Source organism: Bacillus sp. P4_E1, assembly GCF_056401715.1.
This window is the reverse complement of sequence record NZ_JBFUIV010000003.1, coordinates 114,389-345,074: the sequence shown is the minus strand read 5'-3', so window position 1 is coordinate 345,074 and position 230,686 is coordinate 114,389. Positions and strand designations below refer to the sequence as shown.

General features: G+C 35.0%; 216 protein-coding genes, 9 pseudogenes and 1 riboswitch (2 of these 226 cut by a window edge). Of the genes and pseudogenes, 73 read left to right on the top strand and 152 right to left on the bottom strand.

Going from position 1 to position 230,686, the window contains the following annotated elements:
* The 3 genes in view from yknW to AC1DS7_RS06065 are tightly spaced (at most 36 nt apart) and all read right to left on the bottom strand, a layout consistent with a single transcriptional unit that may run on beyond the window.
* A protein-coding gene (gene yknW / locus AC1DS7_RS06075; protein ID WP_215588809.1) for a YknW family membrane protein crosses the window boundary here: on the bottom strand, positions 1-536 show its 5' portion. 142 nt of this gene lie to the left of the window's left edge; the window shows 536 of its 678 coding nt (coding positions 1-536); it begins with the start codon at positions 534-536; its stop codon lies off the left edge, out of view.
* 24 nt (positions 537-560) lie between these two features.
* Positions 561-863 carry a DUF2087 domain-containing protein gene (locus AC1DS7_RS06070; protein ID WP_016101573.1) on the bottom strand — a complete coding sequence of 101 codons (303 nt, stop codon included), beginning with the start codon at positions 861-863 and terminating at the stop codon, positions 561-563.
* A gap of 36 nt (positions 864-899) precedes the next feature.
* Positions 900-1,112, bottom strand: coding sequence for a hypothetical protein (locus AC1DS7_RS06065; RefSeq protein ID WP_353824639.1), 213 nt, complete (start codon positions 1,110-1,112; stop codon positions 900-902).
* Between the two features lie 185 nt (positions 1,113-1,297).
* On the opposite strand from AC1DS7_RS06065, the gene AC1DS7_RS06060 reads away from it, so the two are divergent.
* Positions 1,298-2,020: a hypothetical protein gene (locus tag AC1DS7_RS06060; protein ID WP_215588808.1), complete on the top strand. Its 723-nt coding sequence runs from the start codon at positions 1,298-1,300 to the stop codon at positions 2,018-2,020.
* 39 nt (positions 2,021-2,059) lie between these two features.
* Here the strand turns inward: AC1DS7_RS06060 and AC1DS7_RS06055 are convergent.
* From AC1DS7_RS06055 to AC1DS7_RS06040, 4 genes and pseudogenes are all read right to left on the bottom strand, one after another.
* Positions 2,060-4,480 (bottom strand): annotated as a pseudogene (locus AC1DS7_RS06055) (YhgE/Pip family protein); the annotation flags it as partial.
* Between the two features lie 143 nt (positions 4,481-4,623).
* On the bottom strand, positions 4,624-5,754 hold the full coding sequence (locus AC1DS7_RS06050) for an RNA-guided endonuclease InsQ/TnpB family protein (protein WP_016101576.1): 1,131 nt from the start codon (positions 5,752-5,754) through the stop codon (positions 4,624-4,626).
* A 641-nt stretch (positions 5,755-6,395) separates the two neighbouring features.
* Positions 6,396-6,620 (bottom strand): annotated as a pseudogene (locus AC1DS7_RS06045) (YhgE/Pip domain-containing protein); the annotation flags it as partial.
* A gap of 205 nt (positions 6,621-6,825) precedes the next feature.
* Complete coding sequence (locus tag AC1DS7_RS06040; protein WP_000963368.1) at positions 6,826-7,398, bottom strand: TetR/AcrR family transcriptional regulator; 573 nt, start codon at positions 7,396-7,398, stop codon at positions 6,826-6,828.
* A 433-nt stretch (positions 7,399-7,831) separates the two neighbouring features.
* On the opposite strand from AC1DS7_RS06040, the gene AC1DS7_RS06035 reads away from it, so the two are divergent.
* Positions 7,832-8,674 carry an ABC transporter permease gene (locus AC1DS7_RS06035; protein WP_016101578.1) on the top strand — a complete coding sequence of 281 codons (843 nt, stop codon included), beginning with the start codon at positions 7,832-7,834 and terminating at the stop codon, positions 8,672-8,674.
* Between the two features lie 205 nt (positions 8,675-8,879).
* On the opposite strand, the gene AC1DS7_RS06030 is transcribed toward AC1DS7_RS06035, so the two are convergent.
* The 6 genes from AC1DS7_RS06030 to AC1DS7_RS06005 form a co-directional block, all read right to left on the bottom strand.
* On the bottom strand, positions 8,880-9,179 hold the full coding sequence (locus AC1DS7_RS06030; RefSeq protein WP_215588807.1) for a hypothetical protein: 300 nt from the start codon (positions 9,177-9,179) through the stop codon (positions 8,880-8,882).
* Positions 9,180-9,291: 112 nt separating this feature from the next.
* On the bottom strand, positions 9,292-11,658 hold the full coding sequence (locus AC1DS7_RS06025) for a DUF6359 domain-containing protein (protein ID WP_002030248.1): 2,367 nt from the start codon (positions 11,656-11,658) through the stop codon (positions 9,292-9,294).
* Between the two features lie 217 nt (positions 11,659-11,875).
* The gene (gene hemY, locus AC1DS7_RS06020) at positions 11,876-13,297 is read right to left on the bottom strand and encodes a protoporphyrinogen oxidase (RefSeq protein WP_215588805.1); all 1,422 of its coding nucleotides are present in this window, start codon (positions 13,295-13,297) and stop codon (positions 11,876-11,878) included.
* A gap of 19 nt (positions 13,298-13,316) precedes the next feature.
* Positions 13,317-14,252 (bottom strand): ferrochelatase, encoded by a 936-nt coding sequence (hemH, locus tag AC1DS7_RS06015; RefSeq protein ID WP_215588804.1) that lies wholly within the window; start codon positions 14,250-14,252, stop codon positions 13,317-13,319.
* 14 nt (positions 14,253-14,266) lie between these two features.
* Positions 14,267-15,313, bottom strand: a complete 1,047-nt coding sequence (hemE, locus tag AC1DS7_RS06010) for a uroporphyrinogen decarboxylase (RefSeq protein ID WP_215588803.1) — start codon at positions 15,311-15,313, stop codon at positions 14,267-14,269.
* A 189-nt stretch (positions 15,314-15,502) separates the two neighbouring features.
* Positions 15,503-17,620, bottom strand: a complete 2,118-nt coding sequence (locus AC1DS7_RS06005) for a transglycosylase domain-containing protein (RefSeq protein ID WP_002011154.1) — start codon at positions 17,618-17,620, stop codon at positions 15,503-15,505.
* Positions 17,621-17,747: 127 nt separating this feature from the next.
* Between AC1DS7_RS06005 and hmoB the strand changes: the two genes are divergently transcribed.
* Positions 17,748-18,251, top strand: a complete 504-nt coding sequence (gene hmoB, locus AC1DS7_RS06000) for a heme-degrading monooxygenase HmoB (RefSeq protein ID WP_215588802.1) — start codon at positions 17,748-17,750, stop codon at positions 18,249-18,251.
* 139 nt (positions 18,252-18,390) lie between these two features.
* Here hmoB and AC1DS7_RS05995 read toward each other — a convergent pair whose 3' ends face one another.
* The 13 genes from AC1DS7_RS05995 to AC1DS7_RS05935 all read right to left on the bottom strand — a co-directional run bounded on the left by AC1DS7_RS05995 (position 18,391) and on the right by AC1DS7_RS05935 (position 34,371).
* Complete coding sequence (locus AC1DS7_RS05995; RefSeq protein WP_215588801.1) at positions 18,391-19,809, bottom strand: PH domain-containing protein; 1,419 nt, start codon at positions 19,807-19,809, stop codon at positions 18,391-18,393.
* Entirely contained in the window at positions 19,802-20,278 is a 477-nt protein-coding gene (locus AC1DS7_RS05990) for a PH domain-containing protein (protein WP_002186468.1), read from the bottom strand. Before AC1DS7_RS05990 ends, AC1DS7_RS05995 begins: the two co-directional genes overlap by 8 nt.
* A 192-nt stretch (positions 20,279-20,470) precedes the next feature.
* Positions 20,471-21,145 (bottom strand): hypothetical protein, encoded by a 675-nt coding sequence (locus AC1DS7_RS05985; protein WP_002030261.1) that lies wholly within the window; start codon positions 21,143-21,145, stop codon positions 20,471-20,473.
* 249 nt (positions 21,146-21,394) lie between these two features.
* A complete protein-coding gene (locus AC1DS7_RS05980; RefSeq protein ID WP_476998843.1) occupies positions 21,395-22,366 on the bottom strand; it encodes a hypothetical protein in 972 nt (323 codons plus the stop codon).
* 801 nt (positions 22,367-23,167) lie between these two features.
* Positions 23,168-28,567 (bottom strand): SpaA isopeptide-forming pilin-related protein, encoded by a 5,400-nt coding sequence (locus AC1DS7_RS05975; RefSeq protein WP_476998842.1) that lies wholly within the window; start codon positions 28,565-28,567, stop codon positions 23,168-23,170.
* 60 nt (positions 28,568-28,627) lie between these two features.
* Positions 28,628-28,718, bottom strand: a riboswitch (cyclic di-GMP riboswitch).
* A gap of 172 nt (positions 28,719-28,890) precedes the next feature.
* Positions 28,891-29,427 (bottom strand): TetR/AcrR family transcriptional regulator, encoded by a 537-nt coding sequence (locus AC1DS7_RS05970; RefSeq protein WP_159146330.1) that lies wholly within the window; start codon positions 29,425-29,427, stop codon positions 28,891-28,893.
* A 418-nt stretch (positions 29,428-29,845) separates the two neighbouring features.
* Positions 29,846-30,112, bottom strand: a complete 267-nt coding sequence (locus AC1DS7_RS05965; RefSeq protein WP_476998841.1) for a CPCC family cysteine-rich protein — start codon at positions 30,110-30,112, stop codon at positions 29,846-29,848.
* The gene (locus tag AC1DS7_RS05960) at positions 30,109-30,546 is read right to left on the bottom strand and encodes a hypothetical protein (RefSeq protein WP_159146328.1); all 438 of its coding nucleotides are present in this window, start codon (positions 30,544-30,546) and stop codon (positions 30,109-30,111) included. The genes AC1DS7_RS05965 and AC1DS7_RS05960 overlap by 4 nt, the downstream gene beginning before the upstream one ends.
* A gap of 219 nt (positions 30,547-30,765) precedes the next feature.
* Positions 30,766-31,419, bottom strand: coding sequence for a DUF975 family protein (locus AC1DS7_RS05955; RefSeq protein ID WP_044444060.1), 654 nt, complete (start codon positions 31,417-31,419; stop codon positions 30,766-30,768).
* A gap of 202 nt (positions 31,420-31,621) precedes the next feature.
* Positions 31,622-33,061: a PH domain-containing protein gene (locus tag AC1DS7_RS05950; RefSeq protein WP_289403275.1), complete on the bottom strand. Its 1,440-nt coding sequence runs from the start codon at positions 33,059-33,061 to the stop codon at positions 31,622-31,624.
* Positions 33,054-33,530 (bottom strand): PH domain-containing protein, encoded by a 477-nt coding sequence (locus AC1DS7_RS05945; RefSeq protein WP_061674027.1) that lies wholly within the window; start codon positions 33,528-33,530, stop codon positions 33,054-33,056. The genes AC1DS7_RS05950 and AC1DS7_RS05945 overlap by 8 nt, the downstream gene beginning before the upstream one ends.
* Before the next feature lie 83 nt (positions 33,531-33,613).
* Entirely contained in the window at positions 33,614-33,784 is a 171-nt protein-coding gene (locus AC1DS7_RS05940; protein ID WP_002011131.1) for a hypothetical protein, read from the bottom strand.
* A 2-nt stretch (positions 33,785-33,786) separates the two neighbouring features.
* Entirely contained in the window at positions 33,787-34,371 is a 585-nt protein-coding gene (locus AC1DS7_RS05935) for a TetR/AcrR family transcriptional regulator (RefSeq protein WP_289403274.1), read from the bottom strand.
* Between the two features lie 156 nt (positions 34,372-34,527).
* Here AC1DS7_RS05935 and AC1DS7_RS05930 point away from each other — a divergent pair, with 156 nt between their 5' ends.
* Entirely contained in the window at positions 34,528-34,671 is a 144-nt protein-coding gene (locus tag AC1DS7_RS05930; RefSeq protein ID WP_100248471.1) for a sporulation protein YjcZ, read from the top strand.
* A 193-nt stretch (positions 34,672-34,864) separates the two neighbouring features.
* Here AC1DS7_RS05930 and AC1DS7_RS05925 read toward each other — a convergent pair whose 3' ends face one another.
* From AC1DS7_RS05925 to ecsA, 6 genes are all read right to left on the bottom strand, one after another.
* A complete protein-coding gene (locus tag AC1DS7_RS05925) occupies positions 34,865-35,566 on the bottom strand; it encodes a LutC/YkgG family protein (RefSeq protein ID WP_113733958.1) in 702 nt (233 codons plus the stop codon).
* On the bottom strand, positions 35,547-36,977 hold the full coding sequence (locus AC1DS7_RS05920) for a LutB/LldF family L-lactate oxidation iron-sulfur protein (RefSeq protein ID WP_476998840.1): 1,431 nt from the start codon (positions 36,975-36,977) through the stop codon (positions 35,547-35,549). Before AC1DS7_RS05920 ends, AC1DS7_RS05925 begins: the two co-directional genes overlap by 20 nt.
* Positions 36,978-36,979: 2 nt before the next feature.
* The gene (locus AC1DS7_RS05915) at positions 36,980-37,717 is read right to left on the bottom strand and encodes a (Fe-S)-binding protein (RefSeq protein WP_002150070.1); all 738 of its coding nucleotides are present in this window, start codon (positions 37,715-37,717) and stop codon (positions 36,980-36,982) included.
* 136 nt (positions 37,718-37,853) lie between these two features.
* The gene (ecsC, locus tag AC1DS7_RS05910; protein ID WP_289403271.1) at positions 37,854-38,561 is read right to left on the bottom strand and encodes an ecs operon protein EcsC; all 708 of its coding nucleotides are present in this window, start codon (positions 38,559-38,561) and stop codon (positions 37,854-37,856) included.
* A gap of 13 nt (positions 38,562-38,574) precedes the next feature.
* Entirely contained in the window at positions 38,575-39,786 is a 1,212-nt protein-coding gene (locus AC1DS7_RS05905) for an ABC transporter permease (protein ID WP_289403269.1), read from the bottom strand.
* Positions 39,779-40,522, bottom strand: coding sequence for an ABC transporter ATP-binding protein EcsA (gene ecsA, locus AC1DS7_RS05900; RefSeq protein WP_001292616.1), 744 nt, complete (start codon positions 40,520-40,522; stop codon positions 39,779-39,781). The genes AC1DS7_RS05905 and ecsA overlap by 8 nt, the downstream gene beginning before the upstream one ends.
* Positions 40,523-41,084: 562 nt before the next feature.
* Here ecsA and AC1DS7_RS05895 point away from each other — a divergent pair.
* The 3 genes from AC1DS7_RS05895 to AC1DS7_RS05885 all read left to right on the top strand — a co-directional run bounded on the left by AC1DS7_RS05895 (position 41,085) and on the right by AC1DS7_RS05885 (position 42,947).
* Positions 41,085-41,519: an HIT family protein gene (locus AC1DS7_RS05895; RefSeq protein WP_001016832.1), complete on the top strand. Its 435-nt coding sequence runs from the start codon at positions 41,085-41,087 to the stop codon at positions 41,517-41,519.
* 208 nt (positions 41,520-41,727) lie between these two features.
* Positions 41,728-42,090 (top strand): YtxH domain-containing protein, encoded by a 363-nt coding sequence (locus tag AC1DS7_RS05890; protein ID WP_002011120.1) that lies wholly within the window; start codon positions 41,728-41,730, stop codon positions 42,088-42,090.
* Between the two features lie 299 nt (positions 42,091-42,389).
* A complete protein-coding gene (locus tag AC1DS7_RS05885; RefSeq protein WP_002011118.1) occupies positions 42,390-42,947 on the top strand; it encodes an HTH-type transcriptional regulator Hpr in 558 nt (185 codons plus the stop codon).
* A 5-nt stretch (positions 42,948-42,952) separates the two neighbouring features.
* Here AC1DS7_RS05885 and AC1DS7_RS05880 read toward each other — a convergent pair whose 3' ends face one another.
* Positions 42,953-43,288 (bottom strand): YhaI family protein, encoded by a 336-nt coding sequence (locus tag AC1DS7_RS05880; RefSeq protein WP_002030209.1) that lies wholly within the window; start codon positions 43,286-43,288, stop codon positions 42,953-42,955.
* Positions 43,289-43,406: 118 nt separating this feature from the next.
* Here AC1DS7_RS05880 and AC1DS7_RS05875 point away from each other — a divergent pair, with 118 nt between their 5' ends.
* From AC1DS7_RS05875 to helD, 3 genes are all read left to right on the top strand, one after another.
* A complete protein-coding gene (locus tag AC1DS7_RS05875; RefSeq protein WP_000172693.1) occupies positions 43,407-43,601 on the top strand; it encodes a hypothetical protein in 195 nt (64 codons plus the stop codon).
* A gap of 447 nt (positions 43,602-44,048) precedes the next feature.
* Entirely contained in the window at positions 44,049-44,909 is an 861-nt protein-coding gene (gene prsA / locus AC1DS7_RS05870; protein ID WP_002030207.1) for a peptidylprolyl isomerase PrsA, read from the top strand.
* Between the two features lie 295 nt (positions 44,910-45,204).
* Positions 45,205-47,541 (top strand): RNA polymerase recycling motor HelD, encoded by a 2,337-nt coding sequence (gene helD / locus AC1DS7_RS05865; RefSeq protein ID WP_289403264.1) that lies wholly within the window; start codon positions 45,205-45,207, stop codon positions 47,539-47,541.
* Positions 47,542-47,547: 6 nt separating this feature from the next.
* On the opposite strand, the gene AC1DS7_RS05860 is transcribed toward helD, so the two are convergent.
* The 22 genes from AC1DS7_RS05860 to AC1DS7_RS05755 form a co-directional block, all read right to left on the bottom strand.
* On the bottom strand, positions 47,548-48,819 hold the full coding sequence (locus AC1DS7_RS05860) for an FtsW/RodA/SpoVE family cell cycle protein (RefSeq protein ID WP_476998839.1): 1,272 nt from the start codon (positions 48,817-48,819) through the stop codon (positions 47,548-47,550).
* Between the two features lie 7 nt (positions 48,820-48,826).
* Complete coding sequence (locus AC1DS7_RS05855) at positions 48,827-49,234, bottom strand: PadR family transcriptional regulator (protein ID WP_476998838.1); 408 nt, start codon at positions 49,232-49,234, stop codon at positions 48,827-48,829.
* A 4-nt stretch (positions 49,235-49,238) separates the two neighbouring features.
* Positions 49,239-49,772, bottom strand: coding sequence for a sigma-70 family RNA polymerase sigma factor (locus AC1DS7_RS05850; RefSeq protein WP_476998837.1), 534 nt, complete (start codon positions 49,770-49,772; stop codon positions 49,239-49,241).
* Between the two features lie 105 nt (positions 49,773-49,877).
* Positions 49,878-50,261: a HEPN domain-containing protein gene (locus tag AC1DS7_RS05845; RefSeq protein WP_002188619.1), complete on the bottom strand. Its 384-nt coding sequence runs from the start codon at positions 50,259-50,261 to the stop codon at positions 49,878-49,880.
* A complete protein-coding gene (locus AC1DS7_RS05840; protein ID WP_002087180.1) occupies positions 50,245-50,580 on the bottom strand; it encodes a nucleotidyltransferase domain-containing protein in 336 nt (111 codons plus the stop codon). The genes AC1DS7_RS05845 and AC1DS7_RS05840 overlap by 17 nt, the downstream gene beginning before the upstream one ends.
* Positions 50,581-50,835: 255 nt before the next feature.
* Positions 50,836-52,518, bottom strand: coding sequence for an aerobic glycerol-3-phosphate dehydrogenase (glpD, locus tag AC1DS7_RS05835; protein ID WP_002030199.1), 1,683 nt, complete (start codon positions 52,516-52,518; stop codon positions 50,836-50,838).
* A gap of 133 nt (positions 52,519-52,651) precedes the next feature.
* Positions 52,652-54,142 carry a glycerol kinase GlpK gene (gene glpK / locus AC1DS7_RS05830; protein WP_002011107.1) on the bottom strand — a complete coding sequence of 497 codons (1,491 nt, stop codon included), beginning with the start codon at positions 54,140-54,142 and terminating at the stop codon, positions 52,652-52,654.
* A 12-nt stretch (positions 54,143-54,154) separates the two neighbouring features.
* Entirely contained in the window at positions 54,155-54,976 is an 822-nt protein-coding gene (gene glpF, locus AC1DS7_RS05825) for a glycerol uptake facilitator protein GlpF (RefSeq protein WP_002188616.1), read from the bottom strand.
* A gap of 227 nt (positions 54,977-55,203) precedes the next feature.
* A complete protein-coding gene (gene glpP / locus AC1DS7_RS05820) occupies positions 55,204-55,764 on the bottom strand; it encodes a glycerol uptake operon antiterminator GlpP (RefSeq protein WP_000394293.1) in 561 nt (186 codons plus the stop codon).
* 90 nt (positions 55,765-55,854) lie between these two features.
* A complete protein-coding gene (locus AC1DS7_RS05815) occupies positions 55,855-56,304 on the bottom strand; it encodes a helix-turn-helix domain-containing protein (protein WP_476998836.1) in 450 nt (149 codons plus the stop codon).
* 444 nt (positions 56,305-56,748) lie between these two features.
* On the bottom strand, positions 56,749-57,822 hold the full coding sequence (locus tag AC1DS7_RS05810) for a DUF3994 domain-containing protein (protein WP_088292348.1): 1,074 nt from the start codon (positions 57,820-57,822) through the stop codon (positions 56,749-56,751).
* 28 nt (positions 57,823-57,850) lie between these two features.
* Positions 57,851-58,516: a DUF7018 domain-containing (lipo)protein gene (locus AC1DS7_RS05805; RefSeq protein WP_476998835.1), complete on the bottom strand. Its 666-nt coding sequence runs from the start codon at positions 58,514-58,516 to the stop codon at positions 57,851-57,853.
* 291 nt (positions 58,517-58,807) lie between these two features.
* Positions 58,808-59,659, bottom strand: coding sequence for a DUF2935 domain-containing protein (locus AC1DS7_RS05800; RefSeq protein WP_000554485.1), 852 nt, complete (start codon positions 59,657-59,659; stop codon positions 58,808-58,810).
* 212 nt (positions 59,660-59,871) lie between these two features.
* Positions 59,872-60,072, bottom strand: coding sequence for a sporulation YhaL family protein (locus AC1DS7_RS05795; protein WP_002087191.1), 201 nt, complete (start codon positions 60,070-60,072; stop codon positions 59,872-59,874).
* Between the two features lie 77 nt (positions 60,073-60,149).
* Positions 60,150-61,022 carry an alpha/beta fold hydrolase gene (locus tag AC1DS7_RS05790; protein WP_372488905.1) on the bottom strand — a complete coding sequence of 291 codons (873 nt, stop codon included), beginning with the start codon at positions 61,020-61,022 and terminating at the stop codon, positions 60,150-60,152.
* Between the two features lie 237 nt (positions 61,023-61,259).
* A complete protein-coding gene (locus tag AC1DS7_RS05785) occupies positions 61,260-61,484 on the bottom strand; it encodes a Phr family secreted Rap phosphatase inhibitor (protein WP_159146322.1) in 225 nt (74 codons plus the stop codon).
* Positions 61,485-62,582 (bottom strand): response regulator aspartate phosphatase, encoded by a 1,098-nt coding sequence (locus AC1DS7_RS05780; RefSeq protein WP_159146321.1) that lies wholly within the window; start codon positions 62,580-62,582, stop codon positions 61,485-61,487. It abuts the gene before it with no gap.
* Positions 62,583-62,838: 256 nt separating this feature from the next.
* Positions 62,839-63,816 (bottom strand): ring-cleaving dioxygenase, encoded by a 978-nt coding sequence (locus AC1DS7_RS05775; protein WP_476998834.1) that lies wholly within the window; start codon positions 63,814-63,816, stop codon positions 62,839-62,841.
* A gap of 611 nt (positions 63,817-64,427) precedes the next feature.
* Complete coding sequence (locus AC1DS7_RS05770; RefSeq protein ID WP_002150116.1) at positions 64,428-64,625, bottom strand: hypothetical protein; 198 nt, start codon at positions 64,623-64,625, stop codon at positions 64,428-64,430.
* Between the two features lie 389 nt (positions 64,626-65,014).
* A complete protein-coding gene (gene yhaM / locus AC1DS7_RS05765; RefSeq protein WP_002011096.1) occupies positions 65,015-65,959 on the bottom strand; it encodes a 3'-5' exoribonuclease YhaM in 945 nt (314 codons plus the stop codon).
* Between the two features lie 41 nt (positions 65,960-66,000).
* Positions 66,001-68,925: an ATP-binding protein gene (locus AC1DS7_RS05760; protein ID WP_476998833.1), complete on the bottom strand. Its 2,925-nt coding sequence runs from the start codon at positions 68,923-68,925 to the stop codon at positions 66,001-66,003.
* Positions 68,922-70,163 (bottom strand): metallophosphoesterase family protein, encoded by a 1,242-nt coding sequence (locus tag AC1DS7_RS05755; protein WP_476998832.1) that lies wholly within the window; start codon positions 70,161-70,163, stop codon positions 68,922-68,924. The genes AC1DS7_RS05760 and AC1DS7_RS05755 overlap by 4 nt, the downstream gene beginning before the upstream one ends.
* A gap of 352 nt (positions 70,164-70,515) precedes the next feature.
* Between AC1DS7_RS05755 and AC1DS7_RS05750 the strand changes: the two genes are divergently transcribed.
* Positions 70,516-70,701, top strand: coding sequence for a YhzD family protein (locus AC1DS7_RS05750; RefSeq protein WP_000539551.1), 186 nt, complete (start codon positions 70,516-70,518; stop codon positions 70,699-70,701).
* Between the two features lie 26 nt (positions 70,702-70,727).
* Here the strand turns inward: AC1DS7_RS05750 and AC1DS7_RS05745 are convergent, their stop codons facing one another.
* Positions 70,728-71,090 (bottom strand): hypothetical protein, encoded by a 363-nt coding sequence (locus AC1DS7_RS05745; protein ID WP_159146317.1) that lies wholly within the window; start codon positions 71,088-71,090, stop codon positions 70,728-70,730.
* A 152-nt stretch (positions 71,091-71,242) separates the two neighbouring features.
* Between AC1DS7_RS05745 and AC1DS7_RS05740 the strand changes: the two genes are divergently transcribed.
* Complete coding sequence (locus AC1DS7_RS05740; RefSeq protein WP_000273535.1) at positions 71,243-71,383, top strand: YflJ family protein; 141 nt, start codon at positions 71,243-71,245, stop codon at positions 71,381-71,383.
* A 66-nt stretch (positions 71,384-71,449) separates the two neighbouring features.
* Here AC1DS7_RS05740 and AC1DS7_RS05735 read toward each other — a convergent pair whose 3' ends face one another.
* From AC1DS7_RS05735 to AC1DS7_RS05720, 4 genes are all read right to left on the bottom strand, one after another.
* Positions 71,450-71,848 carry a hypothetical protein gene (locus AC1DS7_RS05735; protein WP_033706485.1) on the bottom strand — a complete coding sequence of 133 codons (399 nt, stop codon included), beginning with the start codon at positions 71,846-71,848 and terminating at the stop codon, positions 71,450-71,452.
* 122 nt (positions 71,849-71,970) lie between these two features.
* The gene (locus tag AC1DS7_RS05730; RefSeq protein ID WP_002140694.1) at positions 71,971-72,405 is read right to left on the bottom strand and encodes a hypothetical protein; all 435 of its coding nucleotides are present in this window, start codon (positions 72,403-72,405) and stop codon (positions 71,971-71,973) included.
* Between the two features lie 163 nt (positions 72,406-72,568).
* Positions 72,569-73,213 carry a response regulator gene (locus tag AC1DS7_RS05725; RefSeq protein ID WP_002125739.1) on the bottom strand — a complete coding sequence of 215 codons (645 nt, stop codon included), beginning with the start codon at positions 73,211-73,213 and terminating at the stop codon, positions 72,569-72,571.
* Positions 73,203-74,420: a sensor histidine kinase gene (locus tag AC1DS7_RS05720; protein ID WP_476998831.1), complete on the bottom strand. Its 1,218-nt coding sequence runs from the start codon at positions 74,418-74,420 to the stop codon at positions 73,203-73,205. The genes AC1DS7_RS05725 and AC1DS7_RS05720 overlap by 11 nt, the downstream gene beginning before the upstream one ends.
* Positions 74,421-74,514: 94 nt before the next feature.
* On the opposite strand from AC1DS7_RS05720, the gene AC1DS7_RS05715 reads away from it, so the two are divergent.
* From AC1DS7_RS05715 to AC1DS7_RS05695, 5 genes are all read left to right on the top strand, one after another.
* The gene (locus AC1DS7_RS05715) at positions 74,515-74,700 is read left to right on the top strand and encodes a hypothetical protein (RefSeq protein ID WP_033715109.1); all 186 of its coding nucleotides are present in this window, start codon (positions 74,515-74,517) and stop codon (positions 74,698-74,700) included.
* A gap of 464 nt (positions 74,701-75,164) precedes the next feature.
* On the top strand, positions 75,165-76,157 hold the full coding sequence (locus tag AC1DS7_RS05710; protein WP_012260483.1) for a zinc-dependent alcohol dehydrogenase family protein: 993 nt from the start codon (positions 75,165-75,167) through the stop codon (positions 76,155-76,157).
* 146 nt (positions 76,158-76,303) lie between these two features.
* A complete protein-coding gene (locus AC1DS7_RS05705) occupies positions 76,304-76,984 on the top strand; it encodes a FadR/GntR family transcriptional regulator (RefSeq protein WP_002140690.1) in 681 nt (226 codons plus the stop codon).
* A 70-nt stretch (positions 76,985-77,054) separates the two neighbouring features.
* Positions 77,055-78,245, top strand: coding sequence for an MFS transporter (locus AC1DS7_RS05700; protein WP_002140689.1), 1,191 nt, complete (start codon positions 77,055-77,057; stop codon positions 78,243-78,245).
* A gap of 55 nt (positions 78,246-78,300) precedes the next feature.
* Positions 78,301-78,606, top strand: a complete 306-nt coding sequence (locus AC1DS7_RS05695; protein ID WP_002140688.1) for a hypothetical protein — start codon at positions 78,301-78,303, stop codon at positions 78,604-78,606.
* 585 nt (positions 78,607-79,191) lie between these two features.
* Here the strand turns inward: AC1DS7_RS05695 and AC1DS7_RS05690 are convergent.
* From AC1DS7_RS05690 to AC1DS7_RS05675, 4 genes are all read right to left on the bottom strand, one after another.
* Positions 79,192-79,503 carry a YbjQ family protein gene (locus tag AC1DS7_RS05690; RefSeq protein WP_000637510.1) on the bottom strand — a complete coding sequence of 104 codons (312 nt, stop codon included), beginning with the start codon at positions 79,501-79,503 and terminating at the stop codon, positions 79,192-79,194.
* Positions 79,504-79,639: 136 nt separating this feature from the next.
* Positions 79,640-79,843, bottom strand: a complete 204-nt coding sequence (locus tag AC1DS7_RS05685; RefSeq protein ID WP_012260481.1) for a DUF4028 family protein — start codon at positions 79,841-79,843, stop codon at positions 79,640-79,642.
* 287 nt (positions 79,844-80,130) lie between these two features.
* Positions 80,131-80,661: a general stress protein gene (locus AC1DS7_RS05680; RefSeq protein ID WP_002011077.1), complete on the bottom strand. Its 531-nt coding sequence runs from the start codon at positions 80,659-80,661 to the stop codon at positions 80,131-80,133.
* 36 nt (positions 80,662-80,697) lie between these two features.
* Positions 80,698-80,838, bottom strand: coding sequence for a hypothetical protein (locus AC1DS7_RS05675; protein WP_002186518.1), 141 nt, complete (start codon positions 80,836-80,838; stop codon positions 80,698-80,700).
* Between the two features lie 236 nt (positions 80,839-81,074).
* Between AC1DS7_RS05675 and AC1DS7_RS05670 the strand changes: the two genes are divergently transcribed.
* From AC1DS7_RS05670 to AC1DS7_RS05660, 3 genes are all read left to right on the top strand, one after another.
* A complete protein-coding gene (locus tag AC1DS7_RS05670) occupies positions 81,075-81,326 on the top strand; it encodes a hypothetical protein (RefSeq protein WP_088265895.1) in 252 nt (83 codons plus the stop codon).
* A 206-nt stretch (positions 81,327-81,532) separates the two neighbouring features.
* Positions 81,533-84,223, top strand: coding sequence for a response regulator (locus AC1DS7_RS05665; RefSeq protein ID WP_256486839.1), 2,691 nt, complete (start codon positions 81,533-81,535; stop codon positions 84,221-84,223).
* A 16-nt stretch (positions 84,224-84,239) separates the two neighbouring features.
* Complete coding sequence (locus tag AC1DS7_RS05660) at positions 84,240-85,097, top strand: CheR family methyltransferase (RefSeq protein ID WP_002166216.1); 858 nt, start codon at positions 84,240-84,242, stop codon at positions 85,095-85,097.
* Positions 85,098-85,136: 39 nt separating this feature from the next.
* On the opposite strand, the gene AC1DS7_RS05655 is transcribed toward AC1DS7_RS05660, so the two are convergent.
* From AC1DS7_RS05655 to rsbV, 5 genes are all read right to left on the bottom strand, one after another.
* Positions 85,137-86,279: a SpoIIE family protein phosphatase gene (locus AC1DS7_RS05655; protein WP_256486844.1), complete on the bottom strand. Its 1,143-nt coding sequence runs from the start codon at positions 86,277-86,279 to the stop codon at positions 85,137-85,139.
* Between the two features lie 325 nt (positions 86,280-86,604).
* Entirely contained in the window at positions 86,605-87,045 is a 441-nt protein-coding gene (locus AC1DS7_RS05650; RefSeq protein WP_002011070.1) for a ferritin-like domain-containing protein, read from the bottom strand.
* A gap of 70 nt (positions 87,046-87,115) precedes the next feature.
* The gene (gene sigB / locus AC1DS7_RS05645) at positions 87,116-87,892 is read right to left on the bottom strand and encodes an RNA polymerase sigma factor SigB (RefSeq protein ID WP_256486845.1); all 777 of its coding nucleotides are present in this window, start codon (positions 87,890-87,892) and stop codon (positions 87,116-87,118) included.
* Entirely contained in the window at positions 87,855-88,337 is a 483-nt protein-coding gene (gene rsbW, locus AC1DS7_RS05640; protein WP_000970215.1) for an anti-sigma B factor RsbW, read from the bottom strand. Before rsbW ends, sigB begins: the two co-directional genes overlap by 38 nt.
* Positions 88,338-88,343: 6 nt before the next feature.
* Positions 88,344-88,682 carry an anti sigma b factor antagonist RsbV gene (rsbV, locus tag AC1DS7_RS05635; protein WP_427344365.1) on the bottom strand — a complete coding sequence of 113 codons (339 nt, stop codon included), beginning with the start codon at positions 88,680-88,682 and terminating at the stop codon, positions 88,344-88,346.
* Between the two features lie 350 nt (positions 88,683-89,032).
* On the opposite strand from rsbV, the gene AC1DS7_RS05630 reads away from it, so the two are divergent.
* A complete protein-coding gene (locus AC1DS7_RS05630) occupies positions 89,033-89,233 on the top strand; it encodes a methyltransferase (RefSeq protein WP_002140674.1) in 201 nt (66 codons plus the stop codon).
* Between the two features lie 163 nt (positions 89,234-89,396).
* Here AC1DS7_RS05630 and AC1DS7_RS05625 read toward each other — a convergent pair whose 3' ends face one another.
* The 3 genes from AC1DS7_RS05625 to AC1DS7_RS05615 form a co-directional block, all read right to left on the bottom strand.
* Positions 89,397-89,648, bottom strand: a complete 252-nt coding sequence (locus AC1DS7_RS05625) for a GlsB/YeaQ/YmgE family stress response membrane protein (RefSeq protein ID WP_000522906.1) — start codon at positions 89,646-89,648, stop codon at positions 89,397-89,399.
* Between the two features lie 75 nt (positions 89,649-89,723).
* Positions 89,724-89,924: a CsbD family protein gene (locus AC1DS7_RS05620; RefSeq protein ID WP_000004264.1), complete on the bottom strand. Its 201-nt coding sequence runs from the start codon at positions 89,922-89,924 to the stop codon at positions 89,724-89,726.
* Between the two features lie 50 nt (positions 89,925-89,974).
* On the bottom strand, positions 89,975-90,364 hold the full coding sequence (locus AC1DS7_RS05615; protein ID WP_000448809.1) for a YflT domain-containing protein: 390 nt from the start codon (positions 90,362-90,364) through the stop codon (positions 89,975-89,977).
* Positions 90,365-90,637: 273 nt separating this feature from the next.
* On the opposite strand from AC1DS7_RS05615, the gene AC1DS7_RS05610 reads away from it, so the two are divergent.
* Both AC1DS7_RS05610 and AC1DS7_RS05605 read left to right on the top strand, forming a co-directional pair.
* Entirely contained in the window at positions 90,638-91,108 is a 471-nt protein-coding gene (locus AC1DS7_RS05610; protein WP_016119747.1) for a hypothetical protein, read from the top strand.
* Positions 91,109-91,373: 265 nt separating this feature from the next.
* Entirely contained in the window at positions 91,374-91,481 is a 108-nt protein-coding gene (locus tag AC1DS7_RS05605; protein WP_078176885.1) for a YjcZ family sporulation protein, read from the top strand.
* A gap of 444 nt (positions 91,482-91,925) precedes the next feature.
* Here the strand turns inward: AC1DS7_RS05605 and AC1DS7_RS05600 are convergent, their stop codons facing one another.
* The 5 genes and pseudogenes from AC1DS7_RS05600 to AC1DS7_RS05580 all read right to left on the bottom strand — a co-directional run bounded on the left by AC1DS7_RS05600 (position 91,926) and on the right by AC1DS7_RS05580 (position 96,269).
* The gene (locus AC1DS7_RS05600) at positions 91,926-92,870 is read right to left on the bottom strand and encodes an acetyl-CoA carboxylase carboxyltransferase subunit alpha (RefSeq protein ID WP_476998830.1); all 945 of its coding nucleotides are present in this window, start codon (positions 92,868-92,870) and stop codon (positions 91,926-91,928) included.
* Between the two features lie 32 nt (positions 92,871-92,902).
* The gene (locus AC1DS7_RS05595) at positions 92,903-93,349 is read right to left on the bottom strand and encodes a MarR family winged helix-turn-helix transcriptional regulator (protein ID WP_000817662.1); all 447 of its coding nucleotides are present in this window, start codon (positions 93,347-93,349) and stop codon (positions 92,903-92,905) included.
* Between the two features lie 567 nt (positions 93,350-93,916).
* Positions 93,917-95,134, bottom strand: a complete 1,218-nt coding sequence (locus tag AC1DS7_RS05590) for an erythromycin esterase family protein (protein ID WP_431179913.1) — start codon at positions 95,132-95,134, stop codon at positions 93,917-93,919.
* A 4-nt stretch (positions 95,135-95,138) separates the two neighbouring features.
* Positions 95,139-95,900, bottom strand: a pseudogene (locus tag AC1DS7_RS05585) (IS4 family transposase); the annotation flags it as partial.
* A gap of 144 nt (positions 95,901-96,044) precedes the next feature.
* Complete coding sequence (locus tag AC1DS7_RS05580) at positions 96,045-96,269, bottom strand: hypothetical protein (protein WP_016119742.1); 225 nt, start codon at positions 96,267-96,269, stop codon at positions 96,045-96,047.
* A 589-nt stretch (positions 96,270-96,858) separates the two neighbouring features.
* On the opposite strand from AC1DS7_RS05580, the gene AC1DS7_RS05575 reads away from it, so the two are divergent.
* Positions 96,859-97,791 (top strand): LVIVD repeat-containing protein, encoded by a 933-nt coding sequence (locus tag AC1DS7_RS05575; protein ID WP_476998829.1) that lies wholly within the window; start codon positions 96,859-96,861, stop codon positions 97,789-97,791.
* 194 nt (positions 97,792-97,985) lie between these two features.
* Here the strand turns inward: AC1DS7_RS05575 and AC1DS7_RS05570 are convergent.
* A pseudogene (locus tag AC1DS7_RS05570) lies at positions 97,986-99,211 on the bottom strand (phospholipase D-like domain-containing protein).
* Positions 99,212-99,450: 239 nt separating this feature from the next.
* Between AC1DS7_RS05570 and AC1DS7_RS05565 the strand changes: the two are divergent.
* The 4 genes and pseudogenes from AC1DS7_RS05565 to AC1DS7_RS05550 all read left to right on the top strand — a co-directional run bounded on the left by AC1DS7_RS05565 (position 99,451) and on the right by AC1DS7_RS05550 (position 100,938).
* A complete protein-coding gene (locus tag AC1DS7_RS05565) occupies positions 99,451-99,651 on the top strand; it encodes a DUF1657 domain-containing protein (RefSeq protein ID WP_000218933.1) in 201 nt (66 codons plus the stop codon).
* Between the two features lie 113 nt (positions 99,652-99,764).
* Positions 99,765-99,998: pseudogene (locus AC1DS7_RS05560) on the top strand (DDE-type integrase/transposase/recombinase); the annotation flags it as partial.
* A 92-nt stretch (positions 99,999-100,090) separates the two neighbouring features.
* On the top strand, positions 100,091-100,300 hold the full coding sequence (locus tag AC1DS7_RS05555) for a glycine zipper domain-containing protein (protein ID WP_000764047.1): 210 nt from the start codon (positions 100,091-100,093) through the stop codon (positions 100,298-100,300).
* A 413-nt stretch (positions 100,301-100,713) separates the two neighbouring features.
* The gene (locus AC1DS7_RS05550) at positions 100,714-100,938 is read left to right on the top strand and encodes a hypothetical protein (RefSeq protein ID WP_002035172.1); all 225 of its coding nucleotides are present in this window, start codon (positions 100,714-100,716) and stop codon (positions 100,936-100,938) included.
* A 266-nt stretch (positions 100,939-101,204) separates the two neighbouring features.
* On the opposite strand, the gene AC1DS7_RS05545 is transcribed toward AC1DS7_RS05550, so the two are convergent.
* From AC1DS7_RS05545 to AC1DS7_RS05525, 5 genes are all read right to left on the bottom strand, one after another.
* Positions 101,205-101,642 (bottom strand): NUDIX hydrolase, encoded by a 438-nt coding sequence (locus tag AC1DS7_RS05545; protein WP_240380654.1) that lies wholly within the window; start codon positions 101,640-101,642, stop codon positions 101,205-101,207.
* Between the two features lie 75 nt (positions 101,643-101,717).
* A complete protein-coding gene (locus AC1DS7_RS05540; RefSeq protein WP_240380653.1) occupies positions 101,718-102,374 on the bottom strand; it encodes a uridine kinase family protein in 657 nt (218 codons plus the stop codon).
* Positions 102,375-102,631: 257 nt separating this feature from the next.
* Positions 102,632-103,246 carry a DUF2812 domain-containing protein gene (locus AC1DS7_RS05535; RefSeq protein ID WP_240380652.1) on the bottom strand — a complete coding sequence of 205 codons (615 nt, stop codon included), beginning with the start codon at positions 103,244-103,246 and terminating at the stop codon, positions 102,632-102,634.
* 16 nt (positions 103,247-103,262) lie between these two features.
* Positions 103,263-103,577 carry a PadR family transcriptional regulator gene (locus AC1DS7_RS05530; RefSeq protein ID WP_001078071.1) on the bottom strand — a complete coding sequence of 105 codons (315 nt, stop codon included), beginning with the start codon at positions 103,575-103,577 and terminating at the stop codon, positions 103,263-103,265.
* 140 nt (positions 103,578-103,717) lie between these two features.
* A complete protein-coding gene (locus AC1DS7_RS05525; RefSeq protein WP_476998828.1) occupies positions 103,718-105,454 on the bottom strand; it encodes an S-layer homology domain-containing protein in 1,737 nt (578 codons plus the stop codon).
* A 692-nt stretch (positions 105,455-106,146) separates the two neighbouring features.
* On the opposite strand from AC1DS7_RS05525, the pseudogene AC1DS7_RS05520 reads away from it, so the two are divergent.
* Positions 106,147-106,350 (top strand): annotated as a pseudogene (locus tag AC1DS7_RS05520) (hypothetical protein); the annotation flags it as partial.
* Positions 106,351-106,438: 88 nt separating this feature from the next.
* Entirely contained in the window at positions 106,439-107,269 is an 831-nt protein-coding gene (locus AC1DS7_RS05515; protein WP_002087231.1) for a VanW family protein, read from the top strand.
* A 638-nt stretch (positions 107,270-107,907) separates the two neighbouring features.
* Here the strand turns inward: AC1DS7_RS05515 and AC1DS7_RS05510 are convergent.
* Positions 107,908-110,292, bottom strand: a complete 2,385-nt coding sequence (locus AC1DS7_RS05510; RefSeq protein WP_215588776.1) for an immune inhibitor A domain-containing protein — start codon at positions 110,290-110,292, stop codon at positions 107,908-107,910.
* A 244-nt stretch (positions 110,293-110,536) separates the two neighbouring features.
* Positions 110,537-112,288, bottom strand: coding sequence for a dihydroxyacetone kinase subunit DhaK (dhaK, locus tag AC1DS7_RS05505; RefSeq protein ID WP_215588775.1), 1,752 nt, complete (start codon positions 112,286-112,288; stop codon positions 110,537-110,539).
* Between the two features lie 326 nt (positions 112,289-112,614).
* Here dhaK and dhaS point away from each other — a divergent pair, with 326 nt between their 5' ends.
* The 6 genes from dhaS (at position 112,615) to AC1DS7_RS05475 (ending at position 117,217) form a co-directional block, all read left to right on the top strand.
* A complete protein-coding gene (gene dhaS / locus AC1DS7_RS05500) occupies positions 112,615-113,181 on the top strand; it encodes a dihydroxyacetone kinase transcriptional activator DhaS (RefSeq protein ID WP_215588774.1) in 567 nt (188 codons plus the stop codon).
* Between the two features lie 19 nt (positions 113,182-113,200).
* Positions 113,201-114,199 (top strand): DhaKLM operon coactivator DhaQ, encoded by a 999-nt coding sequence (gene dhaQ / locus AC1DS7_RS05495; RefSeq protein WP_215588773.1) that lies wholly within the window; start codon positions 113,201-113,203, stop codon positions 114,197-114,199.
* Positions 114,177-114,302, top strand: a complete 126-nt coding sequence (locus AC1DS7_RS05490) for a hypothetical protein (protein ID WP_476998827.1) — start codon at positions 114,177-114,179, stop codon at positions 114,300-114,302. The genes dhaQ and AC1DS7_RS05490 overlap by 23 nt, the downstream gene beginning before the upstream one ends.
* 383 nt (positions 114,303-114,685) lie before the next feature.
* Entirely contained in the window at positions 114,686-115,303 is a 618-nt protein-coding gene (locus AC1DS7_RS05485) for a DUF6241 domain-containing protein (protein ID WP_215588772.1), read from the top strand.
* 305 nt (positions 115,304-115,608) lie between these two features.
* Complete coding sequence (locus tag AC1DS7_RS05480) at positions 115,609-116,358, top strand: hypothetical protein (RefSeq protein ID WP_476998826.1); 750 nt, start codon at positions 115,609-115,611, stop codon at positions 116,356-116,358.
* Between the two features lie 751 nt (positions 116,359-117,109).
* Positions 117,110-117,217: a YjcZ family sporulation protein gene (locus tag AC1DS7_RS05475; RefSeq protein ID WP_000505673.1), complete on the top strand. Its 108-nt coding sequence runs from the start codon at positions 117,110-117,112 to the stop codon at positions 117,215-117,217.
* A gap of 244 nt (positions 117,218-117,461) precedes the next feature.
* On the opposite strand, the gene AC1DS7_RS05470 is transcribed toward AC1DS7_RS05475, so the two are convergent.
* Positions 117,462-118,097, bottom strand: coding sequence for a hypothetical protein (locus AC1DS7_RS05470; RefSeq protein ID WP_215588770.1), 636 nt, complete (start codon positions 118,095-118,097; stop codon positions 117,462-117,464).
* 125 nt (positions 118,098-118,222) lie between these two features.
* Positions 118,223-118,849 (bottom strand): VanZ family protein, encoded by a 627-nt coding sequence (locus tag AC1DS7_RS05465; protein ID WP_476998825.1) that lies wholly within the window; start codon positions 118,847-118,849, stop codon positions 118,223-118,225.
* 248 nt (positions 118,850-119,097) lie between these two features.
* Between AC1DS7_RS05465 and AC1DS7_RS05460 the strand changes: the two are divergent.
* The 3 genes and pseudogenes from AC1DS7_RS05460 to AC1DS7_RS05450 all read left to right on the top strand — a co-directional run.
* Positions 119,098-119,193, top strand: a pseudogene (locus AC1DS7_RS05460) (TetR family transcriptional regulator); the annotation flags it as partial.
* A gap of 194 nt (positions 119,194-119,387) precedes the next feature.
* Positions 119,388-119,699: an ArsR/SmtB family transcription factor gene (locus tag AC1DS7_RS05455; protein WP_476998824.1), complete on the top strand. Its 312-nt coding sequence runs from the start codon at positions 119,388-119,390 to the stop codon at positions 119,697-119,699.
* 288 nt (positions 119,700-119,987) lie between these two features.
* Positions 119,988-121,163 (top strand): MFS transporter, encoded by a 1,176-nt coding sequence (locus AC1DS7_RS05450; protein ID WP_002140622.1) that lies wholly within the window; start codon positions 119,988-119,990, stop codon positions 121,161-121,163.
* 573 nt (positions 121,164-121,736) lie between these two features.
* Here the strand turns inward: AC1DS7_RS05450 and AC1DS7_RS05445 are convergent.
* The gene (locus tag AC1DS7_RS05445; RefSeq protein WP_033715111.1) at positions 121,737-122,018 is read right to left on the bottom strand and encodes a barstar family protein; all 282 of its coding nucleotides are present in this window, start codon (positions 122,016-122,018) and stop codon (positions 121,737-121,739) included.
* A 157-nt stretch (positions 122,019-122,175) separates the two neighbouring features.
* Here AC1DS7_RS05445 and AC1DS7_RS05440 point away from each other — a divergent pair, with 157 nt between their 5' ends.
* Both AC1DS7_RS05440 and AC1DS7_RS05435 read left to right on the top strand, forming a co-directional pair.
* Positions 122,176-122,517 (top strand): YolD-like family protein, encoded by a 342-nt coding sequence (locus AC1DS7_RS05440; protein ID WP_016101682.1) that lies wholly within the window; start codon positions 122,176-122,178, stop codon positions 122,515-122,517.
* A 93-nt stretch (positions 122,518-122,610) separates the two neighbouring features.
* The gene (locus AC1DS7_RS05435) at positions 122,611-122,733 is read left to right on the top strand and encodes a hypothetical protein (protein WP_267865270.1); all 123 of its coding nucleotides are present in this window, start codon (positions 122,611-122,613) and stop codon (positions 122,731-122,733) included.
* A gap of 78 nt (positions 122,734-122,811) precedes the next feature.
* On the opposite strand, the pseudogene AC1DS7_RS05430 reads toward AC1DS7_RS05435, so the two are convergent.
* Positions 122,812-123,056 (bottom strand): annotated as a pseudogene (locus AC1DS7_RS05430) (N-acetylmuramoyl-L-alanine amidase C-terminal domain-containing protein); the annotation flags it as partial.
* 97 nt (positions 123,057-123,153) lie between these two features.
* Between AC1DS7_RS05430 and AC1DS7_RS05425 the strand changes: the two are divergent.
* Together AC1DS7_RS05425 and AC1DS7_RS05420 are read left to right on the top strand one after the other, a co-directional pair.
* Positions 123,154-123,357, top strand: a complete 204-nt coding sequence (locus AC1DS7_RS05425) for a hypothetical protein (RefSeq protein ID WP_080118296.1) — start codon at positions 123,154-123,156, stop codon at positions 123,355-123,357.
* Positions 123,358-123,369: 12 nt separating this feature from the next.
* Positions 123,370-123,591, top strand: a complete 222-nt coding sequence (locus tag AC1DS7_RS05420) for a hypothetical protein (RefSeq protein WP_002125677.1) — start codon at positions 123,370-123,372, stop codon at positions 123,589-123,591.
* 61 nt (positions 123,592-123,652) lie between these two features.
* Here AC1DS7_RS05420 and AC1DS7_RS05415 read toward each other — a convergent pair whose 3' ends face one another.
* Complete coding sequence (locus AC1DS7_RS05415) at positions 123,653-123,958, bottom strand: hypothetical protein (protein WP_016101683.1); 306 nt, start codon at positions 123,956-123,958, stop codon at positions 123,653-123,655.
* A gap of 999 nt (positions 123,959-124,957) precedes the next feature.
* Here AC1DS7_RS05415 and AC1DS7_RS05410 point away from each other — a divergent pair.
* On the top strand, positions 124,958-125,281 hold the full coding sequence (locus tag AC1DS7_RS05410) for a hypothetical protein (protein WP_002064068.1): 324 nt from the start codon (positions 124,958-124,960) through the stop codon (positions 125,279-125,281).
* Positions 125,282-125,400: 119 nt separating this feature from the next.
* Here the strand turns inward: AC1DS7_RS05410 and AC1DS7_RS05405 are convergent, their stop codons facing one another.
* Positions 125,401-125,859: a putative iron-sulfur cluster-binding metallochaperone gene (locus AC1DS7_RS05405; protein WP_016101684.1), complete on the bottom strand. Its 459-nt coding sequence runs from the start codon at positions 125,857-125,859 to the stop codon at positions 125,401-125,403.
* A gap of 261 nt (positions 125,860-126,120) precedes the next feature.
* Entirely contained in the window at positions 126,121-126,321 is a 201-nt protein-coding gene (locus AC1DS7_RS05400) for a hypothetical protein (RefSeq protein ID WP_012260457.1), read from the bottom strand.
* Between the two features lie 333 nt (positions 126,322-126,654).
* Between AC1DS7_RS05400 and AC1DS7_RS05395 the strand changes: the two genes are divergently transcribed.
* Together AC1DS7_RS05395 and AC1DS7_RS05390 are read left to right on the top strand one after the other, a co-directional pair.
* Positions 126,655-126,756, top strand: coding sequence for a YjcZ family sporulation protein (locus AC1DS7_RS05395; protein ID WP_000505688.1), 102 nt, complete (start codon positions 126,655-126,657; stop codon positions 126,754-126,756).
* A gap of 549 nt (positions 126,757-127,305) precedes the next feature.
* Positions 127,306-127,854 (top strand): DUF4352 domain-containing protein, encoded by a 549-nt coding sequence (locus tag AC1DS7_RS05390; RefSeq protein WP_016101685.1) that lies wholly within the window; start codon positions 127,306-127,308, stop codon positions 127,852-127,854.
* Between the two features lie 154 nt (positions 127,855-128,008).
* Here AC1DS7_RS05390 and AC1DS7_RS05385 read toward each other — a convergent pair whose 3' ends face one another.
* Entirely contained in the window at positions 128,009-128,245 is a 237-nt protein-coding gene (locus tag AC1DS7_RS05385) for a hypothetical protein (protein ID WP_002140614.1), read from the bottom strand.
* Between the two features lie 200 nt (positions 128,246-128,445).
* Here AC1DS7_RS05385 and AC1DS7_RS05380 point away from each other — a divergent pair, with 200 nt between their 5' ends.
* The 4 genes from AC1DS7_RS05380 to AC1DS7_RS05365 all read left to right on the top strand — a co-directional run bounded on the left by AC1DS7_RS05380 (position 128,446) and on the right by AC1DS7_RS05365 (position 130,211).
* Complete coding sequence (locus AC1DS7_RS05380; protein ID WP_000540377.1) at positions 128,446-128,571, top strand: YjcZ family sporulation protein; 126 nt, start codon at positions 128,446-128,448, stop codon at positions 128,569-128,571.
* Between the two features lie 299 nt (positions 128,572-128,870).
* On the top strand, positions 128,871-129,212 hold the full coding sequence (locus AC1DS7_RS05375; RefSeq protein WP_105589572.1) for a PadR family transcriptional regulator: 342 nt from the start codon (positions 128,871-128,873) through the stop codon (positions 129,210-129,212).
* Positions 129,205-129,687, top strand: coding sequence for a hypothetical protein (locus tag AC1DS7_RS05370; protein WP_105589573.1), 483 nt, complete (start codon positions 129,205-129,207; stop codon positions 129,685-129,687). The genes AC1DS7_RS05375 and AC1DS7_RS05370 overlap by 8 nt, the downstream gene beginning before the upstream one ends.
* A complete protein-coding gene (locus AC1DS7_RS05365) occupies positions 129,684-130,211 on the top strand; it encodes a permease (RefSeq protein WP_016126645.1) in 528 nt (175 codons plus the stop codon). Before AC1DS7_RS05370 ends, AC1DS7_RS05365 begins: the two co-directional genes overlap by 4 nt.
* A 42-nt stretch (positions 130,212-130,253) precedes the next feature.
* Here the strand turns inward: AC1DS7_RS05365 and AC1DS7_RS05360 are convergent, their stop codons facing one another.
* A complete protein-coding gene (locus AC1DS7_RS05360) occupies positions 130,254-131,729 on the bottom strand; it encodes an MDR family MFS transporter (RefSeq protein WP_476998823.1) in 1,476 nt (491 codons plus the stop codon).
* A 142-nt stretch (positions 131,730-131,871) separates the two neighbouring features.
* On the opposite strand from AC1DS7_RS05360, the gene AC1DS7_RS05355 reads away from it, so the two are divergent.
* On the top strand, positions 131,872-132,447 hold the full coding sequence (locus AC1DS7_RS05355; protein WP_476998822.1) for a TetR/AcrR family transcriptional regulator: 576 nt from the start codon (positions 131,872-131,874) through the stop codon (positions 132,445-132,447).
* Between the two features lie 50 nt (positions 132,448-132,497).
* Here the strand turns inward: AC1DS7_RS05355 and AC1DS7_RS05350 are convergent, their stop codons facing one another.
* Complete coding sequence (locus tag AC1DS7_RS05350; RefSeq protein WP_476998821.1) at positions 132,498-132,962, bottom strand: Rossmann-fold NAD(P)-binding domain-containing protein; 465 nt, start codon at positions 132,960-132,962, stop codon at positions 132,498-132,500.
* A 49-nt stretch (positions 132,963-133,011) separates the two neighbouring features.
* Between AC1DS7_RS05350 and AC1DS7_RS05345 the strand changes: the two genes are divergently transcribed.
* Complete coding sequence (locus AC1DS7_RS05345) at positions 133,012-133,899, top strand: DMT family transporter (protein ID WP_476998820.1); 888 nt, start codon at positions 133,012-133,014, stop codon at positions 133,897-133,899.
* 134 nt (positions 133,900-134,033) lie between these two features.
* Here the strand turns inward: AC1DS7_RS05345 and AC1DS7_RS05340 are convergent, their stop codons facing one another.
* The 12 genes from AC1DS7_RS05340 to dcm form a co-directional block, all read right to left on the bottom strand.
* Positions 134,034-134,378, bottom strand: a complete 345-nt coding sequence (locus tag AC1DS7_RS05340) for a DUF4064 domain-containing protein (RefSeq protein ID WP_088292405.1) — start codon at positions 134,376-134,378, stop codon at positions 134,034-134,036.
* 386 nt (positions 134,379-134,764) lie between these two features.
* Positions 134,765-135,304, bottom strand: a complete 540-nt coding sequence (locus AC1DS7_RS05335) for a hypothetical protein (protein WP_476998819.1) — start codon at positions 135,302-135,304, stop codon at positions 134,765-134,767.
* Between the two features lie 15 nt (positions 135,305-135,319).
* The gene (gene dnaB / locus AC1DS7_RS05330; protein WP_476998856.1) at positions 135,320-136,609 is read right to left on the bottom strand and encodes a replicative DNA helicase; all 1,290 of its coding nucleotides are present in this window, start codon (positions 136,607-136,609) and stop codon (positions 135,320-135,322) included.
* On the bottom strand, positions 136,606-137,463 hold the full coding sequence (locus AC1DS7_RS05325; RefSeq protein ID WP_476998818.1) for a DnaD domain-containing protein: 858 nt from the start codon (positions 137,461-137,463) through the stop codon (positions 136,606-136,608). Before AC1DS7_RS05325 ends, dnaB begins: the two co-directional genes overlap by 4 nt.
* A 332-nt stretch (positions 137,464-137,795) precedes the next feature.
* Positions 137,796-138,404, bottom strand: coding sequence for a TIR domain-containing protein (locus AC1DS7_RS05320; protein ID WP_063226600.1), 609 nt, complete (start codon positions 138,402-138,404; stop codon positions 137,796-137,798).
* A 50-nt stretch (positions 138,405-138,454) separates the two neighbouring features.
* Complete coding sequence (locus tag AC1DS7_RS05315) at positions 138,455-139,945, bottom strand: SIR2 family protein (protein ID WP_063226599.1); 1,491 nt, start codon at positions 139,943-139,945, stop codon at positions 138,455-138,457.
* Positions 139,946-140,417: 472 nt separating this feature from the next.
* On the bottom strand, positions 140,418-142,688 hold the full coding sequence (locus tag AC1DS7_RS05310; RefSeq protein WP_002186565.1) for a hypothetical protein: 2,271 nt from the start codon (positions 142,686-142,688) through the stop codon (positions 140,418-140,420).
* Positions 142,664-143,710 (bottom strand): FRG domain-containing protein, encoded by a 1,047-nt coding sequence (locus AC1DS7_RS05305; RefSeq protein ID WP_236735005.1) that lies wholly within the window; start codon positions 143,708-143,710, stop codon positions 142,664-142,666. The genes AC1DS7_RS05310 and AC1DS7_RS05305 overlap by 25 nt, the downstream gene beginning before the upstream one ends.
* A 378-nt stretch (positions 143,711-144,088) precedes the next feature.
* A complete protein-coding gene (gene dptH, locus AC1DS7_RS05300; RefSeq protein ID WP_063226598.1) occupies positions 144,089-149,176 on the bottom strand; it encodes a DNA phosphorothioation-dependent restriction protein DptH in 5,088 nt (1,695 codons plus the stop codon).
* Positions 149,157-150,545 (bottom strand): DNA phosphorothioation-dependent restriction protein DptG, encoded by a 1,389-nt coding sequence (dptG, locus tag AC1DS7_RS05295; protein ID WP_063226597.1) that lies wholly within the window; start codon positions 150,543-150,545, stop codon positions 149,157-149,159. Before dptG ends, dptH begins: the two co-directional genes overlap by 20 nt.
* A 3-nt stretch (positions 150,546-150,548) precedes the next feature.
* The gene (gene dptF, locus AC1DS7_RS05290) at positions 150,549-152,915 is read right to left on the bottom strand and encodes a DNA phosphorothioation-dependent restriction protein DptF (protein WP_215550842.1); all 2,367 of its coding nucleotides are present in this window, start codon (positions 152,913-152,915) and stop codon (positions 150,549-150,551) included.
* A gap of 257 nt (positions 152,916-153,172) precedes the next feature.
* Complete coding sequence (gene dcm / locus AC1DS7_RS05285) at positions 153,173-154,456, bottom strand: DNA (cytosine-5-)-methyltransferase (protein ID WP_063226595.1); 1,284 nt, start codon at positions 154,454-154,456, stop codon at positions 153,173-153,175.
* 273 nt (positions 154,457-154,729) lie between these two features.
* On the opposite strand from dcm, the gene AC1DS7_RS05280 reads away from it, so the two are divergent.
* The gene (locus AC1DS7_RS05280; RefSeq protein WP_063226594.1) at positions 154,730-156,127 is read left to right on the top strand and encodes a Sau3AI family type II restriction endonuclease; all 1,398 of its coding nucleotides are present in this window, start codon (positions 154,730-154,732) and stop codon (positions 156,125-156,127) included.
* Positions 156,128-156,246: 119 nt separating this feature from the next.
* Here AC1DS7_RS05280 and AC1DS7_RS05275 read toward each other — a convergent pair.
* From AC1DS7_RS05275 to AC1DS7_RS05265, 3 genes and pseudogenes are all read right to left on the bottom strand, one after another.
* A pseudogene (locus AC1DS7_RS05275) lies at positions 156,247-157,221 on the bottom strand (tripartite tricarboxylate transporter substrate binding protein).
* The gene (locus AC1DS7_RS05270) at positions 157,218-157,895 is read right to left on the bottom strand and encodes a response regulator (protein ID WP_476998817.1); all 678 of its coding nucleotides are present in this window, start codon (positions 157,893-157,895) and stop codon (positions 157,218-157,220) included. The pseudogene AC1DS7_RS05275 and the gene AC1DS7_RS05270 overlap by 4 nt, the downstream one beginning before the upstream one ends.
* A 19-nt stretch (positions 157,896-157,914) precedes the next feature.
* Positions 157,915-159,504: an ATP-binding protein gene (locus AC1DS7_RS05265; RefSeq protein WP_476998816.1), complete on the bottom strand. Its 1,590-nt coding sequence runs from the start codon at positions 159,502-159,504 to the stop codon at positions 157,915-157,917.
* A 224-nt stretch (positions 159,505-159,728) separates the two neighbouring features.
* On the opposite strand from AC1DS7_RS05265, the gene AC1DS7_RS05260 reads away from it, so the two are divergent.
* Together AC1DS7_RS05260 and blaIII are read left to right on the top strand one after the other, a co-directional pair.
* A complete protein-coding gene (locus AC1DS7_RS05260; protein ID WP_088038646.1) occupies positions 159,729-161,051 on the top strand; it encodes an MFS transporter in 1,323 nt (440 codons plus the stop codon).
* 655 nt (positions 161,052-161,706) lie between these two features.
* Positions 161,707-162,654: a class A beta-lactamase BlaIII gene (gene blaIII / locus AC1DS7_RS05255; RefSeq protein ID WP_002016516.1), complete on the top strand. Its 948-nt coding sequence runs from the start codon at positions 161,707-161,709 to the stop codon at positions 162,652-162,654.
* A 218-nt stretch (positions 162,655-162,872) separates the two neighbouring features.
* Here blaIII and AC1DS7_RS05250 read toward each other — a convergent pair whose 3' ends face one another.
* The 8 genes from AC1DS7_RS05250 to AC1DS7_RS05215 form a co-directional block, all read right to left on the bottom strand.
* On the bottom strand, positions 162,873-163,031 hold the full coding sequence (locus AC1DS7_RS05250; protein ID WP_240380624.1) for a hypothetical protein: 159 nt from the start codon (positions 163,029-163,031) through the stop codon (positions 162,873-162,875).
* A 131-nt stretch (positions 163,032-163,162) separates the two neighbouring features.
* On the bottom strand, positions 163,163-163,324 hold the full coding sequence (locus AC1DS7_RS05245) for a hypothetical protein (protein ID WP_215584597.1): 162 nt from the start codon (positions 163,322-163,324) through the stop codon (positions 163,163-163,165).
* Positions 163,325-163,612: 288 nt separating this feature from the next.
* The gene (locus AC1DS7_RS05240) at positions 163,613-164,137 is read right to left on the bottom strand and encodes a hypothetical protein (protein WP_193652648.1); all 525 of its coding nucleotides are present in this window, start codon (positions 164,135-164,137) and stop codon (positions 163,613-163,615) included.
* A gap of 326 nt (positions 164,138-164,463) precedes the next feature.
* Complete coding sequence (locus AC1DS7_RS05235; protein ID WP_002134672.1) at positions 164,464-165,435, bottom strand: ABC transporter ATP-binding protein; 972 nt, start codon at positions 165,433-165,435, stop codon at positions 164,464-164,466.
* A complete protein-coding gene (locus AC1DS7_RS05230) occupies positions 165,428-166,420 on the bottom strand; it encodes an ABC transporter ATP-binding protein (protein WP_002169052.1) in 993 nt (330 codons plus the stop codon). Before AC1DS7_RS05230 ends, AC1DS7_RS05235 begins: the two co-directional genes overlap by 8 nt.
* A gap of 27 nt (positions 166,421-166,447) precedes the next feature.
* The gene (locus AC1DS7_RS05225) at positions 166,448-167,299 is read right to left on the bottom strand and encodes an ABC transporter permease (protein ID WP_002186601.1); all 852 of its coding nucleotides are present in this window, start codon (positions 167,297-167,299) and stop codon (positions 166,448-166,450) included.
* 4 nt (positions 167,300-167,303) lie between these two features.
* Positions 167,304-168,254: an ABC transporter permease gene (locus AC1DS7_RS05220; protein WP_002035186.1), complete on the bottom strand. Its 951-nt coding sequence runs from the start codon at positions 168,252-168,254 to the stop codon at positions 167,304-167,306.
* Positions 168,255-168,309: 55 nt separating this feature from the next.
* Positions 168,310-169,899, bottom strand: a complete 1,590-nt coding sequence (locus AC1DS7_RS05215; protein ID WP_476998815.1) for an ABC transporter substrate-binding protein — start codon at positions 169,897-169,899, stop codon at positions 168,310-168,312.
* A 319-nt stretch (positions 169,900-170,218) separates the two neighbouring features.
* On the opposite strand from AC1DS7_RS05215, the gene AC1DS7_RS05210 reads away from it, so the two are divergent.
* Positions 170,219-170,557, top strand: a complete 339-nt coding sequence (locus tag AC1DS7_RS05210; RefSeq protein ID WP_016101721.1) for a hypothetical protein — start codon at positions 170,219-170,221, stop codon at positions 170,555-170,557.
* 108 nt (positions 170,558-170,665) lie between these two features.
* Here the strand turns inward: AC1DS7_RS05210 and AC1DS7_RS05205 are convergent, their stop codons facing one another.
* The 7 genes from AC1DS7_RS05205 to AC1DS7_RS05175 form a co-directional block, all read right to left on the bottom strand.
* A complete protein-coding gene (locus tag AC1DS7_RS05205; RefSeq protein WP_002030070.1) occupies positions 170,666-171,178 on the bottom strand; it encodes a hypothetical protein in 513 nt (170 codons plus the stop codon).
* 147 nt (positions 171,179-171,325) lie between these two features.
* Positions 171,326-172,303 carry an ornithine cyclodeaminase family protein gene (locus AC1DS7_RS05200; RefSeq protein WP_215588759.1) on the bottom strand — a complete coding sequence of 326 codons (978 nt, stop codon included), beginning with the start codon at positions 172,301-172,303 and terminating at the stop codon, positions 171,326-171,328.
* 19 nt (positions 172,304-172,322) lie between these two features.
* On the bottom strand, positions 172,323-173,375 hold the full coding sequence (locus AC1DS7_RS05195) for a proline racemase family protein (protein ID WP_080118304.1): 1,053 nt from the start codon (positions 173,373-173,375) through the stop codon (positions 172,323-172,325).
* A gap of 258 nt (positions 173,376-173,633) precedes the next feature.
* Positions 173,634-174,095, bottom strand: coding sequence for a VOC family protein (locus AC1DS7_RS05190; protein WP_016101724.1), 462 nt, complete (start codon positions 174,093-174,095; stop codon positions 173,634-173,636).
* 240 nt (positions 174,096-174,335) lie between these two features.
* Positions 174,336-175,538 (bottom strand): L-2-hydroxyglutarate oxidase, encoded by a 1,203-nt coding sequence (gene lhgO / locus AC1DS7_RS05185; protein ID WP_215588758.1) that lies wholly within the window; start codon positions 175,536-175,538, stop codon positions 174,336-174,338.
* A gap of 58 nt (positions 175,539-175,596) precedes the next feature.
* A complete protein-coding gene (glaH, locus tag AC1DS7_RS05180; RefSeq protein ID WP_016101726.1) occupies positions 175,597-176,535 on the bottom strand; it encodes a glutarate dioxygenase GlaH in 939 nt (312 codons plus the stop codon).
* A gap of 529 nt (positions 176,536-177,064) precedes the next feature.
* On the bottom strand, positions 177,065-177,418 hold the full coding sequence (locus tag AC1DS7_RS05175; RefSeq protein WP_001225455.1) for a DUF3870 domain-containing protein: 354 nt from the start codon (positions 177,416-177,418) through the stop codon (positions 177,065-177,067).
* Positions 177,419-177,726: 308 nt separating this feature from the next.
* Here AC1DS7_RS05175 and AC1DS7_RS05170 point away from each other — a divergent pair, with 308 nt between their 5' ends.
* Both AC1DS7_RS05170 and AC1DS7_RS05165 read left to right on the top strand, forming a co-directional pair.
* Complete coding sequence (locus AC1DS7_RS05170; RefSeq protein ID WP_002010895.1) at positions 177,727-177,873, top strand: YflJ family protein; 147 nt, start codon at positions 177,727-177,729, stop codon at positions 177,871-177,873.
* A gap of 462 nt (positions 177,874-178,335) precedes the next feature.
* Positions 178,336-178,836 (top strand): DinB family protein, encoded by a 501-nt coding sequence (locus tag AC1DS7_RS05165; protein WP_016101727.1) that lies wholly within the window; start codon positions 178,336-178,338, stop codon positions 178,834-178,836.
* A gap of 201 nt (positions 178,837-179,037) precedes the next feature.
* On the opposite strand, the gene AC1DS7_RS05160 is transcribed toward AC1DS7_RS05165, so the two are convergent.
* The 6 genes from AC1DS7_RS05160 to AC1DS7_RS05135 form a co-directional block, all read right to left on the bottom strand.
* On the bottom strand, positions 179,038-179,991 hold the full coding sequence (locus tag AC1DS7_RS05160) for a TRM11 family SAM-dependent methyltransferase (protein ID WP_012260407.1): 954 nt from the start codon (positions 179,989-179,991) through the stop codon (positions 179,038-179,040).
* A gap of 160 nt (positions 179,992-180,151) precedes the next feature.
* Positions 180,152-181,741: an N-acetylmuramoyl-L-alanine amidase gene (locus AC1DS7_RS05155; protein ID WP_215588757.1), complete on the bottom strand. Its 1,590-nt coding sequence runs from the start codon at positions 181,739-181,741 to the stop codon at positions 180,152-180,154.
* Between the two features lie 219 nt (positions 181,742-181,960).
* Positions 181,961-183,010, bottom strand: a complete 1,050-nt coding sequence (locus tag AC1DS7_RS05150) for a M42 family metallopeptidase (RefSeq protein WP_016101729.1) — start codon at positions 183,008-183,010, stop codon at positions 181,961-181,963.
* A 277-nt stretch (positions 183,011-183,287) separates the two neighbouring features.
* Positions 183,288-183,614 (bottom strand): nucleoside triphosphate pyrophosphohydrolase, encoded by a 327-nt coding sequence (locus AC1DS7_RS05145; protein ID WP_002125566.1) that lies wholly within the window; start codon positions 183,612-183,614, stop codon positions 183,288-183,290.
* Positions 183,615-183,631: 17 nt separating this feature from the next.
* Positions 183,632-183,952: a hypothetical protein gene (locus AC1DS7_RS05140; RefSeq protein WP_002010902.1), complete on the bottom strand. Its 321-nt coding sequence runs from the start codon at positions 183,950-183,952 to the stop codon at positions 183,632-183,634.
* A gap of 136 nt (positions 183,953-184,088) precedes the next feature.
* Positions 184,089-184,877 (bottom strand): enoyl-CoA hydratase, encoded by a 789-nt coding sequence (locus AC1DS7_RS05135; protein WP_002010905.1) that lies wholly within the window; start codon positions 184,875-184,877, stop codon positions 184,089-184,091.
* Positions 184,878-185,206: 329 nt separating this feature from the next.
* Here AC1DS7_RS05135 and AC1DS7_RS05130 point away from each other — a divergent pair, with 329 nt between their 5' ends.
* Positions 185,207-186,601 carry an O-antigen ligase family protein gene (locus AC1DS7_RS05130; RefSeq protein ID WP_016101730.1) on the top strand — a complete coding sequence of 465 codons (1,395 nt, stop codon included), beginning with the start codon at positions 185,207-185,209 and terminating at the stop codon, positions 186,599-186,601.
* Between the two features lie 164 nt (positions 186,602-186,765).
* Here the strand turns inward: AC1DS7_RS05130 and AC1DS7_RS05125 are convergent, their stop codons facing one another.
* Together AC1DS7_RS05125 and AC1DS7_RS05120 are read right to left on the bottom strand one after the other, a co-directional pair.
* Positions 186,766-187,797, bottom strand: coding sequence for a hypothetical protein (locus tag AC1DS7_RS05125; RefSeq protein ID WP_016101731.1), 1,032 nt, complete (start codon positions 187,795-187,797; stop codon positions 186,766-186,768).
* 9 nt (positions 187,798-187,806) lie between these two features.
* On the bottom strand, positions 187,807-189,264 hold the full coding sequence (locus AC1DS7_RS05120) for an MBOAT family O-acyltransferase (RefSeq protein ID WP_016101732.1): 1,458 nt from the start codon (positions 189,262-189,264) through the stop codon (positions 187,807-187,809).
* A 226-nt stretch (positions 189,265-189,490) separates the two neighbouring features.
* On the opposite strand from AC1DS7_RS05120, the gene AC1DS7_RS05115 reads away from it, so the two are divergent.
* Both AC1DS7_RS05115 and patB1 read left to right on the top strand, forming a co-directional pair.
* Complete coding sequence (locus AC1DS7_RS05115; protein WP_016101733.1) at positions 189,491-190,906, top strand: MBOAT family O-acyltransferase; 1,416 nt, start codon at positions 189,491-189,493, stop codon at positions 190,904-190,906.
* 178 nt (positions 190,907-191,084) lie between these two features.
* Positions 191,085-192,275 carry a secondary cell wall polysaccharide O-acetyltransferase PatB1 gene (patB1, locus tag AC1DS7_RS05110; RefSeq protein ID WP_016101734.1) on the top strand — a complete coding sequence of 397 codons (1,191 nt, stop codon included), beginning with the start codon at positions 191,085-191,087 and terminating at the stop codon, positions 192,273-192,275.
* Positions 192,276-192,392: 117 nt separating this feature from the next.
* Here the strand turns inward: patB1 and AC1DS7_RS05105 are convergent, their stop codons facing one another.
* The 4 genes from AC1DS7_RS05105 to AC1DS7_RS05090 all read right to left on the bottom strand — a co-directional run bounded on the left by AC1DS7_RS05105 (position 192,393) and on the right by AC1DS7_RS05090 (position 201,658).
* A complete protein-coding gene (locus AC1DS7_RS05105; protein ID WP_016101735.1) occupies positions 192,393-194,978 on the bottom strand; it encodes an S-layer homology domain-containing protein in 2,586 nt (861 codons plus the stop codon).
* A 710-nt stretch (positions 194,979-195,688) separates the two neighbouring features.
* A complete protein-coding gene (locus AC1DS7_RS05100; RefSeq protein WP_215588756.1) occupies positions 195,689-198,136 on the bottom strand; it encodes an S-layer homology domain-containing protein in 2,448 nt (815 codons plus the stop codon).
* A gap of 735 nt (positions 198,137-198,871) precedes the next feature.
* A complete protein-coding gene (csaB, locus tag AC1DS7_RS05095) occupies positions 198,872-199,972 on the bottom strand; it encodes a polysaccharide pyruvyl transferase CsaB (protein ID WP_044444676.1) in 1,101 nt (366 codons plus the stop codon).
* 165 nt (positions 199,973-200,137) lie between these two features.
* The gene (locus AC1DS7_RS05090; protein WP_061674827.1) at positions 200,138-201,658 is read right to left on the bottom strand and encodes a putative polysaccharide biosynthesis protein; all 1,521 of its coding nucleotides are present in this window, start codon (positions 201,656-201,658) and stop codon (positions 200,138-200,140) included.
* Between the two features lie 269 nt (positions 201,659-201,927).
* Between AC1DS7_RS05090 and secA2 the strand changes: the two genes are divergently transcribed.
* Both secA2 and AC1DS7_RS05080 read left to right on the top strand, forming a co-directional pair.
* The gene (gene secA2 / locus AC1DS7_RS05085) at positions 201,928-204,297 is read left to right on the top strand and encodes an accessory Sec system translocase SecA2 (protein WP_215588755.1); all 2,370 of its coding nucleotides are present in this window, start codon (positions 201,928-201,930) and stop codon (positions 204,295-204,297) included.
* A gap of 11 nt (positions 204,298-204,308) precedes the next feature.
* Entirely contained in the window at positions 204,309-205,190 is an 882-nt protein-coding gene (locus AC1DS7_RS05080; RefSeq protein ID WP_476998814.1) for an accessory Sec system S-layer assembly protein, read from the top strand.
* Between the two features lie 70 nt (positions 205,191-205,260).
* On the opposite strand, the gene AC1DS7_RS05075 is transcribed toward AC1DS7_RS05080, so the two are convergent.
* Both AC1DS7_RS05075 and AC1DS7_RS05070 read right to left on the bottom strand, forming a co-directional pair.
* Positions 205,261-205,632, bottom strand: coding sequence for a hypothetical protein (locus tag AC1DS7_RS05075; protein ID WP_215588753.1), 372 nt, complete (start codon positions 205,630-205,632; stop codon positions 205,261-205,263).
* A 234-nt stretch (positions 205,633-205,866) separates the two neighbouring features.
* The gene (locus AC1DS7_RS05070; RefSeq protein ID WP_002140541.1) at positions 205,867-207,345 is read right to left on the bottom strand and encodes a SulP family inorganic anion transporter; all 1,479 of its coding nucleotides are present in this window, start codon (positions 207,343-207,345) and stop codon (positions 205,867-205,869) included.
* A 233-nt stretch (positions 207,346-207,578) separates the two neighbouring features.
* Here AC1DS7_RS05070 and AC1DS7_RS05065 point away from each other — a divergent pair, with 233 nt between their 5' ends.
* Complete coding sequence (locus AC1DS7_RS05065; protein WP_002140538.1) at positions 207,579-208,049, top strand: hypothetical protein; 471 nt, start codon at positions 207,579-207,581, stop codon at positions 208,047-208,049.
* 151 nt (positions 208,050-208,200) lie between these two features.
* Here AC1DS7_RS05065 and AC1DS7_RS05060 read toward each other — a convergent pair whose 3' ends face one another.
* Positions 208,201-209,049 (bottom strand): MerR family transcriptional regulator, encoded by an 849-nt coding sequence (locus AC1DS7_RS05060; protein ID WP_215588752.1) that lies wholly within the window; start codon positions 209,047-209,049, stop codon positions 208,201-208,203.
* A gap of 79 nt (positions 209,050-209,128) precedes the next feature.
* Between AC1DS7_RS05060 and AC1DS7_RS05055 the strand changes: the two genes are divergently transcribed.
* Together AC1DS7_RS05055 and AC1DS7_RS05050 are read left to right on the top strand one after the other, a co-directional pair.
* Positions 209,129-209,761 carry a GNAT family N-acetyltransferase gene (locus AC1DS7_RS05055; protein WP_098636372.1) on the top strand — a complete coding sequence of 211 codons (633 nt, stop codon included), beginning with the start codon at positions 209,129-209,131 and terminating at the stop codon, positions 209,759-209,761.
* A 199-nt stretch (positions 209,762-209,960) separates the two neighbouring features.
* The gene (locus AC1DS7_RS05050; RefSeq protein ID WP_002030031.1) at positions 209,961-210,566 is read left to right on the top strand and encodes a DedA family protein; all 606 of its coding nucleotides are present in this window, start codon (positions 209,961-209,963) and stop codon (positions 210,564-210,566) included.
* Positions 210,567-210,723: 157 nt separating this feature from the next.
* Here the strand turns inward: AC1DS7_RS05050 and AC1DS7_RS05045 are convergent, their stop codons facing one another.
* Positions 210,724-212,280, bottom strand: a complete 1,557-nt coding sequence (locus tag AC1DS7_RS05045) for a fatty acid--CoA ligase (RefSeq protein ID WP_002140535.1) — start codon at positions 212,278-212,280, stop codon at positions 210,724-210,726.
* A 271-nt stretch (positions 212,281-212,551) separates the two neighbouring features.
* A complete protein-coding gene (locus AC1DS7_RS05040) occupies positions 212,552-214,042 on the bottom strand; it encodes a coproporphyrinogen III oxidase (RefSeq protein ID WP_002010930.1) in 1,491 nt (496 codons plus the stop codon).
* A 257-nt stretch (positions 214,043-214,299) separates the two neighbouring features.
* Between AC1DS7_RS05040 and AC1DS7_RS05035 the strand changes: the two genes are divergently transcribed.
* The gene (locus tag AC1DS7_RS05035) at positions 214,300-216,036 is read left to right on the top strand and encodes an S-layer homology domain-containing protein (RefSeq protein ID WP_002140534.1); all 1,737 of its coding nucleotides are present in this window, start codon (positions 214,300-214,302) and stop codon (positions 216,034-216,036) included.
* Between the two features lie 40 nt (positions 216,037-216,076).
* Here the strand turns inward: AC1DS7_RS05035 and AC1DS7_RS05030 are convergent, their stop codons facing one another.
* On the bottom strand, positions 216,077-216,949 hold the full coding sequence (locus tag AC1DS7_RS05030; protein ID WP_000640394.1) for a Cof-type HAD-IIB family hydrolase: 873 nt from the start codon (positions 216,947-216,949) through the stop codon (positions 216,077-216,079).
* Positions 216,950-217,083: 134 nt separating this feature from the next.
* Between AC1DS7_RS05030 and AC1DS7_RS05025 the strand changes: the two genes are divergently transcribed.
* The gene (locus tag AC1DS7_RS05025; protein ID WP_085309410.1) at positions 217,084-217,698 is read left to right on the top strand and encodes a DNA-3-methyladenine glycosylase; all 615 of its coding nucleotides are present in this window, start codon (positions 217,084-217,086) and stop codon (positions 217,696-217,698) included.
* A gap of 179 nt (positions 217,699-217,877) precedes the next feature.
* On the opposite strand, the gene AC1DS7_RS05020 is transcribed toward AC1DS7_RS05025, so the two are convergent.
* The 4 genes from AC1DS7_RS05020 to alsS all read right to left on the bottom strand — a co-directional run bounded on the left by AC1DS7_RS05020 (position 217,878) and on the right by alsS (position 222,800).
* Complete coding sequence (locus AC1DS7_RS05020) at positions 217,878-218,987, bottom strand: glycosyltransferase (protein WP_002125521.1); 1,110 nt, start codon at positions 218,985-218,987, stop codon at positions 217,878-217,880.
* Positions 218,988-219,037: 50 nt separating this feature from the next.
* Positions 219,038-220,117 (bottom strand): glycosyltransferase, encoded by a 1,080-nt coding sequence (locus AC1DS7_RS05015; protein ID WP_002125520.1) that lies wholly within the window; start codon positions 220,115-220,117, stop codon positions 219,038-219,040.
* A gap of 218 nt (positions 220,118-220,335) precedes the next feature.
* Positions 220,336-221,094 (bottom strand): alpha-acetolactate decarboxylase, encoded by a 759-nt coding sequence (alsD, locus tag AC1DS7_RS05010; protein ID WP_002125519.1) that lies wholly within the window; start codon positions 221,092-221,094, stop codon positions 220,336-220,338.
* 17 nt (positions 221,095-221,111) lie between these two features.
* Entirely contained in the window at positions 221,112-222,800 is a 1,689-nt protein-coding gene (gene alsS, locus AC1DS7_RS05005) for an acetolactate synthase AlsS (RefSeq protein WP_476998813.1), read from the bottom strand.
* Between the two features lie 399 nt (positions 222,801-223,199).
* On the opposite strand from alsS, the gene AC1DS7_RS05000 reads away from it, so the two are divergent.
* Both AC1DS7_RS05000 and AC1DS7_RS04995 read left to right on the top strand, forming a co-directional pair.
* Positions 223,200-223,757, top strand: coding sequence for an HAAS signaling domain-containing protein (locus AC1DS7_RS05000; protein WP_476998812.1), 558 nt, complete (start codon positions 223,200-223,202; stop codon positions 223,755-223,757).
* 24 nt (positions 223,758-223,781) lie between these two features.
* Positions 223,782-224,378, top strand: coding sequence for an NDxxF motif lipoprotein (locus tag AC1DS7_RS04995; protein WP_201051305.1), 597 nt, complete (start codon positions 223,782-223,784; stop codon positions 224,376-224,378).
* Positions 224,379-224,532: 154 nt separating this feature from the next.
* Here AC1DS7_RS04995 and AC1DS7_RS04990 read toward each other — a convergent pair whose 3' ends face one another.
* The gene (locus AC1DS7_RS04990) at positions 224,533-224,886 is read right to left on the bottom strand and encodes a YlbF/YmcA family competence regulator (RefSeq protein WP_002125511.1); all 354 of its coding nucleotides are present in this window, start codon (positions 224,884-224,886) and stop codon (positions 224,533-224,535) included.
* A gap of 143 nt (positions 224,887-225,029) precedes the next feature.
* Entirely contained in the window at positions 225,030-226,175 is a 1,146-nt protein-coding gene (locus AC1DS7_RS04985) for a DUF445 domain-containing protein (protein WP_476998811.1), read from the bottom strand.
* Between the two features lie 125 nt (positions 226,176-226,300).
* Here AC1DS7_RS04985 and AC1DS7_RS04980 point away from each other — a divergent pair, with 125 nt between their 5' ends.
* Positions 226,301-227,353 (top strand): YheC/YheD family protein, encoded by a 1,053-nt coding sequence (locus AC1DS7_RS04980; RefSeq protein ID WP_002010850.1) that lies wholly within the window; start codon positions 226,301-226,303, stop codon positions 227,351-227,353.
* A gap of 19 nt (positions 227,354-227,372) precedes the next feature.
* Complete coding sequence (locus tag AC1DS7_RS04975) at positions 227,373-228,833, top strand: YheC/YheD family endospore coat-associated protein (RefSeq protein WP_002030012.1); 1,461 nt, start codon at positions 227,373-227,375, stop codon at positions 228,831-228,833.
* A gap of 16 nt (positions 228,834-228,849) precedes the next feature.
* On the opposite strand, the gene AC1DS7_RS04970 is transcribed toward AC1DS7_RS04975, so the two are convergent.
* On the bottom strand, positions 228,850-229,095 hold the full coding sequence (locus AC1DS7_RS04970) for a hypothetical protein (RefSeq protein ID WP_476998810.1): 246 nt from the start codon (positions 229,093-229,095) through the stop codon (positions 228,850-228,852).
* Positions 229,096-229,585: 490 nt separating this feature from the next.
* Here AC1DS7_RS04970 and sasP point away from each other — a divergent pair, with 490 nt between their 5' ends.
* Positions 229,586-229,789: a small acid-soluble spore protein, SasP family gene (gene sasP / locus AC1DS7_RS04965; protein WP_000013349.1), complete on the top strand. Its 204-nt coding sequence runs from the start codon at positions 229,586-229,588 to the stop codon at positions 229,787-229,789.
* A gap of 51 nt (positions 229,790-229,840) precedes the next feature.
* Here sasP and AC1DS7_RS04960 read toward each other — a convergent pair whose 3' ends face one another.
* Both AC1DS7_RS04960 and AC1DS7_RS04955 read right to left on the bottom strand, forming a co-directional pair.
* Complete coding sequence (locus tag AC1DS7_RS04960; protein ID WP_002010843.1) at positions 229,841-230,575, bottom strand: amino acid ABC transporter ATP-binding protein; 735 nt, start codon at positions 230,573-230,575, stop codon at positions 229,841-229,843.
* 28 nt (positions 230,576-230,603) lie between these two features.
* Positions 230,604-230,686, bottom strand: partial view of an amino acid ABC transporter permease gene (locus AC1DS7_RS04955; protein WP_033706449.1) — the 3' end only. 616 nt of this gene lie beyond the right edge of the window; only the last 83 of its 699 coding nucleotides appear in the window; its start codon lies beyond the right edge, outside the window; its stop codon occupies positions 230,604-230,606.

Here is a 230,686-nt window from a genome sequence, read left to right as displayed (position 1 = left end):
TACCAAATATTAAATATATCTATTCTTTGAGCAATTGTATGCAAGATCATATTATCTGTCGCTATTGCACCTAAACCTGTATAAGATATCTCATACCCACTTAGAGAAAATGCAATTAATCCGTTTAAAATCATCCCTAATCTTAATACAAACGAAGCATAAATAATTACCGGGAACGTTTCTTTATAGTTAATATCAACTCCAAAGAAAATCATAATGTTCTTATAGAATATAGGTGCAAAAAGTATAGCTACGATTCCGCTGACTGCTGAAAATCCAAATGTAGTAAAGAAAGTTATGTATTTCGGAACAGTAAATCCCGTTTTATCATGAAACATACTGAGTGCAGGATTGTTTAAAGTATTCCAAGACATTAAGGCACTTGAAATTATAATAAGCACAATTAAAAGAGCTAACGGGAAAAATATATTTCTTTGATTCTTCATCCTTTTGAATTGTAGTGTTGGCGAAGTGAATATCCCAAAAATCGATGGTTTTCCAGAAATCTCTTCATGCATAAGACTACTAGCTTGCAAGAAAATCCCCCTTCCTCATTACATTTATAACTCTTCCCATTTCCTCCATACTTCTCTCTCATTTATACGATACACATTATCCTCCCGATCCATAAATCCATGCACGATAAACTCTCGTCTAATCGTACAAAAATCATCATGATATTGTTTTATGAATGTATTAATTTCTTTTTCTGTATATTGATTTTCAGCGTTTAATTTGCTAATCAAATGTTCTAATAACACTAACTTTTTCTTCTTTTGACCTGGAATCGATTTTAAACGATTCTCTTTATCAAAAAAGTTACGAATGGTCGTATCCCTAAATTTCATTTCGCTTTCGGTCATTTTGTTGTCCTCCATCAGTTTTTATGTAATAAAACTTTATTGTTTGTCCTTACTATTTTTCTTCATTCTTTTACTTACAACATCCATAAAGTAATACCCACTAATTAGCACATAGTAAACTACAAGTATTCCTAGTGCATCTTTCATATTTGTATATTTTTCTTTATGAAAAAAGACAGGTGAAAGGGCGTAAACAAGAAAGATGATTAGCGGATTTACGATAAAATAATAAGTAAGATTTCCTTTCATCGTATCAACTCCTCTATTCTATGTTTCTCTGCAAATTGTTGTAATTCCTTTTCACTTTTACTCCTCTCATCCACACTTTTTTAATTTATTTATCACCCTTATATTTGTAACTTATTATTCAAATTAACAATTAAATATGGTAAATTATGTTATAATCCATTTATACATACTTTGGAGGGTACATAGTGAAAAAAGCTATTATAGTATTAAGCATCCTATATCTTATTTTAACCGTACATACAGGAGCTGTTCTTTTAGGAAAAGAAGATTATAGAGGTGCTATCAATACATTAAAAGAAACGAAGGAAGTCTCTTCATTTCAATCTGCAAAAGACGGTGTGATTTTATTAAAAGGAACATTAACTACTACACAACCTATTACAGAGGAAAAACTTCAAAATAAAGAATTTGCACTTCTTGAAATTAATACATATAAACGACGAAAGGCAAATTGGAAAAACATTGATACCGAGCAGCATATTGCAAAGCAGCTCTTACTAAACAATGAGGCTCTTCCTGCATTAAAAGAAATCCGTTTTTCAATGGAGCCAATTACACTGTTAGGAAAAGATATTTCCACCGAAGATTACTCACTAAAAAAGGATGATACTCAATTAACAATTAAAGGTAAGGGATACCGATATACAGGAATAGAAAACAAATCAGATACTCTTATTTTTGGTATAAAAAAAGGAGATACACTTGAAGGGTATAGTGGCTCAGAAATTCTAATAGGAAAAACAAAAGAGGACATTGCCAGTAACATGAAACTATATACTTTTGCTGAAAGATATGGTCCATTTGTTTGGATTGTAGCTACAATTATTCTTATAAGTATTGTTATATACTTGTTCCGTAAAAATAGAAAAACAAATGAACTTTCTCAACCAATAAAACAAGACCAATAAAAAAGGCACCATTTCAGTGCCTTTTTTTATTGGTCTTATTTAAGCTTCAACCGATTGATTCTCAGCAATATTTTTAAACTGTCGCTTATGCATCCAAGTTAATGAAGCAATTGTTCCAAGTGATAATAAAACGATAAAGATCATGAGTATCCCAATATTTTGCCACATGAAGTTAAAGTCTCCGCTTGATACGACTGCTTTCAATCCTGATACAGAATATGTCATCGGTAACCAAGCATTAAATGGTTGTAAATACTTCGGAATCAACTCTAGCGGGAATGTTCCAGCACTTGTTGTAAGCTGAATAATTAATGTGATGATGGCGATGAAACGCCCTGCATCACCGAATGCTGTTACTAAACATTGAATTAATGAAATAAACGCTAAGCTCGTAACAATACTAAAGAGTATAAAGTATGGAATACTTTGTACTTCTACACCTAACCAGAATAGTAATATGACATCTGCTACTATTGCTTGAATAATACCGACTGATAGTAAAACACCAAACTTACTAATAAACCAGCTGAATCCTGATTTCGGAACGCCGACTGTATCGCGTAATGGGTATACGATAGATAATAGTAATGCCCCAACGAATAAACCGAGTGATAAGAAATACGGTGTGAATCCTGTTCCGTAGTTTGGAACTTCCGCCATTTTCTCCGTCTTCACTTTTACAGGGCTTGCAAACATATCATACGTTTTATCCGTTCCTTTCACTTCACCAGTTTTCTCTGCCCCTTCGCCAAGTTTCTCAGCAAGTTCACCTGAACCATCATTTACTTTTACGAGGCCATCTGTCACTTTTCCTGATCCATCTGCTAGTTTATTTACTCCGTCGATTAGCTGGGTTGAGCCAGTGGACATTTTATTTAGGCCACCATTTAGAGTACCTAAGCCAGTTGTTACTTGACTTGAGCCATCTGCTAATTGCGTTATTCCGCCTGTCATTTGACTTGCTCCTACAGATAATGTGCCTAAACCGCCTGTTACTTGGTTTGATCCATCTGCCAATTGATTTATTCCGCCTGACATTTGATTTGCTCCTGCAGATAATGTGTCTAAGCCACCTGTTACTTGACCCGAGCCATCTGCTAATTGATTTATCGCATCAATTAATTGACCGGATTCGTTTTTAAATTTATTTGCGCCTTCTTTTGCTGCATTTAAATTCTTACCAAATCCTTGGAAATTTTCAACAAATCCTTTTTGTCCACTGGCTAATTTCTCAATACCATCCGTTAAAGATTTCAATCCCGCTGTATTCGGTAATTTGTTTTGCGCATCACTTGTTGTTTGATGTATTTCGCCTTTTAATTGTTTTACTTCTTCATTTAATTTATTTGTTCCACCTGCTACTCCGGCAGCTTTCTGCTGAACCGTCGCTGTACTTTTTGCCGCATTTGTTATATATGGTTGTAACTGCTCTTGATATTCTTTTGGTAAACTCTCGATTTGTTTTTGTAAATTTGCAACATCTTGCGCTGCAGTTTTTGCATCCCCTGCTGTTGATTGAGCGACTTCATTTAACTGACTTATATTTTCTCCAGCACCATCTATTTTCTGATTTACCGTATTTAATATAGTAGGAACTTTCGACTGCATTTCCTCTAAGCCTGCAACAGAATTTTTCACTGTACTATTTAACTCTTGCAAACCCTTTTCAATGTTTTGAGAAACTCCCTCTAATTTACTTTGTCCTTCGGCAAGTTTTTCCATGCCAGTTGATAATTCATTCGTTCCTGTTTTTAATTCACCTGTTTTACTTACTAATGTATTCAAACCTGCCGTTACTTTCTGAGATCCATCTTGTAATTTCCCTATACCTGTCTGCATCTCACCTGTTTTACTATTTAACGTATTTAAGCCTGCTGTTACTTTCTCGGATCCATCTTGTAATTTCCCTATACCTATCTGCATCTCACCCGTTTTGCTATTTAATGTATTTAAACCTGCTGTTACTTTCTCGGATCCATCTTGTAATTTATTAGATCCATCTGCTAATTTCCCAACTCCATCTTTCATCTCTCCAGATTTCCCTTGAAGTGTATGGAGTCCATCCGTCACTTTACTTGATCCATCATGCAACTCACTAGCTCCATCATGTAACTTATTTGCTCCTTCCGCCCCATCTGCTAATCCTTTTGAGACGTCTTTAATGGAATCAAACATTTTCTCTGCATATGTTTTCGTTAACGTACTTGATACTTCACCTTTAATTTTTTCAATGGCTGTTCCGCCAATTTGTGAAGATAAGAAGTTCAAGCTTTCGTTTGGAATGTATTCTAAGTTTAATGGTTTTGGATCATCTTTTAATAACGTTGTAGCATTACTTGAGAAGTCATCTGGAATGCGTACTAACATGTAATACTTTCTACCTTCCATTCCTTTTTTCGCTTCTTTTTCACTTACAAATTCCCATTTGAAACTTGTATTATCTTTTAAGTTATCAACGAGCCGATACGATAAACTTAACTAAATCTATACAATTCAATCAAATTTACACAAGTTAGTGCTTCAAAGTGTTCTCGCAACCCCAAAGGGACGAGGGGTATAACACTCCACACGAGGCAGTATCGTTACCTCCTATTATCAAGCATTTATTTTACCCATCTTGATAAATTTATCGCAGCATTTACATCCCTATCGTGATGGCTATTGCATGAAGCACAACGCCACTCACGTATTTTTAAACTCCACTGTCCTTCTAGTTGAACTAAATGGTCGTATTTAACTCCGCAACATGAACAAATCTTGCTTGAGGCGAACCATTTATCAGCTTTTACATACTCGATGCCATATTTCTCACACTTGTATGACAAACATTGAAAGAAGAAGTTTAATTTTTGAAATGAAAATGCTTTCGATAGTTTTTTGTTTTTTAACAGGTTTGAGATAGGTAAGTCTTCCACAACAATTTTCATTGGTTTGGTTTTCACCAATTTTGCTGTTGCTTGATGGATATGGTTATTTCGGATATTCGTAATTTTCCTAGATAACCGCAGGTGCTCCGCTTTAGCTTTTTCATATCCGGCAGATTGAATTTTTACACCTTTTTTAAATCTCCTAGACATATCTCTTTGCGCTGACTTTTTCCTTTTCAAAAGTTTTTTAACCTTAGCATCTTTATTTATATTTCGTTCTTTCATACCATTAGAAGCCACAAACAGCTCTTTTAAACCAACATCCACACCAATCGACTCATTGGTTAGCTCTTGTAATTCAAAGTCTTCTTGGAACCCTACACTAATCCACCAGTGACGACCATCAAATGTAACTCTTGGATTGGATGGCTTTTTGTTTCTTGGTAGTTGTTGGCTTGTTTTCACTTCTCCAATAGACTGAATATGAACTACTTTCTTTCCTATAATCAGTCTTTCATAATTGGCATAAAATCCTTGGATTAAATCTTTTTTGGATTTATAAGAAGTGTGATAACCATTTTGGTACTTTTCGAACGAATTTTTTCGCGCCTTGTCAAAATCTTTTGAAGCCTGTTTGGGAACTTGTGCGTTGATATTTTTTAACCACTCATATTGCTTTCGCTTCTTGATCTTTGTAAATCGTTTCTGTAAAGCTAACTGTGAAACAGATTTTCCAAATAGCTTATAGTATCTATCACTCATTCTTTTACAATAGTTATAAGCAAATCTTGCAGCTCCGGCATGGTTTCTAAGCACTTTTTCTTGTTCAGGCGTTGGAATCAGTCTGACTTTCTTCGCTAATATCATCAGAATTTAACTTCTTTAATGAAAGATTTGTTCTTCTGAATAGTAGCGTGTTCCACCAGCATTCTCCTGAGACTACCAGGATACAAACCTGTTAATTCCGATACTTGACTAACTCGTGAAAATTTCATTATTATTCTCACCTCATTGAACCAAACATAGCACGTACGTTCGATAAATTCAATAAAGTTTGATAGATTCAATAAAATTTATCTTGTTCAACTAAGGGCGCAATTCCTTAGCCAGTTCTCTTATGAACTTCTCATGTTTTCACATGAGCGCAGACTATATGTTTATCTACTTAGAGATAGAGGATTTTTCCACCACCATAGGCTTGTGATGTACTCTCGTCAGTTATACGAGATAGTCGTTGAACGTTCATCTTATCCATTTTGACTTAGATGATTCGAGGCGGAAGACCCATTGTTCTAGTGTTTAGGATTTAACCTTGCACCATCTGATTGATTTTTTCTGCTTTCGCGACATTCACGCTCGCCATTTCTAGCCACGTTGTAGTTCAATCAGCTTTAGGGATTGCCCGCAGTTAACCCTCACTACTAGCCAATCACTTGACTAGCAGGGCTTACTGATATATTTAATTAACTTTAGTTTTAATTGGTTAAATAAATCGTAACAGTTAATTACCCTTTTCCGACCTCAATTGGTTTCCCATCAAATACTGCACCTTTATCTAAATTGACTACCGCCACTGGCAAGTCATCTAGCTGTTCATACGGATCCCAAAAGGCCCATAAAAACATACCCGCATATAAAATCGGTACGAATAAAACCGCGATAATTGGAATTAATATTTTTTTACTTTTTATAATCTCTGCAAATTCTTTACTAAGCAACTTATGCCATTTCATAATTTATCCCCCTTTTCAAAAATGACCAAAATGTATTTTTAGTCATTTTTACCCAAATAAAAAGGCTATATCTGTTCATACATATGCCTTATCCCCGAATTTATACTATGCACATTTTCATCTACATGATTATATTTAACCATCCTCCTTATACGATTGACCGATTTGTTCAATTAGTCATTTTTATAATATTAAAAGGATTATCTTAATTTGACAATCCTTTTAGTAAATAAAGTTCGAATAATTCCGATATTTTTTCTTTTTCTAACGGTTCATGATTTTTTTCCCAATCAAAAATAAGTGATACGTATAGGCGAAGCATAATAAATGCTGTAATTTCTGGATCACATTTGCTGATTTCACCCTTTTCAATCGCAATTTCTAAATACGATTGAATAACAGAAACGATTTCCACATCTACTTGTTGCATCACTTCTTGTACTTCTTTCGTTCCCATATCACGCTCTTCTTGAATTAGTTTAATCATGAGCTGATGTTCTTTTCTAAATTCTAATATGCTATATAATGCTCTATGTACATTTTCAAAAAATGAAATATCTGAACGAATTGCATTTTCTGCAACTTGCTTCATTTCTGTAATTAAATTAGAAATAATTTCACCAAATAGCTCTTCTTTATTTTTGAAAAAAGTATAAATCGTTCCTTTTCCTACATTCGCTAACTTCGCTACTTGATCCATCGTTGTTGCTTTATAACCGAACGCTGAAAAAGACTTTGTTGCAGCTTCAATAATAGAACGTTTTCGATCTATCGCCACATCTTCACCTCCAAAAATGACCAATTGGATAATATAGTCAATCAGTACATCTTTGATATTACCACACGCTTACATTCTATACAAGTTCTCTTTTTTATTATTCCCAGTATAAAAAAATTCCAGTCAATCTATATAATACTGTCATAGTGTATCAGAAAAAAAGGAGAAAGGAAAAGATGTTCTTCAGATATAATTTTTATGAACACCTTTTTCTTATTTCAGTTTAGAAAGCTTAATTTTGTCTAAACTAGAATTCAATATGTCCTTCCTTTTCCTTTCACTCTGACAATTTTCTTCTACAGTTAAACCTTACCTAACAACAACAAAATTCCTCTTTTTCTAATAAACAAATAAAAAAACAAGAAAATCCTTACATTTAATAGTAATATAGAAAGTAGACAGATTTATAAAAATAGTGGAGGCTTTTTCAGTCATGATGCGTGCGCTTCGTTTAAATATAAGGCAAGCTTTTTGTAATCGTGTTTCTTTAATTATTATGTTTAGTGGATTAGCTCTTATTTCTATTTATCATTATTATTATGTAATTCGTTATTTAGGAGACGCAACGAATGGGGCTATAGCAACTGCATTTAAATGGATCGGGTTTCGTAATAATGAAATGGATATTTATTTATTATTAATGCCTGTTATTGCAAGTTTACCATTTAGTACGAGTTATAATTCCGATAAATCCGATGGTTTCAAAACTTTTATAAGTAAGGAAATTTCCCTATTCTCGTATTCCTTTACAAAGTATATCGTTACATTTTTCTGCGGTGGATTTCTTTATACTTTACCGTTCATTCTTTCTTTATTACTTTGCAAATTAACAATTCCAAATGGAGATCCAACTGTCGGTACTAGCATGATAAATGGCAACGGAATGTTCGCAGAGTTATATTTCTCTTCTCCCATCACTTATATTTATCTATATATTGGGATTAATTTTTTATTCGCTGGTTTAATGGCCCTCTTAGGTTTAGCAGCGTCCACATGGTCACAAAAGGATTACATGGCACTTCTATTTCCATTGGCAGTTACTTCCATTCCCTTCGTCCTGCTAAATACAATATTCCCTACAATAGGCGGAGCACCTATTCACTTATATGATCCAAAACAACCATTACACGGGATGTCACCATACATTTTACAATGTACATTTTTCTTCCTTGTCAGCTTATTCATGTACATAAAAGGATTACAACGGGACAAAAAAAGATATATGAGAAGACTTCAAAAACGAGATCGATGTAGAAAGGCTTTTCAGCCATTATAAAGTGAAACTTTAATCAGTGGCGGTTTTATCCATCCCCCACTGATTATTAGCCTTCACCAATCGGGCTTTTACGGGCAGTTATCTCCCGCCTAACTTCTTTGCTCCCCAACTGAATTTTGAGGTGGGAGTTTTACTGCCCGGCGAATAGCGGGATAAAAACCTAATTTCCTCACGTTATCTTGGAAATTAGGTTTTTTATATTCATTTACGGCGTACCAGCCAATCCCCACAAAATAACAACAGCCGCAAAGTAAATCGCTTTAATAGCTACCACTAAACATAATGCAATAATTGCATATTTACTTAATTCTCTTCTTGCACCGATTAAAGTAAAAATAACCGCCAAACTAAACGTTATATAGGAAGTTGCGGTATTTATTAAGTAATACATACTATCTAGATTCTGTGTAAGCCCTGTTATATCAGCTACAAACTGAAGCATGACGATTATGCTAAAAAAAATTGCAAGCTGATTCATTAATTTCCCGTTTATTCGGGCTACCATATGTCTACACCTCCCTGTATTGAAGAATGAATATTCAATCTATTTTATCATAAGAATTCCTAATAATGTAAAAGAACGCTTAGTATATTTCTAAGCGTTCTTTCTCGACTATTTAAGAAGCCTTCTTCAAATCAATTTGAACAAGTACTGGATCGTGGTCACTTACACGTCCATGTTCTTTCATAATGTTTGAGTTTAAGTGTACAGGGTCTACAATTGTGTGCGGTGCGATGTTGTTTGTTACTAAAATATGATCTAGCACTTGTGCGTTACCTTCATGAATGTACGTGTAGCGGTTCTCTTTCGGCACTGTGTTTAACATATCTTTTAATATCGTTCCCTCTAGTGCTTCTAAAGGTTTAGAGAATTCAAAGTCATTCATATCACCTAATACAACAACTGGTGCATTTGTATTCTTTTCTTGAATACCTTGTACGAAATGATTCACTTCTTGTGCTAATTGAACTCGTTTTTCTTCACTCTTTAATACGAGCGGCTGCACTTTTCCAAATGGCGTTGCATCTCCTAGTTTTGAGTTTAAGTGATTTGAAATGACAACAACGTTTTGTCCTTGGAATGTAAATTCTGCCGCTAACGGTTTACGTGTACTTTCAAATAAAGGATTTTCGTCTCCAATACGAACTACATTTTTATCTAGTAACTTCGGTACTGTCGCTAATTTCACACGAGATGGGTTATAGAAGAAACCGACGCGAATATTCGCTCCAGGTGCCCCGCCGTCTTGATTGTTGTTCGGCGCAATTTCTACATACTCATACTTCGGTCCACGAATTTCTAATACAGCATCAATGATACGTTTTGCGCTTAAAGATGCATCAGTCGTACCGTCATTGATTGCTCCATTATTATCTTGCATCTCTTGTACACCGATAATATCAGGCATTTTTAAATTATATTTAATAGAATAAGCTAACGCTTTCACTTTTTCATCTGTTGTTTCTTTTTTGTTCGCTGAGAAGTTTTCAATGTTATATGTAGCAACTGTTAACTTATCAAGACGCGGCTGAATATTTGCCCCTACTTGCTTAAATCCGCCGTCCACTACAGATGGTAATTCCGTTACTGGCGAAATGCGGAACGAACCGTAGTCATATCCTACTACGCCTGTTATATCTCCAGTGAACGTATCGCCTACTTTCGCGACATAATCACGAGGTACTTTTACAGAAAGGCGCTCTGGATTTAATTGCTCTTTATCTAATAAAGGTGTACCATACTTCGTTACTACTTTATCTCCGCCATTTTTTACTGTTACATATAAATTACCGTTTTTCTGCGGAGCGATAATTTTTGGTGTTGGCATCGTAACGCGCATACCTTCTACACTTTCATAAAAGTCGATTGCATCTTCATTTGGATCAAATAGACCGAATGCATCATTATCGATAATTTGATCAGGGATTTTCACACCGTTTTCTCCTAATACAATCGGCGCTGGTAAAGGTTGATCTTTTGCGATTACAGCAACGCGACTCGCCTTAATTTCCGTCGTCGTTAAGTCTGTTTCAAATCGCTCTGCATATCCAGGTCCAACATATTCTTCTACTTCTCCATCAACTTGGACAAGATCTCCTACTGCTACATTCGCATCTTTTTTGTATACGTAAATACCTTCAGAAGTAGCTGGATCATTATCCGGCTGATTATCTTCTATATAAAAACCATTTTTATCAAGCGCTGTGACAACGCCCTCCACATTGTTTAATTTCTTCCCATTGTAAGGAGAAATATGTGATTTCCCTTGAATATCATGAATACGAACTGGTTCATTATTTACGATAATAAATGAAAATGTTGAAATCGCTGAAGAAGTAAGCCCTTCTTTCTCTGCAATTGCTTTAATCACACTATTCTCATTCACTACAATTTGTCCGTTATAACGAACACTCTTGTTTGTAGGATTAGAGCCATCTAACGTATAGTAGATTGTTGCTCCTTCTGTATTCGTTGTTAATGTTACTGCTGTTCCTTTTGCAACTTCCCCACCATTTGGTGATGCCACTACATCGCTAACGCGGTTTTGTTCTTCTCCTTGAAACTTATGAGCTGTTACTGATTTTAAACCTGGGCTACCGAAATATAACTCAAGCGTCCCTGTCAACCTAACTTTCTTCCCGATATTTTCAGGATGATCTTTCACGTTTACAGCCGTCCTCACATCACCTTTTGGCAATTGAACAGGCATGATCTTGTCTGGATTTGTTTCGTTTGGCGAATCGGCAATTGCCACGTTTGTGTCGTCAAACTTAGCCGGATCTTTCGTGTATTTAGAAGGACTTTGCGTATACCCAACGATATATCCTTCCACTATCCCCTTCGTTTTCCCTTGCTGCTTAAATACTTGAATTGCTTTCTCTACTGACATAGAAGTAGTTTCTTCCGCCTGCGCTAAAGTTCCAGTAAATGAAAGCAATAGCAATAATGATAAAAAGACACTTAATAATTTCTTCACAGCCATTTCCCTCTCCCTATTTCATATTTTCTCAACATTTCTATCATATCAAATGATTCGTTATATAGAACTATATTTCGACAAGTTTTACACAAAATTTATTTAATTTACAAGTTTTCAAACTATAATACAAAATAACTTATATAGCTTTATTGACTAAAGGTATTTTATCCAATAAACAAAACGCCTTCAATATAATTGAAGGCGTTTTGTTTGAAATATTTTAATGTGCGACTAATTTAGTCTCCATTACTTTCTCTAAATGAAATAACACACGTTTCGCCGCTAACTCACCTTGCTCAATACAAGCTGGAAGACCAGAACCAGCGTAAGAACTACCTGCCAAATACACACCTGGCAATTCTTCCTCCATAAATGTTGTGAGCTTTTTCATTCGCTCTTTATGGCCTACTGTATATTGAGGCATCGCTTCTTTCCAGCGGCTTACAATTGTAAACTCTGGATCCTCTGTAATATCCATTGTCTTTTGTAAGTCTTCGAGTACGAGCTGCACAATTTCTTCGTCAGTTTGTTCAACAATCGCTTCATCACCTGGGCGTCCGACGTAACAGCGAAGAAGCGTTTTTCCTTCTGGCGTTGTATGTGGCCATTTTTTGTGTGTCCACGTACACGCTGTAATTGTATAATCACTATTTCTTGATACGACAAATCCGGTACCATCAATATCACGCTGAATTGCAGACTTTGGGAAAGCAAGTGCCACGTTTGCAACTGATGTAGACGGAATGTTACGGAAGAAACGAAACTGCTTATACTGCGCAAACATAGATGGCAATACTTTATGCGGCGTCGCAACTACAATCGCGTCTGCTTCCATTTCTTTTCCGTTACTAAGCGTAATCGTATAACTATCACCAAGTTTTGCAACCTTTTCGATACGAGTTCCCTTCATTACCATATCATTAGGAATCTTCGTTTCAAGAGATTCTACTATAGATTCTAAACCGGTTTTCACAGTTTTAAATATTCCTTTTTTCAATTCAGCCTTCTCTTGCTTTGGAGCGAGCGTACGCATACCGAGTGAAATACTACGGTGCTCCTGTTCAATTTGATAAATTTGAGGGAATGTTGACATTAAACTCATTTCATCAATATCCCCTGCATAAATACCAGATAATAATGGCTCAATTAAATTTTCAACGACTTCATTTCCAAGACGATGCCTGAAAAACTGCCCGAGTGATTGATCAGAAACTGGTTTTGATCTAGGCATTAATAAGTCAAAACCAGCTCTTAGTTTACCAATTGGGGAGAACAATCCGGAAAATAGAAACGGCGTAATTTGCGTTGGAATTCCCATCATTGAACCGCTCGGCATTTTATGTAACCGATTGTTTACGAGAACGAACGATTGACCAGCCTTATTATTTACAAGTTCAGCATCAAGTCCTAATTCTTTCACTAATTTAGCTGCACTCTCTTTTCTTGCTAAGAAAGAATCAGGACCGCGTTCAATTGTAAATCCATCTTTTTGAACGGTTTGAATTTTCCCGCCAAGTTTACCAGACGCTTCTATAAGCAATGCATCTATCGGCAAGTTTTTTTCACGAATTTCTTTTTGTAAGTTATACATTGTTGTTAATCCTGTGATGCCACCGCCGATGATCACAACTTTTCCCCTCAAGTAAGCTCCCCCTTTCTACTTACATTACAGATTCTTTTTTCTTTAATACAACATCTGCTAAACAGTCGATAAATGCGTCCGATGAGTTTGGCATTTCTGGACGATAATATTTCGCGCCAATTTCATCCGTTACAACTTTACACTCAAAGTCATTGTCATATAAAACTTCTAAATGTTCCGCAACAAATCCAACTGGTGCGTATACGAATGAAGTATAACCGTACTTTTCATTTAGTTCTCTCGTTAAATCTTGTACATCTGGACCAATCCAAGGGTCTGGTGTATTTCCGGCACTTTGCCAACCTACTGCATAGTTTGCTACTTCAGCACCACGTGCAATATAGTCAGCTGTTTCGTTTAATTGATCCGGGTATGGGTCGCCGAGTGCGATAATTTTTTCTGGTAAGCTATGTGCAGATACGATTAACACTGCTTTTTCACGTTCTGCTTCTGACATACCGTTATATATACCTTTCACTGCATCGACCCAATACTGAATAAATTTCGGTTCTTTATACCAGCTATCGATGCCGTGAATTGTTAAGTTTCCAAGTTTTCCTGCTTCTTCTTGCGCTCGTCCTACATACGACTTCACGCTAAAAGTAGAATAGTGAGGGGCAAGAACGAGTGCAATTGCATCTTCTATTCCATCTTTATGCATAGCTTGTACTGCATCTTCAATGAACGGTTCAATATGTTTTAAACCAAGATACATGTGGTACTCTACTTCATCTTGTATTTCATTTAAACGTGTCTCTAACTTTTTAGCTTGCTCTAATGTAATAGTAGCTAAAGGAGAAATACCACCAATTGCACGGTAACGCTCTGTTAAATCTTCTAGCATTTCAGGACTTGGCTTTCTTCCTCTGCGAATATGTGTATAGTAACGTTCAATATCTTCTTCTTTATATGGCGTTCCGTATGCCATTACAAGCAAACCAATTTTCTTTTTCATACAGACAATCTCCTTTACTTCGCTAACTGTTCTTTAGAGTACTCATGAATAAATGTAGTTAAGCGTTTTAATGTATCTGGATTTACTTCTGGGAATACGCCGTGACCTAAGTTAAAGATATAACCTGGCTGCTTCATCCCTTGATCTAAAATACCTTTTACATGTTCTTCAATAACAGGCCAAGGTGCTAATAAGAATGAAGGATCCATATTTCCTTGTACCGCCTTGTGAACACCACGTGCGCGTGCTTCTTCAATCGGTAAGCGCCAATCTAAGCCTACTACATCAAGCGGTAAGTCGTGCCATTCATTCACTAAATGTGCAGCACCTACGCCGTGCATAATCATTGGAACACCCATCTTACGAACTTCTGCAAAAATACGCTCCATCGCTGGTTTAATAAATATACGGTAATCCGCTACATTTACTGCTCCAACCCAAGAATCGAAAATTTGAACCGCTTTTACTCCTGCGTTAATTTGCGCTTTTAAATATGTAATAACCATATCTGCAAGCTTATCCATTAAAGCGAACCAAGCTTTCGGCTCTGCATACATAAACGCTTTCGTATTATGATAGTTACGAGAAGGACCGCCTTCAATCATATAGCTCGCTAACGTAAATGGAGCTCCTGAAAAACCGATTAACGGTACATCTAACATTTCTGTCGTTAATAAACGAATTGTATCTAGTATGTAAGGTACGTCATCTTCTGGATTGATTTCCCCTAATTTTTCTACGTCTTGTAAAGAACGGATTGGACTATCGATAACTGGACCAATGCCAGATTTAATTTCCACATCAACACCAATTGCAGGTAGTGGTGACATAATATCTTTATAAAGAATTGCTGCGTCTACGTTATATTGATCAACTGGCAACTTTGTAACGTAAGCGCACAACTCTGGATTATGTGTAATTTCAAATAAAGAATATTTCTCTTTTATCTTTCTATATTCCGGCTGTGAACGACCTGCTTGACGCATATACCATGCTGGTACATACTCTGTACGTTCCCCCCTACATGCTTTTAAAAATGTCTCATTTATAGTTCTTACCAAGACCCTAGCTCCCTTCCTTACCAATGCTTTTTCTTTAAATATGCTCTATTCCGATATTTATCTTTTTTTACTATACAGCTTGTAAAAACAAAATGCATAACATTATGTACGTTGTTCATTAAATTGACACAAACGTTCGTAAAAACGTTTACTATTTTCACAACATTCTTATTATAGCACAGAGAAAAACTACGGTTTAGCTACTTTTGACTTTTCTCCTTCACGGTTCGTTTGTGTGTTATATGGTACAACGTAAAAACTTGGTTTTGAGAATATATTAATAAACTTCTCCTCATATTTCCCCGTTCCTTTTGCCGTTCCAACGTGAGTATGAATTCCTTTTTCAACTTTATAAATCCGATACATAATTCGCTCATCAGGAAGCGGCGTCCAGCTTAGTTTCATTGCAAATAAACCGAAAGGACTAAATGCTAGTTTTGCTTCCACGTTTTGAATCTTATCTAAACGAATTGGCAGTCCAATTGTTTCAACACCTTTTGGCCTATGAAAACTCGCTTTATCTTGTATGTTTGCTTTCGTTAAAATCTTTTTAAATAACATCGTTGCAGATGCATTTCCATCTTGTAATTGATGCTCTTTATCGGTGCGGTCATAGCCAATCCAAACTGCACCTACTAAATTCGGTGTATATCCAACGAACCACATATCACGCGCACCATTGTCATCATTCGGCAATGAAGTTGTGCCTGTTTTTCCAGCTAAAGCTCCATTATATACGCCAGCTTTCGCCGTACCTTCTTTCACAACTCCTTCAAGCATCTTTGTCATATACCATGCCGTTTGCTTCGAAAAGACTTTCGTTTCAGCTTTTGATGATTCTCCAATGACCGCCCCGTGTCTATTTAATACTTTATCGATAACGTGCGGTTCGATAATATTCCCGTTTGCTAAAAAAGATCGGTACATTTTGACAAGATCAAATGGAGACACACCATTTTTTAGCCCGCCAAGTGCTGTGCTTAAACCTGAGTCCGCAATATGAACATTCCCTTTCTCTAAATATTGCTTTCCCTCATCTACCCCTAATTCATTTAATAAAGATACAGCTGGCACATTTGCTGATTCTAATACCGCATCGTACATCGTCATCTCTTTCGTATACTCATGATTATAATTTCGAGGTTCATAACCTTCAAACGAACTTTTTTCATTCGTTAATAAAGAATATGGATTATATTTCTTCGTCTCAAGTGCAGGTCCATATACGATAAGCGGCTTTAAAACAGAACCAGGCTGCCGCTTTGCAAAAACGCGATTAAGCCCTCTCGGAACATACTCTCTTCCGCCAATCGCGGCTTTAATTCCGCCAGTCTGATTATCCATTAATAAAAATGCACCTTGCGCCCCGTTTTCTTTACCAGGGAAATTTCTCGCATCTTGAAACTGGTTATATGCTACCTTTTGAACTTTTTCATCCATCGGTACGACAAACGTATATCCTCCGCGCAGTACTTCTTGATGCGATAAACCATATAAACGCGCCGCTTCATCTATAACCATATCGATATACGGCATATATGCGAGTTCACGTTCATCTGAATTTTTATAAAGAGCGATTGTTTTCCCTTGGTAACGAACACTATCTTCCGCTGTTAAATAGCCTTGTTTATGCATAAGTGACAAAACAAGATCACGGCGCCCTTTACTCTTTTCTAGGGATAAGTACGGTGAATAGCCATTTGGCGCTTTCGGAAGCCCTGCAAGCATAGCTCCCTCTTCCACTGTTAAATCTTCTACATTTTTATTAAAATACAACTTTGCTGCCGCTTGAATACCATATGCCCCATGACCGAAATAAATATGGTTCATATACATTTCAAGAATTTGCTGCTTCGTATATTTTTGCTCTAATTGAAGAGAAATTGCGACCTCTTTCAATTTACGCGTAAATGTTTTTTCGCGAGTTAAAAAGACATTTTTAGCTAGTTGTTGCGTAATCGTACTACCGCCTTCTACCTTCTCTCCAGCTAACGCATCTTTATAAAGCGCCCGAAATATAGAAGGGTAATCAATTCCTTGATGCTCATAAAAACGAGAATCTTCCACAGCAATAAATGCTTGCTGCACGTACTTTGGAATTTCTTCAATCGGCACGAGCTCTCTATTTTCTACATATAACTTCGTAATTTCTTTTCCTTTCTGGTCAACGATACGTGATGAAGAGTGGAAAACAAGCTGCTTTTCATCCATCATATAGCCACCAGTTAACACAATAAGTTTATAGAGTACAATCGCTACTACGAACGTTGCTACCCCGCCTAATAAAGTCCACTTTGCTTTCTTCATACATCGGCCTTCTTTCCAAATGATGGTACATTTATTATTTGAAAAAGAAGTATCTTTATGTATATAATCTTCGAAGTTTTTTAAGAGAATTGATATAATAGAGACAAACCATAAAGGGGGCATTAAAATGAAGGCTATTATTTCATACGAAACACCTCTAGAACAAGCACATTTCACTGCAAAAAATAACGAAAAAGATATGTTTTATAAAGAAAATACTGAAGAATCTGTAGAATCGACACTTCAGTATGACGTATTAGACGCTGTTGGAGAATTTAAAGGACAATCTGGCTACATCGTTTGTAACAACATTTCTGTAACAGACGAAGGTCGCCCAGTATTTGAAAACCGTTTTAAAAACCGTGCTGGTCTAATCGAAAATGAGCCTGGCTTCCAGGCAATCCGTGTTCTTCGCCCATTAAGTAACGATACATATGTCATCTTAACGATGTGGGAAACAGAGCAAAACTTTAAAGACTGGACAGAATCACGTTCATTCGAAAACGCTCATAAAAAACGCCCTGCACAAGCAGAAGGACAAGGACAAGCACAAGCGCATCCACATGCAGAACAGCAAAAAAGTATTTTCTCGCGCCCGTCGTTCGTGACTACTTTTGATGTGTTAGTTTAATTTTCGGAGTTCGGAGTCTTCGGTATGTGAAATTATACCGGCGATTTTTGAAATATATCGGCGCAACTCAAAATATATCAGCGATTTTTCGAATATATCGACTTATCGACAAATGACGACACACAAAAAGGAAACACCATTACACACTGGTGTTTCCTTTTTCTTTGTACCAATTATATATGCGAAGCGCGTCTTCTTTTCTCATATGCTTCACTTTATACCTCTGCCCCGCCACCGCTACAGCAGCTGTACATAACTCGTCTTTCTTTTGAAAATAAGATTGATTGTATCCGACCACTTGAACATGCCTTCTTCGCATGATCCCTGTATATTTCGCGAGACCTCGGTGCACCATTACTAACTGATTGTCTCGTATCATATATCCACCACTTTTATATCTACCGTATGCAAGTATTGTAAATACAATAAATAGCGGTATAAGAACGAACAACGCAGTATGTTGTTTAAAATATATACTCGTACCAGCGATTGGCACAGCGAGCACAGTACTTGTAATCCAGCCCATTATGACGTAACGGCGTAACGCAGCCTTCGGTAAATGAACGATTTCCTCTTCTATTTCATATGGCAACTGTAAATAGGCAAGTAGCTGCTGTACATCTTTTTTCTTCATAAAAGGATGTAACATCACTTCATTCCCTGCCGCTTCTATACTTTGAATGACTTCCACTTCGACAGAGCAATAACCGAAAGGCTGGCGGAGAATTCCTTCTTTCACAGTAATTGCTTGAATGCGGTGGAGCTTTAAGACAAACTCTTTCTTATCAAATAACCCTTGCACAATACGAATTTCATTTCCGTTTCGCTCTATTTTAAAGTTCGCATATTTTAGCGCATAACCAGCTGTCGAAACGACCCACGAAACCGCCATTAAAATCGCGGCCATAACGATTAATTCATATACACCGTTATCCATCACATACGCTTCCACTTTATTTATGAGCCATTCTGGAAGAAATTGATTAAACTCTGTGTAAATAAGAAGTAATCCAGAAAACACTAATCCGAATCTACCAGACGTAATGGAAGCTACTAAAATCTCTTTCATCGTTAACTGATAAATCGTCTTACTTTCTTCTGCCATGGGTACTTCTTCACTCGCAGCGCTTCTTTTTTTATTTAATAAGGCAATTAGTTCCTTCGCTTCATCTTCTTTAATACCAGCTAACATCACTTCCGGCTCACTACCGCCGCCCGCTACTTCTATATTTAATTTCGTAAGCCCAAGCATTTGATAAATGACATTAGAAGATGTACTAATGTTTTGCACACGATCTTTATTTAAATAACTTTCCTTCTTCACAAAAACACCGTGTTTTATATGTACAATATTATTTTCAACCCAGTACACTTTGAAATACCATTTTATAGCTGAGAAAATTGCCATAATAAATAATATGGCCAAAAGAACAAGATGTAAGAAATACCAAGGTTTTACTTCACCATCTGAACGAAATAAAACAAGCAAAATAAAAGGCAACAAAGTCGCAATTCGAATACCTAACAATATCGTGATCGGATGTTGCCTCTTATACACCCTCATCACTCACCTTCGCAAGCTCTCCAATTTGTCTTTTCAACTGCTCTGCTTCTTCTTTCGTTAAGCCTGGAATACTATGAGAAGTTGCCGCTGTTGAAATATGTAATTCTGCTAAATTATACTTTCTCATAATCGGTCCTTGCTCAATCGTTACGTGCTGCACGCGGATCATCGGAATAAGTACGCGTTTTACAACGAACATTCCCTTTTGAATCTCAATCTCTTCTTCATTTAATCTGTAACTATAATAACGTTGACGTAAATTTGGAAATACAAAATAGTCGAGTGGTATGTATATAACTGCTCCTGTCACTAACAATCCAAACAACCAGCCCCACCAGTTAAAGTTAATCATAAAAAAGAAATACGCAATTACGACTGCTAGTATAACTGCCGCCCCAATTAAAGCATGAATTCTCCACACTTTTAGCATATTAGAATGAATTTCCCTCTCTAACGGCTGCATCTCATCACTCCAATTATATAAATTTATTAATTATATATTAGTTGTTATATACAGTTTTGTAAAATTATAGTTTCTTACATTGTGTCGAGCATTTCTTTAAAATTCCCTTCATTAATGGAATACACATAAAGAAAGAAGAAGCAATAGCATCTCTTCTTTATACAAATCATTTCTTCTATAATAGCTTTATTATTAAATATAAATTTCTTCTTTCCAACTACTAGATTTTGATTTGACCACAATTAAATTTTCACTTTCCCATTTTAATGTGCCTAAAAATCTTGAATACACCATTTCGTTACCTACCTCTTCCACCAATAATTGATCGCGAATCTTTAAACCCTTTTCATCGTACACCTCACATCGTAGTTGGAAACCTTTAACACGATGAATTCCTTTTAATATCGCTATCTTCTTACGGCTTGGGCTTTTTTTAGGTGTCTTCCCTACTAAAAATATCCCTTCATAGTTTTGTTTCACAATTTCTCCCAAAGACTCTTCGACATACTCTCTAACAATAGATGGTGAGAGAGTAGAGTTTTCTTCAAGCCCGGGGATAACATATTGATGTACTAATTTACAAAACTCATTGTATTTCTCTTCAACTGAATCACGTGTTAAAAATCCCATAAAATCGTAAGGAACATATACACAAATTTCACCTAAGGCTCTATTCACTTTATATGAAATATCAGTGTTCTCATTAGCTAAACAATAGACAGTAACTTGCTCAATCTCTCCTAATCCCATTTCAAACTCGTTAATTTTCTTTGAGAAAATTAACTCAAAAATCCTAATTTCATGCACACGCAAATAATGTTTTTTAGGACGTTGTTTTTTCCAATCATAAAATTTTACTTCGAGCACTATAATTCACTCCTTTTAATAAAAAACACTATGAAAACAATGTAATCCTACAACATCATAGCCTCATACATTCATTATATTAAAAATAAAGCTAGTTTTTTATAATTTTTTTGATATAATTACTTACGGGAAAAGGGAAGACATTTATCTTCCCTTGTGTTTTTATTTGCATCTAGTACTTTTGCTAGATGCTTTTTTTTATGCTAAAAAGGTACCCTCAAATACTTTGAGGATACCTTTTTCATCAATTTAGTGCATTTCAACAATTGTACCATCTTCGAACACCTTGAATACTCCAGTAAATCCTGCTCCAGCTGCGCCTTCTATTTTATATGTCGTACGCACTCTAATTTGATAATATTTCTTTCCATTTTCTACTTGCGTATCCTCTAGCGTGTAATTATATTCTTCTTTATATTCATTTTTGATATATTCTTTAGCTTTCTCAAAAGTAAATGCATTTTGATTCTTTCCTGTCTCTACTTTTTGGTTCTTTTCTGTTACTACCTTCTGATTCTTTTCTGTCGCTACCTTTTGATTTTTTTCTGTCTCTGTTTTTTGGTTCTTTTCTGTTACTGCCTTTTGATTTTTTTCTGTCTCTGCTTTTTGGTTCTTTTCTGTCGCTACCTTTTGACTCGTTACTGCATCATTTTTTTGTGCCTTCGCTGCTGTCGTTACACTCTTTGCAGTTTTTTCCTCTTCACCAATTTTAGTGATTAATCCTAAAGCCTTTTTATTATATTCTTCAAGGTTCTTGTTATCTTTTGTTTCTGAAACTACCTTATTTAACATCTCTTTCGCTTCTGCATAATTTTTCTTACTTATTAACTCTTCGCTTTTCACCAGTTGCTCGCTATAATTCTTTTTTTGTTCTAAGATCGCTACTAATGCTGTTCGTTCTTCCTTGGCTTGTTTTATAAGCGTATTATTTCCATTCTTCATGTTCTCTACTTTTCCAAATGACTTGATTGATTCTTCTACCTTTGTTTCTTCTTTTAACTTCACTGCTTCAATCATTACTTTCGTTTGTTCTACAAGCACTGTTGCATCTGAATCATCTTTTTTCTCATCTAATGCTCGTTCAAATGATGATAAAGCATTTTTATATTCTTTATTCGTTAACGCGGTCTTCCCTTCATCCATTGCTTTGTCAAAATCCCCATTACTACATCCAGCTAGCATTAAAAACGTAAGTCCAATTACCGTTAATAACTTTCTCATTTTCTCTCCCCCTATATATACCTAAAACAATAACATCATATGTATAAAAGTCTGTGTAGTAATTAGACTGAAAGTAAATATGTACTGTACATTTCATTTACTATCATTACTTAAAACTCCTAAATAGTTGGTAGTTGGTTTTCTTCTTCTTTTAAGACAGAAAGGAATTTTAATAAAGCCCTTACTCAGAATCTTTACTACACACACTCTTATACACATAGAAAAATCATTTTTCGTTTATAGTTTGCTATTTCTTCAGCTTTAAACATTCTCAGCTAATTGGAATACAAACTATAATCTGTAACATACCGAAAAGCAACAGAAAACAAAACGTAACAAAAGTCACGATTTGTAACTCTTTTGTAACACAAATGTAACATAAAGGTTTTAAACATACAATAGTTTTTTTTACATTATTTTCCCCCCTCTACATTTTAAGATCCAATAAGATTCCAACCCTAATTTCATCTCCCACCTACTATTGGACTATCGCTCTTCAAACGCTTTAAGAACGGGACTTATTTCCTAAATCATTAAAATTAATTACATAGATTGCTCTTTTTCAACAAAACACTACGAAAACGTATAACCTTTTCCTTCCATACCTTTACACATCAAATATATATAATAAAGCTAGTTTTTATACTTTTTTTGAAATAAGCACATTCGTGAAGCGGGAAGACATTTATCTTCCCTTGTGTTTTTTATTTGCAGCTAATTCTTTTGCTAGATGCTTTTTTTATGCCAAATAAAGATAAAAAAGGTATCCTCAAATACTTTGAGGATACCTTTTCACTTTTATTATCTTTGCTGTTTTCTACCTAATACGAGTAATCCAAAACTCATCATTACAAGAAGTGCTCCCATATATGGTTCCACAGGCATTTTCTGCCCTGTCTTCGGTAATTCTTTTTCAGGTTTCTCTGGATTCGTTGTTCCAGGCTTCTCTGGGTTCATTGTTCCAGGCTTCTCTGGGTTCGTTGTTCCAGGTTTCTCTGGATCTGTTGTTCCAGGCTTCTCTGGATCTGGTTTTTCCGGTTTTTCTGGATCTGGTTTTTCCGGTTTTTCTGGATCTGGTTTTTCCGGTTTTTCTGGATCTGGTTTTTCCGGTTTCTCTGGATCTGGTTTTTCTGGACCTGGTGGTGCTAAATGACTCAATTCGTTTAATACTTCTAATTGAACTGAATTTATCATTCCTTTTGTGATTTCAAATGGAATTGGATTAGTTAATTTTTCATATCCTTTTGGTGCTTCTACTTCTACAAGTGTGTAGTTACCTACAGATAGATCTGAGACTTTTGCTTTTCCTTCTTTATCTGTTGTTACTCTCGCTACTACTTTACCTTTGTCATCATGAACTTCAAACACAGCTCCTGATAATATATTCTTGCTTTCAGCAGCCATTTTTGTAATTTCCACTGAACCTTTATCTAACTGTTCATTCTCTACTTTCAATGATAAAACTTTCGTCCTACCTTTTTTAATTTCAAATGATACTGGTTCTGTTAACTTCTTGTAACCTGGTAAGCCTGCTTTTTCTACTAATTTGTACTTTCCTACAGATAAGTCTGAGAATTTTGCTTTTCCACTTTTATCTGTTGTTAATTCCTTTACTACTGTTCCAGCTTCATCTTGTACTTCGAAGACTACACCTTCTAATGCTTTTTGGCTCTCTTTATCTACTTTTGTAATTTCTACTGAACCTTTGTCTAATAGTTCATTCTCTACTTTCAATGATAAAACTTTCGTCATACCTTTTGTAATTTCGAATGATACTGGTTCTGTTAGTTCTTTGTAACCTGGTAAGCTTTCTTTCTCTACTAATTTGTACTTTCCTACAGATAAATCTGAAATTGTTGCTTTTCCTTCTTTATCTGTCGTTACTTCAGTTACTACTTTGCCTTGCTCATCTTGCACTTCAAAGACTACGCCTGCTAATGCTTTTTGACTGTCTTTATCTACTTTTGTAATTTCTACTGAACCTTTATCTAACTGCTCATTCTCCACTTTCAACGATAGGACTTCTGTCATACCTTTTGTAATTTCAAATGATACTGGTTCTGTTAATTTTTTGTATCCTGGTAAGTTTTCCTTCTCTACTAATTTGTACTTACCTACAGATAAATCTGAAATTGTTGCTTTTCCTTCTTTATCTGTCGTTACTTCTGTTACTACTTTTCCTTGCTCATCTTGCACTTCGAAGACTACGCCTGCTAATACTTTTTGACTGTCTTTATCTACTTTTGTAATTTCTACTGAACCTTTATCTAACTTTTCGTTCTCTACTTTCAATGATAGGACTTCTGTCATACCTTTTTTAATTTCGAACGATACTGGTTTCGCTAGTTTTTTGTATCCTGGTAAGCTTTCTACCTCTACTAGCTTATATTTCCCTACTGATAAATCTGAAATTGTTGCTTTTCCATCTTTATCTGTTGTTACTTTTGTTACTACTTTATCTTTTTCATCTTGCACTTCGAAGACTACGCCTGCTAATACTTTTTGGCTGTCTTTATCTACTTTTGTAATTTCTACATTTCCCTTGTCTAACATTTCGTTTTCTACTGTTAAAGTAAGAGATTTTGTCATACCTTTTTCAATTTGGAAAGTAATCGGATCTACTAATTGCTTATATCCTTTTGGTGCATTTACCTCTACCAACTTGTATGTTCCAACTGATAAATTAGTAACCTGTGCGTGCCCTTTTTTATCTGTCGTTATTTTAGCGACTACTTGTCCTGCTTCGTCTTGAATCTCAAATACGGCATCAGCTAAAGCATCTTTATTTTCTTTGTCTACTTTTGTAATTTCTACATTTCCTGTATCCACTAATTCATTTTCGACAGTTAATTGTAATGCTGTAACTCTACCTTTTTCAATTTCGAATAAAATTGGTTTTTCTAGTGGTTTGTATCCGGCTGGTGTTTCTACCTCCACCAACTCATACTTTCCAATAGATAAATCTGAAACATTTGCTTTTCCATCTTTATCCGTTGTTACTTTAGTAACTACTTTCCCTTTTGAATCACGTACTTCAAACACAACACCTTCTAATGGTGCTTTACTATCTTTGTCTATCTTTGTGATCTCTACATTCCCTGTATCTACCATTTCATTTTCTACAGTAAATGTTAAAGACTTCGTCATACCTTTTTTAATTTCAAATGATACTGGTTTTTCTAACTTTTTATAACCAGGTAAACTTTCTACCTCTACTAATTCATACTTTCCTACAGGTAAATCTGAAACATTTGCTTTTCCATCTTTATCTGTCGTTACTTTTTTCACCTCATTGCCCTTTTCATCTTGGACAACAAACGTTACTCCCGCTAACGGTGCCTTATTATCTTTATCTATCTTTGTTATCTCTACATTTCCCGTATCTACCATTTCATTTTCTATTTTTAATGATAGTACCTCGATCATGCCTTTTTTGATTTCAAATGATACTGGCTCTGTTAGTTTCTTATAGCCTGGTAAACTTTCTACTTCTACTAGTTTGTACTTTCCTACTGATAGGTCTGCAATTTTTGCTTTTCCACTTTTATCTGTTGTTACTTTCTTTATTACTTTTCCAGCTTCATCTTGCACTTCGAAGACTACACCTTCTAATGCTTTTTGGCTGTCTTTATCTACTTTTATAATTTCTACTGAGCCTTTATCTAACTGCTCATTTTCTACTTTCAGTGATAAGACTTCTGTCATACCTTTTTTAATTTCGAATGATACTGGCTCTGTTAATTTTTTGTAACCTGGTAAGCTTTCCGTCTCTACTAATTTGTATTTTCCTACTGATAAGTCTGAGACATTCGCTTTTCCATCTTTATTTGTCGTTACTTTTTTTACCACTTTTCCTTTTTCATCTTGCACTTCGAAGACTACGCCTGCTAATGCTTTTTGGCTGTCTTTATCTACTTTTGTAATTTCTAATGAGCCTTTGTCTAACTGCTCATTTTCTACTTTCAATGATAGGACTGTCGTCATACCTTTTTTAATTTCAAATGATACTGATTCTGTTAGTTTCTTGTAACCTGGTAAGCTTTTCGTCTCTACTAATTTGTACTTTCCTACTGATAGATCTGAAACGTTTGCTTTTCCATCTTTATCTGTTACTACTTTTCTTACCACTTTATCTTTCTCATCTTGGACTTCAAATTCGACACCCGCTAATACTGCGCCGCTTTCTTTGTCCACTTTTGTAATTTCTACATTACCTTTGTCTACCATTGCATTTTCTACTGTTATTGGGAATATGCCGTCCCCTGTTACATTTACTTCGAACTCTTTTTCTTTTAATTGGTATCCTTCGGGCGCTTTCGTTTCTTTTAAAATATATTTTCCTGGTGCTAACGGTTTAGAAATTGCCTTACCGTCTTTATCTGTAATAATATGTTCAACTACTACACCGTCTTTTACTACATCAAACTCTGCATTTGCTAATGGCTTTTCACCATTTTCCGAATCAATTTTCTTTAATTCAATTTGACCCTTTTGCAGGGTATTTTTAATTTCAATTGTTTTTGTTTCTCCAGCTTGAAGCGTAACCTCTACCGGACTTGTTAATTTTTGATATCCTTCAGGTGCTACTTTTTCATAAACTTTATACGTCCCAGGAGCTAAAGTTTGAGGTGCTGAAAAACCTTTTTCGCCTGTTTTCAGTACTGCAACAACCTTATCCTCACTATCTCGAACTTCAAATTCGGCACCTGTTAACTCTTTAGTCGGATCCTCAGCATCTATTTTATGAATAGCTACTGTACCGTCTTTTGGAGGTTCAGGCGGCGTAACCGTTACTTCATTTGATGTTAATTTCTTATCATCAAAATGTAATTCTGCTTTATTAGGAATCTTCTTATCTACGTAAGAAGATAAGTCTGCATCAGCTTTAATTTCCGCCTTAATATTCAAGTTAATTATCTGGTCCTCATATGACTTATAGTCAAAACTCTCACCGAACGTAAATATTACTTCACTTTTTTGTTTATCTATCTTTAGTGTTCCTTTAGAAGTAATATCTTGGCCATTTTGATCATACACTTTTGCCTCTAATACTTCTAATACATCTTCTAAATCATCACTAATTACCATAGATGTGTATTTAGGAGGATCGTTTGGTATATGTGTACCAACTTGATATTGAATAGGTTGATCCATTTGCGCTAACTGCTGATTCTCTACAAGCTTACCATTCTCATCAACTATATTCTTTTCAATACTAGGTGGATTATCGTCGCCTGAACCGGTTCCTCCCCCACCACTTACGAATACTTCTCCTACTTTTTCTTCAGTTTTAATATTTTTGCCTTCTAATTTCACTGTATTTTTATGAGGCTTTGCAGCGGGATTGGTAATCTTTGTTTTATATCTTAAAATATAACCTTTTGAACTGTCTGGAAATTCAATTGTAAATCCAGTCTTCGTTGCATTGATTTTAATTTTAGATAAATCTGCTGGCTTAATATTTGTTGGTGCATAACCATCTTCAAATACAGCCTCTTCTAATACTACACTGTCTGTAATTAACTCATGCCCAGGTCCTAATGTATCTGTTAATTTAAGATCTTGCATTTCTGTTCCAGTTGCATTTACATATACAAGCCAATCAGCAATGGACGGATCTTCTTGATTATAAGAACCCCATTTCAATAGGTTATCTGTATTGGGCTGCGGCTTCGGTCTCTCTGTCGTATTACTTACACTTACTTCTTTATTTACGATTTGACCATCAACGTTAAATTCTAATGGGATTTTTTGGACACCATCATATGCTTCTAGACCAAAGTAAAATTCTACGAATAAAGAACCTTTAACGTTATTCTTTCCTTCTACATAATCACCCATAGTACACGTTAATAGACCCTTTTTCATCTCACATGTACCAACTGTTTTGCCTTCAGCATCTTTTAAAGGAAAACTCATATTCATAAGATCTTTTCTAAATTCTTTTGGCATATCAATTGTGAATTGATCTCCACTTTTTATTTGCTCTTTAGCTGACCACTTCACTTCTACTTTCATACCATCTGAAGCCTGATATGGTTCAGATGTTGTGCCATCAGTACGAGAAATATTAATCTCGTCCACTGGATTTTTTATCACAGCGGCTTGAATAACTGGAGCCCATACATTCAGCACTGAAAACAATACTAGAAAAACTAATGAAATCATTGAAATGTGCCTTTTAGTACTTTTCGTTTGCATAATTTCCTCCTAATTTTTTATATTTATATAATAAAAAAAGACCGTCCGGTTGCATCAAAAATGTGCAACCAGACGATCTTAGTAACCAATATATTACCGTAGACTCTAAGCTTTGCGGCCTATCCTTTCGAATAGTGTGCTAAAAATATTTTTTTATTCTTTTTTTGTTTCATTTTCCTTTTGAACCAAATATTACTATACCGTCTGGACGGTTATAATTCAACACCCTGCAAAATTGTTCTATTATTCTAATAAAAAAATAATTCCCCATCGGATTAAATAAACCAATGGGGAATTATTTTTTATTCTATAGTTTGTATATTCTATTTACAGGAAGCATTGATAAGAGCTTGAATCACTTTTTCTCTTAATTCAGAACTTAGTCTTCCAATCCCTAAATATTCCGAATACCATAATCCATCAGCTGCTAATCTAATAATTGTGGCACAAACAGAATCCATTTCATCATTTTCTATTTTAGTTTGCAATTGCTGAAATGCTTGTTGTAATGGCTCAAGTAATTCCGGTTTTAGCATTAATGCTGCCATCATACTACTACACAACTCTTCTGTTCTTTTCTCATTACTTAATCTTTCCTCTACAAAAGAACGAATCCACCTTCCTTTCTTCTCTGTGTCTTCCGTTACCCTATTATGAATAGCACCATGATACTCCTCTGTCCCTTTAAGTATCATGCCTTCTATTAAAGCTTCTTTATTTGAAAAGTGATACAATAATCCACCTTTACTTACACCTGCCTCTTTTGCTACTGCTTCTAAAGTTAACTTAGCTACCCCTTTAAATTGAACAATTTGAGAAGCGGCGGCTAAAATCTTTTGCCGTGTTATGCTCGTGTTCATTCCTTTTTAAACCCTCATTTCTACTAATTCTATCTAAATACGTATTTTATTTTTAATATTGTTCAGTACTACTAGGTATTTTTTTATTCAATATAGGCTTCATTATCTTTGAATTGTTAGTTGCTTCTTCTATTAAAAATTTCCATATCATCCAATATGATAACATTAAATACACTCCGTAGACTATACATCTATACATTTATATAAATTCCTAATATTCCCATAAATGCGAAATACAATTTTAACGAGTCGATTTCCTATCCTTTAGTTTTCAAGCATTTTTCGACGCTGGTCTTCCTACCACCCTATCAGCTTTATTGTTTTATTTTATAAGACGTTGCCAATTCTTTAATCACTAAATAAAAAATGTTATTACTTCTCTTTCTATAAGTAATAACATTTTCTACCTATAAACCACTTAACAAATTTGCTTCCAACTAGCATCCTTCATATCTTCACCAGTCGATTTTCTAACTGATTCAACAAAACATTCCTCACAAGCACCAAACGCAATGAAATTTTTCTGCGCTTGTCTTAGCGAAACCTCATTTGCTCCGCCTTCAAAGTCATGATCGTTAAACTGAACAGGATCATCTTCCCAATAACATATGTTACAGATTTCATATGTACCTGGTGGTTCTTCTTCTAATGTTTTATATCCGCAGCATGGACAAGTGTATTTCATTTTGTCACTCCATTATTAACTGATTTTTTCTCCCATATATTCCGACTCACAAAGAATGTAACAGCACAAATCATAGTTATTCCCATGAAAAGAGTATTAGAATCTTCGTATGTAGTTGGAGTCCCTACCGTTACGAAAACAATACTAAAAGCTAAAAGCAAATATAATAATAAAGATATAATATAGCTTAGTTTAAAACGTAAAATGATACCTCTAAACAATAGCTCACCAAGTAGACAGCCACCTAAAATAATAGGTACTCCGAAATACAATGTAAGGACTCCCATTTGCGAAGTAGCTTGAATTACCTTTCCAAGTATAGTCGGCGAAATCATCTCATTATTTTTTCCCATCCTATCATATAAATCAAGTACCGTTAATGAAATAAATAAACTTAATATAGAAAATGAATACGGAATTAAAAATTTGCTCAATCTCATTCACCTCACTTTTCCCTTTACATATATTATTCATTATTTTCTATCATTTTTACATAAAAAAATAACCCTCTATGATAAAACATAGAGGGAAGAATTTCTATATAAAAACCTGTACCTTATCCTGAAGTGAACCCCGAAAACAGAACACATATCAAAACACCTAAACCGTCTGTTCCCTATATTCTTTAGGGGACAAGTGGTTTAGGTGGTTTATTAGAAGGTAGTACCTTCTTTTTTATAATATTCTTTTGAAATCTCTTCATAAAATGCAGCTGATGTCGTGTAGAAATAAGGTACTAACCATAAGAAACCGATTCCTAAAGTAAGAATACTTAAAATGAACCAACCTAAGAAACTTAAGCATAGTAAAAAGTAATCCATTTTATGTCCATTCATCATATGGCGACTTTCGGTAATCGCTTGATTCGCTGTGTATTCTGGACGATCATTCAAAATAAAATACGTCATAGAATAAGAAAATGATTTAATAATACCCGGAATAATAAGAAGTAATGTCCATAGCATCAAGTATACATACATTAGTAAATATGTTAAAAACGACTTCATAAGCTTACTTCCATCGCTAAACCATCTAAATAAATCACCAATACGAGCACTAGTCTCACGGATTACATTTAAAACAAGATAGTAGGCGCCTATTGTTAACGGACCAATAACAAGCATTGCAATAATACTTACTGTAAGCGAATCACTTGCTTCTTCCCAACCCCAAAACATCGAGAAAACACCTGTAATTAGAAGTTCAACAGCTCCAATAAGGATTCCAAGTAATAAGGTTGCCCCTACCGCTAATCCCCATTTTCCTTTTAATGCATCAAGTGCTTCTCTTTTCAACTGACTTATCATATATAACCTCCTAATATTATTTCTATATTAGTATACCATTTATATCAAAAATTTTACGAATTTCCCTGAAATAGAAAGGTACTACTTTTTTTCTGATACGTATTGAGAAATGTGAGCTGTATTTGCACCCATATATGAATCAAATTACTCATTTCTCCATAACAAAAAAGCCTGCCTTTCATACTAGGCAAGCCTTTTCAAATTAATTCTCACTTATTCTCTTCTTATACCAATCCTGCATTCTCTCCGCATCTTCTACTCTCGTATGCTCTAGTTTATAATTCGATGATGCACTAGAAAACGTATACGTACATAAATCCGCTCGGCGCTGGAAATATGATTGTGTTTTTTCAATTGATTGGACGTGTCTTCTTCTTACAAGCCCTGTATGTTTCCCAATACTACGATGTATAATCGTAATTTGTTCTCCGTTTACGCTGTAACCATTTGTTTTAAATGTTGCGTATCCAAGTGTAAAGATGAGGATAGCTAGCGGTAACAACGCCCACATGATGAAATACTTTTCAAAGTATATGCTTATCCCAGTAAGCGGGACTGCTAGCATTGCGAAGAATATAAAACTATCAATTAAATAACGGCGCAAGGCTGCTTTTGGTAATGCAGTAATATTTGTATTCAGTTCATATGGCAATTGTAAATGAGCGAGTAACTCTTGCACACGATCTTTTCGAATAATCGGATGCAGCGTAACTTTGTCTTTCTCTTCTCCCAATCCCTTACTTTGAATGACTTCGACTTGCACAGCACAATAACCGAACATCTGACGGAAAATACCTTCTTTTATTGTAATCCCTTGAATGCGGTGTAACTTTAGTACAAGTTCTTTCCTTTCAAGTAATCCTTGCGAAATGCGGACTTCATCATTTCTTCGATTTACTGTGAAATTACCATGTTTTAACGCGTAACCAATTGTAGATATAATCCACGAAAGGACGAGTAAAATAGCTACCATGTAAATCCAGCCGTATATATCATGATCCATTACATACGACTCTACGCTATTTTTTATCCATTTCGGAATGTACTCATCTACTTGGTGATACACGAAAAAGATTAATGAGAATAATAGTCCAAACTGACCAGATGTAACAGATGCTAATAAAATTTCTTTCAAAGTTAATTTGTACTCTGTCGCTTGCTCTTCCTCTGTCATAACTTCTTTTTCTACTACTTCTTCTGATGTTTCTTCTGCTTTTACTTCTGGAGTTGGCTCATTTAGTAAGGAAATAAGCTCCTTCGCCTCGTCTTCCGTAATACCAGCTAAGCTTACTTCTGCATCATCGCCTCCGCCAGCTGTTTCGATTTGAATTTTCTTTAAACCGAGCATTTGATATAACACGTTTGAACTTGTATTAATCGTTTGAACACGTTCTTTATTTAAGTAGCTCTCCTTCTTCACAAAGAGCCCTTGTTTCACATGTAATACGTTATTTTCAACCCAGTATGTTGTGTAATACCATTTTTCAAACGCTGAAAAGACGGTAAGTAAACCGAATCCAGCGGGAATTAAATACCAAAATGGAAACTTTCCATTTAAACTAAACATGAAAATAAATAATGGTATAAAGTCTGTTATTTTTAATTCTAATAACATCGTAATGGGATGCTGCCTCTTATACATCCTCATCACTCACTTTCGCTAATTCTGCGATTCTCGTTTTTAACATTTCTGCTTCATACATCGTTAAGCCTGGAATGCTGTGAGAAGTTGCCGCTGTTGAAATATGTAATTCTGCTAATCCATATTTTCTCATAATTGGTCCTTGTTCAATTGTAACGTGCTGTACACGAATCATCGGTACTAATACGCGCTTTACTACGAAAAGACCGTGCTGAATTTCAAGCTCTTCTTCATTTAATTGATAGCTATAATAACGCTGACGTAGTTTCGGGAATACAAAGTACGAAAATGGTGCTAGCGCAACTGTTAACCCAACCATCACATACAAAATCCACGCCCACCAATCAAACTTTATCATAAGGAACAGGTAAGCTAAAATGACGAGAATACCGATCCCTTCTTCAATTACAGCACGAACTTTCCACACCTTGACCATGTCAGGATGAATTTCATTTTTCAATGGATCCATGTAACCACTCCAAATCTATTAATCTAATATATGAATTGTCTCAATCTATATTTTACATAACTTTACATAAAATTGAAAATTTATTATTTATCCGTTTTTTTCTCAGGAATAAAATATCCGAACCAAAGGAGCCAAACTAAACTAATTAATGCGAGCCAACCTTTATCCGCTTGGAAAGCTTCAATCATACCTGGAATTTTATACACTCCCACAAATCCAAGGAAACCGAGCCACCAGTTTTTCTGCATTTTCATTTTTATTCCCCCTCCTTCATTACGTTTTTCACATTTTGAATCCAAATTTCTTTATACTTTAACTGGAATCCTATTAATATGTAATTACTCATATTATCAATAACGAGCGCTAACGTATGCGCGTTTTCTTCAGTTGCATGTTGTGACACAACACCAAGTTCCACACCTTTCTTTAATAAATCGTGGAATCCATTTAAGAAATCTTCTTGTATTTCAAATAAGCGTTTCTGGTACTTTTCATTTCGCGTCGCAGTTACGATGAATTCATTTATAACGCGTAATATGCCTTCTTGACCTCTATACTCCGATAACATATGTAAACCATCTGCGATTAACTTTTCTGCAAAGTTTTCTTTCGTATATTGTTCTTTATCGAAGTAACCCACGAAATAATATCCAGAAAAAATCTCTTCAAATAAAAAATCAACTAGCGCTTCTTTAGACGGAAAATGATAATAAATAGCTGGCTTTGATATGCCTACTTCTTTCGCAATCATTGAAAGACTCATCTTCTCAATGCCATGCTCTGCCATTAGTTTAAATGATGCATCTACAATGTGCTGCGATGTTTGTAAATTTTTTGTCATACTGTACCTCTTCTATTTTTACTTACCGGTCGGTAAGTAAATTGTAAAATGAAAATGAATGATTTGCAAGTTAATTAGAGTTTTAAAAGGAACTTCTTGATGAACCTAGAAAAATATAAAGTAAAAACAATGTATAACGATAAGGAGGATTTTCATATGGGATCTGGCGGTAAAGGTGGTAGCGGCGGCGGTGAAGATGGCAAAGATGGTAAGAGCGGTAGTAGTGGGCTTTTATTACTCATTCTGCTCTTTATCGTATTCATTATAATTGGAGCTAGTTATAGTGTGTTTAGCTTCTAAGAAAAGACACAATTCAGTTAGTTATAGTAGCGTAGAAAACTGAAACAGAGATTAAAATTTTCCTTCTTAAGGTTTCTTCACCAGTAAGGGCACACAAAATAGAAAGCCCCGGTTATATTTAACAGCCAGCGCTTTCTATCTTCAGTATTCTTATAATGCTTCATCTATATTTCCAACTCGCACACGTAAATCATTATTGATCATCCACAATAATATACGCTGTTCTAATTGGCCCATGCACACCTACGACAAGGTTCATTTCAATATCCGCGCTATTTGACGGACCAGAAACGAAGTTCACACAAGCCGGCAAGTTTTCTCCCGCTTTATTTTGATTATGGATCAGTTTTGTAGCTTGGGTTAATCTTGGTACAATCGTACTTTTAGGAACGATTGCAATATATGACTCTGGAAGAAGACTCACATGTCTTCCTTTTAACCCGTCATTAAATAGTACAACGGTTCCTGATTCTGCCAGAGTCATATCACTGAACGTAATGCCAAGGTCAGCAGCTTTCGCAAATTTTATGTCCTCTTCTTTATGATCTAATCCCCATGTACGAAAATGTGTTGTTCCTTCATTGCTGAAACATGGTGTAAGACCATACTCATTAAAGCGCTCATCATTCGAACATATAACAGATTTGATATTCCAACTTTTTATAAAAGACCCCAATGTTTCAACAAGATTTTCCTTTGTTGTTCGCTTTACTTCTGTATGAATGACTTCGCAGTGCTCTATTAACTTTAATACAAGTTCGTCTTGCGCCAGTCCGTCAAAAACAGTCCACTGCGGGGAAAAAGACCAGTTCGGTTTTTCCACTGCTTCTGGACGTTTCCTACCAAGCTTTTCTGATAACTGGAGTAAAAATTCCTCACGATTTTGGATGGCCATCATTGTTCTCCTTTTCGTGTTTTTCAAACCACTCTCGAAACGGTTGTTTTTTCGGAACTGGAAAATCTCTCGCATCCGTCCAAGCTTTTAACGGCCCAATTCCACGCTCGATCTTATCCCCTTTTGCAAGAGGTTTTAATGCATACGGAGCGCTCTTCGCTGCAAAAGAAAATAGTCTAGGACTCTTCACCGCTTTTTCAAAACCTTTCATAGCCACGTTCCAAGCCACAGGTGATTTTTTTTCTTCTACAATGCGACTACGGTGTTTAATTAATAAGTCATGTAACGGGATTTTCACTGGACACGCTTCTGTACAAGCACCACAAAGGCTAGATGCGTAAGGTAAATCCTTATATTCATCATATCCCCCTAAAAGCGGTGTCAACACAGCTCCAATTGGTCCTGGATAAATAGAGCCATATGCATGTCCACCAATATGCCTGTATACAGGACACACATTAATACATGCCGCGCAACGAATGCACTGGAGGACACTTTGGAATTCCGTTCCTACAATATCGGAACGACCATTATCAACAATGACTAAATGAAATTCCTCAGGTCCATCTTCCCCGCCAGGCTCAGTTAACCCTGTAATATAACTTGTTAACTTTTGTCCTACAGAACTTCGGCATAGAAGTGTTACTAAAACATCAAGCTCTTCCCATGTTGGAACAATACGTTCCATCCCCATAACTGTAATCAACGTTTTCGGAAGTGTCGTAGTAAGTCTTGCGTTTCCTTCGTTTGCTACGATAGAAATTGATCCAGACTCTGCAACAGCAAAGTTACATCCAGTCACCCCTATATCCGCTGCAAAAAAATCATCACGTAAATACGATCTTACAAACCTCGCCATTTCCGTAGGATCAGATGTTCCAGTGTAATTTAACTTTGTTTTAAATATTTCACAAATGTGTTCTTTATCCTTGTGAAGACACGGAACAACAATGTGTGATGGAGGATCGTGGTCGTTCACTTGTAGAATAAATTCAGCAAGATCTGTTTCTAACACTTCCGCTCCAGCTTCTTCAATCGCTTCATTTAAACTAATCTCTTCCGTTACCATCGATTTTGATTTCACAATTTTTTTCGCGTTTTTCTTTTTTACAATCTCTTTTACATATTCCCTTGCGTCTTCTGCAGTTTTTGCGAAATAAACAAAACCACCGTTTTTCTCAATATTTTCACTTAGCTGATGCAAATAATAATCAAGGTTCTCTAATGTATGCTTTCGAATTTCTTCTCCTAAAGCTCGCCATTCTTCCCAGTTCCCAAGACTCTCAGTAGCTTTTAATTTCTTAACTCTAAGACCATCTTGCGCTTTCCTGACAGCCTGTCGCATAAATTGATCCCCAATGCCTGTTGCAGTACGCTTATGAAAGGGATCGTTCCCAATTTTCATTCCCATCTCTATATCCCCCCTTGTTTTCGATCTTCATTTAATACTTGAGCAATATGTTTTACATCAATTGGATAACCATTACGTGTTAAACGTCCTTTTATATTCATTAAGCAGCTACAATCCATCCCAATTAACAATTCCGCACCGGTTTCCATAATATGCTTTACTTTTTCTTCAACCATTTGCTCAGAGATTTCTGGCATTTTCACTGAGAATGTCCCTCCAAATCCGCAGCAATCATAATTATGCGGCAGTGAAACAACTTCCAGTCCCTTTACACATTTTAATAATTTTTGCGGTGGTTCCTTAATCCCCATTAATCGGCTCATATGACAAGATGTGTGAACCGTTGCTTTTTTATGAAGCTCCGCACCTAAATCTTCTTTCCCTAACACTTCAACTAGAAATTGTGTGAATTCATATGTTTTATTTCCAAGTTCAGTAGCTTTTTTCTTCCAATCTGCTTCGCTTTCAGAAAATAAGCTAGAAAACTCGTGAACCATCATAGCGCAAGACCCCGATGGTGCCACAACATATTCTGAACTGGCAAAGGCTTCAATCATATGTTTTGCAGCTGTTTTTGTTTCTTTCACATACCCGCTATTATAAGCAGGTTGTCCGCAGCAAGTTTGAGTTTTAGGAAAATCAACTTCACACCCTAAATCTTCAAGAATTTCCACAACATCTTTCCCTACTTCTGGATAAAAAATATCTGCAACACAAGTAATAAATATTGATACTTTCATATTTTGCACCCCTAAATACAGTAAAGTAAGCTCAAGCAACTTCATCTGTATATTATTGGTAAAAAAAATAAAAATATGAATAAAAATAAAAAAAGCATCCTAAATGTGTAATTTAGGATGCTTTTTGTAAAACAAATTAATTTCTATTAAGCAATCGCATACGATAACAATTCATCGTTACTTCCCCAAGCCTTTGCAACAATTGATAATTCGCATATGCTCCGACCGGGGCACCGATGATTGGGACAAGCTGGAGCATTTTTGCTAAATCGATATAGTCTCGGTATTCTATTTGGAACTTTTCCCAGTCCATATGATTTTCTTCTTCTGTATCCCACGTTTCAATCGCTTTCCATACTTCTTTTCGGTAATCGTCACTTGAAAAAGCAAGCTGGAAAACGTGAAGAATAAAAAGGCGCTCTTCTTTTTTACTCGTATCAAATCCGTACAATGTTGCTGCATCAAATAAAAATTTTATTTTAATAGTAAGTAATAACGGGAAATCGGCAAGGCCAAGGAGAATACCACCTGCTCCTGTTCCTGCCCCTTCTGCCGCTGCAACTTTTTTGTACTCATCCATTTTTTTACGTACTTCATCGTCTCTTCTTTGCAGTGACCAGTTCGTTTCTTTTAGCTTCGGTTTTATGAAGTTTGATCCAGCGCTAATTGTTTGCACCATCATCCGAATCGTTTCTGTTAGTACCTTTTGCACTTTCGCGGGCACTAGTTGTTGCACTTTCACCTGCACTTTTTTAGAGAACCGTGTCATCATAGAAGAATCTTTCATGAATGTAGCTTTCCACTGCTCCAATTCTTTTATAACCTTCTCTTCATATGTAATCATAGGTTCATTCCTTTCAGTTTAAACGCTCAATTCGCTTTGCACCGTATTGATAAACGAAACCAATACTAAATAATATGCTTACTACAAATAAAATGCCGGTCATTATGAAATCTTTCGTCGCAAGTGCAAATATAATTGTAAATACAACGCTACCAATGATAAGAATCGCATTTAATAAAGTAAGGAAATCTCTCTTCTTCTCGTCTCCCCCTACCGGATATAAATCAAGCCAAACTTTCATACGGTGATGTTTCCAAAGGGTTAAGAGCTGGTAGCCGATTAAGTATAAGAAAACAAGGCTTACGATAAAACGTCCATATAAAAATGGGATAAAGTAAAGAATAATTCCCCCAAGAACGAGTAAACGCATATATAATCCGAAATAGTTACCCGATCTTAAAAATGTTCTCGTATATAAGTATAAATATGTACGTTTCTCACCAATCATCGAAAGAATGAAATCAAGCCATTTCCTACGTGATACTCTCTCTTTTAACGCTGGTACATCAACGAACATATTCGCAATGCGGTACAGCAGCATCATTTTTTTACCTTCTTCAGAAATTAAATACTCCCAGTTTAGCGGCTTTCCTTTCACCTTTTGATGCATAACAGCAAGGTATAGTGCCATAAGAAAGACAATTACACCGGTAAAAATGAATGAAGTACGTTCTACAAGGACGTACACAAATAAGCCGTTTAAGATAAAGCGAATAAACCAATCCGCTTTTTGAACACTTTGATCTGTTAAAAATGATTTTTCCCACGCTACGAATAAATTCCACGCTTTTACAATGACAAACGCGATTACAATCCATATGTAATTGGCACCTGTTTGTTTCATTTGCTGGAAGTATAACGGGGCAAGCGCAGCTGCTACCATTGCGATTATGTATAACTGAATCATAAACGTAAAGAGAAATGCCTTCGTAAAGTAAGGCTTTAACTTTTCTTCAACTGGCAGTAAATACACAAGGTCTGCTTCTTTTAATAACGTTTGGACTGACCCGGCCGTTAATACGAGGCCAAGTATGACTGCCATAACAATCGCTGTCGGAAACGAAGGTGTTAACGTTTGTAACCATTGCTGGTAATAATACGCTCCTGCACCGATGATAAATACGAAAATAAATTTCAAATGATCGTTAAATACGTATTTACTATATGTACGAACTTCTTTTAGAAAGTGCCGAAATCGTTCTTTCCATAACGCTGTGCTATTCATAATCTTCTTCCTTCGTTAACGCAATATAAATATCATCAAGTGTTGCACCAGGCATATTAAACCCGGATTGAAGTTCTGATAATGTTCCCATCGCTCTCACTTCACCTTGATGCAAAATGATGAATGAATCACAATAGCGCTCTGCTGTCGCTAAAATATGTGTACTCATTAAGATGCCCGCACCACTCTTTTTCATTTGATCCATCATTTGAAGAAGTGATTGAATCGCTAACGGATCAAGCCCAACGAAAGGTTCGTCCACAATGTAAAGTGATGGTTCAACTAAAAATGCACTCATAATCATCACTTTTTGTTTCATCCCTTTTGAGAAATGAGACGGAAACCATTTTAAGCGATTTTTCATGCGAAACTCTTGTAATAGTTGTCCTACACGTTCTTCATATTGTTTTTCATCTACACCGTACGCCATCGCTGTTAATTTCAAATGCTCTTCTAACGTTAACTCATCATATAATACTGGTGTTTCTGGAATGAAGGAGAAACTAGAACGGTACGCTGTCATATCATCACGAATTGTTTTCCCATTAATTGTGACAGTTCCTTTTTTCGGCTCCATTAAACCGATGATATGTTTAATTGTCGTACTTTTCCCAGCCCCATTTAAACCGATCAAGCCGACAAGTTCGCCTTTATTAACAGAGAACGAAACATTTTGCAGTACAGGTCGTTTCGTATATCCTCCTGTAACATTTTCTACACGCAATAACTCGCTCATACGACACCACTTTCTTCATTAGTATTCATTCTACATTCATCTTACCAAAAATGGCGCTGTACTACATAGTATCGATGTCTTAAAAAAAAATTTAAATTTCTTGGCATATATTTTTACAAAAGCGGACATCATAATTAGTGAAGAAGGAACACATTGAAAAAGCAACCACCAATTGATGAGTACAACAACATAGTGAAGTCATCATGAAATGGGGTGTCCAAGTTGGACAATGAAATTTACACATAACCAGATAATTTGTTTCATTTTCGAAACGGGGTGTCTCCGAAAGAGCATATACTGTTTTAAAAAATAAACAATTTCATTTTAAAAAAAGATTGCAATTCATTTCACTTGAAAATGGGGTGTCTACGGCAGAAACTTTAGCCGATTTACCGTGCATTTCTTAAATAAATGAGGTGTCTGCGAACCGTAAATTATAAAAAATGCTTTTTCAATCCATCTTCAGAAAACAGGAAGCTGAGTCAGCTTCCTGTTTTTCGTGTTTGTTCTCCTATGTAATTATGGTAAAATACGGCTAAGACTATTTGAAAGGATGAGATCGATGAATCATACAGCGGACAATTGTATTTTTTGTAAAATCATTGACGGGCAAATCCCTTGCTCAAAAGTATACGAAGATGAACATGTACTTGCATTTTTAGATATTAGTCAAGTAACAAAAGGACATACTCTTGTTATTCCGAAAGTTCACAAACAAGACATTTTTGCGTTAACGCCAGAAATCGCATCACATATTTTTGCGGTCGTTCCAAAAATCGCAAATGCAATGAAAGCAGAATTTAATCCAGTTGGTTTCAACCTACTTAACAATAACGGCGAGAAAGCTGGACAAACTGTATTCCACTTCCACCTTCATTTAATTCCACGCTACGGTGAAAACGATGGTTTCGGTGCTGTTTGGAAATCACACCAAAATGAATACACAATGGAAAATTTACAAAACATCGCAAGTACAATTGCAAATAGTGTGAAATAGTGCCACTATAATAAGAAGTAATACATAATAAGCCCATTCCTCTGGCATTTATTGTATGGCTTCTTTCTTCACAAAAAATGCCGGGGGTATGATTTTTTGTGCATAGCATGTACAAGAGAGAAAAGCTCGCTTTTCTTCCCCTTGTCTTAAAGATATGCACACTTTTATACATCATGAATACGAACGAAAAATAAGGAGGTTTCCTTTTATGTCAAAAGCTAAATCCTTTATTACAGGTGTACTTTGCGGCGGAGCAGTTGCTGGACTAGCCGTTCTTTTCTCAACTCCTTCTTCTGGTAAAGCTATGCGCGGTAAGCTGAAAGAAAAAGGAACTGATATTAAAAAGACATTGGCTGATATTACAGCTGATACGAAGTTATTAAAGCGTCAAATCGTTGAAACTGCTTCAGAAGGTAAAGAAGTATTCCAAGAACTAAAAGACGATATGCATGACACGCTTTCTAACTGGAAACAAGATATTTCTCAAAACAAACGACATATTGAAAAAGAAATTTTAGACATTCAAAAGTCAATTGAGAAACTACAAGAAGCCGTTCCAGAAAAAGCGTAAACATATTCCTGCTTAGTTTTTTGCATATAACAAATATTTTTCATACGAATTGACCTTAACACGGCATATCACATAGATATGCCGTGTTTTTATGCATTTACAATATATGTTATCCCTTAACATGTAAAGACAACACATGTATTCTCGACTCATAAAACGCTTCCATAGTTATGCATGATTTGTATAGAATGTTATTTTTCCGAAAAATTTTCACAATTCTCACAAAAAGACTTTATTAATTTTTATTTTACTGGCATAATAGATAATAATGAAAAAAGAATGTTAAAGTGGGTGAGTAAATGAAAAGTGGAGAAAAAAATTACTCGGTAAAAGAAGCGATGATTTTCAGCCAACGTATTGCTCAATTATCGAAAGCGTTATGGAAATGCGTAGAGAAAGATTGGCAACAATGGATTAAACCTTACGATTTAAACATTAACGAGCATCATATTTTATCAATCGCTTATCATTTAAAAGGGGCTTCTATTTCTGAGATTGCTAAGTTTGGAGTTATGCACGTATCAACGGCGTTTAACTTCTCTAAAAAGCTAGAAGAACGCGGCTATCTTGTATTCTCTAAAAAAGAAGATGATAAACGAAATACGTACATTGAAATTACAGACAAAGGGGAAGAGTTACTACTTCGCTTAATGGAGGAGTATGACCCTGAAAATAATTCTGTTTTTAATGGGGCACTTGAACTTCGTAATTTTTACGGTAAGTTCCCAGAAAATATCGAACTTATTGCGATCCTTCGCAATATTTACGGACAGGACTTCATCGATATTTTTGAGAAATCATTAGAGAATATTGAGGAGAACTTTACGGAGACCGATCAAAAATTAGTTAAGAAATAATCTATTTATCCTTTCGCAATCATGCGTAAGAATTCATTCATAAGTGGCACAAATAAGCCCTGTTTTGCTAGCGCTTCCGCAGTTTCGTGTACTTCGAGCTGATGTGGAAGCGCTTTTTCAAATTGATCTAATAGCGCATCAAACAATAGAAGGCCTTCTGCTTTCTCCACTACATATTGTTCGTTCAGCTTTTCACAAAGTTTTAGTATACGTTCAATGTCTTTTTTACGAGCTTTTTTCTTTATGATTAAAGAATAAAATGGACACTTTTCTTCATCAATCATTTTAAATAGTAGGTCTACGTAGTATTCAGCTTGTTCTAGTCTTCTTACAACGTCCATTTTCTCCCTCGCTTCCTAACACAAAGTCTTCTATTTCTGAATTTTGTAACACGAACAAAATATCGTATGATACAATATATAAAGTATATGTATTTTAGCCAAAAGGAGGTCTCGCCTCATGACTCTTATAACCGTTGTTTTTGTTGCATTCGCACTTCTTGTTATATTTTACACGAATTTCATGACACATACACTGTGTGAGCGAAAACAAATATCTGCGAGCCGCCAGCCCGGTGTCTTTCGAGTTATTAATGTATGTATTACCATTCTATTAATTTCTAGTTATGTAGAAATTATATTTCATGGAAAGTGAGGAAGGAAGCCCCTTCCTCATTTTTTTCCTCTATAAGCAAATTATACCTACTATAACTAATAAAATAAACAGTACAAGTAATAAAATAAGTTTTGAATTCATCCCCCATCCCCTCCTCTTTTCTGTATATGCGACATGCGCCCAATATGGTACCCTTTCAAAATCTGACACAAACTGGTTAAAATTTCTTTATCAATAGGAAAACCCGTCGAAATATGATATATTAAATTTTGTACATATTGCTTATACTATGAAATAAACGACACGCATCTAAACTTTATCCTAAAGCCTCGGTAAGTCCTGTTAAGCGTGCTTTTACATATAAAAAAAGCAAAGACATCAGTGAGACTTAATCAGGTTCTTATGAACGAAAATAACCTATCATAAGGCGTTTCTTCATTCGTATGGGATAAATTAAAAATACATAATAGTAGGAGTGTTTATTGAATGAAGAAAGCTATGCTTGCCTTAGCCGCAACAAGTGTAATCGCATTATCAGCATGTGGAACATCATCATCAGACAAAATTGTTACATCTAAAGCTGGTGACATCACTAAAGAAGAGTTCTACAATCAAATGAAGACACAAGCTGGTAAACAAGTACTAAATAACATGGTTATGGAAAAAGTACTTATTAAAAACTACAAAGTCGATGAAAAAGAAGTAGACAAAAAGTTCGATGAAATGAAAAAGCAAGTCGGTGACCAATTCGATACACTAATGAAACAACAAGGCCTTAAAGAAGAAACAGTTAAAAATGGCGTTCGCGCTTCATTAGCTCAAGAAAAAGCGATTGAAAAAACAATCACTGATAAAGAGCTAAAAGAAAACTACAAGCCTGAAATTAAAGCAAGCCACATTCTTGTAAAAGATGAAGCTACTGCGAAAAAGGTTAAAGAAGAGCTTGGACAAGGTAAATCTTTCGAAGATTTAGCGAAACAATACTCTGAAGATACTGGTTCAAAAGAAAAAGGCGGAGACCTTGGCTACTTTACTGCTGGTAAAATGGTTAAAGAATTCGAAGACGCAGCTTATAAAATGAAAAAAGATGAAGTAAGCGAACCTGTAAAATCACAATTCGGTTACCACATCATTAAAGTAACAGATATTAAAGAACAAAAACCATTTGATGAAGTAAAAGGCGACATCAAAAAAGACCTTGTTCAAAAGAAAACACAAGATGCTCAATTTATGAATGATCTTATGATGAAAGAAATCAAAAAAGCTGACGTAAAAGTTGACGACAAAGATTTGAAAGATCTTTTCGAAGAGCCAAAAGCTGACGCTAAAAAAGACGAAAAGAAATAATGAAGTGAAAAAAGCTTGGGTAGCCCCAAGCTTTTTTATTTTGTAGTAGTTTTTTTGCCGATAAATCGATATACTCCCTCACCTTACTCCATTCAACACAAAAAAACCTTGGTTTCGTGCAACACGAAACCAAGGTTTATCTTATTATCATTGATTAAATTAAAAAACTATGGTAAATTAGTACAGAAACGCATTCACTAAAAATAAAAGAATGTATTTATCCGTATCTTAATTGTACACCAAAACACATCTTCAGTCAACCTCTATTTTTCACTTTTAAAGGAGTGCTTACCGCATGAACAAAAAACTTGATCAAGAACAAAAACGATTAGATACCGTAATCGAAACGATTACGCAGCAAATTGATAAACTGGAAAGCGAAACTGGCAGACGCCGGGCAGAAGTAATCAACATTCGTAAACACTTTTGGGATGATGTAAAAGTTAACACTGATACTTTTGACGATTATCTTGAAACGGTTATCAACTTAAGACAACAAGCGCAGTCACTAGCCGTAACACAAATTACCCATAAGCACACCTTTAATCGACTTGCTGCATTACGCCGTATGCATAAAGCACCTTACTTTGGACGAATTGATTTCAAAGAAGAAGGAGAATCTGGCGCAGAACAAATTTATATAGGAGTTGCTACACTTACCGATGCAAGCGGAGAAAATTTTCTTATATACGATTGGCGCGCACCAATTTCAAGTGTTTACTACGATTATCCACCAGGACCGGCTGAGTACAGCACACCAGGAGGCGTAATCCGCGGCAATGTGGAGAAAAAATTACAATATATTATTCAAAATGGCGAGATTGATTCTATGTTCGATACGAGCCTTACAATTGGCGATGAAATCCTGCAACAAGCGCTCGGAAAAGGTACGAATAAACATATGCAAAGTATTGTTGCTACTATTCAGCGCGAGCAAAATGAAATTATCCGTCACGATGAAGGGCGACTACTTATCGTTCAAGGAGCTGCTGGTAGCGGTAAAACGTCAGCTGCCCTGCAGCGAATCGCCTACTTACTATATAAATATCGCGAATGGCTAAAAGCAGATCAAATCATTCTCTTCTCCCCTAACTCCATGTTCAACAGCTACGTATCTAACGTACTGCCAGAACTCGGCGAAGAAAATATGCAGCAAGTTACATTCCAAGAATATTTAAACCATAGACTAAGTAAGTCATTTGATGTTGAGGATCCTTACGAGCAATTAGAATATATGCTAACTGAAACGAATAGCGCAAATTATAAAACTCGAAATGCGAGCATTCGATTTAAAGCATCTACTCAATTTTTCGAGATGATTAGAGCGTACAGACAATCTCTTGAATCTTCAGGCATGCTATTTAGAGGAATGAAATTTAGAGGAAAACTGATTGCCTCTGCTAAAGAAATCACAGAGCAATTTTATAATACTGATTCCTCCCTCCGCTTCCATAATAGAATCGAGAAGTTAACGGATTGGCTAAACAAACAAATAGATGCAATTGAAAAAACAGAACTGAAAAAGCCGTGGGTAGAAGAAGAAATCGAATTACTTAGTAAAGATGAATACCAAAAGGCTTATAAATATTTACAGAAAAAAGGCGAGTTTGACGACAACTCCTTTCATGATTATGAAAAAGAAACGAAATTACTCGGACGTATGATTGTCCGCAAAAAATTAAAGCCACTTCGTAAAGGCGTTCAAACACTGCGCTTCATCAATTTCACAGGTATATATAAACAACTCTTCACAGATGCGTCATGGGTTACTGGAGAAAAACCTAAAGAATGGGACGAAATTTGTTCATTAACTGTGAACATGTTAGATGAAGGAAAGCTACATTACGAGGATGCGACTCCATTCTTACTTTTAAAAGAATTAATTGAAGGCTTCCAAACGAACAGAACAATTAAGCACATACTCGTAGATGAAGCGCAAGATTACTCTCCGTTTCAGTTCGAGTTTTTAAAACGTCTCTTCCCTGCCGCAAAAATGACGGTACTCGGAGACTTTAACCAAGCAATATTCGCCCATGCTAGTGAAACAGTTGATTTCAATACACTTACTAGCTTATACGGGCCTGATGAAACGAACGGCATCAACTTAACTCGTAGCTATCGCTCAACAAAACCGATTATTGAATTCACACGCTATCTCGTACCGGAAGGAAAGAACATTAACGCATTTGAACGTGACGGTGAGAAACCTACAGTGACTAAAGTTTCTGATTACAGTGAACTGCATGATCGTATCACTTCTAAAGTTGCTGAACTACAAAAACAACAGCATAATACGATCGCAATTATATGTAAATCCGCAGCCGAAAGTGCCGCTGCCTACGAGGCACTCAGTCATATCGAGAATATTAAACTTGTGAAAAGTAACTCAGCCGAGTACGAGCAAGGCATCGTCGTTATCCCTGCTTATTTAGCGAAGGGTATCGAGTTTGATGCTGTTATTATTTACGATGCTTCTAAAGATGTGTACAGTGATGAAAGCCTACGTAGATTGTTCTACACTGCTTGTACACGCGCAATGCATGAATTGCAGCTTTATAGCGTTGGTGAGGTTAGTCCTTTTGTAACAGGGGCTGCTTCGGAGAGTTTTAAATGTATAACGAAAACACCTTGATTTTTATCAAGGTGTTTTTTTCATTCTAAATGAAATATCTTTACGCCGATATACACTCAGCACAATCCCCATTATAAATGCATGAAACAGAGTTGGTACTAATCCATAACTAATAAAAGGTAATGATATAGCAGCAATCGGTAATAAGCCTAGGATCATGCCCACGTTATAAATGAACTGAACTACAAAAAGAGTCATTCCTCCAACGAGAAGCAATTTACCATACCGATCATTTATTTTATAAGATATGATTACTAACCTTGCTACAAAAAGAGAAAGAATTATAACAAGGACCAAGGCAAGGAAATACCCGTAATAGTAAGTCAAACTTGCAAACACAAAATCAGTATCTGGAGCAGGGATGAACTTTGTATCTCCAGATGTACCAAACCAACCTGCTGACGACATTACCTCTTTTAAACGTACATACATAAAGCCTGCGCCCCCTGCATCACGCTCTGGGTTTAAATATCCTAAAAATCTATCCAAATGATATCCTGTTACTGAGGACCAGGAAAAGGATACCCTTATAATCAATAAACAAATTGGTACAATTGTAATAATCAATGCTTTTTTCTTTCCTAGCTTACTCCACCAAAGCATAACAAATATCATCGTGATATAAATAAAAATTGTTGAAAGGGTTGATACAATGAAGAATAAATACAAAGAAAATAAATACAAAACCACGAGATGTATAACCTTTAACCTACCGTTATTGAAAAAAGAAGCCCAAGCTAGAAAAAAGAACGGCACTGCCATTAAGCAGTCAATTGCAATGGGACCAATTTTTATTAACGGTTCGCCAGCCATCGAAGCGTTTGGAAAACAGTATAGCATTAACAGGATAAGTACTCCGATTGTATAAAACAGCCATCCGAGTCTTTCTAACTTCCGATAATCAATCAGCATCATCCCAAGAGCTGCTACAACACCGAGAATAACAAATATCAACTTATTCATTATTACATCATTCGTATATCCAAAAGCTAAAACTGGTAAAAACCCTAACCCCATAGCAGCCACTAATAAAATAATTAAGAACCAATCAACCTTTGGCTTATGAAGTTTGTTAAGCTCCTGCCCTAGTTTAATTGGACTTCCCATTTGTTCCACAGCTTTATTTTCAGCAATTTCCTCACTTAACCCTTTCTCTATCCACGTGTTCTTCGCCTGTTTTAAGTGAAAATCTAGTTCGGTTGCTACAAAGCTCTTTGCTTCTTTTGATTTAATATGATTCGTAACTTCGCTTAAAAAACGCTCCCCTTTTTTGTTCAATTTTATCTCACTCCTGTACTAATCCTTTTAATATAAACCGTGCCTTCGTAGAATCTTTTTCTGCCTTTCGCAGCATCTTTCTTCCTTTATCATTTAATTGATAATATTTAGCTCCTGCATGATCCCAACTTGATTGGATTAAACGATTCTGTTCTAGCCGATGTAATACGGTATATAAAAACCCTTCATTTCCTTCGAATTTTTGAATCCCTCTCCCTCGTAGTAGCTGTGACAATTCGTATCCTGTTTTTTCATTACTGAGGAGTTGTAAAATCGCCAACGAGATGTCCTCTCCCTTTTCGTGTGATGCATTGATTTTTTCGCGCACCCGCTTTCGGTGTTGATCAGAAAAACTCAAATGTTTAAACGTTGTATTCTCCATTGATTTTCGCAGGCCTTTTAATCGATCTTCCATTTGATTATTCCTCCAATCCTTTCTTCAAAAGCTCCTTCGCTTTTTTCAGTCTCGTTTTTATCGTGTTTTCTTTCACTTCTATTACAATAGCAATCTCTTTAATTGATAGTTCTTCATAATAAAATAGATAAATGACTTCTCGATATTTTATCGGTAAATTCATTACTGCAGAAGCCAGTTCACGGTCCTTCGCATTTTGAATAACAGTTTGTTCGACACTATCATTTTGAACCCCAATATAAGCAGCTTCATCCTCTGTCACGATCACCTTTTTGTTATACCAACTTTTTATGTAGTCCTTACATTGATTAATCGCAATTCTCCACAACCACGTTTTCACATTCGATTTCCCTTTGTATGTATGAAGAGCTTTATAACATTTCACAAATATATCTTGCGTTAAATCCTCAGCGACCTCTTTATTATTCACATATGAATACACAAGCTGTAAGACTTCTTGTCCATACTTGTTCATTATTTCATCGATAAGGAGTTCCTTATCTTCTATTTTAAACGCTTCTACCGTTAATTCATCCACATCATTTCCTCCTTCCCATATATTAGACGACGCACTGTATGGAAAAGTTTTATAAATTCATAAAAAAACGGTTGGAAATGTCCATACCGTTTTGCTCATCCTCTACTATTTAATTTTTTCTAAAACAAAACTTTTAATATTCCCCGCACTTTTTATAGCTTGCGATACGTCTGTTTTATTAAGTTCTTCAAAATAAGGATATCTGACTTCAATCGCATAACTATTTAACTCTGCACAATCATCTATTAAATCATTGAACTCCATATTAAATTCAGCACATCCCTTTACTAACAGCAATAAATTATGCGTTTTAGGCGGATGAGTTCCTTTAAACGTTAAATACCCCTTTAGATATTTCTCAGCACACTGTTGACAATGATAACAGATAATTGCAAAAGGAATAGGCATTAAAGACAATAAATGATTAGAAGCTCTAAGATCTGAATCTGCAATTTCAAACCATAAATTTGCCTCACTGAAATTTTTCATACAATACCTTACCTTCTTCAGCAATCTTGTATTCCATTGTTACAGGATTACCAGAACGCTCATTAAATTCTTCAGAACCGTAAACAAGTAAATCGACTGGTGTTTTCATTACATCGAATATACTTAAATTCAATTTCTTTAAGGCTTCTCTTTTCCTCTTACCAATACCATCAACAACTACACACAAATCAAAATCACTATCCTCATTAGGCATACCGTAAGCATGAGACCCAAATAAAATAATTTTATTAACATCAGAAAGAGAGGAAGTCATTTTATCTACTAATTGATTTAACTCTTTTTGAACATTAGTATTCATTCCATTCACCTCTTTAAATTAATCCTGCTCAATAAATCCTAACTGTAGAAGCAAATTAATAAATTGATTCATTTCAACTCCAATACACTACTACAATTGTTAAGTTATTCAAACGGTATAATAATACTTATTATACCTTTCGTATTCATATCCTGTTAAGCAACAAAAATCTACACTCAGTTAATTTCAGTACACTCTATACAAATATAATAAAACAAAAAACCGCACGAGGGCTCTCCCTCACGCGGTTTATTTTTAAGCTAACGCAGCCGCCTGCTCTTGTTGATCTACAGGAATTACAGCATCTCTTAACGCTTTTTCTAGTTCTGCTGTGTATTTCATTTGCTCTTCTTTGCTCCAGCCTAGTTTCGCAGCCATGTAGTTGATTACTGCTTCTTTCCACTCGTATACCCAGTGGATGTTGAAGAATACAGCACCTCTGCGGCGTACGAAGAAGTCAACTGGTTTCGCTGTCATTTCGTAATCCATTGCGTATACAAGCGGGATTAGAACGTCTAGCGGCATGTTGTATTCTTTCGCTTCGTCTTTATGTTTTTTCGCTAAGTCAAACAGTACGTCAACGTTAGAGCCATAGAATTTCGCGAATTTTTCCGCTTGTGCTGTCGTTAAACCATACTTCGTACCTTCGCCTGCTTTTTTCGCAACAAATGCCGGGAATCCGTGTGAACCACTTACATGACCACCAGAGATTGGCATATGTTTCGTATCGCTCTTCTTATATGCGCTATGGCCTTCTTTTTGTAATAGATTCGTTACGTAGTCTACTACCATTTCAGCCATTTTGCGGTATCCTGTTAATTTACCGCCCGCGATTGTAATTAAACCAGATTCAGAAGTCCAAATTTCATCTTTACGAGAAATTTCAGATGCATTCTTACCTTCTTCATAAATTAGCGGACGTACACCCGCCCAGCTTGATTCCACATCTTTTTCTGTAATTTTCACGCTTGGGAACATGTAATTAATCGCATTAATAATATATGTGCGATCTTCTGTTGTCATGTGCGGTACAGCTGCGTCTTTATCATAGAACGTATCTGTTGTACCTACGTACGTTTTTCCTTCGCGAGGAATCGCGAACACCATACGTTTATCTGGTGTATCAAAGTAAATTGCTTGCCCTAATGGGAAACGTTTTTGGTCAATTACTAAATGCACACCTTTTGATAACTGAAGTACTTTCCCTTTTTTAGAGTTATCTTTTTCACGAAGTGTATCTACCCAAGGACCAGCTGCGTTTACAATTTTCTTACCGTAAACTTCATACACTTCTCCGTCTAGTAAATCGATTACACGTACACCGCATACTTTTCCATCTTTATATAAGAAACTGTCTACTTTTGCGTAGTTAACAGCTTTCGCACCATGTTCAATCGCTTCTTTCATTACTTCAATTGTAAGACGCGCATCGTCTGTACGATATTCTACGTAGTAACCGCCGCCTTTTAATCCTTCTTGTTTTACAAGAGGCTCTTTATTTAGCGTTTCTTCACGGTTAAACATCTTTCTGCGCTCGCTTCGTTTTACACCTGCTAAGAAGTCGTATACACGAAGACCAATTGATGTACTGAATGACCCGAACGTGCCGCCTGTATGGAACGGAAGTAACATCCACTCCGGTGTTGTTACATGGGGACCGTTCTCATATACGATCGCACGCTCTTTCCCCACCTCTGCTACCATTTTCACTTCAAGTTGTTTTAAATAACGTAAACCGCCGTGTACAAGTTTCGTTGAACGACTTGATGTACCTGCTGCAAAGTCCTGCATTTCAAACACAATTGTTGATAAACCGCGTGTTGCCCCATCTAATGCAATACCAGAACCAGTAATACCTCCACCAATTACGATCACATCTAACTCTTGTTTATTTACTCCGTTTAATACGTCTTTACGTTGTTTACTTGAAAATTTCATGGTAATTCCTCCCTTTGATAACGAAAAAAGAGACCACAAGCTCCGCTATAGATTTCGCCTCTATAGCGTGTTGTGGTCTCTCCAAATCTCCTACCGAATTATTAACTTGTCATCATTATAACACTGTTTATGATTATTTGAAAGCTTTAGTTGCTTCAATTGCTTTTTTCCATCCAGCATATAGCTCTTCGCTTGTTTCCGCTTCCATCGTTGGTTCAAAGCGTTTGTCCATATGCCACTGTGCTTTAATTTCATCTTGGTTTTTCCAGTATCCAACCGCAAGACCAGCTAAGTATGCTGCACCTAAAGCTGTCGTTTCATTGATCACTGGACGCTCTACAGGAACATCTAAAATATCACTTTGGAACTTCATTAAGAAGTTATTCTTAACTGCCCCGCCATCAACGCGTAATGTATTTAGTTCAATACCTGAATCTGCTTCCATTGCGCATAGTACATCTTTCGTTTGGTATGCTAAAGATTCTAGCGTTGCACGAATGAAATGCTCTTTCGTCGTACCGCGTGTTACACCAAACATAGCGCCGCGTACTTCACTATCCCAATACGGTGTACCTAGTCCTACGAATGCCGGTACTATGTATACACCTTCAGTTGATTCAACACGGCTAGCGTACACTTCGCTCTCGCTCGCATCTTTAAACATACGCAGTCCGTCACGTAACCACTGAATTGCAGAACCAGCTACGAAAATACTTCCTTCTAATGCGTAATTCACTTTACCATCTAAACCCCATGCAATTGTTGTTAATAGGCCATGCTCAGAAGCTACTGCTTTTTCGCCTGTATTCATTAACATAAAGCAACCAGTTCCGTAAGTGTTCTTCGCCATACCTTCACCGAAACAAGCTTGTCCAAATAATGCTGCTTGCTGGTCACCAGCTACACCTGCGATCGGTACATTTTGACCGAAGAAGTGATAATCAATTGTTTCTCCATATATTTCAGATGATTGACGTACTTCTGGAAGCATGCTCTTTGGTACCGTTAACATGTCTAGAAGCTCATCATCCCACTGTAAGTCGTGAATGTTAAACATTAATGTGCGTGATGCATTTGAGTAGTCTGTTATGTGCGCTTTACCGCCAGACAATTTCCATACAAGCCATGTATCAATTGTTCCGAATAATAACTCGCCGTTTTCTGCTTTTTCTCTTGCACCTTCAACGTTATCTAAAATCCATTTTACTTTCGTACCAGAGAAGTATGCATCAATTAAAAGACCTGTTTTTTCGCGAACCATCTCGCTATAACCTTTTTCTTTTAACTCATCACAAATTTCAACTGTTTGACGAGATTGCCATACGATTGCGTTATAAATTGGTTTTCCAGTCGTTTTATCCCATACAACCGCTGTTTCACGTTGGTTCGTAATACCGATACCAGCGATTTGTTCTGGCTTCACATCTGCTTCACTTAAGCAAGTTGCGATAACTGCTAAAATAGATCCCCAAATTTCTTGTGCATTATGCTCAACCCAGCCTGGCTTTGGAAAATGTTGTGTAAACTCTTTTTGAGCTGAATGAACGATTTTTCCTTCTTTATTGAAAAGAATTGCGCGTGAGCTTGTTGTTCCTTGGTCTAATGAAAGAATATATTTTTTCATATCAGTTTCCCCCTATGCTACTTTTCTACTATTTGTAGTAGCTTCACTTTTTTTACTTGTCATATAAGAGATTGTTAGTACAATCACAGTTGTAATAATCACATAAATAAGTGCTGAATTTTGTTTTCCTTCAAATACAACTTGATGGAATAATCCTGCAAGTGATCCACCTAGAATTGGACCAACTACTGGGATCCATGCATACTTCCAGTTTGAACCGCCCTTTCCTGCAATCGGAAGGAAGAAGTGTGCAATACGCGGACCTAAATCACGAGCCGGGTTGATTGCGTATCCTGTTGTTCCACCTAATGATAAACCAATACTTACAATTAAGAAACCTACGATAAATGGATTTAAACCATCTGCAAATTTATTTGCTCCAATTGCTAATATACCAAATACTAAAACGAATGTTCCAATCATTTCACTTAAAAGGTTTGTAAATGTGTTCGGAATTGCTGGACCTGTTGCAAATACACCTAACTTTGTTCCTGGATCTTCTGTTTCTTTCCAGTGTGGTAAGTAATGTAAATATACAAGAACTGCCCCGATAATTGCCCCAATCATTTGTGCTGCGATATACATAGGTACATCACTCCATGGGAACGCTCCCTTAAACGCAAGTCCTATCGTTAAAGCCGGATTCAAATGTGCCCCACTAATTGATCCAACTGCATACGCTGCCATAGCAACCGCTAGACCCCAACCCATTGTAATTACAATCCAACCAGAATCTTTCGCAAACGATTTCTTTAAACTTACACCAGCGCAAACGCCGCCACCAAGTAAGATTAACAATGCAGTCCCTATTAATTCCCCTAAAAATGCTGACATAAAATCCCTCCACAATCAATTTAAATGCTTTCGAAAAGTGATAGAGGTAAAATGAATGGCCATTCGTTTTTTTCAAAAGAAAAAGATCCACAGCTTACATGCTTCTATATAGTATATATAGAAACAATAAAATGTGGATCTCTTCTTTTCTCCGTCACGTTTATTAACTTGTCTATAATGTTAACTCTTAATGAAAGCGGTGTCAACAGAATTTTTTCACATTTTCGTCACTTTTTTTGGTAATGTTTCCATAGTTCTTTTTTCGATGTCGTAATTGCTGTCGCACCAGCATTTAACGCTCTTTCAACGTCTTCTACCGTTCGAATAAAACCACCTGCTAAAATTGGTACACCTGTACGCTCTTTCACCTCAGCAATGACACCCGTTAACGCACCAGGAAGCACCTCTATATAATCCGGCTTCGTCTTTTCTAGCAAATTACAGCTCTTTTCCATTGCGCTAGAATCAATTAAAAAGATGCGTTGAATGGAGACGACACCTTTTTGCTTCGCCTTCATAATTACGCTCGCCTTTGTCGATAATAACCCGTACGGTTTATATTCTTGGCATAAAAACTCCGTCGCATGCCCATCACTTTGTAATCCATGGATCAAATCCACATGTAAAAATACTTTTTTATTATGCTGCTTCGCGAGCGACACAACACTCTTCAATTGACCGACATGAATATCTAAAATAACAATATACTCATACGAACTATGTAATAGCTTCTCCAAATCTTTAATTTGCCTCACTGCCGGCAAAATCTTTTGCTCATGAAATTCCATTCTAAACGTCCCCTTCCTATCTATCCTTTATAGTACACAATTTGGGTGAAAAGAACAGCTAGTGTAGGGGATTTCTTACAAATCTTTCTCTTATCTATATATTTTCTTCAACTTATCAGAAACCGTACCACCTATAATCATTAATAGGAGCGGTAAAAAATTCATTACATATGGTGCATCTGCGACAATTGTAATGCTTGCTCCTGCAAACTTATTTAACGCCCATACAACGATTTTTGTAATAAACAAAAATACGCCCAGCATGAATAGACTATCGAAAAACACCTTCCATTTCGGATGCGCTAATTGTTTACTATCTTCAATTACTTTCTGCGTCAACTCTTCATCACTCCTCGATAACTCATCAATTGTAATACCGAACAGATCACTTAAATGAATAATAATTTCAATGCTCGGATAGTTCTTTCCCGTCTCCCATTTCGAAACAGACTGCCTACTTACATGAATTTTTTCAGCCAAATCATTTTGCGACCAATTTCTTTTTTCCCTTTCTTCTTTTAAACGTTCACTAAAAATCATACTGTGTTTATCACCTCTCTATGTCTAGTATGGTCAAATAAATGATGAAGAGTAAAGCTAGTTATCGTTGCATAGGTTGTGCAACTTGTGCGTTACATCTAAAAATGACGCTATGCATCATGTCGATTTCATATGCTTTTCTTCTATAATAATTTCCCGAACAATAATCGTGCTTCTTAACATTGTCGCTTTGTGTCAGTAAGTCGATATATTGAAAAAATCGTTGATATATTTTAGGAAATAAAAAAAGTGGATAACAATACGTTATCCACTCTCCCCTAATTATAATAAAACCGAATCCTTATCATTCTCCAAAAAGAAAATCGTTTTGTTGATTTCTCAACTTATACTAATATGGATAGCGCCAGGGAAATTAATGAAGAAATACAATTAGAACTAACAAAAAACCCTGTAAAATTTATTACAGAGTTTTTTGCCAACTATTTATTGTTTTGCATAACGAATACGAACGTTATCGTCCATATGATAAATTTGTAATGTGTTTCCATCATAGTTTTGTAATTTATACATCATACTATCATTTGTTAGCTTTACTTCTTGACCGTCTTTAACTGCTTTTGTTATTTTTAAAGATAACTGGAATGATGGAACATCTACCGCATATGTTCCTGTTAAGTAGTTATCTTTATTCGGATAAGAACCGTTCGCATAGGACTCAAATGTTTTATCACCTTTTAGTACTAACGTAGTTTTTATGCCACTACCGTAATCAATACCCCAGTTACCAATAATCTCAGTCCCATCTTTGATGTTCTTCTCCATGTTTCCATAACTAATTCCTAACTCTTCACTTGTACCAACTGTACCTACAAATACCCCCGTTTTAGCTTGGCTTTTATCTGTTTGAGCCTGACTATCAGTAGTTGGGTTTGTCGATATAGAACTACTTGTTGTACTAGTAGATTTTTCTGTGGCTGTATCACCTTTTATCTCGGATCTTAACTTATCGAATGTAGGTTTCCAAATACGTTTTGCTTCCTCTAGTTTTGCATTTGCTTTATTTAAGATTTCCTTATCGGTCTCTAAGCTGAAGCCTTTATCGTTGAATAACTTCTCTATTTCACCGAATGTTTCTCTTAGTTTACCTGTCGCTTTTTCAATCTCTTTTTGTTCTTCTTTATGTTTTTGCGGTGCGTAAATCTTCTCTATCTTATCAAATACTTTATAGATGTCTTTAATACTATCTAATACCTCAGCTTTTGATTTACTTCCATTTCTCAAATCTCTTACAGAAGCATCATAGTAATCAAATCGTCTTAACATATCCTGTTCAATATCTAATAAATATTGTGCATAATCTTCATCTAAAACTCGAACCTTTTGAACATCTTTACTTTCTTCTTTCGAATTAGTTGATTTTTCTTTCGTTTCAGCAGCCTTAGATTTACTTGTTTCTTCTGTCTTTTCTTCTTTATTTTCCGAATCTTTTACTGTAACACAACCACTTAATAATATGGCAACTGGAACTGCAGCAGCTATTAGTTTTTTCACTTTCATACCTCATACCCCTTTAAGTAATTTATTCTTAGTTAGTTTTGCTACCGATACTCTTCGCTGCTTCTTCAAACAGTTTTGAGCCTTCTTGTGCTTTACTTAATGATTGATGCATTTTACTCTCGTCTTCTTGGTCTAATGCATCAAAGAGAAGTTGAAAACAATCCGCATACAGTTCCATCGACTGCTTTATCTTCGCCTGTTCTCCTTGTAACTCAGGAGGTGCTTGTAGATTCTTCAATTTCGTTGCGGTTGCCTTTGCTCCACCTAAACTCAGTTGTACTTCACTTTTCTTTTGTTTGTATGATTTTACGTCTGAATCTGCTATTCCTTCAATTAATTTCATTGTATCTTCAATTTGAGTGGCACTGTTTATAATATCTGCCTTGTACCTTTCAACATCTGAACCAGTTACCTTACCAGTTGAAGAATTAGAAGAAGTAGAATTATTTGAAGAAGAACTTTGTTGACTACTTGATGAACTACTGTTTGTATCTTCACTTTTCGCTACAGATAAGCTATCCTCTTTCTTGCTATCCGTTGACTTACTCTCTTTTTCAGCAGCCTTACTCTCTTTCTCTACCTTTTGCGTTTCTTCTTTCTTTGGTTCAGCTTTCTTACCATCAGTTTCAATTGTAATACAACCACTCAATAACATAACTGGTAACGCTAAACTTACTAATTTCTTTGCTTTCATGATTACTAATACCCCTTTATGTGTAAAATTCAGTGCAAACAAGTTAATATACTTAACTAATAAATCCCCCCGAATAATTTATTAGAATCTACTATCCATAGATTTCCTGTATATTCATAATCTTTCCATATATATCATTTTACAGAGAATTACATATTTGGTCAAAGGGATTTATGTAGTCTTTGAAGGGAAATTTACTAAATGAAAAGAAATTTTATTCACAAAGAAAAGAAGCTAACAATAAATTGTTAACTTCTCAGCTGAAAGTAAAATATTATCTTTCCTTATCTTCTAATATCTAGGTTGGGATTGAATATTTGTAAGATGAACATCAAACATATCAATTATTTCAAGAAATCTATCAGCTTCACGGAAAACATGGTCTGCTAATAATGGATGAATGATACTCTTTATTTTACATTGCTCAATTAAATCACGTGCTGTTTTCTTAAAATCCCGAAGAGATGTAACCGACACACGATTTTGATCTAAAAATTGATCTAAAAGAGGGACTGTTTGGGATTGTGGTTTCATAGATTCTAAGTCAATTGCTTGATACATCAATTCATCAAAATCATTGCTAAAATTCCGTGCTGTGTCTACAAGCTTTCTTTCCGATGGATCAAGAAGATGACCAATAAATTTAGCATGGTCTGCCATAATCCTTAAAAAGAAAACATTTTCTTTAATAATAGCATCAGGAAGAGCATCTAATTTACCTTCATTTAATTGTATTAAACGTTTTCTAAAATAATCAGCTTCCCTACTTGTATGGTCAACTAAAAGCGGAAAGTTATTTTGTCCTGGCAATTTACATGTGAGAATTAATCCTAAAATTTTTCGTTTAAATCCCCAAATATTAGTTGCGGCTTGTTGTACTTCTGAATTAAATCTTTTTATTTGCTCAGGATCTGTTTCATTTGTATAGGAATGCGCTATTTGTTCGATATGTTCAAACAATCGATAAAATTGATTAGCCTCTTCAATTAGTTGAGTATCCTCACATCTAAACCCTAAGCGAAGAAAAAAAGAATGCTCCTTCATGATTCTAGACCAAAAACGAATTTCATTTAATGAACGCTCAACAAACATTACAGATGTAACACCTGTATCAGGATGTAATGATGTTTCATCCCTATGCATTGTTAATCCCCCCAGTAAATACTGCGCTAGTTCCATTCTTATGAGTAAAAAAATATATAAATACCATCAATAAAAGTTCATGATGAATATTGTATACATGTAAAATTCAACTTGTATAAGCTTAGCTTGATGAACATATACTGCTCCTCCAGCAAAAAAGGCTACCAGCTAGATGTAAAGTTCTACTAGTCGGTAGCCTGTCAAAGTTTCTATTAAAGTAATACCGAATCTTTATCACTATCCTGATTCCGTTTCTCTCGTTCTTCTTCTAAGCGCTTCATATATACTTCGCCTTCTTTTTCGATAAAATCATTATCCATCTCTTGCTCTTTTTTCGAAGTATATAAAACCATGTAGCCACTTAGTACAATCCCAATGATTACAAGATAAATCCACCATGGTAAAGTTTCCACTTTCGTTCATCCCTTTCCTTAGACAAGCCTTATTAGTTTCACTTTATGAGGAAAGAAGTGGTTTTATGCTTAAAATTTTATTGTGGATTCTTCGCGAAGAACGCTTGTACATATTCCATAAACTCTATTGGTTCCTGGCGAAACGGTGCGTGGTATCCTTTTTCAATGATATGGAACGTACTATTTGCAAATAGCTCGTGATACAGTTCACCATTTTCCCAAGAAACGCTCTTATCATGTCGTCCCCATATAATTAAAGTCGGTACCTTAATCTTATCCGCTTCCATCGCAATGCGGCGCTCTCTCATTTTCGTAAGCTGATCATAATGCTCTTTATCATCGCGACTATTTTTCACTTCATTTTTATTATAATCCGTAATCTCTGTTACAGTTTGTAAGTCTGTCGATAGTGGCGGCACTTCATAACTTTCTTTTTGCTGAAAAGACTCTATTCCTGTAGAATCCGCTAAAACGAGATGCGTTACTGCATCCGGATATAAATACGCTAAATTCAGAGACATCTCCCCGCCCATCGAATGACCAAGTACTGCGAATTGATCGTATCCGAGTTTCTTCATTAACTTATAATATAAATTCACTTGTGTGGGAAACGAATACTGAAAATCAATCGGCTTAGAAGAACGCCCAAACCCTAAAATATCAACCGCAATAATCGTATGATCCTTTACAAGTTCCGGATAAATATCATTAAACCCATCTGAAGAACCACCGAACCCGTGAAGCATAAGTAAGGGCGGTTTCCCCTCACCAATTTGCTTAAAATAAATCGTCTGTCCATCAATCTGCGCCATACTCTCTTTCGTATTTATCTTCATCATAACAGTATCTTTCACTTCTTCAACCTTCGCAATCGGCTTATCAACGAAGTTACATACTATTAACAAAACGAGTACAATACCGCTAATCATATAAAACTTAAACCGTTTCAAAATTCCCGTCTCCTTTCTCATGCTGCTATTTAAAGTTTTTACATTTTTTGGTTGTTTTATGTTCTCTTTTTAATTGTAACTACATCGGTTACAATTATATTAAAAAAATATTACTCATTTCCATTAATGATGGTTATTTTGTAACTATTATAGTTACATATGAAAAGTAAGTCAATTCTTTTTAACCGTAAAAAGAAAAGGACCTCGTTATGAGGTCCCTTCACTTTATTGTTTAATTTAAAAATGGTCAGCGTGTGAGTCTTGCTTGCTAATACCACCACCGTCGCCTTTATTATCTGCTGGTGCTCCTCCACCGTCCCCAACACTTACATAGTCTGGTCTTGCTGGTGCTCCTCCACCATCACCTCTATTTAAAGCATGTTGTTCAGACTCTGTAAAAGCATTCAGCCCTAACGAAAGTAGTATTACTAAACCTGCTATCAATGTATAAAATTTTTTCATTTATTTTAACGCTCCTTCTTTTAAAAGTTTTTTTCGAGCTTGGCTACTAATATAAAAGTACTTACTAGCCTTTTCATGTTTTTCTTCTTGATAAAATTTATATGCTAATATTTCCGCATATTCTTTAACACAGTCTAAAAGAGAATGTTCTTCAAAATATGAAATACTTTCCACAGTTACTTTCTCTAACTCACTAGCACTCGATTTAATATTTAATTCCTTCAATATCATAAAACGATTTTGAAATTCTTTATTTTGCAACTCATTACAAATTTTCAGCCCTAGTTCTATTAGGTTATTAGCAACACCTATTTTCCCCAGTTTATAATTTTCCTCTGCTTCAGTAAAAATCGCTTTAAAATGTTTAGGCATTTTCTTAGTAACTTCACTTAAATGTCTAATTGCTAAATCTGATAAATTCTGACTACTATATAGCCATCCTAAGTTACTTCTAACCATTAAAATATGTTTTTCTTCTTTATCATGTTGTTGAAGTAAATGGATTGCGGTATTAAAACTTTCTTCCGCTAACTCAAACTGTTTAAAATCAATACAACATAATCCTATGAAGTTATGACACAACGCCATGTTTCCTTCGTAACCCTTGTGTTCACAAAATATTTCTTTCGCCTTTTTGATATAATCTAAAGCTAACATTTGCTGATATACTTGATAGTAAAAATATCCCATACGATAATTAAACTCCGCATGTTCTATCGGATCTGCAATATATTTCAATAACTTCTCAGCTTGTTCATACTGTTGTTTCGCTTCGTTATAATTTGAAATTAATGTACAATGAAATCCTTTGAAAAAGTGATAATAATAAGCTAAAAAGCCTTCTGTTGGAATTTCGAAAGATTCTACTTTATCAAAACTATCTTCTCTAATTGAAATCCAATCAACTAATGCATCATATCTAAAATTCAATAATGTATGATAAAGCAATACATCTTGATCCACGTCCAACCCACTAATCGTACTATCAATTTCTTCTTTCATTTCCGTTGCTTTCTCTATGTTTTGCTGCAACATTACACGATACCAATTATCTAAAGAATGTTTCATTTGCTCCTTCGTTACTACATCTGTTCCCATACCTTCGCATCCCCTTTTCTCCAAACTTACAAAATTAGGATATTTATACAATTATTCAAATTGTATATTATCACCCCTTTTCTATGTATTGAAAAATAATTGTCAGAAAATTTATAATCTAAATGAATTATACCAAATATTTCTATTTTAAAAACTTGAGAAACATTTTTCAGAAAATTTTATAGACCAAATAAAAAAGCAAGCAATTCCAGCTATCAGCTAAAACTACTTACTCTTCTACTTATTATTTCTATCTTTACTCTTTAATAAATTCCTTCGTACTTCTCACTGTATCAATCGGACGAACTAACTTCTCAATTTCTTCACGCTTTGGCTCTAAAAACGGAGGTAAAGATAATTTCTCTCCAAGCGTTTCATAAGGCTCATCTCCCATAAAACCAGGGCCATCTGTCGCAAACTCGAATAAAATTTGCGGTGCAACTCTTGCGTATAATGACTCAAAGAAGTGACGATTTACATAACCAGATGAAGGGAGTCCAACTCGAATTAGTCGCTCAATCCACTCTTCTAATACAGCGCGATCCTCTACGCGGAATGCTGCATGATGCACTGTACCAAAACCTTGTTGTGCTTCAGGAAGAACCGTATTATGTTCTACAATGACAGAGGCACCGTTTCCACCTTCACCCACTTCAAATAAGTAGAACTCTCCTTCTTGAGCAATCTCTTTAAATAATAGAACTTTTTCTAGCACCTCTTTGAAATAACTAAAGTTCGCGATACGAATAAATACAGGTCCTAAGCCAGTAATTGCATATTCTAATGGGACTGGCCCGTCTTGCCAAGGTGTACCTGATTCCATGCCTTTATCAAATTCATCTGAGATCAATTGATAGTGTTGATCATCAAAATCAACGAACGAAAGAGTTTTCTTACCAAATTGCTCTTTAATTCCTGTATGTTCCACTTCAAGACGATCAAAACGTTTCACCCAATATGCTAATGCCGCATCAGTTGGCACTCGGAATGATGTTTTTGAAATTTCATTTGTACCGTGTACACCTTTAGGAACGCCCGGGAAGTCAAAGAATGTCATATCTGTTCCTGCACTACCTTTATCATCTGCAAAGAATAAATGATACGTTTGAATATCGTCTTGGTTTACTGTTTTTTTAACTAAACGCATTCCTAAAACGTGAGTGAAAAATTCATAGTTCTTTTCTGCACTACTTGTAATCGCTGTAACGTGGTGTATTCCTTTTAATTGGTTCATTTTATATTCCTCCAATAGTTTTAATTTATATTTAACTGTTTTATTTTTGCTCGCTGGTCAACAAAGCGTGTATTTATAAAAGTAATCATTTCATTTTACTAGTCAAGTGATAGTTAAAAAAATAATTCAATGTGTAAAACGATTCGTCCGAAAGTAATAATTCCTTTCGTTACTTTCACTTTACAACTCAAGTGATTAAAAAGCAAGTAAATTATCTTGAATTCGAGATAATTTTTAATATCTCAGTATTAGTTTAAAATGCTATATGTTTTGTGGCGTAATTATTTTCATATCTACTGGTAATAAAACCTTTTCACTCGCCAAAATAAATAGCCTACGATCAATGAACTAATCATAGGCTATTAAAATTCTTTAATAGTTAAATATCCTTACAATAACTTGTAATTTTAGCGAATAATTAATATTAGTAATTCTCTGTTTCATTAAATGATTTATTTTATCCCGCATTAACGGGCAGTAAGACTTCCACCTCAAAATTCGGCTGGAGCGAAGAAGTTAGGTGGGAGATCCCACTGCCCGTAAACGCCCGATTGGTGAGGGCTAATAATCAGTGGGGGATGAGCAAAACCCCCACTGATTATAGTTTCACTTTATATATTCCAAAAATCACTATTTATATCACTGTTATATTTATAATCAACCTTTTCTTTACCACATTTTTCGCACTTATAAATATTAGCTGTCCCAATCTGCCCTGTTTTAAAATTTTCACTATCCTGAGTTTTAATAAATTTATAATTGTGTATACATCTAGGTTCTCTTACTTTATCCATCCATTTTCCTAGCATAAAGTAATCACTCTCCTTAAAAGAATATTCCTACTACAACTCTATATTTAGAATACTCTACAAAAGATTTCCAATCAACGAACACGTTTTCTTGCATCACATGATATGTAAAAGAATTGTTTTGTTTAAGATCCGTTTTTTTATTAACAACAGACCCTCATCCATTAGCTTTACACGAGCTAATGCAATATAAATTTGCCGTATGATTTACATCTTTTTCTCTCATTATTTCTTTCCTCATCAAGGAATAAATAATGGTTTTTAAAGCTGTTTGCAGTGTCTTCCCTTATCAGGGCAATAAAAGATGGTGTGAAAACTTAATTTCACACCATCTTTTTAAACAATTTTATTGTCATGCCACACTTAATGAGGCCATTCTATTCACAATCTTAATTATGGAAAGTTGGCTTATAGAACGAACGATTATCAAGCGCAAAGACACGTTCTGTGTATTCGCCTGGTTTTGTGCGTCCTAATGCGCGGTCCATCATGTTCATTTTTGCATCTAAGTTATCGATGTAGTGCAGAATTTCTGCTTCTTTCACTAATGGTGGTTTTGGGCTACCCCATTCTGCTTTTCCGTGATGGGAAAGGACGATGTGCTGAAGGATTAATACTTCCTCTGCATCGATTTGTAGTTCGTCTGCTGCTTTACCAATTTCGTTCACCATGATAGAAATATGGCCTAGTAAATTTCCTTCTAACGTATACGTTGTAGAAATTGGACCAGATAGTTCGAATACTTTACCAAGGTCGTGTAAAATAACGCCCGCATATAGTAAGTCTTTATCTAACGATGGGTATAGAGCTGATATAGCTTTCGCTAAATCTAACATTGATACAACATGATAAGCTAGTCCAGATACGAACTCGTGATGGTTCTTTGTCGCTGCTGGATATTCTAAAAATTCATTTTGATGCTTATTTAACAAATGTCTTGTTAGACGCTGTATGTTCGGGTTTCTCATTTCAAATATGTATTGCGTAATTTTCTCAACCATATCTTCTTTTTTTATTGGAGCTTTTTCTACAAAGTCTGAGATGTCTGTTACTTCATTCTCATTCGCAACACGAATTTGTTTCACACGTAATTGAATACGTCCTTTATAGTTTAGAATATCTCCAGCTACTTTAACGATTGTTTCCGCTACATATTGTTTCTCAACTTCTGGCGATACGTCCCATAGCTTTGCTTCAATATCTCCACTTGGATCTTGTAAGATTACTGTTAAAAACGGCTTGCCATTGCTTGCGAGACCTTTTGTCGCTGTTTTAATTAACAAGAAAACATCGACTTGTTCACCAACTTCATATTCTACAATTTTCTTTTTCATTCGAATTCCTCCACCAAATCAGTTACTTTTAGTATAGCATACTACAACTCATTTTCTTTACGCTTACGTGTTAATTTTATAATCTCATTTTCTGTAAAATACGTTAATAAATGCGCATGGCATGTAAAGAAGATAACTTGTCTATCTTTCGCAATTTCTTTTATAAGTTCAATCGTTCGATTCGTCCTTACCGCGTCAAAATGTACGAAGCTATCATCAATAATAAATGGATAGTCATGCTCAAACGTTTTCGCTAGCGCGAATCGCAATGATAAATATAACTGCTCCGCTGTCGCTTGGCTTAGTTCATGACTGTAAAAACGCATACCATCGTTACGTTCGACAATGAACGGTTCCGCTTCTGACGGTGAGAATATTTTACTATATCTCCCGCCTGTTAAATACACGAAATACTCTTCGGATTTTTGTAAAATACGCGGCAAATGCACTTCATGATAATATTGCTTCGTTTTCGTTAATACTGTCTTTGCGGCCGCATATGCAGCCCACTTCTTCACTTGTTCACGCACTTGCACTTTTTTCATTTCCCACTCATGTAGTAAATCACCATACGTACTGCCTTCTTCTAAATTCGCAATTTCTATTCGATGCTTCGCAATACGCTCTGTCAGTTCTTTCTCTTGCGCCAGACAGTTTTGCACGGCTGTAATTTCTTGCTTTAATTTTTCATCATAACCGTCAGCCTCATAATGCTCAGCTAATGACAAACTCGTTAAGCGCTGTTCTAACAAATCAATTTGAGGTAATAAACGCCCCACTTGCTTATCCGCGTCTTCACGTTTCTCTGCCAATTTTCCTGCTTCTAAAAACATCTCTTCATCTGTAGATTCTGCGATATGCCATAACCCATCTCGCTCTACTAGTAGTTGTTTTAATTGCTGCTGCATGAACTCATATTCTTCTTGCCATTCCGCCAGCTTCTCTTTCAGCTGCTTACAAGTTTGACGCTTCTCTTTTTCATTTTGCATACGACTTTGCGCCTCATGCAAATTACTATACTCTTTACTACCGATAACAGTTTCTAGTTTATGCTCAAAGTGCGAAATCATTTCATACAATGAAGATTTCCGCTCGCCTTGTTTATCTAGCTCACGATATAATTGCTGCATTTTTTCAATACGCTCAAACGCTGGCAATATGTGTGCATACGTATAAAATTCAGGGAACATATAGCGCGTTTTATACGCACCTACTTGTTCTCCCATTTGGAAAGTTTCTCTCTCCCATTCTTCATAAGATGAAACGACTTTATCATAAGCACGTTCCATTTGCTGTAATTTATAAGACTCTCGCTCAAATAACTTTCGAATCCCTTCATCCTTTTCTAACTGATAGCGAACTGACATCGCTTCTTCACTTTGACGACCGCCAGCACTTTGCTGAAGAGTGAGAAGCTCTTCTTGTAATCCACCCGAAGGATCTTTATATAAAACGAGTGCTAAAACAATCCCTACAAAAACAATGACACTAATAAATAATAGCACGCGGTTATCTATAAATAGACTCGTGAATAAAACAAGCGTGTTAATAAGAAGTAACAGAAGACAAATTCTTTGCCACTGTTTTTTCTTTTGCATAGCCGCCCCTGCTTTTTCCTCATACTTGCGCTTCATTCTTTCTGCGCCCATACCTAAAAATGCAGCATCTTGAAATGATTTTTCTTTCTCAACTAACGTATTTCGTTCTTCATCAGCTAACATTTTCTGGCTGATTTGTCTTATATTTTCTTCTTGCTCTTCTAATTGCTCTTGAGCCGTTTTAAAACGTTCATCTAGTTGTGCTTTTTGCGTTTCTAACTCTCTCGCCTTTTGCACAGTTTGTGTAATTAATTCTTTCGTCGCTAAACTTATATCAAACGAAAGAACAGTCTCTTGTTCAAAAGTCGCGCCGATTTGTTGCTGTAGTTCTGCGATTTCTTCTTTTATATTCGCAATACTTCCCGTCATATCACGCATTTCTTGACGTGCATTTTCATAAGACATATGCTGCATGCGTAGTTCTTCTACATAACTTTCTTTTTGTAAAAATGCTTCATCTATTTCTGTGGAATCAATTTCTGATTGCACTGTTTCTATCTTTTTTTGAAGTGAATCTACTTGTACTTGCAGCGGCTCCATCTTTGCCTTTACCGCTTCATAGCGCGCCATCCCGTTTACAGGAAACTGCCCGTTCTCGTTTTCTAACACTTTCTCGTGCGCACTCTTTTCAATAACGAGAGGCTCAAGCGCTGCTAATATTTCATAGTCTTGCTTTCGTCTTTCGGCTGACTCTTTTTCCGCACGAACAAAAGTAAGTTTCTCTTCACTTTCTTTTAACTGCTCGACCTGTTTTTCATACGTGCCAATTTTCCCTTGCCACTCTTTCATCTTTTCCTCAATTTTCTTCATCTCTTGCAGTGACACGTTAATTTCAGGATTACGACCACTCGGCTTAAAACGCTGATTCATTTCTTTTTCTAACTTTTTATCTAACTGCAATAACGCATCACTTCCAACTGCGCTTGCCGAAAATAAATAATTACCGATATCCGCTTCGCCGAGCTGATGAATATTTTGAAGACCGTGCATATCAAATGAAAAAACAGAATCAAATAAGCTTTCATTCACACCGCTTAATATATCGTTTAAAATATCTTCGCCGCCAGTTTTCCCGTCTTCAAAATAAACGGTCACCTCGCCTGCTGCCGTCTTTGGCAATCGTTCAATTTTCAAACGGCCGTACTTCTCTGTTTGAACAGTCATCGCCCCGCCGTACTTCCCGCCTTCTTTCGGCTCATAACGGCGCTGTCCTCTCGTTGGGAAACCGAATAAAATACTTTTCATAAACGAGCGAATCGTTGATTTCCCCGCTTCATTTTCACCATACAACACCGTCAGCAATGAAAGATCCATTTCCACATTTTCTAATTTTCCGTACCCATAAATATGGAGTTTTTCAATTCTCATTTTTTATACCTCTCTTGCTGGAATAATTGCTCTAAAATAATATTTTCCGCTTCCTTTTGAATCTCTTTCTTCTCTTCTTCCGTAAAAGCTTCAATGCTATTACGTGCTACAGGAGATGTCCAAATGGTGCGCAACACTCCGTCCATATTTGTGAAAGCTTCTAACTCTTTCAGCACACTACCGACGAAATGATTTTCTTCTTTCAAACGTTCAATTTCCGCAAAAGAAACCGTCTCATTTTTCCACTTCATCGCATACACAAAGTCTTTTCGCTCTTCGCCAGCTGCTAAAATATGAAAAATCTCTTCCACACGCTTGTCTTCACGTAAATAAGGAGAAAGTGGTCCCTGCCCTGTAAATACGACAGTTAAAAGCGTGCCTTCCTCTTCTCTTCTGCATTCATTCATCGCAGTTGACGCGCTCGTCATAAGATCATCAACAGTTTCAAGTCCATCGATACTCACTTCTATCTCATCCCATACAACATCCGCCGTATGGAAAAATGAACAATGCGTTCCTTGTTTCGTAAGTTCAATCAGGTACGCACCTTTCTCCCCTGTTTCCTTACGATGACGCCCTTGTATATTACCTGGATAAATAATGTACGGCTCTTCTGATAAAATTTCACGTTTATGTATATGGCCAAGAGCCCAATAATCAAACTGCTTTTCCTTCAGCTCACGAATTTGAAACGGTGCATAACGATTATGTTCTGCATCCCCTTCCACACTTCCGTGAAGCATTCCAATATGAAAAGGCGCATCACTCATTTTCGTATACTGCACTGTCATATTATCCGTTACCGCCTGCTGCAAATAACTAAACCCGTAAATAGAAGCTACAAGCTCACCATTTTTATAAAATGACTTCTCTTCCACATAAGGCTCCGTAAACACGTGAACATTTTCCGGAAACTCAATCGCTGCCCAGCTTCCCCCTAAATGATCGTGGTTACCATGAATAATAAAAACGGGAATATCGTACTGCGAAAGTCTCTTCATTTGCTCACGCACAAACACTTGCGCCCTCAAACTTCTCGTCTCCGCATCATACAAATCCCCGGCTAGTAATACGAAATCAACGCGCTCTTGAATCGCTTTATCAACAATACGCTCGAACGATTCAAACGTACTCTGCTTCATTCTCTCCCAAACAGACTGCGCAACATTCATCTCCATCCCTTTAAACGGACTATCCAAATGCAAATCAGCCGCATGTATAAACTTCACTTGTTTCACAAATAACGATCCTTTCTATAGTTCAAAAGTTTCATCTTATCCGCATGAACACAAACAATAAATGCTCAATTGGCGAAAACTAGTAATAAGCAGGAAATAAAAAATCCCCCACTGATTAAAGTTTCACTTTACCCCGTATTAACGGGCAGTAGGCAAAGAAGCCAATCTGAAAGTAAACTGCCCATAAATACCCGATTGGTTCAACTAATAACTAGTGGGGATGAAAAGACTCCCCACTAGTTAAAGTTTCACTTTATTGTAACACGCAATGTCATATATTTCTTTGCATATTCTAGTGATTTATGCCAAAATAGTTATAAGATTCTGATTTTTATTATTGGAGGGAATTTTCATGGGAGTATACGTTCTAACAGTCTTTGAAAAAGATGGTTCTAAAGCATTAGATGAATCATTCGAGGCGGCAACTGAAAAAGAAGCGAAAGCAAAAGGTGAATCTATTTTACAAGAAAAAGGTTTGTATGAAAAAACACATCGCTGCACATCTTCTGCAGGTAAGCTCGTTTTATTCCAGCGCTAAAAAAAGAAGCGTCATCCGCTTCTTTTTCACTCTACTATATCTTCGTCACACCACGTAAACACCACATCTAGAATGCGATTACCGATACGTACGCGTTTATTCCATTTACCTGTTTGGATCTGATGTTGCAATTCCGCTTTCATCTTTTCCGTCCAGTCGTGAATCGTGTCACTACGGTCGTACGGATATATGCCCGGAAACTCTTCCTGCAGAAGATGCAAGCTCTCTGCATCAAAATGAAAATGGAAGAAGTAGTTTGCTGTAAGCGATGGTTCTTGCAATCGTAAAAAATGATCATCAACTTGCTTTCTATTTCTATAGAAAGTAAAGATATTCACTTTACCGCTCGTAATTTGGTCAATTTGAATTTCGTGCTTCTCTATAATCACGTCTTGCCCACCTCGTTATATACTACCCTTAGTATATATGTCTTTTGCAACAAAGTTAACCATTTTCGCGCGAAATTCATTTCCTTCATTATATTACCCGTACCTCCAAGTACAATCAGGACAAATAAACAAAGTTGAAGGGGAGCGATCACATGTATTTCGGAAGCAAAGGTTGGTATGTAAAAGAACTTAAAAAATTAGGGATTCGTACTTACGAAGGTAAAAAACTAGAATCTTATCGTACACATATTTTATCTAGTTTACTTGAGAGAATGAAGAAAGCTTCGGCTTAATAGATGTAGGAAGCGACTACGGTTGCTTCCTTTTTATTTACTAAATAAAAAGGAAATCATCATACCTTAACTTTTTAACTTTACCGTTATACTTCCTTGATAGAAACCGCCCATTATCAACTGAATCTCTATTACCGAATACTCTTCCAGATAATCATTTGTATATATTTTAAATTCTCCATACTTATTAACCGGTCCGCTTCCAACATACATATCGCCACTCGTTATGACAATTGTTGAATGAGGTTCTGCACGGCCCAATACACAATTATCACCATATTCCACAGAATCTATCGTTATTTTTTGATGCATATTATTAACTGAACCTATACAGTTCTTATTACACAAATTAACATCTCTTTCTTCAGCCCTCGATAGCGCTCGATTCCTACTAGTCTTTTCTGAAGAGAAAGCAACATTCCCCAGCCAACTAAACCTATCAAATGTAGTAATAGGTAGAAACATCTATGTTAACTCCCCCATTCTTCCAATACTTCCATCTCATTTTTTATCAACTACGGTCTTTTAATGAACTTACAGCAATACGTTTTATGTTGGGGTAAAAGAAAACAGCTTTGGTTTTCCATTCAATTTCGCACTGTTAATTTGTACAGAACACATAGAATACTGTTTTTCACCCCAGATGTAATGACAACACCACACAAAAGAAACCACGATCCATTAACTGTAAATCCATCTTCAAATATATTAATAATAATTATGTTACCAATTATTAAGAGAATCCATGAAATGAAATACTGTTTTCCATTTGTAATATATAAAATTTCATCCTCATAACAGACTGTAATTCCCCCACCTTGCCAAACACCAATAGCAAAAGAAAAAAGCGTAACTGCCAGTAGCTCTGCTTGTAAATCCCTAGTCATTTGTTGCGGCGCCGTATAAGTAATACTCCCTATCATCATGAGAAAAGTTATAATATCTATCCAGTTTATTTTTCTTTGTTTGCTTTGCAGCCAAATAAAGAAAATTAATACAGGAATTAAAAGCAAAGTTTCCATTTACTTATTCTTCTTCCTTTCCTACATTAGAAACGTCTATAATTGTAATGCAATTAGATTGTTCTTAAATCTTTCATACTTTCTGAAGCATAACATGAGAAAGAAATAAAAAAATCGTACAAAAGGGCAAGCCTATAATGTACGATTGGGCATATATAATGTTTTAAAAATGAATTAACTTCCTTTCAATAGATACAGCTACTGCTTCTGACCGTGAATTAACACCTAATTTATTGTATATATTTGTTAAATATGCTTTTACCGTTCGCTCAGCTATTCCCATATCAAATGCAATTTCTTTATTTTTATATCCGCGCGCAATAGCTTTCAGCACAAACAATTCTTTATCTGTTAAGTTATTTTCTGCAACCTTATCAGCATGTACTTCTTTCCTTTTATACTTCACTATCTTTTCCATAATATTTGGTTGTAGTAAAATCTCACCTCGAATAGCCGCTTCCAATGTTCGAAACAAATTCTCACGATCCGTATCTTTTAGCAAATATCCTTTTGCCCCTAACTCAATTCCCTTTAACATTAATTCATCTTCGTTATAAGTAGTTAATATAATAATCGGCGTATGATTTTGTTTTTTATTTAAAGCCTCAATTGTTTCTAAGCCACTCATTTTAGGCATATTTAAATCCATTAAAATGACATCAGGTTTCTTTTTTTCTATGAAAGAAAGAGCTTCTTCTCCGTTTGCAGCCTCACCTATAATTTGAAATGAATCACTCGTTTCTATTATTAATTTCAGACCTTCTCTCACAACGAAATGATCGTCTACAATTAATACGTTATGCTTCATGGCTATCTCCTTCTTTATTTATAGGCACTTGAATATACACTTTCGTACCCTTCATCTTTTCACTCAATATATGTATTTCTCCCTTAATCAATCGAACACGCTCATTTAAGCCAATTAAACCATAATGTCCAGGATTCTTACCGATATATCCAGTGTCAAAACCAATTCCATTATCTTCAACTTCAATAGTAAGCTTTTCAAGGTCATCGATATATTCAACTTTTAAATTTACATCTGTTGCCTGTGAATGTTTTGCGATATTCGTTAAACATTCACTAATTACATATAAACAGTGCTCCTTTACTAAGCTTGAAATATGCGGGGGGCTTTGAATAGTAAATCTCACATGTATAGAAGTAGCCTCAGAAAAACGTTGAACCTCTTCCTCTACTGCTTCATTAAATGAATTGGTAGTATGACGCAAATCATCAATAACCAACCTTGCATCATGTAAAGTTTGTCTCGCTCTTATCATAGTTTGTTTCATAATCTCTTGAGATCGTCCTGTATTCCCTTTTTGCATATGGGCATCTATCGCTTCCAATTGCATAATTAAGCTTGCTAAACCTTGCGCTAACGTATCATGTAAATCTCTTGCCATACGCTGCCTTTCATTAGCTAATGTCAATTCTTCCACTCTCATATATGCAGACTCTAACTCTTGAATGTAGCTCTGTATACGATTACGTGCATCAAATTGCTGCTTATTAATATAAGAAAAAGGAATAATAATTGCTAACACTAAAAGAAACATAGAGATAAGAATAGCTAATTTATTCACACCATAATTGATACTAATTGCAGCACAAAATATTGCATACATAAGAGTAAAAACTGCCATTACTTTAAATATATTGTTATAAACATATAGACTTTGGGCGATTAAAATAGGGGTTAATCCAACAAAAATAGCTATTGAACCATTTGGTACAATAAATGCAGCGAGAAACACAATGAAGAGTTGTACAAAAAAGAAGTACAATAATTGCCTATTCTTTAATGAACTCGCATACCAATGAAAAATAGTATGAATAACAATGACTATTGTAAAGAAGAAACTATCCATAGAGAAAATATTATTACGAAATTCTAAAAGCATTGAAGCTATATATACGAGGGTAATCCATAAAACAATAAACCTTCTTGGAATAAATACCGCTTCCAATACATTTGTATCCAAATCTATATTTGAATTTATTTTTTTCATATCCGACCTCCACCATTACATTATACTATACAAGATGCGACTCATATTTTGATAGGTTACTGATTCCTCTTTATCCTCATTACCGAATACAAATATGAAATATTGCATATCGAAATGCATTGATGCGTTTGTAAACTCTTACTATAATGATGATATAAAGATTCATTACATCTTACTATTAAAAAAAGGAGGCAATCATATGGAAATCGCAATGGCAGTTTTAAAATTCGTAGGTGGAGTAATTCCATTGGTTCAAGAACTTTTAAAAGCATTCATGTAAGGTTATCATTCAGCAATTATCTATAAGAATTATCATTCAAATGATCTGTATATCAAAACAAATTGATACACAGATCATTTGTGTGAGTAAACTTTAAACGAGAGCTATGTATCCTAACAGAACAATAATGATACATCTATCTCAAGTCGGAAAAAGGCGCTCACAAGGGCGTCTTTTTATTATATTACTATGTATTCAGGAAATCGATTTTACAATCCATACAATGCTACATAATTCATGTATCTTTTTGAAATTTGCACAATAAAAATCCCCTCAAAGCATAAACTCCAAGGGTCGAGCCTATTTTTCATTAAATTTTTTAAACACAGCAATACCGTTTTCTACGATTTTATCAAATGTATAAACGAAGACTGTCTGTTCCTCTTTATTTAGTGCTAATGAAATAACCAACCAAACCAAAAATGCTATAATTAACCCACTCACACTAAGGGGGACCATTTATTTTGCGCGGAAAATACATTCAATTTCATGAGTTTGGCAATCCGAAAGATGTATTACAGGTTGAATATAAAAATATAGAACCGTTAAAAGATAATGAAGTTTTAGTTCGTATGCTAGTTAGACCGATTAATCCATCTGACTTAATTCCCGTAACCGGAGCATACGCACATAGAATCCCTTTACCTAACATACCTGGTTACGAAGGTGTTGGTATTGTAGAAGATGTAGGCGCGGGCGTTACTAGAGACCTTATCGGTAAACGTGTTTTACCGTTACGCGGGGAAGGTACTTGGCAAGAATATGTGAAGACATCAGCTGACTTTGTAGTCCCTATTCCTGATTCCATCGATGATTTTACAGCGGCACAAATGTATATTAATCCCCTTACGGCATGGGTTACATGTACAGAAACGTTAAACTTAAAACAGAATGATATTTTATTAGTAAATGCTTGCGGATCCGCTATTGGTCATCTTTTTGCTCAGTTATCACAAATTTTAAACTTCCGATTAATTGCAGTTACGAGAAATAATAAGCATACAGAAGAATTACTGCGCCTCGGTGCCGAATATGTAATAGATACTTCCACTGCCCCGCTTTATGAAACAGTTATGGAGTTAACAAACGGGCTTGGTGCAGATGCAGCGATTGATTCTATCGGGGGACCGGATGGAAATGAATTAGCTTTCTCCTTACGTCCAAATGGGCGCTTTTTAACGATCGGCCTTCTATCAGGAATACAAGTTAACTGGGCAGAGATTGTCACGAAAGCAAAGGTGCACGCGAATATATTTCATTTACGACATTGGAATAAAGAAGTATCACCATATAAATGGCAAGAAACGTTTCGTCACTTAATTCGCCTAGTGGAAAATGAGCAATTACGTTTCATGACAGTCCATTCTACATATGACTTAGCAGATGTAAAAAGTGCGGTTGGTGTCATTCAATCTGCTGAAAAAACAAAAGGGAAAGTGTTTTTGACGAGTTATTAAATGCTATTGAAAGATCTATTTTGATTGATTTTTTTATGTCTTATAAACCCTATTTTAGTATCCCCACTTCAACTACCTAAAAAATAACATTGTCAACAGAACTTAAATTGGTTATCATAAAAGCGAATATAACAGGAGATGAGCAGATGAATATGAACGAAAAGAAATCTTTTTCAAAAGTTTCTCGGCGGAAATTAGTCGATGAAGTGCTAGAACGTCTACAAGAGAAAATCTTTTCTGGCGAGTATGAAGTTGGTGATCGCCTCCCTACAGAGCCGCAGTTAATGGAAGAGTTAGGTGTAGGGCGTTCGACGCTGCGAGAAAGCATAAAGATATTAGTACATGCTGGCATATTAGAAGTTCGACAAGGACAAGGTACTCGTATTGTCTCACTAAATACAACGCAAGATTCATTTGAAAAACGACTGCAAGCAGCTAATATAAATCATGTGTATGAAGCACGAAATATGCTTGATAAAGAAGTAGCGATGTTAGCGGCACAGCGCCGAAGCGACGAGGATCTTTTATACTTAAAAGGACATTTGAATAAAAGAAAACATGCCCTTCAAGAAGGTAATTATGTAGCATACATAGATGCAGACATTCAGTTTCATCTAGCAGTTGCAAAGGCGAGCAAAAACGAAGTTCTACTTGATTTGTATCAATCTTTCGTACCTGCCCTTCGCCACATTTTAAGTCAGTTCATATTAAATACAGAGAACTATGAAGATAACTCTGACATCCATGAAAAGTTATTCCAAGCTATTTTTAAACAAAATGCCGAAGAGGCACGAACATACGCCATTCAAAATTTGGAGCTGAAATAAGCTCCTTATCTATTACACACAAACATCAGATGATATACTGAATAACGTCTGATGTTTAAGAGAGGAGAAAATGAAATTGAAACATCAAGAACGAACTTATTTGTATATACTAGCACTATTTTTTGTTTCCATTAATTTACGTATCGGGATTACATCTGTTTCACCTTTATTAGAAACAATCCGACAAGACTTAAATATAAGCAATTTTTCCGTTAGTTTTTTAACAGCTATTCCTGTTTTTTGTATGGGGACATTCGCCTTACTGACTGGGAAGGTTATTAAAAAATATGGGGCAGAAAGAGCAATTATGACTTGTCTTATTCTAATTGGCTTCGCAACATGTATGAGGGCTTTTACCTCTTCCATTTCCACATTATTCGCGAGCTCTTTATTTATCGGTATTGGGATCGCACTTGCAGGTCCGTTACTATCAGGTTTTATTAAAGAAAAATTCCCTACGAAAATCGGCTTAATGATTGGCATATATTCAGTAGGTATGGGAACTGGGGCTTCTTTAAGTGCAGGATTAACGATTCCTTTACAACATGTATTAAAAGACGATTGGAATATGGCACTCGCTTTTTGGGGTGTACTTACTATTATCGCTATTATATTTTGGTATCCCGTTATGAAACGAAAAAAGAATACGAGTACACAAAATAAAAAGAATAATAGTTTACCTTTAAGAAATAAAAAAGCATGGTTGTTCACAATCTTTTTCGGGCTACAATCAGGAATCTTTTACTCCATTACAACTTGGCTTGCGCCCGCAAATCAAAATATGGGTGTCAGTAGCGAACAAGCTGGTACTCTCATAACTGTTTTTACAGTTGTTCAAATGATATGCAGCTTTTTAATTCCAACATTAGCGGATATTTATAAAAACCGAGCACTTTGGTTATTAGGGAGTATATGCTTTGTACTCGTAGGTTTATCGCTTATGATTTACCCACTAACTACACCATGGATCCCTTCTATTTTACTAGGTATCGGGCTCGGCGGCGTATTCCCACTCGCTCTCATGCTACCGCTATATGAAACAAAAACCTCAGAAGATGCGAGTGCATGGACTGCTATGATGCAGTCAGGAGGATATATTATGGGCGGATTCATTCCTGTCCTAGCAGGAATCGCTCGTGATTATTTTAATAGCTATACGCAAGTTTTTATTATAATGGCACTTTTAAGCTTCATTTTATTCCTATTAACTTTAGTCATGAATAAAAGGAAAAGAAATGCAGAAGATCTTGTCTCCGCTTAAATTTCAAATGTTAATATATGGTATAATTTAATTAAAAACGAAAGGAGCTTCTAACATGTGGTTCATTTCGGCAATCGCGCCTGTTGTAATAGTTGGTGGAATTGTAGTATTTGTAATTAAAAGATTGGAACATAAATATAAGAACGGAAAATTAGGTAAGAAAAAATCTCAAAAAGCTCAACTGTTATTAGATAGTTTAATACCTATGGGAATGCTTGTTGGCTGTATGATTGGTTTGATTTTCGGTATGTTTTTTCCGGATTCCTCACTACTTTCCATTAGTTTAGGATCTGGAATAGGCTATTTATTTGGTTATTTCGCCTATGAAATTTATAGCAAGACAGGTAATGAGTTTTCATAATCCAAAAGAAATAAGTGAGGACAGTACATAGTAGCCATATACAATATGTACTGTCCTTTATTTTTGCATCAACACTATCACCTTCCCTTCCCTTCCCTTCCCTTCCCTTCCCTTTCATATCCTATACACCTTTTGTATTGATTTCCCTCTCCTTATCTCAAATAACAATTTTATTATTTATCATAAAGTTAACACTCTCGTTAAACATATATAAAGATTGTTGTATTTCTTACTTTTCTCCTTGAAAACAATATATACTACATTTGAAATAAGCGGGTACGTCTGCTTCTTATCTAAATTCCCGTGCAATACCCCCTCACGAAATGCTAGGAGAAATCCTAGCATTTTTTACAATAACGTTTGACGAAAAAGTTTTGGCACTTTAAACATATGTAAATTATAGTTTCTTTTCAACTTTATCACTTAAACCGTTATATCATTTGAGTGAGCTAGTACATTCGCCCTCATCTTATTTTTTCCACTTATAAAAATCCGTCCACTCTTCTTCATTTTAACTTTAATCATGAAACAAAAAAATCCCCTCAAAGCATAAGCTTCAAGGGGTGAGCCTGTATTTTTACTTACTTATATACGTACAGCTGTACCACTTACAGCAACCATTAACATTCCATCACGAACAACTTCATAATCTACGTCAATACCAACGATAGCGTTCGCACCTTTTTGTTTTGCAAGTTCTTTCATTTCATCCATTGCGATATCACGAGCTTCTTTTAGCTTGCTTTCGTAAGAACCAGCACGACCACCGACAACATCACGAACGGAAGCGAATAAGTCGCGGACAATATTTGCACCCATAATAGCTTCACCATTTACAATATCGATATACTCAATAATTTCTTTACCTTGAATTCCAGACGTTGTTGTTACAATCATGACTGACACTCTCCTAATAAGTTGTAGTTTGAATAAGCTTTCTTATGTCTTTATTATGACATGGAAAAAGTATCTAATCTATTGAATTACCTTACAAGAGTGTGACAATTTTGTAAGAATGAAACGCCTATTATTTTTAATAAAGCGCCTTTACATTCGGATACATAAACGATTCTCTATTTTCTTTCCAATCCTTTTCTACTTCTTTAAAAGTTGGTCGCCCTACTTCTTCCTTGTTTTTCTGTTTACTAAACCATTTCTTCACATACTTCTCTCCATTTTTATTTTGAACCGTACAAAGGAAACTATTACTACTATCCTTTACTATTTTTACAATCACGAAAAGACACCTCTTCCCTTTTCAATAAAGTGAAACTTTAATCAGCCCTCACCAATCGGGCTTTTACGGGCAGCCCGACCCCCACCTAACTTCTTTGCTTTCACTGAATTTTGAGATGGGGGTCTTACTGCCCACAAATAGCGGGATAACAGAATAGAACTTGATCTTTTACTATAAGCCCTTCCTCTCTTATAGTCATACGACTCCTCGGCCGCGCCAAAGTTGTAAGATCAAAAAACGATATTCACTATGTTTACATTTTTCATCATTGATATGTGAAGTACATATTATTTAAAGAAATCAGAGTTATAAGCATTATGCTTATCAAATATTTTATAGATTTCTAACTTATCATCTAATTTTGCATCTACTAAAATTAATATATTTCCATCGTAAATGTATTCTTCATATTTCTTAGCATGTTCTTCGGGAATTCCTAATCCGATAAATGCTCCTATTAAACTTCCAGCTCCTCCGCCAATACCGGCTCCTCCAATAGCTGCTGCGATAGGTCCCGCTGCTACGATTGGACCCATTCCAGAAACAGCAAGTATACCAAGACCTGTTAATAAACCACCAAGTCCGCCTGCTACTCCTCCTGCCACAAGCCCTGTCGCTGAAAAGATATCCGCTTTATGTGCCGTTTCACTATTCACTTTTTCACCCGATTTTTCTTCCAGATGTTCAATTTCCTTTTGATCCTTCGCAATAGCTGAAATGTTACCCGCCGAGTATCCTTTATCTTTTAATTCATTAATAACGAATGCCGCATCATCAATTGTTCTAAAAATACCTACTATTTTTCTATCTACATCCATAACTATTAACCTCCTAAAGTTTTATATAATGTATCTTTATCTTTCTTCATTTCTGTATACACTAACCTTCTTATTAACATAACCATTTACGAAAAAAGCGAATAGTAACAGCATTACAAGCGAACTACTTAACAAGTAAATTAAATCAAATGTAATATCAACCATCATTTCATTCATGTATACCAGACTCCTTTTTATTTAAAGTAAAATTATATTTTGATAGACTAATCTACTAAACATAGAAATCTTACAATTCATCTTCAGTCAATCTCTTTGTAGTATATGTATACCCTTCGTAACACTTTCTAAACCTAAAAAACTATAATTATATTTTTTCTTATTTATATGTTTAACATTTTTTAAAACGGGTATGTTTATATTGTTATGCTTACTATACAGAAAGGAATATTTCGATGAATGCAATCCAATCTACTACTATTCTTTATAATGAAACACCTACAATAACGCAGATTCATCATTTTTATGCTTTAATGACAACATTTCAAACTAATCTATTTATAAGTAAACACGGAACACTTACTTCTATTAAAAGCTTAAGCGCATTAATATCCTTTTTCCTTACTGTAAAAAAGAGAGAGCTTGTATTATTTATCTTTGAAGGAATAGATGCAAAAAAAGCTTTAAGAACACTCTTTCCTTCTTAAAAGTTTTATTATCCCCCTATTCCCTCGATCGTTACTTTTCATATATGTTTTTATATTTCAAAATGATTTCCTCTATTCAAAACGAGACCTCCTAATACAATAGGGGGATTTCTAGTTTGGCCTTATGAAAACTGATATAATATATATTACGTTTTTCATTCTTTACAATAGAAAACTTTTAATAATCTTGAAGGTAGGAATTTTTAATGAAATCGAAAGCAAAATTTAGTATTCGCTACAAAATTATGGCTGGTTATTTAGTTATGATTTTGTTCTTACTTATTTCTTTCATTATGTTAAACAATGAGATTTCCAATTTACAAAAATCTCGTAATTTTATTATTGATCACGATTTTAAAGTTCTTAATTTAACGAATCAAGTGGAGAAAGAATTGCTAACAATTGAAAATAAAGCGAAAGGATTTATTACTTCTAATAACGCAAATTACGTGCAATCCCTTAACACTGCGGAAAAGGATTACGAAAAACATTATCAAGATCTTTTGGCTCTATTAGAGGATAACCCCTCTCAGCAAGAAAAATTAAAACAGATTAACGAAAATATTAATAGTTGGATTAATAAAGAGATTCATCCATTAATTACAAATCATAATAGTAATAACATACAAGCAATCGACACGACTCAAATTCAGTCATTACAATCGCAGCTAACTAACTTCCGTGGTGTAGAGGAGCAACTAACGAAAAAAAGAGCTGCACAATTAGATACTGAAAATAATAAATTAGAGATTTGGTTATACAGTTTATTGTTCTTACTTTCTTGTATTTCTATTATCATTTCACTCTATATTTCGAATTCCATTACAAAAACGATTAAAAACGTAATTCAAGCTATTAAATCCATTTCTTCTAAAGAAAAAATTACTGAAAGAATTCATGTAAACACGCGGGATGAAATAAAAGAGCTTGCTCATACAACGAACCACCTACTAGACGAAATATCTAAAAGAGAGTGGTTACAAACCGAGCTTGCAGAATTAATTTTAATGTATCAAGGTATACCTTCTATTGAGATGTTAGGTAAAAAAATTCTTAGTGGAGTTATACAAAAAACGCAAACCTCTTGCGGTGCATTCTATGTACGTGAAGAAATTGAAGAAACTGTCTACTATGTGAAGAAAGCTTCTTTCGCTGATCAAGGTGCTGATATTGGAAAACAATCCATTAAAATGGGTGAAGGTTTAATTGGGCAATGTGCTTTAGAAAAACAAAGCTTTATTCTTCGAGAAATACCAGAAGAATTTCGTTATGTCACTAGCGGCTTATTAGAAATACGCCCTCAAAACCTACTAGTCGTCCCTATCTTATTTGAAGATGAAGTGATCGCAGTAATGGAGTTAGTAAGTGTAACTGAGATTTCAGACTTACATCAAGATTTAATTCAACAAACCGTTGATAACCTAGGTCTAACCATCCATAGTATTATGGGACGTATGCGAATTCAAACTCTTTTACATGAATCACAAGCAATGACAGAAGAGTTGCAAGTTCAATCAGAAGAATTGCAAACGCAAGCTGAAGAACTACAAATGCAAGCCGAAGAATTAAGAACAACGAATGAACAACTAGAGTCTAGAACTGAAGAGGCCGAGCAAAAGACAGCTGACTTACAAATTACTAAATCAGAATTAGAAGAAAAAGCAAGTGAAATATTACGTAGCTCAAAATACAAATCAGAATTCCTAGCAAATATGTCACATGAATTACGCACACCGTTAAATAGTATTTTACTATTATCTGAAATGTTAAGAGAAAATCATGATAATCATTTATCCGATGATGAAATTGAATTAGCAACCGTCATTCATTCATCAGGGAAAGATTTACTTGCTCTAATTAATGACATACTAGATTTATCTAAAGTAGAAGCTGGGAAACTAGATGTTATTTTTGAAGCAACGAACATAAGTGACATGGCAGCAAATATGCATCAAAACTTTTTACATATAGCTGCACAAAAAAATGTCGAATTTACTATTGAAGACAGTGATATTATTCCTAATTTGTTTTATACAGATGCTAAGCGGATTGAGCAAATTATTAAAAACTTATTATCCAATGCATTTAAATTCACGGAAAAAGGATCCGTCTCTTTACATTTCGATCCGATAGAAACAACCAATTTGAGTAATGAAATGCAGTCTATAAGTAATGATTGGATTACAATTTCAGTAAAAGATACTGGTATTGGTATCGCTACAGAACAGCATCAACTTATTTTCGAAGCTTTTCAACAGGCAGATGGAGCAACGATTCGAAAATATGGTGGTACAGGCTTAGGATTATCTATTTGTAAAGAGTTTGCTAGATTATTAGGCGGTTGGATTACGTTAGAGAGTAATGTAGGAGAAGGCAGTACTTTCACAGTATATATTCCTAACCTTCCAAATGGGTTAAATGATATACAGTTATCTAGTTTAGAAGTCGCAGCAACGATAGATGACATTATTCCTGTTGAAGTTGTTGAGGAAACTATAGTTACTCCAGAAACAAATAACGTCTTCCAAGAGAAAACTATTTTAATTGTCGATGATGATCATCGAAATATATTTGCATTACAAAATGCATTAGAAAAACAACATGCCAACATTATTACTGCACAAAACGGCATAGAGTGTTTAGAAATACTAAAAAGCAATACAAATATTGACCTTATCTTAATGGATATTATGATGCCGAATATGGACGGTTATGAAACGATGGAACATATCCGAATGAATTTAGGGTTACATGAAATACCTATTATCGCATTAACTGCTAAAGCAATGCCAAATGATAAAGAAAAATGTTTATCTGCTGGCGCTTCAGATTATATAAGTAAACCATTAAATTTACATCAACTCTATTCGGTAATGAGTGTATGGTTAATAAAATAAGTGAGGTTTAGTTTAAGTGGAAAATAAGTATTATAATTTTGATCCATCCGTAGATATGGATAAGCGTACGAACTTAGAAATTGAATTACTATTGGAAGCGGTATTTAAACTGTCAGGATTTGATTTTCGCCAATATGCTCGCACATCTATTTATAGAAGAATTTGTAATAGAATGCAGCTCTCTAATATCCCTACCATTTCAAAATTAATTGAAAAAGTAATTCATGAGGAAGGGTTTTTAGAACAGTTATTAAATGATTTCTCCATTAATGTAACTGAAATGTTCCGTAACCCTACTTTTTTTAAAGCGTTAAGAGAGCATGTTATTCCTGAATTAAAAAAGTATCCTGAAATTAGAATTTGGCATGCTGGATGCGCAACTGGTGAAGAAGTGTTATCAATGTCCATCTTACTTCACGAAGAAGGATTAAGTGAAAAAGCTGTTATTTACGCAACAGATATGAATACAAATGTGTTAGAAAAAGCAAAACAAGGCATCCTTCCGTTAAATAAAATGCAAACTTATACGAAAAACTATTTACAAGCTGGCGGTACACAAGCATTTTCTAACTATTATTCAACAGATAGTCGTTTTGCTTATTTTAATCCATCCCTGTTACAAAACATTATTTTTGCGCAACATAATTTAGTAACTGATCAGTCTTTTAACGAATTTCATATTATACTTTGCCGTAACGTTTTAATTTACTTTACGAGTAAACTTCAAAACCAAGTACAGCAACTATTTTATGAAAGTTTAGGCCACAATGGATTCCTATGTTTAGGAAATAAAGAAACTCTTCGTTTTTCAGATATAATGCCGCATTATATCCAATTTAATCCTAACGAACAAATCTATCAAAAAATACAATAAAAAGCGTATGAAATCCTCTGTTTGGATTTCATACGCTTTTTATTTCGCATTCGTTTGTATCATAATTAGGCACATATCATCTGATTGTGTTTTCTTCTGTTCTTCCTTATAAAACCCTTCTATCTCTTCTTCTAAATCTCCCCATTTTCTTTCTGTAAAAGCACGTAATTTCTCTTCAGACTCAAATTCATCATTTGCAATTGCTTCAAGAACACCATCTGTAAATAATACAATTTGAACGTTTTTCTCAAAAGGTATAACTGTCTTTTCAACTTTTATTTCATCAAAAAACCCTACCGCACAACTCCCGCGATTTAGTTCCACTACATTCGCTTCATCAACTAAAACGTATCCAGAAGGATGTCCTGCATTTACATATTCAATTGTTCTCTTTTCTGTATCAACTACTAAGTATATCGCTGTAAAATAATATGGAATATTGTCATTCTCATTATGTAAAAGAGTCATATATTTATTTAAGTCTTTAATGACAAGTTCCGGATCGATTAAACATTTAATCGATTCACGTAATACAGACGAAATAAACATACAAACTAATGAAGCAGATACACCATGTCCCATCACATCTAATAATATAATACCGTAGCGGTTTTCATCGATTTTATACCAATAATACATATCTCCAGCTAGTTTGAATGAAGGTAAGTAACTTGCTTCAATTTTTATATGATCTTCTCTTAATGGGCTACTTAATAAGTTTCTTTGTACTTGTGTAGCTAAATCTAATTCATTACGAAGATTTTCCTCTTGTTCTTTATGCCAATTTAATTCCGTTTTCAAGCGTAATGCCACACGCATACGAGCTAACAATTCAACTTTATTTATAGGTTTCGTAATATAATCCATTGCGCCTATATCAAGCGCTTCAGCTAATTTATTCGCATCTTCTAAAGCTGTTACAAAAATAATAGGAATATCTTTAAACTTCTCCTCGTTTTGTAATCGCCTACAAACTTCAAGTCCATCAATCTCAGGCATCATGATATCTAATAGTATTAAATCAATTTCATTATGCCTGGAAGAATCTTTTCCAAAATGGATGTATTCGAAAAGCTCTTGTGCAGAATTAAGCGATACAAGATCCTGATATCCGGCTTGTTTTAAAATTTTTTCAATTACAAAGATGTTAACCGGATTATCATCGACAATTAAAATGGACACAAGTTATTTCCCCTTTTCTTATTTAAAATGTAAATCTATTATCATTTTCTATTTTTCTAGTATTACATACTCAGTTATAAAATAAAAATTTCCTACTCATACGTATCTATACAGCAAAAGAACAAACCCCCTAGAAATGAGAGTTTGTTCTTTCACTCTATAAAGTGAAACTTTAATCAGTGGGGGTTTTCTTCATCCCCCACTGATTATTAGTTGAACCAATCGGACTTTTATGGGCAGTTGATCCCCCACCTAAATTCTTTGCTTTCGCTGCATTTTGAGGTGGGGGTCTTACTGCCCATTAAAGTGGGGTAAATTTCCACTTTTAATTTAACACCATTGCTTTGTCATTTAAAAGGCGATCTAATTCTTCCATATGATTTGTTTCATCTGCAATCATATCTTCTAACTTTACAACTAACTCTGTCATATTTAATTTCGCTGCCTGTTCTTTTCTCGTTTCATAACGCTTAATTGTTTCATATTCTGATTGTCTAGCTGCTTCTAACATTTCTCTAACATCTTCTACTTGTTTCACAGGTAAAGGGATCGTAGTAGGTGTACCACCTAGCGTCTTAATTTTCTCCGCTAAATATAGGGCATGTCCTTGTTCATCACTAATTTCAGATTCAAAGAAAGGTTTTAACACTTGTCTATATATACCAGAAACCGTAGCTGCATTATGGTTATACATAATAATTGCCGAGTATTCTCCTGCTAAATCTTCATTCAATCCTTCGATTAGTTCTTTCACATCGTGTGACATTTTAATATCTCCTCCTATACTTAATAACTACCCCTTTTCTCATGTTTTAAACATAATTATTTTAAATTTTTTATGTATCTAAAAACGCCGCTTGCTTCAATTTACTTATCGCTTGTCTTTTAATACGAGAAACGTGCATTTGTGAAATACCTAACCGCTCTCCTGTATCCTTTTGATTTAAATTTTCTCCAAATATATAATGAATAACACTCTTTTCCGTATCATTTAATACGTTAAAAATATCATCTAAAACGAGACGTCTTTCTGTCTGTTCATATCCTTGCTCTACTTCACCTACAGATTCAATTCTCGCTACCGAACTTCCATCAGATGAATTTTCAACTACATCATCTAAGGAAGATACTCGATAATTATTTTTCGCATCCATAATTTCTAGCACTTCCTCTTCGGATAGTCCTAAATGATCCGCAATCTCTATAATCTTCGGTGAACGTTGCAGTTGATCTGTTAGCTCCTCTATCGCAAGTTTAATTTTCCCGCCTAAATCTTTAATTCGCCTTGGAACATGAATACCCCAAGTTTTATCACGTAAATACTTCTTTATTTCACCTACTATCGTAGGTATTGCAAACGGTTCAAAAGCATTCCCTATCGAATAATCATACCTTCTTATTGCGCCTAAGAGCCCTAACATCCCTACTTGTATAATATCCTCATGCATCGGCCCACCTTTTGAATAGCGGTATGCAATGGAATATACGAGATTTTTATAATGATTAACCAATCTTTCCTGCGCCTCATCACATTGGTTTTGTTGGAATTCTGCAATTAGTTTAATAACGTCTTCTTTAGTAAGATTTGTAGGTTGAGATTGGATTTCCATCATTCTCCACCTGCTCTCTTTGTATATATTTTGTCATTAAAACTGTCATGCCCTCATCATGCATAATTTGTATATCATCCATTAACGTATTTATTAAATATAAACCTAAACCATTTTCCGGCAAATGTTCTACTGGTTTATTAATATCATACGGACCAACTTTACTTTTTAAGGTGCTAAAATCAAAGCTAACTCCATTATCCGCAACCATAATTTCTAATCGATCCTCATATAGACCAAAGACAATTGTAATCTCTCCAACGTCTTCTTTATATGCATGTTGTACAATATTTGTACATGCTTCACTAATAGCAATTTTCATATCTTCTATATCGTCATAAGCAAAGCCCATTCGATTCGCAACACCAGCCATTGTTAAACGAATAATAGCCACATATTCTGCTTTTGCAGGAATTTTCATTTCTATCTTTTCAAATTTCTCCATCATCCCTAGTCACCTTCTTTCTACTTTTTCAAAATCTGAATTCAAATTTAATATTTCTGTTAGTCCTGTAATATCGAATAATCTTTTTAACCTTTTAGATACACCAATAAACTCTAGTTTTCCATCATTTTTCTTAATTGCTTTTAATAGCGCTATAAAAACGCCTAAACCTGTACTATCCATATAATCTACCTTAGTAAAATCTACTACTATATAAACCTCTTTCTCACTTGCAATAGGCATTACCTTATTTTTTAAATCTGATGCCGTATACGCATCAATCTCACCATTAAGTTGTACTGTATAACCTAAATCATTTTGCAAAATATTTATTGCCAAATTCATCATTTCCGCCCCCTTATCTCAAACTACTACTATTTAATTACCCATAAAAATTAGTTTTAAACATATTTTTTCATTTTAATTATAAAGTGAAACTTTAATCAGTGGGGGTATTCTTCATCCCCCCACTGATTATTAGTTGAACCAATCGGACTTTTATGGGCAGTTGATTCCCCACCTAAATTCTTTGCTTTCGCTGAATTTTGAGGTGGGGGGCTTACTGCCCATTAAAGCGGGATAAATAAATTTTCTACACCTTTCTCAGCTTAACACTAAAAAAAATACTACCAAATGTTTAAACCTTATAAATTTGTGTATGTATAATGTATAAACATTATTTTTAGGGGGATCTATCTATGGAAGAGCACAGCTTTAAAAAGGGAGATTTTGTTCAATTTTCTTATCGACACGATCATGCTACAAAATTAATTGGTTCCATTATTAACATACTAACGAATACAATTGTAGTTGATATAGGTAATAGCGAGGACTTATCTCATATAGAACCGAGGCAGGTCGTAAGAATAAATAATTGTAAAAAAGTAACGATAGCTTAATATGTAATCTCAATCAGTGGGGCCATCCTCACTGATTCCTATGTAAAATACATTAAAAAAGCATCCAAATTATTTTAATTGGATGCTTTTTTATGTATATTTATTAGTTTTTTAACTTTATAGCTATATATAATAAACTTAAGATTACTATTCATTATCATACTTACGCTTTCCGTAGCATTCTAGAAAAGAATGTAACGATTAAAATAAAGACGATTGCACCTAATAAAGCTGGAAGAATAAAGATGCCTCCCCATTCAGGGCCCCAGTGACCAAATAACGCACTACCTACCCAAGATCCGATTAATCCGGCAATAACATTACCAACTATACCTAAAGGAAAATCTTTTCCCGTAATCATTCCAGCTAACATACCAATAAGTCCACCTACAATACACGTAATAATAAGTCCCACAATTAGACCTCCTATATTATTTTTATAATGGATTTATCAAGCTTTGGCGTTTAACCAAAGCTTGATAAACATGTATTACTCTTTGTTATCCAATCCATCACTTATCTTTTGTTTCACTTTTCCGACTTTTTCTTTTACAGTTCCCTTCGTCTTCTCCCACTTCCCTTCATTTTTCAACTCTCTATCTTCTGTAACTTCACCAATTCCTTCTTTTACTTGTCCCTTTTTCTTTTCAACTTTACCAGTAATTTGTTCTTTTAGCCCGCTCTCACTCATATTTCCAATCTCCTTTTCGTAATAGATTTGTAGATTTAAAGAGTATGAATTTAAATAGAATACGTGCATCTTCTTTCTTGTAACCATTCACCGACTCTTTCTAAATCCTTAACGAATAATAAGATTTTCCCTTCATCCAGTTTTTCTTCATAAAAGTTAGCTTCTTCCTCATTAAGTCCTAATTCTTGCATCTTATTTCTTAACTGATCTCCCGTTTTTTGAAAGACATTAATAATACTTGTCCCAAGTCCCTCTTCTTTTATTCCAATTGTATTCACGTCTGCATTGTCTGCGATTCTATCTGTCCTTTCTTTCTCATGTGTTAATACGTAAATATCTTTTTGGTCGATTCCTTTCTTCACTAGATCATTCGCCGCATTCATGACCTCTTTCTCCGTAATAAATTCATATACAAAAGGTTTACTATACTTCGTTTCCATCTTTAACTTCCTCCTCTAAAATGAATTATTTGTTATATTATATGTAATACACCCATTTTCGAAATGTTAAACATAAAATATGAAAAAAATTATGTGAATTTTGATTTTGATAGAGAATGAACCGCATATTTTTCATATATACGCTTCATATTATTCATACGAACATCATTAAAACTAGTAAACATGTCTCCCTATGATTTACAAAATTATCTCCTTACAATAACTACCTAAAATAACAGAAAATTGTTATAATTAAACATAAGGAGGGATACTATGAAAAAAATCATATCTATATGCGCTCTAACCGCTCTATCTTTCACTTTAATAGGCTGTACAAGCACTTCTACTACAAATAATACTCCAACAACTAAGCAAGAAAATACGAAAAATGCCATTCAATTAAACTCTGCAGACATTACCAACATTGAGATGCTTAGAACAACAAGTAATACTAGTTCCAAATCTCAAACAGATAACGAGGAAATGATACAATCAATCGCTTCAGCAGTCCAAAAAGGAACACCGAAAACAATCACACTAGATCAAAAAAAGAAACAATCTGCGCATTCTACTATAACCGTTACATATAAAGATGACTCAAAAGAAGAGTTTCTTGTGTGGGTTGATAATAAGGAACAAATTACGATTGCTAAAGATGAGAAGAAAGATAAAGTAGAAGCTGTGACGGTGAATATTAAAGGCGCTAAGATAATGAAGGATTTTTTTAAAAATGATAAAACATAAAAGGATCCCCATCAACTTAAGAATTCAAAATTAGCACAAAATTTTGTTCAGAAACACTATAAAATTCCAGCCTAATAGGTCAGTGGCGAGACCGTATATTATTAAACTTAAAATGTTTCAAATCGAAGAAAGACACCTTATAAGGTGTCTTTTCTTTATTTTCAAAAGGACCTGCTCCATTCATAAATGCATAAAGTAAATTGAATCCGTTAAAACACATGAGTGAACCTTTGTCTTCCCCCTCCTATCTAAAGGAGGAACTGTTATGGGCTTTGGTGGTAGTTGTGGCGGCTGGGGCTTCGCTGGAGGATTTGCTTTATTAGTTGTATTGTTTATTTTATTAATCATCGTTGGAGCTGCTTGCTTCTGCTAAAAAACTATCGAAAAAGATCCCCGTGCTAAACAAAAAATAAAATAAGCTGCCCATATGGACAGCTTATTTACATAATTATCGTTCTCGGAAGTAAAGTTTTAAAAGTAATTTATCCATAGTGATATTAAAATTACTACTAACAGGGGGAGCACCACATTGCCATCAACCTAAGCTTTTGAGATACCCCCCATAACGAAATTTTCACCTTTTTACAGTTATTTATGAGAATTCAGCTCATTTTTTCGTTTTGGGGAACAATCAATTTCTTAAGTTGATGGGTATGTGATAATGCTTCCATTTGAACAAATTTTCCTTTTCCATACCGATCACACACCTTTTGTAGAGTAATAGTATCAGCATATCCCAGTTTAAGAGGTTACTTACAAAATATTTAGAATTTTTTTGCGAGAATCCTCCGAAATGTAATACGGACTTTAAATATTTTCATTTATAATTCTCTATTTGTCTATACTTTTCATACCGCTGTTGTATAAGCTCTTCCGAGGATAATAGTATCAATTTTTTTAGAGATGATTCGATTATAGATTCAATCACTTTTGCCTGTGATTTTATATCATTTTGTGCTCCACCTTTAATTTCAGGAATGATTTCATCAATAATTCCTAAATATTTTAAATCTTTTGCTGAAATTTTCATATGTTCAGCAGCTTCTGGAGCATACTTAGCGTCCTTCCATAGGATAGATGCTGCTCCTTCTGGCGAAATTACCGAGTACCATGAATACTCTAACATATGGATATGGTTACCGACACTAATGCCAAGAGCTCCACCACTTGATGCCTCTCCAATTACAATACAAACAATTGGCACTTTAAGTGTAGCCATTTCAAATAGATTTCGAGCTATCGCTTCAGAAATTCCACGTTCTTCAGACCCTTTCCCTGGATAGGCGCCTATTGTATCAATAAATGTAATAATAGGGCGATTAAATTTATCAGCTTGTTTCATAAGTCTTAGCGCTTTTCTATAACCTTCTGGATGTGCCATTCCAAAATTTCTTTCTATATTTTCCTTTGTATTTCTACCTCTTTGATGACCAATAACCGTAACGGGCATCCCTTTAAATTTTGCAATACCACCTATCATTGCTTTATCATCACCATATAATCGATCACCATGAAGTTCGAGAAAGTTTGTAAACAATAAAGGTATATAGTCCAATGTCGTGGGCCGGTTACGTAGCCTTGCAATTTGAACTCGTTGAAAAGGTGTAATATTAGAATAAATTTTATCTTGCATTTTATTTAAACGTTTTTCTAATACATGAATTTCTGGCGATAAATCTACATTATTTTCTTTCATAATTTTCTTTAATTCATCAAATTTCTCTTTTAATTCAATAATAGGACGTTCAAAATCCAAACTCATTTTACCCTCCAAATGTTATGATTTACCTCACTCTAATCAAAAGGCTTAGAAATAGAATCAATAAATAATTCAAAACCATCCACAACTATTTTTTGTTCTGATTCTGATAAATTATTGAGAATACTTTGATAAAATGTAATGGATTGCTCTCTTAAGCAATTAACAGTTATGTGACCTTTTTCTGTGAGGTGCAGAAAAAGTTCTCTTCTATTTTTTTCATTTACTTCACGATAAATAAGCCCCTTTTTTACTAACTTATCTACCAATCTACTTACAGTTGAAGTCTCTAATCTAAGTTTATTGGATAGTTGCCAAACAGTTAATTTTTCCACCTCTAGTTCCTCTAACGCCATCATTTGAGAAGTTGGTAAAGGTTTTTCAAATGGTCCATTGGGCAAATTTTGAGATTCAAAAACCCCAGTTATTATAATCATTTTCTTAATATCTGTTCTTAGTTTTAAGGCATCTTCTCTTTTCAAAAAGGTCACCCTCCTACAATTAATGTATCATACATCAATTGTATTATACATGAATATGTTTTTTTCACAAACTTAACGTAAGCCAATATTACAACATGGACGAGATATTTCTTCTTGTTAAAATGGTATAAGTGGATTGTTTTCTACAAATGGCAGAACATCAATTATGTATCAGGGGCCTTTATGGGATACCGCTCATCGCAATCAAGCTAAGATTTTGAAGTATCCCCAAAACGAAAATTTCCTCTTTTCTAGTTGTCCATAGAAATTTAGTTCGTGTTTTTCATTTTGGGGAAGAATGTATTTCTTAACTTGATAGCGGTGTGGCGGTACCTCATTTAGAATGACTAGTATATGCTGCTAGTCTTTTTTTATTAATTTACAAATTGAAGTAATAAAGAAAAGACACCCTAAGGTGCCTTTCTCCGACTTGAACCATCTTAATTTTAATAATATTTGGACTCCCATCCAAATATTATTTTACTATGTTAAGTCATATTGTACATTTATTGTTTCATCTGATTGTTTGTTTTCCATAACAAAGTAATTGTGACCTACTTCAATTATTTATTTCATTTGCGATGGTGTAATATGGTCTAGCCATAGAATACCATCATATTGTTCAATTGGATTCATAATTTCTTCAGATTCCTTCAGACCCCAGTATCTTCCCGCAGTAGGAGAGAACATCCAAGAGGTTTCTGGACGGTTTTTTTCACCTTTTAAATTGACAAATATATGTGGGGATTGTGCAGCACTTAATATTTTTTCAATACTCTGTTCCGTGTGATCAGTTTCTACAGGAACTATTTCATTAATACCGCTATTCCAGCTGCTTCCACTATAAGCGTACACACCGACCATGTACATTTGATCTTTAATACGTTTAGGCATGTAATCAATCATATTCGGTGCTACAAAGTTATATTTTTGTATATCAGTAAAATCGAGTATCATCTTTGAATTTTGTTTTCGAATATGATAGTTATGTCCCCATACGATGATTTTTTTGTTTTTGTATTGAATATCACTTAACCATGCTAAAGTTTGTCCCATTTTCTGATCTCGAATATAAAGTGAGAACTCAGACACTTTTGGATTCGGTGAGAATATTAAGTTTTTTTCTTTTACTTTAGCATCTTGATGTGTTTTAATCGTATCAATTCGTATACTAATGGCTTTCTCTAACAGATTTACATCATATGTATTAATTGGTGCGACCTCGAGTAATTCAGTTTTATGCTCTTGAATAAATGCTTTGATTTTTTCGTATTTGTCTATTACTGGCTGAATCTCCTTTTTATATTGTTCATACGGATACTGATTATCTTTTGGGGTAAATGTCCACTCTATATCGACCAATTCTTTATCAGCTAATTCAACATCATTAGCAATTTCAGGAATAATTTTCTCTAACCATTCTTTTGCAAATTGTGGGAAAGATGATTCCCACCAAATTTGAGTATCAAATCCAGTTAAAATCAGTGGAGTCCCTTTTTCTTTTTGCTCTTTTAGATAATGAAACAGTTCCTCAATTTCTTCTGTATGCCATACGGTTTCTAAAGATTGTTTCATGGCTTGAGTAGCAGTTAATCGGTCCAGTTTTTGGTTAACAGCATTTGCTTCTGCAAATCCAGATTCAAATGCCAGTACATCATATCCCATTTCTTCATGCAAATACTTAATGATCCGTACTTTAGATTGGTTTATTTCTTTGGCACCATGTGTACTTTCACCGAGAAGAACAATACGTTTATCCTGTACGGTTTCTTTTAAAAAGGACAAATATCTCCATATCTAACTGTATATACTCTGTACCTTTCTTAATTCTTCCATCTTGAAAATAATCAGGGTTAGGATTTTTTTGATACATACGTGTATTCGACTTGATACGAGAGATATAGTGGGCCTCTTTATCTTGTATATATTGAAGGTCTTTTAAATGAAAATAACCTAAATCTCGGATACATAAATCATTTGCCGTCACAGTTGGGGCACACAGAGAGCCGTAAGTACGATCATGTTGTTTACCTGGACCTGTATGAATATGTAAGAACTGTCCGCTTAACAAATCATACTCAAGTTGAATTTTTATCCCAGCAGTATGGCTACATCCTCCTGCACCTGGATAAACCGATGAAAATACATCCGGGAGTTGAAATGCAGTTGAATCTAAAATACGAATACGCTTGAAAACAGAAGTGTATGGAGAAGAAATCGGCATAGATGCGGCCAATTTTTTGCTTAGTAGTTCGGCTAGTAGCTGTTGTAAGAGTAGGACGGCCGACTTATTAAACCGTTGATTCAGTCCCTCAGGACTGATGAGTACTTCTGTTGATGCTTCTAAACAGCTAGATAACTGAGTTAAAGAAGTCATAGCTACATTTTGGCTCACCCATACACATAAAGCTACTAAATCTTTTGCTTGGTACTTACTGGTTCGTTGTACAAAACCAACATCTCTAGCAAGATCCCGTAAGGCATTTGGAGATAAAAAACTTTGAATCTCTTGAGCAAATAGTTGTAATTCGTCAGACACAGAAACAGACATAAAAAAACGCCATCCTTTCCTATGATTCTACAGAAAGAATAGCGTTTTTTTTCATTTTAAGGAAATTTAGTTTTGTTATCTTTCCTTAACAACAAACAAGACGCCACCCAGATCACGGCAGCGCCTACAATAATTGCTATTGGTTTAATCATTAACAAATATATCTGGCCCCTTCTTCAACGCGTACGAGAAACCCGAAATAAATACAACACTAAATATAATAATAGAAGACCACATATTAAAATGATATTCTTTACCTGCAACTAAATTATATATGTTATGGACCAAGAAATTAGCACCTATAATAATTCCGCCTAACATTGAACTAATTACAATGCTCATTAAATAAAACTTGAACTTCTGGAACATTTCCCTTCTACCCCTTTTCTAAAATAAATTTTATTTAGGTTATACCAGAAAATTGTACCATTTATTTTCCATATATTATCAAAACTATGTTTTAATTAAGGTTATTTTAAGGAAGGCATTATCTATTCAAATGTCCATTTCGGGGTTCCACCAATATGCCCATCAAGCTAATGAAACTAGTTGCCCCAAAACAAAAAAATGTATATTTTCACCTGGAGATGCCAATTTTCTCGTTTTGGGGGTACTATAAAATTTTAGGTTGATAGCCATGGGGTACCGCCAGCATTTCGGAAAAAAAACAGGCTAAGAGTATGCAAGATTTTATACAGTTTTTCTGCTAATCCAGTAACCTAAAAACCATGCCAGGATAGGAATGTATAAAAAAATGCATAGATCCATAGAACAAAAAAGGAGATTTACTTATGAGATTAGGGTTCCTCCTTATTCTTGCTACTGATAATAGGACGTTATGTTAACCTCATATGAATAGAATATACATCGTCAATTTTATTAGATAAGCATACAAGCTTAATTATCCGATTTGAATATAAATAATTATATTCAATTTCAAAAAAAGAGGTGAACTGTTTTGAACTCATATTTTTCAAAACAAAAAAAATGCTGTCATAGACTTTTTCCTGCTTTTCCACCTGCTGCCCCTCCTATTATTGTGAAAGCTAAATTTCTTTATGTATCTAGTTCTGACGGCGGTATCGATGATGACACGATAGAAATTTATAATATTATCAATCCTACGGCTCCTATACGTGTAGGAGAGTTTACATCAGTAACTAATTTAGCTCCTGCGGGATTGGCTATTACAAATACTATTCTTTATATCGCGAATTTAGGAGATGGTGTAGAAATTTACAATATCAATAACCCTATAGCCCCTATACGCATAGGAGAATTTGGTACAGCAGATTTAAATGTTCCTGATCAATTAACTATTACAGGTACCACTCTTTATGTCTCAAATGGTGGTAATAACACGGTGGAAATTTATAATATTACCAATCCTACGACCCCTGTTCGTGTAGGAGAGTTCGGCGCTGGAGATTTAAATTTCCCTTCCGGCATGACTACTACAGATTCCACTCTTTATGTCGCAAATACTGGAGATAACACAGTAGAAATTTATAATATTACTAATCCTATGGTTCCTGTGCGTGTCGGGCAATTTAACGCTGGAAATTTAAATGTCCCTGCCGGATTAGCTACTAAAGGTACCACTCTTTATGTCGCAAATGTTGGAGATAACACGATAGAAATTTATAATATTACCAATCCTACAACCCCTGTTCGTGTAGGAGAGTTCGGCGCTGGAGATTTAAATGCTCCTGCTGTATTGGCTATTACAGATACTACTCTTTATGTCGCAAATACTGGAGATAACACAGTAGAAATTTATAATATTACCAATCCTACAGTTCCTATACATGTTCGAGATTTTGGTGCTGGAGATTTAGATTTTCCTAATGGATTAGCAATTTTTACGGTATTCGGATACAACTACCAATAACGGTAATTATGTAAATGAGCTGTCCATATGGACAGCTTATTGTATTTTTGCTTAGCGTGGTTTTTTTGATGCATGTTGATCGTTTTTATCGTTTTGGGGTAACTCGTCCTTGTTAGCTTGATGGATATGGGGCATTTGCATTTCTTATCTTGATGGCAATGTGAAACTATCCCTAATATAAAAATACTTTGTCTTTACAAATAATACTCAAACATTTTTGCAACCTTTTCTTTCATTTTTTCTTTTATAGATAATTGATTGACGTCAGAGGATGTTACTTGCTTTGAATTTTGTAAGTCTGCATTAATCACTGGTTTTATTCTCGAAATATAGATAGGGTCATGAATATAACAGTTCATTTCTTCATTTAAATGAAACGAGCGTGAATCAAAATTCACGGTCCCAACCATCAATACTTTTTCATCAATCAAAAATACTTTACCGTGTAACACCCCATTTTTATAACCATATACTTCCATCCCCTGTTTTAATGCTTTTCGGATATATGGATATGCTGCTTCTTTAACTAATAGTGCATCCGAATGAGGCGAGAATAGAATTTTGACACGGACTCCCCTCTTTCTTGCATCTACTAATGCGTTCCAAATAGTTCTGTCTTTTGGTATAAAATAAGGTGTTAATATAATGATGGATTCTTTTGCTTGTTGAAACAGCATTGCATAATCTTGCCCAAGTTTTTCTCCACTATAATATGCAGTAAATCGTTGCGAGGTTGCTCCCTTTTCCTTTACCGCATTGTGTATCGGAATCGGTTTCTCTGAGTTTTTATTCCAGTCTAATACAAATTGGTGTTCTAAATCTTGAACTCCTTCTCCTCGTATTTGAAGATGATAATCTCTCCAATAACCAAGTTTTTCTTTTTCCCCCAAATACTTCTTTCCAATGTTGAATCCGCCAATGTAACCAACCTTTCCATCAATAACTGAAATACGACGATGATTCCGATGATCCAAAGAAGAAAAAAGATAAGGGAAAACAGGTTTATTGTAATATGTAAAATGAACTCCTTTTTTAACTAATAATTCTCTTTCCTTTTTCTTTAGTAAAATTCCACCTAACCTGTCCACTGCATAGTATACTTCTACACCTTCCTGACTTTTTTTCCGCAATAGCTCTAGAAACTGATGACTTACTTTATCATCAGCAATAGAAAAAAATTAATATGCACGTAATGCTTTGCTTTCTCTATATCTGAGAATAATTGATTGTTTAACTGTTTCCCATCTGTATACATAGTAATATCACTTTGACGCATAGGGTATTGACTAGAATTCTGGCTAAATACCCCATTTTTTTCGGCTATTGTTCTGTCAATTTCCCCCCAAACAAACAGAACTAAACATCCACCGATAAATAAAAAGAGGAATACTCGGAAAATTCTTCCTATCTTTTTCAGCATATTTAATCTCCTTTATATATTATTGTTTTATTTCTGCTAGTTTTTGTTATTGGGGCAAAACTATTCCATGCATCTATTAGCTAAAAAATCCTCCTTTGAATAATTAACTGTAAAATTTCTCATTCACATAACTCTAATTTAGGGTTATCATTCCTGATAACCCTAAAATTAGAAATCGTACTATGATAACAAAATAGGCATCCTATATTTTGAAGTACATTTACAAGGAGGATTACTACATGACAGTAAGTACTAAACTTAAACAAACTATCGCTGGATTAAAGAGTGCTCAAGCATGCCTAGAAGGATTTGTTCTTGATACTGATAACAAGCAAGCAAAACAATTATATAAAGGTGCAGCACAACAAACTCAAGAAATTATTGAATCTTTAAATCCTCGTCTTCAACAAATTGAACATGAAGAGCCTCAGTACAAGTAATAACATAATACCTTTCACATAGAATATCGTCCCCATGGAAGAGTGCCCAGCTTAAATAACGATTATCATAATGCTGATTACGATTAAAGGTATCGCCATATGCCCATCAACTTAAGAAACGGAATACACAATCTGCGTATGCTTTTATGAAACGACTCGTTCAAACTTTTGGAGAACCAACGGTTCTGACAACAGATAAGGCCCTTTCTTTACTTTGTTCACTCAAAAAATTAAAGGTGAATGACTTTTATAAAAGTACTACTCATTCTACAATCAAACATTTCAATAATTACATAGAACAAGATCATCGCTATGTAAAGCGCCGGTTTGCTAAATCCTCAGGATTCTAACACTTCGCATAAATCTGTCCTTATAGGTCAAAATATGTAAGGTATTGTGCTGGAATGCACTTGCCTATTCTAAATAAGGAGTGAGATGAGTGGCTGATAAAAACGAACGTAACCGTGTTGATAATGATACTGGCGAAGCGGTAGGAACTGGTGTCGGTGCTGTCGCTGGAGCTGCTTTGGGTTCTGTTCTTGGTCCACTTGGTACCGTTGCAGGAGCTGTTGCAGGAGGAGCAATGGGTAACAAAGTCGGCGAAGGTGCCGATGAGGCTAATGACAGTGTTGCGAACCGAGAAGATTAGACTTTAACCAAAGTGACACTGAATGAATTGGATTCCCAAAAAGGGAGTCCTTTTTTTATTAAGTTAATTCAGCTTTTTTAGGTAAATTCCCAGTAAGATTGTGAATCAATTCACTTAAAGTAACGTGTGCGTTAGTTCAACAAGCTATAAGCAGCAATCATAATCATTTTCTTGGTCTTCCGCAATCGGGCGCTATTGCTGAATAAACCTTAGAATCGACTTTATTGTTATATTTTTGAGTACAGTGAAGTATCTTATATTGGAAATTAAACAACTATATTTTAACCCCGTCCTAAATTTAGAACGGGGTTATGCTTGTTTTAGATTTTCAAATTTAATAGCACCACCTAAATGGAAGTTTTATCTCGAAACGAAGAGGTAACTCCAATTCTAAAAGAAGGGCCTGAAGTGTTTTGGAGTTTGTAGAGTTGATAGATGCTTTAAAATATGTTTCACCAAGTCGTGATAAACCTTTTAAAGCTTATAAGCATATTACTGAAAACTGGGATGATAACTGGGATAGTGTAAATTCACAGTGGAAAAATATAATTGGAGGATTATCAATTTCTAGTGTCCAAGGTGAAGCATTCAAGGAAGTTACTAGTACCATAGAAGGTTTCTTTAAGGAACAGGAATGACTTAATAGTCATTCCTGTTTGTTTTTTTGCGGTATCAAGTTAAGAAGCACATTCTTCCCCAAAAATCATAAAATGAACTTCGGTGCTATAAAAAAATTCCATTTAGGGGGTACTTTAAAATCTTAGCTTGATGGGCATGGGGTGCCGCCAACAAAACGCGATTTCGTACGCTAAGAAAAAAGCCTTGCTACATAAGTAATGTAGCAAAGCTTTTTTAAGTTGTTTAATTCTCGCTCCACTATCGGCTTTGTTAACTAACACTTTAATTATTTTAACAGCCTTTTGTTTAGTTCCCACAAAGCCGTTTTGTTACTATCCCATTTTAAAAGCGTTACGGCTTCCTCAAAGCACAGCCATTTATAATTGAAGTGTTCTTTAGATAATTTAATATTTTTTGTAGGAACTTTAACTCCAAAAGAAAATTCTTTTATTACATAAACATCTTCGCCCCAAAGAAATTCACCAACTACATCCTCTACTGGTAGTGAAGACACAGAATCTAGTTTTATATATGGACATTCTCTTATAATACCAGCCTCTTCAAACGCTTCTCGTTTTGCTGATTCAATAGGAGTCTCACCATCTTCTCCACCACCAGCTATTCCTTGCCAATAACCATAATCACTTCGATTAAAAATGGCATATTGAATGGAATCGTCAGTTTTTATATAAGGAAATATCAATACTTGATACGGTGCTCTCATTGCTTAACCTCCTTCCGAAAAAATATGAACAATTTATTCACTAACTTGCTATTTTAGTAAATAAAGTATTTGCATTTAAAATTTATAAAACTCAAATGTATTTTTTTCTAAACATATTGTTTCATTGGAATTTTTGATAATAATATCAAAACGTTGACTATACGGATGCATAAACACTTCATACTGAATCCGACGTTCTTCATGAGACTTCCTTAAGTAATTAATATCGGCTCCTCTTTCAATAATATCACGGCTAGACCTTCTCATTAATTCTGTTTCTCCATCTGTATAGAAGTAAATTTTCAAATCAAATAAATTTGGATTAATAAATGCGACACTCATTCCTTCTACAATCGTCACCTTATTTTCCGAAGAAATTAACTCACTTTTTATATAATGTGTATCCATTGTATAAAAATCTAAACCAGCTCTTACCATTTGAACATCTCTTTCTAACGCAGACAAATGATGGGCTGATGGATGACAAGCTGTCATTTTATCATAATGATTTTCATTCTGATATGTATAGTGGATATTTGTATACTTTCGTACATTTGAACTAACAATGTATGGATCTGTATTAATATAACTCACTTTATTTTGATTTAATTGGTTTATAAGCTTATTGGCGAACGTTGTTTTTCCGGCAGCACCGTGTCCTGAAATGCCAATAACAATCTGTTCATCGGTCATACTAATCCAATTTATAATTTCTTGTAATAACTTTTTCATTATTCTACCCCTGTTACTAATATACCCTCTTATTTACATTATCTTAATATAGAGGTATCCTACTGTAAAATCATACATGAAGTGGAAAAATGGTATGATTATCCATCATATCATCTCTATTTTTAAAAAACTATATTAATTTTCAAAGGATTTTATTGTTATTTGGGGTAGTACCACATCCGCCATCAAGCTAACCAAGTACACCATTTACAAATTCAAAAGAATCCCCCTCAAAGCATAAGCTTTAAGGGGACCTCTCATATCATTTTTTTCTCTTCATACAACCTATTTGCTTTATACGAGCAAACGAAAAACATACCAATCGTAACTGGGATAAATAGCCCTGCAATTCCTCTCATTAATGCAAATGGCGTTTCAAATAAGAATGATCCTAAAAATGCTGCGCCGTGCATATCCCATAATCCTGGTGTATAGTATAGGTCTTTCGGATTTAAAATCGCTCCTAGATCAATTGTATTATTAAACATAATTAGGATTAACAGCGGCAAATAACATATCGCCAATTCTAAAAATGTCTTAGATAGACGCTTGTACTTCCCTGCTCGTGACATTTGATCTGAAAAAATGTCATCTTCACTTGCCTCATCTACCTTTTTAAAATATTGCGTGCCTGACCACCAATTACCGGCTATATGCTTCCAGCCACTATCTTCAAATAACGTACAGTAATTAATAAAATCTTTTCTTCTATTAAATATTCTATGATCTATTTTAATTGTCGCATCTTCCGGTTCTGCGATTCTAAATCTATAACCGAATGTATTACTTTTTAGTTGATAGCCTTTCCAAGCCATCTCTTCTAACCATTTTTCCTCTTTCTCAAAGTCTAAAAAGAATTTCAATCTCCACATCTTCGCTTCCCCCTAACTATACATTTAATAAGCTTTTTGTAACCCCAATAATGTGCTGCATCCTCATAAAGTCTAAATGTAATACTTCTTTCCCCCGCTCAGTAATGACATACACTTTTCTTCGTTTATCTTCACTTTTTACCGATTCTATTAATTGTTGCTTTAATAAATTTTCAACCGCACCATACAATGTACCCGCTGCGATTTTCACTTGATGATTACTAAGTTCCTCCACCTTTTGCATAATTAAATATCCATGAGCTGGCTCTAATAAAGCTAAAAGAACGTAATACGTTGTTTCCGTTAATGGTAAATTTTTATCTCTATTCATAAAGACCTCCAATGTAACGATTAATATATAGCTAAACTATATAGTTGAACTGTATAGTTTTATTTTATACAGTCTGACTGTATATGTCAAATTTAGGTACAAAAAAACAACCTAGATCTCATAGGATCTAGGTTGCTTTTTTACATAAACGTAATCGTCACTAAAGAATATCCTTCTTTCCCATTATACGGCTCAGCTTTATAAGAAACACGGTTCGCTCCTTGCGGATAACCGATTTCTCCAATTACTTTTTTCACATCTTGCAATGCGCCATCCATTGATTGTTTATAAAGAATTTCAATCTTTGCTGACTTTGTGCTATAACGTTGCTGCATTTTATTTTTGAATTCATTATAGTTATTTGCGATATATTCATTTCCTAAATAATTTAACTTTGTATCTTTTAATATTTGCTGATATGCAGGTGTTTTCGTACCACCTGTCGCAATTCTATTTGTTAATGTACTATAATAGTTTGTTGTAGCTTGCGGATAGTCCCCTCGGTTCCACACGTGATTCTTCGCGATTTGCTCATCTGATAAGTTGAAATAAGAATACGTTACGCGGCCTTGTTCATCTGGCACTGGATCATCAAATGTTGTATCGAGATGGTACCATTTGTTATCGATTTTCACTAAATTCCAAGCATGAGGCTGACCGTCTCCAGTTCCTACTACAAAATGATTCTCAATTCCAGCTTCTTTTAATAATTGATAGGTTAATAGTGTGTAACCTTGGCAAACGGCAGAACGATTCGCGAGTGCCTCATATGCTGTATACGCTTTATAAGACGTATCGTAAGAGACATGTTTTACTACGTAATCATGAACCGCCTTCACTTTTTCATGATCATCCATTCCCGTTTGAATAATAGAAGAAACGATCGCTTTCGCTTGTTTCTTCACATATTCTGTTTGTTCTTTCGTTTCGCGATATGTAATATTTAGCGTAAATGTATAATTTCCAGGTGATCCAGATATTGAGTATGAAATATTCGATCTATTATAATTTGTATACTCATTTTTATTTGCGACTTCTTCATATGCGTTAAAAAGTGTATTCATAACTTCTTTTGTATTATTATTTTTCGTTTTATATGGAAGTGTAATGTTCGTTTCATACGTATTAATACGCGTTTGCACTTCATTTTTGAATGCTGCTAATAATGCCGCATCTCCTGTATCTTGCACCGCAACTTCAGGCTTTTTATATTTCAAAGTATTATATAAAAACTGCGCATATTGTTCACGTTTTACCGTGTTAAATGGCTCAAATTTTCCTTCGCCTGTACCAGAAGCAATCCCATTTGATTGCACTGCACTTATTGCATTTTCACCCCAATAACCGCTTGGAACATCGTTAAACGTATGCTTTTGTTTCGCAGAAAGATGGAAAGCGTTTGTAAGAATTTGTGCCATTTCTGCGCGGCTAACAGAATCTTTCGGTCTAAAACCGCCATTTCCATCACCTTTAAAAATCCCCAATTTCGTTAACGTTAAAACCTCTTCTGGAAACATTGTAGAACCTGAGCGAATATCTCCATACGGATTATTTAAAGTAGACCCATCTTGTAATACATAACGAGCAGCATCATTACTAAACGTACCACCTTGCTTATTCGGTACTAACACACGATAAATTAAAGCTGCAACTTGCTCCCTCGTCGCAACATCACCAAAACCAAACTTTCCATTTCCATAGCCTGAAATAATATTTTTGCTCGCTAAGTCTTTAATCGCAGGATAGGACCAGTGCGATGTAGGTACATCGGAAAAAGTACCCGCTTCAGCAGCTTTCATCTCACCAACATTTGTATATAATAAAGCGCTACCAATAAGTGATAATGATGTAATTGATTTTAATAGTTTTATGTACATAATGCATTCTCCCAATACGTCTTCTATTTTTTGTTGTTTTTTGTCGAAAAATCTAAAATAATATAACAAAACACATTATACAATCAAAACTTTTCGGAGGATATACTGAATTTCAAAATATGCAAAAATTCATATCACTATAGGGATTCATACTGATATTATGCTATTTTACTTGCGAATATATAAAGTGAAACTTTAATCAGTGGGGGTTTTGTTCATCCCCCACTGATTATTAGCCTTCACCAATCGGGCGTTTACGGGCAGTTCATCTCCCACCTAACTTCTTTGCCCCAGCCGCATTTTAAGGTGGGAGTTTTACTGCCCACAAATAGCGGGATAAATAAAAAGAAAAATACTAATGTAACATTGTAAATATACATATCGATTTTTGAGCTTTTATTTCGCTAAAATGTAGCCTAAAAAACAATGCTATCTCCATTAAAATCACAATATAATCCTGAGAACATACCTTTTAACATGATTCATTGTAATTAACTTAACTTTTTATTTGCTAAGAAACTTTGCAACAGAACCTAGTAAAGTCTCAAAAAACAACTTATTATCAATCAATATTTAGTAAAAATATATTGATTCTTTAGAATTTCTTTAATTTTCATTATTCTTTATTTAAGGTTATCCTTTATATTTATAATGTATTTATTTGAATTTATCATATTGAGGCAGAGTTTCACATGACTATAAGCAATTCGAAAAATGGAAAAAACAAGGTCCCCATTAGATTAATTATACTGTTTTTTTGCGTCTCTTATCTATTTATGTTAATTACTATGCAGCTAAGAAAAGTACAATTTATTGATGGATATACATATAAGAATGTAGTTAAAAAACGAGAGAATGCGACAATTAATATTACAGTTCTGTGCGGGAAAACTTGGGTAAATTCAAAGGCATTAATAAGACAATTGATTGGGATCGTAATTACGGAAATGATAACATATGAAAACGATGGAGAGAGGAAATAAAATGAATTTAGTGAACTTACGTCCTAAACAGCGGTCTAAGTATCGCATTCTACTAGGGACATGGTATTACTCTACAAAGAGGTACATTCAGTGGTTAGCAGATGGAAAAACATATGCAAAAACGTTTCAACAAGAAAAGTTACCCTATACAGCGATTCAGCATCGAACGATACTACTTCGTAAGCTCAAAGATGTAGATATGTGGTATCAACAGAATAAAGTTGTTAATTTGAAGATTGCTATTAAACAACTAAATGGTATCGTCATTAGACCGGGAGAAACATTCTCTTACTGGCGTTTAATAGGTAAGCCTACGAGAAGAAAAGGGTATGTAGAGGGCATGATACTACACTATGGATCTTTTCAAGCAGGCATTGGAGGAGGGCTTTGTCAGCTTTCAAATTTAATATATTGGATGACCTTACATACACCATTGACAGTAACAGAGCGATATCGTCATAGTTTTGATGTCTTTCCTGATTCCAAGCGGACCCAACCATTTGGAAGTGGAGCGACTTGTTCTTATAATTATTTGGATTTACAAATCAAAAATGAAACGGACCAATCGTATCAACTTCACCTTTATATTACAGATAAGCATTTAGTCGGTGAGTGGAGAATTGCCCATCCGCAGCTTTATCAATATGAAGTATATGAAAAAGAACACTCAATCCAATCTGCATACTGGGGTGGTTATATACGACATAATGTTATTCAACGTAAAGTATATACTCAACAGAAACAGTTTATAGAAGACCAATATGTAACGGAGAATCACGCTATAATGATGTACGAACCACTATTAGCTTATAATAATGAGGAGGGTGAGTGAAGGTAACATTGGTGTATCAAGTATTTTTGTCTAGTAACACACTACATGCCTCTCTTCATATAATTAATAGGCACAACCCTTTTTGCAACATAACTTTTTCTTGTTAAAAAACTTTGTAACAGAACCTCTTTTTAGGTTCTAGTGTGAAAATAAAGGGATGTGATAATTAATTTTTTCTGTACATCATAAAAAATCAATTATACTTATCATTTCTTACAATCAAATCTGATAAGTATTTTGTAATTTAATAAAAATTTCGTATGAGAATGTATTTTTGCTCATGCATTTCAATTAATTTGAATCATGCTACATTGTAATTTACTGATTTATTTCTACTTTTAAAACTAAAGCGGCATGCTACATAAATCTATTTTGATTTCTCGACATATAAATCGCTGCTATGCAGAATATAACAGGATCGCTACTGACTTTCTCCCTTTGTTTTATACCTCACATGTGGAAGGAAAAGGAAATTTTCTAGAGATATCATTTCTCGTTTTTATTGAAAATAAATTTTATATCTTCCTTTCCAATGAACTAGTTCCTAAACTAAACTGCCACGTTTCCAGAATAAGAAAAGAGCTGTCCATAAGTCAGTTTCACCAACTTATGGACAGCTCTCATAGTTTCACCTTATTCTATCGATGAATCCAAACTGCACCTGCAGATTTGTCTTCAGCTTGACCTACTACTTCAAACTTCAATCCTAATTTCGGCAACTTACGTCCTGCATCTGGAATAGCGCTGTTGATGTACTGCTTAGAATCATCAAATTTTGCAACTCCTGGTAATCCTTTATAGTCAAAGATACCGCGAGTTGGGGAGTCTACTCTCCATGCTGGCGCTTGATCAAATGAGAATGCCGCATCGGCAATTTGATAACGCGTACTGCTCTTCACAGTCGGTTGTCCGTTTAATGTACCTACGATTGCCTCTGGATGAGAATCTACTACTCCTAAGAATCCTTCACCTGGATGAACACCTACCCAGTTATCTGTAAAGCTTTGATCCGCATACCATACAACCATTCCTGTATTAAAGACTGGACCACGCGCATGTTTTAACGCCGTGTCAGAACCAGCGTAATTTCTCCACTCTACATAGTAGTTATTTTTTTTCTGTTCCAATCCGTTAGATACAGTAAATCCTTTTAACGTCATTGCTGGCCCGCCTTCTGCATCATCTGAGAAAACAACTTTTCCATCTACAGTTAATGCAGCATTATCTAACGCAAATCCTTTATAAGCTACTGCAATATCTGTTAAATACTCAAATTGCAGTTTTACTTTTTTCCCTTTAAATTGGCTTAAATCGTATGATTTATCAACCCACTTACCATCAGTTGTATCCACGCCGCCTTTTACATCTTTTTCGCCCATTCTATCAATACGTGTCTTCGTTCCATCTTCTGCAATCGCATATACGTCAAGGAAATCATACTTCGCTTCAAGTTCGTAGAATGCCTTATAATCGAACTTAGCATCCTTTGCATTTGTTAAGTCAAATACTGGTGTCTCAAGTGTTGTATGAATGTCATTTCCTTTTGTGCTGTAATAAAACTTCTTACCAAATGCTGACTCGATATTTTTAATATCTTTGTCTGGCAAGTTAACACGAACGATTCCTGGTCGTTTTGATTTTGTAACACTTTGATCTAAATATGTTGCAACACCGACTCCCGTGCGAAGTTTATCATAATCTACCTCAACGATATTCGCCCAGTTACCCTTCATATTCTTTTGGAAAAACTCTTTATTTTGTGGTGAGAAACTTGTTGGCTCTGTTCCTGCAATTTTCCCAGCCCAGCTACCGCCGCTCATAATAGACCATGACTCAACAGGTTCACCTTGTCCTGAATACTTTGTATCGTACTCATCTGGTAAGCCTAAATCATGACCATACTCATGCGCAAACACACCAACCGCTCCATCTTCAGGCTCGATTGTATAATCGTATGCAGCCATCTTTCCGCCCCAATTCGAAACAGAAGATTTTGTGCCATCAATCGCATATGGTTTTGATCCAAGTTTTGAACGATGAGACCAAATCGCATCATCTTTCAATTTACCGCCGCCAGCTTCTTGACCAACGCCAGCATGTACAACCATTAAATGATCAATAATGCCATCTGGCTCGTTTTTATTTCCATCACCATTTTGATCGTATTGATCAAATTGATCATAATCTGCTAAATTAATTCCTTTTGCTACCGCTGCTTTTAATGCTTCTTTCACAAAATCACGTGGCCCTAAAGGACCCTTATTATCATGGCCAGTTCCTGCATCCGAACCGTAATCTGAAGCTTTCCCTGGAACAGTAAGCCATTCCGTTACAGTTCCATCAACTGTATAGCTGCCGCCAGATTGTTCTTCATAATATTGTTTAAATGTGTTAATCTTCGATCCATCAAATAACGTAAATGGTTCATCACCAAATAACATTTTTTGATAATGTTCACGATTGAAGTCCTTAGAATACATGTATCCCGGCTCTTGATCAATATTGTTATGCTTAAAATCGCTAAATTCTACAAGTAAAACAAGTACTTTATCTTTTCGAACAGCACCGTTGTACTCTTCTTGCTTCGCTGGTGCAGTAGGTACTTTTCCATTTAATTTACTAGAATTCAATCCTGCACCTTGTCCAGCTACTGGCCCTACTGTTGGCTGCTGCGCCTGTTCATTTTCCTTCATTTTTGCATCTTTTACTTTTTTCATAAAATCAGAAGCTTCTTGCGTAAGACTATCTCCTGTCAAGATTTCTTTACCAGGGTTTTCCCCTTTCTTTTTCTCAACATATTTCTCGACAGCCTTTGACGTCTCAGCTTGTGATGCAGATTGATCAATTACGCCCCGTTGTTTTAGCGCTTCTGCCAAACGCTCTTCCGGTATTAAATGCTCATCTATTGGTAGAGATGATGGCGAATCAGCATACGCCGCATGACTTCCAAAAGCAAAACTACTACTTAGTACTGCCGCTGTTGCTAAAACTGATAATGGTTTTAACTTCTTATTCTTTTTCAATGCATTTCCTCCCCAGTGTCTGCGAATTATCGTTTTTTTTGCCGATAGAAACATAATATTCTCTTTATAGAGAATATTCAATCTTTTTCAACAAATTAAATGTTGAGAAATATTTTTTTGTGCAGGGTGAAATGCGTAAAATAGCAAAATACAAAAGTTCTGCTCTAAATAAGAGTATGTGAAAAAATCCCCTCCACAGTAAACTACTTACCATGAAGGGGATTCTTTCAAACTAACATCATTCCTATTTCAAACTACCCGCAATCTCCGTAAAGATAACCCCAAGCGCATGCGCACCTGCATCTGGATATCCTAAGCTTCTTTCACCAACTGTACCAGCGCGGCCCATGCGAGCTACGATTTCTTTCGTATACTCTGCTCCTTTAACCGCTGCTTCTGCTCCTTTTTCAAAGGCAATTTTCATATCTACTTCGTTTGAAGCACTGTCGATCCATGAATCTACACATGGGGCAAGGGCATCAACAAGTGTTTTATCACCAACTACCGCTCCTCTACCGAACGATCTTTCACCGATAGATTGTATGCCTTGAAGTGCCGCTTGCAATATTTCAGCGAACTCTTTAGCTGTTAACTCACGTTTTTCACCTGCTGCTTTACTAGCTGCGCGGAATGCTCCGCCCCAAATTGGACCAGAAGCGCCACCGCAATGTTCCATAATAATCATTGAACAACCGTCAAGGAATGATCCGATCGTTACATTCTCTTGTCCTAAAATAGAATGCCACTCACGCTTTAATTGCTTAAATCCTTTTGCAACACTCATTCCGAAGTCTCCGTCACCTGCATGTGTATCTAACTCACAGAACGGTACTTCATTTTTAATAATAATGTCACTCATTTTATCAACGAGATAAATCATGTTATTTAATGTAATGACATTATCTTTAATAACAGCGTGCTCTTCCGCTGTTTCTATTTCGAAGGAAACTTCCTTCTCTTCTGCTCCTTCAAGCACATTCACGTACTCTACACTTTGAACTGGTCCATCTACTTTAAACGCTGGTGTATTACACTCTTTCGATAACAACGTTTTTAACTCGTCATCTAACTTCATTACTGTTAAAGACATACCTGCCATATCGATACTCGTCATATAGTTACCGACGAATACTCTATTAATTTTAATGTTTCTATCAGCTAATTCTCTCGTAACTGCGTTATTAAATAGGTAAAGTTCTTGCAGTGGTGTGCCGCCAAAACCATTTACTAGAAGCGCGATTTCCTCACCATCTTTTACTCCTAAATCTTTTATTAAATCATTTGTCATACGGTTAGCTAATTCATCTGCTGACATCGTTTTTTCACGTTTAATACCTGGTTCACCGTGAATACCTACGCCGTATTCCATTTCATCTTCTTCAAGTGTAAAAGTAGGTGATCCGCTTGCTGGAACTGTACAAGAAGTTAAAGCTAAACCGATTGTGCGCACGTTAGCCGCTGCTTTTTCCGCTACAGCTTTCACCGCTCCTAAATCCATTCCTGCTTCCGCAGCTGCACCGGCAATTTTATGAACTAAAATAACTCCCGCAACGCCGCGGCGTCCTACTGTATACAAACTATCTTCTACCGCAATATCATCGTCTACTTTTACGTAGTCGACTTCAATTCCATCTTCAGTCGCTAAATGTGCACCGTTTTTGAAATTCATAATATCGCCGCTATAATTTTTAATAATTAATAACGTACCTTTTTTACTAGCTGTCTCTTTAATCGCTTGGTATACCTGAATTTGTGAAGGCGAAGCAAACACATCTCCGCACACTGCCGCATCTAACATTCCTTTTCCAACTAGTCCTGCATGCGCTGGCTCATGACCACTACCGCCGCCACTAATTAACGTTACTTTATTTTCATTCATTTCTTTCTTTTTAATCACTTTATATTTTTTCAAAAACTCAAGCTCTGGGTGAGCCATAACCATTCCGTTACACATTTCCATTACTAATGTTTCTGGTTTATTTATAATCTTTTTCATTGTGATTCTCCCTCAATTCCTTTAATATATTGTGATATATTTGAAATCTTCTTCTTACTACTCATGTTAAAATGAAAGCGTTTTATAGTAAACGGACAAAATGGACAATCTGTCTAAAGACACCGCTCTCATTTATCCCGCATTAACGGGCAGTAAGACCCCCACCTCAAAATGCAATGAAAGCAAAGAAGTTAGGTGGGAGATCAACTGCCCGTAAATGCCCGATTGGTTCAACTAATAATCAGTGGGGGATGAACCTCCCCACCGATTAAAGTTTCACTGTATAGATAAGATTTTCATATTACTACATTCTAGGGATGATTCAGATGACCTCTTCTATAATTTCTAAAAAGATAATCGCGAATTCATTGAAACATTTAATGGAAACAGAATCGTTTCATAAAATATCAGTGAGCGATATTATGTTACACTGTCAAATGCGTAGGCAAACTTTTTATTATCATTTTAAAGATAAATTCGAACTATTAAGCTGGATTTATAAAGAAGAAACGAAAGAAAACATTATCGACTTTCTCGACTATGAAACATGGGAAAATATTTTTGATTTATTATTTGATTACTTTTACGAAAATCAAAAATTTTACCGAAATGCATTTAAAGTCATTGAGCAAAACTCGTTTAATCACTATTTATTTGAGCATACGAAAAACTTATATATGAAGATTATTGATGAACTATCGATGAGCTGTGGATTCAGCCTTTCTGATGAGACAAAAAATACGATTGCCTCTTTTTATAGTCACGGCTTCGTTGGGACGATAAAAGATTGGATTGAAGGTAAATGTGAAGTAGATCCGTCCATTATGTCTTCTCTCATGAAAAATATGATAAACAATCAATTACTACTATTACTGGAGCAATCAGCAAAGTAATTAAAGGGTGGCAAAAGCAATGAAAAAGATTATGAATGATGTACAAAATATCGTTCAAGATATGCTGCATGGCTTTTATTTTGAACATAACGACAAAGTAAATTACGACGAAACACATAACATCATTTATGTAAAAGATATCGCAGAAATGGAGCAAAACGTTGTCATTATAAGCGGCGGTGGTAGCGGACACGAACCAGCTGATATTGGCTATGTAGGAAACGGAATGCTTACGGCGGCAGTAAACGGCAGTATCTTCACTCCGCCTACAGTGGAACAAATTATTGCGGCAACTCGCCTCATGCCAAAAGATAAAAGTATTTTATTCATCATAAAAAACTTTAAAGATGACGTAGAAAACTTTCTAGCGGCAGAACAAATCGCCAAAAAAGAAGGAAGACAGGTTGACCATATCATCGTAAATGACGACGTTTCAATTGAAGATGATGCTTCTTTTAACAAAAGAAGACGCGGCGTTGCTGGTACTGTTTTCATTCAAAAAATAGTAGGCGCGGCCGCTGAGAGCGGTCATTCTTTAGAAGAACTAACAGCACTTGGCCGTTCTGTCATCCAAAACTTACACACATTAGGAGTCGCCCTTTCACCTGCAAACGATCCAGTACAAGGAAAAGCTTCATTCACATTAAACGACGATGAAGTCTTTTACGGCGTTGGTATTCATGGCGAAAAAGGTTACCGCAAAGAAGCACTATCCTCTTCTGAAATATTAGCGATCGAACTTATGAACAAACTAAAAAGCATTTATCGCTGGAGAAAAGGTGACAACTTCGCCATCCTCATTAACGGACTCGGTGCGACACCATTAATGGAACAATACATTTTCGCAAATGATATTCGCCGTTTATGTGAGCTGGAAGGCTTACATGTGAAGTTCGTAAAGGTTGGTACCCTTCTCACTTCTTTAGATATGAAAGGTGTTTCGCTGAGTTTACTTAAGGTAGAGGATTTGGATTGGGTGAAGTGGTTGAAGGCGGATGTTAGAGCGAGTGGTTGGTAACAATAAACTAAACCTTATGATGATTGAACGTTTAGTAATTAAAGGTACTGACTTATATGAAGAATGTATACATCTAAGAAGCGCATTAGAGATACATGAATAAAATATAGATTTGACTAAAAAAGCCCCTCCAAATTTTTATGGAGGGGCTTTTAGGTATATACATTACTTTTAAACTATTGAATAACTAATTATTTTTGAAAAAATGATCAATAACATATAACCCAATTGCTAAAATACATCCTGTAACCCCAACAAAAATATAAGGATTTTTATTAGGGAGAAATTCTATAGCCAAACACAATACCACCAACATAAACAATATATTAACTGCAAACTTTTTTAACACTTTATTGCCACTTTAGGGTGTTTTTTTTATTATCTTGCGACAAAATACGACAATATGCAGATAAATAGTTTGCTACCATGGGATGAGAAATCTTACATTTTTTCTGAAATAACTAGTCCATAATGGAGGCACTCAACATGAAGCGAAAATTACTTACTGCATTAGCATGTAGCGCATTACTTGTGGGAATGGCTGCTTGTAGCTCAAATGATAAAACTGCGACTGAATCAAAGCCTAAACAAGAAGAAAAAGTTCAGGAAAAACCGAAAGTTCAAACCCTTCAAAAGCAACAAAAAGATAGTTACGTAGTAAGTGAAGATGATTTAACTAAAGCAGCACAGTCGATTGGAGAAATCCAAAACGAGCAAACTATAAATGACATGATGATACATATGTCTCTCCAAAAACTCACATTCAATGGGAATAATCTTCATGTTCCTGGTACCCGTGATGTAGGTCGATTTCAAATGACCAAAGAAAACATTCAATACTTAAAAAACAACTTAAATGTTATCAATGATGATGAAAGACAAAAATATGAGTCTCTTCTGAACAAATGGTACGATGGAGATTTCGAATCTGCAGTTAAAGATTTTGAAAAAATTCATTATTTACGTTCAGGAAAAAAGAAAAGTATGGAGGGATTTAAACTAGCTAAAAAAACTGATAGTGATGAAAAAGAATTTATTCTCCATTTCTTTGGCCAAGAAGGATTAGATATTCATAATAAAGAGTGGACACATGGAGAGTTATAGAAATAAAACTGAATTTCACTCCACTAGGAAGTACAATGTTTTCACTCTGCAATACAGTATTTCCGTTTGGAGTATTATGATAGCTTAACTTGATCGGCTCGGCGTCCAATACATATTATTAAAATTAAGATGGTTCAAGTCGCAGAGGACATCTTACGGTGCCTTTTTTACTTCAAATTGAATAGTAATATGATAGATAAATAGATTAACAAATATAAAGAGGCTACGAATAAATTAATAACATAACAATTGCACTTCAAAAAGTGCTTTTATTTTACTCTCAGACATAAATAAAATTTTGGGTGATGTATGTGAAGAAGAAAGTGTATTTAACTTTTTTTCTACTAACATTAATTGGAGTAATGTCTGGATGTTCTCCGGATCTTAAAGCGGCGGAAAATTATTCAAAAGAAATTTTAGATAAAACTGATCTCGCAAAATATATAAAAGATGTTAAGTATGTAGAAGGTGCTAAATTAGAAGATAATACGCTCTATAAATACGAAATCGATATACAAGCAAACGTATCGGACGATTTTTATGATTTTTCCAAAAGAGAACAATATTTGCTTATGCAAGAAGCCATAATTAACCTGGTTGGGAAAGGTGATCGGTTTGTTTATTGTGGTGATCAAGATTGTCGTTATGGAGAAATGAAATTAAAAAATACAGATAGTACTTTTTCTATGGTAATGGAAAAGTATTATGCACCTGATTTAAATTATGAAATGAAAATAAATGATTTTGTAGCTTATACACGTACCGATTTAGAAAATGATAGACCGACATCTTCAGACAGTTCTACCACGACTAGCACAACAGTAAAACCATCTACCACTAATTCAAACGGGCAATATGCAAGTAACGGAATAAGCTATACAGTCATATTCGACTTTATGAAACAACAATATAACAGACTAACAAATAACGATGAAAACTACATACCTGAAGTACATGATCCTCAGGTTGCTGAAATAGCTGCTAAACATTTTGGAATTACAGCTAAAGAAGCTGGATACATTTACGAAAAAGTAAAGATGGATGCTTTTAACTAAAATATAGATTTTTAAAAATAGAGCCTGGACCTAGGCTCTATTTTTTGATGAATTTTCCAACAATAACACTAGCTACTATATAGCAAAAACCAGAATACAGAATATAGAATAAAAGATAAACTTCATTTTTATCCCGTATCATGTTAAACGTTAATATTACTGTCGTAAAAAACATAATATTGGCAATCAGGTTAATAAAAAAGTTTTTTCTGGAGTCTTCTTTATACTTTGTTTTCAGTTTCTGAAAAAACAATTTCATTTTTTCACCCTCTTAAATTTTAATAGTATATTTATCTATATACAGTTACTTTTTTTCCTTTGTAATTTTCCCCAGCAAAAGATTCCATTGGTGCAATTGATTTCTTGAATTTCATTTCAACGTCCCCCATTCTATTAACGTAAAGTTTTTCCGTTTTTTCACTTTACAACCATATATTAAGCTTAATAGGAATTGATTACAAACCTAGATGTATGCGTTTACATTCGATATAATTACATTGTGAAGAAAAGGAAATTTAACACGGTTTATAATTAGGTATCTGTAAATAAATCGAAGCATACATACTATTTGCAAGTTATCCACCAGTTTCGAAATGCGGTTATCCAGTCGGAGAAAGGCACCTTAATGTGTCTTTTTTTTATTTTCAAAAGGACCTGCTCAATTATTGCGTAAAAAACATAAAGTAAATTGAATCCGTTAAAATACATGAGTGACCCCTTGTTTTCCCCTCTTATTAAAGGAGGAACTATTATGGGATTTGGTGGTAGTTGTGGCGGCTGTGGATTTTCTGGCGGCTTTGCTTTATTAGTAGTATTGTTTATTTTATTAATCATAGTTGGAGCTTCTTGCTTCTGCTAAACAAACTATCGGAAAAGACACTCTTATATGGGTGTCTTTTCTTTGTAATAAAAAACTCTCCATAAAGGAAAGTTTTTAAGTTTATACATTCAAGTCATCCAAATTAGTTATTTATTCAGCACCTTATCACTTTCGGTCTTTAGTGTGACATACAAATAATCCTTCCCCTACACAAAGTTGCTCAACTAACTTTAATTCCTTAGATCCAAAACTTATATAATTAAAACACACATCATCATTAAATTCATTTCCTTACATCAATAGTTAGCTCATCTGTAATCTGCTCAAGATGAAAAAATCTTTTTATATAATGGATATTTGACCATTTTTCTTCTCCACCAATAATAAATAATTCTTGCGCATCATACATAAATGAAAAGTTTGGATAGAAACTGTCCACTTTTATTTCAATCTCACCAGTATGATTACTAATCATCTTACAGTCTGCTGAATAGCTTAATAACGTATAGAGAGAATCTTGTGCTGATTGAAAGAAATACTTCATAAGTGTGGTTATATCATCACTACTAGTAATGAACACATTAAAAAAGTTCGTATCTCTTTTCTTATTAGTAAAAACTAGCTCAAACGTGAATTTATTCTCTTCTAAAAATCCTTCAATAAAGTCACCGCGCAAATAAGTTTCAAATACCATATACATAGGAAGTTTGTTAAGTGCACCTATAAATCCTTTAATGATTTCTTCAAATCCTGTATGCTGATTCCAATTCGTCCCCACTCCTATCATAATAGGACGATTTAAATAGATAGGATACGGTGATAATCCTTCATCTTTTAACATATACACTCGTTTTTCATCTGTATGAAAAGCAGGTCGATACTCTTTTAGTAAGTATTGAGATAATTGAACATGTAACATATTTACACCTACCTATCATGTAATACATAAACTATATCTATTAAGTTAGAAAACGCAATGAATTATCCATATTTTACCGTGTTTAAGCGTGGAGAACTAGAATAGATCGTAATCTTATTGGAAGCTTACAGGTCCCCAGGATAATAAATTAACATCGCACCTACAAATGAACAAACTAAACAAAAAATAGCTTCGTATTTTATGACTAAAGAAGAGTTCGTATCAAGCTTTTTCCCCTCTCTTTTACATATCATTTTAAACATTTTAAATAAAACTCTATATATTACATACCCAACAATCGCCCCAAGGGTATTCGTAAATAAATCATCAATATCTGTAATTCTATTATTTAGTAATTGATTTAACTCAATTGCCAATGAAAAAAAGAATCCCGCACATACGGTGTTTGTCATTTTTCTAAACTGTGGCCAAATAGTCGGTAATAAAAAACCTAACGGCATAAACAGTACAATATTCAAAAGATACGTCGTACTACCTGCCGTATCAAATAGAGTCAAGTTAATTTGACTGACACGAATCCACGTTTCATATCTACTTATATCCCATACAGTTGCGATTTGCGTCACCCCATATACTAGCGAAAGGTAGAATAGAAAAACATATACCCATAGAAAATGCCCAATAGATATATTTCTTTTCGCTTTAAAATAAAACCCAATTTGAAACACAATACAAAACATAATAGTAAAAAAATAAGTATACAAATAACCCATCAAAACTTCTGTATGCATGTAGAATCCCCTAACTTTACATTTTCACCTATGACTTTGTCGTTTTTGATCTCCTTCTTGATAACTCATTTATAGGATAGGAAAAACTTTTAAAATAAAAAATGGGGTAAACATAAAATTTTTCTTAAATATTCAGTTGGGTTTTATTATTACTCTTCTTAGGAATCCGCCATTGATAGCTAGGCAACAACATGCTTAAACCTAACAATATTATCATTTTTGCACGTAATCCTCGTAATGTTTCAACCGATGAAGCATATATAAAATCATGTGAATCGTTTGTTCAGTTAAAACATGAAATTAAGAAATATATGACGTACTATAATCACTCTTGCTATCAATAGAATTTAAAGAAGATGACTCCTGTTTGCATACAGAAATCATCTTTTTTAGGTTACCTAACTTTTTTTAGAATGACCTTTACAAAGGGTACAGATCAAGAGCACCTCATTCCTATTTAAGGGGCTCACGTATACCTTATCCCCTTAAAATCACCAAAACCCATTTACAAATCTATAAAAGTAGATATAATATCCTTATGGAACCTTTATTAATTTATAAAGCATTATCAAATGAAACAAGATGTCAAATTTTATCATGGTTGAAAACTCCAGAAAACTATTTCGATGAAAAACCTTATCTAGAGCAAGGCCTTAGCTTTCAAGTTGGAGTGTGTGTAGGAGATATCCAGCTTAAAACTGGCTTAGCCCAATCGGTTATTTCTAGTTATTTATTAACTATGAAAAAAGCAGGCTTACTAGAATCTGACCGAATTGGAAAATGGACATACTATCGCCGAAATGAAAAAACAATACGAGAGTTTTCTGAATACGTTCAAAACGAATTATAAAATGAAAGCTAATAATCAATCTACATATCAATTGATTATTAGCTTTCACACATTCTGCTTTTTTACAGGTATCCAATTACTTTTTTATAAGATTGCACTACCTATAAAAGCAAGAAACATAGAAAGGAGAAAATTTTTTAATATATCATATCTAGTTATTTAGATATCTGTTATTGTATTTGAAATTACATAGTCCTGATAATATTGGCATCCAATCATACTTGTAATAATGCTTCTTTGTTAATGAATTTACTTTCAAAATACCGATACGAATGGAGCGTTTTATAAATGAAAAAAGTAAATCCTTTACTTATTCTGACACTCGCAATAGGTGTGTTCGGAATTATTACTACCGAGATGGGTATTGTCGGCGTATTACCACAAATCACTCAAAAATTCGGAATTTCAACTACACAAGCTGGATTTTTAGTAAGTATATTTGCACTAGTTGTTGCTATTTCTGGTCCGTTTTTAATTCTGCTCGTCTCTAGTATTAATCGCAAAATAATTTTATTAACAGCAATTTTTGCATTTGTTATTTCAAATATAATCTACGCTTATACAACACAATTTGAAATCATGCTTATTTTTCGTATTTTACCGGCAGCACTTCATCCACTCTTCTTTTCAATTGCTCTTGTAACAGCTGCTAAACTTGTCCCTCCAGAAAAGAGCGGTCAAGCGGTTACAAAAGTTTTCATGGGAATTACTGTTGGCTTTGCTTTAGGTGTACCACTAACCTCTTACCTTGCAGACCAATTTTCACTCGAAATTGCTTTCTTATTCGGAGCGCTTGTTAACACTCTTGCATTCATTGGAATACTAATCCTACTTCCTTCTATGCCTGTTAAAGAAAAAATGTCTTTCGGCAAACAAATTCGTATACTCGGCAAACCAGGATTATGGTTGAATATTTTAACCGTCACATTCCTTTTTGCAGCCATGTTTTCCGTATACAGCTACTTCGCTGAGTACCTTGCCAAAGTAACTTCCATGAATGGATCTCTCATCAGTATCATGCTATTCATATTTGGCATAGTTATGATTTTAGGCAATCATTTATTTGGTAGTCTCCTGCAAAAAAGTATAGTAAATACAGTAATATTATTCCCTATCCTATATTCTATTGTTTACATATTGGTTTATTATTTAGGTTCCTACCTTGTTCCAATGATTTTTATCGTATTCATTTGGGGAATCGTACATGCTGGTGGATTAATTGTTGGTCAAACATGGTTAATAAGCGAAGCAAAAGAAGCGCCTGAATTTGGTAATAGCCTATTCGTTTCATTCTCAAATCTCGGAATTACTTTAGGAACAACTATTGGAGGCTGGTTCATTTCAAACTTAGGTATTCACCAGCTTATTTGGAGCGGATTCATTTTCACACTACTCTCATTTCTGTTAATTATAATAAAACTAAAATTTTTCAATTCTAATAGCCAAGCTTCATTATCAAGCTAGTACATTTTCAGTTTCAAATTTTATAAACTAAAAAGTATAATGATCAAAGCCTTTAGCCATAATTACGACTAAAGGCTTTTTTGTATATAAAGTGAAACTTTACTCAGTGGGGGGTTTACGGGCAGCAGGGCTCCCACCTAATTTCTTTGCTCCAGCTGAATTTTGAGATGGGAGTTTTACTGCCCACAAATAGCGGGATAAAAATAAATCTAAAAGGAGCTAATTTTATGGAACATAATCAAAATGGAGTACTTGCTTTAATTGTTTTGTTTTTAGGATTAGTGTTTTTTGTTAGTGGAATGGTTTATCATTTATGGGGTTCTTATTAATTTCAACTTTTAGAAAGATAAATAATTTAAAAACTAAAACGTGTATTGTAATTATCGATATGGCATATTTCCAAAAACAACTTAACATGGTAAAATAATATTCGGACGGGAGTCCAATATTATTAAAATTAAGATGGTTCAAGTCGGAGAAAGGCACCTTAGGGTGTCTTTTCTTTTTTGTTAATTAATAGCTTGTTCTCTTCTAGGTAACTCTTTAAAAAATAAATTTTAATAAAAAAGACGCTCATGCAGGATCCTTTCTATCCTCTTCATTATAATCAAGAAGGCACTCTTTCATTATTTTCGTATCTCTCGGTAACCTTTTTTCAAACTTTGACCATCCGTCGAAGATCATTTTGTTTGGCAAAGGACACACAAATCCTGTAATACAATCCCAAAAAGCATCCCAGTTTTCCACGTACAAATTAGGAAACTCAAGCTTCTCTTTAAGAAGTAAATGCAATTCTTTTGCATTATAAATATTGCTTACATCTATGGTAATAATTGATTCATGTGCATTACTCAATTATATATATATAAATCATACTTAGTTAAATTGGGTTGATTTTATAAGGAGTCAAAAACCTCTAAATGTTTATTTTATAATTATATAAATAATCCTAACATCTCCAAAAATTGATATAATGATACAGTTATTAATAGCAATCAGGGAGATATACAGCATGAACTATACACATATGCCAAAAGAAATAGGAATGATTAAGCGGACTCCATTCACTTTAATACCGAAGAAATTCATCGGTATTGGTAAGATTGTTAAAAAACAAACAAAAGTGGAGCGCCCTACATTAACCCAAGACGAACAAGAAATTATTGAAAACAAGTTACTATGTTCATTTCTTTCTGAAGAGAAGGTATTGATTACTTATTATAGAGATGGTCATTTACTTACTAGATATGTGACTGTAACTGACATAAATCCGATAAAGAATTTAATAACTTGCACTGATGCATCTTATAACAGAGTTTTCCTTAAATTTATAGATGTAATTGATTTGAGATAAAAAACATACAGTTTTTCAAATATATCCAGGAACAAAAATGACAGAATCTTGTATTCTAGGTTAAATACAGATAGAGAAAAAGTGTAAGTTCTTGTGAGAATTAGCAAGATAAAGGCTGTTTGTTTAGGTTTTGGACTGTCTGTTATGGTTATCGAATTTACAAATACAAAAGAGGAACAGAACACAATAGAGAAAGCTAAAGAAGCATTTAGATAATAGTTGAAAACGCCCGATTAAGGACGGCTTCAACTATTATCTAACTTTGATATATTCATACCACCATTTACCACCTGATCAAGTATCCACCCACCAAGTAATCTTATCTAACTCTGTATTAGGTAGGACATCGATTTGGATATAACATAGTCCAGAAAGTGAATCAACATTAACGCTACCTTTTATTCCTCGTTCTGCCATAGCTTGAATAGCTTCATCTAAGGAGTTAGTATCGAATCCACCTGACTTAACGTATTGATATCCACATTAGAACCGCCGTTTCCTTCACAATTCCCAACAGTTTGTCCCGTTAGAGCGTATAGTCATACCCCCTCCTTATGGTAATTCCTTTTGTAAATCTTTTTATTTAAATGTATAATTGTATGAAAAGTTCTAAAACTTTGAATCGAGGTGAAAAGCATGAGAAGTTTTGGCTCATTAATGATCTCTACTATCTGCTCAATAATCCTTATACTTTGGAATGCCTATTCCTTCTATGATGGATTTACGATGGGACATACGTATTACTGGGTTAATGGCCTCGCAGCTGTTATCTTCTTTCTATTCTTTATCGCAAACATGCGAGAGATCTGCAAGAAAAACTATAGAACCTCAGAACAATAGGAGTTGATACATATGTGGAAAAAAATTAAGAATTATAGATTGAGCTTAAAAGATTTAAAGTTCATGTTATGGCTGTTCGGTATTACATGCTTTATATACAGCTACAATTTCATTGTAGGACTTGCTTTTGTCCACAAATTCCAAGTTTATGATTTAGGTGGTGCTATAGCGACATTCGCCGCATTTATGGATACTAGAAATAGGATTAAAAATAAAAATTATAAAGCAGCTTAATATAAAAAGGATCCTTTGCGGTTTCCTTTTTTCTATGTAAAATAAAAAAGCAGCGAATTCGCTACTTTAATTGTTTGTTGTTTGCTTCTATTTCTTCTTCATTAAATGATTTTTGTACATTTCTTTTTAAATCCAATCCTTTATAAACAAGTTCCTTGAACTCTTTCATAGATAATGGATCATTCAATACTTCCCATAATCCTATCAATTCTGTATATTTAGGTGTCTCCGTAACATACTCGTGTGATTTAACTGTTTCGAAGTGTCTATGGAATTCCCAATGACATTCTTCGCATAAATAGTAGAACCCGGAACACCTGTCATTTACACTCAAACTATTTTCTGTTCTATGGTTTCCTAGCCTCATTGTTATTCCTCGCTTTCTACTTGTAAATTTCTATTTCGATTGAATATGCAATATTTCATATTTCATTATTGTAATATTTCTTTATTAACTATCATTTTCTAGTTCATCATTAATATCCGTTGATAAATCAACGTTTGTAATTTAATTCCTTATATTAAACCCCGACAAGATACTTTTAAACACTTTATTCAAATAATTATATTGGAATTTCTTGTTCTACACATCTATACGTATTTTGTGTATTATATAGCAGAAGAGTAAGGTAAGAGTTACTCTTTGCCATTTTAGRAAAGGTTCTGTTGGAGACAACAGGACCTTTTTTGTTCGAATTTCAATAAAACAATTCTTAAATTCCATCTCATTGGAAATAACTATATAATGAAACTGATTAAATATTAGGAGTACTATTAATGTCTGATATAATCCGTCTCTTAATTATCATGATGATTGCAACCTTTTTATTTTCTTCCATAATAATGGAGTTTAAAAAACCTCAAAAAAGCATGTTTTGGTTCTCAATTGAAGTCTTGTCTCTCCTCGGAGTTTTACTGCTAATAAAGGAATTTTTTATCAATCATATAACATAGATCCCTGAATAAAATTCAATATTCCGTCAATACTGAAGACAACCGATTAAGTTACTTTCTCCTTGTTCCCCCTTGGAGAACCGAGCAGTTAGCTTTTGCTGACTGTTCTTTTGTTTGAAATTAAAATAGCGTTTTTGTTCCAAATGATGCCCTTATTCATTTGGACACATTTACAATTATTTTTACCGAAAAATTCATGATATCGTTAATTAGTCGAGTACGTCATTACTTGACGATTACCCTTAGGAGCCCCGCAGACAATCGGGGTTTCTTTTATTTAAAGCCATTTTCTCTTTTAGGGTGATATAGTCCTTAAGATCTTGTTAAACCAGTGTAATTACGGTTGGAACTTCATTCTGTTTGACACATATCCCCAGGCTATCTGGACATGATAAAAGATGAGGTGACTGACATGAAGGATAAAATATTAGAATTAGTACCAGGATCGGTAAAAAAATTACTCCAGAAAAAAGTTAAAGATGGAAACCGATGCATCATTGATTTAGTTGTGGATGATGCAACTGCTTATGGATTTGAACCGGAGCAAGTAATCCCCTGTATCATGGCGGGTTATTATGTTTATGAATCTACCACCTATCCCAGTGAAATGGAGGAAGAATTGAAGCTAAACTTGGTTTTTCATGCGGCCAATCGCTCGGCAATGAAGCTTCTGTCTTATGGGAAGTATAAAGCGAAACAATCTGAAAGTGGATGGATGAGATATACAAATCCATAAGGTTTACTTAACATACCCTAACTAGCTTGGTGAGCATGAGGTAACGTCACATGTCCATCGACTTGAGATTTTGAAATACCCCAAAGTATTTTGGTGAAAAAAAGCAACATTTAAGTTCCTTATGACATTTTTCTAATATAAGTTGTAACATTGCCTAAACAACAACTACCTTGTGGATTGTTTACTTCACAACCACATCGATTTTCTCTTATGTTTTCGCGAATATGCTCTACTGGATTAGGAGTAAGTCCATTTTTCACATATTGTTTGATTTTTTCTTTTGTCCAATCAAAACAATAACAAATTGGTGTAGTTGCTGAGTCATCTTTTTGATTTACAGCTACCTTTATGTCAGATACAAAGTATTTTTTATTATTCGTATCAAAATAGACTACATCACAATCTTCGTTTGAACAAAAATAGTGATTTTCTTTAGCATTTAATGTTTCTAATGCCGATGGTTTAAGCAATGATTTTAGTGTAATCAACTTTACATTCTTAGCTTTATTTTTACATGATGGACAATGACCATTATTTTCAATTTTTATTCCTTTAAGGTTACTACAACAATCTTCCATTATTCTCCCACCTTTACAATTTATTATTTTTATAAATATTCTTCTACTTTCTTTTCTGAATCTATTAAAGTTTCGATAATAAGATATTGCATCTGTCTCACCTCATATAAAGTATAAACCCTGTGCCATAGTACAGGGTCAAGGAAAGTATTATTTACTATATTATCGATTTACTTTCTTAAAATAAACTGTCATTATTCAATAAGTCTTTTTCAAAAGATATACTCCGATTGCGAAATTCTAAAACTACATTTAGGGCGATTAACCTTTATCACCTCGTAACTCTTTACTACAACGTTTTACAAAAAACGCTGTTATTAAAATAATATTTCCTATACTCAAAACAAGTAATTGATCGAGTGCAATCACATCACGAAAAATCCAACGAGAAACAAAACCGAAGCTAGACATGCACACACATATAAAACCAAAATAATTTAACCATCTATGTACATTTTTCATTCTTCCCCCTCCTTAAACTTGCATTTTATCATTCCATCCTGTTTTTAGGTGTGAGTGCTGGCTAGTCGTGTGGTGATACCCCTATATAGGGCTTTTTCTTTTTTCTCAATGACCAATATTACTTAACATGGTAAAATAATATTTGGATGAGAGTCCAATATATATTATTAAAATTAAGATGGTTCAAGTCGGAGAAAGGCACCTTAGGGTGTCTTTTCTTTATTTTTCAAAAGGACCTGCTCAATTATTGCGTAAAAAACATAAAGTAAATTGAATCCGTTAAAATACATGAGTGACCCCTTGTTTTCCCCTCTTATTAAAGGAGGAACTATTATGGGATTTGGTGGTAGTTGTAGTAGTTGTGGCGGCGGCTTTGCTTTACTAGTTGTATTGTTTATTTTATTGATCATTGTTGGAGCTTCTTGCTTCTGCTAAAAAACTATCGGAAAAGACACTCTTATATGGGTGTCTTTTCTTTGTAATAAAAAGCTCTTCATCACTTTCGGTCTTTAGTGTGACATACAAATAATCCAGTTCCCCAAGCGCCCATATTCCACAGCCCCTTCTTTGTGCTTTTCTTTTCATTTATATTTCAATTTCAAATATAGTAGAAACTCATTACAAGGCTAGTTATATATACAATTATTATAGATAATATATACCTTTCACCACATGTATCATTCTGAATAATTAAAAACAACTATTGAGAATTCCATATAGACCCATTACTGGTTAAAATGTTATAATTAAACCATCTTACATAGTTACTCATGTTCAGGATAAGTAACTAACGTCTTATTAAGTAATGCGCATAACTTAAATAAACAAGACACTGCAAAGTGTCTTGTTTATTTGCATCACGTTTCCTTTTTATCCCAAAATAAATATAACAAAATGTAACATTTAATACATATAAAGAAAAATATAGATTTATTAAATCATTATGGCACCCATGAAAGTACTTTTATTTTGGAGGAACAAACTATGAACAAAAAGTTATTAACATCATTATTATGTAGCACATTCTTATTTGGATTATCAGCTTGCAGTTCACATGATACATCTAGCAGTAACACGAAAAACGAACAGGAGACTTCTAAAGAAACAAAAAATGATGAACTTAGCAACAAGGATCCTCAAAAGGAACTTCCCACCCATGGAGATTCTTCTGATGTATACATATCAATAAGCTCTGCCGATTCATTAGATGTTATAGGTAATGGAGAAGTTAAAGCACAAGGTGTATTTAAAGTATTAGACGTCGCAGTTTATAATCGTCAAGAGGAACCCATTACACTAAATAGCAATAATTTTAAATTAATTGACGGAACCGGAAGAGAATATCACATTTCTAATGAATCTCAATTAGTACTTAAAGCTGCAAATACTGCTACATTTAAATTTGGTGTTCTTAATCCTAATGAAAATTCGGAAGGGAACATTGTATTTGACGTTCCGAAAAACACGCAAGGATTAACGTTGAAAATTAATGGAGATATGCTGGATGAAGGGATCGAGTTAAAGGTGGAATAGTCAAAAGAAAATGTAAAAGTGGCTTTTCTACAAAATAGATAAACCGCCTATCACAACTTATACTAACATAACAAAAAGTACAGCCTCTGTATTAACTACAGTAGACTGTACTTTTTCATTTGTGATTTTGTATAACTCACTATAATAGGATTCCTTAGTTCTTTTGAGAAGATGCTCTCCAATCACGAAAAGATGTTGGAAACCCAGAATGTCCACGTTGCTTTGTAACAACTGGTTTCTCTTGAAGAGTAGTTGATTTCTCTTCAGGAATAGTTGGTTTTTCTTCAAGAATACTCAAAGCTGTTTGCATTTTCTCCAGCTGTTCTTTTAAAGCTTGCTGCTCAATCTTTAAATCCGTAAGTAAACGTAATATCATCTCAGAATTAGCCATAACGATCTCCTTTCCCCCAATGCACAGAATAAAATACCATATGTAATAAGCGGAATACTCGTGACAAAAATAAGTTCGTCAACTCTTTTAAAATACCGAGTACTTTTATTTTTTCAAAAGGACCTGCTCAAGTTTATCCGTAAAAACATAAAGTGATATAAATCCATTAATATATGGACTTTATGGAAGGAGGAGTTAATATGGGCTATGGTGGTAGTTGTGGTGGAGGCTGTGGTTTTGGCGGTGGATTCGCCTTACTTGTTGTGCTCTTTATCTTATTAATCATCGTTGGAGCTAGCTGTTGGGGCGGCGGATTCGGCTGCTAATAAGAGGCACTCTTGAGAGTGTCTTTTTTTTATTTCTCAATATAGGGCTAACATATATGTGTTACTATCAAAAGGCGAGATTCCCTAAGCGTAATATAGTAGTTTACCAACTATGAAAGCCACTGTCACAAGAAAACAGTAGGCTTTTATTTTGTTATTTAACAAGATTAAAACATGAATTGCCATTTCTCCTCAGTAACATTTTTAAATTGACATAGCACTTCATGCACCATATACTGTTAACAACAGTATACTGTCATTAACAGTATATATTCCAATTCATTCTAGGAGGTATATTCATGAAGCATACAGGAAGACATACAGGTGCATTTCTTTTGTTATTTTTAGCAGAAGGTGATAACTATGGCGGGCAGCTACTTCAGAAATGTGACGAAGAACTTCCGGTCAATCCAATCGATAGTGCCATCCTTTACCGCACGCTGAAGAAATTAGAAAACGAAGGTGCGATTGAATCTTATGTAAGTACATCAATTCCAGATAAGCCGAGAAAGATGTACAAAATTACTACAGCCGGAAAAGAACAATTAGCGGATTTTCAAATGGATATTGAGGAAAAAATGAAAAACTTATCATTTTTCTTAGACAAATATAAAGACTTAAAGGAATCTAATCATGATTAATGGCGCTATCCTTTACACTTCGGCCATTATTCTTACGGGGATTTCTTTTATGAAGGATCGGAATAAAACGAAATTTGCCCTATTAAAATCATGGAAAATATTTCGAAACCTCCTCCCTGCCATGCTCTCCATTATGCTTTTCGTTGGACTATCACTTTCTATCTTAACGCCGTCCTTCATCTCTTCCATCATTGGAGAACAGTCTGGATTTTTAGGTATTATTTATTCAGCACTACTCGGATCTGTGGCACTTATCCCAAGCTTTGTCGTATTTCCTCTTGGTAATACGTTAGTACAGCACGGCGCAGGTCTTCCTCAAGTTGCGGCACTCATGTCTACACTAATGTCAGTAGGAATTACAACCTTGCCGATGGAACAAAAGATATTCGGACGAAGCTTTGCTTACGCACGTAATGCATCTGCATTACTCATGTCACTCCTATTCTCCTATATCATTTGGGTGGTGATGGTATGAAAGAACTAAAAAGATATCGCTTCTTTTTCATTTTGCTGATTGGACTTATCATTCTAACTTTTATAAACCAATCTTTAGGATGGAGCGCATTACAATTAACAGGGAATAGCATTTTAGATATGTTGTTTCTACTCCCCCCTGTCCTAATATTTGTAGGGTTACTTGATCAGTGGGTGAAGAAAGAAACGCTAATGAAATATATGGGAGAAAAGTCCGGCATATATGGAATATTATTCTCTCTATTATTAGGCGGAATTGCAGCTGGTCCCCTCTATGTTGCCTTTCCGATTGCAGCACTACTATTAAAAAAAGGCGCCAGCATTAGGTACATCGTATTTTTCTTAGGTGTTTGGACAACTGCGAAATTACCGATTATGGTGTATGAATTTTCTTCATTCGGAGCTACCTTTACGCTCGTTCACATTTGCTTCGGTCTGTTGTTCTTCTACGTAATGGGCATCGTTTTTGAGAAATTTTATGATCAGCGGCAGTTGTTGCAGTATGATATTACGAAAGAAATGTAAAAAGACATCTTTAATCGTAAAGATGTCTTTTTTATATGAAGCTTAATTCTCATTCTGTAAAACCTGCGTTGCCCTTACTTCCTTTTTCTCTTCTTTTAAGAACAACGATACGATAAAAGCAATAACGATAAAGATTAACCCTAGTGTAAATGCACCTTGGAATCCAGAGGTTAAACCGTTTAACTTCTCTACTGGGTCCATTGGATTTGCTGAGCTTTCCATATACTTAGTTGTTCCTGAAGACATTTTCGAAATAAAGATAGCTGTACCAATTGCGCCAGCTACTTGCTGTAACGTATTAAACAGTGCTGTTCCGTGCGGATATAAATCTGGTGTTAATTGATTTAATCCATATGTTTGTGCTGTCATGACAAACATGAGTCCAACCATTAATGCGCTATGCATGACAATAATTTGTACCATTGATGTGTCAGGAGTAATGCCTTTAAATAAGAACATTGCAATACCCACTAACACAATACCGGGAACGATAACAACTTTCGGGCTAAATTTATCAAATAGTTTACCTGCGATTGGTCCCATTATGGCGCTAATAATACTTCCTGGAAGCATTATTAGTCCTGATTTAAAGGCTGTAACGAGTAAAACTGTTTGCAAGAACATCGGTAATAAAGTCATCGTTGAAAATAACGACATCATCACAATGACGATTAATCCAACTGATATTGTAAACATCGGAACTTTAAATGCTCGTAATTCTAAAATTGGATTCTCAATTTTCAATTGTCGAACGACAAAAATACATAATGAGATAAGCCCAACAAGTAAAGTGCCATACACTTTCGCATCAGACCATCCTAAATCACCCGATGCACTAAAGCTATACACAAGCCCTCCAAATCCTAATGTCGATAAAAGGATAGATGGATAATCCACTTTTGGCCTTGTTAACTCTGAAACATTTTGAATGTACTTCATCCCAATCATAATTGAAATGATCACGATAGGAATAACAATATAGAATAACCAGCGCCAATTTAATGAATCCACAATTACTCCAGATAATGTAGGACCAATTGCAGGAGCAGACATCATCACAAGTGCGATTAATCCCATTGTGGCACCACGTTTTTCAGGCGGACAAATAAGTAAAATCGTATTCATTAATAACGGTGAAATTAACCCCGTCGCTACAGCTTGGACGATACGGCCAACTAATAAAATAGAAAATGTCGGTGCGAATCCCGCAATTAATGTACCGACTAAAAACGTTACCATAGCGATCAAAAACATTTGTCTCGTTGTGAGCCATTGCTGAAGTAACGCTGTAATCGGGACTAAAACCCCAACTACTAACATGTAAGCTGTAGAAAGCCATTGAATCGTTGAAGCTGTTACGTCGAATTCTTTCATTAATACAGTTAACGCATTACCAAGTAATGTTTCGTTTAATAATGCAACCATTGCCCCTAAAAGTAATGCAATTAAAATCGGGGTATGTTTCATATTAGAAGTATCAACTTTGCCACTTGCAGGGCTCTTAGTTGTTATATTCATGTATTGATTCTCCTCCTGTTTTTTACTTGAAAATCTTTAAATACACCGGAACACATGTAATATAATATACATATGTAGATTAAAAAGGGAGAATCAATTTAAAGCCATTGTATATTTAATCTACAAAAAAGGAGAATTGTAGATGAACGATAATGAAAAACAGCTTGATTTACGTATTAGACGTACACATAAATTATTGTGGGATTCCTTATTTGAATTAATGACGCAATCAAAACAGAAATATAGTACTATCACGATTAACCAAATTTGTGATCGTGCAATGGTACACCGAACAACTTTTTATAAACACTTTGAAGATAAAGATGCTTTATTAGCATTTGGATTTAAACGCTACAGCAAGATGATTGCGGGAATACCGGTTTCAGATCGATTAAGTAAACCATTTCAAGTAATGGAACAATTTCTACATCATGAAGAAATCGGTAAAATATTAGAAACGCAAATGTCTGATGAACAATTTATTAACCGGACACAGTATTTAAGTCATGAAACGAGAAAACAAGAAATAGAAGCGTTAAATCAACTGTGTAAAAATCATACGATGTCCAATGATTTAATCATTGAATTTTATTCAGGGGCAATCACCTCATTAAGTGCATGGTGGTTTAAAAATGAAAGAAGCGTTTCTGCTGCTGAAATGGATAGGTATCTCCACCAACTTATTAACCGGAATATTTTTCAGTTTGAAGAAGAATAACTTCACCATCAAAAAAACGCCTATATGAAATAGGCGTTTTTTACATACTATTACTTACCGATTTTCTTCAAATCCGAACTTTCTATAATTGAACGAGAATATCCATCTTTCCCAACTCGCACCATAGCTCTTCCCAACTGCTCAGAAGTTATCACACTGCGGAATCTCTTCAAAAGAGAGTTCAACGGCTTCATCACATCATACATCAATTGATATGATTTCGTTTTTGATTTCACACTATTTGCCGGAATGATCAATCCTGATCTAAACATATACGCAGCTTTAAAAGGTAAACGCAACAATTCATTTTCCATTCTTCCCTTCACTCTCGCCCATATCGTACGTCCTGATTCTGTACTATCTGTGCCGCTACCAGATACGTAAATGAACGTCATGTTTGAATTTAACTTCGCTAATGTTTTTGCGGTAGATAACGTTAATTCGTACGTAACTATAGAATAAAACGTCGATAAATTTTTGTTCCAAATATTCAGAATTAATATTAAAATAAACAATGGGGATAGGGGTATGGAATCATAAATTATACATAACGAGGGACTAGAAATGAAAATACAATTAAAAGCTGATTTAATGCTACTACTAGTTACATTTTTTTGGGGTGCATCCATCCTACTTACAAAGCTTGGACTTGATGGCATAGAAGAATATAATTTAATCGCATTACGATTTATTATTGCCTTTCTTTTATCAGGTTTAATATTTTACAAACACTTATTCAAAGTCGATTTTAAAACTGTAAAATATGCTTTTATACTAGCTTCCGTTTTATTTATCGTTTACATTTTCGCGACATTCGGTACAAAGTATACTAGTGTCTCTAATGCTGGTTTCTTACTATGTCTCACAGTCATTTTCATTCCGATATTATCAGCTATATTTTTAAAACACATTCCTGAAAAGAAAGTTATATTAGGAATTGTGTTAACGATAATAGGAATTGGCTTATTAACATTAACTAGTGAATTCAAGATCGGTAACGGCGATATATTTTGCATATTGTCTGCCTTATTTTATGCGATTCACGTCATCATTACTGGAAACGTAACAAAACATGTGAACTCGATTGCGCTCGGGGTCATACAACTCGGTTTCGTCGGCCTATTTAGTCTTATTTTTTCATTAGTGATGGAAACCCCAAAACTTCCTAGCACGATCAACTCATGGCTAATCATATTAGCCTTAAGCATATTTTGTACCGCAGTCGCTTTCATCGTGCAAGTTATCGCCCAGCAATACACTACGCCCACACATACAGGTCTTATCTTTTCATTAGAACCTGTCTTTTCCGCAGGATTTGCTTTCGTTTTCACAGGCGAAACGCTCACAGGGAAAGGCTACTTAGGGGCGACGCTTATATTGTTAAGTGTGTTGATTGCTGAGGTGGATTTTAAGGGGTTGTTGCGGGTTGGTTATAAGAAGAATATAGAATAGGTAACTACACACATCCGCGATTCATTAGAAAAAACAAATACCCGACTATTATTTCATATAATAGTCGGGTATTTAGATTTTCAACCTATTATTTTACATAGACTAGATGAACTGCATGTAACAGTTCCACGTTATTATGCAGAAACTAGCACTTTCTCTTTACGCAAAATCCCCATTAGCCCACCAATAAGTAGGAGAATAGCCGGTAAAATATAAAAGAAAGAAATACAAATTAATCCACCAACTGCAGCGATTGTCATCATCGCACCGCCAAGCTTGGCTCTATTCTTCACTACAACAGATCCACAAATTCCTAATATAGAGAGAAGAACACTTCCCCATCCTAAACCGATAAGTGTATTCGCTCCATCCGCATCTAAAGCAGAACCAAGCCCACCAATAAATAACGCAATAAATGCGCATAAAATACCGAAAATACCACCAATAAGTCCTAATACAAATTCTGTTGTACGTTTCATTTTCAATACCCGCTCCTTACTTCATTCCTATTTGTGTTTTACCTACAGCAAATTTCCGGTGACATTATCCCATATACTTGCTCCAAAGTCTCCGTTACTATCTTTATCCAACTAGCGACAATCAGTTTCATACTCCAAACGCCGCAACCGTATAATCGTATGTATCCCCGCCTTTCCCTGTTACAGAATCACCTGTCTTACTATGACAGACTACTAAACTGAATACCACAGCACTCCCTCAAACAAGTATCCTTAACTTTTTTATATTCAACTACCTTCCATTACATATAAAGTAAGATTCCCAAGCACATCTTAACAAAGTTATGACTCAAATTTTGTCGCATTATGTCACAAGAAATAAAAAAGGCGTAATATAAACACTTCTCTTATTCCACATCCGCATCATCCAAACGAATAAGCGCTATCTTCCCTTCTCCTAACCAAAACTCAATTGTTATATGAAGGTTATGGTCAGCATAGCCAATAATAGTAGCACCTTGCTCTGTCCGTTCATAATAGTTCGGACCATACGAACTGATAACATCCTGCTTCGTACTACCAATCCCTATTCCTTTTTCAGTCTTAAGATCTATATTTTCTCCGATTATTAAACGAACTATCTTCCCTTTCTCTTTTCCTTCCATAATCGAAGCTGTTTCTACTCCGTTCTTCCAATAATAATAATCGTAATAAACGTTATCTATCTTCCTAATAGGTTCACCATATTCTTTTCTAAATACCTCTTTATCAATATTGTCGTGAAGCCTCATCTTTCCAATCGATTCATTTGAAAGATCTGTAAAATTAGTATGACTATAATAATAACTTCTTCCTTCTATAAAAGGACCTAGTAATCTATAAACAATCACGCCCAATGCAATAACGAAAATAAGTAGTATAATAATCCATAACTTTTTTCTAGACACAAACTTCCCCTCCAACTAATTCCCATTCTCCACAAACCGCCCAAACTCCTTCAAAAATCTCAGCTTAAAACTGCCCACAGGTCCATTCCGATGCTTCGCCACATGAATCTCCGTCATCTCTTTCTGCATCGTTTCCTTATCATAATAATCCTCACGATACATAAGCATAATGACATCCGCATCTTGCTCAATTTGTCCCGTCTCTCTTAAATCAGATAAAAGGGGGCGCTTATCTTGACGTGATTCTACTGAACGAGACAATTGCGACAACGCTACTATACAAACATTTAAATCACGCGCTAACAACTTAAGCTTACGAGAAATTTCACTAATCTCTTGAAATCGATTGCCCTTATGCTTTGGATCGCCCGTAATAAGCTGCAAATAATCTACAATAACTAAAAGCTTTTTATCACCGTGCTTCCTCTTTAACTTACGAGTTTGCATCCAAATATCTTGCACCGTAACGCCTGCATTATCGTAAATCTCAAGTGGTAATTCACCGATCTCCGCAAACGCCTTACTCACCTTTTCCCAGTCTTCCATCGCAAAACGGTGCTTCGGATTTTTCAGCCTGCCTCCTGACACTTCACCTACGCAAGACGCCAGCCTTTTTAACAATTGCTTACTACTCATCTCTAATGAAAACAGCCCAACTGCCGCTCCAGACTTCGCCGCATGCAGTCCAACATTTAACGCAAATGCAGTCTTTCCCATAGAAGGACGCGCTCCAAGAACGACAAAATCACCTTCCTGCAATCCGCACGTCATCTTATTTAACGATGTATAACCAGTCTCAATACCAGTATTCTCTTTCGTATCTTGATGAAGCTCTTCATACAAACCAACTAACGCATCCTTCAAATCAAACTCACATACACAGTCCTTTTCCTCTAACTCACAAAGCTCCGTAATCGTCTCACCAATAATTTTCTCATTCTTCTCCGTAATAAGACGCTCTCCCATCTTGTACCCAAGAACACCAGCCTGATACATCTTCCAGGCACCTCGAACAAGCCCCTCATAATAAGAGAAGTTGCTAGTCGTAGGCACACCCTCTATTAATGCTATAAAATACTCCATTCCCCCGGTATTCTCCAAAAAATTTGGATTCATCCGAGAAACGAGCGTCACAAGATCAATTGGTTGCCCTTCATCTTCAATTTTTCGCATTAACCGAAATATAGACTTATGCACCGGCATAGAAAAATAATGCTCCGTCAAACGGCACTCCTTAATAAGCTCTCCATCAATTAAAAGAGAACCTAACACCGTCTTTTCCGCCTCCACATTTTGAATACTCATGGCCGCCACCCACGTTCCGCTAAAAAGCGCTGCAGCTCTTCCTCTGACAGCGCATTCTTCTCCCACTCCTCGCACCTCGTCAAAAACTCCTCCGTCTCCCCAGTACTAACAGACGACTCTTTCTTCCTAAACTGAGCCGTATCTGCCTCAACCTCCGACACTTTCGTAAACCCTTTCCCGTGCCATCCCCTCAAAATCCCCTTCACATAAGCAACCGTCCGCTTATTATTCTCATACGCAATTTGAAGAGCCTTCAGCACAAGCTCCTCTGACAAATCTTCCATCCACGCACTCAGTTCCTCCACAGTATGAGGAGACAAACTACCGAAATGTTGCTCATAAAAAGAAAACACGCGACTTCCCGTTTCTTCCTCTATAACCTCTTCTTCCGCCTCTTCACAAACCGGATCAACATCACGAACGGCCAAATCACTCGGCATACCGAAATGTGCTAAAAGCATCGAAACATTCAGCTCCTCCTCTACGCACTTCTGAAGAAACATATGTACAAACTCCTTATTCTTCACACCCTTCAGCTCACGAAGCACACACTTCTCCACATTCGTATTCGTCACAGGGTTATAACGAAGCCAATTCAAAACGAATAACTCCCTCGTCTCCGCATCATAAAGAATCTTTCCATAATCAATGAAGCGCTGCACAAGCTTATCAACAGTCTCCCGATTATAACCCGTCTCCATCTCAGCTAACCGCTTCGGAAAAGGAAAAACCCCACACTGCGTCGTCTTCGAACAAGTCAACAAATACACATAAAAATACCGCTCCTCCGGCGTCAAATCCAAAACAAAATCATCCTGCCAAAAATTCACCTGCACATTACGATACACCGCCATCCCAATTCCTCCCGTCTCCATTCAAAAATGAAAAATTCCTCTTTGTACTATATATAGGAAGGAGGGGTGGGTTTTTGGCGTGTTATTTCAATTTTTTTTTGACTACTACTACGGTGTTTGTTGGTGTTTTTGTTTTGTTGTGTTTTTTCTTAGTGATTTATTACTTGGTAGGGGCTTTGTAGGGGGATGGGAGGGGCTATACAAATGATATTTCTACTATAAAAATATCATTTGCATATAATAAAAAGTCTCTCTGAAGAAAATCAAACCAACAATATAATTGCTAAATTTATTCTATGTAGTTATTTAACAGAATAAACATGTACATACTTCTATTTTTTTCTGGATATATTATAATTATCTAGTTTTTTACTTTTTTCATAAGCATTATTAATATATTTATTAGGATTTTCAAGAAAATCTTCTTCTTTTATTAAAGTAATAAATGATCCTGTGAAACTATCAACATCCTTACATATTTCACAAGTATATTCCTTTGGCTCTTGATTGAATCTATTATTGATAATAATATCATATAGGTAATTATTATTTATTCGTATTGCAGTATGTCCATCTGAATTAGTAATCATAGTTCTTAACCAAGAATAATCACCATTATATTTCATCACCACCCCGACAATCCCATTAGTATTAGATTTTTTATCCCCACGTTTTATTTGTTTAAGAGAATATTCAATCTCCCAATCAATCCATTTACTCTTTTTCATGTTAGGAGATATTATTACAATAGTAACTGAAGTAGAGTAAATCATATCTTTAAGTTTTTCCTTAATATACTCCGTTGTTCTATCTGACATATCAGGAGATTCACTAGTCTCTCCTTGATAATATTTAGCATCCGCTCCTAAAGCATCTAAAATACGTTCTCTTAGCTCTTTAGCTTCTGAATATTTATAAGAAATAAATGTTTTATAAGCCATAATGCCCCTCTTTTCATCATTGATGTTCTCTATGCCAAACTATATTTTTTTCACATTTCCATATGATATTTTCTTAACAACTTAAGAAAATCAATTATATTTCCAATCATTTTTTTCTCTGATACATTTTTACTTCCTAACTTTTGAAACGCTTTATTTAAATTTTTATCACTGTTTGGATAATATTGTTCAAAATTATTACACATATCTTTGAAACATTCTTTGCTAACATATCCTGTAGCACCTATAGGAATTAAATTCATACCTTGTGTTTTAGCAATTGCAAATTCTTTCCTTACACCATCAGCCAGCTGTATCCCCCCTTCTTTCTTTTTATTCCCCAATAAGAAAATTGCAGTCCCGCAATTTTTCAACATATCTTGCCTGTACTTATGCCAAATTTTTTCCCGTTCTATTCCATCTTCAATATGAAAAGGGAAAGGCTTTAAACTTAAAATTCTATCTAAATTCTCTTTCCCGGTAGTCTTACTTCCCCTTAAAACACCTGTAATAACAGAGCTACCAATTCCCATACCATAACCACTGGTTATTTTATAATCTTCTTCATGCAATTTTTTTGATAAGTTCTCTACAAAACTCTCTACCTTTCCTCTAACACAATATTTTTCAAAGTCATCAAAACTCCCTGATATAAATATATTTTTACTTAAGTAGATAGATTCTATTTTCTTTAATATATTCGTTATATCTGAATATTCCTCAACCAAAATTGCCTTTATACCGTATCTTTCGAGGTCTTTAATTTTTAGATATTGTTTATTTTCAGCATACTTCCATGCGGCCTCTTTCTTTTTTTTATTTTTTATTTTCCTAAACTCATAGTCATTTTTATTAATTTCCTTAAAAAAACAATAATGTGTCCTAGTATTCCCTTCTAACATAATTCTTACTCTTGATAAAATATTCTCTAGGTTAGGATCATCAAAACTAAATCCAATAAATAAGAAAGTCTTAGAAATTAAATCCCCCTTTAAAGCCTGTGTAAATAACTCATTCTTTTTACCATATATTTCATAATCATCTTTAATTAAAACTGCATCATGAGCACGATTAATATCACCATGCATTTTATAAACTGTTACTTCTGAATTTTTCACTTCTGATGATAAATCCTGGACACTTTTTTTCACATCATATAGTTTACTGTTTTGTTCAAAACTTTTCTCTATATACTCATCATAATTAGTTGTCCAAAATGTTTTAATTGGAAGATTAGCCAATATTCTATGATTTTCTGTGACCTCTCCCTTTTTTTGAATATGATTTTTAATTAACTTAGTAATTTTATTCCTAGAATTAGACTCATTATATATATACTGCGCTACCGAAACTAAGTCATATTCTTTATCTACATCTACCCCAATATCATCCGCCGCTTCTCTTAATAACTCCTTCCAACTGACAGCCCCAGCTCCTACTGATAGCCCCGCACCTCCAAAAACCGCAACCTTACTATCTAATAGATCCTCAGTATAGTTCTTAATAAAAGTATGTATCATTTTTTCTCGTTTATAACCCATTTATATCCTCCTTAAAAATCCTCATGCCTTATTTTTAAATAGCATGTGTTAATCTATTAGCTAAAAATCTCTATATGAATTTTTAGTAACTAAAATACACACTTTAAAAATTATTTTTAAAAAATCTTATATACAAAATAACAGATATACAAATCAATCTTCATAACCATCAAAATTCCCCTCACTTACAAATTATGATATTATAATAAAATTCACACTTTTAGCTGCATAAGGGAATACGAAAAAAATAATCCATATAATTCAAACCATATAAATTTGACCACAATAGAACAATATCCATACTCAAAATACCCTACTATGAAATGTCCCTCTGTTAAATCGCATTATTTATATATATATATATATATATATCCTTATATATATATAACCACTAAAGTATCTAGTAAAATAAACACAAGACTACTTTATGAATCATCTTGTGTTTATCTATTAGATTAATTACAAACTATAATTAACCTACTAATTCTTTTTCTCTAAGCCCCTCTTGAATATGAGGATTTATAAGATTAATTAATGCGGTCTTATTTATCCAAAATGTCCTTTTCACTTGTTGGCTACCATCTGTAAAAGCAAAGGTATCATTTCCATCTTTCGCCTTAGTCCTAATATGTAAGTTCATATCATCAGACTGGGCAGCGAACAATTCTACATCTCCCTTTTCAAAAGCAGTTATAGTATTCTGGTACACTTTTTTTGCACTTACAGAGAGATCAGAAAAACTAAAATTAGAAATAATATCAATGTCTATGATTTTCCCGAGAGAGTCTTCAATAAAAACAAATAGGAAGAAATCCTTTTCAATCTCTTTTTTCAAATAAGATTCTTCAAAAATAATTGGGTTATTTTCACTTTCAGAATCATATATTTCAGGATACCCTTTCACTTCGTAAAATTGACTAAATGTTTTACTTGGTAAAGGAAATGCTTCTTTTAAAACGTTTCCCTCTTCTGTCTTAGTAACTGTAATAGTCCTAAAGTCTATTGTTATCTCTTTCTCTTCCAATTCTTTTTTTATAAACATACTACGATTAGATTTAGACTGATTATTTTCTTTATATTTTTCATATTTATAAGGTAGTTCTGATATCCTTTTTAAAAATTCATCTATCTTACCTTGACTACTTTGTAACCTTTTGCGATTATCTATATACAATTTATATAAGTCATCTCTTTTTAATAAATTCGAAGTTATTTCCTCAGATGTTAATTGAATGAAGTTTTTTACAAATTGATCATATATTTCCTGCAAATACTCATCCTTGTCATTTTCATCTTCAGCGTCATTATAAATATCTTTACTATAAGACTTAAAATAAAATTTCCCATTACTAGCAAGACCTTTATAACTATTCTCATCCAAGCCCTCAGGCTTCTGTCTTTTCCGCCACCATTTATCTATGTGGTCGAACACTTCTATACTCTTTAAGAACTCATCAACTTCATCAGACTTGCTAGCTAAAAATAATTCTATTTCTTTTAGGTATTTTTCCAGGTCTTTCTTATTAAGATTCCTTGCAGTTCCGGGCTTATCTTGGAACATTAAATAAGATTTAATAAAATCTAATAAATAAAATCCCCCATACAACCCTTCTTCTCCCTTCCTACAAATCCGCTTATTCTTCTCCCCTAGTTCTTCATTAATACGGTCTACTAATTCAGTATTTGTTTCTATATCTTCAATATTCACAGGAATTTGTGAATTTAATCCTAATGTTATAGAACGTTTTAATTGGGAATCAACAGAAATAAATATTGTCTTTATCCTAATTTTACACATTAATTTCTCTAATAACTCATCAATAAACCTATTCATTTTTTCATAGTCATGTTCGACTAATTTTCTTAAATTTTTTCTAATCTCTCGAATAATGTCAGCACAGTGCGTTAATGTTTGTGCCCCATTAATTACACTTACATTTAATGGATCAAAAATAATTTTATCTTCTTTTATTTTAAAATTGTTTGATGAATATATTGTAATTCCATTATGATGAAACCAAAAACCTTCCAATGCCACTTCATGACCCTCAAAATCTTCTGAACCAGTACTCTCCTTAATATAATTGTTTAATAGATTCTTAAACTCCTGATTTGTACTATACGAAGTATTCAAGTTATATAAGCCCAATAAAAAACTGGTCTTAAAATTATTTCTTAGTCGCTCAGATTGAACATTTACAATTTTAACCCTAACATTATCTTTAAATAGCTCAACACCAGTTCTGTTATACAAGGAATATAATTCCTTTAACGACATATTATAAACTAATCCCTTATCCTCATTAAAATTTTCACTTGAGATTTTATACTCTAAATAATTTAGCCCTTCTTCTTCTAGATCCATCTCAATTTCGTCATCTTGACTCCAATAACAAACTTTTGAGTTCTTAAAAAAATTCTTTATCTCTCTTTTCTGCCTACTTAATCCTAGATTTGCTTCAATTTTTTCGCGATAATCTTGTCCAGCTTCCCACGATTCAAATAGCATTAATGACTGCATTTCTATGTTAATAACTTTATATCGCTCGTAATTATCCCTAAATTCGTTAAATTCAATATTATGTTTGCTATTCTCACAAAAATCTCCAACATAATATTCTACCGTATCTCCGTTATCATTAGTTATTTCTAAAATATTCAAATTCTCCTTAAAATCCATCTCTTCTTCCTTAACACCTAATAATCGAGATAATTTTTTTAAATCTCTACTTGGTATGAACATTTCTCCAGCTCCCTTTTAACATATGCACGTAAATTCTCAAAGTCATGACGTGCCTTTCTTTTAACATCTAACAATCTAGACGTTCCTTCTTTTTCTATCTTTTCTTCCAATTGATCCAAAGCAAAAAATAAATCTTGTTCATATTTCCTTACTCTTCTCATAATGGTTTTTTTTAACTCTTGTGTTAATTCCTGTTTATACACATAAGAATTAATTTCATATACTAGGTTTTCAAAGTACGAATTCAATTCAGACTCTATATTATTCCCAGTATCTTCTAACGCGAAATCTTTTTTTATACTTTCAAATATTACATCACTTAATTTGTCTTTTTCGGGAAATAAAGTTGACTCATAAACCGCAAAATAATCTGCCAACTGCTTTCTTATCAACTTTTTATTCCTTCCCTCTATTTTGATCCTCCTATAAAAACATGAAGGTATTCTAGTAATATTACTTGCAGGGAAGAAGATAAATCCCCCTTTCTGCAACTTTATTCTCTCATTGAAACATCCGTGAGTAACTACTTTGAAATTTTTCTTTAAAATCAATTCATTCCCATTCTCCTTCAACATATCGTCATAATATTTTTCGATATATTCAGAGCTAGGTGAGAAATGCTGTGGTAAACAAAAAATATATATATAACCGTCTTCAGATTGCTTTTCTTTCTCATAAGAGGTAGCAAAATATATAGCAACTAACGCGTTAAATGTAATATCAAGCAATCTACTAGTTGCTAAGTAATGTTGTGCTGCTATTGCTTTTTGTAAATTTGTTTTTTCCTCTCTGCCTATTACATTATAATCATTCAACAAATCAAATAATTTAATCTCTTGTTGTACAGTTAATTTTTGTCGATATAAAGATGGTAATAACTTTGTTCCTTCATAGTCCCGTGGCTCTCCTCGAAATGCAATAATACTTTTCGAATCAGAAATTTGTAAGGATTTTTTTAATTCCTTAGTCTCTTTTTCAATTTCTAACAATAAATTAAATAAAGAATCCTCTTTTTGCTCCATTTTATTTCTCCTCATAGAAATTTTATATAAATTTATTATTTACCACCTGTTACATTCAGTAATAATTAATATATAAATATAATAATATTGATCCATCAAATCTACTTATATGAAATAAATTCCAAAACTATTATACCATATCCAAATTAAATTAATTATCTTATAAAACATTAAGATCATTCCTGAAATAATTTTTTAATAACTCCTACCACCTTAAATGTAAATATTCACATAAAAAATAATCCTTTCTCATAAATATAAACAGATTCTAATAACAAAGTAGCCCTTAAAATTCAATAGATTATTGAATTTTAAGGGCTATTTAATAGTTTTGAATTCATTACAATAACAAATTTTCTTTGCTTATAAAATGTCTTCTCACTTAAGCAATCTATGAGTTAAAGGACTAATATTAATAATCACAGGACTACCCGACTTCAACGTACTATCCTTCTGTAACATTGGTCCTGAAGTGATACATTGACCCTTTTTCAATGTTGCAAGTCGTTTTTCCCACTCTTTACGCACAGCAGAATCTTGAGCAAGGTTTGATGCAATAGCACTAATTTCATTTTCAGGTGGCATGAAATACACTTTTTGACTTGAGTTCTGTAATCGTGAAATTTCATCCGTTGTAAATTGCCCTTTTAATGATTGTGTTGCATACCAACCTGACCAGCCAAATTTTCTTCCTTCGGTTAAAATTTTGGCACTTGGTGATTTTTCTCTATGATCAAGATTTTGCGCTTCGTCTAAAATAACTGGGAATGGTTTATTTTTGTCTCCGTGGTGCAATTGATAGTTCCAAATATCCCATAAGATAAACTCTGTAATCATGAGCTGTACATCTCTATTAAAGCCTGTTAATTGTACAATAAACACTTTACCTTTTTGGTTCAGTATGTCTCCCCAATCATATACAGCACTATGATTAAATGGATTTTTATCAATGAATGGTTTAATTTGTGACCTTGCTGTTTTAGCTGGACCCGAAGTATCTTCTTCTAATTCTGCTAATAAATAATTTAAATTCATATTCTCATCATATTTACCTAAACCACGCATTACTGCTTCATAGATAGCGTTTTGCTGCTGAATACCTAAATCTTTATATACAGCTGAAAATACACTTTTAATTCTTTCAGCAACATCTGTATTATCTTCATCGATATAAATTCCTTCATCCAATTCTTTTTGATTCCGTTTAAATGGATTTACTGGGAATTTATCTTTTGCTACTAGAAATTGTTCAATATTATCTTGAAGTTTCTCTTTAAATTCCGGTTCTAACTTAGAATTCTTGAATCCATCTGTATAGTCAAATATCATACTAGAAATTCCATTTTGCGCCAGTTCAAGAAGCAGACATTGAATGAAATAACTCTTACCTTGCCCTGATTTACCCGAGATTAAAATATGTCTATTTGCTAACTCTGGGTTTCCGAATTCCCAATATATTTCTTGAGTCGATCCCTCTACCGTTCCTAGTAGAACGCGGATGTCTTTTAATCCCTTTGTTTCCTTTTCTTCTACCGTCCCTTGAAAATGAGATACAGTTGGAACGACTTTATTGCTAGAATCTTTTAACTCTTGATTGGAGTCATGATTCTTATTCAATAATCTATCTGGATTAATATCAGTTCCACCAGAATGAATTTTTGTTTTGAGTGCCTCAATTTCTTCGACTACTCCTTCATATCCATCCTCTTCGGTTAATTCCACTAATAAAATATCTTCTTCGATTTTAATGGATCTCCATGCTTGTTCTTTTTTGAATGATAAAATCGCACCTTTCCCAATTTTACTATCCAAATCTCCACTCATTTCATAATCATCATTTAATAATTTTTTCTTTAGTTCTTCAATTTTCTCATAAGATTTTTCTGGCCAAATGTTATTTGCAATAAATTTCTCTGCATTCGCTAGCAATAACTGTACAAAGAAGTTTCGGAAAAACTTATGTTTAAATACATGTAAACCATCTTCACTTACTTTAGAAAGTTGCGTATCAAACAATTGCTTAGTAGCATTAATCTGCTCCTTCGCTTTTGCAATAGCACTGTCTTGATTTAAACCAATTTTTACTTCCACTGGATAATAATGCACTGATAATTTATCATCTTGCATTTCTACTCCGATTAACAGTAAATCGTCACTATGTGCACCTTTTCCGCCTAGATTTTTCGCAGAAAATACCCCTTCACTTTTCGTTAACTTTACTGCTCCAGCAACACGTAATATTTCTTCTAATGAGATAGGAACCCATAAAATATTCTCATGATCTAGCGCACTTAATATATATTTCACAGCCGAAATAATACTTAACTTTTCTCTTGAGAATTGTCCCTTACTTCCTATAATTCGTAGCAACCACTCACCATTTAAACTATTGAAAGCTCTAATAGCTGTATTGATTTTTTCAGGTGTCGATACAATTTCTTTTTCTGCCAAATACTGTTCAATAACTGTTCGATACTGTCTTGCTTTATCCGTTACTGTAATTGCATCATACTGGCTTGATGAAGAATATTGATCACTATAATGGATGACCAATAAATTACGTGATGACTCTTGGAAGAAATCTAAACCTACATTAGGCTCAATAAATGTTACCCAATAAGAAGACTCATATAAATGTTCTAGAACTTGTTCATCATAAGTAGATGTTCTCGTAACAATTGTTTCATTCTTACGGTAAGGGTTTGTACCATCGTTATTTAAATTACTTCCTAATTCGTTCATTCTTCTAGCAGTTTGAATTAGCAAATGCTCATTATTCAATGCATTTTTCAGCCCGAAGCCCGTACGATAATCTACTTCTGTACTAATAGATGATAGAGATGATAACATTCCATTTAAAGATAATCCTGTTTCAATATCTTCCATTGTACTTTTCGCATGCTTCTCATTTGAAATCATTTTATAGAATGAAATATGAGCGTAACCATATTCTTTCGTACCTATAAGTTTATAGTAGAAAACATTTTCTCGAATCAGCCTTAATACGTCTACGGCATCAAGATTCTTTGATGCTAACGATAATTCAAAAAACTCCTCGAATTTTTGAACATCATCATAAATAGAAAACTTTTCAAAGGCACTTAATATACTATTCTCATGATATAAAGCAACCTCTACTGGTATAATTTTTGATGGTCCTTTTTTATCTATCTGCTTCTTAATAAAATGCACTAACCCTCTTACAACTTCTTTATCATTATTTATATTAATAACATTGATTCGTATCGGAGATTTAGATTCTTGTAAAAATAAGTATTGGAAATGCTCCACAAATTGTTGAAGCTTTTCTTCAACTACATTAGCTAAAAATGCATTAGATTCTCCAATCGCAACCTTATGAAGCGGTTCATAAACGATCCATTCAGGCGCTTCATTTTGAGAAACTGGACGATACAATTCATCATTCTGTCCATATATATATGGCAATAGATTATTAGGATGCAGACGATTTAAAATATGCATTTCAACTACTTCATTTTTAATTTCATCATTAATACTTAACTGGTAGGCAACATTAAGAGGATGCAACGGTGTTAGTATAACTCTTTGTTCCTCTTCAATAGCCCCCAATTTAAACAGGTTCTTTTCTTCTTCTTTGAGCATTACATTTTCTTGTATATGAGCAACGCTTTCGTTAAAAGCTTTCAAGTATCTTATAGATAGCTCTCTTAATTGATCATCCACAAAACAAAGACTAGGAACCGTATTATTAAATTTATAGTAATTTAATAATTCTTGGTACGCATCTCTCAATGATGGATTAATTGCTAATTCAACCTTATTTAGACCTGATACTCCTCTTACTGCAAACGCAATTTCATTTTCAATCCATACTCTCTCGTCTTGCAAATAATTTCGAAATCCTTCTCGTGCTGAAAATTCCCTTGCACCCTGTTTTAATTTATTTGTATCAAGGTTATATTCGAAACTTTCTTGATGTTCTCTTTTTAATTTCCATACCCTTTCTCCTGATACTGGAACAGTCTTTGCAACTTGCTCTCTAATAAGAATAGGGATTAAAGTTGTTTCAATTTGAACAGAAAAGGATAAGCTATCATCATTCCATGCAGGGGAAGATTCAGAGACTTCAAAACTTCCTCCTTGCCAATTTATAATCTGTGCATCTTCTTCAATAAATAATTCTTCTGGTTCACTAGAAATATCCCCAAAAACAATACATTCTTCGGCTTTATTCATAACTATATTTTTCTTATTCATATTCACTTCATAAATTGTTTGGAGAGATTGTAAAAACGAGGCTTCACATTCTACAACAGCAATATGAAACTCATATTTCGACTTAGATTGCATTTTATGTGTATATACAACTTTATGGAATGAAGTCACATTTTGCTTATGCACTAAACTAACAGTTAGCTTTTTCCCAGATACTCCACAAAAACCTTGTGAATTTTTATGAATGTATTCCTTCTTTAACTTTTCTTCAAATTCAAAGTTTAGGTTGATATTTTCTATCTGTGTAGGATTAAAAACAATAATATGACGTTTACGTCTCCCAGCCTTTGTCTCAGCTTGTGCTTTTTCCCAATATAGCAAACCTTCTTTTGAATATTTCTTTGCTGATTCAATATATTCTAAAGGGTGATCTATTTCAGTCATTTTGTCGTAAGAATCTTTAATAAGAACATAATCCGCTTGCTGCCAATCTTCCTTCTTTAGACGAGACACACCTTTTTCATCGAATAATTTTTCTAATTGACTCTCTAAATGCTCATACTCGTGCATATGTTGTACTTTCTCAAAAAATGAAGCATTTTCTTCTAGCCTTTTTTTCATTTGAGCTGAAGTAAATTGATTTAAATTTTCATCATAAAAAATACCTAGATTAGAATAATCTTCTCTCGCAATCTCTTGTTTTGATAAAAATCCAAGAATTTCTTCATAATCCCAAAGAGATGGTCGCACAATTGTATCATCTAATTTTTTACGCAAATAAAATGAAAGTACTTCCTTCTCCTCTTTATTTAGAGAAGAAGTTTCAATCTCTTCTTTTAATGTTTTCAAAATTGATTTCACATTAAATGGCATACCTTCTTTTTGCAAATCACTGCTACCACCCTTAATACTGTCCAGTGTCTCATGACATATACTAAGTAAAGCTGTTTTCTCCCAAACATCCTTTTGTTCACCGACTTCATTACGAAGTGTTACTAAAAAGTCAGGAGTAACATTTGCCGATGTAGTCGCAACAACTACTTTCATTTCCTCTGAAACCTTAATAGCAATCGTTTCGTATGGAGTTCCTTGCTTATGCTGGTAATAAAACGCCTGCGATAAATCTTGTTCTTTTAATGTGTCATAAAATGCTTGCACTTGTTCATGATTATCAAATTGAAGGTAAAATCGCTCTCCACCTCTAAGATTTTCCGCTTCTAAATAATTTATTAGTTTATCTGAAAGATAATTATAAAATTGGTTTAACATACTGTGCATCACCGCTATCACTTTTTTTGTCTATTAAATTCAGCTTATCAAATAACTGTACAATTTCTTCTTTTGAGTACCGATCAAAGAATAAGCCTCTAGCCTCTAAATCTATGAATACTTGCTTCAAAGGTTTTCTTTCCTTTTTTAAACTCAATGCTGTTAGTAGCAACAACATATCTTGACTAATATTAAGCATATAACCAAGTGAACCTCGAGTTTTTAAGAAATATTTTTTTCCAACCTCTTCTATTGATAAAGAGTATCTATGTCGAGGTCCTTGCATCGTATCTTTTTCATAGGCTTCTTCTATACTACGGAATAAGGATTGTACAAGCGTATCATATTCTAATTCTAAATTTCCTTCATAAGCCCCAAGACCTAAATGTCCTCTATATTCCATAACCCAATCACAAAGCATCTCTAAAAATACTTTTTTATCCTCATCTGATAATTGCTGATATGTTTCCTTTAATTCAGGATAGCCACCTGCTTTTTCTGCTCCCATTAGGAAATTTAAATGTTCTAAGCAATTAATATGTAGTAGTAAATGTCTACCTGTATCTTTAATCATTTGATAACCATGAGTATAACCTTTTCTATTCTTACTCGTAGACTCCCAGTCAAGTGTAAAATAAACTTCATTGTTCTCACTAAAGTTCGCTTTCCCAACTTGTGAAAGCTTTAAAGTCAATTGAGTAATATATAAAAAGTAATAATAACTAAGAAACAAGTGATAATGAGTTCTAAAATAATCTTTATGTTCCACTAAAAATTGAAAATCTTCTTTGAATAGCTTCGAGATAAATGGAATTTGATTAATATAAGGACGGCGTTCTTTTTCGTCGCTCTCCAAATGATTTAATTGTTTTAACACAAGACGTGACATTAAATCTGTTGAATCGCTTTTTCCAAAAATCTCTTCTACTGTTTCTTTTTCACCTAATAAGACGTCTAAAAGGAATCTAGCAATATCTTGTTCTCCTTTTTTATCAGCCTTGTCACTTAATGGTAAATATTGAAACAAATGCAAATGAAAAATTTTAATTGTATTATCACTATCCTGCAGAAAGGTACGTAGTATTTGTTCAAATTGCGACTTATCTTGCTTTGATACATCAACAGATTTACTAATCTCTCCAATAAGTTCTTCTAGGTTAACTTCCATTTTTAACTTATTTCCGCTGACTAGACGCGTAAACTCTCCTAATACTCCCTGAAACCCTTTTGCGAATTTTGCCCGCTCTGTTCCTCGGGTAGAGAAAGGTAACAGAGGAGCTTTTTTATTTATTGTATGTTTTAATCCTAATTTTTCTGGTTTAATACTCAGCGAGCTTTTTAAATCCTCTAAATTCTCTCTTACAATCATTTTTTAATCCCTTCTAAACGTAAATTCTTCAAAATCTTCATCGTATGTTAGTTTAAACATTCCATTTTCATTAGATTGAACAAACAATAATTCTTTTTCTCTATTTCCTAATTTCATTATCTTATCCACAAATTCAACGAACTGAATACAATCTTCTTTATCCTTTTTATTCGGACGATAACCTTTTGAAAGTTTAACCGTCATTGCATATAACGGATAATCAATTTCTAAATATACAGGAGCTACTTTATCTTCATTAGAAAAAGCAAGTAATATATTTAATTTAAATCGATTTAAAACCTCTGGTTCTACCCCTTTCAAATGTCCTACAAATGGCTTGATTTTAAGAGACTGTGCCACCTGAGTAGTATCATTTGAATAGTCCATAAATACATAATCTGATTTCGGACGTCCGTTCCACAAGAAAATCGATTCTCTCGCTAAATTATACATCTCTCTTAAATCAGATCGATTCCCCTTATTAAAAGCATATAAATATTCCATATATTTTTTATAATTTTCATCCGCGAACATTTCATTCAAAACAGGAGATAAAAAGAATGACATACGTATTAATGTTTTATTAAATACCTGTCTAGATGAATCACTTAACTCAAAGAAAGGTCCCATCTCTTCTAGCCCTTCTATCCATCCATCAAGTCCATTTAAAACTAAATGCTTTTGGAAAGTATTCTTCATATTTACTGAATTGTTTAGCTCAATTAGCATTTGGTCTACACTATTTGATCGAAGATGAATAGGATCCATTTTAGAAATAACTGCTAGTAAATTTGATTTCTCTTGACCATCAAATAATAAATTCGGCAATAAAGCTTCGGTTTTTTCCATCATACCTGCCCCAAGAAAATCTTCATTCCCATGAGAGGGGACCAAAATATCATAAATAAAATTAAGCATGGAGCGTGTCGAAATAATCATCTTATGCTTAACTATTGCTTCAACTAAAATGCTTAAAACACCATCTCGTATTTGTTGCTGTTGCAATAACTCATAATTCACCATAAAGAATCCATTTATACCACGTTGCTTATCCTTTAAATAAGCTTGATAGAATGGATTGTTTTCTGACTCAACCACAATTCGCTTTAAAATTGATGAAAAGTAATCTGATTTTGGCCCTTCACTAGTTAATTCAAAAGGTTGATAATCACTAAAGCTAATTAAGTGAAAATTACCGCTTTGTTGATTAGTAGCAACTTCATTTGCCTCAAATATTCCAGATTCCTCAATAAATTTTGTTAAAATTCGGTAGTTCTCTTTTGCATAATCTGATTCAATAAAGTTATGCAGAACTCCTAGGTTAATAGCTAAAATTAGCTTGAATCTAGAACCATCAATCTCATTATCACTATATGGCTTTAATACTTCCGCTAATGTATCAAGGGAACTCTTTTGTGGATCAAAACTTTCCGTAGCATCATTATGCACCGAAAACTCTTCCATCAATTCAGGATATTTATTTTTCACATACGATAATAAATGTGATTTCCCATCTCCAACGCTACCACACAAGAAAATTAATTGACTTGTATTTTTCCCAGCTGCTGCTGTTAGAGCAGACATCATATCGTTCTGTATCGTTCTTTCTACATGTAAATAATCCTTAAACGAACTAAATTCATTAGGATTTTCGATAGCCTCTTGAGATGATTCTTTCAGCTTCGAGAGTTCTGCTAGTAAATAACTCTCTCCTTCTCCTAAAATAAAATCATCATACACAAAATTGTTATCTGCTTCTTCTTCATTATCCACAGACTGTTTATCTTCGATTTCTAACCCTACCGCAATCTCAGCGTTATTTATTTCTGTTAATTCCTCAGTTTGATTTGATGTATTTTGTTTACTTGCAATCTCAATTAGCATTTTTAACTTTTCTTCTAAACTAGCAGATATCTTTTCTTCTAATTTCTCCACAATATGCACACTACTCTTCGGCTGTGGATGTTTGTATTTCGGGGCAACAAACTCATAACTCCCGTATACCTCCATAAACCACACTGCAATTTGGAATAGATTTTTATGCATTTTAAAAGCACTCTCTACCCCACTTTCAATATGTTCATGTGCCGCTTTATTTCCTAAATAGCGAACAGTATCAAATGAACGTGAAATTTCCTTTGATAAAATATCTTCTCTTTCTAATTTTTGAATACGCTCTACTTGCTTTAAATATTGTACGTCATACAGTTCATGCTCTTCCGCAATGCGTTTTGATAATAGCTCCGCAAATATTCTTCCCTTAATTAAAACCGATTGGGGATCTTGATAAAAAATATTTTCAATATCCCTACCCATCTCCGCTAACTCAGGGAATATCTCTTGTAGAAAATCAAATGTATATTTCTCCAATGATGTAACACCTCTTAATCTAAAAATACGTTTCGAATATATTCCATATTATACAATATCTATAGAGGAATTGTTGGTATTAAGAAAAAAGGAAATTAGTGGATTATCCATTCATGATAAAATTAATTATTTCCCACTACTCCATTCTTCATTTTAAAAAATCACATGAAAAATAACCTGAGTCTATAACTATAGAACCCAGGTTATCCAACGCTTTATACTTTTAAAATTCTCACAAACATATGCTATATTAATTTCTAAAATAAACTTAACTGTATAACACTATCCATCTTCTCTTCTTCTTTGTTAATCTCTAAAATCCTTTGACCCATTCGTTCCACCAAATCAACCACTAAAGCATTTCCCATACAAAAGTATCTGTTTCTTTGTGGCATACCTGTATTTGTCCAGTCCATTGGGAATCCATTTAACAACTCACATTCAGCTGGTGTTAAATATCTTAATTTTTTTGTATAAGGATCTTCAATTACATGTGAACTTCTATTACATGTTCCTTCACTTGTTAACATGGTACGTCCAGGCTTATCTAAATCGTCAGGGAAAGCCATTCCTCCCTCAGCGTAGAAGTATTTATGCCCCGTCGCCTTTGATACTCTTTCTTCTTTTTTAGGGCCTTTAAGATACTTTAGTTCCTCAAATTCCGTTCTTCCCTTTTTGTTAACCTTATCCATTTTCAAATAATATGATTCATCTGCAGGACCAAATTTATCATATACTTTTTGAACAACTTCACCTAAAGTCTCTGGATTTTCAGTTACTGGAACTAATTCTTCAGTGTATACTTGTCCATCTATCATCACACCAGAATTATAGTATTCAGCTTTAAATGTATCAGAAACCTCAACAATATCGACCGGCAACACAAATTCCCCTCTTTTTTTGTTTTCCTCAGGTGCTTCATGCACTTTAAAAATCGGAGCGAAAAATCCATTTTTACACAATATCCCTAATGACTTCATTTCACTTTGAACAGATGCGAAATGAGATTCTTTTAAGTATGCGAAAATAAATACTCTTCGTCTTCTTTGTGAATTTCCATAATCCGCAGCGTTAATAACTCTCCATTCAACTGCATATCCTGCATCTCTAAAGCTCGCCAGCATAATAGAAAAATCACGACCTCTTTGTTTTGCTGGTGACTTCAATAATCTATCTACATTCTCTAACAAAACAAATCTTGGCTTGCGAGAATTAACTATGTTTATTATCTCCCAAAAAAGAACACCCTTTTTTCCTTGTATCCCTTTTTCATTTGAGATAGTACGTGCTACTGAATAATCTTGACATGGAAAGCCACCTACCAATAAATCATGCTCAGGTATCTCTGGCCAAACCTCTGCTATATCTTTATTTTCATGTATTCCTCTATTTTCAAATTGAGTGGCATAACAATTAAATGCATGTTGCGCTTTAGTTAAAGGCTCCCACTGATTTCCCCAAATAATCTCAAAATTCCCGTTCGCTTCAAGTCCTAACCTAAAACCCCCCACTCCCGCAAAAAGTTCTACTACTTTCACCATAAATACACGAACATCCTTTCGGTATTTTATTTCTTTATGCTTCATTATAATAAAAAGTAAGGAAAAGATCAATCCCTATATTATGAGAGTACATACTTCCGTTCCATAATATAGATTTTTGATTTCCATATCTTATTTAATAAGAAATCCGCGGCTTTTCCTTTACAGAGTTTTTATCTCTACACAATTGAAACAGCTTTTTATTATATCATAACTTTTCATTTAAAGGTTTCTAAGCAAACCAATTAATATAGATAACGAAAGGGGATTACTATGGTTACATACGCTACACTAGATGAACTAATGTTAAAAGCAAAAAAGGCTGAAGGACACAAATTTAGTGAAATCAATTCAACAAATAAACTTGCAACAGCAAATTCAAAAGGTGAACTTGGTCAATTAGTCAAAGAGAGATTTTTTGGGTATGCAAGCCCCTCGGATGCGGACATTAACTTTAAAAACCTTGGAGTCAAACTGAAAGTAACACCTTTTAAGCAAAATAAAAATGGTTCTTTATCCTCTAAAGAACGCTTAGTTTTAAATATCATTAACTACATGGAGGAAGTTAATACATCCTTCGAAGAGTCTAGCTTCTGGGAAAAGAACCAAAAATTATTACTTATGTTCTACGAATGGAAAGCAGACGTAAATCGTCAAGACTTCCATATCACAAAAAGTGTTCTATTTTCATATCCTGAAGCTGATTTAGAAATAATAAAACAAGATTGGGAAACAATCGTATCTAAGATTCGCTCTGGAAAAGCACACGAGTTATCCGAAGGCGATACAAATTATTTAGGAGCTTGTACAAAAGGAGCAAATAAAAATTCAATTCGTTCACAACCATTTTCAGAAATACCAGCAATGCAACGAGCATTTTCATTAAAACCTTCTTATATGACTACATTAGTTCGCAGATATATCAAAAATGAAGAGTTAATAAGCTTCACAACAGCCAACGACTTAAAAGGAAAATCATTAGAGGAATTTCTTCATTCCAAATTCGAACCTTATATAGGATTAACAGATAAAGAGATCTCCCAATCACTAGATATAGATTCTAAACCTACTGCAAAAAATTTCGTTCCATCATTGGTAAGTTCTTTACTAGGTATAAAAAACACACGCCTTACTAATATTGAAGAATTCGCAAAAGCCAATATAGAATTTAAAACAATTCGCTTAGAACCAAACGGAAAACCAGAACAGAGCATGTCATTTGAAACGATTGATTTTCATCAATGGACAAACGAATCATGGGAAGAAAGTGAAATCCGTGAACGCTTCTATCAAACTAAGTTTTTATTTGTAATTTTTAAATTCAAACAAACAAAAAAAGAAAACCCAAACCGTGAGCTCTACTTTAAAGGTATTAAACTTTGGAACATGCCTGTCCCTACAATAGAAGAAGAAATACGAGGACTTTGGGAAGAAGTAAATACAGTAGTAAATGAAGGTATTCAACTTGAATATAAAACACGTGGTGGTAAAATCGTTGAAGTAAATAACCTACCAAAAATGAATTTCAACGGCGTTGCACATATTAGACCAAAAGCTCGTAATGGCTCTGACAAAGTAACTTTACCTAATGGTCAGCAAATTACAAAGCAGTGTTATTGGTTGAATAATTCTTATATTGCTTCTGTTGTTGCCAATAACGTTAACGAATAATTTAATCTTAATTTATAATTTCTATAACCATAAAAAACACCTTCTCACTTCACATGATTAGTACATACAGTGAGAAGGTGTTTTTTTTACATGGCTTATTGTAGAAGTACTACCTCCCCTCATCTCAAGCCAATTCCCCCTATCAACTCACCATATCCTAAACTACTCTCCTCCAAAAACCCCCTCGTCTCCCCACTATCCTTATAAAATCCCTCCCAACCCCTCTCCCCCAAAATCCCCTTCCAAGTATCGCTCTCGACCATCCTCTTAATAACACCATCCCAATAAGCAACCTCTTCCTCCGTCATATCTTTCGGTCCCATAATCCCTTTCCAGTGCTGGAAGATGACGTCGATTCCTTGTTCTTTCCACGTTGGGATTTCTGGTAGTCGGTCTAGCCGTTTTGGTGCGGATACGGCTAGTATTTTTATTTTGCCGGCTTTGTATTGTTTTTCGGCTTCGGATAGGGTCATGGTTGCGGCGCCTATTTGTTTGTTCGTTAGGGCGTTTATGATTTTTTCTTTGTTTTCGTAGACGAAGAATTGTAGTTCGGCAGGATTTATGCCGAATGCTTTGCTTACTTGTACGAAGGATAGGTGATCGTCGTTTCCTAGGCCGGGGGCAACGCCGATTTTGAAGTTTTTCTTGTCTTGTTTTAGTTGTTCCATTAGTTGGTTTGCATTGTCTATGTTTGAGTCTTTTTATACGACAACGACTTCCCAATCTGATGCTAGTGTCGCGAGCGGGGTGAAGTCTTTATATGTTAGTTTACTGTGGCCTAGTAGGTTGTTCGTTATGAGTAAGCTTGAGTTAATCGCCAGTACGTGACCACCTTTTTGTTTCGTATATTTCCATCCGACGTCACCGCTGCCACCGACTTTGTTTGTGACAGTGATTGGTTTTGTGAAGATTTTTTCTTCTGTCAGCGTTTTTTGCATCGCGCGTGCTGTTAAGTCCCATCCAGCTCCTTGAACGTTCGGCGCAACGATTTCTACTTTGTCTATGTTTACTGTATTCGTTTGAGATTTTTCTGAAGAACAACCAGCTATTACTCCTGTCATGATCCATATACATAGTAATAATCGTTTTTTCATAGTCCTCGTCCTATTCGATATTTTCGTTCTGGTCGTCCGATAATGCCGTATGTGTACTCTACTGTGCATTCATTTGTCGCTACTAAGTATTCTAAGTATCTTCTTGCGGTTGTTCTGGAGGCTCCCATTCGTTCTCCCATTTCTTCTATTGTAATGCCCTCTTCAAATCCTTTTATAATCCCTTTCACTTTTTGCAGTGTTAACGGATCAACACCTGTCGGTAAGTTTTTCATGTCTTGTATTTGCGAAGTGCCGAAAAAATTATCGATTAGTGCTTGATTCACTTCATTGTTACTATGTAATAATCGCTTCTTTCTTTTATAGTCTTCAATGGTTCGAACAAATTTATCTAACGTGACCGGTTTTATAAGGTAGTTGCTTACACCGTTTCGAATTGCCTTTTCTAACATATGGTTTTCATTCGCCGCTGTAACCATAATGACGTCAACGTTTGGAAAATCCGCATGAATTTTCGGCAATAAGTCTGTACCAATTCCATCTGGTAAATAATTATCTAATAGAAGTAAATCGATTTCTTCTTTTTGTAGTAGTTCCATCGTTTCTTTCGCGTTCAATGCTTTTCCAATCACTTTTACGTCCTTTATTTTTGATAAAAACTCTTCTTGAATTTGCGCGACGCGGAAATCATCTTCTGCAATTGCAACCTTCAACATATGCCCATCCCCCTGTTTGTCATGTACTTTCTCTCAATGTTTTCGGAAGGTAAATTGTAAAAATAGCTCCCCCACTTTTCTCGTTTTGAATTTCAATTGTTCCTTGTAGTAGATCTACCATTTCTTTCATGTTTGCTAGTCCGTAACCACGATCATTTCCTTTCGTTGAAAATCCTTTTTGAAAAATGGTCGTAATTTTTTCTGCCGGTATCCCTGCTCCACTATCTATCACTTCAAACACAATGTCGTGCCCAATATCCGTAACAAAGAAGGAAACACTCTTGCCCTCTCGTTCACTCACCGAATCAAACGCATTGTCGATTATATTTCCAAGAATCGTAATAAGGTGCGAAACTTTTATATGGCCCGACAACGGTTGAAGCGCACTATCTCCTTCAATATGAAAATCAATTTTCTTCTCAGATGCTGTTCCGAGTTTCCCTAATAAAATAGCTTGTACTTTCGCATCATGAATTTGATGGAATAAAATATGGTTTTGGCTTTGATGAATATTAGATTCTTGCTGGATAAATTCAATCGCTTCTTTGTAATGTCCTAACTGAAGTAATCCTGATAAGACAAAAAGCTTATTTGTAAATTCATGTGTTTGGGCGCGTAAGTCCTCTGAATACTTTCTTACTTCAGATATTGTATTCACTAGATTTTGCAGTTCTGTTTTATCTCTAAAGCTACATACAACGCCTACCGTACTGTTATTTTCGAGTATTGGTGTCATGTTTAAAATAAACACTTTATCTTGAAACGCGATTTCTTGATCGTTTTCTAGCACTCTTTCCATATGAAAATCTGGTAAAACTTTTGAAATGTGCTGCTGCATATAATCACCTTTTACATGTAGCATTTCTTCTGCCGAAGTGTTCATCATCGTAATAAAACCGTTTTGATCAATAGCGATAATTCCTTCTTTTATAGATAGTAGTATTGCGCTTCGTTCCCGGTATAGCGCTGCGATTTCATTCGGTTCCAGACCGAGTGTATCTTTACGAATACTGCGCGCCAAAAGTATCCCACCAACAATTCCAACTAGTAATACCGCTAAGGAAAAGAGTATAATTTCTTTCGTTCTGCTCAATATGTTAGATTCAATACCTTTTATTAAAAACTCTACTGTAACAACGCCTACTACTTGATCGTAGTCTCCGTTATGAACAATAATGGGTGCCTTCGCCATTAAAGCCGGGCCACTTTCACCATTTCCTTCGAGCGTATAGTATCCTCCAAAAGTGAGTGCTTCATAGTTATATGGATTGTTACTCTTTGTACCAATTAACTCCGAATTAGAATGGGAATACATAACCCCATAGCGATCTTCCACAATTACATAATCTGCACCAGCTTGCTCACGAACTTGTTCCGCAATGGATTGAATGGTACTTTTATGCTCGTTGTATTGAAAAGCATCTTTTATAGCTGGCATAAAAGACAAAGATTTAGCCGTTTGCAGTGCTAACTGTTCTACTTGGCGCTTCGTATCAACGGACTGAATATAAACAAATATTCCTGCTAACAGGAGAACGACAAATAAAATTAATGTAATAATTAAGCTTACTATTTTCGTTTGTAATGACAATTTGCGTGATTTTTTCATACTCCATACCCTTTGATAAAATATTCAAAACTATCAATCTCCTTTTTCTATTATTATGACAAAACTAATAATGAAGCAACTATTAAAACTCTCCATGTACATAAAGTACAAAAAGAATAAAATTGTCATAATATTGAGATTTTAATTAAAGAACAGTACAATTCAACTACATTGAACGCGCTTTCATATATACCTTTTATTTATAAGCAAGAGGAGGAATTATTATGGCTCAAGCAAAATCTAACCGAGTCGCCGGCAATATTTTCAAAGGTTCTGTCGGCAATTTAATTGAATGGTACGACTGGTACGTTTATTCTGCTTTCGCTGTTTATTTTTCAGCAGAGTTCTTTCCTAAAGGAGATCCAACGAGTCAGTTACTGAACACAGCAGCTATTTTCGCAGTCGGATTTTTAATGCGCCCTATCGGAAGTTTATTAATGGGACGTTATGCAGATCGACACGGCCGCCGGGCAGCATTAACGCTTTCCATTACAGTTATGGCCGGTGGTTCTTTAATTATCGCCTGTACACCTAGTTACGAAAGCATCGGTATTATGGCACCAATTATTTTAGTTCTTGCTCGTTTACTTCAAGGGTTGTCACTTGGCGGAGAGTATGGAACTTCCGCAACATATTTATCTGAGATGGCTAGTAGTGGACGCCGTGGTTTTTATTCAAGTTTTCAATATGTAACGCTCGTTGCTGGACAGATGGTTGCGTTAGGCGTTCAAATTGTTCTTCAGCAATTACTAAGCGAACCAGATATGAAAGCTTGGGGATGGCGTATTCCATTCATTATTGGTGCGATGGGAGCAGTAGCTGTATTATGGCTTCGACGTACAATGGATGAATCAGAGCAGTTCTCAAATATGGAATCGAAAAACCGCGAAAGCGCAGGAACCGTTCGCGCTCTTATGAAACACCCGAAAGCAGTATTAACAGTAGTCGGCCTAACACTAGGAGGCACTGTTGCATTCTATACGTACACAACATATTTACAAAAATTCATGGTAAACACAGTCGGTCTCCCGAAAGAAGTTGTAAGCTGGATTAACTTTGTCGCACTACTTATATTCGTTGTACTTCAACCGATTGCAGGGCTATTATCCGATAAAATTGGACGCCGCCCACTATTAATGGCTTTCGGTATTCTCGGAACTTTACTAACAGCGCCGATCTTCTTCTTCATGGAAAAAACGACAGACCCAATGGTAGCATTTTTACTCATGATGGTCGGCCTCATTATCGTTACTGGTTACACTTCCATTAACGCAATTGTAAAAGCCGAACTCTTCCCAACCGAAATTCGCGCACTTGGCGTAGGCTTACCATATGCACTAACTGTTGCGATATTTGGCGGAACAGCCGAGTTCATCGCATTATGGCTAAAAAGTATCGGAATGGAATCACTATTTTACTTCTACGTAGCTGGATGTATCGCGATAAGCTTTATTACGTATTGGCGTATGGATGAGTCATCGAAGACTTCGCAGATTGAGGCGGAGCTTGGTGGTGGAGATAAACTAGCTAATAATAAATCTAGTTAAAATTATGTATTCTATGATCTTCGTTTATCTGAAAAAGCATAATTCACTAATACGCAATTTAAAAACCTCTACTTATATGTAGAGGTTTTTGTATGAAGAAAAAACACGTAGTTCCATTGTTATTTTACAAACCCCAAATTCTTCCTCATCTTAAAGTGGAACAAATTTATTACTTAGAGTGTCTAATAAGTGTATTTCTAATAGTAGTTGTCCAGATTGGATACAGCATATCCCGTTTGACATCTATTTTTATGTATTACAAAAAAAAAGAAAGGACTTATTATTCCCAAAAGTAAAAAATATGTATTGTAATACTACGGTTAAGTATTACAAGTTTAATACTTTCACAGGTGAACCATTACAAGTGAAAGCAAAAAAGAAACACCCCAAACCGTGACTTATCAATCATATAAAGTGAAACTTTAATCAGTGGGGGTTTTACGGGCAGCCCGACCCCCACCTAACTTCTTTGCTTCCGCTGAATTTTGAGGTGGGGGTCTTACTGCCCACAAATAGCGGGATAAACGTTTTGGATGTCCTTTAACCTGTGAAATTTTAGCTGCAGTAGTATTGTTACCCTATGCCATCTTTAATTGCATTGGTATTTAGAATACCTAGACAAAATCCATATATTCTTGAAAGAGGTTGAAAATTTATGTTCGTTTTAAACAAGTTCTTTAACATTTTACATTACAAAAAGATTGTGCCTGTAGTATTACTTTCATGTGTATCACTTATAGGCTGTTCCAATAGTAACACTCAATCTGAACCACCTAAACAAACGAATCAGGCTAATCAAATTAAACAAGAAAATACAGGTAATCAATCTTTCGCTAAACTTGAAAAAGAATATGATGCTAAGCTTGGTATTTATGCACTGGACACAGGTACGAATCAAACTGTTGCTTATCATTCAGATGATCGTTTTGCATTTGCATCTACATCTAAATCATTAGCTGTGGGCGCTCTTTTACGCAAGAACTCATTAGAAGCTCTTGATCAAAGGATTACGTATACTCATGAAGATCTTTCTAATTATAATCCAATTACTGAAAAGCATGTTGATACAGGAATGACGTTAAAAGAACTTGCAGATGCTTCTGTTCGATATAGTGACAGCACAGCACATAATTTGATTCTTAAACAGTTAGGGGGGCCCTCTGAATTTGAAAAAATCTTGAGAGAAATGGGAGATACTGTTACTACTTCAGAACGATTTGAACCTGAATTAAATGAAGTGCATCCAGGAGAAACACATGATACTAGTACACCAGAAGCGATAGCTAAGACACTTCAATCATTTACATTAGGAACTGCACTTCCAATAGAAAAACGTGAACTATTAGTAGATTGGATGAAGAGAAATACAACTGGAGATAAATTGATTCGTGCGGGCGTACCAAAAGGATGGGAAGTAGCTGATAAAACAGGCGCGGGATCTTACGGAACAAGAAATGATATCGCAATTATTTGGCCACCAAATAAAAAGCCGATTGTTCTTGCTATACTTTCTAATCATGATAAAGAAGATGCTAAATACGATGATAAACTTATTGCAGACGCAACCAAAGTCGTGTTAAATACCTTAAAAGCTACGGAATAAATGATAATAGGTTAAAAGTTTTCTATTTTAGGCGGGTGTTTTTCATCAACTAAAAATTTAATAGTGTCCCAAAAACGAAATTTGCTGCTAACTTGTAATAAAAAGCTCATTTTTATTGTTTGGGGATAAATCGTTCTTTAAGCTTGATGGCGATTTGGTGCTATCCCTAAAACATCTGGACTTTAATAGCCAACTAAAAAATGCAAACAAAAAGACCTTTAATCAGTCGTTTTGTTTGCATTTCCTTTTTCTAAAACCACAGAAAAGATAAGTACTATAGTTAACACCATAATAAACCTTACTTCACTTCCATCACTTACAAAAAATGAATACAAAGTATAAATTAAAACTAATATTCCATAAATAACTTTGTGCAATGAACTTCCCCCTTTTTGCCGTATATATTTTAGTGTAAAAATTTAATTCAAACCCTATATCAAAGTGAAAATAAAAAGCACCTGTGATATACACAAAGTGCTTTTCTCTTGTCAATTTATCTATTTTCTTTTTATAACTCAAATTTCTTCGAATCGTACTTTTCTAGAGTTTGCTGTAATTCATTTTTTTCATATGGAATATGTTTATCTGTCTGTACATCCTCAACATTTTCTCCACCTGTTAATAATCTCCTGTACTTAAAAGAGTGGCCTGTTAATACTGTTGTAATCATTTTGTATTGCCCTCCTTTTGTTTGATTACTTGTATCATAAAACAAGTATCTGAAGTTGATATGTAGTCTATCTAGAGTGTATGTAAATTTAAAAAATCTCTAATAAAATGTTTATGTTGTAACGTTACCACCAAAACTAGTGCTTCAAACACCATGATTTGAAGAGATAGTCCCTCATGTTCTAGCCTCAATTCCTCCTACAGTTCTATATTCAGTAAAACTAGTTAATCCCTATAATATAAAAAGAGCACCACTTTTTGGATGCTCTTCGTCATAACTATATATTATTTAATTTCCTTCTTTTGTTGGTACCATTTTTCCTTCTTGAGAGTCTGTGCCCTCTGTTCTTTCAACAGTTTTTGCATGTTCTGGTTTTTCAGGGGCTCCCATTTCAAATCCAGATTGAGAATCTGTACCTTCTTTTGCTGGTACCATTTTTCCTTCTTGAGAACCTGTACCCTCTGTTCTTTCAACAGTTTTTGCATGTTCTGATTTTTCAGGGGCTCCCATTTCAAATCCAGGTTGAGAATCTGTACCTTCTTTTGTTGGCACCATTTTTCCTTCTTGAGAACCTGTACCTTCTGTTCTTTCAACAGTTTTTGCGTCTCCTTTAGGAGTTGCTGGCACTGCATCTTTAGGTAAATCAAAGTTTTGTGAGAAAGACGTTGTTCCATCTGCACTCTGTGTAATTACTTGATTGGAACTATTTTCATTTGACTTTAAATTGTCCATTTTCGCATCATCTGCACCTACTGCACCTCCCGCTACCAATCCTGTACTTAAAAGTGCTCCCGCTAATAATGTTTTAATCATTTTTCATTACCTCCTGTTTATTTGTAATATTCATCAAAAAAGTATCTAAAGTTAATGTTTTAGTCATTATCTTTATCTACTTGCTTTTTGATTACATTTAGCATAAGACAAGAATCTATAGTTGATATGGACTGTATCTGGAGATTATGTAAAGAAAAATAGATGATCAATTGTTTAATAAACATAAAAAAGAGCTAAGGCTGTATGAGAACCTTAGCTCTTTTTTATGTTTATTGTTTATTATATAAATTATTTAACGCTACAAGCCATACCAGCTATCATATTACCAACTGAAATACCACCAGGTTCCCCCGATGCTTTCCCCCCTAAAACAAATGACAAGCCACCTCATGCCCCTTCGCAATCTCAACCATCTTCGGTACTTCCTGTGCGCATTTTTCAGTGGCGAATTTGCACCTTGTTCTGAATTTGCAGCCGGATGGTGAGTTGAGTGGGCTTGGTACTTCCCCTTGCAGAATGATCCGTTCTTTGCCTGTGTTTGTTGGATCTGGTTCTGGCATGGATGAGAGTAGTGCTTGTGTGTATGGATGTGCCGGTTTTGTGTATAGGTCTTCGCTGTCGGCAATTTCTACTATGTTTCCTAGGTACATGACTCCGATTCTATCTGATATGTGTCTTACCATGGATAGGTCATGTGCGATAAATAGGTATGTGACGCCTGTTTCTTCTTGAATATCCTGCAGCATGTTTACGACTTGTGCTTGGACTGAGACATCTAGTGCTGAGATTGGTTCGTCACATAGGATGAAGTCAGGTTTTACAGATAGTGCGCGCGCGATGCTAATGCGCTGTCTTTGGCCTCCGCTAAATTCGTGCGGGTAGCGATATAGGTGTTCTTCTTTTAGTCCTACTTTTTTGAGCAGGTCTAGAATGATTTCTTTTCTTTCTTCGGCTGTGTAAGAGCCATGAATGTTCATCGGTTCGCTAATAATTTGGAATACGTTCATTGTCGGGTTTAATGATGCGTATGGGTCTTGGAAAATGATTTGCATTCTTTTTCTATATTCTTTTAGTTCATTTTCTTTTAGATCTGCGATATCTTTTCCATCGAATAGAATGTTACCTGAAGTTACATCGTGTAAGCGAATGATACTTCTTCCTGTCGTTGATTTTCCGCAGCCTGATTCTCCTACTAGTCCGAATGTTTCACCCTTTTTAATTGTGAAGCTTAGGTCATCGACTGCTTTTAATTGCTCTGTTTTTCTGCCGAATAGTCCTTTTTTAATAGGAAAATACTTTTTTAAGTTCCGAACTTCAATTAAGTTTTCTTCATGCATGTGAATCACCTACCGCCCTATCGTTTAGCCAGCACATAGAGCGTCTTCCGTTTCCGATTTCAAAATATGGCGGACGTTCTTTTTCACAAATGTCCATTTTATGTGGGCAACGCTCTGCGAATGGGCAACCTTTCGGCGGGTGTAGTAAGTTGGGCGTTACACCTTGAATTGGTGCTAGTCTTTCTTTTACTCCGTTCGATATTTTTGGCAGAGAGTTTAATAGCCCTTTCGTATATGGATGGTTCGGCGATTGGAATATATCAAGTACATGCCCTTCTTCCATAATAAGCCCGCCGTACATAACGATGACGCGTGTACAGTTTTGCGCAACAATTCCAAGATCATGCGTAATAAGAAGTAATGACATATTCGTTTCATTTTTTAAGTTTTTCATTAAATCTAGTATTTGCGCTTGTATCGTTACGTCAAGCGCTGTCGTCGGTTCATCCGCAATGAGAAGGTCTGGATTACAAGACATTGCCATCGCGATCATAACCCGTTGTTTCATTCCGCCGCTTAGTTCATGCGGATATTGTTTTACCCTTTCTTCCGGTGAAGAAAGACCGACTTGTTTTAGTAAGTTGACCGCGATATTTTGTGCTTCTTTCTTTTTCACTTTTTGATGCCGAATAATTACTTCCGTCATTTGCTTTCCAATTTTCACAACTGGGTTTAATGCCGACATTGGATCTTGAGATATGAGTGAAATTTGATTTCCTCTAATAGAACGCAATTCTTTCTCCGATTTAGAAAGCACGTTTTCATTTTGAAAAAGAATCTCTCCTTCTTTCACTTTCCCTGGCGACGTAACAAGGGCCATAACGGATTTCGCCATAACGCTCTTTCCGCTTCCCGATTCGCCAACAATCCCAACGACTTCACCCTTTTTCAAGCTAAATGAAACGCCGCGAACCGCTTCTACTTCGCCGTCTTCTATGAAAAAAGAAGTCTTTAAGTTTTTCACTTCTAATAGTTTTTCAGACACGCTTTTCACTCCCCCTCACTTAAAGCATTAGTTCTCATGATGAGCCCCTTTTGGCGCGAAAGCTTTTTTCAACGCTTCACCGATTACGTTAAAACTTAGTACTGTTAATAAAATAAGGAACCCTGGGAAGAGTGTTAAATACCAAGCTTCACCTATGTATCCTTGCGCATTATTTAGCATACTGCCCCAAGAAGAATCTGGTTCTCTAATACCTAATCCTAAGAAGCTAAGTGATGATTCCATTAAAATCGATGTCGCAATTGTTAATGTCGCTGCGATTATAATGGTTGATAAAATGTTAGGAATGATGTGTCTTACAATAATCATCAATGATTTTTGTCCAGATACTTTTGCGTATAACACGTATTCACGCTCTTTTACAGATAACGTTTCTGCCCTTACGATACGCGCGGTGTCCATCCACGTTAATAATCCGATAATAAGAACAAGCGTTGTAATTCCTGGTTTTAAATACGCATTTAATAACAGCATTAAGAAGAATGATGGAATTGACATTAAAACTTCAACAATTCGCATTAAGAAGTTGTCTAACTTTCCGCCAAAATATCCGCTAATTGTTCCTACTGCGGTCCCGATTGTAATGGAAACAACCATCGCTAGAAAACCAACAGCAAGGGAAACTCGTCCGCCATATAACGCTCTCGTTAAGTAATCCCTTCCGTAATCGTCTGTGCCGAAAGGATGACTTAAACTCGGTTCTTGTAAACGATCTGGAATCGACATTTTACTAGGATCGTACGGTGATACGAATGCGAAAAGAGACGCGATTGTTAAAACACCCAGTATAATAACTCCCATTACTACAAACTTATTTTTCGTAAAACTATTTTTTATCGTTTGAAATCTCCTATTGTTCATTCCATCACCCCCTCATTCGAATGCGCGGATCTACTACGCCATATAAAATATCAGCAATTAAATTACCGAGAATTAACATGAACGATGATAATAATGTGATTGCCATAATAATTGGATAATCAAATCTAAAAATAGCATTTACCCCGAGTGAACCAAGTCCCGGCCATGAGAATACTGTTTCCGTAATGAACGCTCCGCCTACTAAACTTGGAATGGATAATCCGAAGATTGTAATGATCGGTATTAATACGTTTCGAAGTACGTGATTAAATAAAACTGTTTTCTGTGAAGCACCGTACGCATATTGAATTTGTACGTAATCTTCCTCTAATTGCTGAATTGTACTTGAGCGAATATATCTCATATAGACAGAGATGTTTTGGAACGCTAGCACCATGCAAGGTAAAATACCGTGCTGGACAATATCCCAGAAGGAATCTTGACCGACTGTGCGCATACCCATACTCGGAAGCATGTTCAACTTTAAAGAGAATAAGTAGATTAATAGTAACGCGAACCAAAAGACTGGCATTGAGATTCCCACATAGGAGATGAAGTTCACAATGCGGTCAAAGAACGAGTTCTTTTTCACACCTGTAAATAATCCAAGCGGTATTGCGATTACAAATGAGACGAGTAAAGATGATCCCATTAACCCAATTGTTGCGGGTAATCTTTCTGTAATAAGTTCTAAAACAGGACGATGGTTTTGAAGTGAGTATCCAAAATTCCCTGTTAAAATATTTTTTAACCATAAAAAATATTGCACGTAAATCGGCTGATCTAGTCCTAAACTTTTGCGAATACGCTCGACATCAATCGGACTCATATTCGGCGTTACAAAGTTTCGAACAGGATCGCCCGGCGCTAGTTTTATTAATAGAAAAGAAATAATAGAAATAACAAATAAAAGCGGAATCGCATTTAAAAGCCTCTTTGCAATTACTTTATACACAAACTTCCCCCCTCAAGCTAAAGAAGCTGATTTCCACCAGCTTCTTTACTGTTTCTTATTTCACTTCATAAATCTTAGATAAATCTTCAAACATTGTGACAGGAATTGCTTTTGCTTCTTTTAACCCATCAAACTTTTTATCTACTGCAATAACTGCTTTCGGATATGCGATTGGAAGATAAGGTAAGTCTTCTCTCGCTGTATCTTGGATTTTATGGTATAGCTCTGCGCGTTTTGTTTTATCTGTTTCAACTGCAGCTTCTTCCCATAACTTATCGAAGTCAGCATTTTTATAACGTGCATAATTGTATTCTGCATTACTTAAGAATAAGCTCTTATATGAATCAGGCTCTGGTCCCATTATGTAACCACCGAATGTAATGTCATATTCTTTATTCTCTTTATCTAAGCCTTTTTCACTTGCCGCACTAGCATCTAATGCATTCAGTTCAACTTCTAAGCCAACTTCTTGTAATTTTTGCTGTGTATAAAGTGCTAGACTTTCCATGATTTTATTATTCGTTACATACATAACGCGGATTTTTTCTGTATCTTTCACACCAGCTTTTGCTAATAAATCTTTCGCTTCTTTTTGATCATACTTATACTCTTTAATATCTTTCGCATAATACATAGCGTCTGGCGTTAAGATTGAATTTGCCGGTTCTGCAAATTGACTAGAAACGAACGCTGAGTTAATCATTTCTTTCTTATCTAATGCATGCGCAATTGCTTGGCGCACTTCTTTTTTCTTCATAAGATCTGTATTAAAGTTATAAGCTAAGTAGAATAATCTACCTTCAGGGAATGTCACCATTGAGAAGTTCCCCGTGCTATCTAATTTCTTAAAGTCTTGCGGTTCAATCATCTTCATATTGATTTGACCATTTTGTAGTGAAACGTTTGCTGTATTACGGTCTTTTACAACGCGGTACACGACAGAATCTAATTTCGCTTTACCAGCAAAATAATCATCGAATCGCTCTAGCGCAACATATTCATCTGATTTAAACTCTTTTAATTTAAATGGACCTGATCCTACAGGTTGTAAGTTTTTCTTACTCTTCACTAAATCCGCTTCACCTTCAAATACATGTTTCGGAATTGGGAAGAAATCGTTCATAACCCCTTCGAAAGATGCACTTACTTGTGGTAAAACGAATTGAGTCGTTAGCTCATCCACTTTTTTCACCTCAAGTGGCTTTCCTTTAAAAATAAAGTTTTCACGGCTTGAACTATTTTGCTTCTCATCTAGAATAGATTTGAATGTAAATACAATATCATCTGATGTAATTTTCTTACCATCATGCCATTTCAAATTATCCTTTAATTTTAAAGTCCATGTTAATTGATCCTCTGAAGGCGTAAAGCTCTCAGCAAGAACAAACTTTTTCTTACCGTCTTCCATATGATACAGCGGTGCATATAAAGCTTGCTGTATCGTGAGCGAGACACGATCATTCGCATAAAGCGGGTTCATCGTATCTGGATTATCACTAACACCAACTGTTAACGTTCCTCCATCTTTCGGAGTCCCTGATTTACTAGTTCCTGCTTGCTTCGAAGAATCTTTCTCCCCTGAGCAAGCCGCTAATGCAATAAGTAATAGTAGGACAAATGGTAATGCAAACAACTTCTTCTTCATATTTCGACCCCTCTCGACTATTTACACCTATAAGAAAACTCGGAATTAATACCGAGTTTTCTTATAGGTTTTAAATTACCACTACCCGTATGTATTGTCAAACTTTTTCGCAAAGATAGACAGTTTAAAATCTATTAATGAATTCTTACGATAAAATATATTTATGCGGGGGGTAAAATAAAAAGACCACGAATAGGTAGCCTAGCAAAATGAGCTAGAAAACTAGCAACCTATAGTAAATTTCTCTGAAATGGTTGTTATATATAATTGAAAATGTAGAATGAGATTAAAGATAAAAAAACATTTTTAGGAGGTTATCATGACGTTTGATGAATTGAAAAAAAACAAACCAACAACCCCATGGGTTGAGCATGATGAAGATGGGGAATTTTTCACTGAAGAAAATATAAGTGCAACAAATAAGGTTCTTGACACTTACATTAACCATTTAGAGCAATTAGGCGAGACTCCAACCGAAGTCGAAGTAATGCAAGTTGTTAAAGAGGTAGTTATTAAACTAAATGAACTAAATATCGAACATGACCATTTTATCGAAACAATGGAAAGAGAAGATCTCTATGAATTTATCGATGTAGCTGCACGAATAGCTGGCTTAGAATCCGAAGAAGATATAACAGAAGAATGGCGGGAATGGTAAAAAAATCTGCATACTTGATATCTAAATTTACTCCTTCATAAAACTTTGTCCCTTATTCTCCAATTGGAAAATAAGGGACAAACAAAGCTAATCAAATACTGATATACATTAAAATCTCCATTCATTTCCCATTACTTTAAAATACAGTTTTTCAAACCCACTAAAATACTTACTATAAATACTTAACATTTCAATATATGTATGAATAACTTGACTTAAATCAAAATGAACACCATCTTTAGCTAAGTCATAGCTATCGTCTAGACTATACAATTCAAAGTATTCAGCCTCCCAATGCACCCCCCTGTTGACTAAAAGTCTAGTGGTGCATTTAATTGATTCTTCAATCGTCAGTTCATGTTTTTTTAGTTTTTCATGAATGACGGAAAGAGTTAACTTAACAGTGTATTCTTCATCAACTGTGCTACTAAACTCAAATAACTTCCCTTCAATATCATCTATCTTTGCTTTAGACATTAAGGATATCTCAATTATTTCATATGGCGGACTGTCACTTGCTTCAATCAATTTATCACACCATTGAATTACTTCAGCTTTACTCCACAACCCACAGCAAAGCCCTAAGCCATAAATACGAGTTAATTTCCGAACTAAATCCAAGGTTTCTCACCTGCAATTTCTTATATGCATTTTTGTTTAATTTTAACAGAATATATGATACATCACATAATTTCTTTGCAAACACTACACATTACAATTGAGATGCATACGCGCATTATAAACAAAAAGACCACCCAAAAGGCAGCCTCACAACTGAATCGTAGTACCCACTCCACGTTCCATCGCTTTTTCATATAAGTATTTCGCCACTATTATATCTACTACTGCTAAACCTACTGATTTGAAAATAGTAATCTCTTCATCATTCTCTCTACCAGCTTTTTCTCCGCTTATAAGTTGACCAAGTTCAGCATGGATGTCGCTCGCCTCAAATAACCCTTCTTTTATCGGGACTTGAAGGTCACCTGTTTCTTCTAGTGCTGCCTCTTTTGATTCGACTACTACTTTGTTTGCGTTCGCGATGGCGTGGGATGGTAGTTCTTGCATGCTCGGTCTGAATGAACCGACGGCGTTTATGTGGACGCCTTTTTGTAGTTTTTCTGAGAAGACTGGTGTGGATGCATTCGTTGTTGTGACGATGATGTCCGCTTCGCTTATTGCTTCATTTGGATCCCTGTAGACGTAAGCTGGTTTGTTAAATGTCTCCTGGATATATTGCGCGAATGCATACGCTTTTTCTTCCGTTCGGTTATATAGGATGACTTTTTCGATGTCTCTAACTGCAAGTACAGCTTCTGCAATTCCTTTCGCTTGTTCACCAGTACCGATAATGCATAAGGTTTTTGAATTATGACGAGCTAAATGTTTTGTTGCTACTCCTGATAGAGCCCCTGTTCGAATCATCGTTAAGTACGATCCTTCTAAAAGTGCGAGTGGTTCTCCCGTTTGAAAGTCTGATAGCATAACAATTCCGTTTATCGTTTTCTTTCCTATCTTTTTATTATGCGGAGCTACCGTTACTACTTTTAAACCGAGCGCTTCGAGTCCTTCCGCTACTGAAGGCATAATTAATGCGGTATTTTGCTCGTTCGCAAATGGTAATGAACCGCGAATTGGTGTGATCGTTCTTTCTGCTGAAAATTCTTTTAAAGCAAGCGCCGCGTATTCAATGACTTCGTTCATATTTACTAAGTTTCGTTGTTCGTTCGCGCTTATGACTAGCATATCTTTCCACCTCCTCCTTCTACTCTAACAAAAATCCCCTATTCAAATCATCTCTCGGGTCTACAACAAACTGATGAAATCCTGTAATAAATGCATTCCCCGTTACTTTCGGAATGACAGCTTCATATGTATCTACTGCGGTTACCGACAATACTTCCCCCTCGAATTTCCCGTTAGTAATGCATTCGTGGACGAAAATTTCTCCCTTTTGTAACGTATCTTTTTCAAAAAGAGTTGCGATTCTTGCGGAAGTTCCTGTACCGCAAGGAGAACGGTCTACTTGCCCATCAGCAAAGATCGTTACATTTCGTAAAGTAGCGTCTTTTCCTTTCGGTTCATCTGAGAAAATAACGCCGTATATTCCTTTTAAATCTTCTTCAAGTGGATGTTTTACTTCCATTTGCCTTTCAATGTAGTGTTTAATTTTACCGCCCCACGTTTGAATTGCAGCTAAATCTTTAAAATCGACTTTCAAACCAAACTCTTTACTATCCACTACAGCGTAGAATGCTCCGCCAAACGCGATATCTACTTGAAATTCATAGTCATCTATTTTGATAGGAACGTCTTTCTTGTATACAAACGAAGGAACGTTTTCAAATGATACTGCCTCTACTTCGCTCCCGTTAAATTTTGCATACGCAATAACTTCCCCGGCAGGGCTATCAATAATGAATTTTTGTTTTTCCCCTGTCACTTCAAACATACCTGTTTCAATTCCAACTGTAATAACAGCGATAATTCCGTGACCACACATCGTACTCCAGCCTTCATTGTGCATAAATAATACGCCAAAATCAGCATGAGGACTTGCAGGCGGAGTAATGATGCAACCGTACATTCCGTGATGTCCTCTCGGTTCATACATAAGAACCTCGCGAAGATGATCCAAATGTTCCATGCAGTATGCGCGTCTTTCTAGTTGTGTTGCTCCCTTTATCTCTGGCACTCCGCCCGTAATGATTCGAAGTGGTTCCCCAGCTACGTGAGCATCAATTGTTGTGTATATTTTACTAACCTTCATTTCTATCTCTCCCCTATATGTTAATACTATTTTCATTGCAAGTATCATGCCAACGCATAGAGTATAAAGTGAAACTTTAATCAGTGGGGGGGGGGCTTCATCCCCCACTGATTATTAGCCCACACCAATCGGGCTTTTACGGGCAGTTAATGCGGGATAAATCTGTATACATTTTTTGAAAAATACACACTACTGTCTACTTTTTTATACAGTAGGTGATTATTAGCCCAAAAACAAAAAAATCCCCCGAAAACTCAGGGGATGATTTAAGCCATAGATTTACGGGATTTGAGTTAAAAATCGAATTTATTCTTCACTCTCCAAGCTTTCCCACTCACTCAAATACATGACATCTTGTTTTACTTTTTTCTTTTCAGGAAGTAAACATAGAAATTCTAAAGAATTGCCGTCAGGATCATAAAAATAAAGATTTGCAGTCGGTGTCCACGTTTGAACCATAGGCTCGGAAGGTTCAAGACCGAAAGCGGCTCTTGGGTTTATTCCTTTATTAAGAAGCCATTCTCTTGCATGAGTGATTTCTTCATAGTTAACCTTGAATGCAAAGTGGCTTGTATGGAATGCTTCTTCCGATACTTCCCAAATGCCCAGCATTTGTTCCTTCTTATTTTCTTTATTAAACCAAAAGAATGCTACGCGGCGTTCTTCAATAGTGTGAGCATGAAATAATCCAAGTTTAGTATAAAACTCTTTTGCCACTTCTAAATTTTTTGTTTTAACATGTGTTTCATATAAAGTACCTGGAAACAAAGCATATCCCTCCTTTATATTTTTAGAAATCCTTACTATAAAGCCTACTTTAATAAACTAGAAATAGAAGTGATATCGTATTTTCTTTAAATATTTTTCAATTTCGTAGTCCTAATGCTGAAGAAAAACCATCACTGATTAAAGTTTTACTTTATGAGAAGGGATTCTTCAAATTCATGATTCACGGTAATATTACGCTTCAAAACGAGGCGGATTTATGACTCAAATCACCCTGACCCATCAAACCCTAACCGCCACCACATCCGGCACTTGCTTAGCAATCTCCTCACCAATCTTTATACTAGCCGTTGCCGCCGGGGATGGTGCGTTGCAAATGTGCAGAGAATTGATGCCGGGGATAATGCAGAAGTCATCAACCATATTTCCGTTTGATAAAATGGCTTGTGCCCTTACACCTGCATGGGTTGACACGATAGCTTTCTCTGTAAGCTCTGGTATTAAGCGCTGTAAGCTTTTTAGGAATGATTGTTTACTAAATGAGCGCACCATTTCTTTTATGCCTTCTTTCATATTTGGCATCGCCATTTTCCAAAAGCCTGTGTATGTCATTGTTTCCATGAAGTCTTTAATATCAAAGTCTGTTTTCGTATAGCCTTCTCGCTTAAAGCTTAATACTGCATTCGGTCCTGCATGTACGTCTCCGTTTATCATTCTTGTGAAATGAACACCTAAAAACGGAAATTCTGGATTTGGAACTGGATAAATTAAATGTTTTACGAGATGGCGCTTTTCTGGGACAAGTTCGTAATATTCACCACGGAACGGAACAATTTTCATATCCGTTAATATCCCTGTCTTTTTCGCAATGCGATCACTATGTAAGCCCGCGCAGTTAATGAGAAATTTCGTTTTAAATATCCCTTGATTCGTCTCAATTGTTACAGCGTCTTTCTTCTCAGTAATACGCTCCGCTGTTGTTCCTAAATGTATTTCTCCGCCGCTTTCTTGAATTAAGCGAGCAAATGTATAACTTACTCCTCTATAATCAGCAATCCCGCAAGAAGGCACACGGATTGCGCCAAGTCCTTTTACATGCGGTTCAATTTCAGCTAATTCTTCCTTATCTATTTTTGAAATATGTAAATCGTTTTGTAGGCCTCTTTCATATAAGCTATGTAAAAGAGGCAGTTCGTCCTTTTCTGTAGCGACAATTACTTTTCCGCACATGTCATAAGCGATGTCATTTTCTTTACAAAATTGAACCATAGCTGCGTTTCCTTCTTTGGCAAACTTCGCTTTATAACTCCCTGGTTTATAATAAATTCCAGAGTGAATTACTCCGCTATTATGTCCAGTTTGATGTTGTGCAAGTTCCTTTTCTTTTTCAATGATTGCGATTTTCGCACGAGGGAATTTTTTCGTTAAAGCCATTCCCGTTGAAAGCCCAACAATTCCTCCGCCAATAATTATAAAGTCATACATCCTACTTCCCCCTTAATATGATGAAAGGCAGGCCTTTTTTAAGACCCGCCGTACAAACTTATTTAGAAAAACAACCACGTTGACGCATTAGTTCTCTATATAAATCTTTATTTTTCTCAAACGCAGCTCTTCCGTGCATCCAAAATAAGTTGTTTAAAAGAACTAAGTCACCAATTGGTAATTTCAATGCATGTGTTGCTGGTGAGTTTTCAACAGAATATGATAAGTCTTTCAAATAGTTTGCTTGTTCAATATTATCTGGATAAGCGAACTGATCAATAAAGCAAATACATGGTGCGTTATTCACATCAAAAAACGTTTCACGATAGACGATTTCTTGCGCATTTTTACTTGGTGGCGCTTTATACGTAACCTTAACAGATGCGAGCGAATGATTTCTAAATTTATGAAGGTCTTCCCAATCATCTAAATGTAGTAAACGGGATTCTCCTCCTACTGCATTTTGCTCTTCAATTTTCATCATAAGAAGCCAATCTGTCGGCTCATCAACGAATGTACCGTCCGTATGCAGTGTAAATAATCGGTACGCTTGACGAAGATATGAATCACTACTATCCGTATCTTTCACATTAAATCTAGCATAATACGTTCCTGTCATTGCATCAAAGTTTGGCTCCCCGATTAAATGTGTTAATGCTGTTGCAAATTTCACGTAGTCTGCTGGATCTGACGTTTCACCTTGCACCCCAATTGTAAATCCGCCCGTTTCACGGTCATGAACAATGCCGCGAATGTTATCCATAAATGATTGCCCAAAAATCTTTCTCATTCCATCCGCAAGATTAAACCGAGAATAAGGAATGTATTGTAATGACTGCTCTGAATGCTCTTTTACCTCTTCAAAAAACTGCTTAAGCAATTGCTGGTTTAGCGTAATATGATATAAACGTTTATGCTCTGAATGAGGAGCAATTTCATACCCCTCATATTTCTTTGCAAATTTCATCTTTGCATTTTGTTCTGTAATAATCGACATTTCAATTCCTCCCTAATTTAAATATGAAGAATGTATTGACGCTTTTTACAGACAGTTATCCTTATCTTCTTATGCTGAGATTCGGTCTTACTGCCCTAACATCGAAAAAGCCAGTTATACGCATACCACGACATAAAATCGTAGAAACGTACAACTGGCTCATAATTACGAGTGTTCTTTAATCTCTTAAAGTACAATAATAATAGACAGTTTGTATGAAAATATTTGTAAAACAGGAAAGCAAGATCGAATATAGAGAAGGCTAATTTCTCGTATGGATCTTATTAATTAAATAATAATTCAAAATATTTTAACTGTCAATTCGTTTTTTATTATTTTCTCTACATACTTTATACGTTTTAAAAATCCCCTTACTTTCTACACACCCTCTTTTTTTCATCTCTTGTTTTACAACTTACACTTCATTTAACTTTTTCATAGTTCTTGCCTCCTCAATAAAATAAGCCAGTCGTATCTCTTTAAAAGAAATACAACTGGCTCTCGTTTATGGTTGTAAACTAGATAGTTTTTATGGTGTTGTTTCCTCGTACTCTCCCCTGGGCTGTTCATCATTTAAATAACTTACATATTGGCGATGTAAATCTTTCACCGCACTGACGATAGCATTTTGCGCTTTTCCTTGATAATGGTCCGTAATATCTTGAACGATTTCTTCAATACCATCTTGCAAACTATGTCCTCTCAACATTTGAGCGACGAAGTCTCTACCATGCTCTGTCGCAAGCGTACATGACGCTTCAATAATGACATGATATTTATGATCTGCCTCAATTGTAATTGTTAATGTTTCATACATACTGCGAACAGCCATACCTTTCGGAAGTCTCGAATGTCCTGCCATAAAAAAAGTCCCTTTACGCATATTTCATCCTCCATTACTATGTTAAGAGCCAGAAAAACAATGTACACATTTGCATTGAATTTTACTACCCTTATCCTTATAGCTCGTACTTCTGCTAAAGAAGCTCAAGTGGAAAGAAGTTACTCTCTTCATTTTCAAACATAAATCCGGGCTTACAGCGAGGCTAATCACTGTCATCCGATAATAAGTTAATCATAATAAAAATAAACTGAATATTCAATGTTAAACTCCGCAAATTTCATGAATAAACAAGTAAATTCTCTCGCCCAGGCACATATACTGTTCAAAAGAAAGAAGGAAGTGGTCTCATGTATTACGGAACGAAAGGCTGGTACGTAGCTGAACTAAAGAAATTAGGTGTTCGCTATCATGAAGGACGAAAACTAGAAAGTTACCGCGCACACGTATTACGCAATTTATTAATCGCACAACAAGAGACAACGAAAGAAGAGTAATTCACTAACAAAACAACTCTCGAGATATATCGTCTATTCAACAAATCCCGTCAAATCTCCCATCTAAACTACCAACTAATCACACATTGATACAAACCCAAAAAAGGTGACCTACACAGGCATGCCCATCAACTTAAGAATTCAGAATCACCACAAAATGAAAAAATAAGCTTTTTTGTCACAAGTGTAGCTTTGTAAAAAAGATTGATTAAAAACATCAAACCTCTATAGATTTCTTAGAGGTTTGATGTTTTCTTGTTGGATATTTATGTTAATCTAATGATAAACATTGTGAAGAAATGTACTTCAACTAACGGGGCAGGTTAATTGAAGATTGCTTTGACCTTTGTTCAACAATTGGGCCATTTAGTTGAAGATCTCATCAAATAAGTAATGATATTTAAAGGAATAATTCATTCTGATAAAGAACATTAAAAAACGTGATGATAAGGAGGCGATTGTATGGCAAATCATGTAGAAAATCTATATAACTATCATGTATGGGCAAATCAACGGATTATTGATCATCTTAAGACACTTTCTCCTGAGAAATATCAAAAGGAAATGAAAAGTGTCTTTTCTTCTGTTTCAAAGGTTTTATCTCATCTCTATTTGGTGGAATATGGATGGCTTCATACCCTTGAGGGTCAGAGTATGAATGAAGCAATGCAATCTTCATTTCAAATTCAAGAAAAGATTGAGAAACTGCCCATTGAAGACTTAGAAACGGCATTTCACACTTTAACATCCCGGTTTAAAACCTTTTTGAACAGACAGGAAGATATGGAAAAGAGAATAATGTTGGATAATCCATGGGCAGGATTAAGAGAAACAAGTATATCTGAAATGGTCTTACACGTTGTGAATCATGGAACCTATCATAGAGGGAATATTTCAGCTATGTTACATCAGTTGGGTGATTCTTCAGTTATGACTGATTATGCTTTTTATTGGTATTCTTGAAATGTTATTCATTAAGGCTCAGTAAAATAATCAAACTTTTTTATAAAAATCTCATACTTAGCTAAAAAGGGTAACTCCATTTTGATCAATCTTTATTCAAAATGGAGTTTTTGTATTTGTTGTTAAATAAAAAAGGATAATCAGCCTCATAATGGACTAACTATCCTGTAATTTATTAATTTAATAAACGGGTGACTTTTCCTATTCACAAACAAGAATTTGTCTAGAAAATGATCCTTTTCTTGTGATACAGCGGTCTGTAATTTCAAATCCCGCTTCATGAATCATGTCGTCCATTGTTTCCATCGTGACAACGACTACTTTTTTTGCAATGCGGCGCGCACTTGAAAGAATTGAGAACTGGTCTTCTGGTGTTGCATGCGTAAATAAGTCGTACGGCATATCGATAATTGCAACGTCGTAGTTCTCAGTAATTTCCTCGATTGGACCTTTTGTTACTGTTCCTTCAAACCCAAAATGTGCGATGTTTTTCCTCGTTCCAAGAACCACAAGTGGATTTATATCTCTACCAACAATGTTAATTCCCATAGAAAGTGCTTCTACTACTACTGTTCCAATGCCGCAGCACGGATCAATAGCTCGTACTCCCTCTGGATTTGGTACAGCGATATTTGCAACTGATCTCGCAACACGCGTGCTAAGAGATGTCGAATAACTATGCGGTTTTTTTATGTGATGATACCAAACTGGCTCACTTTCTACATAGTGTCCGAAGTACCAGCGTCCTCCAAGAGGAACAATCCCGAATACACGCTCTGGATTACGAACATCCGCTTCTCCTTCAATATGCATACCGAGGTCGCGTTCAATGAGACGTCTTTCCCCATATTCAATTTTATTTTCTTTCCCAAGATCATTGATTTTAACGAAGATAACTTTAAATGACGCCCCCGCCAAATCAATTTGTTCTACTTGTTTTAAAATACTTTCTAAGTCGTCTCCTTCATACATAACCTCAACGCGCTCTTTCATAAATGCACTTCTACTCGGATCAATTTTGACATCACTTTTCAAAATATTAACGTGAGACTCCATTCCAAAGAACGAGCGCATTTCCAAGTAACATAAAGCACGCTCCTCCTCACGAAATGCATACGTATATATACATGCAGGTGTTTTACTATGATTACTCAATCTATTATCATCCTTTATCGTTTAAAATTGTTATGATCAAAATTACTCAAATACTTTTTCATATAAAATTAAATGATATCATATGCCCGAAATAAAGAGAAACCTTTATAATTTGTTTTATAAATAAAAAGAGACTGCCTATGGCAATCTCTTTTATTCATTAACGGAAAGAAGATACGTTGTTACCCATTGCTTCGTAGTAATCTAAAATACCTTGATAAATAGCTTCTGCTGCACTTTGTCTCTGTTCTGGTGTAGCAATTTTATCAGCATCGCTTTTATTATCTACAAATGCTAATTCTGCTAATACAGCTGGCATCGTATTTTCTCTAATTACATATAAATCGCCTTTCTTCACACCGCGATTTTTTGTTCCAAGTGCATCTACAAGACGCTCTTGAATTTTCTCTGCTAATAAACGACTTTCTGATACATTCGGGTTTGTCCCTCTTGCTGTCGCTGATTCATAGTAGAATGTTTCTGTACCTTGTCCTTGTTTACTATCCGTACCATTACCATGAATACTTACAAAAATATCACCTTTATTTGCCTGAGCAAATTCTACACGTTTTTGTAAAGACTCAGCTGCAGTGTTTCCTGGACGTGTATCATTCTCACGAGTTAACAACACAGTAAACGGTGTCTTTTTCTCAAATATTTTCTGTAATCGTAATGATACATCTAATACGGTTTTACTTTCTTTCTCATAATAACCAGGGTTCCCCGAATCAATTCCACCATGACCTGGATCAATAATAATCGCTTTACCTTCTAGGAAGTTACCTTGCTTCACTGGGTTTAATTGATTTTTATCCACCCATTGGAAACCAGCCCCCATACGGATACGAATCCAGCTATCTTTTTCTTCAATAACAGTTACTTGTTGTGCTTTATGTGTGCCTGCCACTGTAGACGTATGTAAAGCTTCTTGATATGTAGTGAATTCTTGATTAATAGACTCTGTTTTTTCTTGTAATGGTGTCCACTTCTCACCTTTACTCGTTACAACCTTCAACCAACCGTCCGTTCTTTGCTCTGTCACTTCAATCATTTGTGGCTTATGTTGAACGTCAGTAATACCTGATGATAACGATGCTTGATGATATGTAATAAAGTTTCTATTCATATACATTCTTTTCGATGTATTTGTTTTATTTTTATCTGCCATCGCGATGAACTGAGCTGCTTCAGCACGACTTACAGTACCATCAGGCTTCCAACCATTTCCTGTACCCATTGAAATCTCTAAAGCTACTAAAATATTAGCTTGTTTCTTACCCCAATGAGGTTCCAAATCTTTAAACTGTGTTGGAAGTTCTCCAATAATTTTCTTATCTAATGAATATGCTTGTACAAGCATAGATGCCATTGATGCACGGTTAATTTGGCTTGATGGATTGAATTTCCCAGTACCATCTCCATTAATTACACCTGCTTTTTCTACCGCAGCAATATATGGTGCTGCCCAATGATCTTGCGAATCTTTAAAAGATGGTTTCGCTTTTGGATCAATTGGTAAGCCAAGAACTGCTGCTAATATTTTTGCAGCTGATCCTTTATCTACTGCTTCCGATGGAGAAAACGTTCCGTCTGGTTTTCCATCAAGCGCTTTTTTCCCTACTAAATAGTCAACCGATTCCTGCGCCCATGTAGGAACATCCGAAAACTTTTTCCCTGCTGCGAAACTACTAACTGGAGATGATAATAAACTTGCGGCTAAAATACCAGCCGCGACTGCACGATACTTCATAAAAAATAATACTCCTCTCAAAAATCATTTATAATAACGCGTAATCTTAATATGCAAATCATAATAAACCCGAACAAAAAAAATTAGTGCGCCTCTATCATTTTATAATACTAGAATTCTGTAGTAAACCTACTTTCTTAATATTGTAAAATAAAATACAATTTAAGTAGTTTTTATACACAAAAAAGTGGCTGATTCATAGAATCAACCACCCTCTCACTATTCTACTATCATTTCTGATAACACATATGCATAAACAAGCGCTTCTGTATGTGCAATCGAGCTTTCATGCGTACGCTCAAATGCGTGAGAAGAATCAATACCAGCTCCAATTAATGCATGTTTCACATCAAATCCAGCGCGAATCGCAGCTGATGCGTCTGATCCGTAGTATGGATAAATATCCACTTTATATTCAATAGCATTCGCTTTCGCCAGTTCAACTAAATGTTTACGTAAAGCGTAATGGTATGGACCGCTAGAGTCTTTCGCACAAATGGATACTGTATATTCATCAGATGTTTGTCCATCACCTAACGCTCCCATATCAACTGCTAAATATTCTACCGTTTCTTCTGGAATATTTGAGTTTCCACCGTATCCAATTTCTTCATTATTAGAAATTAAGAAATGTGTTGTATATGGCAATGTTACCTTTTCATCTTGCAATCTTTTAATCAATTTTAATAGAATTGCTACACTTACTTTATCGTCTAAATGACGTGATTTTATGTATCCACTCTCTGTAATTTGAACGCGTGGATCAAATGAAACGAAGTCTCCTACTTCAATTCCTAACTCACGTACTGCATCTGCTGAAAAGACACGCTCATCAATACGCACTTCAATATTTTTCTCATCGCGCTTCGCTTCCCCTGCATCTTTGTACACATGGACAGAAGTTTGATGCATTAAAATTGTACCTGTATATTTCTTACCGCTTGACGTTTCAATTTCGCAATATTCTCCTTCTACAGAGTTCCAGCGAAATCCACCAATCATAGATAGACGAAGACGACCGTCAGGCTTAATTTCTTTCACCATCGCACCTAACGTATCAACGTGTGCAGTTAATAAACGATGCTGCTCATCATTCTTTCCTTTAACCGTTAAAATAAGAGCGCCTTTATTATTACGCTTCGTCTCTACATTCCACTCACTTACATAATTTTCAATAAAACTAATAATTTTCGCCGTGTTTCCAGATGGACTTGGAATAGAGACAAGCTCCTTAATAAGTTCCATCGTTTCTTTCGTATGATGTGCCATTTTCGTTTCCTCCTCATTTTCTCTACTATTTAGTATAGCGAAATTACGATAAAACCTCTACTCATATAGTTTAATTTTCTAAATTATAATAAAATTCACTTTATCCTAATCTCAATGACAAAAAAGCACCGCATTATCTCCATTAACACTGTGCTTTTTCTATAAAATGAAACTTTAATCAGCCCGCATCAATCGGGCTTTTACGGGCAGCCCGACTCCCTCGCATTCGCCGAATTTTGAGTTTTGGGTCTTACTGCCCGCAAATAGCGGGATAAAACTACTCTTCCGAAACGTCCATCAAATAAATCCCTCTTGTAAATCCGCCGCGCTCTTCTTCTTTCTGCTTACGAATAAGCTCTACATCTTCCATTGTTGCACCTTCTGCACGCGCTAATGAAATAATAATTTCAAGTGCATCTGCAAGTGAATCTAGCGCATGTTCACGCTCTTTCATCGAAGCAAATTCACGAATTTCTTCTGTACCAATTTTCGCTAACGCTTGTATGTAAGCTTGCCCTGTTAATTTTTGTGCTGTATATGTTTTTCCAGACATCAAAATTTTCTCCGGGACACGATCTCTTACTAACCTGTTATAAGTTGACATCACTTTTCCTCCCACTTTTAATAACACCCAAGCTCTGCTTTATAGAAAAACCACTCTTTTTTCACACAAGCACTTAACATATCAATTCCTGATCCGTGCGCCTTTACTACCGGAAAGAAGTAATGCTCTGGTTCTTCTTTCTTATCGCCGTATAAGGTTTGGTACTCATCAGGAATCGCCTCTTTTTTCACATCCCGTTCTTTCTTCACTTCACCAGAGAAAGCAACAGTTGGATGTCCCTCAAAGAATAATGCAGTCCGTACGGCAAGAGATGGTGTACTATGCAAAGCATAATATGTAAGTAAAATAATAACGATAACACCGATAATTTTCTTCATTTATTACTCCTAAAAAAAGTGCTAACACAATTATACTAAAATGTGTTAGCACTTTCTTCCCTTTATCTCGAATTAACGGGCAGTAAAATTAATAATCCGCGGGGATAAACAAATCCCCACGGATTAAAGTTTCACTTTATTCTCCTTTAAATGCTGGTAAACGTTTTTCTAGAAAAGCAGCAATACCTTCTTTATGGTCCGCTGTTTGTCTCATCGCATATTGACCACGCTTTTCGAGCTGAAGCGTTTGTTCTAAATTAGAACGATTCACTTCACATAAAATTTGTTTCGTTTGAATCATTGCCTTGATTGGTTTTTGTAACCATTCATTAATTTTTTGCTTCACAGCCGTTTGGAAATCCTCACCGATTACTTCGTCAATTAAACCGATATCTAACGCTTCTGTCGCTGATAATTTCTTCCCTTCCCAAATGATTTTCTTCGTCATATTTTCACCGACGCGCTTTTGAAGGAAGAAATGGCCGCCACCATCTGGAATTAAAGCGATTCCAATAAAGTTCATCGCAATAACTGATGATATATCTGCCATGACATAATCAGCTGTTAATGCAATACTTAATCCAAGTCCGGCAGTCGGCCCATGAATTGCACTAATAACAAGCTTCGGCATCGTATATAACGTCACAACGATTTCAGAAATTGTATTCATGATGCCTTCAAACTTACTTTCATCATTACTTGAAAGCATTGATTTAATATCTCCACCCGCAGAAAAACCACGGCCACTTCCACACAACACAACAACATGAACAGAACTTTCCGCCACTTCTTTCAACTTTTGTAATAACTCTTTTAACGTTGGTTCATCTAATGCATTTAAAACCTCTGGACGATTGACCATAACCGTTGCTACGCGCCCTTCATATTTCACAACAACAGATTCTGTTTTACTTGTTACTTCCATTATATATACCCCTCTTTTCAACATAAAGATTATACTTATATAATTATAGAAAGCATGTTAAAAATCCTTCTTTTTTCTCAATTTTCTGTCTAATATCCTCGTAATTTGTATATATCTCCGTATAAAACATACAATTTCGTTAAAAAATATAGAAATTAAAGTCGGTTTACCCATGCTTTTCATCTATTTACCATTACAATGAAATGGTGTATTCTTAAGTTTGATGCAAAAAAACAAATATTGAAATTCATTCACCTTACTATATTAATAAGGCTTTTATCCCCATCTCTTGGGTATTGAACTAAAGGAATGAAGAAATGGAGGAATATATGGTTAATAAGTTGAAACAAACGGATAACTACTTCCCGCATTTCCTATTGCTATTCATTGTGTTTCAACCAATTTTAGATTTATTAACGTCTTTTTCAATCTATGTATTACACATGAGCGCAACAGTTGGAATCGTAGTCCGTTTCGCCTTTATGCTTCTTGCATTAGGTTATCTACTTCTTCATAGAAATCAACATGGAGCGAAAAAGTACATTCTCTATTTATGCCTACTCGGTATCGTACTAGCAATTGGTCTTGTAAATAATATGATGATTAAATCCCCAGTTTCATTTGGCGAAGAAGTGAAATTCATTTTAAAGAGCATATATCCAATTGTACTACTGTTTGGATATATTATCGTCTTTAAAGAGTTAAAAAATAAAGAATATGCATTTCATAAAATCATTACATATTTCTTATATGCAACTTTAATTTTAAGCATCACACTGATTGTTGCAATGCAAACTAGTACAGATTTCCCAAGCTACCCTCACTCAAAGATCGGTTCAAGAGGTTGGTTCTTTGCTGGAAATGATTTAAGTTCTATTTTTGCAATTATGTTCCCAATCGTAGTGCTCTATTCGATTCATAAAACAACTTCTTTCTCGAAAATCTATTACTGGATTCCAACAATACTCGCGATGTATGCAAGTATTATGGTCGGAACGAAAGTAGGATATGGTGCAATTGTTCTAACGCTTGGCGTGGCACTTTTATTCTCATTCATTGAATATATGGTTCATCGCAAAAAAGAAGGAAAAGGATTCACATATCTCGTAAATACAGTTGTTGCCGCTATTATACTAGGAGGTTTAATTGCCCTTACACCGCATACTCCTATCGCAAAAAATATGGGCATCCACATGCAAATATACGAATACAAAAAATCAGTACAAGAAGAAAAGGATAGAAAAGAAGGAAAAATAATTAAAGAAGATCCTGACGCAGAGAAAAAACATGCAAAAGGTGAACTAACAGACTCTGAGGTCAAAAGTTTAATTTACAGTGATCGCGATAAGTTTTTAAAAGTATACAAACAATACTATAAAGACGCACCACTATCACAAAAATTATTCGGAATGGGCTATGCTGGTAACTATACGGTTAAAATTAAATTAATCGAAATGGACTTCCATGACATATTCTTTGCATTCGGAATCATCGGTTCTCTTATTTACTTCATACCATTCCTTTACTTCGGTATTAAATTATTACTCAGCATCATAACAAACTTTAAGAAAATATTAACTGTGAAATATATGCTATTAGCTAGCACCGTTGTACTATCACTTGGAATCGGCTTTATGTCCGGCCACGTATTAACAGCGCCGTCCGTTAGTATTTTCTTCGTTGTTATACTCGCTTACTTAATTGTTGATTTAGAGGTAGAATAAAGTGAAGCAGCATCCATTTGGATGCTGCTTTTTCTTTTGAAAGTAATACATGAAATTATATTAATGATTCTACAGAAGATATCGATTTACCGAAAAAGTTTGATAAAGCAGCAATCTACAAAAAAAGACTAGATCACATTATGATCTAGCTTTTCAAACTTTCCCTATTGAAAAGACGCCCGAATCTCCTCCAACACCTCATCAATATTATCCTTCGTAATAACAATACCGAAGTCTTTCGGGACGTTGCTATCTTCCTCATTTACAACTTTATGCGCAATCAACTTTCCAACTTCCGGTCTGAAATGATGCCCATCCATATAGTTATCTAAATTCGTTGTAACGGAATTAAGATACATGAAATGGTGCACTTCTCCAAATACATCTACAGCGTCATGAAGCCATTTTTTATAATCTTCCCATCGCCCTGATTGAATCATCGTACGGAACAGAGGCTCTGAAACAGGCGTTGTAAAAATATAAAACTTCGTGTTCGGATTATGAGCCTTTACTGTTCCTAATATTTCTTTCATATTTTGATACTCATAATTCCCGCCATAAATCTCTTTACTAAACTTATCTACTTGCGCCGCTATTTGCGCATCACGTTCTTCTTTCGTATAATCGCGCATCGATTTTATATTCTCTCGATTGTACCGGTCAAGATTCGTACTATGATGGGTGGAATTTGCAATTGTATTCTTTGAATAAGTAATCCCGTCCATACTTACATACGATTTAATCGGATACAATAAACTTTGCGCCTGCTTAATATACGCTTCTGGTTTATCAAAACCAATTTCCCTATTTTTGTTCGTTCCAAGGAAATCTAAACCAAGTACAATAGACTCGAGTCCACTACCTTTTTGTTCTTTTGCATATTCAATATATGCATCATACTCACGCGGATCTGTACTGCTTACCGCATAATTAAATGCGTTTAACCCGGTGAAGTCATTCTCGTTAATAAAAGTCGTTCTACTACTTCCAAGTATAACTCCATCATATGTAAACGGACGGTACGTTATATAATTTGTTTTCTGTTGTCTCTCGTTAAACCCGTACTGAACATCATTCCACTTATTTTTATGCGGGAATAACCAAAGTGAATCTATATAGCTATTAAATATCCCGACACCTGCCAGAGGAACAAAAACACATACAAAAACGAAAATAAGCCAATGTTTGTTTTTCATATTCTCCACCTAGAAATTAAAGTATAAAAACTCACTAATACTCGTTAAATGTAACACGCTATATACGAGCAATACTGCAGTAAATAAAGCAGTCCATACATTCGGACGGAATGAATCTTTTAACTGAATTGAATTTTTTAAGAAGAAACTAATACATAACGCTCCGAAAATATACGCTACCATTTTTGGATCTAATAAAGAGACATGGTACCCTTCACTAAATGAAACACCGTACTCTTTTAAAAATTGCAGCTTCTCTATTATAAATGCTGGGAATACGCTATTTGCTAATTCGATTCCATTTAGTCCGAACATTCCTTTTAACACTTTCACCGCATCATGCATAGATGTTGCCCTAAAGAATACCCACGTTATATTAATGAAGAAAAACGTAACGAACCAACCAGCAAAGGCTGGCATGCGCCCTCCTGCTTTACTCCATAGGCGATGAATAACAGAAGCCAAACCGTGCAAGAATCCCCAAAAAACAAATGTCCAACCAGCTCCGTGCCAAAGTCCACTTATTAAAAATACAATCATAATATTTACGTATGTACGCGTAATTCCTTTTCGATTTCCTCCTAGAGAAATGTATACGTACTTCGTTAAAAACTGGCTAAGCGTCATATGCCAACGATGCCAAAAATCTTGTATATTCACTGCTTTATACGGTGAATTGAAGTTTTGAGGTAATTTAATATTAAACATTAAAGCGATTCCAATTGCCATATCACTATATCCACTAAAATCAAAATACAATTGGAACGTAAACGCTAACGACGAAAGCCATGCTTCGACAAATGTTAATGATTGCTGCACATCAAACCCTTCATGTACAAGGGGAGATAATACATCTGCAATACCTACCTTTTTGAAAATACCAACTGCAAATACAAATATACCAAGAACGATATACTTCGATTGCCAGCGCTTTTTACTATCGTCAGCAAACTGCGGCATAATTTGCGCATGATGCACAATCGGCCCTGCAATAAGCTGCGGGAAAAACGTTACAAACAATGCGTAATCAAGAAAATGACATGCCTTCGTTTCCCCGCGATACGTATCTACTAAAAATGCGATTTTTTGAAACGTATAGAAACTAATCGCGAGCGGTAACGTTAATGATAATAATGTAAAATGAGTTCCAATTAATGCATTAACATTTTGTAAGAAAAAATCATAATACTTGAAATAACTAAGCATTCCTATATTAAATATTAACCCTACCGTTAAAAGAAGTTTACTCTTATGTTTTACGAGCCTCATTCCGATAAAGTAGTTCACAATGAGCGACACTAACATAAGCGGTAAATATTTCACATTCCAATAACTATAGAAAAATAAAGAGGCCGCAACGAGCCAAGCTTTCGCTAATGTAGCATGTCCAAATTTATTTAATAGAAAATATAAAAGAAATGCTATCGGTAAAAATAAAAAAATAAACTCAAATGAGTTAAATAACACACCATCTCTTCCCTTCTAAACAAATCACACCTTATTCATCTTATCTTATCCAAATAGTGAGTGTCAAAAGGATTCCGCTCCCCTTTTCTTCTATTATATATAATAATCATTTTAATCGAATTATTAACATGATAAAATATTAAAGGCGCTTTTATATAAAAGAATATATAATAGAAATGTCGGTTTTTTGCACGAAATGTATTTTGAAAAAAGTGAGGAGAGTCCTTTGGTATTTAGTAGTTCTGTTTTCTTATTTATCTTTTTACCTCTCGTATTATTTTTCTATTTTATAGTGCGTGCCGAGCTACGTAATTTCGTATTACTTGCATTTAGTTTAATTTTCTATGCATGGGGAGAACCTCGATTCGTCCTCTTAATGCTCTTTTCTATTATATTAAACTACTGCTTCGGCCTACTCGTGCATCATTATGATAAACGAAAAAATATGAAAGTCACATTTTTAATTATGGCTGTGGTCGGAAATATTTTATTACTTTCTTATTTTAAATATATTTCATTTTTCACAGACATTTTAAACAACGCTTTACATTTATCTATCCAGGTGGAACCTATTCCACTACCAATTGGGATTTCATTTTATACATTCCAAGCGATGTCATACGTCATCGATATATACCGTAAAGATGGCGCAGTTCAAAAGAATCCACTTAACTTAGCACTATATATATCAATTTTCCCGCAGCTTATTGCCGGACCAATCGTTCGTTACAATATCGTTGCTGATCAAATTAAAACGCGCATCCATTCTTTTGAACGATTTACAGAAGGTATCCAAATTTTCGTTTTAGGATTAGCGAAAAAAATGTTAATCGCCAATCAAGTTGGATTTGTCGCAGATAAAATCTTTGCCTTACCACCGTCTGAAATGAGCGCTGGAACGGCTTGGATTGGTATTATCGCCTATACACTTCAAATCTATTTCGATTTCTCAGGATACTCTGATATGGCAATTGGACTTGGAAAAATGTTCGGATTTGATTTCCCGAAAAACTTCAATTATCCGTACATCTCGAAATCCATTTCAGAATTTTGGAGAAGATGGCATATTACACTAGGCTCTTGGTTCCGCGACTATATATACATTCCGCTCGGCGGAAACCGTGTATCCAAACTAGCAAATTACCGTAACCTCTTCATCGTATGGGGATTAACCGGTTTATGGCACGGAGCAAGCTGGACATTTATCGCCTGGGGATTATATTACGGCTTTATTATCTCGATTGAAAAAGCTGGATTCGAGAAAATATTAAATAAGCTATGGAAGCCGCTGCAACATGCATATGTACTAATCATCGTTATGATCGGTTGGGTCTTCTTCCGAGCTGATAACTTCGCATACTCGTTCCAATATTTAAAAGCGATGTTTGGCATAGAGAGGCAATCTTTCATCGATGACAACACAATGCTCTATATACATGAATACATTGTCATATTTATCATCGCCTTTATCGCAGCGACACCAATTTTAAAACGTGTTAAAAACATATTAGAACTTGCACCAAAAACGTATACATTCACGATGCAAGTTGTACGTCCTATATTATTACTAACATTATTTATGGTTTCGATTATGTATTTAATTAATTCGACGTATAATCCATTTATTTACTTCAGATTTTAACTTATCCCGCTATTTTCCGGGCAGTAAGACCCCCACCTCAAAATTCAGCGAAAGCAAAGAAGTTAGGTTGGGGTCGGGCTGCCTGTAAAAGTCCGATTGGTTAAGGCTAATAATCAGTGGGGACGAACCAAACCCCCACTGATTAAAGTTTCACTTTATGTAGGAAGGAAAAGTTATTATGAAAAAATTGGGGAACATCGTCCTATTTATCGGTTTTCTCACCATTATCTTTTCATTTGGCATATTATCGCTTCTCAAAACTGACCGAGCAGTTTCGCCCGTTGAAAATCGTCCGCTCGCTCAAAAACCAGCTCTTACAAAAGAAGTTGCCTTAAATGGTAGTTTCTTTAAAGACTTTGAGACATATACAAACGATCAATTAATCGGAAGAGATGATCTCATAAAAAACTATACACTTACCCAAATTAAAATGGGCAAGTCTCTCATTAACGATATTATTCTAACTGATGATAAATGGCTTCTAAAAAACCCTGCTTGGGCTACAAAATATAATGAGATTGACCAAGCTATGCCAGCTGTAAACGACTTATCTCAGTTTTTAAAAGAACAAAATATTGAGTTTTACTTTGCTTTACCACCGTCCAAAACGAATGCCTTATCATTTAAATTACCTTCTCATATTCACACATATGCACAGGAAAATTTAAATTATTTTCTAAATAAGCTTCCAGCGGACGTAAAGCCAATTAAACTCATGGAACATTTTAAGAAAAACTATACAAATGAAGAAATACAAAGTATGTACTTCAAAACAGACCATCACTGGAATATGGATGGTGCCTTCTTAGGCTATCAATATATAATGAACACAATCGCGCAACAATCTTCTATATATAAAGGAAAAGAAATAAAAACAGAAGATTACACTCGTACTTGTGCTCCAAATAAACATCTAGTCGGAAGCTTTAACAACCAGCTATACCAACTGATCGATGCGACTGGAGAAAAACTATGCTACTACACACCGAAAGACGGTTTCAACTTTACGAGCGTAGCCGCAAAAGATGTAAATGGCACTGTATATCGCACATTAGATGAACTATACGGCGTAGAAAAACAAAATGATACAACATCATACGCAGGTTATTATGCAAATGACTATCCAGAAATCGTTATCGAAAACAACAATGCACCAAATGATGTACGAGCTTTAGTCCTAAAAGACTCATTCGCAAACGCAATCGTGCCTCACTTAGCACAAAGCTTCAAACACACATCCATCCTCGACCTTCGTCACTATCACGAAAAGGATGTATATCAATACATTAAAGACAACAACATTAACATGGTATTGTTTGTGTATAGTGATTCGAATTTGAGTGGTGATATGTTTAAGTTTAAAAAATAAAAGAATCCTCTTGTAAATCATTTACAAGAGGATTCTTTATATTAATCCCGTTATTTGCGGCAAAAAAAGTCAGTGGGGATTCATCCCCACTGACTTTTCACTTTATCTATAATCGAATTATAGATTTGGGTTGTTAAGCACGTTCACGTGTACAGCTTGTGAACCGATTTCGCTTGTTAGATCGTCCTTATCTCCTAATACTTTGAATACTAATGTACCTTTGTCAGTGTACTTAGTAGTTAAAGTATTGTAGATGTCTGCACTGAAGTTTGGAAGTGCAGAATCACTTGTTTGAGATACTGTTACATGACCAAGCTCTTGATCGAATATATCGAAGTGAGAATTGCCATTTGTATCAAGATAAAGTTTACCTTGGTTGTCACCAGATTTTACAACACGTACTTTATGTTGTGTTTCTTTCGTTAAGTTAATACCTTTAACGATATCATCATTGTTACTTCCTTCAAGTTCTAACACAGTACCGACGTTAATTTTCTTCTCAACGAAGTTTTCTGTTTTAACTGGTTTGAAGTTTACAGATTTAATTGCGATTTTCTCTTGAACGATTTCTAGTGTCGCTTTACCAGCAGTTGCACCATTTTTCGTTAAGTGGATATCAACTTTACCTGGTTTTAAACCTTTAACAACAACTTTATTTCCAACAATTTTAGCTGTAGCTACCGCTGGATTTTTAGATTCAACTACATAGCCTTCTAAGTTTTCAGGATCAGAGTATACGCGATCTGAAGTGTACTTAGATAATTGATACTCAACTGTGTTAGAAACATTTAGGTCAAGTTTTGAATCAGGTGATTCGCCGTATTTACCTACTTTAGATACAAGTTCAAAGTTTTTAAATGCAACGTTACCTTCTGTTACGTTCACATATAATGAACCTAAAGTATCACCGTTACCGTTTTGGAAGTGAACTGTACCTTCGCCTACTTCGTTACCTGTAATACCAACAGTTTTTGTACCAATTGAACCAGCAGTAGTTGTTACTACATCTAATCCACCCTCAGCAACTACACCTGTTTTTGGAAGAACTTCTTTAATTGCAGCTGTGTTAGCACCAAATGGATCGCCATATTGGTCAGTTGTTACAAATGTAACAGGTAATGTTTTATTTTGAACAACTTGTAATTTATCTGGGTTAGCTTTTACTGATTTTAATTTACGAGAATCAGTCGTTACTTTAAATTTAACATCTTTTGTAACGTCGCCTACTTTAATAGTAAGTGTAGCTTCACCAGCAGCCTCAGCAGTAATATAGTTGTTTACTACAGAGATAATACCGTGATTTGAAGATTTAATGCTAATTGAGTTTGGATCAACTACTTTATCTTCTCCAGCAATTGTAGCAACTACATTATGGATTTGTGCTTTTTCACCAACTACTAACGTTTGGCTGTTTAGCTTGAAGTCTTTTCCAGTAAGTGTATTACCGTATACGACACCGTTTTTATCCGCATCTACCGCAAATGCAGTATTTTTAATTGCAGAAGCTGGTGTATCAAGGTTTTTCACTGTAATAATACCAGTATTAGAAACCGTTAAACCACCACGTTTTGTAACTTGTACTTCTACTTTATAGTCACCGTGTGGAAGACCAACACCAAGTTTACCTGTAGAAGAAGTTGACTCTCCATTCTCAAAGATTCCTGCTGGTGAACCATCTAAGTTATTTGCTACAAATTTGACGTCATGGCTTGCTAAGTTTAAGTACTCAACATCGGCGTTACCTTTTTCATCGTTTAATTTGAAGGCAACTGCTTGACCAGCACGATCATCATCAAATGTTAATTTTTCTACAGCTAATTTTTTAACTTCGTATACGAATTTCGCTACGAATGATTGATCTTTCACTTTTACAGTAAGATCTTTATTTGGAGCAACTTTACCACCTAGTGTTACAGTTGCAGATGTACCGTCAGCACTTGCTTCAATCGCAACTGCTTTGTCACCTTCAAGAGTTACTTCATCAGCAGAAAGTTTATCTAAACCAGTTCCTGTTAATGTTAATTTCGTTGGTTCAGAAATTTTCACATCAGTTACATATGCTTGTGTGCTATCTGGTTTTGCGAATTTTTTATCTGTTAATGCGATAAATTGAGCTGCTTCTGCACGAGATACAGATTTTGTTGGCTCCCATTTGCCGCCAGTACCTACAGAGATTCCAAGATTAATTAGGATGTTAGCTTTTTCTTCACCCCAAGTATCTCTTAAATCATCAAATGTCGTAACTAACTCGCCGTTAACTTTATCTTTTAAGTTATAAGCACTTACTAACATAGATGCGAATGAAGCACGGTCAATCTTTCCTTCTGGATAGAAGTTTTCTTTTCCATCACCTTTAACGATACCTGCTTTTTCTACTGCTGCGATATATTTAGCAGCCCATGTATTTTTAGCATCTTTGAAAGATGGCTGAGCATTTTCATCAACTGGTAAACCTAAAATTTTAGTGAAAATAACAGCTGCAGAAGAACGATCGATTGACTCGTTCGGACCATATGTACCGTCTGGTTTACCTGTAATTGCGCCTTTTTCTACTAAGTAGTTAATAGAACCTTCTGCCCAATGACCAGCTGGAACGTCTGGGAATGATTTACCTGCTGCTGCTACTGGAGATACAACTCCTGCTACCATTGCTGCTGTCATTGTACCTGCGATTACTTTTTTGTAAGAGTTAGTCTTTGCCATTTTATTATTTTCCTCCTTCAGGACTATGTGCTACTAGTTTCATATCATATGTAATTTGAAAACTAGTTACTTAAAAAGCCATAAAACAATTAAAATACAAAATATCATGCGAAAAGTAGTTCACATAATAAAATGATACAAACCGTTAAATGTAAATATAAGGTTTAAATACCATTTTTTGAAACAAGTTCATCATACTATACAAAACTATTCGTTATCAAGAACTTTCTCAAAAGAAGATTCGACACATTCTGATAATTCAGTCTTTTTATTGTATTATTAAGATATTAATAATACTAAAATATAGAAATGAACAAACTTTTTTCCTAAAAACTACTATCACCGCGCTTCGTATATTTTTCATATCAAATACACAATTGGAATTATAGCACATATTTCCACTTCATCACCTAAATGTTTTTTACAATAAATACAATTTTCAGACTTCATTCGACTTAAATTATTGTAATTCGACATTTTCTACTTCTTTTCGAATGTTTTTTCAACGAAAAAAGGTGTTAATTTACAAAAAATTTACATATTAATAGGGTATTTTTCTATTTTTGAAAACGCTGTCATTTTATTTCTCAATAAACTAACTATCAATCTTCAAAATATGATCACTTTTTCACAGATTGTTTTATATGAAAATTAGACCATAAAAAAAGAGCCCACATAATGTGGACTCTTTCCATTGAAATAAATTTCAATTAGCGAGCTACTGTTACTGGTTTGAAAGCAACAAGTTTGTTAGCTGCTGTATCAACTGTATTTAAAGTTGCATTATCTTTAAGTTCTTTAGTTTTAAGTGTTAATGTACCAGTTGCTAAGTTAACATCTGTTGGAGCTGTTACTTTAAGTACTACTTCTTTAGCTGCTTTGTCATCAGCTTTTGCTACTGTTAACGCTACACCATTTAGGTCAATAACAAAGTCAGTTGCATCAACGTTCACAGCTTCAGAGAATGTTAAAGTAATTTCTTTAGCGTCAACTTTTGTAATTTTAGCTGACTGGAATTCAGGAGCTTTTGTATCTACAACGTTTAATAATAGGTTTTTCGTACCCATTTTCACTCCGTCTTTGTTTGCAACATTAGCTACTGTAAATTTAACTGTTTCTGATTTTTCGAAAGTAAATGTAGATGGTAACTCAATAACTGCATTTGTACCGTCTAATACGATTAGAGCACCTTCTGGTAATTTAGCACCAGCTAATGTGTAATTGTTTACATTAGAAGCTGATTCAGCTACTTGGCCACCTTTTACTTCTTTATCAAAGTTTACTGTAATTTTATTTGTAGCTTTATCAAAAGCCACGCCTGTTACTGCTGGAGCTACTTTATCTGTTTCTTTTTCAGATTCTTTTTCTACAACTTTCACTTCTTTAGTAAATGCTGCAGACTCATTACCAGCTGCATCTTTTACAAGACCTTTTGTAGCAGCTACTTTGTAGTTACCTTTTGCTGGGAATGTTAATGTAATACCTTTGCTGTTGTCTTTTGCTGCTTCGATTGTCACCTCACCAGTTACATCTCTGCTTGTATCTAAATTGATTACACGAATTTTTCCGTCTTGTTTAGTTACATCTTTATCAAAAGTAAATGTAGCTTCTTTATTTTGATCTGCCACAACTTTAACTAAGTTAGGAGCTACAACATCTTTTGTAACTTTTACTGCTTTAGATACTTTAGTACCTACATTGTTTGCTAAATCTTTGTAGCCAACAAATTCAACTGTAAGATCTGCAGCTGTTTCTTTATCTGTAAGAGCACCCGGTACTGTAACAAGCGCTTTTGTTTTATCTTGATCAAGAGCAATTGTAGCCTCTTTTACTACTGTATTACCTTTTTTTACAACTACTGTACCTTGTGCAGAAAGTTCCTCTGTAAATGTAGCTTCTAATGTAGCTGTACCATTAGCAAGGTCTTTTACTTTAATTTCTTTTACTTCTGGAGCTGTAGTGTCTTTTTCTACTTTATAAGTAGCTTTACCTTCGTACATTTCCATTGCGTTACCTGATAAATCTTGAGCACCCGTTACGATAACTGAGAATTCTTTACCGTTCTCAAGGTTTAAAGTGTTAGTAGAAGTGAAAGTATTATTTTCAACTTTACCTTCTACTTTTTGACCGTTAACAATTACAGTTACAGCTTTTGCTGTATCTAATTTTTCACTAAATACTACTTTAACTTTTCCGTCTGGAGTAGATACTGTAGATACAGTTGGAGCTACTTCGTCATTAAAGAAGATAACTTCTAATGCTTTTGGAATTTCTTTACCATCAGCAGCTTTTAAGCCTTCAACAGTTAGAACGTAAGCTTCTTTATTTTTAAGTTTTGCATCTCCATCTAAAGTTACGATTACAGATTTTTTATCTTCACCGATTTTTGCAGTAACTGCTGTTGCATTAGTTCCTTGAGAAAGAGTGAATTTCGCGTTCTTCACATCTTCTTCTTTCACTGTAGCACCAAGTTTAACTTCGATCTCTTTAGCGTTGATTGCTTTAATAGACTCAACTTTAGCTTCTTCTTTTTGTCCGAACTTCTTGTCAGTCATAGCAATAAATTGTGCTGCTTCTGCTTTAGTTAGAATTTTATCTGGCTCCCATTGGCCGCCAGTACCTACAGAAATTCCTAATTCAACTAGGATGTTAGCTTTGTCTTTACCCCAGCTAGTTTCTAAGTCTTTGAATTTAGTTTCTGGAGTACCAGTTACTTTAGTGTCTAATTTGAAAGCCGGTACAAGCATTGCTGCCATAGAAACGCGGTCGATTTTTCCGTTAGGATCGAATATGCCGTTACCTTTACCTTTAACTACACCAGCTTTTTCTACAGCTGCGATAATTGGAGCAGCCCAGCCCTCTTGAGCGTCAGTGTAAGATGGTTTAGCATTTGGATCGATTGGTAAGTTTAAGATTTTAGCCATCATTGTAGCTGCTTCTGCACGAGTGATTTCTTTTTCAGGCTCGAACATTCCTGTGCCATTACCTGCAATTGCGCCTTTTTCTGCTAAGTAGTTAATAGAATCAATTCCCCAGTGATCAGCTGGAACGTCTGGGAATGATTTTCCTGCTGCTGCTACTGGAGAAACAACACCTGCTACCATTGCTGCTGTCATTGTACCAGCGATTAATTTTTTGTAAGAGTTAGTCTTTGCCATTTTATATATTTCCTCCTTCAGGAATGTAATACTAGTTCCATAATGTTTTAAATAGATATTCTATTTAATGTTGAAACTAGTAAATATAAATGTAATTAAGATCCTATATATAGAAATGATTCCATAATATAGAACAATAAACATATTACACCGTTTTTACCCGAATTTAAATTCTTAAATTCGACAAAAAAGTGAATTTTCGTAATTCTAACGTTCATTCTTTCGACTTTCAATTCAAATAACTCGATTATAAAATCAGAATATTTTAAATGTACGAAACAATACGTCAGAACTACATTTGAGCAATATTTGTATAACCATTTACAACTATAGCAGAAAAACGTTTACAATTTCAATATCCAACTATGAAGATATTACGACATTAATCGACACGATGTTTCTGTAATTTTCGACATCATTCTTAACTTCATTTTTCTGAACAAAACCCGCCTCGTTATCCAAGTGTTTTTGTATAAAACGCTTTATACCGATATTCTTTATATGCTAATGTTAAGATTTTAAGATTAAGAACCACTAAAAACATACATATTCAGGAAAAATAAAACTCGAATCTTTTGTTTTTTTCGACATTATTCTACATTTTTTATATTTTTTGTCGACATTTTATTTTTTTCAATACGCTTCTCTTTCAAACTTTTACTTACATAGCAAAAAAGAACAGGTGATCCCTGTTCTTTTTTCTACTCAATTATTGAATAAAAAGAGGAATGGCCTCTATTCCATTCCTCTTTTTATAGACTCTTTTGCATGCAAGTCATTAATAATATATTTGGACGCTATGGAAATTTGCTCTCGCAATTCCTCTACCCTTTGTCCTAACGTTTCCTGTACATATTCTGTCTGCTCTAATTGCTTAATCGCCATACTATGTAATGTTTCTGTCGTCCAGTCTCCATCCACATTCCCAATAATCGGCTGATTTACTTGTTGTAAAAACGAATCGATCTTTGGATCATACGAAATTCCAACCATAGGCGTGTTTGCAACTGCCGATAATATAAGAGCATGCAGTCTCATTCCTATTAAAAGAGAGCATTCTGATAAAATAGAGATTTTCTCATGAATATCCATTTTATAAGGGAGCATGTGCGCTTCTTCTCCCATCAAATTAATGATATCCCTTGATGCATTTTGATCAAATGGTCCATGCATCGGTACAAATAAAATATGATATCCCTCTTGCTTAAGCTTTTTCAGCGTATCTGCTAACTTCTTCATATAATCTTCTTTTGCATCCCAGTACCTTACACTAACCGCAACGACCTTTCCTTGCAGCGCATGTTTTTGAAGCCAATCGGATTTCTTTTCTTCTGGCTGACAAGCTAATACTGGATCTGGAACAAGTTCGATGTCTTTCTTAATACCAATTTCTTTTAAGTACAAAAAAGAGTCTTCATCACGTACTGATATATATTCAGCCTTTGATACATGCCATTTCACTAATAAACGATTTTGCTTCTTCGTAATAGGTCCGATTCCTTGGGCGTAAATATAATACGGCTTTTTCAAAAAACGGGCAAGCCGCATAATACCCGTATAGTATAAAATACTCTTAATACTCGTCTTATCTTGTAAGAGACTTCCGCCTCCGCTAATTAAACCATTACTTCTCTTTATTTCTCGGTAAATCGCTCTTATATCCCATCGGTTTACTGCTTCTACACCGTACATTTTTCTTGTATAGTCGGGGTCATTTGAAAGTACAACAAGCTCAAGAGTAGGATCCTCTTCATGTAGCGCTTTAATAATTGATTGCAAAATTGCTTCGTCCCCAACATTATAAAAACCATAATATCCTGATAAAACTAACCGCACTCTTAATCTCCTCCAACATTTCGCAATCAACTCTTTTTGTAATTAAACAAATTGTTATCCATTCCTTGCCGAGAAAGGTTTGATAACTTCAAATTGATTTCTTTCACAAACATCTAACAAGTCATACCCATGTATAATATTGTTCATTTTCTATAATCAACGATTTTATTTACGTAAAAATGGAATTTGTTCTTTCGATATCCAGTTTAGTTTCAATGCACATATGCCATATAACACTGAAGCTATACTTAGCGCTACAGCACTATATATCATTGCTAAAATCCTGGAATCTGTCACATTGATTAATGTAGACCCAAAGTATAATGCTATACCTAAAATACTAGATACTCCAATCACAGCCAAAAATTTCCCTATAGCTATTGGATAGGAAAGATCTTTTCTAATATAAATATGATTTGCGATACAAATCATTATATAAATAATTAGAGTACTATACGCTGCTCCATTTATACCGAATTGGTTTACTAGCGCTATATTTAATACAATTTTTACAAAACTTACACCGATGACAATCCATGCTGCTTGCATCGAACGATTAATCCCTTGCAAGATTCCTATTGATAATACCATAAGTGATGTGAAATACGAGCTACCAATTAAAATAGCTAACATGCCACTTCCTTTTGTATCTGTAAATAACGCAACATTAAGCGGTACTGCAAGCGCCATAAGCCATATCGTTATCGGCATTGTTAAAACGTGTGCAAACTCATTTGTACGTTTTACTGTCAGTTTAGCTAAAGCTATATCTTTTTTTGTTAAAGCAGCTGTTAATAATGGAATTAACGGAAATACTATCGCACTTGCAAATACAACGATTAATTGCGTAAATGCAAAACCACGGCTATATATACCAAATTGTTCCTGAATCGTTGTAGAAGATTCATGTAGCACATGTGGAATTGTTACAGAATCAACTAAATTTAAAACAGGCATCGATAACGCTCCGATTGCAATTGGAATTGAAACACGAAGTATGTTTTTCGCGTTTGTCTTAAAATCTTGTAATGAATATGTTTCGCTCTTATAGCGATACGTGCTTTTCACATATTTCATTCGCAAATATATGAGTGACGTAATAACACCAAAACAAGAACCAATCATTGCTCCGCCTGTTATGATATCACTACCTTTATTCCAATATACAAATATATAGGCTATTGTTAGCATAAAGAACACGCGAATCAACTGTTCAATTACTTGCGATACACCAGTAGGTATCATATCTCCAAACCCTTGGAAATATCCACGGTACACTGCCATATACGGTGCGATTAATAAAGCAAACGAAGTAACAATTAATGGTAGCCTCGTCTCTTGTCCACCAAGCATATTTGCAATGCTACTCGATCCAATGATAATAATTAAAAATCCGAGCACCCCAAATATAACACCGATAATAGATGCGGACGTAAACAATTTAGCTATTCCGTCACGATCATTCTTTTCATGAAGATCAGCTATTAACTGTGATATTGCTAGCGGGACTCCCGCTACTGATAAAGTTAAGGCTATCATATATACAGGAAAAACAAGGCGAAAAATCCCAAGTACTTCATCCCCTGCTATATTTTGCAATGGGATTTGGAAAAAACTCCCCACTACTTTCGATATAAACGTTGTAACGGTTAAAATCGCAGCGCCTTTTACAAACTTTTTATTCATCTTCTATCTCTTTTCTTTCAATATATAATCTACATAAAATATTAAATCCATATTATTCATTCATCTTGAGAATCATCACTTTATCTCATTTAGTTATCATACCAAATTTCTTATATATTGAATACTCTCTTTCTTTTTATGTTTTAAATATAATATGTGCCATATATATGTTTTTTTATCCAGTATTTTCTTCAATTTACTACTTCTACTTGTTCAGGATAAACATGTGCTATAATGTAGCTATTGTCAGTAAGAGGAGTGTTTACAACATGCTGAATTCGGTAAAGAAATTGTTAGGAGATTCTCAAAAGAGAAAGCTAAAAAAATACGAACAACTCGTTCAAGATATTAATGATTTGGAAAAACAAATGGCTGATTTACCTGACGAAGAATTACGTCACAAAACTGTCACATTCAAAAGTATGCTTACGGATGGTAAAACAGTTGATGATATAAAAGTAGAAGCATTCGCTGTTGTACGCGAAGCCGCAAAACGCGTGCTTGGATTACGCCATTACGATGTACAGTTAATCGGAGGACTTGTATTACTAGAAGGTAATATTGCGGAGATGCCAACTGGTGAAGGAAAAACATTAGTTTCCTCTCTCCCAACATATGTACGTGCCCTTGAAGGAAAAGGCGTTCATGTTATTACTGTAAACGATTACTTAGCGAAGCGTGATAAAGAGTTAATTGGCCAAGTTCATGAATTTCTAGGCTTACAAGTTGGATTAAATATTCCTCAAATCGATCCTTCTGAAAAGAAACTTGCGTACAAAGCTGATATTACATACGGTATTGGAACAGAGTTTGGCTTTGACTATCTTCGCGATAATATGGCTGCTTCACAAAATGATCAAGTTCAGCGCCCCTATCACTTTGCTATTATCGATGAGATTGATAGCGTTTTAATTGATGAGGCGAAAACGCCACTTATCATTGCTGGGAAGAAATCAGGTAGCTCTGATTTGCATTATTTATGTGCAAAAGTTATTAAATCATTCCAAGATACCCTTCACTATACATACGATGCAGAATCGAAATCAGCTAGTTTTACAGAAGACGGTATTACAAAAATAGAAGATTTATTTGACATCGATAACTTATATGATTTAGAGCATCAAACTCTATACCATTATATGATTCAATCATTACGTGCCAATGTCGCTTTCCAGCTTGACGTTGACTATATTGTGCATGATGAAAAAATACTACTTGTAGATATTTTCACAGGACGTGTTATGGATGGTCGCTCTTTAAGTGACGGCTTACATCAAGCACTAGAAGCAAAAGAAGGTTTAGAAATTACAGAAGAAAACCAAACACAAGCTTCTATTACAATTCAAAACTTCTTCCGTATGTATCCGGCATTATCAGGTATGACAGGTACCGCAAAAACGGAAGAAAAAGAATTCAACCGTGTATATAATATGGAAGTTATTCCAATTCCAACGAACCGTCCTATTCTTCGTGAAGATAAAAATGACGTAGTATATGTAACAGCTGATGATAAATATAAAGCTGTGCGTGAAGAAGTTCTAAAACAGAATAAGCAAGGACGCCCTATTTTAATTGGGACGATGTCTATCTTGCAATCTGAAACTGTTGCTCGTTATTTAGATGAAGCAAACATAAAGTATCAATTATTAAACGCTAAAAGTGCAGAGCAAGAAGCAGACTTAATTGCAACTGCTGGGCAAAAAGGTCAAATTACAATCGCTACCAATATGGCAGGCCGAGGTACTGATATTTTACTAGGTGAAGGTGTCCACGCCCTTGGTGGATTACATGTAATTGGAACAGAACGTCATGAATCTCGCCGCGTTGATAACCAGCTTAAAGGACGAGCTGGTCGCCAAGGTGATCCGGGAAGCTCTCAATTTTTCCTATCTTTAGAAGATGAGATGCTAAAGCGCTTCGCTCACGAAGAAGTAGAAAAGTTGGAAAAATCACTGAAACCTGACAAAACGGGGCTTATTAATACATCTAAAGTTCATGATTTTATTAACCGTACACAATTAATTTGTGAAGGTGGTCATTTCTCAATGCGTGAATATAATTTAAAATTAGATGACGTAATTAATGATCAACGTAATGTTATATACACACTACGTAACAACCTTCTAAAAGAAGAAACAAATATGATAGAACTTGTTATTCCAATGATTGAACACTCTGTGGATGCAATTGCTAAGCAGCACCTTTTCGAAGGAATGCTTCCTGAAGAATGGGATTTCACTAGTTTAACAGCATCTATTAAAGAAGTTTTAGCGGTTGAAACTTTGCCGCCATTATCTGCGAACGACGTACATTCGCCTGAGGATTTACAAATCGTTTTAAAAGATACAATTTCTAGCTATATCGAACGTGTACAAGAATTAAATGACCATGCTGATTTACAACAATCACTGCGCTACGTTGGTTTACACTTCCTAGATCAAAACTGGGTAAATCACTTAGATGCAATGACTCACTTGAAAGAAGGTATTGGCTTAAGACAATATCAACAAGAAGATCCAACTCGCCTTTACCAAAAAGAAGGTTTGGATATTTTCTTATACACTTACGGTAATTTTGAAAAAGAAATGTGCCGATATATCGCGAGACATTTAGCAGTTCCAGAAAACGTACAATCATGAGGTGAAAATTTATGTTATCATTCCTGAAAAAGGCAAAGAAAAAAGGAAAAGATACTACTGTTTCTAGTAATCAATTATTTGGACAAGAAGAAACTACTTCTCAAAACAAAACGGTAAAGCCAGTTCTTTACTTCCATCCTAGCTGGGGTGACGTAGCACAAGAACAAAAATACATTTATCAATTTTTACATAAAGAATTACCACGTTTACAAGAATATCAAATTTCTTTATCAGGAATTGAAATTGAAAAACGTGATGGCGCATACGATGTAGCTGCATTCATTCGCAGCAGTGTCCCAAAATCAATTTCTTTCGAAGAAGTTACATTACTTCTATTAAACAAAGATAAAAAGCTGTGCGCACGTAAAACATTTAACTTATCTGCACTTGGCGATATTCCTGAAAACGTGAATATGCCTTTCGTATTTACATTTGAGCAAGAAACAATAACGGAAGCTGAACTATCTCAATCAGATTGGGAATTAGCTTTCGAACTTGAAAGTAAGCATCAACTAGATTTAGATCCATCTTGGGAATCTCAGTTACCTGAAGCAAGCAAAGATGCTTTACGTAATTTTGTAGACAATTTAACACCTCCAAATGAAGGTGAAATTAACTTCCTAGGTTTACAAGCCGCACTGAAAGAGAACGGCGATTTACATACAACACTTCTAATTCGTAACGGCTGTAAAGATAACATTCAACTAGAACAACTTCCTCTTCATATTGAAGATGCTTCTGGAGAAGTCGTTGTTAAAGGTGCTTTCACGTTACCGAATCTTGAAATTAAAGCGAATACTACAAAACCGTGGTCATTTGTTTTCCCTGCTTCATCCATCTTGAAACAAAATATGGATTTATCTAGCTGGAAAGCATTTGTACCACAAGACTAATATACAAAAAAGCCTATCCTAAAAGATGGTCATCACACCTTTAGGATAGGCTCTATTTTTTATGTAAAATCTATTTCGTTACTAATAAACGTTCAATATGATACTCAGCTTCTAGTTTACACATTTCATCTACATGCTTTACTTCGCTCTTGTTTAACAGCTCTAATTGTTCTTCGCTCGGCTGCTCACTAATAAACTCGTTAATTTTTTCATTCACTTTCATCGCTAATGCTTGATGGAAATCTGGATGTCCTTTCAACTCTTCGTCTACTTTATTAATCCAAGTTGATTTTGTGTATAAATATTGTTTCCACTGTTCAACAAATTGCTGCATATCAAATTTTTCTTCATTCCATTCAATTTCTTTCATATACTTCTCAAAAGAAACAACAATTGATCGTGTAATCCCGATCTTCACTCCATGTGGTAACTGTTTGTACATCAAATATTCCCTCCAGCTTAAAGCTCTTCCTTCTGAATATAAAGGAATCTCAAAATTCATATACCTTCTTATAATAGCACATTGCTAATCTAAGATGTTACTATACTGTGTAGAAAATCAATTGTCAACAAACGTATAACATTTAGATATAATGATTTTATACATAGTAAGCACATATACAAATAATAAGAACCTTCACACTCTATAACGCAATTCATGTGAAGGTTCTTATTGTTATATTGCCTTAACTTTTAAAAACTGCAGTTTCTCTTTTTGCTCATCATTCGCCATCATTACTATCGTCTTTTCAACATGCGGATGTACATGTTCAAGTGTCACACTCGCTCCTGCTTTATCCGATTGCTCAACAAAGTTTAATAACGCCATAGCTCCTGATACATCCATATAATGTACATCTTTCATACGCAAACTAACTGGTGACTTCACATCTTGTAAAGAAGCAAAAATACGATCTACTGATAGAAATGAAAGTGGTCCCTGAATCGTATACGTCGCTTCTTTTTCTTTTATAATAGAAGCTTTACGTTCTTTACACTTCACCATGTATATAATGAAGGAAAGAATAATGCCAAACGCAACAGCAACCATTAAATCGAATTTCACTGTCACAACCATCGTCACGAACATAACAATCACATCACCTCTTGGTGCTACATGTACTTTCTTCATGCTTTCCCAATCAAACATCCCGATGCCAGTTAAAATTAAAATACCTGATAATACAGCAAGCGGAATATATTGTACCACTGAACCGAGTCCCATAATGAAAATAAATAATATGACACTATGCATACAAGCCGACAGTGCCGTCTTCCCCCCGCTTCTTATATTGACGATAGATCTAACAGTTGCACCTGCTCCTGCTAATCCACCGAACAAACCACTCGCAATATTGCCAATACCTTGTCCGATTAACTCTTTATTACTTTTATGACGTGTCCCCGTCACATTATCCATTACGACAGACGTTAATAACGAGTCAATTGATCCTAGTAAAGCAATACTAAGTGCTGGTAATACAAGTGCTAACATGCCATTTGCGTCTAAATTCGGTACGTGAAGAGATGGCATCGCCTCTGGAATTGCACCTATTTTTTCAATCATCTTATTTAAAGAAAGAGTTCCTACAACTGGTAAGTTTACCGTAATTCCTTGTAGCATAGAAGAAAATAACGGCAACGTTACTGTAACACCTACTAATGCTACTAAGCTTGATGGAATGGCCTTAATCCATTTTCCAGAAACAATCATTACAATGATCGTTAATAACACAAGCAGAAAGCTATTTTGTACGTGCTTCATTTCACCTAAAATAATAATCAGTGCAATCCCATTCATAAACCCTGAAACAACAGGATACGGAATGTAACGAACGTAAGAGCCGAGCTTACATACACCAAATAAAATTTGAAATAACCCCGCCATCATAAATGCTATAAAACTTGCTTCTAATCCGTGAGTTGCAATAACACCTGTTGCAATAACTGTAATCGGCCCAGTAGGACCCGTTACTTGCCCCGGTGTACCGCCAAATAACGCCGCAAACAAACCTGCAAAAATTGCACCATACAATCCGACAAGTGCTCCCTCAGACGTTCCCGTTGCAGCAATACCAAATGCAATCGCTAGCGGCAAGGCAACAATCGCAACAGTAAACCCTGCTAAACATTCCTTTGCTATTTTTTGAAACATATAAATAACCACCTTCTTATAAAGTCCATGTTCCATTGTACATCTAAAACAAATCATTCGTTAGCGTATTTATAAAAAACTCTTTACAGTCTCGTGAAGTAAACGTCTACATTGATAAATAGCCTTCCCAAGTCAAACTAAAAAACAGCAATATGACGAATCTACTTTGGGAAACAAACTTGACTATGCTATAATAAACAAATTAAATCTTTTACTATATACTTGGAGGCACTATGCTAACTTTTGAAGAAAAATTATCAATTATTGAATCTTTCCCGGAATTAGAAAGAAAGAACGTATCATTAAAACGCGTAAACTTTCACTTTGAAGAAAGTCGTTTAGATAAAAAGAACGTTGTATATCATTTACATCCAAACGGAAACGGATTTGTATATGCATACTTCATTAAAGGTTATAAAACAGATGCTAAAGGTATGATTAACATCCGTGAGTTTTCAGAAGAAGAACTGCGTTCATTAATTGAAAAAGTAATTGAACGTCTATCACAGGAGCCAGAGGAAGTTGTAGCACCAATGGAACCTGCTGCAGAAGAAGAATGGAAGAACGAAGACGGTCATATCCTAACTCTTATTCAAGAGGATGACATGTGGAACGTTTACGCTGGCGTAAACTTAGACGGTACATTCAACTCTTATCCAGAAGCTGCGGAATACCTTGATGAAGAAGGTTTCTCACGCAAATAATACGTTCCTTACTACTAAAGAGGGCCGTCCCAGTTTTTTGGGGGATGGCCCTCTTTTTATTAATAGGTAGGCTATCCATTGTCTTATTTTGTAGTTAAGCCGATATATGTAGGGTTAGGCTTTTGAGACAGTCCCCCATAAAATTATGGAATCAAAACTTCTTATTTTCACTATCCCCTATAAAAATTTGAATTTGACAACTATAAGACTCAGTATTAAAAAAATCATTAACTAACTCTACTTCGATAAAACTCGCCACTTCTATATTATTTTCTTTTATATATTTAATTATGGTATTTCGACGTTCTTCCTCATTTTCTTTACTATACGCTAATGTTACATATTTCCCGCCCGGTAATACTTTTATATTTGGCATCTCTTCCATATGTACATGATCTTGTACTTTATTAAAAACATACTTTGGTTCTACATCCCACTTTTCATTGACATTATATAGAATACCCATTTCCATTGACATCTTATCTTCATACTCTTGAATGATTTTCTCTAAATTAGAATAATACAGTAACTCTTGTAAACTCCCCACTTCTTTGCATGGCGCTACAATCACATTCCGCTGCTCAACGAACTGAATACACACTTCATCACCTTTTAATATTTCCTGTGAACTCCCTACTTTCTCATTTAACCCATCAATCGTTTCAATTACCTCTTTCATTTTCTTTATATGCTCTTCCGCTTCCTCTCTCTTTAATTGTAAAAATTGCAGCAATTTATCCATATCACATTCCTTAAAAATCTCTTGAAGTTCTACTATACTGGTATTCAACTCTCTACAGCTTTTTATAATATCAATGTGAATGAATTGATCTATAGAATAATATCTATATCCTGTTGATTCATCAACATGTTTTGGAATAAGAATCCCCATCTTATGATAGTACCTTAACGCTTTTATCGTAATATCCTTTATTTTTGCAACTTCTCCAATAGAAAATATTTTTTTCATTTGAATCTCTTCCCTCATATTTTTTCTCACACAACTATTGACTCTCCCCTTAGAGGAGACATTACTATTTATAATAAGTCATTTACATTAATAAAGGGAGTATACAATTATGAACACAGTAAAATATAGAAATCTTGTCAAAGAAGACTATGAGCCTATAAAACATTTAATTGGTGAGGCATTTGGATTTAATGAATTCATTACAGATAAAAAATTTTTAAATTCAATATTAAACTTCTACCTACACAGTTGCATTTTAGGAAGCTCCTTTAGTACGGTAGCTGAAAAAGATAATAAAATTATCGGTGTCATTTTAGGCGATTCAAAAAAAGATAAAAACCGTTTAAAGAGATTCCATAATACTGTTAGCTTTACCTTTAACACGCTGAAACTATTCATGACGAATAAAGAGAATAGAGAGTTTTTAAAAGCATTTATAAAGGTTCAAAAAACATATAAAGAACTAATTCAAGGAAAAGAAGATCATTTTCAAGGCTGTATACAATTATTCATCGTATCCGAAGAATCTAGAGGTCTTGGAGTTGGGAAATCTTTATTAAATCATTTATTCCAATACATGACAAAAGAAGAAGTAACATCTTTATATTTATATACAGATAATGAATGCAACTATGAATTTTATGACAGACAAAACTTCCAACGTATACAAGAAAAAGCAGTTAATTTTGGACCAAAAGAAGAAGATTTCAACGTATTTTTGTACCGCTATAACTTTAACTAATAGTAACATTTACACTTCAATGCTCTTTGCTAATTAGCAAAGAGCTATATTAAGTATGATATCACTCACGAGTGGTTGTCAAAAAATCATACTAGCTTAAATCCTCCAGCCAAACTCTTCTACTACTATTGTTTCAGTTCGATTAGCGTGAAAAAGAGGAAGATGTGTAACAACTTCAATTTAAAAAGGAGCGCACAACATGGAATGGATTCACGAATTATTTCAGCAATATGGGTATTATGTAGTACTTATTGGATTACTTTTAGAATATATTGCTCTTCCGTTTCCAGGAGAGCCAACATTAGCCTATGCAGGATTTTTATCACATCAAGGTGATTTAAGTTTACCAATTTTAATTATTTTATCCTTTATTGGGACAAGTGTAGGTATGACATTCCAATACTTTTTAGGAAATAAACTTGGCATGCCTTTCATTCAGAAATACGGGAAATATGTATTTTTAACAGAACGAAAAATTAATTTAACGAAAATGTGGTTTGATAAATACGGATATTTTCTAATCTTTATCGCCTTTTTCATTCCAGGCGTCCGCCACTTTACAGGATACTTTGCAGGAATTATCAACTTACCGTTTCGCCGCTTTGCGATGACAATTTATTCAGGTGCCCTATTTTGGGTATCCTTCTTCCTAATCGGTGGTTACTGGTTAGGGGAAAACTTAGAAGATATATTCATCGTACTTGAACAACACATTTGGAAAATTATCTTCGGTATTATTATCATTACGCTAATCACCCGATTTCGCAAAAAAATAAAGCATGTGATTTTAAAAGGTATAAATTAAATCTTTCATCAACAAACTTATATGCGTACAAGAATAATAAAAAGCGGGGACACATAGTCTCCACTTTTTATATACAGCCCGTTCTCAAACTAAAAACGCAAGAGCTTGACACTATTTCCTTATTAAGAAAGATAATCTTATTTGTAAAGATAGCTCCCTATTTTTTCGCGCCTTTCAACGACTCTCTCAACACAAATTTTTGCAACTTCCCGCTCGCATTACGAGGAAGTTCATCTACAAATAAGTAATGACGTGGACGTTTATAGTCTGCTAATTCATCACTTTCTTTACAATATATTTCTAAATCTTCTTCTGTAATCGCTTCATCTTTCTTTACAACAACCGCAACGACACGCTCTCCCCATAGTTCATCGGGCTCACCAAGTACCGCAACATCTAATACACCAGGGTGACTATGAAGGAAATCTTCAATTTCGCGAGGATAAATATTAACGCCGCCACTAATTACCATATCATCAACGCGGTCTGCAACGAATAAATAACCGTCTTTATCGAAGTATCCTAAATCACCAGAATGATACCAGCCTTTATACATCGATTTTGCATTTGCTTCTTCTCGATTATGATAACCAGCCATCATAGTTGGACCGCGCAAAATAATTTCCCCTACTTCATAAGGGGGCAACGTATCATCTGGCTCTGCTGGTCCATCTTCCTTCGGTTTCACAATTCGAATTTCATGGCTAAAGCACGGTGTTCCTGCTGAACCAGCTTTCGTAATTTGATCCTCTTCTACGAGAAACGCAACAACCGGTCCCATTTCTGTCATTCCGTAAATTTGGACAAGATCAATATAAAGGCGCTCTTTACATTCCTTCACTAGCGCTGGAGCCATTGCAGCCCCGCCGTATACACCGATTTTCATTGAAGTTAAATCATACTTAGTTAGATCTTTTTGCAGTAACATATTCCACATCGTTGGTGCTGCAAAAAACGTCGTAATCTTCTCTTCTTGAATTGTATGTAATACTCTATCCGTATCAAAATGATGTAAAATAACATTCTTTCCGCCAACTTGAATGCGCGGTATGATTCCAGCATTTAACTCACCGCAATGATATAAAGGTGCTACCACAAGCCCGGCGCTATCCCTGTTATATTTTATGAAATAAGTACAAATCATACTATGCTCAGCCATATCACGATGGCGATGTAGTACGCCTTTCGGATGACCAGTCGTTCCGCTCGTATAAAGCATAGAACAAAAATCCATTTCATCGACTACAATATCTACTTTCTCAGCTGATGCTTCATTTACTTTTTCATGGTAAGAACTAGCATAGGAAGGTGCATCGTCTTCCACGTACCAAAAAGACGAATTTGGAAAATCTCGTTCAATCATAGTAACTGTTGATTCGACTGCTTTTTCAAAGACAACTACTTTCGAGGCTGCATCCTGGAGGATATACGATAATTCTTTTGCTTTTAAGCGGAAATTAATTGGATTGAAGATCGCGCCAATTTTCGCACAAGCTAAGTAAACGTTTACAAATTCACGACAGTTATATAGGTAAACAGATACACAATCTCCCTTTCTTACTCCTTCTTTCAATAGAGCTTGCGCCGTTTTATTTATTTGCTCATCCCACTGTTTATATGTCCAACGAATATTTTTTTCTGGTTCTACTAACGCCTCTTTATTCGGATATTTGCCAACTGCCAAATCAAAAATTCTCCCTATCGTCATGTACATGCCAACAATTTCCCCCTTTTCTCTTTCATAAATCTATCATTTCGTCTATAAGTAGACATTGTCCTCTAATAATCTGACTAATTTTTCTGATTATTATCGACATAGTTTTACATATGGACCGTTTGATGGTAAATGAAATTATATCGGCGATTTTTTGAATATATCGAACGCAACTCAATTTATATCAGCTATTTTTCGAATATATCGACTTACCGACAAAAACTGACAATATAAAAAGGGGTTGTTCCAAATCGGAACACCCCCCTTCTTCTTACACGAATAGCTCTTCTAAAATTTTCAGTTTATCTTCTGTATATTTCACGAAGCCATCGTTATATGATTTTGGATCTTTCGGATTCGCAAAGTGTGTAATTGCTCCTGTTTGTGGGTGAACAAATTTACTTGATGCCCCGCAACCAAGTCCGATAATCGATTGTACTTCTTCCATAATAACAATATTGTAGATACTTTCTTGCGTCGGTATTGCATACCCAACGTTTTCTAAGTTACCTAAAATATTTTTTTGACGATATAAATAGTATGGCACGTAATTATGATTCTTCGTCCACTCTTCCGCCTCATGCATCATCGCAGTAATTTCTTCGCGACCTGCTACTTTATATTTACGTTTGTTTTGCGTCATTTCAGAAGCACGTTTAAATGATAACGTATGAACTGTTAACGATTCTGGCATTAACTTTTCTGTTTCATCTAACGTATGCTTAAAGATGTCTAATCCTTCACCAGGAAGACCAATAATTAAATCCATATTAATATTGTTCATTCCCATTTCACGTGCTAAATGATACTTCTCAATCGTTTCTTCTACAGTGTGATGACGTCCAATTGCTTTTAGTGTTTCTTGGTGGTATGACTGCGGATTAATACTAATACGGTCAATATTCCATTTATTTAACACTTCTAGCTTTGCTGGTGTGATCGTATCTGGACGACCTGCCTCAACTGTTACTTCACGTACATCTTTCACATCAGGGAAAGCTTGGTACATTTCTTCATACAACATATCCATCTCTTCTGCTGTAATACTCGTCGGTGTACCGCCGCCGTAATAAATCGTCGTAACTGTAACACCTTTTTCTTTTAAAAACTTACCAATTTCACGAACTTCATAATGTAACCCGCCTAAGAACGAATCAACTGATCCTTGGCGTCCGTTAATTGCATAAGCCGGGAACGTACAGTACGCACATTTTGTAGGACAAAACGGAATACCGATGTAAATACTTACTTCTTCTTTCAAACGGTATAAATCTGGAACAACCGCTAATTGGCAATCAACAATACGCTGAAGAAGTTCAATTTTCTCTTCATGAATTAAATAACTTTCACGAAGTTCTTTATGCGCTTCTTCTTTTGACATACCATTTTGAAGCAGTTTGTGAAGAAGCTTCGTTGGGCGTACCCCAGTTAATATTCCCCAGCTCTGTTCAAGTCCAGTTAGCTGTTGAAGTACAGAAAGATATACGTAAGAAACAACATGTTTCACTTGCTTCATACGTTCTTTTTCTTCTGTGAAAGCAGATAAATCTTTTGCGAATGTTTCTTCATATACATTTCCGGTTGCAACATCTGTTAAACGAGCCGATGCTGTCACATTACCTTCTATCTGTATATCAACGATAAGATTTGCTTCTTCTTTCTCAAACCCTATCGTGCTCTCTTCAAAAAATAAACCGCCAATATTTTGTAGCGGACGTAAAAAACGATCATCTTGTAACGTTTTAATTGAAATTAACAACATTATCACCTTTTCATTTGCAAACTCTCTTTAGTTTACTTGAAGGGCGTTTGAAGGTCAATACAGAAGGTTTTACCTTATTTCTATATTACATTTACAACATACTGAATATTGATTTTTCGTAAACATCTCCTAGTTGTATAGACATTATAATATGCCCTTGTTACAATCTAAAACGTATTAGTACTAACTACTAGTTTAAATACATATAAAGGAGGCCTGTTAACACGAGATTAAAAACCTAACGTGTTAAAACAACTATGAAAAAAAAGTTTTACAACATTTTAGCACTCTCTCTTGCACTACAAACTTTTGTAGCACCTACTTATTCATTCGCAGAAAATGTAGAGAAAACCACGGAATTATCTACTGATGAACAAGCTTTAAAAAGCATTGAAGAACATGCAAAAAAACATCGACATGATGAAGAGAGTCACCTTGAAATAAATGGTGAATATCTTCTCCATTTATCAAAAAAACTTCCACTATATGACTCGAATAATTTACAGAACAAAACAAATATTGACGTTACCGAACAAGTCGTAAAGGCGACAAAGAAAAAAGATAATGCATATTATGTACAAACTGCATCTAGTTCTGGCTGGATCAATAATGATGATAATAGTTTAGAAGTACAAGAGATTCATAAACTCTCTAACAAAAAATTAATTATAAAGGAAGAGAGTTTTACATATTCACTTCCTTTCGAATCATTTAAAGAAGAGAACAAAGTACAACCACAAACACTCACTCCTATCGAACAGTCTGGGAATTGGTTTAAAATTCAATTAAACGAAACATCAAAATGGATTTACGCACCTTCAGCTAAATTTGAAGGTACGAAAGCATCATTATTCGAAAATCAGGATTCAACGGAAAATAAGAATCTATATAGAACTCCCGCAAATTTATATACAAGTGATATTTATGGTGTGACATTTAAAGAAATGATTGTCCCAAAAGGTAATGAAAACATTCGACCTGGATACGCAATGGATCCAAAATACATTACAATTCATGAAACTGCTAATACGAGCAAAGGTGCTAACGCTTTAAATCACGCAAAGTACTTAGATAGTCAAGCACGTGGAAACACTGATCGTTCAGCATCTTGGCATTTTACTGTCGATGATAAAGAAATTTATCAACACCTTCCATTAAATGAAGTTGGATGGCATGCTGGAGATAAAACTGGAAATTATGAATCTATTGGAATTGAAATTGCTGTAAACAGCGATGGCGATTATGCTAAAGCAGTAGAAAACGCCCGGAAATTAGCTGCTTATTTAATGAATGAACTAAATATCTCACTAGATCACGTTCAAAAGCACCAATTTTGGAGCGGAAAAAACTGTCCTGCATTTATGATTCAACGCGGACAATGGGATGCTTTCTTAAAGGGAACAAACGCTTACTATAATGAACATCATACAAATAAAGAAGATATCCCTGGAGAAGTTACGCATGAAAAAGACGACATTACAGGTGGCTGGTATGAACAAGACATTCGCCAACTAGCAGCTAAAAAAATTATGTTCGGTGACGGTAATGGTTCTTATTGGCCAAATCGCCTTGTAACACGTGCGGAGTTTGCAAATTTAATGTCGCGCTCTTTAAAATTACCTGGTGGAAATTCTAAATTTACGGACTTAAACGAAGCACATCCGTCTTTAGTAGATGGCATTAACCGTGCCGCTAGCGCAGGTATAATTAATGGTCGTGGGAATAATAAATTTGATCCAAATGCTACAATAACACGTGATGAAGCTGTTATTATGATTGACCGTGCACTAGATTACTACTGGATTTATACAAAAGAAGTGAAATTACCATTCACTGACCAGGACTTAGCATACGATAAAAAAGCATTACAAAACGTTTATGCATATGGAATTGTAAAAGGTAACGAGCGAAACGAGTTTGTACCAAAAGGCACAGCAACACGTGGTGAAGCTGCTGCATTTTTAAATAGAATGCTGAAAGTAATCGAAGCATAAAAAAAGAAAAGAAACGTAGCCAAAAAGCTACGTTTTTCTTTCATCGTTTCGGTGTATGTTTATGATTCTTTAAAAAAGGAAGCGGGAATTGCTTACGAAAATGCTCTTTAATCATGTACTCTACGCCGTTCTCAGTATTAGAACGTGTAATCCAGTCCGCCGCTTGCTTTAATTCTACAGGAGCGTTCCCCATCGCTACCCCAAGCCCAACATTTTCAATTACCTCTAAGTCTTCTACGCTATCTCCAATCGCAACCATTTCACTAAGGTTAATATTTAAATGCTCCCCAAGTAATTGTAAACCACGTAGTTTTGATACATTTTGAGGGAGAATTTCTATATGTCTTTCATCACACTCGACGTACTCTACATCTTGAAATGCCTTTTTTAACGTATTCATCCCTCTTTCTTTTTCACCTTTCGTATGGAAAACAATATCAATTTTTGGCGCAGCTACTGGATGATCACGCAGTGCATCCCCTAGCGAATCTACAAATTGAACTGGATAAAATAACGGATCTGCGCTTGATAATACAGTACGCGCAATTAAGTTTGGTGTATTTCTCTCACGATTCCCAATTGAATATCGTTCATGAGAAATGCGAACATTACAATCAAAATGCTCTAACACTTGCACAATATTAAAGGTTTTCTCTTCAGATAATCTCCTTTGAGCGAACGGCTTATCTAACGATGCTGAAACGAAAGCACCGCCATGCGTAACTAATATAGAATCTAATTTTAACGCCTTCGCTATTTTATGAGCAGATTGAAAATTACGATTCGTAAATAATGTAACGTATACATCTTTTCTTTTCACAAAGTCAATTGTTTCTCGTATCCCTTTTGCGATTTTTCCGTTGTTGTATAGTAGTGTCCCATCTATATTAAGAGCTAGTAAGCGATAAATCATGTCGCACTCCCCCTCTTCGCTGTTGTACTCTATCCATAATTTATGAAATAAATGTAGTAAATAGAACGAGTTAGAATTACTACTGAAAATTTGGTTTACTATATACATATACAACTGGCAAAGGAGATAGTACAATGCAGGCACCTCCTTCTTTTTATGAAGGCGATACGTTAGAGGTCGCAAAGAAGTTACTCGGACATAAACTCGTTCATATTGTAGACGGCATAAAGCGGAGCGGAATTATTGTAGAAGTAGAAGCATACAAAGGTCCAGATGATAAGGCCGCTCATAGTTACGGAGGCAGACGGACTGATCGAACAGAAGTAATGTTCGGTGCACCCGGACATGCTTACGTATATTTAATTTACGGCATGTATCATTGCTTTAACGTAATTACAGCACCAATCGGCACCCCGCAAGGAGTTCTCATTCGTGCTCTTGAACCTGTAGATGGAATCGAAGACATGAAACTAGCGCGCTACAACAAAACCGACATTACGAAAGCTCAGTATAAAAACTTAACAAATGGCCCCGGAAAACTATGCCGCGCGCTCGGAATCACTTTAGAAGAGCGCGGCGTATCACTTCAAAGTGATACGTTACATATTGAATTAGTTCCTGAAGAAGACCATTTATCATCCACACATAACATAATAGCTGGCCCTCGTATTAATATTGATTATGCAGAAGAAGCCGTTCACTATCCATGGCGGTTTTATTATGAAAAGCATCCGTTTGTTTCAAAATAAAGAAGCTATCCTATAAGTCAGTGAAACCAACTTATAGGATAGCTCTTTTTTCGTAATTCATCACACGTCGAAAAGCCGAAATCCGGGCTCGGATTTCGGTTTTGTTTCTATAAAAGAAACCGTTGTTCCTCCAACATTGCCAAATACAGCTCATCTCCAAAGAGAAAATCTTAAAAGCATTATTTTTTTAATGCATAATAATTATCTAAATTGAATTTCGACATAATGAAAGTTCCTGTTGGCGTTAAAAGTTGTGACATAGATTGTATGACCTGCGGTAATTTCGCTGGCTCAATAGGATGTGATAACAAAATGTACTGGAATTTTTCATCTGTAAATACCTCATGTAACTTGTCATACTCAGCAGAAGTTGTAGGAGCTACCCTATTTGCAAGAGCTGCTGCTTTTTCATTAATTTCTGCTCCAAATATGGAAACTGCCGGGTAACGCCTTTTCATTTCTAATAAAGTTGCACCACATCCAGCTCCTATATGAAGAATATTCACTTGATCAGGCGCAAATCGATCTACAATTGCTAGTAAATCATAATGAATGTATAAACTTTCACCATAAAATCCCCATTTTTCATACAATTTTATATTATTTGCATGTAAAACTACAGAAAATTTCATACTATCTTCTTTCCATGAGACACTTCCGTAGTGATGAATAAATGTATCTTTACATAAATATAGTTTATATCCTTTTTCAAACATTCTTAGTGACAAATCATCATCTTCATAATTCCCCGGTGTAAATCGTTCATCTAATAATCCAACTTCATCTAACACTGATTTTTTTATAAGCATACAGAATCCGATTAATTTCATACGTTCTTCCCATTTATTTTTATCACTTTGATTATATAAAGTTGCAAACTTCTGCATTCCTTCAATATCTTTATAAAAGGTTGGTATAGCAGTATAGTAAGCGGCATTATTAGTTATGGGCCCTACCGCTCCAGTATCCTTACTTTCATATAAACACCGAATTAAGTTGCTTAGCCAATTTTCAGTTACGACCACATCATTATTCAATAATAGAATATTGTCACCTTTTGCCTCTTTAATTCCCTGATTGCATCCCTTTGGAAAACCCATATTCTCCGCATTTTCCACTAGCATAATATCCGATTGTTTTTGCAACCATTCTACAGTACCATCTGTTGACGCGTTGTCCACAACAATTAACTCATACTCTTGTTCCACTGTATAAGTTCTAATACTTTGGATGCATTCTTTTGTATACTGTAATTGATTATGAGTCAATATAATTATACTTGTGAGCATGAATCAAACTCCTCTCAGCAGCCAAAATGATTATCTAGTATTATTAAATATTATTTTTCCGATAAACTATCAAAATATTTTCTATTATATTCAATGCTAGGATTATTAGGTATGAACAGTGCAGCTTGTTCGTTATGATAAATTGCCTTTTCATATTCTTTTATTCGATCATAACAAATACATAGTTGAATATGCGGCAACCATGTATGACACTCTTCTCGGACAAACGGAGAATCCTTTGGCCTGGGCCCGTCAATTGCTGCATGGTACCAATATATCGCTTTAGAATATTCCCCTTGTTGCAAAAATACACGTCCTAAGTGGCAACAAAGTTCTCCTCTAGGCGTGTCATACGTAAATGATTGCAAACAAGACTGTATAGATTTTTTTAAGTCCCCCAATTCTAAATAACATTCGGCTCTTTTTAAACATGCTTGAATGTTATCTTCAACCCAACCCTTTTCTTCATCTAAAAACCTAGAATACCCCTTAACAGCCTTATCAAATAATCTGTGATCCTTACATTCATTTGCATAATAGTACACATCGCGGGGGCTAAACTCTTTTCCACTCTCAAGATGTTTTTCGTATATTTTTAAATTACGATTAGTATATGCTTTTTCTTTTTTATGACTTACCCCTACGTCACTATTTATAAGATTTCCATACACCTCTAAATATTCATGAACAAATCCATACCATTGAAAATTTTTACTTCTGTTGACTAATCGATATCTCCTTAAAGAATGTGTTGGATTTCCTTCTATATCAAAAGTTAAATAATATTTCATAGATACTGCATCCGTACTACGATCTAACGTATGTTTTAACTGCAACAATTTCTTTATATCTTCCGTATCTATTATGTCATCTGCGTCTAGCCAAAGAATATATTCTTTTGTAGCTTTAGAAAACGCAAAATTTCGTGCCGCTGAAAAATCTTCAATCCATTGAAAATCATAAACTTTCGCGTCGTACTTCTTCACAATTTCTTTTGTAGCATCTGTGGAACCTGTATCTACAATAATAATTTCATCCACAACACTTTTAACCGATTCTAAGCATTTTGATATAGTTTGTTCTTCATCTTTTACAATCATGCATAAACTAATAGTAATGGAGTTTTCCATCATATCCCCCCTATCCTTTTGATGTATATGTTTGGAGAGAAATTTATATTTCTTTTGCTTCAAAATTGAGTTTTCATTTTACAAAAGAAACATAATGAGGCGGTGCAGTGAAATTGGATAGGGGAATTTCACTCGAAGATTGCAAATCAATGAAAAAAACCGAAGCCTGAACAAGACTTCGGTTCTTTATATAGAGAATACATAATTCCGATTCCTTTTTACTCCGCACCTTCCGCGGTCGCAATATCATTCTCTAAGTTTTCTCTTGATAATTCAGCTGCCATAAAATCAGCTGTTTCAGGAAGTGCTAAATGCATATGAGCTTTTTGACAAATTTGGATCGTACAGTTTTCTACAACATAGTCGAAAACATGTCCTCCCCCGCTTCTTTCATCATCAATATAATGTAAGTGGAAACCAGCTACACCAATACCTTGCGCATAATCTGGTGTCCAAAATCCAGCTAGCGTACCTTCTGTATCTTTAAACGAAAAAATCGGTTGTGATTTCGTCACTTCAACGAGCGGCGTATACGGTTTTTCTTGTCTTGGAACAGTTCTCGTTCTAACTTCACGGAACGTTCCATCCATTCGAATACCATAAAATAAGTTTTTACTTGGCATTAACTCATGTAATAATGCTTCCACTTCTTCACGATTCATCGGATGCTCTACCGTATAACTCATTTCTTTTTCAAAAAACGTTACAGTCGCAAAAGGTGTTGTTTCTTCCGGTTCTACTTTTTCCGCTGAACCGTCTGAACGTAAATGGTAAAACTCATTATCAAACGCAATCATTTCACCATCTAATTGATCAAATGTACCGATGCCAAAATCACCACGTTCTTTCAGTTCCTCAAAGTTAATAACACCATCGTATATACCATCTAATAGCGCAAGCATTGTAGATGTTTGATATACTTCATTACTCATTTTCGTTCTTTTTGCATCAATATCAATTAATTGCGCAACAGTCATCTCACTCATGCCCCCCATTAGTTTAATTGATTTGGTAATAGTTTTTCGCTTAATTTAATGTTGTCACGGTAGTCAATTGGAATATCAACAATGACAGGACCTTCTGCTTCTAACGCTTCTCTCAATACACCTTCTAATTCGTCTGGTGTATTGACACGAAGACCTAACGCCCCGAAACTTTCCGCATATTTCACAAGATCGACATCGCCAAACTCTGTAGCTGATGTTCTGCCGTACTTCATCATTTGTTGGAACGCAACCATATCGTACGTACCGTCTCTCCATACGAGATGGACAACCGGTGCATTTAAACGTACCGCTGTTTCTAACTCCATCGAAGAGAATAAGAAACCACCATCACCTGACACTGAAACAACTTTCTTGCCCGGTTCTACTAAAGTAGCAGCAATTGCCCAAGGAAGTGCAACACCTAACGTTTGCATACCGTTACTAAATAATAGTCTACGTGGTTCATAAGAACGGAAACATCTTGCCATCCAAATAGAATGGGAACCGATGTCACATGTAACGGTTGTATCGTCACTAATTAAAGAACGAAGTGTACGAATGACTTGAAGTGGATGCGTAACACCTTCTGAAGCACGATTTGGAACTTCTGCTTGCTCTGATAATTTCGCGCGTAATCGCTCTAAAACTGCTTCTGATTTCGTATTTAATACAAGCTTCGGTAATTTCTCCGCAATGCTATTTACAGTTAAAGCGATATCGCCAATTAATTCACGCTCTGGTTGGTAATCATGGTCGATATCTGCTTGGTGATCATCAAGGTGAATAATTGTTCTATCGCCAAGTTTATTCCAGAATTTCGGATCATACTCAATTGGGTCATAGCCGATAGATAAAACAAAATCCGCTTCTTCTAGTAAAATATCACCTGGTTGGTTACGGAATAATCCAACGCGGCCGAAGAAATGATCTTCTAACTCACGTGAAATTGCACCAGCTGCTTGATATGTTTCAACAACAGGAAGTTCTGTACCAGCAATTAACTCACGAACTGCTTTCGTTACTTCATTGGTGCTTGCTCTCATACCGAGTAAAATAACTGGTAATTTTGCTGATTTTATTTTTTCTACTACGTATTCAATATGATTTGTGGGAGCGATTCCAAGCTGTGGCTTAGAAAGCGCACCGATAGATTCTACTGTCGTTTCCGCAGTCATAACGTCTTGCGGAAGACTTACAAGTGTTGCTCCTGGATTTGTAGAAGTAGCACTTCGAAATGCATTAGTAAGTGCTTCTGGTACATTATCAGGATGCTCGACTTCTACGCTATATTTAGTGATTGGTTCGAATAATGCAGCATTATCCATAGATTGATGCGTACGTTTTAATCGATCTGTACGCGGAACTGCACCAGCTAAAGCAACAACGGGATCACTCTCCGCATTCGCAGTAACAAGACCTGTCGCTAAATTTGATGTCCCTGGTCCTGAAGTTACAAGACATACGCCCGGTTTCCCTGTTAATCTACCAATAGCAGCTGCCATAAATGCTGCATTTTGTTCATGACGACAAACAATTAACTCTGGTCCTCTTTCTTGCAGTACATCAAATACAGAGTCAATCTTCGCTCCTGGAATACCGAAAACATGTGTAACACCTTGTTTAATTAAACAATCAACAACAAGATCTGCTCCTTTTGTTTTTGTTTTCACGTCGTTTGCTTTTACACCTGTACTCAAACTAATCATCCCTTTATTTCATAATGTGTGTAATAAAGATTTTTAATTTCACCTAGTTAATTAATGTGGTGAAGTATTGTTTATCATTATATTACAAATGCATTATTTTTCCAACGATATGAATTTGACAGTTTTTTGACAACCTCTAAGGAATACGCTTACAACCCTTTGTTTATCCTAAAATAATATTTTTATATCTCCTCTAAAAATGCACGAAAAAATTCCATCTAATCACAGTATTAATAAGATTATAGTACCTTGCAAAGAACATTACTAAATGATATATTTGTAAATATTGGGATACCCAATAATTGGAACGCGCTTTATAATTCGTATCCCCTTTTCAAAAGATAGGATTCTCAGCTGTAATTCATCATTTTATAAAGGAAAGTGATTGTTATGAACAAAAGTGAATTTTTGGAACAACTTAGTTCTTCCCTGCGGAATATGCCTAGTTTAGAAAAGAAAGATATTATTTCAGAGTATGAAACTCATTTTATCAGTGGTAAACAAGATGGGAAATGTGAAGAAGAAATTGCTAGAAAACTAGGAAACCCTAAAACGATCGCGAAAGAGCTTAATGTCTCCTATGCAATACATAACGCTGATAATAAACGAAGCTTTAAAAATATGATAACCGCACTATTTTCTGTTATGAGTTTAAGTGTTTTAAACTTTACCTTTATCATTATCGCCTTTTTCGTACTACTCTTTTTATTACCGATTCTTCTAGCACTTATCATTGCTACTCCACTATTAATCATCTCACCTATTTTATTAATAGGGTTAGGATTTTTTAAAGGGTTTCATCAAATCAGTTATTCCGATGTTTACAATGTGTTCATCGCTTTTTGCAGCGGTTTACTCATATCCGTCATATCTTACCAAATGGTAAAACATCTATACGCAACTTTAGTAAAGTATTTGAAATGGAATATAGCTATTTTACAAAGATAATAATGAATATAAAAGGAGATTAAAATGAAGAAGTATACTTTATATCTACTCATGTTACTTACAATTTTATTTCTATCAGCTTGTTCAAACAGTGCACAACCTAAGGAAGAAAACGATGTGCAATCTATTAAAGATGTAACGATAAAAATTCCAGAAACTATATTCACTTCCTCAAAAAAGAATGAAACGATTAACGAAGACGAAATGAAACAAAATATAAAAATTTATTTAGATTATAGCGGAGAGTTAGACGAAAACATCGTTCCACTTTCATCATCTATGTCTGACGAGAATGTCACGGAATCCGACCGAGAGAAATTAAAGCAACTAGTAGATTTAGCGCAACAAAATGATGCGAATTTCCATGATTTTATTAGTAACAATACGATCCCTGATGATTACAAAAAGCCTTCGAAGGAAATTCATGACTTTATTTCAGCATCTACGGCACTTTTAGTAGAACTAGAGGACGAATTAGACAAACTCGCGCAAGATGGTAACTTATTCAAAACTGATTTTTCTTTTACAAAACGCTTTGAGAAAGTTAATGGTAGGAAGCAAAAAGAAATTGAAAAGTTTTTGAAAGAAAAAAATATTAGAACTGAGTATTTCAACAAGTAATTATATATGTAAAAGAGAAATTGAAAGATACATCATATATCCCCTTCAAAACAGTCACTAACACATGGCTATTTTGAAGGGGATTTTTTTGTGGAAGGACTATCAAATTTCCTACACAAAAAAAACGCCCCCATACTAGGAGCGTCTTCTATCATTACGCTTGTTGCGCGCTATATAATTCTTCAAGTGGCTTCATGATAATTTTGTTAACGTCAGTGATAACGATGTTTAAACGTTGCTCAGTTTCCATTAACTTTGTGATTTTAGCATCTTGTTGAATGCGAGCTACAACTTCTTGTGCTTTTTGGTTGTCTTCTTCAGTGATTTCTTGGCCTTGCATCATTTTTTGTTGTAAGCCAAGTTGCATCGCGCGGAACTCTTCGAATAAGTTCTTTGACTCTGCATCTCCTTGTACTGCTGCGTAGCTTGCTTTTAATGTTTGGAAATCTTCGTTTTCAGCGATTGTTTTTTGTAATTCATATGCAACATCATGAATGTTTTTTGTCATTTTATTTTTCCTCCTTTAGAAGGCTAGCGCTTTTCGCTCGCACTGCCTTTTAAGTGCATTTACATACGCACCTCTTCCTACCATATCAAACTATGCAAGAGATGGGAAGAAATTTCACTTTTATTTCTATGCACCCATCTTTATTACTTAAGGAACAAGAGTAACAACCCTTGAATAAATCCAATTGTTCCTCCTAATAACGCCCCTAAATATGTAATCATTTTTAACTCATTTTTTGTAATGGACAATACGAGATTTTCTAGTCTCTCTGTTGAAAATGTAGATACTTCCTGCTGGACAATTTCCGCAAGCTGTAGATTTCCCAATATACTTCCCACATTTTCTGTCCCCCACTTCAAGCCTTTCTCTACTGCGCTAGGGACCACTTTTTCAACGATTGTTTCTCGAACTGGCTCACATACTTGCTGAACAGACTGATTTAAAAATCTACTCACAGTTTCCTCTACTTTAACCGCTGACAATATGGAGTTCACAATCATTTCTTTCTCTACGAACGTTTCTAATTCTTTTACGTCTCTTCCTTTTAACTTTTCCCACTCTTTTTGCAGTACATCAGTTAACAGACGCTCTGTTCCATCTTGTCCTAAAAACTTAATGACTTCCGGCTGCACGCGATCAACTAAACTTACATTCCCTAAAAACATACCAACTAAGTTAAGCAGCGTTCCCCTGGAAGCGAAAAAGTCATCAATCATTTTTGAAAGGCGTTCCTTTCCTTCTTCACTTTCCAAAAAGCTAATTCCTCTTTTTAAAATAAAAGATGCTACATTCGGAATCGCATTCTCTACTTTTTCATGAACAGAATGAGGTAACGCCTGTTCCCATGTATATGTATAGTACTCTGCTAAAAATGCATGAATTTTCTCTGTAATAACATGTTCGATTTTCCCGATCGCCTCTTCTTCTACATGTTCTAAATTCCATTTTTCTAACATATCCCGTAACGACTGTTCATTTGTAATTACTTTATCAACTTCCACTTGTGTCCAGCGAATTAAACTGGTTTGAAACTCTTTATTTGTTAGTTTTTTTCCGATTCCTTCTGGTGTTAACAAATGGTCTACAACCATTTTACCTAATTGAACAGCAAGCTCATCGCGGCGCTTCGGAATTAATCCTGGCGTAAATGGAACCTGAAACTTCCCAATATAAATCGGACGATGAGGACGAAATAACATTTTTATCGCTAAATGATTTGTGTATCCTCCAATAATTGCCCCGAGCCCTGTCGTTATTAACATATTTAACCATATATTCATCACAATCAACCTTTCACTTCTCCAAAACTATAGCATATCATCATACGGACAAAAGTATAATGGTATAAAAACGTATTTGCAATATATAGCTTCGCCTATAATGCAAACATCTTATTACTAAAGGAGTGATTTCGTTGGTTCTTGGTCTTTTAACTTCCGGGCTCCATCACGAGCAAACGTATTACACCGAAATCGCTAAGCGAGCTCGTCTTTATCATAACGTCGTTGCCCAATTCACACCGTTTAGCATTGATTCAAAGACAGATCTTGTTTCTGGTCTTATTTACGATACAGATACAGGAAATTGGATAGATCAAACCTTTCCCATTCCTTCATATATATATGATCGTTGTCATTTCAAAGAGGATGAGGAATTCCAACAAGCAAATGCGATTATTCATTCATTACACAAACGTTCTTCCACTACTTTTTTAAACAACACACTTATTAACCCAAGCGATTTACACAATCTTTTTCTTACTAATAAACGTCTTTCCCCTTACGTACCAAAAATAATAAAAGGAACAGTACAAGGAATTTTTAAATTACTACTAGAAACAAGAGATATTATTATAAGACCAATCAATATACACTCCAATGAAAATTTATATCGGGCCACTTACAAAAATAAAACATTTCATATCGATACAATAAATGAACAACATCATACTTCTACTCAATTCAAACGAACAGATAAATTTATATCATGGTGCAAATCGAACATACACTCATTCCGTTATATGATTCATCCAATGTTACAACCTCCAAATCAACTATCATATCCGATTCATATTCGAACCATTATGCAAAAAAATAAAGAACAGAATTGGAAAGTGCTCGGTCAATTTATACAAAAATCTTCATTCCCAGCACAATTTTTACTTTCAGCAACAGAACGTTCTATGTTACATCCATTTTCTAAAATTAAATATTTACTTTCTCCAACTGGCGTTCAATTATTAAAAGATGCTTTACATGATGTTGTAAATGAAGTGTTTAAAACACTCGATCAGTCCTATTCTTCATTATTTGAACTAGAGCTTTCTACCATTATGGATCAAAAAGGTGCCATTTGGCTTATGTACGTCAATACGATGCCTTCTTACGATGTTTATACTAGGTACAACGACGAACTGGCTGAACAAATTTTTCATGGTCCATTAAAGTTTAGCCGATTTACACCATAACGAAAGGAGGAAATCCCCGTTGAAAGAGCACATATATACATTAAGTATTTCAGATGAGCATCCAAATAGTATTACTTTACCTTACGTTTTTTCTATTACACCACCAATTACATCCTTTTTCTTTGGCTTACGTTATATTACATGTGAGAATATTAAAATTCATTATTCATTCACGCGAGAAATTATTATTGGCGAACAGATTGCAGCCGATCTTTTACTACCGCATTCAGCAACAATCCATGCCTTCTTACACAATCAAACCATTGTTTTCGGCCCATTAATCGGGATTTTCACAACTGGCTTTAACGATGATTCTAATTCTCCTTTAGGAAGTCGTTCCATCTCTCTCAGTGAGTTATTAACACCACCATTCACATTGCAGCCATTTGTATTTGTCTTTGGCATTCAACATATAAACTGGGAAGAGGAAACAATTGAAGGGTACTTCTTTCAAGAAGGAAAATGGGTAAAAAACAAAGTCCCTTTACCAAATGTCATTTACGACCGATTACCAAATCGGCAAGCAGAAAATTACAAACCTATCGTAAGAGCAAAAAAACGTTTAGAAAGCGACTATGCGATTCCGTGGTTTAATCCGGGATTTTTCAATAAATGGGAAGTGCATCAACTTTTAATGAAAGAAGATTCAATTAAACCATTCTTACCAAATACAGAAGTATTTCAACATTTTGAACAAGTAGAACGACTTCTCGGTACGTATAAGTACATTTATATGAAACCAATACACGGTAGCTTCGGAAGAAATATTCATCAAATACTCTATTCTCAAACTGATAATTGCTACTATTGTCGTTATCGTGAAAATGAACAAAACAAACTAAGAAAGTATCAATCATTAGAAGCCCTTCTTAACCATGTGTTAAAAGGACATGATTTAAAAAAGTTTATCGTACAACAAGGTATCTCACTGCTCCGCTTCGAAGGGCAACCCGTCGATTTTCGCATTCATACAAATAAAAACCATTTTGGTAATTGGGTAGTCAGTGCAATCGTCGCAAAAATCGCCGGCAAAGGTAGCTTAACAACTCATGTAAATAGCGGCGGTGATACGAAATTACTTCAGGAACTATTTCCTGATTCAACAAAGCAAGTTCAAATTGAAAATAAACTAAAACAAACAGCCTTACAAATCAGTTATGCACTTGATGGGCAAGTAACCGGGAACATTGGAGAAATTGGTTTTGACATTGGTTTAGACACCACGGAAAACCCGTGGCTATTTGAAGCAAATTCTAAACCGGGGCGAACTGTATTCCAAGATGAAAAGTTAAAAGAACAAAGTGAACTTACGCGCCAATTATTTTATGAATATGCCATCTATTTAACTGAACACTCTTTGCGCGACAAGAAAGAAAAAATGTCACAAATAAAATCAGATCCTTCGTCACATACCGAAAACATCCCTTCCCCTATGATTAACTCACAAATACAAAAACAAAAACTTCCACCTCCTTCATAAGGTGGAAGTTTTTTATTTAAACGACCTTCACTACAACTTCTGTTTCCACATTACATACTCCGCAATAAAAAACATGATTGCAATACTCCTGTGAATTATTATGTGTTAAACCGTCTACTGCACTTAATAATTCTTGATCCATATATGCACTGTAATCGTCTATGTAATCTACAGTTTTCCCATAATCTTGGAGTATACCTTGGCAATTTTGACAAGAATATGTTTGTGATTCTAGCGCGTTGCAAAGCGGGCAAATTCCCATCATGATTCCTCCATACGTTATCGTTTAAAAACAATTAAAAAGCCCTTTTTTTAGATTGAAGAGAGCATCTAGCCGTGCATAGACGCGGTCAGTTCCTTTTTCTGCCCCATCCTGGGTTAAAACAGAACTATGTAGTTGCTCCCGATTTAATTTTCATTTTACTAAACTGGAATTTGTCTCACTTTAACAAATCATAAGTTAAGTAAGCCAAGCTGGTTATACAAAGAAAAAAACGCATATGATTTCGCTCTTAGTTTAGCCTTCTTTCTTAAAAATACAACGATTACTCTTATTTCATAATTTACGAAATGATGAAATATTTTTTACAAAATTTACAAATTATTTTTTTGTATATCTTTCTAGGTAACATCCATACTATGAGTACAAACTTAATTACCGATGGATTAGCGCCAAACGGGGCGATAATCTGGTTCAAATCCAGCTAGTCCAACCAAAAAAATTTTTATAACTCTAAGGAGGATATATTCCTATGGCAAACCAAAGTTCTTACAATCAATTAGTAGTACCAGGTGCAACAGCAGCAATCGATCAAATGAAGTACGAAATCGCTCAAGAATTTGGTGTACAATTAGGAGCAGATTCTACGGCTCGCGCTAACGGTTCTGTTGGTGGAGAAATTACAAAACGTCTAGTTGCAATGGCTGAGCAAAGCCTTGGCGGATTCCAAAAATAAATATATATGGCAAAAAGGTCTCAAGGCATATGCCTTGAGACCTTCCTTAATTTATTGCAACATTTGTAAAAACTTCTTCGTTCGTTCTTCTTTTGGATTTGTAAATACATCTTCCGGTGTACCTTGTTCGACAACGACACCGCCATCCATGAAAATAACACGGTTCGCAATTTGATGAGCAAAGCGCATTTCATGCGTTACAATGACCATCGTCATTCCTTCTTTAGCAAGTTCTTTCATAACCTTTAAAACTTCTTGAACTAGCTCAGGATCAAGTGCTGACGTTGGCTCATCAAATAGTAAAACTTCCGGCTCCATCGCAAGCGCACGAGCGATTCCAACGCGCTGTTGTTGTCCACCTGATAATTGGAACGGATATAAGTCTACTTTATCCGCAAGACCAACTTTTTCAAGGAAATAGTTTGCTTTTTTCTTCGCTTCTTCTTTCCCCATCTTTTTCACTGTAACGAGCCCTTCCATTACATTGTGAATTGCTGTTAAATGTGGAAATAGATTATGGTGTTGGAATACCATACCTGTTTGCGTACGAAGATTTACAATATCTTTCTTCGATACTTTTTGAGAGAAATCGAGCTCTTTATTGCCGATGCGAATGTTACCAGCGTTCGGCGTTTCTAACACGTTGAGACAACGTAAGAATGTCGTTTTACCAGATCCAGATGGCCCGATAATAACAACCACTTCGCCCTTCTCAACTGATAAGTCTATATGTTTTAATACGGTATTATCTCCGAAACTTTTTTGTAAATGTTGAATTGAAATCATAAAAACAAAAACTCCTTTTATGAAAGGGTTATTTTAGAGTATAACGTTCTGAACGTTTTTCTAATATTTGTTGCACGATAGATAATAAGAAGCAAATTACCCAATAAATTA

Coding starts and splice junctions, on each gene's coding strand:
- AC1DS7_RS06070 (WP_016101573.1), bottom strand. CDS start 863: ATGACCGAAAGCGAAATGAAATTTAGGGATACGACCATTCGTAACTTT.
- AC1DS7_RS06065 (WP_353824639.1), bottom strand. CDS start 1,112: ATGAAAGGAAATCTTACTTATTATTTTATCGTAAATCCGCTAATCATC.
- AC1DS7_RS06050 (WP_016101576.1), bottom strand. CDS start 5,754: ATGATATTAGCGAAGAAAGTCAGACTGATTCCAACGCCTGAACAAGAA.
- AC1DS7_RS06035 (WP_016101578.1), top strand. CDS start 7,832: ATGATGCGTGCGCTTCGTTTAAATATAAGGCAAGCTTTTTGTAATCGT.
- AC1DS7_RS06030 (WP_215588807.1), bottom strand. CDS start 9,179: ATGGTAGCCCGAATAAACGGGAAATTAATGAATCAGCTTGCAATTTTT.
- AC1DS7_RS06025 (WP_002030248.1), bottom strand. CDS start 11,658: ATGGCTGTGAAGAAATTATTAAGTGTCTTTTTATCATTATTGCTATTG.
- hemH (WP_215588804.1), bottom strand. CDS start 14,252: ATGAAAAAGAAAATTGGTTTGCTTGTAATGGCATACGGAACGCCATAT.
- AC1DS7_RS06005 (WP_002011154.1), bottom strand. CDS start 17,620: ATGAAGAAAGCAAAGTGGACTTTATTAGGCGGGGTAGCAACGTTCGTA.
- hmoB (WP_215588802.1), top strand. CDS start 17,748: ATGAAGGCTATTATTTCATACGAAACACCTCTAGAACAAGCACATTTC.
- AC1DS7_RS05990 (WP_002186468.1), bottom strand. CDS start 20,278: ATGCAGCCGTTAGAGAGGGAAATTCATTCTAATATGCTAAAAGTGTGG.
- AC1DS7_RS05980 (WP_476998843.1), bottom strand. CDS start 22,366: ATGAGAAAGTTATTAACGGTAATTGGACTTACGTTTTTAATGCTAGCT.
- AC1DS7_RS05975 (WP_476998842.1), bottom strand. CDS start 28,567: ATGCAAACGAAAAGTACTAAAAGGCACATTTCAATGATTTCATTAGTT.
- AC1DS7_RS05970 (WP_159146330.1), bottom strand. CDS start 29,427: ATGAACACGAGCATAACACGGCAAAAGATTTTAGCCGCCGCTTCTCAA.
- AC1DS7_RS05965 (WP_476998841.1), bottom strand. CDS start 30,112: ATGAAATACACTTGTCCATGCTGCGGATATAAAACATTAGAAGAAGAA.
- AC1DS7_RS05955 (WP_044444060.1), bottom strand. CDS start 31,419: ATGATAAGTCAGTTGAAAAGAGAAGCACTTGATGCATTAAAAGGAAAA.
- AC1DS7_RS05950 (WP_289403275.1), bottom strand. CDS start 33,061: ATGTATAAGAGGCAGCATCCCATTACGATGTTATTAGAATTAAAAATA.
- AC1DS7_RS05945 (WP_061674027.1), bottom strand. CDS start 33,530: ATGGATCCATTGAAAAATGAAATTCATCCTGACATGGTCAAGGTGTGG.
- AC1DS7_RS05940 (WP_002011131.1), bottom strand. CDS start 33,784: ATGAAAATGCAGAAAAACTGGTGGCTCGGTTTCCTTGGATTTGTGGGA.
- AC1DS7_RS05935 (WP_289403274.1), bottom strand. CDS start 34,371: ATGACAAAAAATTTACAAACATCGCAGCACATTGTAGATGCATCATTT.
- AC1DS7_RS05930 (WP_100248471.1), top strand. CDS start 34,528: ATGGGATCTGGCGGTAAAGGTGGTAGCGGCGGCGGTGAAGATGGCAAA.
- AC1DS7_RS05925 (WP_113733958.1), bottom strand. CDS start 35,566: ATGGCCATCCAAAATCGTGAGGAATTTTTACTCCAGTTATCAGAAAAG.
- AC1DS7_RS05920 (WP_476998840.1), bottom strand. CDS start 36,977: ATGGGAATGAAAATTGGGAACGATCCCTTTCATAAGCGTACTGCAACA.
- AC1DS7_RS05915 (WP_002150070.1), bottom strand. CDS start 37,717: ATGAAAGTATCAATATTTATTACTTGTGTTGCAGATATTTTTTATCCA.
- ecsC (WP_289403271.1), bottom strand. CDS start 38,561: ATGATTACATATGAAGAGAAGGTTATAAAAGAATTGGAGCAGTGGAAA.
- AC1DS7_RS05905 (WP_289403269.1), bottom strand. CDS start 39,786: ATGAATAGCACAGCGTTATGGAAAGAACGATTTCGGCACTTTCTAAAA.
- ecsA (WP_001292616.1), bottom strand. CDS start 40,522: ATGAGCGAGTTATTGCGTGTAGAAAATGTTACAGGAGGATATACGAAA.
- AC1DS7_RS05895 (WP_001016832.1), top strand. CDS start 41,085: ATGAATCATACAGCGGACAATTGTATTTTTTGTAAAATCATTGACGGG.
- AC1DS7_RS05890 (WP_002011120.1), top strand. CDS start 41,728: ATGTCAAAAGCTAAATCCTTTATTACAGGTGTACTTTGCGGCGGAGCA.
- AC1DS7_RS05885 (WP_002011118.1), top strand. CDS start 42,390: ATGAAAAGTGGAGAAAAAAATTACTCGGTAAAAGAAGCGATGATTTTC.
- AC1DS7_RS05880 (WP_002030209.1), bottom strand. CDS start 43,288: ATGGACGTTGTAAGAAGACTAGAACAAGCTGAATACTACGTAGACCTA.
- AC1DS7_RS05875 (WP_000172693.1), top strand. CDS start 43,407: ATGACTCTTATAACCGTTGTTTTTGTTGCATTCGCACTTCTTGTTATA.
- prsA (WP_002030207.1), top strand. CDS start 44,049: ATGAAGAAAGCTATGCTTGCCTTAGCCGCAACAAGTGTAATCGCATTA.
- helD (WP_289403264.1), top strand. CDS start 45,205: ATGAACAAAAAACTTGATCAAGAACAAAAACGATTAGATACCGTAATC.
- AC1DS7_RS05855 (WP_476998838.1), bottom strand. CDS start 49,234: ATGGAAGATCGATTAAAAGGCCTGCGAAAATCAATGGAGAATACAACG.
- AC1DS7_RS05845 (WP_002188619.1), bottom strand. CDS start 50,261: ATGAAAAATTTCAGTGAGGCAAATTTATGGTTTGAAATTGCAGATTCA.
- AC1DS7_RS05840 (WP_002087180.1), bottom strand. CDS start 50,580: ATGAATACTAATGTTCAAAAAGAGTTAAATCAATTAGTAGATAAAATG.
- glpD (WP_002030199.1), bottom strand. CDS start 52,518: ATGAAATTTTCAAGTAAACAACGTAAAGACGTATTAAACGGAGTAAAT.
- glpK (WP_002011107.1), bottom strand. CDS start 54,142: ATGAAAAAATATATTCTTTCATTAGACCAAGGAACAACAAGCTCACGC.
- glpF (WP_002188616.1), bottom strand. CDS start 54,976: ATGTCAGCATTTTTAGGGGAATTAATAGGGACTGCATTGTTAATCTTA.
- glpP (WP_000394293.1), bottom strand. CDS start 55,764: ATGGAATTTCATGAGCAAAAGATTTTGCCGGCAGTGAGGCAAATTAAA.
- AC1DS7_RS05815 (WP_476998836.1), bottom strand. CDS start 56,304: ATGATTTTTAGTGAACGTTTAAAAGAAGAAAGGGAAAAAAGAAATTGG.
- AC1DS7_RS05810 (WP_088292348.1), bottom strand. CDS start 57,822: ATGAAAGTGAAAAAACTAATAGCTGCTGCAGTTCCAGTTGCCATATTA.
- AC1DS7_RS05805 (WP_476998835.1), bottom strand. CDS start 58,516: ATGAAAGCAAAGAAATTAGTAAGTTTAGCGTTACCAGTTATGTTATTG.
- AC1DS7_RS05800 (WP_000554485.1), bottom strand. CDS start 59,659: ATGCATAGGGATGAAACATCATTACATCCTGATACAGGTGTTACATCT.
- AC1DS7_RS05785 (WP_159146322.1), bottom strand. CDS start 61,484: ATGAAAAAATTTTATACATTGATAGCAGGTTTAGTAATACTACTTTCG.
- AC1DS7_RS05780 (WP_159146321.1), bottom strand. CDS start 62,582: ATGGGAACAGATGTAGTAACGAAGGAGCAAATGAAACATTCTTTAGAT.
- AC1DS7_RS05775 (WP_476998834.1), bottom strand. CDS start 63,816: ATGAACCAATTAAAAGGAATACACCACGTTACAGCGATTACAAGTAGT.
- AC1DS7_RS05770 (WP_002150116.1), bottom strand. CDS start 64,625: ATGCTAGGAAAATGGATGGATAAAGTAAGAGAACCTAGATGTATACAC.
- yhaM (WP_002011096.1), bottom strand. CDS start 65,959: ATGAAAAAGAAAATTGTAGAATATGAAGTTGGTGAACAAGTCGATGTT.
- AC1DS7_RS05760 (WP_476998833.1), bottom strand. CDS start 68,925: ATGAGAATTGAAAAACTCCATATTTATGGGTACGGAAAATTAGAAAAT.
- AC1DS7_RS05750 (WP_000539551.1), top strand. CDS start 70,516: ATGGGAGTATACGTTCTAACAGTCTTTGAAAAAGATGGTTCTAAAGCA.
- AC1DS7_RS05740 (WP_000273535.1), top strand. CDS start 71,243: ATGTATTTCGGAAGCAAAGGTTGGTATGTAAAAGAACTTAAAAAATTA.
- AC1DS7_RS05735 (WP_033706485.1), bottom strand. CDS start 71,848: ATGTTTCTACCTATTACTACATTTGATAGGTTTAGTTGGCTGGGGAAT.
- AC1DS7_RS05730 (WP_002140694.1), bottom strand. CDS start 72,405: ATGGAAACTTTGCTTTTAATTCCTGTATTAATTTTCTTTATTTGGCTG.
- AC1DS7_RS05725 (WP_002125739.1), bottom strand. CDS start 73,213: ATGAAGCATAACGTATTAATTGTAGACGATCATTTCGTTGTGAGAGAA.
- AC1DS7_RS05720 (WP_476998831.1), bottom strand. CDS start 74,420: ATGAAAAAAATAAATTCAAATATAGATTTGGATACAAATGTATTGGAA.
- AC1DS7_RS05715 (WP_033715109.1), top strand. CDS start 74,515: ATGAAATATTGCATATCGAAATGCATTGATGCGTTTGTAAACTCTTAC.
- AC1DS7_RS05705 (WP_002140690.1), top strand. CDS start 76,304: ATGAATATGAACGAAAAGAAATCTTTTTCAAAAGTTTCTCGGCGGAAA.
- AC1DS7_RS05700 (WP_002140689.1), top strand. CDS start 77,055: ATGAAATTGAAACATCAAGAACGAACTTATTTGTATATACTAGCACTA.
- AC1DS7_RS05695 (WP_002140688.1), top strand. CDS start 78,301: ATGTGGTTCATTTCGGCAATCGCGCCTGTTGTAATAGTTGGTGGAATT.
- AC1DS7_RS05690 (WP_000637510.1), bottom strand. CDS start 79,503: ATGATTGTAACAACAACGTCTGGAATTCAAGGTAAAGAAATTATTGAG.
- AC1DS7_RS05680 (WP_002011077.1), bottom strand. CDS start 80,661: ATGGATGTAGATAGAAAAATAGTAGGTATTTTTAGAACAATTGATGAT.
- AC1DS7_RS05675 (WP_002186518.1), bottom strand. CDS start 80,838: ATGAATGAAATGATGGTTGATATTACATTTGATTTAATTTACTTGTTA.
- AC1DS7_RS05670 (WP_088265895.1), top strand. CDS start 81,075: ATGAATGCAATCCAATCTACTACTATTCTTTATAATGAAACACCTACA.
- AC1DS7_RS05665 (WP_256486839.1), top strand. CDS start 81,533: ATGAAATCGAAAGCAAAATTTAGTATTCGCTACAAAATTATGGCTGGT.
- AC1DS7_RS05650 (WP_002011070.1), bottom strand. CDS start 87,045: ATGTCACACGATGTGAAAGAACTAATCGAAGGATTGAATGAAGATTTA.
- sigB (WP_256486845.1), bottom strand. CDS start 87,892: ATGATGGAAATCCAATCTCAACCTACAAATCTTACTAAAGAAGACGTT.
- rsbW (WP_000970215.1), bottom strand. CDS start 88,337: ATGATGGAGAAATTTGAAAAGATAGAAATGAAAATTCCTGCAAAAGCA.
- rsbV (WP_427344365.1), bottom strand. CDS start 88,682: ATGATGAATTTGGCAATAAATATTTTGCAAAATGATTTAGGTTATACA.
- AC1DS7_RS05630 (WP_002140674.1), top strand. CDS start 89,033: ATGGAAGAGCACAGCTTTAAAAAGGGAGATTTTGTTCAATTTTCTTAT.
- AC1DS7_RS05620 (WP_000004264.1), bottom strand. CDS start 89,924: ATGAGTGAGAGCGGGCTAAAAGAACAAATTACTGGTAAAGTTGAAAAG.
- AC1DS7_RS05615 (WP_000448809.1), bottom strand. CDS start 90,364: ATGGAAACGAAGTATAGTAAACCTTTTGTATATGAATTTATTACGGAG.
- AC1DS7_RS05610 (WP_016119747.1), top strand. CDS start 90,638: ATGAAAAAAATCATATCTATATGCGCTCTAACCGCTCTATCTTTCACT.
- AC1DS7_RS05605 (WP_078176885.1), top strand. CDS start 91,374: ATGGGCTTTGGTGGTAGTTGTGGCGGCTGGGGCTTCGCTGGAGGATTT.
- AC1DS7_RS05600 (WP_476998830.1), bottom strand. CDS start 92,870: ATGAGTTTGGATTTTGAACGTCCTATTATTGAATTAAAAGAGAAATTT.
- AC1DS7_RS05580 (WP_016119742.1), bottom strand. CDS start 96,269: ATGTTCCAGAAGTTCAAGTTTTATTTAATGAGCATTGTAATTAGTTCA.
- AC1DS7_RS05565 (WP_000218933.1), top strand. CDS start 99,451: ATGACAGTAAGTACTAAACTTAAACAAACTATCGCTGGATTAAAGAGT.
- AC1DS7_RS05545 (WP_240380654.1), bottom strand. CDS start 101,642: ATGAGAGCACCGTATCAAGTATTGATATTTCCTTATATAAAAACTGAC.
- AC1DS7_RS05540 (WP_240380653.1), bottom strand. CDS start 102,374: ATGAAAAAGTTATTACAAGAAATTATAAATTGGATTAGTATGACCGAT.
- AC1DS7_RS05535 (WP_240380652.1), bottom strand. CDS start 103,246: ATGTGGAGATTGAAATTCTTTTTAGACTTTGAGAAAGAGGAAAAATGG.
- AC1DS7_RS05530 (WP_001078071.1), bottom strand. CDS start 103,577: ATGAATAGAGATAAAAATTTACCATTAACGGAAACAACGTATTACGTT.
- AC1DS7_RS05525 (WP_476998828.1), bottom strand. CDS start 105,454: ATGTACATAAAACTATTAAAATCAATTACATCATTATCACTTATTGGT.
- AC1DS7_RS05515 (WP_002087231.1), top strand. CDS start 106,439: ATGAATTTAGTGAACTTACGTCCTAAACAGCGGTCTAAGTATCGCATT.
- dhaK (WP_215588775.1), bottom strand. CDS start 112,288: ATGAAAAAGATTATAAATAAACCAGAAACATTAGTAATGGAAATGTGT.
- dhaS (WP_215588774.1), top strand. CDS start 112,615: ATGACCTCTTCTATAATTTCTAAAAAGATAATCGCGAATTCATTGAAA.
- dhaQ (WP_215588773.1), top strand. CDS start 113,201: ATGAAAAAGATTATGAATGATGTACAAAATATCGTTCAAGATATGCTG.
- AC1DS7_RS05490 (WP_476998827.1), top strand. CDS start 114,177: ATGTTAGAGCGAGTGGTTGGTAACAATAAACTAAACCTTATGATGATT.
- AC1DS7_RS05485 (WP_215588772.1), top strand. CDS start 114,686: ATGAAGCGAAAATTACTTACTGCATTAGCATGTAGCGCATTACTTGTG.
- AC1DS7_RS05480 (WP_476998826.1), top strand. CDS start 115,609: ATGTATGTGAAGAAGAAAGTGTATTTAACTTTTTTTCTACTAACATTA.
- AC1DS7_RS05475 (WP_000505673.1), top strand. CDS start 117,110: ATGGGATTTGGTGGTAGTTGTGGCGGCTGTGGATTTTCTGGCGGCTTT.
- AC1DS7_RS05470 (WP_215588770.1), bottom strand. CDS start 118,097: ATGTTACATGTTCAATTATCTCAATACTTACTAAAAGAGTATCGACCT.
- AC1DS7_RS05465 (WP_476998825.1), bottom strand. CDS start 118,849: ATGCATACAGAAGTTTTGATGGGTTATTTGTATACTTATTTTTTTACT.
- AC1DS7_RS05455 (WP_476998824.1), top strand. CDS start 119,388: ATGGAACCTTTATTAATTTATAAAGCATTATCAAATGAAACAAGATGT.
- AC1DS7_RS05450 (WP_002140622.1), top strand. CDS start 119,988: ATGAAAAAAGTAAATCCTTTACTTATTCTGACACTCGCAATAGGTGTG.
- AC1DS7_RS05440 (WP_016101682.1), top strand. CDS start 122,176: ATGAACTATACACATATGCCAAAAGAAATAGGAATGATTAAGCGGACT.
- AC1DS7_RS05425 (WP_080118296.1), top strand. CDS start 123,154: ATGAGAAGTTTTGGCTCATTAATGATCTCTACTATCTGCTCAATAATC.
- AC1DS7_RS05420 (WP_002125677.1), top strand. CDS start 123,370: ATGTGGAAAAAAATTAAGAATTATAGATTGAGCTTAAAAGATTTAAAG.
- AC1DS7_RS05415 (WP_016101683.1), bottom strand. CDS start 123,958: ATGAGGCTAGGAAACCATAGAACAGAAAATAGTTTGAGTGTAAATGAC.
- AC1DS7_RS05410 (WP_002064068.1), top strand. CDS start 124,958: ATGAAGGATAAAATATTAGAATTAGTACCAGGATCGGTAAAAAAATTA.
- AC1DS7_RS05405 (WP_016101684.1), bottom strand. CDS start 125,859: ATGGAAGATTGTTGTAGTAACCTTAAAGGAATAAAAATTGAAAATAAT.
- AC1DS7_RS05400 (WP_012260457.1), bottom strand. CDS start 126,321: ATGAAAAATGTACATAGATGGTTAAATTATTTTGGTTTTATATGTGTG.
- AC1DS7_RS05395 (WP_000505688.1), top strand. CDS start 126,655: ATGGGATTTGGTGGTAGTTGTAGTAGTTGTGGCGGCGGCTTTGCTTTA.
- AC1DS7_RS05390 (WP_016101685.1), top strand. CDS start 127,306: ATGAACAAAAAGTTATTAACATCATTATTATGTAGCACATTCTTATTT.
- AC1DS7_RS05385 (WP_002140614.1), bottom strand. CDS start 128,245: ATGGCTAATTCTGAGATGATATTACGTTTACTTACGGATTTAAAGATT.
- AC1DS7_RS05380 (WP_000540377.1), top strand. CDS start 128,446: ATGGGCTATGGTGGTAGTTGTGGTGGAGGCTGTGGTTTTGGCGGTGGA.
- AC1DS7_RS05375 (WP_105589572.1), top strand. CDS start 128,871: ATGAAGCATACAGGAAGACATACAGGTGCATTTCTTTTGTTATTTTTA.
- AC1DS7_RS05370 (WP_105589573.1), top strand. CDS start 129,205: ATGATTAATGGCGCTATCCTTTACACTTCGGCCATTATTCTTACGGGG.
- AC1DS7_RS05365 (WP_016126645.1), top strand. CDS start 129,684: ATGAAAGAACTAAAAAGATATCGCTTCTTTTTCATTTTGCTGATTGGA.
- AC1DS7_RS05360 (WP_476998823.1), bottom strand. CDS start 131,729: ATGAATATAACAACTAAGAGCCCTGCAAGTGGCAAAGTTGATACTTCT.
- AC1DS7_RS05355 (WP_476998822.1), top strand. CDS start 131,872: ATGAACGATAATGAAAAACAGCTTGATTTACGTATTAGACGTACACAT.
- AC1DS7_RS05345 (WP_476998820.1), top strand. CDS start 133,012: ATGAAAATACAATTAAAAGCTGATTTAATGCTACTACTAGTTACATTT.
- AC1DS7_RS05340 (WP_088292405.1), bottom strand. CDS start 134,378: ATGAAACGTACAACAGAATTTGTATTAGGACTTATTGGTGGTATTTTC.
- dnaB (WP_476998856.1), bottom strand. CDS start 136,609: ATGAGTATTCAAAATGTGGAGGCGGAAAAGACGGTGTTAGGTTCTCTT.
- AC1DS7_RS05325 (WP_476998818.1), bottom strand. CDS start 137,463: ATGGCGGTGTATCGTAATGTGCAGGTGAATTTTTGGCAGGATGATTTT.
- AC1DS7_RS05320 (WP_063226600.1), bottom strand. CDS start 138,404: ATGGCTTATAAAACATTTATTTCTTATAAATATTCAGAAGCTAAAGAG.
- AC1DS7_RS05315 (WP_063226599.1), bottom strand. CDS start 139,945: ATGGGTTATAAACGAGAAAAAATGATACATACTTTTATTAAGAACTAT.
- AC1DS7_RS05310 (WP_002186565.1), bottom strand. CDS start 142,688: ATGTTCATACCAAGTAGAGATTTAAAAAAATTATCTCGATTATTAGGT.
- AC1DS7_RS05305 (WP_236735005.1), bottom strand. CDS start 143,710: ATGGAGCAAAAAGAGGATTCTTTATTTAATTTATTGTTAGAAATTGAA.
- dptH (WP_063226598.1), bottom strand. CDS start 149,176: ATGTTAAACCAATTTTATAATTATCTTTCAGATAAACTAATAAATTAT.
- dptG (WP_063226597.1), bottom strand. CDS start 150,545: ATGATTGTAAGAGAGAATTTAGAGGATTTAAAAAGCTCGCTGAGTATT.
- dcm (WP_063226595.1), bottom strand. CDS start 154,456: ATGGTGAAAGTAGTAGAACTTTTTGCGGGAGTGGGGGGTTTTAGGTTA.
- AC1DS7_RS05280 (WP_063226594.1), top strand. CDS start 154,730: ATGGTTACATACGCTACACTAGATGAACTAATGTTAAAAGCAAAAAAG.
- AC1DS7_RS05270 (WP_476998817.1), bottom strand. CDS start 157,895: ATGTTGAAGGTTGCAATTGCAGAAGATGATTTCCGCGTCGCGCAAATT.
- AC1DS7_RS05265 (WP_476998816.1), bottom strand. CDS start 159,504: ATGAAAAAATCACGCAAATTGTCATTACAAACGAAAATAGTAAGCTTA.
- AC1DS7_RS05260 (WP_088038646.1), top strand. CDS start 159,729: ATGGCTCAAGCAAAATCTAACCGAGTCGCCGGCAATATTTTCAAAGGT.
- blaIII (WP_002016516.1), top strand. CDS start 161,707: ATGTTCGTTTTAAACAAGTTCTTTAACATTTTACATTACAAAAAGATT.
- AC1DS7_RS05245 (WP_215584597.1), bottom strand. CDS start 163,324: ATGATTACAACAGTATTAACAGGCCACTCTTTTAAGTACAGGAGATTA.
- AC1DS7_RS05240 (WP_193652648.1), bottom strand. CDS start 164,137: ATGATTAAAACATTATTAGCGGGAGCACTTTTAAGTACAGGATTGGTA.
- AC1DS7_RS05235 (WP_002134672.1), bottom strand. CDS start 165,435: ATGCATGAAGAAAACTTAATTGAAGTTCGGAACTTAAAAAAGTATTTT.
- AC1DS7_RS05225 (WP_002186601.1), bottom strand. CDS start 167,299: ATGAACAATAGGAGATTTCAAACGATAAAAAATAGTTTTACGAAAAAT.
- AC1DS7_RS05215 (WP_476998815.1), bottom strand. CDS start 169,899: ATGAAGAAGAAGTTGTTTGCATTACCATTTGTCCTACTATTACTTATT.
- AC1DS7_RS05210 (WP_016101721.1), top strand. CDS start 170,219: ATGACGTTTGATGAATTGAAAAAAAACAAACCAACAACCCCATGGGTT.
- AC1DS7_RS05200 (WP_215588759.1), bottom strand. CDS start 172,303: ATGCTAGTCATAAGCGCGAACGAACAACGAAACTTAGTAAATATGAAC.
- AC1DS7_RS05195 (WP_080118304.1), bottom strand. CDS start 173,375: ATGATACTTGCAATGAAAATAGTATTAACATATAGGGGAGAGATAGAA.
- lhgO (WP_215588758.1), bottom strand. CDS start 175,538: ATGTATGACTTTATAATTATTGGCGGAGGAATTGTTGGGCTTTCAACG.
- glaH (WP_016101726.1), bottom strand. CDS start 176,535: ATGTCGATTATTACAGAACAAAATGCAAAGATGAAATTTGCAAAGAAA.
- AC1DS7_RS05175 (WP_001225455.1), bottom strand. CDS start 177,418: ATGCGTAAAGGGACTTTTTTTATGGCAGGACATTCGAGACTTCCGAAA.
- AC1DS7_RS05170 (WP_002010895.1), top strand. CDS start 177,727: ATGTATTACGGAACGAAAGGCTGGTACGTAGCTGAACTAAAGAAATTA.
- AC1DS7_RS05165 (WP_016101727.1), top strand. CDS start 178,336: ATGGCAAATCATGTAGAAAATCTATATAACTATCATGTATGGGCAAAT.
- AC1DS7_RS05155 (WP_215588757.1), bottom strand. CDS start 181,741: ATGAAGTATCGTGCAGTCGCGGCTGGTATTTTAGCCGCAAGTTTATTA.
- AC1DS7_RS05150 (WP_016101729.1), bottom strand. CDS start 183,010: ATGGCACATCATACGAAAGAAACGATGGAACTTATTAAGGAGCTTGTC.
- AC1DS7_RS05145 (WP_002125566.1), bottom strand. CDS start 183,614: ATGTCAACTTATAACAGGTTAGTAAGAGATCGTGTCCCGGAGAAAATT.
- AC1DS7_RS05140 (WP_002010902.1), bottom strand. CDS start 183,952: ATGAAGAAAATTATCGGTGTTATCGTTATTATTTTACTTACATATTAT.
- AC1DS7_RS05135 (WP_002010905.1), bottom strand. CDS start 184,877: ATGGAAGTAACAAGTAAAACAGAATCTGTTGTTGTGAAATATGAAGGG.
- AC1DS7_RS05130 (WP_016101730.1), top strand. CDS start 185,207: ATGGTTAATAAGTTGAAACAAACGGATAACTACTTCCCGCATTTCCTA.
- AC1DS7_RS05125 (WP_016101731.1), bottom strand. CDS start 187,797: ATGAAAAACAAACATTGGCTTATTTTCGTTTTTGTATGTGTTTTTGTT.
- patB1 (WP_016101734.1), top strand. CDS start 191,085: ATGAAAAAATTGGGGAACATCGTCCTATTTATCGGTTTTCTCACCATT.
- AC1DS7_RS05105 (WP_016101735.1), bottom strand. CDS start 194,978: ATGGCAAAGACTAACTCTTACAAAAAAGTAATCGCAGGTACAATGACA.
- AC1DS7_RS05100 (WP_215588756.1), bottom strand. CDS start 198,136: ATGGCAAAGACTAACTCTTACAAAAAATTAATCGCTGGTACAATGACA.
- AC1DS7_RS05090 (WP_061674827.1), bottom strand. CDS start 201,658: ATGAATAAAAAGTTTGTAAAAGGCGCTGCGATTTTAACCGTTACAACG.
- secA2 (WP_215588755.1), top strand. CDS start 201,928: ATGCTGAATTCGGTAAAGAAATTGTTAGGAGATTCTCAAAAGAGAAAG.
- AC1DS7_RS05080 (WP_476998814.1), top strand. CDS start 204,309: ATGTTATCATTCCTGAAAAAGGCAAAGAAAAAAGGAAAAGATACTACT.
- AC1DS7_RS05075 (WP_215588753.1), bottom strand. CDS start 205,632: ATGTACAAACAGTTACCACATGGAGTGAAGATCGGGATTACACGATCA.
- AC1DS7_RS05070 (WP_002140541.1), bottom strand. CDS start 207,345: ATGTTTCAAAAAATAGCAAAGGAATGTTTAGCAGGGTTTACTGTTGCG.
- AC1DS7_RS05065 (WP_002140538.1), top strand. CDS start 207,579: ATGCTAACTTTTGAAGAAAAATTATCAATTATTGAATCTTTCCCGGAA.
- AC1DS7_RS05055 (WP_098636372.1), top strand. CDS start 209,129: ATGAACACAGTAAAATATAGAAATCTTGTCAAAGAAGACTATGAGCCT.
- AC1DS7_RS05050 (WP_002030031.1), top strand. CDS start 209,961: ATGGAATGGATTCACGAATTATTTCAGCAATATGGGTATTATGTAGTA.
- AC1DS7_RS05045 (WP_002140535.1), bottom strand. CDS start 212,280: ATGTACATGACGATAGGGAGAATTTTTGATTTGGCAGTTGGCAAATAT.
- AC1DS7_RS05040 (WP_002010930.1), bottom strand. CDS start 214,042: ATGTTGTTAATTTCAATTAAAACGTTACAAGATGATCGTTTTTTACGT.
- AC1DS7_RS05035 (WP_002140534.1), top strand. CDS start 214,300: ATGAAAAAAAAGTTTTACAACATTTTAGCACTCTCTCTTGCACTACAA.
- AC1DS7_RS05030 (WP_000640394.1), bottom strand. CDS start 216,949: ATGATTTATCGCTTACTAGCTCTTAATATAGATGGGACACTACTATAC.
- AC1DS7_RS05025 (WP_085309410.1), top strand. CDS start 217,084: ATGCAGGCACCTCCTTCTTTTTATGAAGGCGATACGTTAGAGGTCGCA.
- AC1DS7_RS05020 (WP_002125521.1), bottom strand. CDS start 218,987: ATGCTCACAAGTATAATTATATTGACTCATAATCAATTACAGTATACA.
- AC1DS7_RS05015 (WP_002125520.1), bottom strand. CDS start 220,117: ATGGAAAACTCCATTACTATTAGTTTATGCATGATTGTAAAAGATGAA.
- alsD (WP_002125519.1), bottom strand. CDS start 221,094: ATGACTGTTGCGCAATTAATTGATATTGATGCAAAAAGAACGAAAATG.
- AC1DS7_RS05000 (WP_476998812.1), top strand. CDS start 223,200: ATGAACAAAAGTGAATTTTTGGAACAACTTAGTTCTTCCCTGCGGAAT.
- AC1DS7_RS04995 (WP_201051305.1), top strand. CDS start 223,782: ATGAAGAAGTATACTTTATATCTACTCATGTTACTTACAATTTTATTT.
- AC1DS7_RS04990 (WP_002125511.1), bottom strand. CDS start 224,886: ATGACAAAAAACATTCATGATGTTGCATATGAATTACAAAAAACAATC.
- AC1DS7_RS04970 (WP_476998810.1), bottom strand. CDS start 229,095: ATGGGAATTTGCCCGCTTTGCAACGCGCTAGAATCACAAACATATTCT.
- sasP (WP_000013349.1), top strand. CDS start 229,586: ATGGCAAACCAAAGTTCTTACAATCAATTAGTAGTACCAGGTGCAACA.
- AC1DS7_RS04960 (WP_002010843.1), bottom strand. CDS start 230,575: ATGATTTCAATTCAACATTTACAAAAAAGTTTCGGAGATAATACCGTA.